General features: G+C 71.3%; 211 protein-coding genes, 1 tRNA gene, 1 pseudogene and 1 riboswitch (2 of these 214 running past the window's edge). Of the genes and pseudogenes, 89 read left to right on the top strand and 124 right to left on the bottom strand.

Annotated elements, in window-relative coordinates; genetic code table 11:
* Positions 1-184 carry the 5' portion of an SdiA-regulated/phytase-like domain-containing protein gene (locus BLU27_RS01545; RefSeq protein ID WP_092649865.1) on the bottom strand. The gene continues 1502 nt to the left of window position 1, outside the view, so 184 of the gene's 1686 nt are visible here — the first part of the coding sequence; it begins with the start codon at positions 182-184; its stop codon lies beyond the left edge, outside the window.
* Between the two features lie 325 nt (positions 185-509).
* Between BLU27_RS01545 and BLU27_RS01550 the strand changes: the two genes are divergently transcribed.
* Complete coding sequence (locus BLU27_RS01550; RefSeq protein WP_157728145.1) at positions 510-1148, top strand: YesL family protein; 639 nt, start codon at positions 510-512, stop codon at positions 1146-1148.
* Here BLU27_RS01550 and BLU27_RS01555 read toward each other — a convergent pair.
* Entirely contained in the window at positions 1145-2038 is an 894-nt protein-coding gene (locus tag BLU27_RS01555; protein ID WP_197681631.1) for a helix-turn-helix transcriptional regulator, read from the bottom strand. The two genes, BLU27_RS01550 and BLU27_RS01555, sit on opposite strands and share 4 nt — an antisense overlap.
* Before the next feature lie 101 nt (positions 2039-2139).
* Here BLU27_RS01555 and BLU27_RS01560 point away from each other — a divergent pair, with 101 nt between their 5' ends.
* Entirely contained in the window at positions 2140-3594 is a 1455-nt protein-coding gene (locus BLU27_RS01560) for an MFS transporter (RefSeq protein ID WP_157728146.1), read from the top strand.
* Positions 3595-3696: 102 nt separating this feature from the next.
* A complete protein-coding gene (locus BLU27_RS01565; RefSeq protein ID WP_241827723.1) occupies positions 3697-4854 on the top strand; it encodes a DMT family transporter in 1158 nt (385 codons plus the stop codon).
* A gap of 9 nt (positions 4855-4863) precedes the next feature.
* On the opposite strand, the gene BLU27_RS01570 is transcribed toward BLU27_RS01565, so the two are convergent.
* Positions 4864-5457 carry a TIGR03086 family metal-binding protein gene (locus BLU27_RS01570; protein ID WP_197681632.1) on the bottom strand — a complete coding sequence of 198 codons (594 nt, stop codon included), beginning with the start codon at positions 5455-5457 and terminating at the stop codon, positions 4864-4866.
* Between the two features lie 165 nt (positions 5458-5622).
* On the opposite strand from BLU27_RS01570, the gene BLU27_RS01575 reads away from it, so the two are divergent.
* Together BLU27_RS01575 and map are read left to right on the top strand one after the other, a co-directional pair.
* On the top strand, positions 5623-6468 hold the full coding sequence (locus tag BLU27_RS01575; RefSeq protein WP_197681633.1) for a helix-turn-helix domain-containing protein: 846 nt from the start codon (positions 5623-5625) through the stop codon (positions 6466-6468).
* A gap of 43 nt (positions 6469-6511) precedes the next feature.
* The gene (map, locus tag BLU27_RS01580) at positions 6512-7282 is read left to right on the top strand and encodes a type I methionyl aminopeptidase (protein ID WP_092649873.1); all 771 of its coding nucleotides are present in this window, start codon (positions 6512-6514) and stop codon (positions 7280-7282) included.
* Between the two features lie 41 nt (positions 7283-7323).
* On the opposite strand, the gene BLU27_RS01585 is transcribed toward map, so the two are convergent.
* The 6 genes from BLU27_RS01585 to BLU27_RS01610 form a co-directional block, all read right to left on the bottom strand.
* Positions 7324-8946, bottom strand: a complete 1623-nt coding sequence (locus BLU27_RS01585; protein ID WP_241827724.1) for a molybdopterin-dependent oxidoreductase — start codon at positions 8944-8946, stop codon at positions 7324-7326.
* Between the two features lie 230 nt (positions 8947-9176).
* A complete protein-coding gene (gene thpR, locus BLU27_RS01590; protein WP_092649877.1) occupies positions 9177-9782 on the bottom strand; it encodes an RNA 2',3'-cyclic phosphodiesterase in 606 nt (201 codons plus the stop codon).
* A 16-nt stretch (positions 9783-9798) separates the two neighbouring features.
* Positions 9799-11517 carry an MFS transporter gene (locus BLU27_RS01595; RefSeq protein ID WP_092649879.1) on the bottom strand — a complete coding sequence of 573 codons (1719 nt, stop codon included), beginning with the start codon at positions 11515-11517 and terminating at the stop codon, positions 9799-9801.
* On the bottom strand, positions 11514-11960 hold the full coding sequence (locus tag BLU27_RS01600; RefSeq protein WP_241827725.1) for a MarR family winged helix-turn-helix transcriptional regulator: 447 nt from the start codon (positions 11958-11960) through the stop codon (positions 11514-11516). Before BLU27_RS01600 ends, BLU27_RS01595 begins: the two co-directional genes overlap by 4 nt.
* 256 nt (positions 11961-12216) lie before the next feature.
* Positions 12217-12990, bottom strand: a complete 774-nt coding sequence (locus BLU27_RS01605; protein ID WP_092649883.1) for an SDR family NAD(P)-dependent oxidoreductase — start codon at positions 12988-12990, stop codon at positions 12217-12219.
* Between the two features lie 67 nt (positions 12991-13057).
* On the bottom strand, positions 13058-14554 hold the full coding sequence (locus BLU27_RS01610; protein ID WP_092649885.1) for an NCS2 family permease: 1497 nt from the start codon (positions 14552-14554) through the stop codon (positions 13058-13060).
* Between the two features lie 163 nt (positions 14555-14717).
* Between BLU27_RS01610 and BLU27_RS01615 the strand changes: the two genes are divergently transcribed.
* The gene (locus BLU27_RS01615) at positions 14718-15065 is read left to right on the top strand and encodes a DUF2530 domain-containing protein (RefSeq protein WP_241827726.1); all 348 of its coding nucleotides are present in this window, start codon (positions 14718-14720) and stop codon (positions 15063-15065) included.
* Here BLU27_RS01615 and BLU27_RS01620 read toward each other — a convergent pair.
* Positions 15041-15856: a DUF3027 domain-containing protein gene (locus BLU27_RS01620; protein WP_172805060.1), complete on the bottom strand. Its 816-nt coding sequence runs from the start codon at positions 15854-15856 to the stop codon at positions 15041-15043. The two genes, BLU27_RS01615 and BLU27_RS01620, sit on opposite strands and share 25 nt — an antisense overlap.
* Positions 15857-16353: 497 nt before the next feature.
* Between BLU27_RS01620 and BLU27_RS01625 the strand changes: the two genes are divergently transcribed.
* Entirely contained in the window at positions 16354-17631 is a 1278-nt protein-coding gene (locus BLU27_RS01625; RefSeq protein ID WP_241827727.1) for an MFS transporter, read from the top strand.
* Positions 17632-17651: 20 nt separating this feature from the next.
* On the opposite strand, the gene BLU27_RS01630 is transcribed toward BLU27_RS01625, so the two are convergent.
* The 5 genes from BLU27_RS01630 to BLU27_RS01650 all read right to left on the bottom strand — a co-directional run bounded on the left by BLU27_RS01630 (position 17652) and on the right by BLU27_RS01650 (position 22518).
* The gene (locus BLU27_RS01630) at positions 17652-18035 is read right to left on the bottom strand and encodes a cold-shock protein (RefSeq protein WP_092649889.1); all 384 of its coding nucleotides are present in this window, start codon (positions 18033-18035) and stop codon (positions 17652-17654) included.
* A 152-nt stretch (positions 18036-18187) separates the two neighbouring features.
* A complete protein-coding gene (gene larE / locus BLU27_RS01635; RefSeq protein WP_241827728.1) occupies positions 18188-19630 on the bottom strand; it encodes an ATP-dependent sacrificial sulfur transferase LarE in 1443 nt (480 codons plus the stop codon).
* A gap of 122 nt (positions 19631-19752) precedes the next feature.
* Positions 19753-20634 carry an META domain-containing protein gene (locus BLU27_RS01640; RefSeq protein WP_092649891.1) on the bottom strand — a complete coding sequence of 294 codons (882 nt, stop codon included), beginning with the start codon at positions 20632-20634 and terminating at the stop codon, positions 19753-19755.
* A gap of 123 nt (positions 20635-20757) precedes the next feature.
* Positions 20758-21264: a type 1 glutamine amidotransferase domain-containing protein gene (locus BLU27_RS01645; RefSeq protein WP_092649893.1), complete on the bottom strand. Its 507-nt coding sequence runs from the start codon at positions 21262-21264 to the stop codon at positions 20758-20760.
* 99 nt (positions 21265-21363) lie between these two features.
* Positions 21364-22518, bottom strand: a complete 1155-nt coding sequence (locus tag BLU27_RS01650; protein ID WP_092649895.1) for a lysylphosphatidylglycerol synthase transmembrane domain-containing protein — start codon at positions 22516-22518, stop codon at positions 21364-21366.
* Between the two features lie 363 nt (positions 22519-22881).
* Here BLU27_RS01650 and BLU27_RS01655 point away from each other — a divergent pair, with 363 nt between their 5' ends.
* Positions 22882-25164, top strand: coding sequence for a helicase-associated domain-containing protein (locus BLU27_RS01655; protein WP_092649897.1), 2283 nt, complete (start codon positions 22882-22884; stop codon positions 25162-25164).
* Between the two features lie 66 nt (positions 25165-25230).
* Entirely contained in the window at positions 25231-26163 is a 933-nt protein-coding gene (locus BLU27_RS01660; RefSeq protein ID WP_092649899.1) for a DUF3152 domain-containing protein, read from the top strand.
* A gap of 29 nt (positions 26164-26192) precedes the next feature.
* On the opposite strand, the gene BLU27_RS01665 is transcribed toward BLU27_RS01660, so the two are convergent.
* The 4 genes from BLU27_RS01665 to BLU27_RS01680 form a co-directional block, all read right to left on the bottom strand.
* Positions 26193-27122: an HAD-IIA family hydrolase gene (locus tag BLU27_RS01665; RefSeq protein WP_092649901.1), complete on the bottom strand. Its 930-nt coding sequence runs from the start codon at positions 27120-27122 to the stop codon at positions 26193-26195.
* A gap of 80 nt (positions 27123-27202) precedes the next feature.
* Positions 27203-28486: an ArsB/NhaD family transporter gene (locus BLU27_RS01670; RefSeq protein WP_092649903.1), complete on the bottom strand. Its 1284-nt coding sequence runs from the start codon at positions 28484-28486 to the stop codon at positions 27203-27205.
* The gene (locus tag BLU27_RS01675; RefSeq protein WP_092649905.1) at positions 28483-28929 is read right to left on the bottom strand and encodes a CBS domain-containing protein; all 447 of its coding nucleotides are present in this window, start codon (positions 28927-28929) and stop codon (positions 28483-28485) included. The genes BLU27_RS01670 and BLU27_RS01675 overlap by 4 nt, the downstream gene beginning before the upstream one ends.
* Before the next feature lie 95 nt (positions 28930-29024).
* Positions 29025-29783: a class I SAM-dependent methyltransferase gene (locus BLU27_RS01680; protein ID WP_092649907.1), complete on the bottom strand. Its 759-nt coding sequence runs from the start codon at positions 29781-29783 to the stop codon at positions 29025-29027.
* A gap of 49 nt (positions 29784-29832) precedes the next feature.
* On the opposite strand from BLU27_RS01680, the gene BLU27_RS01685 reads away from it, so the two are divergent.
* Together BLU27_RS01685 and BLU27_RS01690 are read left to right on the top strand one after the other, a co-directional pair.
* On the top strand, positions 29833-30366 hold the full coding sequence (locus BLU27_RS01685) for a CGNR zinc finger domain-containing protein (RefSeq protein ID WP_197681634.1): 534 nt from the start codon (positions 29833-29835) through the stop codon (positions 30364-30366).
* Between the two features lie 76 nt (positions 30367-30442).
* Positions 30443-32098, top strand: coding sequence for a DNA repair helicase XPB (locus BLU27_RS01690; RefSeq protein ID WP_092649909.1), 1656 nt, complete (start codon positions 30443-30445; stop codon positions 32096-32098).
* A 72-nt stretch (positions 32099-32170) separates the two neighbouring features.
* Here the strand turns inward: BLU27_RS01690 and BLU27_RS01695 are convergent, their stop codons facing one another.
* On the bottom strand, positions 32171-34114 hold the full coding sequence (locus tag BLU27_RS01695) for a glycoside hydrolase domain-containing protein (RefSeq protein WP_157728147.1): 1944 nt from the start codon (positions 34112-34114) through the stop codon (positions 32171-32173).
* A 298-nt stretch (positions 34115-34412) separates the two neighbouring features.
* Here BLU27_RS01695 and BLU27_RS01700 point away from each other — a divergent pair, with 298 nt between their 5' ends.
* The 4 genes from BLU27_RS01700 (at position 34413) to BLU27_RS01715 (ending at position 40409) form a co-directional block, all read left to right on the top strand.
* Positions 34413-36629, top strand: coding sequence for a HelD family protein (locus BLU27_RS01700; RefSeq protein WP_157728148.1), 2217 nt, complete (start codon positions 34413-34415; stop codon positions 36627-36629).
* Between the two features lie 105 nt (positions 36630-36734).
* Positions 36735-37427, top strand: coding sequence for an HD domain-containing protein (locus BLU27_RS01705; RefSeq protein ID WP_092649913.1), 693 nt, complete (start codon positions 36735-36737; stop codon positions 37425-37427).
* Positions 37428-37482: 55 nt separating this feature from the next.
* Entirely contained in the window at positions 37483-38793 is a 1311-nt protein-coding gene (locus BLU27_RS01710; protein WP_092649915.1) for a hypothetical protein, read from the top strand.
* Positions 38794-38858: 65 nt separating this feature from the next.
* Positions 38859-40409, top strand: coding sequence for a beta-N-acetylhexosaminidase (locus BLU27_RS01715; protein ID WP_092649917.1), 1551 nt, complete (start codon positions 38859-38861; stop codon positions 40407-40409).
* A 30-nt stretch (positions 40410-40439) separates the two neighbouring features.
* Here BLU27_RS01715 and BLU27_RS01720 read toward each other — a convergent pair whose 3' ends face one another.
* The gene (locus tag BLU27_RS01720; protein WP_092649919.1) at positions 40440-40703 is read right to left on the bottom strand and encodes a DUF4031 domain-containing protein; all 264 of its coding nucleotides are present in this window, start codon (positions 40701-40703) and stop codon (positions 40440-40442) included.
* Positions 40700-41452 (bottom strand): copper homeostasis protein CutC, encoded by a 753-nt coding sequence (locus tag BLU27_RS01725; protein ID WP_092649921.1) that lies wholly within the window; start codon positions 41450-41452, stop codon positions 40700-40702. The genes BLU27_RS01720 and BLU27_RS01725 overlap by 4 nt, the downstream gene beginning before the upstream one ends.
* A gap of 27 nt (positions 41453-41479) precedes the next feature.
* Here BLU27_RS01725 and BLU27_RS01730 point away from each other — a divergent pair, with 27 nt between their 5' ends.
* Positions 41480-41821 carry a hypothetical protein gene (locus tag BLU27_RS01730; protein ID WP_092657020.1) on the top strand — a complete coding sequence of 114 codons (342 nt, stop codon included), beginning with the start codon at positions 41480-41482 and terminating at the stop codon, positions 41819-41821.
* Positions 41822-42016: 195 nt separating this feature from the next.
* Positions 42017-42775, top strand: coding sequence for an RraA family protein (locus tag BLU27_RS01735; protein ID WP_092649923.1), 759 nt, complete (start codon positions 42017-42019; stop codon positions 42773-42775).
* 84 nt (positions 42776-42859) lie between these two features.
* On the opposite strand, the gene BLU27_RS01740 is transcribed toward BLU27_RS01735, so the two are convergent.
* Positions 42860-43789 carry a helix-turn-helix domain-containing protein gene (locus BLU27_RS01740; protein WP_157728149.1) on the bottom strand — a complete coding sequence of 310 codons (930 nt, stop codon included), beginning with the start codon at positions 43787-43789 and terminating at the stop codon, positions 42860-42862.
* Between the two features lie 302 nt (positions 43790-44091).
* On the opposite strand from BLU27_RS01740, the gene BLU27_RS01745 reads away from it, so the two are divergent.
* The 4 genes from BLU27_RS01745 to BLU27_RS01755 all read left to right on the top strand — a co-directional run bounded on the left by BLU27_RS01745 (position 44092) and on the right by BLU27_RS01755 (position 46561).
* The gene (locus BLU27_RS01745; protein ID WP_092649927.1) at positions 44092-44364 is read left to right on the top strand and encodes a hypothetical protein; all 273 of its coding nucleotides are present in this window, start codon (positions 44092-44094) and stop codon (positions 44362-44364) included.
* Positions 44365-44542: 178 nt separating this feature from the next.
* Positions 44543-44665: a hypothetical protein gene (locus BLU27_RS30760; RefSeq protein ID WP_277869271.1), complete on the top strand. Its 123-nt coding sequence runs from the start codon at positions 44543-44545 to the stop codon at positions 44663-44665.
* Positions 44666-44864: 199 nt separating this feature from the next.
* Positions 44865-45266: a hypothetical protein gene (locus BLU27_RS01750; protein WP_092649929.1), complete on the top strand. Its 402-nt coding sequence runs from the start codon at positions 44865-44867 to the stop codon at positions 45264-45266.
* Positions 45267-45979: 713 nt separating this feature from the next.
* Positions 45980-46561 carry a hypothetical protein gene (locus BLU27_RS01755; protein WP_092649931.1) on the top strand — a complete coding sequence of 194 codons (582 nt, stop codon included), beginning with the start codon at positions 45980-45982 and terminating at the stop codon, positions 46559-46561.
* On the opposite strand, the gene BLU27_RS01760 is transcribed toward BLU27_RS01755, so the two are convergent.
* The 7 genes from BLU27_RS01760 to BLU27_RS01790 all read right to left on the bottom strand — a co-directional run bounded on the left by BLU27_RS01760 (position 46558) and on the right by BLU27_RS01790 (position 55116).
* Positions 46558-47787, bottom strand: a complete 1230-nt coding sequence (locus tag BLU27_RS01760; protein ID WP_092649933.1) for a dipeptidase — start codon at positions 47785-47787, stop codon at positions 46558-46560. The genes BLU27_RS01755 and BLU27_RS01760 overlap by 4 nt on opposite strands.
* A 281-nt stretch (positions 47788-48068) precedes the next feature.
* Positions 48069-49700, bottom strand: a complete 1632-nt coding sequence (gene groL / locus BLU27_RS01765; RefSeq protein ID WP_092649935.1) for a chaperonin GroEL — start codon at positions 49698-49700, stop codon at positions 48069-48071.
* A gap of 367 nt (positions 49701-50067) precedes the next feature.
* On the bottom strand, positions 50068-50268 hold the full coding sequence (locus tag BLU27_RS01770) for a cold-shock protein (protein WP_092649937.1): 201 nt from the start codon (positions 50266-50268) through the stop codon (positions 50068-50070).
* 313 nt (positions 50269-50581) lie between these two features.
* Positions 50582-52180 (bottom strand): alpha-amylase family protein, encoded by a 1599-nt coding sequence (locus BLU27_RS01775; RefSeq protein ID WP_241827729.1) that lies wholly within the window; start codon positions 52178-52180, stop codon positions 50582-50584.
* 62 nt (positions 52181-52242) lie between these two features.
* Complete coding sequence (locus tag BLU27_RS01780; protein WP_092649939.1) at positions 52243-52524, bottom strand: MoaD/ThiS family protein; 282 nt, start codon at positions 52522-52524, stop codon at positions 52243-52245.
* Positions 52521-53801, bottom strand: a complete 1281-nt coding sequence (gene thrC, locus BLU27_RS01785; RefSeq protein ID WP_092649941.1) for a threonine synthase — start codon at positions 53799-53801, stop codon at positions 52521-52523. The genes BLU27_RS01780 and thrC overlap by 4 nt, the downstream gene beginning before the upstream one ends.
* 13 nt (positions 53802-53814) lie before the next feature.
* A riboswitch (SAM riboswitch) is annotated at positions 53815-53988 on the bottom strand.
* 546 nt (positions 53989-54534) lie between these two features.
* Positions 54535-55116 carry a hypothetical protein gene (locus BLU27_RS01790; protein ID WP_092649943.1) on the bottom strand — a complete coding sequence of 194 codons (582 nt, stop codon included), beginning with the start codon at positions 55114-55116 and terminating at the stop codon, positions 54535-54537.
* Between the two features lie 227 nt (positions 55117-55343).
* Between BLU27_RS01790 and BLU27_RS01795 the strand changes: the two genes are divergently transcribed.
* Both BLU27_RS01795 and BLU27_RS01800 read left to right on the top strand, forming a co-directional pair.
* On the top strand, positions 55344-56804 hold the full coding sequence (locus BLU27_RS01795; protein WP_092649945.1) for an alpha,alpha-trehalose-phosphate synthase (UDP-forming): 1461 nt from the start codon (positions 55344-55346) through the stop codon (positions 56802-56804).
* Between the two features lie 233 nt (positions 56805-57037).
* On the top strand, positions 57038-58549 hold the full coding sequence (locus BLU27_RS01800; RefSeq protein ID WP_157728150.1) for a P-loop NTPase: 1512 nt from the start codon (positions 57038-57040) through the stop codon (positions 58547-58549).
* 23 nt (positions 58550-58572) lie between these two features.
* On the opposite strand, the gene otsB is transcribed toward BLU27_RS01800, so the two are convergent.
* Positions 58573-59418, bottom strand: coding sequence for a trehalose-phosphatase (gene otsB / locus BLU27_RS01805; RefSeq protein WP_241827730.1), 846 nt, complete (start codon positions 59416-59418; stop codon positions 58573-58575).
* Positions 59415-59774 (bottom strand): DUF3263 domain-containing protein, encoded by a 360-nt coding sequence (locus tag BLU27_RS01810; RefSeq protein WP_338417589.1) that lies wholly within the window; start codon positions 59772-59774, stop codon positions 59415-59417. The genes otsB and BLU27_RS01810 overlap by 4 nt, the downstream gene beginning before the upstream one ends.
* 234 nt (positions 59775-60008) lie before the next feature.
* Here BLU27_RS01810 and BLU27_RS01815 point away from each other — a divergent pair, with 234 nt between their 5' ends.
* Positions 60009-61679, top strand: a complete 1671-nt coding sequence (locus BLU27_RS01815) for an amidase (protein WP_241827731.1) — start codon at positions 60009-60011, stop codon at positions 61677-61679.
* Between the two features lie 25 nt (positions 61680-61704).
* Here the strand turns inward: BLU27_RS01815 and BLU27_RS01820 are convergent, their stop codons facing one another.
* A complete protein-coding gene (locus BLU27_RS01820) occupies positions 61705-62091 on the bottom strand; it encodes a VOC family protein (protein ID WP_092649951.1) in 387 nt (128 codons plus the stop codon).
* 327 nt (positions 62092-62418) lie between these two features.
* Between BLU27_RS01820 and BLU27_RS01825 the strand changes: the two genes are divergently transcribed.
* The 4 genes from BLU27_RS01825 (at position 62419) to BLU27_RS01840 (ending at position 68619) form a co-directional block, all read left to right on the top strand.
* Positions 62419-63468, top strand: a complete 1050-nt coding sequence (locus BLU27_RS01825; RefSeq protein WP_092649953.1) for a Gfo/Idh/MocA family protein — start codon at positions 62419-62421, stop codon at positions 63466-63468.
* 370 nt (positions 63469-63838) lie between these two features.
* On the top strand, positions 63839-65215 hold the full coding sequence (locus BLU27_RS01830) for an alpha,alpha-trehalose-phosphate synthase (UDP-forming) (RefSeq protein ID WP_241827976.1): 1377 nt from the start codon (positions 63839-63841) through the stop codon (positions 65213-65215).
* Positions 65212-66654, top strand: a complete 1443-nt coding sequence (locus BLU27_RS01835; protein WP_092649957.1) for an FGGY family carbohydrate kinase — start codon at positions 65212-65214, stop codon at positions 66652-66654. The genes BLU27_RS01830 and BLU27_RS01835 overlap by 4 nt, the downstream gene beginning before the upstream one ends.
* Positions 66655-66792: 138 nt before the next feature.
* Positions 66793-68619 (top strand): SpoIIE family protein phosphatase, encoded by a 1827-nt coding sequence (locus tag BLU27_RS01840; RefSeq protein WP_092649959.1) that lies wholly within the window; start codon positions 66793-66795, stop codon positions 68617-68619.
* A gap of 64 nt (positions 68620-68683) precedes the next feature.
* Here BLU27_RS01840 and BLU27_RS01845 read toward each other — a convergent pair whose 3' ends face one another.
* Both BLU27_RS01845 and BLU27_RS01850 read right to left on the bottom strand, forming a co-directional pair.
* Complete coding sequence (locus BLU27_RS01845; RefSeq protein ID WP_092649961.1) at positions 68684-69640, bottom strand: sugar kinase; 957 nt, start codon at positions 69638-69640, stop codon at positions 68684-68686.
* Entirely contained in the window at positions 69637-70296 is a 660-nt protein-coding gene (locus tag BLU27_RS01850) for a bifunctional 4-hydroxy-2-oxoglutarate aldolase/2-dehydro-3-deoxy-phosphogluconate aldolase (protein ID WP_092649963.1), read from the bottom strand. The genes BLU27_RS01845 and BLU27_RS01850 overlap by 4 nt, the downstream gene beginning before the upstream one ends.
* 470 nt (positions 70297-70766) lie before the next feature.
* On the opposite strand from BLU27_RS01850, the gene BLU27_RS01855 reads away from it, so the two are divergent.
* Both BLU27_RS01855 and BLU27_RS01860 read left to right on the top strand, forming a co-directional pair.
* Positions 70767-72206, top strand: coding sequence for an Nramp family divalent metal transporter (locus BLU27_RS01855; RefSeq protein WP_092649965.1), 1440 nt, complete (start codon positions 70767-70769; stop codon positions 72204-72206).
* Positions 72207-72317: 111 nt separating this feature from the next.
* A complete protein-coding gene (locus BLU27_RS01860) occupies positions 72318-73124 on the top strand; it encodes a FadR/GntR family transcriptional regulator (protein WP_092649967.1) in 807 nt (268 codons plus the stop codon).
* Positions 73125-73208: 84 nt separating this feature from the next.
* Here BLU27_RS01860 and BLU27_RS01865 read toward each other — a convergent pair whose 3' ends face one another.
* The 6 genes from BLU27_RS01865 to BLU27_RS01890 form a co-directional block, all read right to left on the bottom strand.
* A complete protein-coding gene (locus tag BLU27_RS01865; protein WP_092649969.1) occupies positions 73209-73964 on the bottom strand; it encodes an SDR family NAD(P)-dependent oxidoreductase in 756 nt (251 codons plus the stop codon).
* A 46-nt stretch (positions 73965-74010) separates the two neighbouring features.
* Positions 74011-75021: a hydroxyacid dehydrogenase gene (locus tag BLU27_RS01870; RefSeq protein WP_092649971.1), complete on the bottom strand. Its 1011-nt coding sequence runs from the start codon at positions 75019-75021 to the stop codon at positions 74011-74013.
* 39 nt (positions 75022-75060) lie between these two features.
* Positions 75061-75807, bottom strand: coding sequence for an SDR family oxidoreductase (locus BLU27_RS01875; RefSeq protein WP_241827732.1), 747 nt, complete (start codon positions 75805-75807; stop codon positions 75061-75063).
* Entirely contained in the window at positions 75804-77297 is a 1494-nt protein-coding gene (locus tag BLU27_RS01880) for an aldehyde dehydrogenase (NADP(+)) (protein ID WP_092649973.1), read from the bottom strand. Before BLU27_RS01880 ends, BLU27_RS01875 begins: the two co-directional genes overlap by 4 nt.
* A complete protein-coding gene (locus tag BLU27_RS01885; protein WP_092649975.1) occupies positions 77294-78256 on the bottom strand; it encodes a fumarylacetoacetate hydrolase family protein in 963 nt (320 codons plus the stop codon). The genes BLU27_RS01880 and BLU27_RS01885 overlap by 4 nt, the downstream gene beginning before the upstream one ends.
* A 68-nt stretch (positions 78257-78324) precedes the next feature.
* Complete coding sequence (locus tag BLU27_RS01890; RefSeq protein ID WP_092649977.1) at positions 78325-79134, bottom strand: IclR family transcriptional regulator; 810 nt, start codon at positions 79132-79134, stop codon at positions 78325-78327.
* A 151-nt stretch (positions 79135-79285) separates the two neighbouring features.
* Between BLU27_RS01890 and BLU27_RS01895 the strand changes: the two genes are divergently transcribed.
* Positions 79286-80233: a U32 family peptidase gene (locus BLU27_RS01895; protein ID WP_241827733.1), complete on the top strand. Its 948-nt coding sequence runs from the start codon at positions 79286-79288 to the stop codon at positions 80231-80233.
* A 114-nt stretch (positions 80234-80347) separates the two neighbouring features.
* Here BLU27_RS01895 and BLU27_RS01900 read toward each other — a convergent pair whose 3' ends face one another.
* The 4 genes from BLU27_RS01900 to BLU27_RS01915 are packed head-to-tail and all read right to left on the bottom strand — an operon-like array spanning position 80348 to position 85581.
* On the bottom strand, positions 80348-81229 hold the full coding sequence (locus BLU27_RS01900; protein ID WP_092649979.1) for a carbohydrate ABC transporter permease: 882 nt from the start codon (positions 81227-81229) through the stop codon (positions 80348-80350).
* Positions 81226-82182: a carbohydrate ABC transporter permease gene (locus BLU27_RS01905; RefSeq protein ID WP_092649980.1), complete on the bottom strand. Its 957-nt coding sequence runs from the start codon at positions 82180-82182 to the stop codon at positions 81226-81228. The genes BLU27_RS01900 and BLU27_RS01905 overlap by 4 nt, the downstream gene beginning before the upstream one ends.
* Before the next feature lie 22 nt (positions 82183-82204).
* Positions 82205-83605: an ABC transporter substrate-binding protein gene (locus BLU27_RS01910; protein ID WP_092649982.1), complete on the bottom strand. Its 1401-nt coding sequence runs from the start codon at positions 83603-83605 to the stop codon at positions 82205-82207.
* Positions 83602-85581 (bottom strand): glycoside hydrolase family 127 protein, encoded by a 1980-nt coding sequence (locus BLU27_RS01915; protein WP_092649984.1) that lies wholly within the window; start codon positions 85579-85581, stop codon positions 83602-83604. Before BLU27_RS01915 ends, BLU27_RS01910 begins: the two co-directional genes overlap by 4 nt.
* 279 nt (positions 85582-85860) lie before the next feature.
* Here BLU27_RS01915 and BLU27_RS01920 point away from each other — a divergent pair, with 279 nt between their 5' ends.
* Positions 85861-86898 carry a LacI family DNA-binding transcriptional regulator gene (locus BLU27_RS01920; protein WP_092649986.1) on the top strand — a complete coding sequence of 346 codons (1038 nt, stop codon included), beginning with the start codon at positions 85861-85863 and terminating at the stop codon, positions 86896-86898.
* Here BLU27_RS01920 and BLU27_RS01925 read toward each other — a convergent pair.
* From BLU27_RS01925 to arfA, 3 genes are read right to left on the bottom strand one after another with little or no spacing between them, the layout of a single operon-like run.
* Positions 86895-87434, bottom strand: coding sequence for an orotate phosphoribosyltransferase (locus BLU27_RS01925; protein ID WP_338417590.1), 540 nt, complete (start codon positions 87432-87434; stop codon positions 86895-86897). The two genes, BLU27_RS01920 and BLU27_RS01925, sit on opposite strands and share 4 nt — an antisense overlap.
* 58 nt (positions 87435-87492) lie before the next feature.
* Positions 87493-88542, bottom strand: a complete 1050-nt coding sequence (locus tag BLU27_RS01930; protein ID WP_092649990.1) for a zinc-dependent alcohol dehydrogenase — start codon at positions 88540-88542, stop codon at positions 87493-87495.
* Between the two features lie 5 nt (positions 88543-88547).
* Positions 88548-90047 (bottom strand): arabinosylfuranosidase ArfA, encoded by a 1500-nt coding sequence (gene arfA, locus BLU27_RS01935; RefSeq protein ID WP_092649992.1) that lies wholly within the window; start codon positions 90045-90047, stop codon positions 88548-88550.
* A 241-nt stretch (positions 90048-90288) separates the two neighbouring features.
* Here arfA and BLU27_RS01940 point away from each other — a divergent pair, with 241 nt between their 5' ends.
* The 3 genes from BLU27_RS01940 to BLU27_RS01950 all read left to right on the top strand — a co-directional run bounded on the left by BLU27_RS01940 (position 90289) and on the right by BLU27_RS01950 (position 93563).
* Positions 90289-91629, top strand: coding sequence for an extracellular solute-binding protein (locus tag BLU27_RS01940; protein WP_092649994.1), 1341 nt, complete (start codon positions 90289-90291; stop codon positions 91627-91629).
* A 103-nt stretch (positions 91630-91732) separates the two neighbouring features.
* Complete coding sequence (locus BLU27_RS01945; protein ID WP_157728151.1) at positions 91733-92668, top strand: carbohydrate ABC transporter permease; 936 nt, start codon at positions 91733-91735, stop codon at positions 92666-92668.
* 1 nt (position 92669) lies between these two features.
* A complete protein-coding gene (locus BLU27_RS01950) occupies positions 92670-93563 on the top strand; it encodes a carbohydrate ABC transporter permease (RefSeq protein ID WP_092649996.1) in 894 nt (297 codons plus the stop codon).
* A gap of 17 nt (positions 93564-93580) precedes the next feature.
* On the opposite strand, the gene BLU27_RS01955 is transcribed toward BLU27_RS01950, so the two are convergent.
* Entirely contained in the window at positions 93581-94849 is a 1269-nt protein-coding gene (locus BLU27_RS01955; RefSeq protein WP_157728152.1) for an MFS transporter, read from the bottom strand.
* Between the two features lie 328 nt (positions 94850-95177).
* Between BLU27_RS01955 and BLU27_RS01960 the strand changes: the two genes are divergently transcribed.
* Positions 95178-96911, top strand: coding sequence for an IlvD/Edd family dehydratase (locus BLU27_RS01960; protein WP_092650000.1), 1734 nt, complete (start codon positions 95178-95180; stop codon positions 96909-96911).
* A 75-nt stretch (positions 96912-96986) separates the two neighbouring features.
* On the opposite strand, the gene BLU27_RS01965 is transcribed toward BLU27_RS01960, so the two are convergent.
* The 3 genes from BLU27_RS01965 to BLU27_RS01975 form a co-directional block, all read right to left on the bottom strand.
* Positions 96987-97604, bottom strand: a complete 618-nt coding sequence (locus BLU27_RS01965; protein ID WP_157728153.1) for a hypothetical protein — start codon at positions 97602-97604, stop codon at positions 96987-96989.
* A 141-nt stretch (positions 97605-97745) separates the two neighbouring features.
* On the bottom strand, positions 97746-99167 hold the full coding sequence (locus tag BLU27_RS01970) for an MFS transporter (protein ID WP_241827734.1): 1422 nt from the start codon (positions 99165-99167) through the stop codon (positions 97746-97748).
* 116 nt (positions 99168-99283) lie between these two features.
* On the bottom strand, positions 99284-100189 hold the full coding sequence (locus BLU27_RS01975) for a phytanoyl-CoA dioxygenase family protein (RefSeq protein WP_092657036.1): 906 nt from the start codon (positions 100187-100189) through the stop codon (positions 99284-99286).
* A 212-nt stretch (positions 100190-100401) separates the two neighbouring features.
* Here BLU27_RS01975 and BLU27_RS01980 point away from each other — a divergent pair, with 212 nt between their 5' ends.
* From BLU27_RS01980 to BLU27_RS01995, 4 genes are all read left to right on the top strand, one after another.
* Complete coding sequence (locus BLU27_RS01980) at positions 100402-101262, top strand: SMP-30/gluconolactonase/LRE family protein (protein WP_092650004.1); 861 nt, start codon at positions 100402-100404, stop codon at positions 101260-101262.
* Between the two features lie 105 nt (positions 101263-101367).
* Positions 101368-102327, top strand: a complete 960-nt coding sequence (locus tag BLU27_RS01985; RefSeq protein ID WP_092650006.1) for a D-2-hydroxyacid dehydrogenase family protein — start codon at positions 101368-101370, stop codon at positions 102325-102327.
* A gap of 139 nt (positions 102328-102466) precedes the next feature.
* Positions 102467-106024 carry a phosphodiester glycosidase family protein gene (locus tag BLU27_RS01990; protein ID WP_241827735.1) on the top strand — a complete coding sequence of 1186 codons (3558 nt, stop codon included), beginning with the start codon at positions 102467-102469 and terminating at the stop codon, positions 106022-106024.
* A 156-nt stretch (positions 106025-106180) separates the two neighbouring features.
* Positions 106181-108481, top strand: a complete 2301-nt coding sequence (locus BLU27_RS01995) for a discoidin domain-containing protein (RefSeq protein WP_092650010.1) — start codon at positions 106181-106183, stop codon at positions 108479-108481.
* Between the two features lie 101 nt (positions 108482-108582).
* Here BLU27_RS01995 and BLU27_RS02000 read toward each other — a convergent pair whose 3' ends face one another.
* The 4 genes from BLU27_RS02000 to BLU27_RS02015 form a co-directional block, all read right to left on the bottom strand.
* Positions 108583-109482, bottom strand: a complete 900-nt coding sequence (locus BLU27_RS02000) for a nucleoside hydrolase (RefSeq protein WP_157728154.1) — start codon at positions 109480-109482, stop codon at positions 108583-108585.
* Positions 109483-109591: 109 nt separating this feature from the next.
* A complete protein-coding gene (locus tag BLU27_RS02005; RefSeq protein ID WP_157728155.1) occupies positions 109592-110392 on the bottom strand; it encodes an NAD-dependent epimerase/dehydratase family protein in 801 nt (266 codons plus the stop codon).
* Positions 110393-110441: 49 nt separating this feature from the next.
* A complete protein-coding gene (locus tag BLU27_RS02010; protein ID WP_197681635.1) occupies positions 110442-111908 on the bottom strand; it encodes an MFS transporter in 1467 nt (488 codons plus the stop codon).
* Positions 111909-112062: 154 nt separating this feature from the next.
* Complete coding sequence (locus tag BLU27_RS02015; protein ID WP_092650016.1) at positions 112063-112566, bottom strand: nucleoside/nucleotide kinase family protein; 504 nt, start codon at positions 112564-112566, stop codon at positions 112063-112065.
* A gap of 162 nt (positions 112567-112728) precedes the next feature.
* Between BLU27_RS02015 and BLU27_RS02020 the strand changes: the two genes are divergently transcribed.
* Both BLU27_RS02020 and BLU27_RS02025 read left to right on the top strand, forming a co-directional pair.
* Entirely contained in the window at positions 112729-114798 is a 2070-nt protein-coding gene (locus tag BLU27_RS02020; protein ID WP_092650018.1) for a glycoside hydrolase family 2 protein, read from the top strand.
* Between the two features lie 21 nt (positions 114799-114819).
* A complete protein-coding gene (locus BLU27_RS02025; protein ID WP_092650020.1) occupies positions 114820-115128 on the top strand; it encodes a putative quinol monooxygenase in 309 nt (102 codons plus the stop codon).
* Here BLU27_RS02025 and BLU27_RS02030 read toward each other — a convergent pair.
* The 4 genes from BLU27_RS02030 to BLU27_RS02045 all read right to left on the bottom strand — a co-directional run bounded on the left by BLU27_RS02030 (position 115115) and on the right by BLU27_RS02045 (position 120807).
* Positions 115115-117991, bottom strand: coding sequence for a patatin-like phospholipase domain-containing protein (locus BLU27_RS02030; protein ID WP_092650021.1), 2877 nt, complete (start codon positions 117989-117991; stop codon positions 115115-115117). The two genes, BLU27_RS02025 and BLU27_RS02030, sit on opposite strands and share 14 nt — an antisense overlap.
* A 130-nt stretch (positions 117992-118121) precedes the next feature.
* Positions 118122-118877 carry an FAD:protein FMN transferase gene (locus BLU27_RS02035; protein WP_197681636.1) on the bottom strand — a complete coding sequence of 252 codons (756 nt, stop codon included), beginning with the start codon at positions 118875-118877 and terminating at the stop codon, positions 118122-118124.
* The gene (locus BLU27_RS30165; protein WP_092650025.1) at positions 118874-119479 is read right to left on the bottom strand and encodes an FMN-binding protein; all 606 of its coding nucleotides are present in this window, start codon (positions 119477-119479) and stop codon (positions 118874-118876) included. The genes BLU27_RS02035 and BLU27_RS30165 overlap by 4 nt, the downstream gene beginning before the upstream one ends.
* Complete coding sequence (locus BLU27_RS02045; RefSeq protein ID WP_092650027.1) at positions 119479-120807, bottom strand: ferredoxin reductase family protein; 1329 nt, start codon at positions 120805-120807, stop codon at positions 119479-119481. The genes BLU27_RS30165 and BLU27_RS02045 overlap by 1 nt, the downstream gene beginning before the upstream one ends.
* 295 nt (positions 120808-121102) lie before the next feature.
* Between BLU27_RS02045 and BLU27_RS02050 the strand changes: the two genes are divergently transcribed.
* The 4 genes from BLU27_RS02050 to BLU27_RS02065 all read left to right on the top strand — a co-directional run bounded on the left by BLU27_RS02050 (position 121103) and on the right by BLU27_RS02065 (position 124884).
* Positions 121103-121798: a response regulator transcription factor gene (locus tag BLU27_RS02050; RefSeq protein WP_241827977.1), complete on the top strand. Its 696-nt coding sequence runs from the start codon at positions 121103-121105 to the stop codon at positions 121796-121798.
* Positions 121799-122094: 296 nt separating this feature from the next.
* Entirely contained in the window at positions 122095-123285 is a 1191-nt protein-coding gene (locus BLU27_RS02055) for a sensor histidine kinase (protein ID WP_449709256.1), read from the top strand.
* A gap of 55 nt (positions 123286-123340) precedes the next feature.
* Positions 123341-124033, top strand: coding sequence for a cyclodeaminase/cyclohydrolase family protein (locus tag BLU27_RS02060; protein ID WP_241827736.1), 693 nt, complete (start codon positions 123341-123343; stop codon positions 124031-124033).
* A complete protein-coding gene (locus BLU27_RS02065) occupies positions 124030-124884 on the top strand; it encodes a bifunctional 5,10-methylenetetrahydrofolate dehydrogenase/5,10-methenyltetrahydrofolate cyclohydrolase (protein WP_092650033.1) in 855 nt (284 codons plus the stop codon). Before BLU27_RS02060 ends, BLU27_RS02065 begins: the two co-directional genes overlap by 4 nt.
* Here BLU27_RS02065 and BLU27_RS02070 read toward each other — a convergent pair.
* Positions 124873-125583, bottom strand: a complete 711-nt coding sequence (locus BLU27_RS02070; RefSeq protein WP_092650035.1) for a response regulator — start codon at positions 125581-125583, stop codon at positions 124873-124875. The genes BLU27_RS02065 and BLU27_RS02070 overlap by 12 nt on opposite strands.
* The gene (locus tag BLU27_RS02075; RefSeq protein WP_157728156.1) at positions 125580-126848 is read right to left on the bottom strand and encodes a sensor histidine kinase; all 1269 of its coding nucleotides are present in this window, start codon (positions 126846-126848) and stop codon (positions 125580-125582) included. Before BLU27_RS02075 ends, BLU27_RS02070 begins: the two co-directional genes overlap by 4 nt.
* Before the next feature lie 195 nt (positions 126849-127043).
* On the opposite strand from BLU27_RS02075, the gene BLU27_RS02080 reads away from it, so the two are divergent.
* The 3 genes from BLU27_RS02080 to BLU27_RS02090 all read left to right on the top strand — a co-directional run bounded on the left by BLU27_RS02080 (position 127044) and on the right by BLU27_RS02090 (position 128627).
* Positions 127044-127226 carry a hypothetical protein gene (locus BLU27_RS02080; protein WP_092650039.1) on the top strand — a complete coding sequence of 61 codons (183 nt, stop codon included), beginning with the start codon at positions 127044-127046 and terminating at the stop codon, positions 127224-127226.
* On the top strand, positions 127223-127903 hold the full coding sequence (locus tag BLU27_RS02085) for a VC0807 family protein (RefSeq protein ID WP_092650041.1): 681 nt from the start codon (positions 127223-127225) through the stop codon (positions 127901-127903). The genes BLU27_RS02080 and BLU27_RS02085 overlap by 4 nt, the downstream gene beginning before the upstream one ends.
* A gap of 226 nt (positions 127904-128129) precedes the next feature.
* Entirely contained in the window at positions 128130-128627 is a 498-nt protein-coding gene (locus tag BLU27_RS02090) for a beta-class carbonic anhydrase (protein ID WP_092650043.1), read from the top strand.
* Between the two features lie 8 nt (positions 128628-128635).
* Here the strand turns inward: BLU27_RS02090 and BLU27_RS29715 are convergent, their stop codons facing one another.
* Together BLU27_RS29715 and BLU27_RS31060 are read right to left on the bottom strand one after the other, a co-directional pair.
* Positions 128636-128818, bottom strand: a complete 183-nt coding sequence (locus tag BLU27_RS29715; protein WP_197682014.1) for a hypothetical protein — start codon at positions 128816-128818, stop codon at positions 128636-128638.
* Positions 128802-129122: pseudogene (locus BLU27_RS31060) on the bottom strand (TSUP family transporter); the annotation flags it as partial. The pseudogene BLU27_RS31060 and the gene BLU27_RS29715, both read right to left, overlap by 17 nt.
* 182 nt (positions 129123-129304) lie before the next feature.
* Here BLU27_RS31060 and BLU27_RS28705 point away from each other — a divergent pair.
* Together BLU27_RS28705 and BLU27_RS28710 are read left to right on the top strand one after the other, a co-directional pair.
* The gene (locus BLU27_RS28705; protein WP_157728157.1) at positions 129305-130105 is read left to right on the top strand and encodes a DUF222 domain-containing protein; all 801 of its coding nucleotides are present in this window, start codon (positions 129305-129307) and stop codon (positions 130103-130105) included.
* Between the two features lie 450 nt (positions 130106-130555).
* Complete coding sequence (locus BLU27_RS28710) at positions 130556-131104, top strand: HNH endonuclease (protein WP_241827737.1); 549 nt, start codon at positions 130556-130558, stop codon at positions 131102-131104.
* 4 nt (positions 131105-131108) lie between these two features.
* On the opposite strand, the gene BLU27_RS02105 is transcribed toward BLU27_RS28710, so the two are convergent.
* From BLU27_RS02105 to BLU27_RS02115, 3 genes are all read right to left on the bottom strand, one after another.
* Positions 131109-131687, bottom strand: coding sequence for an OsmC family protein (locus tag BLU27_RS02105; protein ID WP_092650045.1), 579 nt, complete (start codon positions 131685-131687; stop codon positions 131109-131111).
* Between the two features lie 40 nt (positions 131688-131727).
* Entirely contained in the window at positions 131728-132807 is a 1080-nt protein-coding gene (locus BLU27_RS02110; RefSeq protein WP_197681637.1) for an MASE1 domain-containing protein, read from the bottom strand.
* Positions 132808-132884: 77 nt separating this feature from the next.
* A complete protein-coding gene (locus tag BLU27_RS02115; RefSeq protein ID WP_241827738.1) occupies positions 132885-133682 on the bottom strand; it encodes a methyltransferase domain-containing protein in 798 nt (265 codons plus the stop codon).
* A 477-nt stretch (positions 133683-134159) separates the two neighbouring features.
* Here BLU27_RS02115 and BLU27_RS02125 point away from each other — a divergent pair, with 477 nt between their 5' ends.
* Genes BLU27_RS02125 through BLU27_RS02140 form a run of 4 tightly spaced genes read left to right on the top strand, consistent with a single transcriptional unit; the run spans position 134160 to position 138544 of the window.
* Complete coding sequence (locus BLU27_RS02125) at positions 134160-134993, top strand: GNAT family N-acetyltransferase (RefSeq protein WP_092650049.1); 834 nt, start codon at positions 134160-134162, stop codon at positions 134991-134993.
* Entirely contained in the window at positions 134990-136108 is a 1119-nt protein-coding gene (locus BLU27_RS02130; protein WP_092650051.1) for a DNA glycosylase AlkZ-like family protein, read from the top strand. Before BLU27_RS02125 ends, BLU27_RS02130 begins: the two co-directional genes overlap by 4 nt.
* Before the next feature lie 30 nt (positions 136109-136138).
* Positions 136139-137503, top strand: coding sequence for a cytochrome ubiquinol oxidase subunit I (locus tag BLU27_RS02135; RefSeq protein ID WP_092650053.1), 1365 nt, complete (start codon positions 136139-136141; stop codon positions 137501-137503).
* A 9-nt stretch (positions 137504-137512) separates the two neighbouring features.
* Positions 137513-138544 (top strand): cytochrome d ubiquinol oxidase subunit II, encoded by a 1032-nt coding sequence (locus BLU27_RS02140; RefSeq protein ID WP_092650055.1) that lies wholly within the window; start codon positions 137513-137515, stop codon positions 138542-138544.
* Here the strand turns inward: BLU27_RS02140 and BLU27_RS28715 are convergent.
* The gene (locus tag BLU27_RS28715) at positions 138529-138666 is read right to left on the bottom strand and encodes a hypothetical protein (protein WP_157728159.1); all 138 of its coding nucleotides are present in this window, start codon (positions 138664-138666) and stop codon (positions 138529-138531) included. The genes BLU27_RS02140 and BLU27_RS28715 overlap by 16 nt on opposite strands.
* A 318-nt stretch (positions 138667-138984) precedes the next feature.
* The gene (locus tag BLU27_RS02145; RefSeq protein ID WP_092650057.1) at positions 138985-139590 is read right to left on the bottom strand and encodes an ArsR/SmtB family transcription factor; all 606 of its coding nucleotides are present in this window, start codon (positions 139588-139590) and stop codon (positions 138985-138987) included.
* Positions 139591-139733: 143 nt separating this feature from the next.
* On the opposite strand from BLU27_RS02145, the gene BLU27_RS02150 reads away from it, so the two are divergent.
* From BLU27_RS02150 to BLU27_RS31065, 7 genes are all read left to right on the top strand, one after another.
* Positions 139734-140456 (top strand): class I SAM-dependent methyltransferase, encoded by a 723-nt coding sequence (locus BLU27_RS02150; protein ID WP_092650059.1) that lies wholly within the window; start codon positions 139734-139736, stop codon positions 140454-140456.
* 104 nt (positions 140457-140560) lie between these two features.
* Complete coding sequence (locus BLU27_RS02155; RefSeq protein ID WP_092650061.1) at positions 140561-141700, top strand: glycosyl hydrolase family 28-related protein; 1140 nt, start codon at positions 140561-140563, stop codon at positions 141698-141700.
* A 124-nt stretch (positions 141701-141824) separates the two neighbouring features.
* Positions 141825-142523, top strand: coding sequence for a class I SAM-dependent methyltransferase (locus tag BLU27_RS02160; protein WP_092650063.1), 699 nt, complete (start codon positions 141825-141827; stop codon positions 142521-142523).
* On the top strand, positions 142520-143425 hold the full coding sequence (locus BLU27_RS02165) for a hypothetical protein (RefSeq protein ID WP_241827739.1): 906 nt from the start codon (positions 142520-142522) through the stop codon (positions 143423-143425). Before BLU27_RS02160 ends, BLU27_RS02165 begins: the two co-directional genes overlap by 4 nt.
* 390 nt (positions 143426-143815) lie before the next feature.
* A complete protein-coding gene (locus BLU27_RS02170; protein ID WP_092650065.1) occupies positions 143816-144856 on the top strand; it encodes a zinc-dependent alcohol dehydrogenase family protein in 1041 nt (346 codons plus the stop codon).
* A 167-nt stretch (positions 144857-145023) separates the two neighbouring features.
* A complete protein-coding gene (locus BLU27_RS02175) occupies positions 145024-145851 on the top strand; it encodes a serine hydrolase domain-containing protein (RefSeq protein WP_092650067.1) in 828 nt (275 codons plus the stop codon).
* A 369-nt stretch (positions 145852-146220) separates the two neighbouring features.
* On the top strand, positions 146221-146973 hold the full coding sequence (locus BLU27_RS31065; RefSeq protein WP_422386095.1) for a DUF6082 family protein: 753 nt from the start codon (positions 146221-146223) through the stop codon (positions 146971-146973).
* A 236-nt stretch (positions 146974-147209) separates the two neighbouring features.
* Here the strand turns inward: BLU27_RS31065 and BLU27_RS02180 are convergent, their stop codons facing one another.
* The gene (locus tag BLU27_RS02180; RefSeq protein ID WP_241827740.1) at positions 147210-147695 is read right to left on the bottom strand and encodes a GNAT family N-acetyltransferase; all 486 of its coding nucleotides are present in this window, start codon (positions 147693-147695) and stop codon (positions 147210-147212) included.
* Between BLU27_RS02180 and BLU27_RS02185 the strand changes: the two genes are divergently transcribed.
* The 4 genes from BLU27_RS02185 to BLU27_RS02200 all read left to right on the top strand — a co-directional run bounded on the left by BLU27_RS02185 (position 147684) and on the right by BLU27_RS02200 (position 150169).
* A complete protein-coding gene (locus tag BLU27_RS02185) occupies positions 147684-148526 on the top strand; it encodes a PIG-L deacetylase family protein (RefSeq protein WP_241827741.1) in 843 nt (280 codons plus the stop codon). The genes BLU27_RS02180 and BLU27_RS02185 overlap by 12 nt on opposite strands.
* 240 nt (positions 148527-148766) lie before the next feature.
* Positions 148767-149126, top strand: coding sequence for a hypothetical protein (locus BLU27_RS02190; protein ID WP_241827742.1), 360 nt, complete (start codon positions 148767-148769; stop codon positions 149124-149126).
* A gap of 168 nt (positions 149127-149294) precedes the next feature.
* Complete coding sequence (locus BLU27_RS02195; protein ID WP_092650073.1) at positions 149295-149693, top strand: hypothetical protein; 399 nt, start codon at positions 149295-149297, stop codon at positions 149691-149693.
* A gap of 146 nt (positions 149694-149839) precedes the next feature.
* Positions 149840-150169, top strand: coding sequence for a WapI family immunity protein (locus BLU27_RS02200; protein ID WP_092650075.1), 330 nt, complete (start codon positions 149840-149842; stop codon positions 150167-150169).
* A gap of 485 nt (positions 150170-150654) precedes the next feature.
* Here BLU27_RS02200 and BLU27_RS28720 read toward each other — a convergent pair whose 3' ends face one another.
* Complete coding sequence (locus BLU27_RS28720; RefSeq protein WP_157728160.1) at positions 150655-151263, bottom strand: hypothetical protein; 609 nt, start codon at positions 151261-151263, stop codon at positions 150655-150657.
* Positions 151264-151307: 44 nt separating this feature from the next.
* Here BLU27_RS28720 and BLU27_RS02210 point away from each other — a divergent pair, with 44 nt between their 5' ends.
* Positions 151308-151616: a hypothetical protein gene (locus BLU27_RS02210; RefSeq protein WP_157728161.1), complete on the top strand. Its 309-nt coding sequence runs from the start codon at positions 151308-151310 to the stop codon at positions 151614-151616.
* Between the two features lie 169 nt (positions 151617-151785).
* On the opposite strand, the gene BLU27_RS02215 is transcribed toward BLU27_RS02210, so the two are convergent.
* From BLU27_RS02215 to BLU27_RS30170, 4 genes are all read right to left on the bottom strand, one after another.
* Positions 151786-152115, bottom strand: coding sequence for a hypothetical protein (locus BLU27_RS02215; RefSeq protein WP_092650081.1), 330 nt, complete (start codon positions 152113-152115; stop codon positions 151786-151788).
* A gap of 78 nt (positions 152116-152193) precedes the next feature.
* The gene (locus BLU27_RS02220; protein ID WP_157728162.1) at positions 152194-153252 is read right to left on the bottom strand and encodes a zinc-binding dehydrogenase; all 1059 of its coding nucleotides are present in this window, start codon (positions 153250-153252) and stop codon (positions 152194-152196) included.
* Between the two features lie 825 nt (positions 153253-154077).
* Positions 154078-154533, bottom strand: a complete 456-nt coding sequence (locus BLU27_RS28725) for a hypothetical protein (RefSeq protein ID WP_157728163.1) — start codon at positions 154531-154533, stop codon at positions 154078-154080.
* Between the two features lie 377 nt (positions 154534-154910).
* Positions 154911-155402 (bottom strand): DUF5994 family protein, encoded by a 492-nt coding sequence (locus BLU27_RS30170; RefSeq protein ID WP_092650085.1) that lies wholly within the window; start codon positions 155400-155402, stop codon positions 154911-154913.
* A 328-nt stretch (positions 155403-155730) separates the two neighbouring features.
* On the opposite strand from BLU27_RS30170, the gene BLU27_RS02230 reads away from it, so the two are divergent.
* Complete coding sequence (locus BLU27_RS02230) at positions 155731-156165, top strand: hypothetical protein (protein WP_092650087.1); 435 nt, start codon at positions 155731-155733, stop codon at positions 156163-156165.
* Between the two features lie 167 nt (positions 156166-156332).
* On the opposite strand, the gene BLU27_RS02235 is transcribed toward BLU27_RS02230, so the two are convergent.
* A complete protein-coding gene (locus BLU27_RS02235; RefSeq protein ID WP_092650089.1) occupies positions 156333-157217 on the bottom strand; it encodes an ANTAR domain-containing protein in 885 nt (294 codons plus the stop codon).
* Between the two features lie 201 nt (positions 157218-157418).
* Between BLU27_RS02235 and BLU27_RS02240 the strand changes: the two genes are divergently transcribed.
* Positions 157419-157907 carry a hypothetical protein gene (locus BLU27_RS02240; protein WP_092650091.1) on the top strand — a complete coding sequence of 163 codons (489 nt, stop codon included), beginning with the start codon at positions 157419-157421 and terminating at the stop codon, positions 157905-157907.
* Here the strand turns inward: BLU27_RS02240 and BLU27_RS02245 are convergent.
* A complete protein-coding gene (locus BLU27_RS02245; protein ID WP_092650093.1) occupies positions 157904-158422 on the bottom strand; it encodes a hypothetical protein in 519 nt (172 codons plus the stop codon). The genes BLU27_RS02240 and BLU27_RS02245 overlap by 4 nt on opposite strands.
* A gap of 1127 nt (positions 158423-159549) precedes the next feature.
* On the opposite strand from BLU27_RS02245, the gene BLU27_RS02250 reads away from it, so the two are divergent.
* Complete coding sequence (locus BLU27_RS02250) at positions 159550-160023, top strand: group II truncated hemoglobin (protein WP_092650095.1); 474 nt, start codon at positions 159550-159552, stop codon at positions 160021-160023.
* 5 nt (positions 160024-160028) lie between these two features.
* Here BLU27_RS02250 and BLU27_RS02255 read toward each other — a convergent pair whose 3' ends face one another.
* From BLU27_RS02255 to BLU27_RS02265, 3 genes are all read right to left on the bottom strand, one after another.
* The gene (locus BLU27_RS02255; protein WP_157728165.1) at positions 160029-160301 is read right to left on the bottom strand and encodes a hypothetical protein; all 273 of its coding nucleotides are present in this window, start codon (positions 160299-160301) and stop codon (positions 160029-160031) included.
* 1186 nt (positions 160302-161487) lie between these two features.
* Positions 161488-161560: transfer RNA gene (locus BLU27_RS02260), tRNA-Thr, on the bottom strand.
* Positions 161561-161642: 82 nt separating this feature from the next.
* Positions 161643-162677, bottom strand: a complete 1035-nt coding sequence (locus tag BLU27_RS02265; protein ID WP_092650099.1) for a LacI family DNA-binding transcriptional regulator — start codon at positions 162675-162677, stop codon at positions 161643-161645.
* A 426-nt stretch (positions 162678-163103) separates the two neighbouring features.
* On the opposite strand from BLU27_RS02265, the gene BLU27_RS02270 reads away from it, so the two are divergent.
* Positions 163104-164192 carry an ABC transporter ATP-binding protein gene (locus BLU27_RS02270; protein WP_092657050.1) on the top strand — a complete coding sequence of 363 codons (1089 nt, stop codon included), beginning with the start codon at positions 163104-163106 and terminating at the stop codon, positions 164190-164192.
* Between the two features lie 142 nt (positions 164193-164334).
* The gene (locus BLU27_RS02275; RefSeq protein ID WP_092650101.1) at positions 164335-165624 is read left to right on the top strand and encodes a DUF4032 domain-containing protein; all 1290 of its coding nucleotides are present in this window, start codon (positions 164335-164337) and stop codon (positions 165622-165624) included.
* 386 nt (positions 165625-166010) lie between these two features.
* On the opposite strand, the gene BLU27_RS02280 is transcribed toward BLU27_RS02275, so the two are convergent.
* From BLU27_RS02280 to BLU27_RS02315, 8 genes are all read right to left on the bottom strand, one after another.
* Positions 166011-167177 (bottom strand): acyl-CoA dehydrogenase family protein, encoded by a 1167-nt coding sequence (locus tag BLU27_RS02280; RefSeq protein WP_092650103.1) that lies wholly within the window; start codon positions 167175-167177, stop codon positions 166011-166013.
* 74 nt (positions 167178-167251) lie between these two features.
* Positions 167252-168313 (bottom strand): sialidase family protein, encoded by a 1062-nt coding sequence (locus BLU27_RS02285; RefSeq protein ID WP_197681639.1) that lies wholly within the window; start codon positions 168311-168313, stop codon positions 167252-167254.
* Positions 168310-169305 carry a 23S rRNA (guanosine(2251)-2'-O)-methyltransferase RlmB gene (gene rlmB / locus BLU27_RS02290; RefSeq protein WP_092650105.1) on the bottom strand — a complete coding sequence of 332 codons (996 nt, stop codon included), beginning with the start codon at positions 169303-169305 and terminating at the stop codon, positions 168310-168312. Before rlmB ends, BLU27_RS02285 begins: the two co-directional genes overlap by 4 nt.
* A gap of 64 nt (positions 169306-169369) precedes the next feature.
* Positions 169370-170794 carry a cysteine--tRNA ligase gene (gene cysS, locus BLU27_RS02295; protein WP_092650107.1) on the bottom strand — a complete coding sequence of 475 codons (1425 nt, stop codon included), beginning with the start codon at positions 170792-170794 and terminating at the stop codon, positions 169370-169372.
* 82 nt (positions 170795-170876) lie between these two features.
* Complete coding sequence (gene ispF, locus BLU27_RS02300; protein ID WP_092650109.1) at positions 170877-171374, bottom strand: 2-C-methyl-D-erythritol 2,4-cyclodiphosphate synthase; 498 nt, start codon at positions 171372-171374, stop codon at positions 170877-170879.
* Complete coding sequence (ispD, locus tag BLU27_RS02305; RefSeq protein ID WP_092650111.1) at positions 171364-172089, bottom strand: 2-C-methyl-D-erythritol 4-phosphate cytidylyltransferase; 726 nt, start codon at positions 172087-172089, stop codon at positions 171364-171366. The genes ispF and ispD overlap by 11 nt, the downstream gene beginning before the upstream one ends.
* 96 nt (positions 172090-172185) lie before the next feature.
* Complete coding sequence (locus BLU27_RS02310; RefSeq protein ID WP_092650113.1) at positions 172186-172671, bottom strand: CarD family transcriptional regulator; 486 nt, start codon at positions 172669-172671, stop codon at positions 172186-172188.
* Between the two features lie 145 nt (positions 172672-172816).
* A complete protein-coding gene (locus BLU27_RS02315; protein ID WP_092650115.1) occupies positions 172817-173602 on the bottom strand; it encodes a phytanoyl-CoA dioxygenase family protein in 786 nt (261 codons plus the stop codon).
* A 134-nt stretch (positions 173603-173736) separates the two neighbouring features.
* Between BLU27_RS02315 and BLU27_RS02320 the strand changes: the two genes are divergently transcribed.
* Together BLU27_RS02320 and BLU27_RS02325 are read left to right on the top strand one after the other, a co-directional pair.
* Positions 173737-174612, top strand: a complete 876-nt coding sequence (locus BLU27_RS02320) for an AraC family transcriptional regulator (protein ID WP_092650117.1) — start codon at positions 173737-173739, stop codon at positions 174610-174612.
* An 89-nt stretch (positions 174613-174701) separates the two neighbouring features.
* Entirely contained in the window at positions 174702-175232 is a 531-nt protein-coding gene (locus BLU27_RS02325) for a copper chaperone PCu(A)C domain-containing protein (protein ID WP_092650119.1), read from the top strand.
* 18 nt (positions 175233-175250) lie between these two features.
* Here the strand turns inward: BLU27_RS02325 and BLU27_RS02330 are convergent, their stop codons facing one another.
* Both BLU27_RS02330 and BLU27_RS02335 read right to left on the bottom strand, forming a co-directional pair.
* Complete coding sequence (locus tag BLU27_RS02330) at positions 175251-175934, bottom strand: response regulator transcription factor (protein ID WP_092650121.1); 684 nt, start codon at positions 175932-175934, stop codon at positions 175251-175253.
* Positions 175931-177268: a sensor histidine kinase gene (locus BLU27_RS02335; RefSeq protein WP_092650122.1), complete on the bottom strand. Its 1338-nt coding sequence runs from the start codon at positions 177266-177268 to the stop codon at positions 175931-175933. The genes BLU27_RS02330 and BLU27_RS02335 overlap by 4 nt, the downstream gene beginning before the upstream one ends.
* Positions 177269-177402: 134 nt before the next feature.
* Here BLU27_RS02335 and phoU point away from each other — a divergent pair, with 134 nt between their 5' ends.
* A complete protein-coding gene (gene phoU, locus BLU27_RS02340; RefSeq protein ID WP_092650124.1) occupies positions 177403-178056 on the top strand; it encodes a phosphate signaling complex protein PhoU in 654 nt (217 codons plus the stop codon).
* Between the two features lie 89 nt (positions 178057-178145).
* Here phoU and BLU27_RS02345 read toward each other — a convergent pair whose 3' ends face one another.
* Entirely contained in the window at positions 178146-181820 is a 3675-nt protein-coding gene (locus BLU27_RS02345; protein WP_172804847.1) for an ABC transporter ATP-binding protein, read from the bottom strand.
* 1036 nt (positions 181821-182856) lie between these two features.
* Positions 182857-183612 (bottom strand): phosphoglyceromutase, encoded by a 756-nt coding sequence (locus BLU27_RS02350; protein WP_092650128.1) that lies wholly within the window; start codon positions 183610-183612, stop codon positions 182857-182859.
* Positions 183613-183673: 61 nt separating this feature from the next.
* On the opposite strand from BLU27_RS02350, the gene BLU27_RS02355 reads away from it, so the two are divergent.
* Positions 183674-184123: a PaaI family thioesterase gene (locus BLU27_RS02355; RefSeq protein WP_092650130.1), complete on the top strand. Its 450-nt coding sequence runs from the start codon at positions 183674-183676 to the stop codon at positions 184121-184123.
* 17 nt (positions 184124-184140) lie between these two features.
* Here the strand turns inward: BLU27_RS02355 and BLU27_RS02360 are convergent, their stop codons facing one another.
* From BLU27_RS02360 to BLU27_RS02410, 11 genes are all read right to left on the bottom strand, one after another.
* Entirely contained in the window at positions 184141-184632 is a 492-nt protein-coding gene (locus BLU27_RS02360) for a type III secretion system chaperone family protein (RefSeq protein ID WP_092650132.1), read from the bottom strand.
* A gap of 62 nt (positions 184633-184694) precedes the next feature.
* The gene (mshA, locus tag BLU27_RS02365) at positions 184695-185972 is read right to left on the bottom strand and encodes a D-inositol-3-phosphate glycosyltransferase (RefSeq protein ID WP_479683691.1); all 1278 of its coding nucleotides are present in this window, start codon (positions 185970-185972) and stop codon (positions 184695-184697) included.
* A gap of 92 nt (positions 185973-186064) precedes the next feature.
* A complete protein-coding gene (locus tag BLU27_RS02370; RefSeq protein WP_092650136.1) occupies positions 186065-186610 on the bottom strand; it encodes an O-acetyl-ADP-ribose deacetylase in 546 nt (181 codons plus the stop codon).
* Positions 186607-187071 carry a DUF6069 family protein gene (locus tag BLU27_RS02375; protein ID WP_092650138.1) on the bottom strand — a complete coding sequence of 155 codons (465 nt, stop codon included), beginning with the start codon at positions 187069-187071 and terminating at the stop codon, positions 186607-186609. Before BLU27_RS02375 ends, BLU27_RS02370 begins: the two co-directional genes overlap by 4 nt.
* Positions 187072-187141: 70 nt before the next feature.
* Positions 187142-187900, bottom strand: a complete 759-nt coding sequence (locus tag BLU27_RS02380; protein ID WP_092650140.1) for an alanyl-tRNA editing protein — start codon at positions 187898-187900, stop codon at positions 187142-187144.
* Between the two features lie 9 nt (positions 187901-187909).
* Positions 187910-188734 (bottom strand): alpha/beta fold hydrolase, encoded by an 825-nt coding sequence (locus tag BLU27_RS02385; RefSeq protein ID WP_197681640.1) that lies wholly within the window; start codon positions 188732-188734, stop codon positions 187910-187912.
* Positions 188731-189069 (bottom strand): DUF2516 family protein, encoded by a 339-nt coding sequence (locus BLU27_RS02390; RefSeq protein WP_197681641.1) that lies wholly within the window; start codon positions 189067-189069, stop codon positions 188731-188733. The genes BLU27_RS02385 and BLU27_RS02390 overlap by 4 nt, the downstream gene beginning before the upstream one ends.
* A gap of 247 nt (positions 189070-189316) precedes the next feature.
* Positions 189317-190069, bottom strand: coding sequence for a hypothetical protein (locus tag BLU27_RS02395; RefSeq protein ID WP_092650142.1), 753 nt, complete (start codon positions 190067-190069; stop codon positions 189317-189319).
* 1 nt (position 190070) lies between these two features.
* On the bottom strand, positions 190071-190499 hold the full coding sequence (locus BLU27_RS02400) for a helix-turn-helix domain-containing protein (protein WP_092650144.1): 429 nt from the start codon (positions 190497-190499) through the stop codon (positions 190071-190073).
* Between the two features lie 109 nt (positions 190500-190608).
* Complete coding sequence (locus BLU27_RS02405) at positions 190609-191577, bottom strand: asparaginase (protein ID WP_092657056.1); 969 nt, start codon at positions 191575-191577, stop codon at positions 190609-190611.
* 76 nt (positions 191578-191653) lie between these two features.
* The gene (locus BLU27_RS02410; RefSeq protein WP_092650146.1) at positions 191654-192478 is read right to left on the bottom strand and encodes a beta-keto acid cleavage family enzyme; all 825 of its coding nucleotides are present in this window, start codon (positions 192476-192478) and stop codon (positions 191654-191656) included.
* Between the two features lie 36 nt (positions 192479-192514).
* On the opposite strand from BLU27_RS02410, the gene dtd reads away from it, so the two are divergent.
* A complete protein-coding gene (gene dtd / locus BLU27_RS02415) occupies positions 192515-192940 on the top strand; it encodes a D-aminoacyl-tRNA deacylase (RefSeq protein WP_092650148.1) in 426 nt (141 codons plus the stop codon).
* 7 nt (positions 192941-192947) lie between these two features.
* Positions 192948-194240 carry an adenylyl-sulfate kinase gene (cysC, locus tag BLU27_RS02420; RefSeq protein WP_092650150.1) on the top strand — a complete coding sequence of 431 codons (1293 nt, stop codon included), beginning with the start codon at positions 192948-192950 and terminating at the stop codon, positions 194238-194240.
* On the opposite strand, the gene BLU27_RS02425 is transcribed toward cysC, so the two are convergent.
* Positions 194215-195579 carry a Bcr/CflA family multidrug efflux MFS transporter gene (locus BLU27_RS02425; RefSeq protein ID WP_092650152.1) on the bottom strand — a complete coding sequence of 455 codons (1365 nt, stop codon included), beginning with the start codon at positions 195577-195579 and terminating at the stop codon, positions 194215-194217. The genes cysC and BLU27_RS02425 overlap by 26 nt on opposite strands.
* A gap of 79 nt (positions 195580-195658) precedes the next feature.
* The gene (locus BLU27_RS02430; RefSeq protein WP_241827744.1) at positions 195659-196999 is read right to left on the bottom strand and encodes a dipeptidase; all 1341 of its coding nucleotides are present in this window, start codon (positions 196997-196999) and stop codon (positions 195659-195661) included.
* A 133-nt stretch (positions 197000-197132) separates the two neighbouring features.
* Here BLU27_RS02430 and BLU27_RS02435 point away from each other — a divergent pair, with 133 nt between their 5' ends.
* Positions 197133-198044 (top strand): sulfite exporter TauE/SafE family protein, encoded by a 912-nt coding sequence (locus BLU27_RS02435; RefSeq protein WP_092650154.1) that lies wholly within the window; start codon positions 197133-197135, stop codon positions 198042-198044.
* A gap of 15 nt (positions 198045-198059) precedes the next feature.
* Here BLU27_RS02435 and BLU27_RS02440 read toward each other — a convergent pair whose 3' ends face one another.
* The 6 genes from BLU27_RS02440 to lon form a co-directional block, all read right to left on the bottom strand.
* Positions 198060-200171, bottom strand: coding sequence for a RecQ family ATP-dependent DNA helicase (locus BLU27_RS02440; RefSeq protein WP_197681861.1), 2112 nt, complete (start codon positions 200169-200171; stop codon positions 198060-198062).
* A gap of 521 nt (positions 200172-200692) precedes the next feature.
* Positions 200693-201106 (bottom strand): sterol carrier family protein, encoded by a 414-nt coding sequence (locus BLU27_RS02445; protein ID WP_092650156.1) that lies wholly within the window; start codon positions 201104-201106, stop codon positions 200693-200695.
* 54 nt (positions 201107-201160) lie between these two features.
* Complete coding sequence (locus tag BLU27_RS02450) at positions 201161-201943, bottom strand: phosphatase PAP2 family protein (protein WP_197681642.1); 783 nt, start codon at positions 201941-201943, stop codon at positions 201161-201163.
* Positions 201944-202079: 136 nt separating this feature from the next.
* Positions 202080-202268, bottom strand: coding sequence for a hypothetical protein (locus BLU27_RS02455; RefSeq protein WP_092650158.1), 189 nt, complete (start codon positions 202266-202268; stop codon positions 202080-202082).
* A gap of 303 nt (positions 202269-202571) precedes the next feature.
* Positions 202572-203237, bottom strand: coding sequence for an HAD family hydrolase (locus BLU27_RS02460; protein ID WP_092650160.1), 666 nt, complete (start codon positions 203235-203237; stop codon positions 202572-202574).
* A 333-nt stretch (positions 203238-203570) separates the two neighbouring features.
* Positions 203571-205967: an endopeptidase La gene (gene lon, locus BLU27_RS02465; protein ID WP_092650161.1), complete on the bottom strand. Its 2397-nt coding sequence runs from the start codon at positions 205965-205967 to the stop codon at positions 203571-203573.
* A gap of 536 nt (positions 205968-206503) precedes the next feature.
* On the opposite strand from lon, the gene BLU27_RS02470 reads away from it, so the two are divergent.
* Positions 206504-206923, top strand: a complete 420-nt coding sequence (locus BLU27_RS02470) for a hypothetical protein (RefSeq protein ID WP_092650163.1) — start codon at positions 206504-206506, stop codon at positions 206921-206923.
* A 31-nt stretch (positions 206924-206954) separates the two neighbouring features.
* On the opposite strand, the gene BLU27_RS02475 is transcribed toward BLU27_RS02470, so the two are convergent.
* A complete protein-coding gene (locus BLU27_RS02475; RefSeq protein ID WP_092657064.1) occupies positions 206955-208124 on the bottom strand; it encodes a glycoside hydrolase family 27 protein in 1170 nt (389 codons plus the stop codon).
* Between the two features lie 249 nt (positions 208125-208373).
* Between BLU27_RS02475 and BLU27_RS02480 the strand changes: the two genes are divergently transcribed.
* Positions 208374-208763 carry a hypothetical protein gene (locus BLU27_RS02480; protein WP_092650165.1) on the top strand — a complete coding sequence of 130 codons (390 nt, stop codon included), beginning with the start codon at positions 208374-208376 and terminating at the stop codon, positions 208761-208763.
* A 34-nt stretch (positions 208764-208797) separates the two neighbouring features.
* Here BLU27_RS02480 and purL read toward each other — a convergent pair whose 3' ends face one another.
* Positions 208798-211089, bottom strand: a complete 2292-nt coding sequence (purL, locus tag BLU27_RS02485; protein ID WP_092650167.1) for a phosphoribosylformylglycinamidine synthase subunit PurL — start codon at positions 211087-211089, stop codon at positions 208798-208800.
* Positions 211090-211355: 266 nt separating this feature from the next.
* Between purL and BLU27_RS02490 the strand changes: the two genes are divergently transcribed.
* Genes BLU27_RS02490 through BLU27_RS02500 form a run of 3 tightly spaced genes read left to right on the top strand, consistent with a single transcriptional unit; the run spans position 211356 to position 214563 of the window.
* Positions 211356-212228: a carbohydrate ABC transporter permease gene (locus BLU27_RS02490; RefSeq protein ID WP_197681643.1), complete on the top strand. Its 873-nt coding sequence runs from the start codon at positions 211356-211358 to the stop codon at positions 212226-212228.
* Positions 212215-213165 carry a carbohydrate ABC transporter permease gene (locus BLU27_RS02495; protein WP_197681644.1) on the top strand — a complete coding sequence of 317 codons (951 nt, stop codon included), beginning with the start codon at positions 212215-212217 and terminating at the stop codon, positions 213163-213165. Before BLU27_RS02490 ends, BLU27_RS02495 begins: the two co-directional genes overlap by 14 nt.
* 51 nt (positions 213166-213216) lie before the next feature.
* On the top strand, positions 213217-214563 hold the full coding sequence (locus tag BLU27_RS02500) for an ABC transporter substrate-binding protein (protein ID WP_092650169.1): 1347 nt from the start codon (positions 213217-213219) through the stop codon (positions 214561-214563).
* A 109-nt stretch (positions 214564-214672) separates the two neighbouring features.
* Here BLU27_RS02500 and purQ read toward each other — a convergent pair whose 3' ends face one another.
* Together purQ and purS are read right to left on the bottom strand one after the other, a co-directional pair.
* Positions 214673-215347, bottom strand: a complete 675-nt coding sequence (purQ, locus tag BLU27_RS02505; RefSeq protein WP_092650171.1) for a phosphoribosylformylglycinamidine synthase subunit PurQ — start codon at positions 215345-215347, stop codon at positions 214673-214675.
* Between the two features lies 1 nt (position 215348).
* Entirely contained in the window at positions 215349-215609 is a 261-nt protein-coding gene (gene purS / locus BLU27_RS02510) for a phosphoribosylformylglycinamidine synthase subunit PurS (protein ID WP_092650173.1), read from the bottom strand.
* Between the two features lie 236 nt (positions 215610-215845).
* On the opposite strand from purS, the gene BLU27_RS02515 reads away from it, so the two are divergent.
* A complete protein-coding gene (locus BLU27_RS02515) occupies positions 215846-217483 on the top strand; it encodes a hypothetical protein (RefSeq protein WP_092650175.1) in 1638 nt (545 codons plus the stop codon).
* A 27-nt stretch (positions 217484-217510) separates the two neighbouring features.
* Here BLU27_RS02515 and BLU27_RS02520 read toward each other — a convergent pair whose 3' ends face one another.
* The 3 genes from BLU27_RS02520 to BLU27_RS02530 form a co-directional block, all read right to left on the bottom strand.
* A complete protein-coding gene (locus tag BLU27_RS02520; RefSeq protein WP_092650177.1) occupies positions 217511-218371 on the bottom strand; it encodes a phosphoribosylaminoimidazolesuccinocarboxamide synthase in 861 nt (286 codons plus the stop codon).
* Positions 218372-218418: 47 nt separating this feature from the next.
* Positions 218419-219177, bottom strand: coding sequence for a metallophosphoesterase family protein (locus BLU27_RS02525; protein ID WP_092650179.1), 759 nt, complete (start codon positions 219175-219177; stop codon positions 218419-218421).
* 68 nt (positions 219178-219245) lie between these two features.
* Positions 219246-220691 carry a sulfatase family protein gene (locus BLU27_RS02530; RefSeq protein WP_092650181.1) on the bottom strand — a complete coding sequence of 482 codons (1446 nt, stop codon included), beginning with the start codon at positions 220689-220691 and terminating at the stop codon, positions 219246-219248.
* Positions 220692-220754: 63 nt separating this feature from the next.
* On the opposite strand from BLU27_RS02530, the gene BLU27_RS02535 reads away from it, so the two are divergent.
* Positions 220755-221195, top strand: coding sequence for a VOC family protein (locus BLU27_RS02535; protein ID WP_092657070.1), 441 nt, complete (start codon positions 220755-220757; stop codon positions 221193-221195).
* On the opposite strand, the gene BLU27_RS02540 is transcribed toward BLU27_RS02535, so the two are convergent.
* The 3 genes from BLU27_RS02540 to purB are packed head-to-tail and all read right to left on the bottom strand — an operon-like array spanning position 221192 to position 224270.
* On the bottom strand, positions 221192-222073 hold the full coding sequence (locus BLU27_RS02540; protein ID WP_092650183.1) for an NAD(P)-dependent oxidoreductase: 882 nt from the start codon (positions 222071-222073) through the stop codon (positions 221192-221194). The two genes, BLU27_RS02535 and BLU27_RS02540, sit on opposite strands and share 4 nt — an antisense overlap.
* 45 nt (positions 222074-222118) lie before the next feature.
* Complete coding sequence (locus BLU27_RS02545) at positions 222119-222796, bottom strand: hypothetical protein (RefSeq protein WP_092650185.1); 678 nt, start codon at positions 222794-222796, stop codon at positions 222119-222121.
* Positions 222797-222830: 34 nt separating this feature from the next.
* Entirely contained in the window at positions 222831-224270 is a 1440-nt protein-coding gene (purB, locus tag BLU27_RS02550) for an adenylosuccinate lyase (RefSeq protein ID WP_092650187.1), read from the bottom strand.
* 150 nt (positions 224271-224420) lie between these two features.
* Between purB and BLU27_RS02555 the strand changes: the two genes are divergently transcribed.
* On the top strand, positions 224421-225212 hold the full coding sequence (locus BLU27_RS02555) for an LLM class F420-dependent oxidoreductase (protein WP_092650189.1): 792 nt from the start codon (positions 224421-224423) through the stop codon (positions 225210-225212).
* 222 nt (positions 225213-225434) lie between these two features.
* On the top strand, positions 225435-225713 hold the full coding sequence (locus tag BLU27_RS02560; protein ID WP_241827745.1) for a DUF1540 domain-containing protein: 279 nt from the start codon (positions 225435-225437) through the stop codon (positions 225711-225713).
* Between the two features lie 34 nt (positions 225714-225747).
* Here the strand turns inward: BLU27_RS02560 and purD are convergent, their stop codons facing one another.
* From purD to BLU27_RS02575, 3 genes are read right to left on the bottom strand one after another with little or no spacing between them, the layout of a single operon-like run.
* Entirely contained in the window at positions 225748-227016 is a 1269-nt protein-coding gene (gene purD, locus BLU27_RS02565; RefSeq protein ID WP_092650193.1) for a phosphoribosylamine--glycine ligase, read from the bottom strand.
* Between the two features lie 16 nt (positions 227017-227032).
* Positions 227033-227443: a PIN domain-containing protein gene (locus BLU27_RS02570; protein ID WP_092650195.1), complete on the bottom strand. Its 411-nt coding sequence runs from the start codon at positions 227441-227443 to the stop codon at positions 227033-227035.
* Positions 227444-227452: 9 nt separating this feature from the next.
* Complete coding sequence (locus tag BLU27_RS02575) at positions 227453-228736, bottom strand: adenylosuccinate synthase (RefSeq protein WP_092650197.1); 1284 nt, start codon at positions 228734-228736, stop codon at positions 227453-227455.
* A gap of 240 nt (positions 228737-228976) precedes the next feature.
* Between BLU27_RS02575 and BLU27_RS02580 the strand changes: the two genes are divergently transcribed.
* Positions 228977-229427, top strand: the start of a protein-coding gene (locus tag BLU27_RS02580; RefSeq protein WP_157728167.1) for a diacylglycerol/lipid kinase family protein. 572 nt of this gene lie beyond the right edge of the window; 451 of the gene's 1023 nt are visible here — the first part of the coding sequence; its start codon is at positions 228977-228979; its stop codon lies off the right edge, out of view.

Here is a 229427-nt window from a genome sequence, read left to right on the forward strand (position 1 = left end):
ACACCTTGCGTTCCTTGGCCGGATCCGCGGGAGCGGCGTACGACGAAGTGGCGTACGACGCAACCACCACCGCGCCGAGCACCAGTGCGGCGACCGCCGCGGCCAGGCGCCGATGCGTCGGTCGCGGGGCCGCCCGGCGGAGTCGGCCTGACCGGTGACCGTCGAGTGCGGGATGCGCCCTCACGTCCGTCGTACCTCCAGCAGGTCGTGCTCGGAAGCGACGAACTCCATCACATCAACCTGGTGGCCCACAAGTCTTCGGAACGCAGCGGTCAGACCGTCGGTGCGCACAGCCGTCAGCCTTTCACGAAGGGTTCGGTGGCGGGCCCTGCGTGCGTGCACGCCCGGCCCGGCATCGCGCCATTGTCGACCATCTCGCCCCGGCGATGATCCGGACCCAGGGCAAAGCCCGAAGGCCGCGTCCGGTATTCACCGCCCGCCGACCTGTCCGTGGCCGGGGACCGGGCCTTAGGGTTGGTGATCGCTCATCAAAGCCGGGAGACGTTCGGATGCAGATCCTCACCAGACCCCTCGAGGCCCTGTTCACCATGGTGGTCGCGGGGTTGCTGTGGGTGCTCACCGCCGTTCCGCTGGTGACCCTCGGTCCGGGCACGGCCGGTCTCGCCGCAGTGATGATGGAATGGGGCGAGGACGGGCCCCCGTCGGTCTGGTCGACGTTCTGGGGCGGTTTCCGGAGCCACCTGCGGCAGAGCCTGGGCCTGGGGTTCGGCGCCGCCGTCGCCGGAGCGTTGCTGACGATCGATCTGCTGTACGGCCTGCGGGCCACCGACGCACCACTGCGGGCCGTGGTCATGGTCGCCGCGATCATCGGGATCCTCGCCGTCGGCGGGACCCTGGTCTTCCTGTTCCCGGTGATGGTCACCTACCCAGCGCCGTGGCGCCGGGTGCTGCGCAACAGCGCGCTGTTCGCGGCGGCACACCCGTTGACGACCTTGCTCAGCCTGTTCCTGTTGCTGCTCGCGGCGTTGCTGGTGATCACCGTGCCCGCGGCGGTACCGGCGATCGCCGGGTTCGTCACCTGGGTGATCAGCCGGCTGGTCCGCCGGGTGTTCCGCCGCTTCGCGGCTCGTCAGGAGGCGGTCGCCCGCAAGTCCGAACGCACCGGGCCGCCAGTGGCGGCGGGCTAGTCACGGCGGGCCGCCCCCGACCACTCGGTGGACGCCGGCAGCTCCCGCATCCGCCGCAGGGCCTCCTCGGCATCGGCGTCGGCCGCGGTGTAGACGACCATCCGCGCGTCGGGGCGTTCGCGCAGCCACAGGCTGGTGGTCTCCAGGCGGAGCAGACCGACCCCGGGATGCCGGAACAGCTTGACGCGGCTGCCCGGGCTGGCCACGGCGTGGTCGCTCCACATCGCCGCGAAGTCCGGTGAGACCTCGGTGAGCTCGTGTACGAGGCCGGTCCACGCCGGCTCGCCCACGTGGTCCGCGCTCGCACCGCGGAACAACGCCAGCGAGTGCGCGGCCTCCGACTCCCAGTCGACCATCATCGTCCGCCACGCCGGCTCGGTGAACAGCAACCACAAGACGTTGCGGCGGTGGCCGGGCAGGACGCGCCAGTCGCCCATCAGCGCCCGCGCGGACCGGTTGGCGGCCACCAGGTCATAGCGCGGCGTCACGACGTTGGCCGGGTAGGGCTCGAGGGCGTCGAGGACTCGCTGGATCACCGGGTCGACCGGAGTGGGCGGGATCGGCCGCTCGGGCGGTGTGGCGCCGGACAACGCGAACAGGTGCCGGGTCTCGTCGGGATGGAGGCGCAGGCTGCGCGCGATCGCGTCGAGGACGGACGGCGAGGCGTTGATCCGGCGGCCCTGCTCCAGCCAGGTGTACCAGGTAACTCCGACCCCGGCGAGCTGGGCGACCTCCTCCCGGCGCAGGCCGGGGGTGCGGCGGCGGCCGCCTGGCGGCAGGCCGACGTCCTCCGGCCGCAGCCGATCCCGGCGCGAGCGCAGAAACGCCGCGAGCTCGGCACGCCGGGGTTCGGCGCTTCGGGGTTCGGCGCTTCGGGGCTCGGCAGTCACGGACACCATGATGCTCCGGCCGGAGAACCGGTGCCAGGTGGTGGCGATACCAGGATGAGGACGCTCTGGTACCAGGCTGGCGGGCGCAGAACGCTGCCTTCGTGACTACCACCACCTTCCCCTCTCCGGCGGGTCGGGCTGCCCGGGTGGCCGACCGGTTCGCGCTGCCGGTCCTCCTGCTCGGTTCGTTCCTCGCCACCGCCAACTTCTTCGTCGTCAACGTCGCCTTGCCCACGATCGGCAGGTCCCTGCACGCCAACGCCGCCGCGCTGCAGCTGGTCGTCGCGGCGTACTCGGTGTCGTACGCGGCTGCGCTGGTCGCCGGCGGCCGGCTCGGTGACCGCTTCGGCCGGCGGCGGATGTTCGTCACCGGGCTGGTCGGGTTCGCCGCCGCCGGTCTCGCCTGCGGCCTGGCCGGCAACGCCTGGACCCTCACCGCCGCCCGGCTGGTCCAGGGGGCGGCGGCGGGGATCTTCGTACCGCAGGTGCTCAGCACGATCCAGGCCGGTTACGCCGGAGCGGCGCGTCAACGGGCGCTTGCGGGGTTCGGCGCCACGCTCGGAATCGCCTGTGTGATGGGGCAGTTGTACGGCGGCGCGGCGGTCACCCTCGACGTCGCGCACCTGACGTGGCGACTGGTCTTCCTGCCGTTCGCGCCGGTCGCGTTGCTGGTCGCCGTGCTGGCGGTCCGCCTCGTTCCCGACACCAGCGGCCGGCCGCTCCCCCTGGACCTGCGCGGCGCGGCACTCCTTACGATCACCCTCGTTCTTCTGCTCGTGCCGCTGAGCGTCGGCGCGGGCGCGGGCCGGCCCACGTGGGCGTGGGTGGCCCTGGCCGCCGCACCGGTCGCGGCGTACGGGTTCTGGCGCGACCAGCTGAGCCGCGAACGCGCGGGCGGTGCGCCGCTGCTTCCGCCGTCGCTGGTCCGGCTGGCGGCGTTCCGGCGCGGGCTGGCCGTCGTCGCGGTGTTCTTCGTCGGCCTGGGCGGGTTCCTGCTGACGACCGGCATCTCGTTGCAGGAAGGACTGGGCATGAGCCCGCTGGGTGCCGGGTTCGCGCTCGCGCCGTACGCGCTCGGCTTCCTCGTCGCCTCGCTGACCGTGCCGCGGCTGGTCGGCCGGTACGCCGGCCGAGTGATCGTCGCCGGCGCGGTCGTCCTCGCGGTGGGCCTGGCCGCCGCTGCCGTCCAGGCGAGTGTGGGCTACGACGGGCTGACGGCCGGTGCCCTGCTCCCGGCGTTCACGGTGATCGGTTTCGGTCAGGGGCTGGTGATGATGCCGGTGTTCGGCGTGGTGCTGGCCAGGGTCCCCACCGACCGGGCGGGCGTCGCGAGCGGCGTGCTGACCACCACTCAGCAGGCGACGATCGCGATCGGCGTCGCCGCGCTCGGAACGGTGTTCTTCCGGGTCGCGTCGACCGGCTCGGCCAGCGGAGCCGCGACCGGAGCCACCGGCGCCGACTGGCGGGCCGCCACCGTCGCGGTGCTCGCCGCCGAGGCCGCCCTGGCCCTGCTGACCGGAATGATCGCCACCCGCCTCCTCCGCTCCGGCGACTGATCTCCTCCTGCGAGTGACCCGGCCGGCGGGTTCGGCGCGAGCCGAGCGGCCGCCGACCGGGGGTGGCGTCCCCGGTCGAGGCCGGTCGGCAGAGGATGGGGTGTGACCCAGACGCGCAACTCGCCCACCGGAACCGACCAGCACGCCCCGCCCGCCCAGCTCGCCGTGGGCATCGCGATCACGTTCGTGATCGGTGTGCTGCTCGCCTGCCAGTCGCGGGTGAACGGCCAGCTCGGCTCCGAACTCCACGACGGGATCGTGGCCGCCACCTGGTCGTTCGGCTCCGGACTCGCCGTCCTGGTGATCGTCGCCGCACTGGTCCCCGGCATGCGGTCCGGGCTGCGTTCGGTGGTGGCCGCCCTGCGCGCCGGGCGGGCCCGGAGTGGGGAGCGGGACGGGCGGGGCGCCGCGACCGCGTCGCCGTGGGCACTGCGGCCCTGGCAGGTGCTCGGCGGCGTCTGCGGCGCGTACCTCGTGGTCACCCAGTCCGCGACCGTCGGCCTGGTCGGCGTGGCCGTCTTCACCGTGGCGGTGGTCGCCGGGCAGGCCGGCAGCAGCCTGGTCGTCGACCGGCTCGGGCTGGGCCCGGGCGGTCGCCAGCCGGTGACGACCCGGCGGATGGTCGGCGCCGTCCTGGCGCTCGGCGCGGTCGTCCTCACCGTCTCCCACCAGTTGGGTACGCCGTCGACCGCGGCACTGGCGATCCTGCCCGCGCTGGCCGGGGTGGGCACCGCGTGGCAGCAGGCGGTGAACGGCCGGGTGGCGCGGGCCGCCGCCGGACCGCCGTCCGACGCGGGAGTCCCGGACGGCGCCGGGATCCCGGGCGACCGGAACGCGAGCCCCCGATCCGGCTCCAAGCCCACGGGCACCAACGGCAACGGCCTTCTCGCCGCGCTGGTGGCCGCGCTGACCAACTTCGGTGTCGGTACGGCCGCGCTCCTGGTCGCCGCCGCGGTCGACGTCGGGCTGCGCGGGATGCCGGCCGCCTGGCCCTCCAACCCGCTGCTGTACATCGGCGGGTTGTTCGGGATCGCGTTCATCAGCCTGGCGGCGTACGTCGTGAAGATCACCGGCGTACTCCTGCTCGGCCTGACCTCGGTGGCAGGGCAGCTCGTCGGCGCGCTGGTCCTGGACGCGGCGCTGCCCACGAGCTCGGCGCACCTGACCGTCACCACGGTCATCGGGACGCTGCTCACCCTGGTGGCGGTGGGCATCGCCGCCGTGCCGGCCCGGCGGCGACCTACCGCCACCTCCGGCTGACGAGCGCGGTCACGGCGTCCAGCGGGGATCACGGCCGCTGAGCGCCAGCACCTTGTCCAGTTCGCTCGCGGTGTCCGGCACCTCCACGGCCGCGCCGAACAGGCCCATCTCGCGCGCCTGGTCCGCCGACCGGGCCGTCGCGTCGTACGCGGCCCGCGCCACGTCGTCCGGGCAGTCCAGGCGCTGTCCGGTCGCCCTGGCCAGGTCCCAGCCGTGCAGGACGAGTTCGCCGAACAGCATCTGCGCCACGAAGTCGGCCGGGAGCTCGGTGTCGCCGCCCATCCGTGTGGTCCCGCCCTCCGCGCCCGGTTCACCCCAGGCGGCGACCGCCCGATCCAGCTGGGCGTCGTAGGCCTTCGCCCAGTCGCCGTGCAGGAAGTCGTGGTCCGGCGCCATGATCGCCGGGTCGGGCAGATCGGCGACGGTTCGCTTGCGGGCGCTGAGTTCACTGACGTGGCCGGTCCACAGGATCAGGTGGTTGAGCAGTGCCCGTACGTCGTACTCCGTGCACGGTGTCGGCGACCCGAGCTGTCCGGGTCGTACGCCGCGGACGACGGTGATCGCGGACCGGGCGGCCCGAGCCATCAGCGGCTGGATCCTCATCGCTGTCCCTTCACTCGTTCGCCGATGCCGGATCGGCGGTTGCCAGTCGACGCGGGTCAGTCAACCCGGGCCGGTCGGTGCCGGTCTTGAAGAAACGCGACCGTCGTGGAGCAGGTGCCGGACGGGGGTCACGTGCGGTGCCGGCCCCCGTTCTAGGCTCGCGGCGTGAAGGGATCCGCACCGGTGCAGGGGTTGCACAGCACGCGCGGGATCCTGCACGCCCGGGAGGGTCTGCGGCGGTTCGAGCTGCGCCGGCGGCTGCCCTCACCCGCGGTGGCCGGGCTGGTGTCGCACTACTGGATCGTGTGCTGGGACCTGCGCGGGCAGCCGCCGCACACCCAGCGCGTCCTCTCGTACCCCTGTGTCAACCTCGTCTTCCAGGCCGACCGCAGCCGGGTCGCCGGGGTGCTGCGCACCCCTCATCCGCAGCGGCTCGCCGGTGCCGGTCGGGTGCTCGGCGTGATGTTCCGGCCGGGTGGGTTCCGGCCGCTGCTGGGCCGTTCGGTGGCGACGATCACCGACCGGTTCCTGCCGCTCGCCGAGGTCTTCGGCGTCGAGGGAGACGAGGCGGCCGCCGCTGTGGCGGCCGCACCGGACGACGACGGCATGGTCGCGGCGGCGGAGGAGTTCCTCGCCCGGCATGTCGCCCGCATCCGCGAGGGGGACGCCTCGACGCTGCCGGTCGCCGAGCGGGTGGCCGAGCTGGTCGACGTGGTGGCCGCCGATCCGTCGATCCTGCGGGTCGACCAGCTCGCCACCCGGGTCGGGCTCGGCATCCGGGCGCTGCAGCGCCTGTGTGCGGAGTACGCCGGAGTGGGACCGAAGTGGGTCATTCGGCGCTACCGTCTGCACGAGGCCGTCCAGCGCGCGGCCGAGGACCACGACCCGGACTGGGTACGCCTCGCCGCCGACCTCGGCTACAGCGACCAGGCGCACCTGGTCCGCGACTTCACCGCGGCCACCGGGCAGTCGCCGACGCGTTACGCCCGTGCGACCCGGCTCGGGAGCTGACCAGGGCCGGCACCCACCAGGACCAACGGATGGACGGAAGAGCATGGTCGAACTCAAGACCGCGAACGAGATCGCCGCGATGCGGGCAGCCGGCCGGGTCGTCGCGCAGGCGCTGGCCGCCTGCGCGGAGGCCGCCGCACCCGGCGTTCCTCTCCGCGACCTCGACGAGGTGGCCCGAGGCGTGCTCGCGGCCGCCGGCGCGCGGTCGTCGTTCCTCGACTACCACCCGCACTTCGCGCCCACGCCCTTCCCCGCCGTCCTGATCACGTCGGTGAACGACGTGATCGTGCACGGGATCCCGGACGACTACCGCCTCGTGGACGGCGACCTGCTGAGCATCGACTTCGGCGCCGAGCTCGACGGCTTCCACGGTGACGCGGCCACCAGCCTGGTGGTGGGGACGGCGGCCGATCCCGCGGACGAGAAGCTGATCGCGACCACCCGGGCCGCCCTGGACGCCGGCATCGCCGCCGCGACGGCGGGCAACCGGATCGGCGACATCTCCCACGCCATCGGGCGGATCGGCCGGGACGCCGGGTACGGCATTCCCGCCGACTTCGGCGGGCACGGAATCGGCCGGCAGATGCACGAGCCGCCGTCGGTGCCCAACGAGGGCCGGCCCGGACGCGGCTTCCCGCTGCGGCCGGGACTGGTGATCGCGATCGAGCCGATGTTCATCTCCGGTGGCCACGACGGCTACCACGCCGCGCGGGACGGCTGGGCGCTGTGCACCGACGACCGCAGCCGGGCCGCGCACGTGGAGCACAGCGTGGCGATCACCGAGGACGGCCCGGTGGTGCTCACCCTTCCCTGACCGCCGGGGCGACCGGGGACACTCGGCTCACTCGGCCGCGCTCAGCCCACCGTGACCTCGATCGTGTGGTAGCCGGAGGCGCCGTTCGGCGCGGGCGGGGCGACCGCCGCGGCCTGCACCTGCCCGGTGCCGTCGAACGCCCGCACCTGCACCCGGTGCGTACCCGTCGGCGCCTGCCAGGTCCAGGTCCACTGCCGCCAGGAGTCCCTGGTCGGCTGCCCGGCCAGCCGCGCGACCTGCCAGGGGCCGCCGCCTGCGCGGACCTCGACCCGGGAGATGCCGCGGTGCTGGGCCCAGGCCACCCCGGCGACGGTGACCGCGCCCGCCGGCACGTTCGCACCGCTCGCCGGTACGTCGATCCGGGAGGCGGTCTTGATCGGCCCCCGCTCCGACCAGCCGCGGGTCGTCCAGTACGCCTGGAACCGGTCGAACCTCGTCACCTCGATGTCGACCACCCACTTGGTGGCCGAGACGTAGCCGTACAGGCCCGGCACCACCATCCGCACCGGGAAACCGTGCTCCAGCGGCAGCGGCGCGCCGTTCATCCCGAACGCCAGCATCGCCGGCCTGCCGTCGGTGAGCGCCGACAACGGCGTGCCGCACGTCCAGCCGTCCGCCGACGTCGACTTCACCGCGTCCGCGCCGGGCCGGACGCGGGCCTCCCTCAGCAGGTCGGACAGGAGTACGCCGGTCCACAGCGCATTGCCGGCAAGATCCCCGCCGACCTCGTTGCTCACGCAGGTCAGCGTCACCCAACGGTGCACGATCCGCCGGCTGCGCAGGTCGGCGACGGTGAGGTCGAGCGGGTGGTCGACCAGGCCGTGGATGCGCAACCGCCAGGTCGCCGGGTCGACCACGGGCACCGACAGCGCGGTGTCGATGCGGTAGAAGACGTCGTTCGGAGTACGCCACGGGGTCAGGTCGCGGATGTGCAGATCGGCACCGGGTGGTACGGCCGTGGTGGGCGGACGCGGCACCGGGAACGACGCCCGCGCGTCGGCCACCGCCCCTCGCCGGCGCAGCAGCAAGGAGCCCGCACCGGCGGCGGCCAGCGAGGCGGCGACGACCAGCCCGCCCCGCAGCAACAGGTCCCGCCGCCCCTGCGCCGCTGCCGTCTGCGCCGTTGTCCCCCCTGTGGTCTGCCCTGCCGGCTGCGGCCGTTCGACGGCACGCAACGCCCAGGCGAGGACGCCGCCGGCCGTGAGTGCGGCGAGCACCGACGGAACGACCGCGGCCGCTCCCGCGTCCGGGCGGCTGGCCGCGGCCAGCGCCCCGACCAGGCCGAGCACGCCGAAGACCACCCAGCCGAGCGGGCGTCGCCAACCGCCGGCCAGGCCGGCGAGCGCGCCGAGCGCCACGACGAGCACCACGATGCCGGTGACCAGCACGGGCTTGTCGGCGGTGCCGAGAGTCCGGATGCCGAACTCACGTACGGACGCCGGGATGACGTCGATGAACCCCGCACCGACCGCCACGACCGGCGCGGACCGGGGCTCGGCGATCAGCCCGGCAGCGAGTTGGGCGATGGCCAGCCCCGCGCCGGCCGCGACGACACCGGCACCCGCCGCCCACGCACGAAAACCCGGTCGCGGCTCCGAACCGATTCCCGAACCGTTTCCCGAACCGGGACCAGGACCGCCAGGCCCGGAGTCCGTCATCCCCATCCTGGAATCTTCGCCCCGCCCACTCCGTCTGGCCAGCACAGGGGGCGCACGGGGTGGAAGAGTTCGGAATCCGTGACCACCCGGAGCAGCTGGGTCTTGGCCTGCGGACAGCCCCTGTGCACGGCGGCGCTCAGCCCCGGCTGACCGCCGCCACGACGACGATCGCCACCAGGAGCAGGAGCACGCCGGGGATCACCAACCGCCGGTACCGAGGATGCACGTCTGGGAGGCTACCCCTCCGCGGTCCTGGGGTCGGACGGGCCGGTGAGCGGCCAGTCGGCGACCGTCTCGTACCGCGAGTGCCGGCCCTCGCCCTGACCGAGGTGGGAGGCCACGAGTTCGAGCCGGTCGGCGACCCACTCCGGTCCGGCGTAGCCGGCGAGCGTGGCCGTCACCTGCCGTACGTCGGCTGGTTCGCGCAGCCGGGCGAGAGTCAGGTGGGGCCTGAACCGCCCTTCGCGTACGTCCAGACCGCAGCGGCGGGCAGCGGCCGACACCGAACCCGCCAGCGCCCGCAACGGGCGCAGGTCACCGTCGATCCCGGCCCACAGAACCCTCGCCCGGCGGGCCGAGCCGAAGCCCCCGCCACCGGCGACTCGAAGCCGGAGCGGCGGGCACCGTCCGGCGGCCCGCCCAAGACGACGGTGGAGGTCGCCGCGGGCGGAGTCCGGCACCCCACCCAGGAAGGCCAGGGTGAGGTGCCACTGCTCCCGCAGCGACCAGCGAAAGTTGTCGTCCGGCCCGTCCGACGTCAACCGCTCGCGGACCCGGGCGACCTCGCCGGCCAGGTCGTCGAGCACCGCGGGCGGCGGGACCACCGCGACGAACAACCTCATCAGCTCACCGCGCCGACTACAGCGCCGAGGACCGTCCGGGCTCGCCGTGCAGGGGACGGCGCGCCGAGACCCTGGGCCGCCCCGGCCGCACGGCCTGCGGTGTCGGGGCCGAGCAGCGAGTGGTGGCGACCGAACTCCATGCCGGCACTCTCTCACCGGCCGGCACCGATGTGTGGCGCACCGCCGGTTGGGCCGGCACGACCGAGGTACGCCGGTACTCGTCGGCGGGTCCGGACCGGCGTACGCCGTCGTGGTGTGCGTTCGGCCCGACGTCCGGCGTGCTGCCGTCGCCGCGCAGGTCGTCCGGACCGGCCGGCCCGCCGGCCCCGGCGCGTACTCCTACCGGTTCGGCCCTCCCGGGCTCGGTCTCCACCGGCTCGGCTTCGATCGGGCGTTCCCGGGTGACCACCTCGCCCTCGGCGCCACCTTCCGGTGCGGCGGCGTCGGCCGGCAGTCCCCCACCGGCCGCCTCCGGCCGGGCCTGGGTCCACCAGATGTGCAGGTGCGGCCGCGGACGCAGGTGCGCCCGCATCACCAGCCCCTGCCGGCGGGTCAGGATCAGCGCGGCGCCGAGCGTGCCGAGCAGGCTGATCAGTCCACCGCCGATGAGGGTCCACCGGGCGCCGAAGGTCTGGCCGACCCAGCCCACGATCGGCGCACCGAACGGGGTGCTGCCGATGAACACCATGCTGTAGAGCGAGATCACCCGCCCACGCATCTCCGGGCTGACCGACAACTGCATCATCGCGTTCGCAGCGGTGATCATGGTCAGCTGCGCGAACCCGAGGAACGGCAGCATGAGGGCGAAGGTGAGATAGGTCGGTGCCAGGCCGTTCAGCGCCTCCAGGATCCCGAAGATCACCGCGGCGACGAGAACGATCCGCAGCCGCGGCCGTCCGGTGCGGGCGGCGCGCAGGGCGCCGATCACGGCACCGACCGCGACGATCGAGCCCAGAACGCCGTACTCACCAGCGCCCTTGCCGAACACCTCGGTGGCCATCAGGGCACTGGTCATCTGGAAGTTCAGGCCGAAGCAGCCGACGAAGAAGACGACCCACAGCACGAGCATCAGGTCCGGCCGGCCGCGCACGTAACGGACCCCATCGCGCAGCATGCCGGGCTTGCGCGGGACAGCTGGGGCCGAGTGGAGTTCGGAGGAACGCATCCGGGACAGGGCGAGGATGGTCGCGCTGTAGGTGATCGCGTTGATCAGGATCACCCAGCCGGTGCCGACCAGGACGATCAGGAAACCGGCCACCGCGGGCCCGATGACCCGGGCGCCGTTGAACGACGCGGAGTTCAGGCCGACGGCGTTGGGCAGGTCCTCCCTGCCCACCATCTCCACCACGAACGACTGCCGCGCGGGGTTGTCGACCGCACTGGCGACGCCGAACAGGAACGCGATGAGGTAGACGTGCCACACGGTGACCACACCGGTGAGGTCGAGCAGGGCAAGCGCGGCGGCGGTGACGCCCATCGCGACCTGGGTGCACTGCAGCACCTTGCGCTTGGAGAAGCGGTCGGCGATCAGCCCACCGAACGGTGCGACCAGCAAGAACGGAAGGAACTGCAGGCCGGTGGTGATGCCGAGGGCGGTGCCGCTGTTGTGGGTGAGCTCGAGGACGAGCCAGTCCTGGGCGACTCGCTGCAGCCAGGTGCCGATGTTGGAGACTGCCGAGCCGGCTGCGTAGAGACGGTAGTTGCGATTCCGGAGGGATCGGAACGTCTCGATCACGCTGCGGCCAGCCTTTCCAGGATCGGCGCCGCCTGGCGCAGGATCTCTTTCTCGTCGGGGGACAGTTCGCGCAGACGCTGGGCCAGCCACGCGTCGCGTCGCTTGCGGTCTTCGGCGAGGATGCGTCGTCCTTCGTCGGCCAGCCGGACCACCACCTGGCGCCCGTCGGTGGGGTGCGCCTCACGCACCGCGAGACCGAGGGCTTCCAGCGAGCTCACCGTGCGGGTGGTCGACGGGGGCCGCACCTTTTCCAGGGCGGCGATCTCACCGATCGTCAACGCACCGTGACGGTTGACGGTGGACATCACACCGAGCTGGTTCGCCGTGAGCTGGTGGTCGGCGGCGCGCTGGTTTCGCAGCCGACGGGACAACCGCATCACCGAAATCCGCAACACACTTGCGAGGCCCGCGTCAGACTTCACGGGCAAGGTTGATGACGGCATGAAAGTTAGCGTACCTCATTACCCTTGCTAACGACCACCCGGCCGCGAGCATTCCCGTATGCAGGTAAGCGATCCTGCCCGGGCAAGCGCTATCCGACCGTGGATATGGTTACGTTCCCACATCGTGGACGGGCACCACAGCCATACGGGGTGGCAGGCTTCGCGAACGCCGCCGAACGCCGCATCCCGCGCGTTTGCGGACAAGCGGCCAGGCGAGCGGAGGGGCGAGCGGAGGGGCGAGCGGGCCACGGGCGGGTCAGGTGACGGAGAAGCCGCCGTCGACGAAGATCGCCTGCCCCGTCACGTAGTCCGCGGCGTCGCTGGCGAGGAACACCGAGACTCCCGCGAAGTCGGCGGGTTCGCCGTTGCGGCCGACCATCGTCCGGGCGGCCAGCGCCTGCTCGCGCTCGGGATCGTTCATCACCGCCTCGGTGAGCGGCGTGCGGACGAAGCCCGGGACGATCGCGTTGCACCGCACACCCTGCGCCGACCAGGCCTCTGCCTGGGACCGGGTGAGGGCGAGCACCCCGGCCTTTGACACGCCGTACCCGCCGCTGTTGCCGAACGCCCGGATCGACTGCTGCGAACCGACGTTGATGATCCGTCCCCACCCGCGGGCGGCCATCGCCGGGCCGAACCGCTGGCCGAGCAGGAACGCGGCGTCGAGGTTGACCGCCAGCGTGCGGTCCCAGTCGGCGGGAGTGAGCTCGGCCAGCGGCGGGCGGAGGTTGACCCCGGCCGCGTGCACCACGATGTCGGGCTCCCCGAACACCGCGACCGCCTCGTCGGCGGCCCGGAACACCTCGGCACGGACCCCGAGGTCGGCCTGCACGTGCGCGGCCTGGCAGCCGGCCCGGCGCAGAGCCGCCACCGTCTCCAGCAGCGGGGGCTCCCGCCGGGCGACCACCACCACGTCGGCACCGGCCCGGGCCAGTGCCCCGGCGATCGCGCCCCCGATCCCCGAGCTTCCACCGGTGATCAGGGCCACCCGGCCGTGCAGCGAGAACAGACCTTCCACGTAACCCGGCATGGGCACAGTGTCCCGTAACCTCCCTGCTCGCGCAGGACCGGACTGTCCGGATCCGGCGGCGCGGCCCTCAGGAGACGCCGAGCACCTGCTTGATCGGGTCGATCGCGAAGTAGACGACGAACAGCAGCGCGACCACCCACAGCAGCGGGTGGATCTCCCGCGCCTTGCCGCGGGCCGTGCGCAGCACGACGTACGACACGAAGCCCGCACCGATGCCGACGCTGATGGAGTACGTGAACGGCATCAGCACGATGGTGAGGAACGCCGGGATCGCGATGTCGTACCGGTCCCAGGAGATCTCGGTGACCTGGGTCATCATCAAGAAGCCGACGACGACCAGGGCCGGCGTGGCCGCCTCGTAGGGAATGATCTCCACGATCGGCGCGAAGGCCGTGGTGAGCAGGAAGCACACGCCGGTGACGACGCTGGCCAGCCCGGTGCGCGCGCCCTCACCGACACCGGCCGCGGACTCGATGTAGGACGTGGCCGACGACACCGACGCCGCACCACCGGCCGCCGCGGCCACCGAGTCGACCACCAGGATCCGCTGGGAGTTCGGGGGTACGCCGTCCTTGTCGAGCAGCCCGGCCTCGGAGCCGATCGCGGTCATCGTGCCCATCGTGTCGAAGAAGTCGGCGACCATCAGGGTGAAGATGAGCAGCACCGCGGCCACGATGCCGATGCGCTGGAACGACCCGAGCAGGCTGAAGTGGCCGAGCAGGCCGAAGTCGGGCACCTGGATCCAGTGGTCGGGCAGCCGCGGAACGTTCAGGCCCCAGCCCCTGGGGTTGGTCGCGTAACCGGGCCCGGCGGCACCGACCTTCGCGATCGCCTCGATCACGATCGCCAGCACCGTGGCGCCGAGGATGCCGTACAGGATCGCGCCGCGCACCTTGCGGACCACCATGACCGTGATCGCCAGCAGGCCCACCACGAACACCAGCACCGGCCAGCCGCCGAGGGACCCGTCGATGCCGAACTGCACCGGCACCGGCGGCGCGGCGGTACGCCGGACCAGACCCGCGTCGACGAAGCCGATCAGCGCGATGAACAGTCCGATACCGACGCTGATCGCCGTCTTGAGCTCCCGGGGCACGGCGTGGAACACCGCCCGGCGGAAACCGGTGAGCACCAGCACCAGGATGACCAGGCCCTCGAGCACGATGAGGCCCATCGCGTCCGCCCAGGTCATCGAGGACGCGACGCCGAACGCGAGGAAGGCGTTCAGGCCGAGGCCGGTCGCCAGCGCCAGCGGGTAGTTGGCGACGAGGCCCATCAGGATCGTGACCACGCCCGCGACCAGCGCGGTCGCCGCCGCGACCATCGCGATGTTCGGCGAGGTGCCGCCGCCGAGGAACTGGCCGCTCGCGTCCTTGACGGTGCCGATGATCAGCGGGTTCAGCGCGACGATGTACGCCATCGCGAAGAACGTCACCAACCCGCCGCGGATCTCCCGGCCGACCGTCGACCCGCGCTCGCTGATCCGGAAGAAACGGTCGATCCCGCCGTTGGGATCTCTGTCGCGCTTGTCGGTGGATACCGTGTCGGTTGCCGCACCGGCCATCGAAGGCACCTTTCTTGGATGAGGGCGGCCTGCGCACGGGCAGGGCGCGCGCCCCTGGGGATCCGGCGGCAGCATGCCAGACGCCGACCACTCGCCCGACGCGCAGGTACCACCAACCACGGATGATGTCCTACGCATGCAACACCCGGGTTACGCTCGGCGTGTGAACCCGGACGAACCAACCCCGGACGAGGCAGCCACGGACGAGTCCGGTCGGTCGGCCCGCGGGCACCTGCTCGCCAGCGAGGTGCACCCGCTCGACGTGGACGGCGTGCGCACGGTCTCCGTCGGCATCCTCGTCTGGACGGTCGCGCTGCTCGGCCTGCTGCCGTTCGCGTCCCGGCTGCGCGCCGCGGCCATGGACTGGTGGCTGTGGACGTGCGTGACCGGGATCGCGTTGGGACTGGTCGGACTGGCGTACTGCCGGAATCGCCGCGATCGGATGGCGCAGGATCCGCAGGGGCAGGATCGTCCGGCCCGGCCGGCTCAGCGGCCGGAGCGGCGGGGCTGAAACTCCAGGTCGTCGTAGCCCAGGGTGTCGAGCACGTGCGACGCCATCCCGGCCGGCTCGGACGCCGCGGGGGTGGGTGCCTGGACCTCCGAATGCGCACCGCAGCCGTGGTCGAACGCCACCACCTGGCCGTCGCTGGGCGAGAACTCGTTGGTGCACACCCCGAACACCGTGCCCAGCGGCCCGGACAGCGGGACCAGGAACGCGCAGGTGGAACACGCAGCCGGGGCCGCCTGCGCGATCGGGTCATCCGGGCCGTGTGGTCCGGCGTACCAGCGTTCGGCGGCGTCGTCGCGCCCCTCCACCGACAGCACCCGGACCCGGCCGAGCCCGACTTCCTGGTTGAGGACACGGAGCGAGTCGGCGGCCTCGGTGTCGTCCGGGCCGAGGTAGCCGGGCACCAGGCGGAAGTCGTCCGGGGTCGTCGGCAGGAGATCGCCCGGGCCCAGGTCGCCCGCACGCACCCGCTGCGACCACGGCACCCACGCGGGCGCGGTGATCGCTTCCGGCCCGGGGATGAGTACGACCTCGTCGACGGTCGCGACCTTGGCCCGGGCGGCCCGGGCCACGCTGACCGCCCAGCGCCAGCCGACGTAACCGCGGTGGTCGGCGCCGAAGTAGTGGGTGACGACCCGCTCGCCCTCGGCCTCGCAGCCGAGGTAGGAGCCGACCTCGCCGTCGCCGGCGACCTCGCAGGCAGCGGCGCGCGCCAGCTCCACGGCCCCCGCGCACACGGCGTCGATCCGTGCGGTCCGGGAAAGTCGCCGCGTGGTGGTACTCACGACAGCGATTCTTGCACGCGTCCCCTTGGTCCTCGCCGGGTGCCGCGTCCCCGCCAGGAACGGCCCTTCCGGGTCCGGCTCCGGTCCGCTCGTAGCAAGGGGAGGACGAGACGCCGGCGCGACGGCCGGGGGAGGATGTGACGGTGGAACCACGTGATCGCCCGCCGGGCCGGCCGCTTGGACCGCCCGGTCGCCGCGCGGGGCAGCGGGCGACCCCGAGCTCCCCCGGAACCGGCAACGGCCGCGCCGGCCAGGCCGCCGAGGACGGTTCCGACCCTTCGCCTCGCACCCGCCCCCTCGACGAGCGGCCGACGGCCGAGAACGGTTCCACGCGGCCGCGGACGGGCCCGGACACACCGCCGCGGACCGGCCCGGATGCCTCGCCCCGGACCGGCCCGGATGCCTCGCCCCGGAGGTCACGGGTTCGCGCCGCCCGGGACGGGGTCACCCGCACCGCCGGCGCCGTCGGCGCGGCCGGCGCCCGCGCCGGCCGGGGAGCGCGACGGGTGGGCGGGGCAGGCGTCCGCCGGATACGCCGGGTGACCCACGCCCAGGGCATGGGCGAGTCCGGGCTGGCCAAGCTCATCGAGCTGAACGCGTTCCACGCCGGCGGCGACGCGGCGATGGCCATCGGCCTGGCCGGAACGCTCTTCTTCGCCGTACCGTCGGGCGAGGCCCGTGGCCGGGTGGCGCTCTACCTGCTCATCACGATGGCGCCGTTCGCCGTCGTCGCACCGCTCATCGGGCCGTTCCTGGACCGCTTCCGCCGCGGCCGCCGATGGGCGATCGGGTCGACGATGGCGGTCCGCGCGTTCTTCTGCTGGGTGATGGCCGGCGGCGTCGCCACCGGCGCGCTGTGGTTGTACCCACTGGTGTTCGGCTGCCTGATCGCGTCCAAGGCACACAACGTGACCCGGGCCGCGGCCGTGCCGCGGCTGCTGCCGGACGGCGTCGCGCTGGTCACCGCCAACTCGCGGATCTCCCTCGCCGGCAGTATCGGCGCGGGAGTCGTCGGCGCGGCCGCGGGCGGGCTGGCGTACTTCGGCCCGCAGTGGCCGCTGCGGTTCGCGTTCGTGGTCTTCGCCGCGGGCACCGTCGCGGCGATCCTGCTGCCTGCCCGGGTGGATTCCGCCGAGGGTGAGGAGGACGTCCGGATCGCCGACATCGGCCGCCGGCTGCGCGGCATCTCCCCCAGCATCGGACTCGCCCTGCGGGCGAACGTCGCGTTCCGGGTGCTGTCGGGGTTTCTGCTGATGTTCATGGCGTTCCTGCTGCGGGAGGTACCGCTGCCCGGCTGGTCGGCGACGGTGCAGGTGGGCGCGGTGGTCGGCGCGGCCGGTGCCGGGAACCTCGTGGGTACGGCACTGGGCGCGCTGGCCCGAGCCCGCCGGCCCGAGCTCGTGGTGTCGGTGCTGCTCGGCGTCACTGCCGTCGTGGCCGCCCTGGCCGCGACCTTCTACGGACTGGTGACCGTCGCGGTGCTGGCGTTCGCGGCGGGTTTCGCGCAGCAGGCGGGCAAGCTGTCACTGGACGCACTCATCCAGCACGAGGTGCCCGAGAGTGTCCGGACCAGCGTCTTCGCGCGCTCGGAGACGCTGATCCAGCTGGCCTGGGTGGTCGGCGGCGGCATCGGGATCGTGCTACCGCTGATTCCCCAGCTCGGGCTGGGCCTGTGCGCCGCCGGGCTGGCGGCCGGGCTGGTGGTCGTACTCCGAGCCCCACGCGGGTCGGCGTCCACGCCGGCGGAGGCGTTGCGGACGCCGACCGGCGCGGCCGACCGCTGAGACCGCGAGGGCGGGGAGGCTCAGAGCTCCAGCTCGTCGGCCAGCGCCCGCAGCACCGTGGACACCTTCTTGGACGTACGCGGGTCCGGGTGACGGTCGCGGCGGTAGGTGGTCTCCAGGCCGTCGAGCAGCCGGATCAGGTCCTCCACGATCAGCACCATCTGGTCCGGCGACTTCCGCATCGCCTTGGAGACGCTCGGCGGGGACTCCAGCAACCGCACCGACAGGGCCTGGTCGCCCTTACGGCCCTCGACGATGCCGAACTCCACCCGCTGACCGGCCTTGAGCGCGGTGACCCCCGCGGGCAGGGCGCTCGCCCGGACGTAGACGTCGCCGCCACCGTCCTTGGTGAGGAAGCCGAAGCCCTTGTCCGCGTCGTACCACTTCACCTTGCCAGCCGGCACATCGACCTCACTCGTGCTGAACCCGAAGGTTGCGTAGAACGCGGACCATGCCCGCGCCCGTCCATGACAGTGGCCCCCGTCACACGGAGGCCAGTCCCAGCCTAGACGCCGCGGCGCCCCCGCTCCACTACTTAGATCAGCTTCGCGCGTACTCAGCGGTAACGCGCGGGGTCGGGCAGCAGCTCGTTCATCGCGCCGGAACGGAAGCCCTTCGGGTCGACCTCGGCCGCGTCGAAGCCGGCCGCGAGCACGGCCTCGACCACCTCCTCCATCCCGGCCACCTGGTCGACGACGTCGGGATCCACCTCGATCCGGGCGGTGTCGCCGACGTCGCGGACCCGCAGGTTGCGGAACGGCGTACCGGCGTCGGTCAGAACCGCGCGCAGCGCGACCTCGGCCTGCTCGACCCGCGCCAGCCGGGCCGGGGTGATCGAGAGCCCGTACGCGATCCGGCTGGACAGGCAGGCCGCGGCCGGCTTGTCCCAGGTGGGCAGCCCCCACCGCCGGGAGGCCTCGCGTACCTGCTCCTTGGTGAAGCCGGCGTCGCGCAGCGGCGTGACCGCGCCCCGCTCGGCGGCCGCCCGGATGCCCGGACGGAAGCCCGCCAGCGCGTCGTCGGCGTTGGTGCCGGTGGCGATGTGGGTGAGCCCGAATCGCTCGGCCAGCGGGCCGAGCACCTCCACCAGCTCCGCCTTGCAGAAGTAGCAGCGATCCCCGGCGTTGGCGCGGTAGCCGTCGCGGGCCATCTCGTCGGTGTGCGGCGTGTGGTGCTCGACACCGAGCGACCGGGCGAACTCCCGCGCCGGGTCGAGCTCGGCGTCCGGTAGGGACGGCGACACCGCGGTCGCGGCGGCGACCTTCTCCGGTCCGAGCGCGCGCACCGCGGCGGCCAGCAGGAACGCCGAGTCCGCACCGCCGGAGAACGCCACCAGCACCGAGCCCAGGCCCGCCAGCTGGGCGTCGAGGTCGCTCAGCCGCTGCTCGAGCAGGTGGTCCTCCAGCCAGTACGGGAAGTCGGCCAGGTCGGCGAGCACAACGTCGGCACCGGCCGCGCGCAGCTCCTCCGCGGGGACCGGGCCGGTGGCGACACCGAGCGCGAGGGCTCCCGCGGTGCGGGCACCCCGGACGTCACCGAGGTGGTCGCCCGCGTAGATGGCCGCGCCGTGTTGGCGCAGCACCTCGCCCTTCTGCTCCGCCCACACGTCACCGATCACCTCGTCCACCTCGAGCCCTGCGTGCTCGACGTGCAGCTTCGCGTGGTCGGTGTTCTTCGCGGTGACGACCAGCACCCGGCCGCCGTGCCGGCGTACGGCGGCGATCGCCTCGGTCGCACCCGGCATCAGGGAGGCGGCGCCGACCGCGATCTCGGGGTAGAGGTTGCGGTAGAGCGCGACGACGTCGGGCACCTGCTCTGGCGGGAACCACAGTCCCGCTTCGTACTCCAGCGGCGGGCCGAGCCGGCTCACCGCGAGCGCGCTGTCGACGACGACACCCGTCCGGGCGGACACCGCGTCCCACACCGCGGCGATCCCAGGGCGGGAGTCGATCAGGGTCATGTCCAGGTCGAAACCGACGACGAACGTATCCGGGGCCACCCCTTGACCCTACGGGCTTTCGGACGGTAGCCGACCTTCCACCCGTTGTGCGACCACAACCGGACCTTTGGCGTGCATGTCACGGACCGCCAACGGACCTGGCAGCTCCACGACGACGGTGGTCAGCGGCCGGGGCGGTCTGCGGTGAGCACCAGCCCCCTGCCGTCGGGTCCGTCGATGGTGAGCCGGTCACCGTCGACGTGGTAGGTCACCTCGCCGTCGAGCACGCCGAGGATGTGCCGCTCGACGCGGGCCGGTTCACCGCGGCAACGCCTGAGCTCGGAGATGACCTGACCGAACGACAGCCGCGTACCGGTGTGGGTCACCTGCCCGCCCATGCCGTTGCATCCGGTCCACCCGACCACCTCGTCCTCGGAGAAGACGAGGTGGGCGCTGGTCGGCCCGGCACTCGCTGACGCGGTGTCGGACGCGGTGTCGCCGTCGACCAGCGTCGTCACGTCCCAGCGGGTGCCGAGCAGCGGGCGGTCGGGGTCGGCGGCCTCGCGGTCGAGCAACACGATCCGCGTGCGTGGGTGCGGCCGGTCGGCGGTCAGGACGAGCCGGTGCCCGCTGACCCGCCAGGACGGCTCGGCACTCAGGAAGGCGGTCAGCCAGTCGTCCTGTGCGTAGCGGGGCTGGTCGCACCCGATGTCGGTGCGGGACAGCCCACCGACGACGCGGACCCGCCCGTCCCCCAGCGAGGCCTCACCTCCCATGGAGGAGCAGCCGGCGTCGGCGAGGATCCGGCCGTCGCCGGTGAACTCCAGCCGGACGCGGGTGCCGGCCGCCAGCGGCCGCGGTCTGCCCGCCTCGGTCACGCCGGTGGAGAGGTACGTGTGGCCGGTCGGCTCGTCCGCCGTCGTGGTCGCGCTGGTGGGGCCGGCACAACTAGCCAGGGAGAGCAGGGAGAGCAGGGCGAGCAGGGCCGGCACCGCGGCGACGGACCCGAGCAGACTGCCGGCGCGGGCGACGCCACGGCGGGCGGCGGAGCGCGCGGGGTTCATGTCGTACGGACGACGAAGCCCCGCCCCGGGTTGCCCGGGACGGGGCGTTCGACGTGCTCGTGCCCGTCAGAACAGCGGGTGTCGGGCCCACTGTGTCAGGGCAGCGACCTCAGGCCAGCGACCTCAGGGCAGCTGCTTCAGCAGCGCCGCGCAGAACGCCGGCAGGTCGTCCGGCGTACGGGAGGTGATGAGGTTGCCGTCCTCGACGACTTCCTGGTCCACCCAGTTCGCGCCCGCGTTCTTCAGATCGGTGCGGATGGAGGCGACCGACGTCACCGTGCGCCCGCGCACGATGTCGGCCTCGGCCAGCACCCAGCCCGCGTGGCAGATCGCCGCCACCGGCTTGCCGGCCTCGTGCACGCCGCGGGCGATGGCGACCGACGCCTCGTCGGTGCGCACCTTGTCCGGCGAGTAGCCGCCGGGTACGACGACCGCGTCGAACTCCTCGGCACGCACCTCGCCCGAGCTCTTGTCGACGGTGACCTTGGAGCCTTTCTTGCCGGTGACCTGCTTACCGGACTCCTTGCCCACCACGACCGCCTCGTGCCCGGCGTCGCGGACCGCGTCGTAGGGCTGCTGGAACTCCGAGTCCTCGAAGACGTCGGCGAGGAGGAATGCGACCTTCGCCATGCTGGCTCCTTCCGTGCTCGGAACTGGTCGATACCTGTCCTTCCTACCCGACGGGTACGCCCGTACGCACATCCGTTCGAGGGACCCCGGTGATGTCGTTCACAACAGCCCGCGGCGGCGCATCACGCCGACGCTCACCGCGCCCGCCGGCAGCAGCAGCCACAGCGTGACCAGGCGGAACAACGCGACCGCGGGCAGCGCCACCGCAAGCCCCACGCCGGTCGCGGCGAGGGCGGCGGCCAGCGCGGCGTCGACGGTGCCGAGGCCGCCCGGCACCGGGACGGCGTTGCCGGCGCTGGTGCCGAGGAGGAGGACGGCGGCGACGGTGAGGATCCCGAGGTGACCGCCGAAGGAGTGCACCGACGCCCACAGCGCGGTGATCAGGCCGGCGGAGATGAGGACGGCACCGGTCAGGCTGACCAGCGCCCGCACCGGGTGCGCGGCCATCGTGCGCAGCGACCTGGTGAGCTCCTTCACCAGCCCGCGCGCCCGGCGGGTGAGCCGGGCCGACCGGCGCAGGAGGACGACGCCGACCGCCACGAGGACGGCCAGGCCGCCGGCGACGTACGGAGCAAACCGCTCCACGTCCCCGCGCAGGAGATCGACGTCGGTGTTGGCGGCGTACGCCACCGGTGGGAGCAGGAACAGCGCCAGGAGCACCTGCACGCTCTGGGCCACCGAGACGGTGCCGACCGAGGCGGAGGTGCCGACGCCGGCGCGGCGGAGGTACTGCACGTTGACCGCGGCCGAGCCGACCGCCGCCGGTGACACGATCCGGACCAGCGAGCCGGCCAGTTGTGCACCGAACGTCGCACCGAAGCGCAACCGCACCGGGCTCGCACCCATGAGGTTCCACGCGTTGCCGGCGAGGGTGACCACCACGCCGAACACCGCGAGGCCCGCCCACCAGAGGTTCAGCTGCGAACGCCACAGCCCGAGGTCGATCGCGTGCCGGTTGTCGTAGGCGAGCCAGCCGACCAGCGCCGCGACCGCAGCCAGCAGCAGGACCTGGCGCGGCTGCCAGGAGAACCGGAGCCCGGCCCGGCGCTCCGGCGCGACGGTCGCGGGAGCAGCGGACGAGGCGGGGACGGGAGCAGAAGGAACGGGATCGAGGCTGGACGGGCGGACCGGCGTCGGCGTCCGGTCCGCCACCGCGACCCGGCCCGCGGGCAGGTCACGGCGCGGCCGCGCGTCCGTGCCCGGGGCACGTGGGGTCGCACGGGCCGGGACGGGCACCGGGGCGAGAGTGGTCACCGGTCGTCTCCTACCTGAACGGGACGGATGTCAATCATCGGCACGGGCCGCACGGACCGGGTGATTCGTGCGGGCGGGACGGACGTCGAGCAGGTTCCAGGCTGCCGCCTGGGACGGTCGGCCCACATCAGGGAACGACCGCGCGGGACCCTGGCGGGGTGCTCAGGGTGGCCCAGGGTCCGTGCGCGAGGTGCCGATCATCCACGGCTTCGATCCTGCCGGTCCGAACCCGCCCGGGGCGTCGCCCGATGGTCGGGACCCTGCTACGACCTGAGTAGGGCTCGCCGGGCCGGACGAGCGGCCGAAGGTGCCGTACGCCACGCCGAACGCGCCTCGCTTGCGCCGCGCTCTACGGTTGAGGTGATGCCCAGATCCACCTCGCGCCCCGCGACGCTGCCCGAGACGCTGCGCGGGTTCGACGACGACGCGCTCGCGGAACTGTTCCGCAACCGCCCCGACCTGATGACGCCGCTGCCGTCCGACCTCGCGCAGCTTGCGACGCGTTCCACCACCCGCAGCTCGCTGGCCCGCACACTCGACCAGCTCGACCGGCGGGCACTCGCGGTGCTCGAGGCGTTCGTCGTACTCCCCCGGCCGGCCTCCGAGGCCGAGGTCCGCGCGCTGGCCGGCCTTCCGGACCCTCGTGTCAAGGCGACCTTGGCGCAGCTGCGCGGGCTCGCTCTGGTGTGGGGTCCCAGGGACGCCCTGGAGGTACCCGTCGCCCTCGCGGACCTGCTCGGCCCCTACCCCGCGGGTCTCGGCCCACCCGCCGAGCACGACGACCTCGCCGACGGCGAACGGATCGCCGCGTTGCTGGCCGAGGCGGGACCGGAGGCCCGGGCGGTGGCCGAACGACTCGCCGCCGGGCCACCCGTAGGGATCGTGACCGCCGCCGACCGGCCCGTCACGGTGGAGACCGCTCGTACTCCCGTCGAGCGGTTGCGGGCCCGCGGCCTGCTCAACGCGGCGGACGCGCGGTCGGTGGTGCTGCCGCGCGAGGTCGGCCTGCACCTGCGCGGAGGGCGGCTCTACCCGGCCGAGCAACTGGCGCCGCCCACCTTGGACGGCCCGAGTCGCGACCCCGCGCTGGTCGACCGCACCGCGGCCGGCACCACGCTGGAGGTCGTACGGCAGGTCGAGCAGCTGCTGGACGCCTGGGGCGCGGACCCGCCGCCGGTGCTGCGCGCGGGTGGCCTCGGCGTGCGCGACCTGCGGCGCACCGCCGGCGTCCTCGGCGTGTCCGAGCCGAGCGCGGCGCTGTTGCTGGAGACGGCGTTCGCGGCCGGCCTGGTGGCCGTCGGCGAGGACGACTCCTGGCTGCCGACACCGGCGTACGACACCTGGCTCGCCCTGGACACCGAGCACCGCTGGGCCCGCCTGGCCACGGCCTGGCTGGACTCTCCGCGCGTACCCGCCCTGGTCGGCACCCGGGACGAACGCGACCGCCCGCGGCAGGCGCTGTCGGCCGAGCTGGAACGCTCCGTCGCCCCCGGCATCCGCCGGCTGGTGCTCGCCGCGCTGGCCGATCCCGCCGCGGGTACGGCGCCGAGCACCGAGGCCGTCACCGCGTGGGTGCGCTGGCGGCGTCCCCGGCGGATGACGGCGTTCGTGGAACAGCTCGTCGCCTGGACCCTGGAGGAGGCGTCGGCGTGGGGCGTCACCGGACTCGGCGCGCTGGCCGGGCACGGGCGGGCGCTGGTGTCGGGTGCCGCGTCCAGTGCCGCGTCCGCCGAGGAGGCGGCGGCCGCCGAACTCGGCCCACACCTTCCCGCACCCGTCGACCACGTACTCCTGCAGGCCGACCTCACCGCCGTCGCGCCCGGGCCGCTGCGGCCGGACCTCGCCCGGTCGCTGGCCGCGATGGCGGACGCGGAGTCGCACGGCGGCGCCACCGTCTACCGCTTCACCGAGACCTCCGTACGCCGTGCCCTGGACGCCGGGAGGACCGCCGCCGAGCTCCACGAGCTCCTCGTCCACCATTCCGCGACTCCGGTGCCCCAGCCGCTGTCCTACCTCGTTGACGACGTCGCCCGCCGGCACGGTCACCTGCGGGCCGGGTCCGCGACGGCCTACCTGCGCTGCGACGACCCGGCGCTGCTGGACGCCGTACTCGCCGACCGCCGTACGGCCGCCCTCGGGTTGCGCCGGATCGCGCCGACCGTCGTGGTCGCCCGGCAACCCGTGCGCGCCCTGGTCGACGAGCTCCGCTCGCTCGGCTTCTCGCCGGTCCCCGAGACCGCCGACGGTGCGCTGATGCTCAGCGAGACCAGAGTCGGGCGTACGGCAGAAACGCCGCAGCGCGCGCCGGTCACGGCGGGTTCCCGTACGCCCGAACCCGAGGTGCTGGCCGCAGCGGTCCGCGCGGTCCGGGCCGGTGACCGTGCACGCGCTTCGCGGCCGGCGGGTGCGACTGTCGGACAGCTTCGTCGGACACCATCGGGTGAGGCCGTCGACGTCCTGCGAGCCGCGCTGGCAGGTGGCTGGTCGGTGTGGATGGGGTATGTCGACCAGCAGGGGGGTGCCCTGGACCGCATCGTCGATCCGGTACGCATCGACGGTGGCTGGCTCACGGCGTACGACCATGCTGCCGGTGAGGCGCGCACTTTCGCGTTGCACCGCATCACCGGCGCGGCACCGGTCGACTAGTCGGCCTGCGCCGAGCAGAGGTCCACTAGGGTTCCCCTGGTTCGAACGAAGGGGAGCCGGACGTAGATGGTCAGTCGTAAGGAGTGGCGGCTCCAGCGACGCCGACGCCTACGGCGATCACTCACCGTGCTCGCGTCGGCCTCGGTGGTCGCGGTCGCCCTGATCGCCGGCTGGAGCGGCCTGGCGCCGACGAATCCGTTCGACCGGAACGCAGCCGCGCGGATGCTCGACGCGGCGGACAGGACCAGCGGTGAGCGCGCCGGAACCGGCGACCCGAACAGCTCCGGCGGCTCCCGTTCCGATGATTCCGATGATTCCGGTGATTCCGACGGCAACGTCGCGTCGGAGGGAGTCCGGTCGGCCCTGCGCGGCGCGCCGGACCGCATCTCCCGCAGCGACGGTCGTACCTCACCGTCGCCGGGGACCGCGCGGCCGGCGCCCGAGGACACTCCGAACCCGGTGGCTGTCGCACAGCACGGGTCGGGTGTGCTGGTGGCGGCGCCGGGACACACCGGGCCGTTCGGGTCCGGCCGGGTCGTGCGCTACCGGGTCGAGGTGGAGGACTCCCTGCCCTGGCGCCCGGCCGACGTCGCCCGCGTCGTCGACGCGACGCTCGCCGACCCGCGCAGCTGGGCCGCCGCGGGCCGGGCCAGGTTCGAACGCGTCTCCGGTAAGGAGTACGACCTGCGCATCGTCGTCGCGTCACCCGACACCACCGACGGGCTCTGCGCGCCGCTGGGCACCGGCGGAGAACTCTCCTGCCGGATGGGCGACCACGTGGCCATCAACGCCCGCCGGTGGGCGGGCGGCGTCCCGGCCTTCCACGGTGACGTCCTGAAGTACCGCCGGTACGTCCTCAACCACGAGGTCGGGCACGCACTCGGCGAGAGCCACGCCACCTGCCCGGGTCCGGGCAGGCCGGCTCCGGTGATGATGCAGCAGACCAAGAGTGTCGGCTCCTGCGTGGCCAACGCCTGGCCGCTGCGCTCGGAGTTGTGAGCCCCGCGGTCAGGGTCCCTCCCGGGACCCTACGCGCCCTTGCCCTGGCCGAGCAGCGCGTCCGGAAGCGCGGCGATGCTGTCCAGCACGAACGTCGGCGCCGGCCGCAGTGCCGCGGCGGCAGCATGGTCGGTGATGCCGGTGAGCACCAGTGCCGTCGCCACGCCGCCGCGGCGGCCGAGTTCGATGTCGGTGCCCGGCCGGTCGCCGACCACGACGACCTCCGCGGGGGAACAGCCGAGGCGGTCGAGCGCCGCGGCCAGCATGAGCGGTGACGGCTTGCCGGCCACCGCCTCCACCCGGCGCCCGGTGGTCGCCTCCAGGGCCGCGATGATGCCACCGCAGTCGGGCACCTCGCCGCCCTCGACCGGGCAGGTCGGGTCGGGGTTGGTGGCCACGAACCGCGCTCCGGCCCGCAGCGCGCGAAACGCCTCCAGCCACGTCTCGTACCGGAACGTCCGGTCGAACGACGCCACCACCACCTCGGCCTGGTCGCCGGAGTCCACCAGCACCGCACCCGCGGCGGTGAGCTCGCGGCGCAGGCTCTCCTCACCGAGCAGGTAGACCTTCGCGCCGGGAGTTTCCTCGGCGAGCCAGCGCCCCATCACCACACCGGAGGTGAGGACGTCGTCGGTGGTGGCCGGGATGCCGAGCCCGGTCAGGCGTTCGGCGTACGACATGGGGTCGCGCAGCGGGTTGTTTGAGACGAACAGCACCCGTACGCCGCCGTCGCGCAGGCGGGCCAGGGCCTCCACCGCGCCCGGCACCGGCCGGCCGGACAGGTAGACGGTGCCGTCCAGGTCGCAGATCACCGCTCGGCACCGCTCGGGTGCGGCGGCGGACTCGGGGCCGCCCGCCGGATCGGGCACGGCCGCGGACTGCTGCGTCGCCGGCTGGGACGACGGCACGGTCGACGGTTGGGGCGACGGCGGGGAGTCGGAGGTCGGGGTCGCGTTCATCACGGTCAAGCCTGGCACGTGCACCTCACCCGCCCGTACGACGGCCGGTCCGCCGGCGCCCCCAGCGTCCCCGGCGCCGCTCAGGTGTAGCGGAGCAGGAGGTACGGCAGTGCCAGCACCACCGAGATCGCGGCGACCAGCGCTCCGTACTTCGTGAACTCCCAGAAGCTGATCGGGAAGCCGTTGCGTTTGGCGATGCCGAGGGCGACGACGTTCGCGCTCGCGCCGACGGCGGTGGCGTTGCCGCCGAGGTCCGCACCCAGCGCGAGCGCCCACCACAGGCCGGTATGCCCGGCGAGCGGACCGTGCGGCCCGGTGAGCTCGGCGACCACCGGCGCCATGGTCGCCACGAACGGGATGTTGTCGACGATCGCCGACAGCAGTGCCGACCCGACCAGGAGTACGCCGATCGCCAACGCGGGCTTCCCCCCGGTGGCCTCCGCCATCCAGGTCGCGATGGTGTCGATCACGCCGACCTTCACCAGGGCGCCGACCATGACGAACAGGCCCATGAAGAAGACCAGCGTCTCCCACTCGACCTCCTCCAGGTAGGCGCCGGACGACAGTCCGCTGACCAGTACCAGCACCCCGGCACCGAGCAGCGCGACGATCGAGGGTTCGACGTGCAGGACGGGGTGGAGCACGAAGCCGAGGAGGACGCCCGCGAGCACAACGAGCGAGCGGCGCAGCAGGGGGACGTCGTTGATCGCCTCGCGTTCGGACAGCGACATCACCTCGGCCACGCGTTCGGGGTCGGCCTCGAAGGCGTGCCGGAACAGCCACCTGCACAAGCCGAGGAACACCACCAGCAGCACCACGATGAACGGCGCCAGGTTGGTGAGGAAGTCGTTGAACGTGAGGCCCGCGCGGCTGGCGATGATGATGTTCGGCGGGTCACCGACCAGCGTCGCCGTGCCGCCGATGTTGGCGGCGAGCACCTCGGCGACGAGGAAGGGTTCGGGACGAACGCCGATCCGCTGGCACACCAGAATGGTGACCGGCGCGATCAGCAGGACGGTCGTCACGTTGTCCAGCAGCGCCGAGGCCACCGCGGTCAGCAGGCACAGCAGCACCAGGACGCGGTAGGGCCGCCCCCGCGCGCGTTTGGCCGCCCAGATGGCGAGGAACTCGAAGACGCCGGTCTGGCGGAGCACCCCGACGATGATCATCATGCCGAGGAGCAGGAACACGACGTTCCAGTCGATGCCGCTCTCCGGCGAGTAGAAGACGTCGTGCGCGCCCACGATCCCGAGGGCGAGTACGACACCCGCCCCGCCGAGCGCGGCGGCCAGCCGGGGAACTCGTTCGGTGGCGATCAGGGTGTAGGCGACGACGAACGCAGCGACCGCGATCCACACGCTCATGTGGCGTGCAGGCAGAGCGACAGCAGCCTGGACGCGGTGACCACGCCCAGCACCCGGTCGTCGTCGACGATGGCGACCAGCGGGCAACGTAGCCGGGCCATCACCGCCGCGAGTTCCAGCACCGTGTCGTCTCCGTGAAGGACCGGGAGATCCTTCGTCCGCGGCGGCAGCAAATCTCCGACCCGGCGGCCGGCGAGCTCGTTGACGATCCGGTCGGCCGCCCGCTCGTCCAGGACGCGCGCCAGCGAGGGGTCTTCCTGGATGTACCCCGGAATGACGAACCGCACCACCTGCGAGGCGGGCAGTACCGCGATCGGGCGGCCGCCCTCGCCGGTCACCACCAGCCCGGGCAGCCGGTGCTCGCCCATCAGCCGGGCGGCCTCCACGGCGTCGGCGCCGACGTCGACCGACGGATAGTCCTCGACCAGATCACGGGCCAGCATGCCCCGCACGCTATCCGGTCCGCGGCACCCTGGTCACCGGCGTCGCTCGTACGGCCGGTCGGTGCTCCCGGCAGCGGTCGCGCCGACGGTCCCGTTCAGCGGACGGCGGCGAAGGCCGCGTCGGTCAGCCCGCGCCAGACCAGCCCGACCTCGGCGAACCCCGCGGCACGCAGGTAGTCCAGATGGGTGGTGTACGGCGGCGAGGACTCCGCGCTGCCGTGCGAGCCGGCGAAGATCGTGTCGCGTTCGGCCACCGCGTCGGCGAGTTCGGGAGCCGACCGCGCGGCGTCCCACCACTCCGACCACGACGGCGCGGACTTCTCGGCATACAGGCTCGCCCGGCGGGCGTCCCGCCATCGGCCCAGCCGGCCGGTCAGCTCCGGCAGGCCCGGGTCGGGCATGTGGTCGGCGTTGCAGAACACCCCGCCCGGCACGAGTAGTCCGGCCACCTCGGCGTACAGCGCGCGCTGGCGTTCGGGGGTCAGCCAGTGCAGCGCGGTGGCGGTGAGCACCGCGTCGAAGCCGCCACCTTCGGCGCCGGGGGCGGTGGCAGGCACCGCGTCGGTGACAGCGTTGGTGACCGCCCGCACCCAGTCCGGCGTGCCGAGGTCGGCGCGCACGATCCGCACCCGCTGGTCTCCGGCGTGGGTGCCCGCGGCGATCCGGAGCAGCGCGGGGTCGAGGTCGACCGCGACGCTGGTGGCGCCGGGCAGCCGGGCCAGCAGCCGGCCGGTGATCGAGGCGGTGCCGCAGGCCAGGTCGAGTACCCGCGGCTTCTGGCCGCGAGCCGCCTCCACGACGTCGAGCAGCGCCGTGAACCGTTCCTCGCATTTCAGGACTGGAGTAATAGTCATCCATGGCTGATGTCGGTTACACCCTAGAGGTGGGGAGTAAGGTGCACAAGTGGACTTTCTCCGTTACGCCGAGCGGGCGGCGACCATGGTCAACGCACCGCTGGAGGACGAGGACGACCTGCGGGCCCTGCTCGCCGACCGGCCCTGGCTGGCCGAACGCGTCAGCGCCGCCGACGTCCGCACGCTGCGCCGGCTGCGTCGCGACCTCCGGCCGGTGTTCGCCGAGGACCCGGAGGCCGGTGACGGCGCGGACCGGGTGGTCGAGCGGCTGAACGACCTCCTCGCCCGCCACCCGGTGTCGCCGTTCATCTCCGGTCACGGCGGACAGGGCCTGCACCTGCACGTCGCCGAACGCCGGTCCTCGGTCGCCGAAACCCTCGCAGCGGAAGGGCTGATGGGGCTGGCGATCGTGGTCTGCGACCTGGGCCCGGACCGGCTGGGCGAGTGCCAGGCGGACCGGTGCGGCCAGGTGTTTGTCGACACCTCGCCCAACCGTTCCCGCCGCTACTGCTCCGACCGGTGCTCCTCGCGGGCCAACGTCGCGGCGTTCCGGGCCCGCCGCCGGGCGGCGACTGCTCCATGATCCCCGGCGGAACACCGCGGACTTGCCCACGGTTGGACACTGGAGTGAAACCCCCGACGCCCCACCCGGAGACCTCGTGAACGACGGACCGTTGATCGTCCAGTCCGACAAGACCCTGCTGCTGGAGGTGGGGCATCCCGCGGCGGACGAGGCGCGCAAGGCGATCGCACCGTTCGCCGAGCTCGAACGCGCTCCCGAGCACGTCCACACCTACCGCCTCACCCCGCTCGGCCTGTGGAACGCCCGCGCCGCCGGGCACGACGCCGAGCAGGTCGTCGACACGCTGCTACGGTTCAGCCGGTACGCCGTACCCCACGCACTCCTGGTGGACATCGCCGACACCATGGCCCGCTACGGCCGGCTGCGGCTGGACAACCACCCCTCGCACGGCCTGGTCCTGGTCACCACCGACCGCCCGGTGCTGGAGGAGGTGCTGCGCAGCGCGAAGCTGAAGCCGATGCTCGGTGCGCGCATCGACCCCGACACGGTGGCAGTGCACCCCTCCGAACGCGGCCACGTCAAGCAGGCCTTGCTCAAGCTCGGCTGGCCGGCCGAGGACACCGCGGGCTACGTGGACGGCGAGGCACACCAGATCGACCTGGTCGAGGACGGCTGGTCGCTGCGGCCCTACCAACAGCAGGCCGCGGACGCCTTCTGGCACGGGGGTTCCGGCGTCGTCGTACTCCCCTGTGGCGCCGGCAAGACGCTGGTCGGCGCGGCCGCGATGGCGCACGCGAAGGCGACCACGCTGATCCTGGTCACCAACACCGTGTCCGCACGGCAGTGGAAGGACGAGCTGATCCGCCGCACGTCCCTGACCGAGGACGAGATCGGTGAGTACTCCGGTGCCCGCAAGGAGATCCGGCCGGTCACCATTGCCACGTACCAGGTGATGACGTCGCGGCGTAAGGGCGCCTACACCCACCTGGAGCTGTTCGGCGCGCGCGACTGGGGCCTGGTGCTCTACGACGAGGTGCACCTGCTGCCGGCGCCGATCTTCCGGATGACCGCCGACCTGCAGGCCCGGCGCAGGCTGGGGTTGACAGCGACGCTCGTACGCGAGGACGGCCGGGAGGGCGACGTGTTCTCCCTGATCGGGCCGAAGCGCTACGACGCGCCCTGGAAGGACATCGAGTCCCAGGGCTGGATCGCGCCGGCCGACTGTGTGGAGGTCCGGGTCACCCTCACCGACAGCGAGCGCATCACCTACGCCACTGCCGACGTCGACGAGCGCTACCGCCTCGCGTGCACGACCGACACCAAGGCCCGGGTGGTCTGCAGGCTGGCCGAGCAGCATCGCGGCGAACCCACGCTGGTGATCGGACAGTACATCGACCAGCTCGACGAGCTCGCCGCCCGCCTGGACGCACCGATCATCAAGGGTGAGACGACCGTCCGCGAACGCCAGCGGCTGTTCGAGGCTTTCCGCAGTGGGGAGATCGACCTGTTGGTGGTGTCCAAGGTCGCGAACTTCTCCATCGACCTGCCCGAGGCGGCCGTGGCCATCCAGGTCTCGGGCACCTTCGGGTCCCGGCAGGAGGAGGCACAGCGGCTCGGCCGGCTGCTGCGACCCAAGCACGACGGGCGGGCCGCGCGCTTCTACGCCGTGGTGTCCAGGGACACCGTCGACCAGGACTTCGCCGCGCACCGTCAACGCTTCCTTGCCGAGCAGGGGTACGCCTACCGCATTGTCGACGCCGACGACGTGCTCTCCGGCGAGATGCCTGGCTGACCCGAACCGAACAGGGGCCGCCCGGCACGTTCGCCGGGCGGCCCCTGTCAGTCCTCGGGCTCGGATCAGCCCTCAGCTGCAACGCGGAATCGTGGCGGTGTACCCGGGCCGGCCGGTCGCGGTGGTGTACCAGTCGGAGATCCAGCCGCCGTTGTCCAGCTTGTCCCACACCCCGCTCCTGCCGACCTTCGTTCCCGAGGTCTGGCACAGGACGTGCGCCATCCCGCCGTAGAGGATCTGGCCGGTCCGGGGGTGGTTCGTCCCGGGGCCGGACCGCACCCGCAGCGCGTCGGTCCACACCATGTACGAGTACCGGCACTTCGGGATGGGGCTGGAGTAGCCGCGGTTGTTCGGCGTACTCACGTACAGGTCGCTGACGTAGGTGCCGTCGGCGAGGCGGTCCCACACGTTGGTCGCGCCGACCTGGCTTCCCGCGGTCTGGCAGATCACGCCGACGTTCGTACCCGACCGGCGGCTGCCGACGGCGGGATAGGCCGCACCGGGTCCCTTGCGCGTCACCAGGTCGCCGCTGGAGATCACCTCGTGCACGAACTTCGCCGACCCCTGCAACGAGTCGACCCGGTCGCTGTCGATCTCGATCCGCCGGCCGCCCCAGCTCTCGGTGTGCGGGCCGCGATACTGCTTGATCCGCTGGTGCATCGACCACTTCGAGTCGGCGACGTACGGCTCACCCCACACGCTGGCCCTGCCGTCCCAGCGCGCGGTCCAGATGACGTCCGGCCGGGCGAAGGTGTTGGAGACGTAGGCGTTGGACAGGTCACGGATCCCCGACGAGGCGCTGGAGTAGACGCCGGACAGGAACCCGCTGTCGTGCAGCCGCTTGGTCCAGCCGTTGAGGAACGCGAGGACGATCCGGCGGCAGGCGGCGTCGCGGGTGTCGTACCCCTCCATGTCGTTGTAGATCGTGCTGCCCGGGAAGAGCCCGAACCGCTTCGCGTCCCCGATCGCGTCCTCCGCCGCGTCCACACCCTGCTGACCGGGGTTGGTGGACCTGATCGGGCCGAGGTCACCCTGCCGCGCGCACGGCGCCTGCCGGCCGACGTAGATCGGGGTGAGATGCCAGCCCATCCCGGCGACCGTGCGTACCCAGCCGGCGCTCAGGTTGCCGTCCGGGCAGGCCCGATTGACGCCGCCGATGTAGATGCCGACGCTGCGGTACGACGAGGCCAGCCACGCCCGCATGGTCGTCGCGGATGGAGCGGCGCAGGTGTCGAACCCCAGACCCCGGAAGCGTGTCGCGGTCGAGCCGGCCGGCATCGAGGGCGGGTCGCTCAGGCCGGCCTTCGCGCCGGAACGTACCGACAGCCTCGAACCGCCCGAGCGCTTCGGACCGTCGTAGCGCGCGTCGGCGAGGATCGCCTCGACCAGCGCCGGCCGGTCGGCGTACGCCGCGGTGGCGACCAGCCCGGTGCCGGTCAGGTCGAAGTGCGCCTCCTGGTCCGCGCTGCTGCCGGCGGCGACCTGCGCCGCCGCGCCGGGAACGAGCCTGCGAACCGCGGCGCCGCCACCCAGCCGGGCCGGGGCCTTCGCCGACGCGGCCGGCCGGACCGGTTGGATCGGCTGGATCAGCATCGCCTCGGTGCGGCCCACCGCACGGGCGGGGCAGCGCTGGTCTGCACCGGGCGTACCCAGGTAGAGCGCGGCCCGGTCGAAGCGCACGCAGGTACGCGGGTCGCGGTCGAGGTCGTGGACGGCCCAGCCGGCGGGCACCGTGAGCCTGAGCCCGCGGTACTCGACGGTCCGGGTCGCGCCGTTCGTCAGTGCTGCGACCCGGGCGGCGCTGGCACGGGCGGGCTGGACACCTTCGGACGCGGGGGTGGTCGCGCCGACCGCGGCGTTCGCCACGGTGGCGGACGTGGTCACGGCACTCGTCCCCGCGACCATCCCGGCGAGGGCGAGAGCGAGAACGATCCGGCTGCGGGCGGCCCTCCGACCGCCGGTCGCCGGGAGGAAACGCCGCACACCGGACAGGTATGGGTGGTCAGGTCTGATCACGATCCGCCTTCCCGTAGGAGTCCCCCCGGCGAAAACAGCTGACTGTGACACGTGGTGCAGGACCTACACCGGACACTGAGAGCACCCGGAACCGCACTCACCGCGCACAGCTTCACATTCGACAAGACGGCCACAGCCCGCATGTACGAACCACACGCGTGTAGTTCCAGGTTCGTCCGAGGTCGGCCAGGCGCCCCGTGCACGGCGTCACCAACCGGCCGACCGGCGTCCACAAACCGGTCGATCCGGCGGCGTCCGCGTGTTAACGTGCCTGGCCGTTTTCACGGGAGGACGCCCCATGCCCACGCACGAAACCCTCGGGCCGCCCGATACCAGCCGCGCGGATCCCCTCGACTTCACCGATCACGCCGGCTCCACCGATCCCGCCGCGACCACCGATCCGCTCACTGCCGAACAGGCCCACCTCGCCGCGTCCCGGGACGCCCTGCGCCGCATGCGGGAACGCACCGAGTCGCTGGAGGCCGAGGGCGGCAACGCCGTGTCCACCGAGTACCTCAAGGCCACGCTCTACCGCCGGGCCCGCTCCCTCGCCGACGACCCGAGCACGCCGTTGTTCTTCGGCCGGCTCGACTACGCACCCGGCGCCGGCCCCACCGAGGACCTCCCCGGCGCCCGCGGCCGCACCCATTCCGCACACCGCGGCGAGCGCTTCTACATCGGGCGCCGGCACGTCACCGACGCCGAGGGCGACCCGATGGTGGTCGACTGGCGCGCCGGAGTGTCCCGCCCCTTCTACCGCGCCACCAGGTCCGCGCCGATGGGCGTACAGCTGCGGCGGCGGTTCGGCTTCCACCACGCCGACCTGACGGCGTACGAGGACGAACACCTCACCGACCGGTCGGAGACCGACGCCGCCAGCTCGATCCTGGAGACCGAGATCGAGCGGCCCCGCGTGGGGCCGATGCGCGACATCGTGGCCACCATCCAGCCCGAGCAGGACGACATCGTCCGCGCCGACCTGGCCGGCACGGTGTGCGTCCAGGGCGCACCTGGTACGGGCAAGACCGCCGTCGGTCTGCACCGCGCGGCGTTCCTGCTCTACGCCCACCGCGACCAGCTCCGCCGCCAGGGGGTCCTCGTCGTCGGGCCGAACGACTCCTTCCTCCGCTACATCGGGGACGTGCTGCCCGCCCTCGGCGAGATCGAGGCCCGGCAGAGCACACTGCCCGAACTCGTCGGCCGGGTGCGGATCCGGGCGGAGGACCCCGCCGACGTCGCCACGCTCAAGGGCGACGCCCGGCTGGCGGAGGTGCTGCGCCGCGCCGTCTGGAGCCATCTGCGCGCCCCCGCCGAGGGCCTGGTGGTGCCGAGGGGTGCCCGACGGTTCCGCGTTCCGGCGTACGAGGTCAGCGAGATCCTCGGAGGTATCCGTGACCGCGGCGTCCGCTACGGCGCCGGGGGGACGATCCTGCCGCAGCGCCTCGCGCATGCCGTCCTGCTGCGGATGGAGGCCGACGGCGACTCACCCGACGACCGCGTACAGAACTCCGTCGCCCGCAGCCGGCCGGTCCGGGCGTACGCCGACCAGGTGTGGCCGGCGATCGACCCGGTGCGGCTGGTCTTCCGGCTGCTGTCCGAACCCGCGTTCCTCGCCGAGCACGCCGACGGGCTGCTGGACGAGGACGAGCAGGCGCTGCTGGCCTGGGCCAGGCCGCCGCGTTCGGCCGGGTCGGCCCGCTGGTCGCTGGCCGACGCGGTGCTGATCGACGAGGTGGCCGACCTGCTCGAACGCACGCCGAGCCTGGGACACGTCGTCCTGGACGAGGCGCAGGATCTGTCGCCGATGCAGTTGCGGGCCGTGGGCCGGCGCTGCTCGACGGGTTCGGCCACCGTGCTGGGCGACCTGGCCCAGGCGACCACGCCGTGGGCGACCCGGGCCTGGGACGAGGCGCTCGCGCACCTCGGCAAGCCGGACGGCCACGTCGAGGAACTGACGAAGGGCTTCCGCGTACCCGCCGACGTGATCGCCTTCGCCGCCAGGCTGCTGCCCCACATCGCGCCGACGCTCACTCCCCCCTCGTCGGTCCGCCGGTCCCGGGGCGACCTGGAAGTTGTCGCCGCCGCCGATCCGGCCGCCGCGCTCGCGGCCACCGTGGACGGCGTTCGCGCCGCCCTCGACCGGCCGGGATCGGTGGGGCTGATCGTGGCCGACGCCCAGGTGGGCGCGCTGAGGGCCGCGCTGGACCGGGCCGGCGTGCCGTACGCCCAGCTGGGTGAGGAAGGCGACGTCGACGCCCGGTTGGACGTCGTACCCGCGTCCCTGGCGAAGGGCCTGGAGTTCGACCACGTGGTCCTCGCCGAACCGGCCCGGATCGTCGCCGGGGAACACGACGAGGTTACCGGTCTGCGCCGGCTGTACGTCTGCCTGACCCGCGCTGTGACCTCCCTGCGGGTCGTACACGCCGAACCCCTCCCCCGCCAGCTCACCCCGCTGGGGGAGGTACCCGCCGACGTGATCGGCGCGGCGGCGGACCGGAACCCGTTGATCGACTGATGATGAGAGCGTGTGGGCGGACCGGCTGTGGCGGGACGGGCTCGGCCGGGTGAGGATGGCGGCATGAGGACGGCGGAATGAGGACGGCGGCATGAGGACGGCCGGATGAGCCCCACCGTGGCCGACGAGGCGGACCTGCTGTGGCGCTGGACGGAGACGGTGACCCGCGCCGCCGGCGGTTCCCCCGCGGCGGACGAGGTGGTGGTGGCGGTGGGCCGGGATCTGCTCGCGCGGTACGCCGAGCCCACCCGCCGCTACCACGACCTGCGGCACCTGACGGAGGTACTGGACCGGATCGATCACCTGGCCGAGTTCGCCCGCCAGGCCGACGCGGTCCGGCTCGCCGGGTGGTTCCACGACGCGATCTACGACCCGCACCGCAGCGACAACGAGGAGGCGTCCGCGCAACTGGCGACGCGCGCGCTGGCCCGGTGCGGCGTGGACGGCGCGACCTCGGCGGAGGTGTCCCGGCTGGTCCTGCTCACCGCTGGCCACGCCCCGGCCGCCGACGACCCGAACGGCGCTGTGCTCTGCGACGCCGACCTGGCAGTCCTGTCCACCGCGCCGGAGCGTTACGCGGTGTACGTCTCCGACGTCCGCGCGGAGTACGCCCACGTGCCCGACGAGGCGTTCCGCGAGGGGCGGGCGGCGATCCTGTCCGACCTGGCCGCCCGCGACCGCCTATTCGGCACCGAGTACGGCCGGGCCTACTGGGAGAAGCGCGCCCGCCACAACCTCGCGGCCGAGCTCATCCTGCTGACCAGGCCGCAAGATCTGGCAGACCTGCCCGACGAGTGAGCCGTCGCCGCGCTCGACGGCATCGCCCGGCGACCCCGCGGGTAGGGGTGAGGCCATGTCCGCCCGCGCGCGCCGGCGACGCCTGACCAGCACCTTCACCACCGACACCCTCACCACCCTGGCCCTGCTGGCCGGCCTGCTCACCGCGTTCGTCGTCCTCGCCCGGATCGGGCTGGCCGACATCCCGGGTGCGCTGACCTTCGTGGGCCGGCTGACCGGCGGGCTGGCGGTGCTCGCCGCCGTCCTGGTCGGCGTGGCCACGCTCGCGGTGACCGACTACCGGGGCCGCAGACGGGTCGCCAACTCCGGCGCGGCGATGCTGGTCGGCGTCCTCACCGTGGCCCTGTCCGCGGTCATGCTGATCGCCGTCGGCGTGTCCAGCGGGGACTACGAACCCATGCCCGGCCGGTGGTTACTCGCCACCAACTTCTGGCTGTGGCTGGCGCTGCTGGCCTGGTCGGCGTGGGCGCTCGGCCTCCTGCACCGCGAGCACATCTGGGGCCAGATCCCCTATCCGCGCAGGTTCGCGCTGGGCGTGGCGCTGACCGCCGGGATCGCGGTCGTCAACTTCGCGTACTCCCAGATCTACCAGCCGTTCGCGCTGCCGGTCAGCGTGTCGGCCAGCGCGGAGTTCGGGGCGCCGCGGCTCGCCCCGGACCGCCGGACGGTCTTCGTCCCGCTCTCGGTCACGGTGCGGAACCGCGGGTCGGTCCCGGTGCACGTGCTCGGGACGGTGTACCAGGTCAGCGGCCGACTGGGCAGCTACACACCGGACGCCGGACGGCCCGACAGGCTGACCGAACTGCTCACCGGGCGATCCCAGCTGCTCCGGGACACGACGGTTCGCGGGTACGAACTGGTCGGCGCCGGCCAGCTCGACTCCCTTCGCCCGGGCGACCGGCTGGAGGCGGGCGCGGAGACGACGGAGGTGCGGCTGGTCCAGGTGCCGGTGCGCGCGGCGTACGACGCGCTGGTCGCCTCCAGCCAGGTCACCGTGCTGCGCGGGGACCGCGCCACGATCTACGGCAGCTATCCGGTGCGGCCCAGCGTACGGTCGACCGGCGCGCCCGCGTGGGTGGCCGAGCCGGGGGTGGCGTACCTGAAGTACCACGCCGCGATCAGCCAGGCCAGCCACCTGCTCGGGGTCACCCGAGAGCAGAAGTACGTCACGCTGTGGTGGGTGCTGGGCTCACCGCGTGGCCGCTCGCCGTGGCCATACCTCGCCGCCACCGTCGCCTCCGCGCACGAGGAGGACCTGGGCGGGATTCCGGCGTACGAGCAGAAGGTTTCCAGCAGCTACGGCCTGACCACGGCGACCAGCGGCACCGTCGAGGCGTCCCGGGCCGCGCTCACTCCCGCACCCTGACCGGCTGCTCGGAAGTGAGCTGAGCTGACTGTTCACAGTCAGGTTCGGGCATTAGGCTCCGAATCGTGATCCTTCCGAAGCCGCAGCAGTTCGAGCGCCTCGACGGCGCGTTCCATCTGACCAGCTCGGCCACGGTCCGCGCCGACGAAGCCTCCGCGCAGGCCGCGCGCGCCCTGCGCCGCGCACTGGCTCCCGCGACCGGGTTCGCGCTCGACGACGCGTCGGCGGACGCACCCGCCGCGGTCACCCTGCGCGTCGACGACAGCCTGGTCGGGCCGGAGGCCTACCGCCTCACGGTGACAACCGAGGGCGTGGAGATCGCGGGCAGCGATCCGTCCGGCGTCTTCTACGGCGTCCAGTCGCTGCGGCAGCTGCTGCCCGCGGAGATCTTCTCCGCCACCAAGGTGGAGCGGCAGTGGGAGATCCCGGCAGTCGCGGTCGTCGACCGGCCGCGGTTCGGCTGGCGCGGGACGATGCTCGACGTGGCCCGGCACTTCATGCCGAAGGAGTTCGTCCTCAAGCTGATCGACCTGCTCGCACTGCACAAGCTGAACGTCTTCCACTTCCACCTCACCGAGGACCAGGGCTGGCGCCTCGCGAGCGAGAAGTACCCACGCCTCACCGAGGTCGGTGCGTACCGTCCGGAGACCCTCGTCGGGCACGCCCACCGCCCGGAGAGCGAGTTCACCTTCGACGGCAAGCCGCACGGCGGCTACTACACCCAGGACGACATCCGGGAGATCGTGGCGTACGCGCAGGAGCGGTTCGTCACCGTCGTACCCGAGATCGACATGCCGGGGCACATGCTGGCCGCCATCGCCGCCTACCCCGAACTCGGCAACGGCCTGAAGCCGGCGAAGGTCTGGACCCGATGGGGCATCAGCGAGCAGGTGCTCAACGTCGAGGACTCCACCCTCGACTTCTGCCGCGACATCCTGGACGAGGTGATGAGCCTCTTCCCGAGTCCGCTCATCCACTGCGGTGGTGACGAGTGTCCGAAGGCCGAGTGGAAGGTCAGCCCGGCCGCGCAGGAACGCATGAGGTCGCTCGGCCTGGCCGACGAGAACGCCCTGCAGGCGTGGTTCACGGCGCAGATGGCGGCCCACCTCGCCGACAGGGGCCGGCGGTTCGTCGGCTGGGACGAGGTGCTCGAAGGTGGCGGCCCGGCCAACCTGCCCGAGGACGTCGTGGTCATGTCGTGGCGCAGCGAGGAGGGCGGCATCGAGGCGGCTCGCGGCGGGCTGGACGTGGTGATGGCGCCCTGCCAGACGGTCTACTTCGACTACTACCAGAGCGAGGACAAGGACGCCGAGCCGCTGGCCATCGGCGGCTTCGTCCCGCTGGAGAAGGTCTACGACTACCGGCCGATCCCCGGCGAACTGGACGCCGAGGCGTCCCGGCACGTGCTGGGCGCGCAGTGCCAGCTGTGGACGGAGTACGTCCCGACGCCCGAGCACGCGGAGTACATGCTGTTCCCGCGGGTGTGCGCGTTCGCCGAGGCGGTGTGGCGGGACGAGACCGGCGGCGTGGAGGAGTACACCACGTTCCTGGATCGGCTGCGCCCGCACCTCGCGCGGCTGGACACGCTCGGTGTCAACTACCGCAGGCTGGACTGAGTACGGCGGGGCGCCCGCGCGAGGCGGGCGCTACGTCCGGGGCTTGCGGCGGCGCAGGCCGGCGGCGGTGATCCGGGCCACGAGTTCCCGGCTCGTCACCGGCTCCGCGCCGGCCGCGAGCACCTCGGCGTACCTCGCCTCCGGTACGTCGTAGTGGTCGCGGTGGAAGCCGCTCTCGGGCAGTCCGCAGCGGCGGGCGAAGTCGTGCAGCTCCTCGAAGGACAGGTCGCTCACCAGATGCGACCAGACGGTGCCGCGCGCGGGCCAGGTCGGCGGGTCGAGGAGCAGCGTCACAGCTCCGGCACGCTCCCGCTCCCACTTCCGCTGGAGAGCATGTCCAGTGCGCGGGCCACCTCGTCGTCGACCAGGCTGCGCCAGACGCGGACGTACGACGCGTCGACGTACGCCTTCCAGGAACGGTCAGGCCGGACCGCCGTACCGACGTGGAACGCCCGGATCCCGGCCTGCGCCAGCCACGGCACGTGCTCGGCCCGCAGACCCCCACCGGCCATGATCCGGTCGGTGGCGAACGGGTCGGTCCTCGCCCGCCGGGTCAGATCGTCGAGGCCGGCCTCCACACCGCGCGGCGAACCCGCGGTGAGGACGTGGGTGAGCCCCGGCAGCCGGCGAAGGTCGCTCCAGGCCCGGTCGGGTTCGAGCGCGTGGTCGACCGCGCGGTGGAACGTCCATGGCCGGTCGGGGAACTCCTCGACCAGCGCACAGGTGGTCCCGTGGTCGATCTCCAGCGTGCCGGTGAGGAAGCCGAGGACGAAGCCGTCCGCGCCGGCCGAGAGGTACGACGAGGCCAGCCCGCGCAGCCGGGCCACCTCGGCACCGGTGGCGCCGAAGGTGTCGGACAGGCGGAGCATCACCCGGAGCGGGATGTTCGTACGGCGCCGGATCTCCTCCACCACCGACGGCTCCGGCGACAGGCCGTCGGCATCCATGTCGGTCACCAGCTCCACCCGGTCCGCGCCGCCGTCCTCCGCGGCCACGGCGTCGGCGACTCCGAGGGCGATGACCTCGAGCAAGGGACGCGTCATGGGACGAAGCCTGCCAGGATCGTGTCCGTGACGGACGACGACCCGCTCATCAACGCCCGGGCCCTGGTTTTCCACGACCTGCAGGCCTCCGGTCACGCCGACCCGCGAGGCGTGTCGATCCTGGAGGACGCGGTGGCCCAACGCCGGTGGTGGGTCGCGCAGTGGCCCGAGGGTGCGGAGTACGTCGCCGGCCAGGTCGCCCAGGACGTCCAGGACGCGCTGATGGACTCGGTGGGCCGCTGGCCCCGGTGCAAGGCCTGTGACGACGTGGAGCCGCACGAGCTGCGGATCGAACCCGAACTCGGACCCGACCCGCACTGGGTCTGCGACCGCGGCGGCATCGACGTCGCCCCGCTCGGGGAGCTCTGACCGAGCCAACCATCCCGAGCCCGCCGGCCGAGCCCGCGAACGGAACGCAGCGACCCGCTCACCCGGCTGACCCATCCCGGACGTACGCCTTGGCTACAGACGGTTGTAGACAATAATCGGACCGAGTCGAGGGCCCATCGGCGATCTCCGTCCCCACGTGTGAGCTTCCGCGTCCACGTACCGGAAAGGAACGCCATGACCACGGGCAAGACCGCCGCGTCCGCGGCGACCAGCCCCTCCGAAGTCGCCAGCCTCTACAAGTACCTCCGGGTCACCGACGTCGCCGACGCCATGGACGGCATCGGCTACTTCGACATCGGCCTGGTTTCTCGCGACGTGCGCCCGCTGTGGCGCGGGATGAAGTTCTGGGGCGAGGCGGCGACGCTGCGCTGCGTACCCGCCAACCGTCCGATGTGGAAGCTCGACTCCACCGAGGACATCGTGGCCGCGCACGGCATCTGGTTCGAGGAGGTCGGCCGTCCCGCCGGTCTCGGCGACCTCCCGCCGGGCCACGTGATCGTCACCGACGGCGGCGGCGCACGGGAGGTGGGCTTCTGGGGTTCGATGAACGCCATGGCCGCCCACGCCAACGGCGCCGTCGGCATCGTCACCGACGGGTACTGCCGGGACACCGCCGAGATCGAACTGCAGCGGACGCCGGTGTGCGCCGCGGCCCGCGGCCGGACGATCATCCCGGGCCGGATCGAGGCCATCGAGGCCCAGGTCACCATCGGCTGCGGCGGGGTGCAGGTGCGTCCCGGCGACATCGTGGGCACCGACGACGACGGCGTGATCGTCGTACCCGCCGAGATCGCGGGCGAGGTGGCGGTGCACGCCCGCGCGGTCCTGATCGCCGACATGCACGCGCGCCGGCGAGTGTACGAGAAGCTCGGCCGCAAGCCGGACGAGACGGTGGACATCGAGGCGGTCGAGGCGTACTACGCCGGGAAGTAACGGCGCCTGACCTTCCCCGAGCTCCGATCAGCACGCCGGGAGCCCTCCACGTCGAGCACGGAGGGCTTCCGGCGTTCGTAGGTACTAGTGGGCGGAGGGCACCGATTCCGCCGGCGCGGCGGCCCGAGCGACGTCCGGAGAGGCCTTGCGAGGTTGGCGCGGGGTCAGCTCGTCGGCGGCCTTCCTGAGCAGTGCCACGCTGTCCGCCGCGGGGAGCGACGCCTCCAGAAGCCGTTCCCACAGCGCCGTGTGAAGGCGTACCTCGTCCTCACCGGTGAGCACGGTGTCGAACGCGAGGTTGTCGACGGTCGCCAGAGTCCTGGAGAACGGTTCGGGGTACGTGTAGAGCCCGAACGCGCTCTTCGGTACGGCAGGGCCCTTGATCTGCGCGTCCACGGGGAGCACCCGGATGTCGGCATGCATGGGCTGCTCGGCAAGGTGGCGGAACTGTTCGGCGAGCACGTCCCGCGGGACCGCCGGCCGGCGGATGACGAGCTCGTCGAGGATCACCTGGTAGGCCGGCCGACGGCGCCGCAGCATCCGCTGCCGGTCCGCGCGGCCGCGTACGACTCCCTGTTTGGTGATGGTCGGCTCGACGAACGTCAGGTCGTCGAGTTCGGCGATGCTGCGGGCGTACGCCTCGGTCTGGAGCAGACCGGGGACCAGCGCCATGGCGTAGTCGCGGATCTGCGACGCACCCTGTTCGAGGTCGGCGTAGCGCGCCTGCCGGTGGCCCATCCGGCTGGTGTGCGCCTCCCACCAGCCGCGCTCGGCGGCGCCGCGCGCGGTGTCCACGAACAGTGTCCAGGCGTCCCCCTGGATGTTCAGGGCTTCGGCGATGTCGAGAATCTCGTCGATCTGCGGGCGCAGGTGGCCGTTCTCCAGCTTGGACAACTTCGCCTGGGACAGCCCGGTCGCCTTCGCGAGTTGCGCGTGGGTCATCTTCGCCCGTTGCCGATGAGCGATCAGCTCCTCGGAAAGACGCAGCCGACAGACGTACGGACTGCTGATCACTGGCACCCCTTGCACCCGAATGATTCGCCCCTGGGGCATGACCCTAGCTCCTGTCAGGCGTGACGGACAGTGCCGAACGACGTGCGAAGCGTACTTGCAGACCTGGCCGAAGCCTGCCAAGGTGTGCATCATTCGGCAAATCGTCATCATGACGCCGAGATGTACCCGCCGGTCCGTGTTTCGTACGACGGCCGCGGGCGACGGGCAGGCGCCATGGTGCGAGCGCAGACACGGGGAGTCGCCGCATGTTCGAAACGCGGAACGGACGAAGCGAAACGCTCGTCGCCGGGAAGGCATGGCCCGTGGCCATCACAGCAAGGGAGCGGGCGCGCGAACTCGCTGACCTGTTCGCCCGCAGCGGCATCGACGCGGACGTCGTCTGGGACGACGGCCGGTCCTGTTGGGGCGTACGCGTGATCGAGCCCGCCGACGAGCGGCTGCACATGTGCCTGTGGCTCCGCAACGGCCGGTGGACGTGGGTTCCCGGCTGCGCCTGGGATGCAGACGCCGGTGACTACCCCGCCGTCGTGCGGTTCGCGACCGCGTGGGTCACCGAGCATCGCATCGCCCTCTGACCCCCCGATTCCCGCGCGCCGGTCGGGCATTCGCTCGGCCGACGCCCGGGTTACAGGCCCCGCGTCCATCCGGGGCGGGGCCGACGAAGCGGTCGCCGTGGAGGCGCCGCACCTCTCAACGAGGTGCGTCGGCGGCGACCAGTTGATGAGAAACCACACCTGAGAGAGAGGAAGCGCCATGCAGGCGAACACCAACCCTGGCAACGGATCGAGCAGCGTCGACGAATCGCTGTTCGGCTCGACCGGCATCAAGCGTGACCAGGTGACCGGACAGCTGTCCGGCATCGGGCACGACGCCTGACTCCAGGCCAGGCGAGCCGATGAGCGGAGGGGCCCCCGGATGCCGCCGGGGACCCCTCCTGACCACCACTCACACCCGTATCCAGCAAGGGGAAACCAGCATGAGGAGATGGCTACCAGCCACCCTAGCGATCACCTTCGCGGCGCTCGGTCTTTCCGTCCCAGCCGCCACGGCCAGCCAACCGAAGCACCAACTCGTCATGTCCGACACCGTGGCGCAGAAGCCGACGGCCGACGCCTCGATGCCGGCCGTCGCGCCGCAGCACATCGTCACCTGCTACGTCGACGCCCACCCGCCCCGGTTCGGCCGGGATGGCAAGCTCTACGGCTGGGGCGACTTCTACTGCAGCGCGCAGCCGGACCAGGTCTATCGGTACGTCCGGTTGGAGTACTACAACCCGCGCACCGGCCAGTGGTACCCAGTGGCGCAGAACTCCAGCACGGTGCCTTTCGCCGGTGAGTCGCCGATGGCGTCGATCAAGGCATGCGCACAGAATTCCCCGTCGACTCTGTGGCGCACACGCGTCTACCAGCGCGGCTTCCACGGGACCTGGGACGAGGACAAGAAGGTCAGCTCCACCTTTAGGGGCTACTGCATGTAAGCAGGGCGCCGCTTCAGGTCTGCCTCCTCACCGGTCCGGTGAGGAGGCAGACTCGGCCCATGTGCGAGCTTCGATCGGGCGGCGTTGTCCGGGTCTATCCGATCTCCACCAACCACCGAGACGAACCGAGGCCGGGTTGGTGGGAGGCACGGTACGACGACCCCGAGGGCAACGGCGGAATCACCCAGAACGCGGAGAAGGATCACGTACTCCGATGGGCGGCGGAGCGGGGTGCTCGCACGTGTCTGGTTCAAGACCCGGATACGGGCGAGTGGTCACAGTGGCCCCAGCCCGGGACCTGAACGGCCGAGATGAATACCTCCCGGCGGCGTCTGCCCACGGGTGAATGTCAGGAGAGCCATGAGCGAGAGGCAAGTCGGCGGAGTCGTTCGGATCCGCCTGGTCGACACCAACCCTCGAGGAGAACCGCGCCCGCGGTGGTGGGAAGCCAGGTACGAGGACCGCGACGGCAACGGTGGCCATACACAGGGTCCAGAGAAGTCAAGCGTGCTCCGTTGGGCCGCGCAGCAACCGGCCCTCGAGTGGCTGATGCAGGACCCGGCGACGGGCGAGTGGTCGCCTTGGGAGCCGGTGACGGCTGACACGTGCGAGATAAAGGTTCTCCGCATCCCTCCTCTCCCCTGTCCCCGGACACCGTTGACGACGGCCATCACAGCAGCGAGCGGTGGGCCGCCTGGTGGGTGTGCGGGGAGATGAGCGGCATCGTGGAGTCCCATGACAAGGAGTACGTCCTGGCCTGGGTGCGGGCTCGAATGGCGCCGGCGACCGTGGACGGCCTGAGCGAAGCACAGGACTCGGAGGACTCGTCGGCGGCCGCCGATCCCGCATCAGAGCCCTCGGGCAACGGCTGCGATCACCACGGGGAGAACGCGATGGACGACGACGAAGGCAAGGCCCGTGAGGCACTCGCGGCCGGGCGCACGGACGAGGCGATTGCCCACACGCTGCTGGACATGCGGGACACGCTGCACCACATGTGGTGGAGCACGGCGCAGCTCAACCACAGCTTCAACACCTGGATGCGCGCGCTCGCGGACCGGGAGGGACGCGCGGTGACCCTCATCCACCGCGACAGCGCCGACCCAAGGACATGGCACGCCCAGTGGAACGCGGGCACCAGCGGCGGCTCGAAGAGTTGGATGGGCGAGGGCAAGGAGGACGCGATGAGGTGGGCGGCGGAGCTTCCGGCCGGCGTACGGCTGATCCTCGATCCGGACACGAACAAGTGGATGCCGTGGGAGGACGCGGACAGGTACGTCGAGCGTCCCTTCTAGACGACGCGAAGAGAGCCTTCGCGGTCAGCGGGGGCGTCGAGGGACTCTATGGTCGCGATGGACGGGCCGCGGCGCGTACGCAGGTCACGGGAGACCGCCTCGGCGTCCCGGAGCGCGCGGATCGCGTTGGCGCCGGCCAGCTTGACGAGGTCCTGTTCGGACCAGCCACGTTCCAGCAATGCCGCGAACAGCCGCGGGTACCCCGACACGTCGCCGAGCCCGACAGGGAACGTGTCGGTGCCGTCGTAGTCCCCGCCGAGCCCGATGTGGTCGATGCCGGCCACCTCGCGTACGTGCTCCACATGCGCCACCACGTCGGAGAGAGCGGCGTCCGGCTTGGGGTGCTCCTTGCGCCACTCCCGGGTGAACTCGAAGAACGCGCTGAGGTCGGTCGGGTTGATGCCCTGAGCCCGCGCCGCCTCCGATGCCTCCACCCGCCACTGCGCACACACCGGGGAGACGAACTCCGGAACGAACGTCACCATGCACACGCCACCGTTGGCCGGAAGCGTGGCGAGCACGTCGTCGGGTACGTTCCGCGCCACGTCGCACACTGCCCGGGCCGAGGAGTGGGAGAAGATCACCGGCGCCTCGCTGGCCGCCAGTGCGGCACGCATCGTGTCGGCGGAGACGTGGGAGAGGTCGACGAGCATGCCCAGCCGGTTCATCTCCGCGACGACCTCGACCCCGAACCGCGACAGTCCGCCGACAGCCGGCTCGTCGGTCGCTGCATCGGCCCATGGCACGTTGTCGTTGTGGGTGAGCGTCATGTACCGCACGCCGAGCGCGTGCATCGCGCGGAGCGTCGCCAGCGAGCAGTCGATGGAGTGACCGCCCTCCATGCCCATCAGGGACGCGATCCGGCCGGACGCGAAGACCTGTTCCACCTCGTCGGCAGTGGTCGCGAGCCCGAACGTGTCGGCGTACCTGGCGACCATCGCGTGCACGGCGTCGATCTGCTCCAGCGTCGCCGAAACTGCGTGGTCGCCCTGCAGCCGGCTCGGCACGTAGACCGACCAGAACTGCGCGCCGACATGTCCCCGCCGCAGCCGCGGAATGTCGGTCTGCAGGCGAGGCTGGTCGAGGGCGATGTCCACCTTGTCGAAGTCGTAGGCACTGGCATGCCGCATCGCGATCGGCAGGTCGTTGTGCCCGTCGACCAGCGGATTGGCCGCGAGCAGAGCACGCGCTCGATCAAGGTGGTCGGTGGGAGTCGTGGTGGCCATGCCCCGATCTTGCCGTGGCGGTGGTGCGGACACGCAGAAGGGGCGGCCACCGAGGATTCCGTGACCGCCCCTGCGCCGACTGCGGGCGGCCACCGAGGATTCCGTGACCGCCCCTGCGCCGACTGCGCGCGGCCACCGAGGATTCCGTGACCGCCCCTGCGCCGACTGCGCGCGGCCACCGAGGATTCCGTGACCGCCCCTGCGCCGACTGCGGGCGGCCACCGAGGATTCCGTGACCGCCCGCGCCGCGTGATGCGGGAGCTAGCTGACTTCGAGCGAACTCAGAAGTCCATGCCGCCGCCGTCGGGCATACCGCCGCCCGCCGGGGCCTTCTCCTTCTCCGGCTTGTCCGCGACGACCGCCTCGGTGGTGAGGAACAGGCCGGCGATGGACGAGGCGTTCTGCAGTGCCGAACGCACGACCTTGGCCGGGTCGGGAACGCCGGCCGCGAGCAGGTCGACGTACTCGCCGGTCGCGGCGTTGAGGCCGTGGCCGTCGGGAAGCCCGCGGACCTTCTCAGCGACGACGCCGCCCTCGAGACCGGCGTTGACCGCGATCTGCTTCAGCGGAGCCTCGAGCGCCACCTTGACGATGTTGGCGCCGGTGGCCTCGTCACCCTCGAGGTCGAGCTTGTCGAAGGCCTTCTTGCCGGCCTGGACGAGCGCCACGCCGCCACCGGCGACGATGCCCTCCTCGACCGAGGCCTTCGCCGCGCGAACGGCGTCCTCGATGCGGTGCTTGCGCTCCTTCAGCTCCACCTCGGTGGCGGCGCCGACCTTGATCACCGCGACGCCGCCGGCCAGCTTGGCCAGCCGCTCCTGCAGCTTCTCGCGGTCGTAGTCGGAGTCGCTGCGCTCGATCTCGGCGCGGATCTGGTTGACCCGGCCGGAGATCTGCTCGGGGTCACCGGCACCCTCGACGATCGTCGTCTCGTCCTTGGTGACGACGACCTTGCGGGCGCGGCCGAGCAGGTCGAGACCGGCGTTCTCCAGCTTCAGGCCGACCTCCTCGGAGATGACCTGGCCACCGGTGAGGATGGCGATGTCGCCGAGCATGGCCTTGCGGCGGTCACCGAAGCCGGGGGCCTTCACGGCGACCGACTTGAAGGTGCCGCGGACCTTGTTGACGACGAGCGTGGCCAGGGCCTCGCCCTCGACGTCCTCGGCGATGATCGCCAGCGGCTTGCCGGACTGCATGACCTTCTCCAGCAGCGGGAGCATGTCCTTCACCGCGGAGATCTTGCCGTTGTAGACGAGAACGTAGGGGTCGTCGAGGACGGCCTCCATGCGCTCGGCGTCGGTCCAGAAGTACGGCGAGATGTAGCCCTTGTCGAAGCGCATACCCTCGGTGAGCTCGAGCTCGAGCCCGAAGGTGTTGCTCTCCTCGACGGTGATGACGCCTTCCTTGCCGACCTTGTCCATCGCCTCGGCGATGATCTCGCCGACGCTCGCGTCGCCACCGGCGGAGACGGCCGCCACAGAGGCGATCTGCTCCTTGGTCTCGACGTCCTTGGCCGCCTGGGCGAGCTGCTCGGTCACCCGGTCGACAGCGGCCTCGATGCCACGCTTGAGGCCCATCGGGTTGGCCCCGGCGGCGACGTTGCGCAGACCCTCGCGGACCAGCGCCTGTGCGAGCACGGTCGCGGTCGTGGTGCCGTCACCGGCCACGTCATCGGTCTTCTTGGCTACTTCCTTGACGAGCTCGGCCCCGATCTTCTCCCACGGGTCCTCGAGCTCGATCTCCTTCGCGATGGAGACGCCGTCGTTGGTGATCGTCGGCGCGCCCCACTTCTTCTCCAGGACGACGTTGCGGCCCTTCGGGCCGAGAGTCACCTTGACGGCGTCGGCGAGGGTGTTCATACCCCGCTCGAGACCGCGGCGCGCGTCCTCGTTGAACGAGATGATCTTGGGCATCTAGCTGGATCCTCCCCCAGGTGGGTGGATGGTCGTGGGTTCGGGTCGACGCCCGCGACGGACGCTTCCCGGCCAGGCCGGGAACCTCGTCGAACCAAACCAAGATGGATTGTCACTCGCGACCTTCGAGTGCTAACACGTGTTTAGCACTCGACCTGGGAGAGTGCAAGCCGAGGGCCGGGGAGGACGGACAAGCCGCCGCCCGGTCGGCACGGACGCGCCGGCCCACTGTCGCGGGGCACACCCCGGGCCTGACGCGGAGGCGCCGAGGGCTTGACGTGGAACTGCCGAGGGTCCGACGTGGACATGCCGGGGGCCCGGACGGATCATCCGCCCGGGCCCCCGGCGTCGCCTTCCGTGGCCTGGCTCAGACCGGGCGCACCTCGTGCGCTTCAAGCCCCTTCGGGCCACGGACGACCTCGAACTCGACGGCCTGCCCGTCGGCGAGGGACTTGTATCCGTCCATCTGGATCTTCGACCAGTGGACGAAGACGTCGTTACCGTCGTCCACCGCGATGAAGCCGTAGCCCTTTTCCGAGTTGAACCACTTCACGGTTCCCTGCGTCATGCCCTCTCCTCAGACCCGTTCGGGTGTCAGACCCGCCCGGCGCGGGCCCGGGTCGTACTCACCGCACCCGTCCCGCGAGGGGAGGTGTTGCGATAGATCCGCGCGCATTCCCACCGTTGGCGGTCGAGCCGTTACGCACGATCATGGCGACCACGGCCGACCATAGCCAAAAACATCACCGGTGTGGAGATGTCTGAACGATCTCCTTTGGGCCAGGTTCGGCCCCCTTGACCAGGCCTCGGAAGCGGAGAGTGAAGGGGCCACCACGGCTACCACCCTGAGTAACAGGCGTCCCGGTATGCGGGACAAAACCTCAGCTGGCCAGCGGAGACGCCCCGAAGGATTCGCCCCAGGCGTAGCCGAGTTCCTCGCCCCCGGAGCGCCACCGTCGCGGCGCCGTCGTCCAGAGCCAGTCCAGCGGCTCGACTCCGCCGGGCTCCCCGCCGTCCAGCGCGAGCCGGACGGCGGCGCGCAGGTCGGCGTCCACCTTCGGCGTGCGGGCAGCCGGGTCCACCGAGACGAACAACGCCGTCCCGGACCGGGCCACCAGGTCGAGGAACTGACGGTTCCTCTCCCAGGGAGTCACCGGCGTGCACGGTACGCAGTCGGCGTCGGCGGCGAAGAAGGAGCCGTGCTGGGCGAGCCGGTACGCGAGCGCGTTGACCCCCATCCGGCGGGTCCGCTCCCAGTCCCGGCCGGAGGTGTCGTCGCCGATGCGCTGCACCTCCACCAGCCCGGCGGCCAGGTGCCCGACGGTGTTGCAGCCGATCACCACCGCGTCACCGGCACCCTCGCGGATCGTCTCGTACAGCCGGAGGAGGATCTCGGCGTTCGTGCGTCCGCGGTCGGCGAAGTGCCACCCGGAGTCGGTCAGCTCCGAACCCATCGCCGGGCCGAAGCGGCCGAATGCGTCGAACGTCGAGAAGTCGTGCTTGACCAGCTCGAAGCCCCAGCCCACCAGCCGGGCGACATCGTCCCGGATGGTCTGCAGGTTGTCGGGCAGGGTGAGGTCGAGCGGCTGCTCCCGCGCCGGGCGCGGGCCGGGCCGAAGTCGCGCCGGGTCGGTCACCGTGGACAGCGCTGCCGGGCGCATCCAGATCCCCGGCCGGGCACCGCGCGCCGCGATGTCCGTGGCGAAGCCCGGCATGTCGTCGAACAGACCGGCGACACCCGCCGTCCACGGGCCTCCCGGGCAGACCCCGCCCGGGCTCCATCCGGCGTCCACGACGCAGAACGGCCGCACCGGATGTCCGTCGGCGTACGACACGATCGTCTCGGCGTCGCGCAGGATCTGCGCCGGGCCGAAGTCGCGGCCGTAGGCGTAGTACCAGTTGTTGGCACCGACCACGGGCTTCACCGGCGGCAACGGGTCGGTGCACATCGCCGCTGTCAACCCGCGCTGGACGGCGTACGGCGAGGCGTTCGCGTCACCGGCCACCTCGACCACCGTGGCCGCGGACAGTACCCGCTTCCCCAGCGACACCGGCCCGCCGCCGTTGCGGACGTCGAGCCACAGGGAGCAGCCGTCCTCGTCGACAGTCCAGGCGCAGAAGGCGTTCGGGCGTACGCGAACGCCCATTCCCGTGGTCGTCGCGGACACCGGGTCGTGCGCGAGCCACGACCACGGCAGCAGCCGCTCGGGCTGGTGGTGACGCCAGGACAGGTCGCCGTAGGAACGTTCCCAGGCGTCGCCGAGGATCAGCGCCGAGGTGGGTACGCGGCGACGCCAGCGGAGCACCACCCAGGACAGGCCGGCGCCCGGGCAGGCCACCGTGACGTCGAGGCCGTACGGCCCCGGCGCCAGCCCGACCTCCACCTCGGCGGTGGTGAACCTGGTGGCACCAGTGGCCCCGGTGGCCCGGCCCGCGTCAAGGCGCGCCTGACGCGGGCCGTCCATGCGTTCGTGCAGCACGAACACCGCGTCCGGAGCCGCGGGTACCGCGGCGGTGACGCCCTCCGTTGCCGGCGGAGAAGTCAGCGGGCACCGCCGGCGACCGCGGGAATCACCGAGACCTGCGTACCCTCCGGGGTCGGCGTGTCCAGGCCGCCGGCGAACCGCACGTCCTCCTCGCCGACGTAGACGTTGACGAACCTGCGGAGCTTGCCCGCGTCGTCGAGCACGCGCGCCCGGATGCCGGGGTAGTTCGCGTCCAGCGACTCCAGCACCTCGGCCAGCGTCTCGCCGTCGGCCTTCACCTCCGACGAGCCGCCGGTGTAGGTACGCAGGATGGTGGGGATCCGAACCTTGACGCTCATGCGAGCCCAGCCTCCGTGAATGCTTCGTACGTCGGGCGGATGGTGGCCTTCGGGCCTACCTTGCCGGCGATGGCGTCCAGGGTCTTCAGCCCGTCGCCGGAGTTGATGATGACGGTCTCGGCGGCCGGGTCGAGGTTGCCGGTACGCACCAGCTTCGCCAGCGTGGCCACGGTCACCCCGCCTGCGGTCTCGCCGAAGATGCCCTCGGTGCGGGCCAGCCGGGCGATGCCGTCCACCACCTCGTCGTCGGAGACGTCCTCGACCGTTCCGCCGGTACGCCGCACGACGTCCAGCACGTAGGGCCCGTCCGCGGGGTTGCCGATCGCCAGCGACTTCGCCAGCGTCTGCGGCTTCACCGGCGCGACCACGTCGTGGCCCGCACGGAACGCCGCCGACACCGGGGAGCAGCCGGTGGCCTGGGCGCCGAAGATGCGGTACGGGGTGTCCTCCACCAGGCCCAGCTCGACCAGCTCGCGGATACCCTTGTCGATCTTCACCAGCTGGGCACCGGAGGCGATCGGGACGACGATCTGTTCGGGCAGCCGCCAGCCGAGCTGTTCGGCGATCTCGTACCCCAGCGTCTTGGAACCCTCGGCGTAGTAGGGCCGGACGTTGACGTTGACGAACGCCCAGGTCTCCTCCTCGCCGGCGATCTCGCTGGCCAGGCGGTTGACGTCGTCGTAGGTGCCCTCGACGGCGACGAGCGTTCCGCCGTACACGGCGGTGGTGAGGATCTTCTGCTGCTCGAGGTTGTGCGGAACCATCACCACGCTGCGGATGCCCGCCCGGGCGGCGGCCGCGGCCACGGCGTTGGCGAGGTTGCCGGTCGACGGGCAGGCCAGCACCTGGAAGCCGAGCTCACGGGCCGCGGTCAGCGCGACGGCGACCACGCGGTCCTTGAAGGAGTGCGTCGGGTTGCCGGAGTCGTCCTTCACCCACAGCCGGGCCAGGCCGAGGTCGGCGGCCAGCCGGTCGGCACGGACCAGCCGGGTGAGCCCGGGCTCGGTGTTGGGAAACGACGCGACGTCTGCCGGCACCGGCAGGAGCTCGCGATAGCGCCAGATGTTGTGCGGGCCTGCGGCGATCTGCTCGCGGGTGACCCGGGGGAAGTCGTAGCCGACCTCGAGCGGCCCGAAGCACTCCGAGCACGCGTAGTGGGCGCCGAGCGGGCTGCTGGCACCGCACTCCCGACATCGCAGTTCGGTGGCGTTCCCGAAGGCGCCGGGGCGGATCGTGTGGGTGCCGGGCGTGGTGCTGTCGGCGTAGGTCGTCGTCATGCGAGGCCTCTCCTCCTCATCTTTCCCGCGTACGCCAGGTCGGGAGGTCTTCCCGGACGTGGAGTCGTGGGCCGGAGTTGGCACCGTGGCCGCCGCGGGGCCTGCATGAACGCGAGACACACTCGTCGGCGGTCGGCCGGTTGCCGGGGCTTCGTCGGGCCGGTCCCTCTGCCCCTCTGGATGAGTTCCTTGTTCAGTTGTGGTGGTGCGGTCGTGCGGCCCCAGCCGGGGCAGGCAGCGACGTCGGTCGCGCCCCCGCCTGCGGGCGAGCCTAACGGGTAGGTCCGGGCGAACGTCGGCAGCGTTCAGAATGCGAGACGAGCCGTCCGAATGGAGGACAACCCGGACTCATCGGGCCGGCGTGACCCCTGCCGTGACCCCTGCCGTGACCCCTGCCGTGACCCCTGCCGCGACCCGCCGGGGCGGTGCCACCTCGGCCGGGTTCGGCGAACCGTCGCTCAGCGCGGCGGCGGCCGCCTGGGCGGGCGGCGGGTCGAGTTCGCCTTCCTCGGTGAACAGCCAGGTGTTGGCACCCAGAGCGGCCTGCCGGGATCCGTCCGGCGTACTGAAGACTCCGCTCTGGTATCCGAAGACCGCATCGTCGTGCCCCCAGACGACCCACCGGGCACGCAGGCCAGCCGTACCGGGAACAACCCCAGGCCGTAGCCGAACTCCCCGGTGTCAGTCATCTGTGCGAGCTGCGCCTTGGGGTGCTTTACATCGCCAGGTGGTGTCAAGCGCGCTTTACATCCGTACCGGGCAGGAGCCGCAGGTAGGCCGGCGCGGCGTCGGGCACCAGCACCCGGAGAGCCAGTTCGCGCACCGCGGCCTTCGGTACGAGGAACGCGGTCACGACGTTCTGCGTCTCCCGGGCGGGAACCGGGCGCCGCAGGAACCGCCCGGTGTGCCGGAAGCAGCCGATCGCCGAGTACTCGACCTGCCGGCGGATGTCGCTGACGAGTACGCCTGCGGGGTGCCAGGTGTTGCCTCGTCCGTCGGCGGCGGAGAATTCGCACATCTGGATCCGGCGGCCGGCGGCGGCGTCTCGTGGAGTGACCGTCAGGGCGACGTACACGGCCGTCCAACCGGTCGGTATCCGGAGCGGGTGCCGCGGCGCGCTCGGGGCGAACGTCGTCAACCGCCACACGGCACCCGCGTACTCAGCCGGCCGGCCGAAGGCGACCGTCCGCGCCTGCCGCATCACCGGCTCGCCCGGGTGGCCGGCCGCCACGACGTCCGTCACCGCCGCGAGCGGGAGCAGCAGGGCGAACGCCAGCAGATACCGCGCGTGGACGGCGTACCGCCCGGATACCACCGGCGGTTGGCGTACGACAGAAAGCCCACGGCTCAACACATTTCGCGCTGCCACACTGCAGATGTGCCCGGTCGTCGCACCGCCGACCCGCCCGCGCAGGGCTTTGTAACCCAGCGCCGGGACGATCCGGGCGCAACTCCCCCTCCCAGAACGCGACCAACCGTCCCACACTCCCGACTGGCCTGAACGACGGATCGACCACGGCACAGGGCCTAGGCTCTGTCGCCATGGCGAGCGAACCGAGCAAGAGCGTCCTGCTCGCCTCCAACCGGGGCCCGGTCTCGTTCCGGCAGGACGACGCCGGCAGGCTCCACTGCGTCGGAGGCTCCGGCGGACTGTCGTCGGCACTCGCGGCGATCCCCCCGCAGGAGGACGCACTGTGGGTCGCGGCCGCACTGTCCGACGCGGACCGGCTCGCGGCCAGGTCGGCACCGTCCGGCAGGTTGGACGCCGCGGGCTATGACACCGGGACGATTCCGGTCCGGTTGCTCGACATCGAGCCGCTCACCTTCGCCCGCGCGTACAACGGCATCGCCAACTCCACGTTGTGGTTTCTGCACCACCTGCTGTTCGACACCGCGAACGCGCCCCTCTTCGACCGGAGGTTCCGCCGGGAGTGGGCGTCCTACGTTGACTACAACACCGCGTTCGCGCAGGCGCTCGCCGAGGAGGCCGCGCCGGGCGGGCGGGTACTCATCCAGGACTACCACCTCACCGTGGCGCCGCGACTCCTGCGCACCCGCCGGCCTGACCTCGCCATCGGCCACTTCTCCCACACCCCTTGGGCGCCGCCGGACTACTACCGGCTGTTGCCCGACGACGTGGCTGTCTCTCTCCTCGAGGGGCTGCTGGCCGCTGACCACGCAGGGTTCCTCACCGAGCGGTGGGCGCGGGCGTTCCTGGCGTGCTGTGAGTCCGTACTCGACGCGCGGGTCGACTGGGCTCACAACACCGTGGAGTACGCCGGCCGGCGCACCGTCGTGGGAGTGCATCCGCTCGGCGTGGACGCCGGCGCCATGCAGGCCCGGGCCAACGCACCCGACGTGTGGGCCCGGATGGCGGGGCTGCGCGCCCAGGTCGGTGACCGCCTCCTGTTGGTTCGGGTCGACCGGGCCGAGCTGAGCAAGAACATCGTGCGAGGGTTGCTGGCGTACCGCGAACTGCTGCGCCGCCGTCCGGAATGGCAGGGGCGGGTCGTCCACGCGGCGCTGGCCTATCCGAGCCGGCACGACATTCCGGAGTACCGCGAGTACTCCGCCTCGGTGCAGCGGGTCGCCAAGGAGATCGTGGACGAGTTCGGCAGCGCGGACTGGGACCCGCTCGTGCTGGCCGTCGACGACGACTATCCGCGCTCGCTCGCGGCGTACCGCATGGCCCACGTCGCGGTCGTGAACCCGATCCGGGACGGCATGAACCTCGTCGCCAAGGAGATCCCGATCGTCTCCGACAACGGCTGTGCACTGGTGCTGTCGCGGGAAGCCGGCGCCGCGGTCGAACTCGGCGACGCGGCGTTCCTGATCAATCCGTTCGACATCGAGGAGACCGCCGAGGCGATGCACGCCGCACTGTCGCTGAGTGGTGCGGAACGCCGCACGCGGTCGGCGCTGCTGGCGGAGTCGGCGGGCAGCCACCCACCGCGCAGTTGGCTGGCCGAGCAACTCGACGCCCTGGGGTCCCACGCAGGCTGAGCGGCCGTGGGTGCCGGCGGAGAGCAGCCGCGCGACCGGCAGTGCGTGGAGGCCGTCCGCCGAAACGTCACCCGAAATCGCCTGGTTCGGAATCCGGCGATTGTCCGCTCTGCCCGCTGGAGAGCATTCCCTACCGAATGCGCGATATCCGAGACCCGCTGAGCAAGCCGGGGTTGACGGGCGGTTCCTGACGCCCGGATACCGGCCGCCGCAAACCTGGAAAGGCGACCGACGTGAGCAGCTCTATCAACCGGCGCGGCGCGGTGCGTGCCGCCGGGCGGCCGGCAGGCATGGTCGTCTTAGCCGCCGGCGTCGGCCTGGCCGCCGCGTTCGCCCTCACCACCTGGGTGACGCCGACGTTCGAGGCCCGGTCGTCGATGACGGTGGCGGCGTACTCGTCGGCGAACGCCGGCCGGCCCGCACCTGCCGAAGGCACTCCGGAAGCCGGCGTGTACGACCCCATCCTGTCCCAGGGCGCGGTGGCCACGGTCGCCCGGCTTGCCGAGTCGGAAAGGGTCGCTCACCTCACCGCCGCCCAGGCCGGTGTCCCCGTCGGCGCGGTGACGGGTCACCTGCACGCTAGCTACCAGCCGGGCGTCCAGGTCGTCACCCTGACCTCCGACGCGAAGACCTCCCGGCGGGCCGTCGCCATCGTCAACACGGCGGCGACCGTCCTCCGCGGTCAGGTCGGGGCCGCCCGGCCGTTCGGTAGCAACGCGGCCTTGACAGTGAGCCCCTGGGACCGCGCGGCGACGTCCACCACCGCAGTGCCCAGCAACCTGCCCCGGAACCTCTTGCTGGGCGGGCTCGCCGGACTCCTCGCCGGCCTGGTGATCGTTGTCGTACGCCGCCGCACCGACAGCACGCTGCGGTCCACCGACCAGATCGAGCGTGAACTCCAGGTCGGCATCCTCGGCACCCTTCCACGTGTGCCCGGCCGGCAACGGCGCAAGGGAGCACTCGGCGCCTGGCGTCGCGGGCGGGTTGCCCGGCCGGTGCGGTCAGCGGTCGCCGCCCTGGCTCCGCTCACCGACATACCGGATCGGCGGCTGCTGGTCACCAGCGCCTACCAGGACGACGGCAAGGCGTTCGTCAGCGCCCTGATCTCGCTCGCACTCGCCGAGCAGTACTACCGCGTGACGTTGGTCGAGGCCGACCTGCAATGTCCCGTCGTGGGCGCACACTTCCCGGGCGGCGGCGAGTTCACCGTCCAGCAGCTCATGTCGAAGCCGGAGAAGCTGTTGTCCGCCCAGGGGCCGCTGCGGGTCGTGTCGGCCGACGAGTGCGACCCCGAGCTCAGCCGCGCGCAGCTGCGCAGTGTCGCCTTCCGGGACTTCCTGACCTCTACTCGCGAGCACAGCGACGTGCTCGTCCTCGACGGTCCGCCGGTCCTCGTCGGCGCGGGACTGTCCGCCCTGGCCGCGGAGTGCGACGCCGCGGTGGTCGTCGTACGCGCAGGTTCCACCGGCGTCGCCGAGGCCCGCCGGGCGATTCAGGTCCTCGACCGGCTGCAGCTGCCGATCGCCGGCATCGTCGTCGTCGACGCCCGGGACGAGGGTGGCCGGACGGGGTACCGCTCGGGGACCGCACCGACCTACGCGCCGGCGCCTGCTCCCCTCCCGGAGGCATCGCCCATGATGCCCTCACCCGCTACGAGCGACGCCGACTCCGACTCCGACGGCGAGCGGTACGCCAGTGCAGACGACGAGGCCGACAGGCGAGCCCGAAGCGCCCGGTACTCCTGACCAACCGGCCGTTGAGTGGGCCGTCAGGCGCCCAGCGTGTCCGCGAGCGTGTCCAGGAAGGCCGCCACCGCCGGCGGGCCGTCGAGCACCAGGTCGGCCCGGTCGGCGAGCGCGGTCACCTCCGTCGACCCCGAGCACACCTTCAGCCCGGCGACGCCGCGTGAACGCAGCTCCTCGACCGTGTCATAGGCCGGCAGGTCGCCGAGGTCGTCGCCGGTGTAGGCGACGGCGCGGGGACCCACCTCCTCGGCCAGCTTGCGGAGCGCGGCTCCCTTGTCCATGCCGCCGGGCTTCAGCTCGAGCACCATCCGGCCGGGCTGGGCTTCCAGGTCGTGGGCGCGGGCAAGCTCGGTGAGCCGGTCGGTGAGGAGTTCGGTCGCGGCGGCCGGGTCGGCGGTCTGGCGTACGTGGACCGCGACGGCCCGGCCCTTGTCCTCCACGCGGGTGCCGTCGGGCGCACCCCACTGGCGCAGCAGGTCCGGCAGCGCGCGGCGGACCTCCTCGACACCGGGAGCCGGCGGGGGTGCGGTGATCTCACCGGTGCGGGCGTCCCAGCGTTCCTCACCGTAGTGGCCGACGACGAGCAGGCCGGCGAGCTCGGGGACGTCTGCGAACCCACCCAGCCGGACGACGACCTCGGCAGGCCGCCCGGTGACGATCGCGAGCGCCCGAAGATGCGGGGCGAGGCGGCGCAGCGCGGGGAGCACCGCGGGGTGGGCGAAGGCGCGTTCGGGGTCGTCGACGATCGGCGACAGCACGCCGTCGAAGTCGAAGGCGAGCATCGACCGCTCGGGATGCTCGACGATCGCGCGTAGGGCGGCCTCGCCCTCGGGCGTGGCGGGCGTCGGCAGGGTGTCCGGGGAGGTCACCCGTCGACGCCGAGACGCCGTGCGGCGCGGGCCCGCTGACGACTGGAACGCAGCCGGCGGAGGCGCTTGACGAGCAACGGGTCGAACGCGAGAGCCTCGGGACGGTCGATCAGGGCGTTGAGCACCTGGTAATAGCGGGTGGCGGACATCCCGAACTGGTCGCGGATGGCCTGCTCCTTGGCACCGGCGTACTTCCACCACTGGCGCTCGAAGGAGATGATCTGCTGGTCGCGCTCGCACAACCCGGAGGCGGTGCGGGAGTCGACGTCGGTGGTCGACTCAGCGGGCGATCCGGTCGACGACTCGTCGGAAACGCCGGCAGCGATCTTCGGGGCCGGCTCCATCGCAGCGTCCATACCCAGGCATCCCTCCTCGGCGATCAGCGACGACTGACATCGTACGACCGAAGCACATCGATGTCATTCAGCGCCACCGCGCGATCATGGCGTGTTCTTCGTGGGTTCTGTCGTACCGCACAGCACCGACAAGTCGGCCCGAACAGTTACCAACCCGGCCATCGGGCCGTCCCCGGAGCGCCTTGTCCATCTCGTCGGCCAGCGAGATCGCGCCGGGCACGGCACCATTGCCGGGTGTCCGCCGCCGCTCCGTCACCCGGCTCCGCCGCTCCGTCACCCGGCTCCGCCGCTCCGTCACCCGACCCCGCCGTCCGGCCGCTCGATCCGTCGCCGTCGACGGCCGAGGCCGCCGCGCTGAACGCCGCCGAGTTGCGCGACCGGTACGCCACCGGCGCGACCTCCGCGGCCGAGCACGTCGCCACGCTGGTGCGCCGGATCGAGGAGATCGACCGGTCCGGTCCCACCCTGCGGTCGGTGCTCGCCGTCGACCCACACGCCGTCGACCGTGCGGCCGAACGCGACGCCGAGCGTGCTCGCGGCCGGGTCCGGGGTCCGCTGCACGGCGTCCCGGTGCTGGTCAAGGACAACATCGACACCGCAGACACCGCAGACACCGCGGAGACCACGGACGCCACAGGTTCAGGCGACGGGCGAACCCCCGGTGCGCTGCCGACCACCGCCGGGTCGCTGGCACTCGCGGGCGTCCCGACCCCTGCCGACGCTCCCCTGGTCGCCGCCCTGCGCGCGGCCGGAGCGGTCGTCGTCGGCAAGGCCAACCTGTCGGAGTGGGCCAACTTCCGTTCCGGCTCCTCGACGTCGGGCTGGAGCGCCGTCGGCGGGCTCTGCGTCAACCCGCACGCCCTCGACCGTTCGGCCGGTGGGTCGTCGTCGGGTTCGGCTGCGGCGGTCGCGGCCGGGCTCGCACCGCTCGCGGTCGGCACCGAGACCGATGGTTCCATCGTGTGCCCGGCGGCCCTGTGCGGTGTCGTGGGCATCAAGCCCACCGTCGGGCTGGTTTCCAGGACGGGCGTCGTCCCGATCTCCCACAGCCAGGACACCCCCGGGCCGATTGCCACCACGGTCGCCGACGCCGCGCTGCTGCTCGGGGTGCTGGCGGGCAGCGATCCCGACGACGCTGCCACCATGCGGTCAGGACGCGTGGCGTACTCCGACTACACGAGGTTCTGCCGGCCCGACGGGCTGACCGGCGCCCGGATCGGCGTCCCGCGCGCGGGCCTGTGGGGTTACAGCGCGGCTGCGGACGCGCTCGCCGAGGAGGCCGTGCGACTGCTGGCCGCCCGGGGCGCCACGATCGTCGACCCCGCCGACCTGCCCAGCGTCGACGAGATCCGCGAGAGCGACGCGGAGCTCACGGTGTTGAGTACGGAGTTCAGGGCCGACCTGGAGAGCTACCTCACCACCCGCCGGCCGGGAGGGCCGCGCACGCTGGCCGAACTCGTCGCGTTCAACACCGACCACGCCGACCGCGAGCTGACGTACTTCGGCCAGGACCGCTTCGAGCGCGCCCTGGCCACCCGTGGCCTGTGCGACCCGGTTTACGTCGACGCGCTGCGCACCTGCCGCCGGCTCGGCCGTACGCACGGCATCGACGCCGCACTCGGCGCCGGCCGGCTGGACGCGCTGGTGACGCCGGCCTATCCCCCGGCCTGGAAGATCGACCTGGTCAACGGCGACCAGCTTTCCGGTGCCTGCACGACCCCGGCGGCGATCGCCGGATACCCCATGGTCACGGTGCCGTGCGGCGCGGCGGACGGCCTGCCGGTCGGGCTGGCGTTCGTGGGTACGGCGTGGAGCGAGCCGACGTTGATCAGGCTGGCGTACGGGTTCGAGCAGGCACTGAGGTGGCGGGCGCGGCCGGCGTACCGGCCGGCCCGGATCGGCTGACCGCGCCCCCAGCCGACGCCCGACCTCAGCAGGCGCACAGGCAGAAGGGGTGCCCCACCGGGTCCAGGAACACCCTGAACGTCGTGCCCGGCTGGTGCTCGGCCTTGCGCGCTCCCAGGGCGAGCACCCGTTCCTCGGCCGCGTCCAGGTCGGTGACCTCGACGTCGATGTGGGCCTGCTGCGGACGCTCTCCGCCGGGCCAGGTCGGCGGCGCCCAGTCCTCGGCCTGCTGGAAGCTCAGGTGGTTGCCGCCCTCGAAGTGCAGCTCCACCCAGTCGTCCTCGCTGGTGTCGAGCTTCCCGCCGAGCACCTGGGCGTAGAACTCGCCGAGCGCCCTGGGGTCCGGGCAGTCGAACGCGACCGTGCCGAGCGTGCCGACGGGGCCGGAGTCGGGGTTGGTGGTTCCGGTCATGAGATCTCCTGAGGACGTAGGTACGTGACTCGGGCGATGGCGTACGCCTGGAATCGGGGTCGTACGCGTCACCTGCATTCGGATTATGGTGGTCACGCACGTCGACGCGCAACCGGTATAGCTGTTTTGCCGGTGTCGTAGTCCCCACGCCGTCGTCAGGGGTCGCCTGCCCGTCAGGCCGTTACCGGACGGCCGCCGCTACCGGCGCCAACCGTCGGCACCTACCTCCCACGCCCGACCAGTAGCGTCGGAGTCCAGCCGCGCCTCGACCCCGCCGGCCGAAGACCGGCCGGGACGACCGGGAGGCAGCCGAGAGGAAAGGGAGCCATGCAACCCCGACTTCGCTGGGGCATCGTCGCCACCGGGAACATCGCCGGCGTCTTCGCCCGCGAGCTCGCCCTGTTGCCCGACCACGAGGTGGTGGCGGTCGGTTCCCGCAACCTCGACCGTGCCAAGGCGTTCGCGCAGGAGTGGGACATCCGCCGGGCGTACGGCTCCTACACCGAGGTGGCCGAGGACCCGGAGGTGGACGTCGTCTACGTCGCCACCCCGCACTCGGACCACCTGGCCACCACCCGGCACGCGCTGGAGAGCGGCAAGGCCGTGCTGTGCGAGAAGGCCCTGACCGTCAACGCGGCCGAGGCCCGCCAGTTGGTCGACCTGGCCCGCAAGCACGGGCAGTTCCTGATGGAGGCCATGTGGATGCGGTGCAACCCGCTCCACCTGCGCCTTCGCGAACTCCTCGACGCCGGCACGCTGGGCGAGCCGCGGTCGGTGCACGCCACCCTCGGCTTCCTCGCCGACTACGACCCGGACGACCGGCTGTTCGCGCCCCACCTTGCCGGTGGCTCGCTGCTGGACGTCGGCATCTATCCGGTCAGCCTCGCCCACCACCTGCTCGGCGCGCCCGACACGGTGCGAGCCACCGGAACGCTCGCCCCCACCGGCGTCGACGCGACCGCCGGACTCCTCCTCGGGTACGCCGGAGGCGCGGTGGCCACGCTGACCGGCTCGCTGGCCGGGCCGCTCCCGAACACCGCGTACGTCAGCGGTACGGAGGGCTGGGTGGAGATCCCGGCCGACTTCCAGGCCGCCGACCGGCTGGTCGTCCACCACCCGGACAAGGAGCCCGAGGAGGTCACGGTCGACCTGCTCGGCGTCGGCTACACCTACGAGGCCGAGGAGGTGGCCCGGTGCCTGCGCGCCGGGCTGCTGGAGAGTCCGCTGGTGCCCTGGGCGGACAGCATCGCGGTGATGGAGGTGCTCGACGCCGCCCGCGCGCAGGTCGGCGTTCGGTATCCGAACGACGAGCCGATCGCCGGGCAGGGCGGCGAACCGGACCGCCGGAACACCACCGGCAACGGCGACTCCGCGTAGCTCGCTGCTTCCGGAAGGTCGGGAACAGGCGGGTCGTCACCGACGGCTCGGCCACCCGCCGTCGCGCCCGTAGGGTCGAAGAGAGAAGTTCGCACCGCCGATCGAGGGAGTTGTCCCCGTGCCCACTGAGTCACCCGCCGAGTCGTCCACGTCCGAGTCCCCCGCATCCGGGTCGTCCGTAACCGGAGGCAGCGGTGCCGAGGCGGCCGTTGCCTCCGAGTCGGCGGCAGACGCCGCGAGCGAGGCGGCGACGGACGCCGCTGCCCGTGCCGCGAAGTCGGCCCCGGCGCCGAAGGGCCGCTCCCGCACCTCCACCAGGGCGGCGGGCTCGAAGGGCGGTTCCGGCAGGTCGGCCCGGTCGGCGTTCGTTGTGGTCGCCAACCGGCTGCCCGTGGACCGCGTGGACACCCCCGACGGCAGTACGCAGTGGCGGCGCAGCCCCGGCGGGCTCGTCACCGCGCTCGACCCGGTGATGAAGGCGAACAAGGGCGCCTGGATCGGCTGGGCCGGGTCCACCGAGGAGGCACCCGAGCCGTTCGACGAGGCCGGCATGCACCTCGTGCCCGTCCCGCTGTCGGCCAAGGAGGTCGAGGAGTACTACGAGGGCTTCTCCAACGCCACCCTGTGGCCGCTCTACCACGACGTGATCGCACCGCCGGTCTACCGCCGCGAGTGGTGGGAGGCGTACGTCAAGGTCAACCGGAGGTTCGCCGAGGCGGCGGCCGAAACGGCCGACGACGGCGCGCTGGTGTGGGTGCACGACTACCAGCTCCAGCTCGTACCGGAGATGCTCCGCGCCCTGCGCCCGGACCTGCGGATCGGCTTCTTCCTGCACATCCCGCTGCCCCCGGTGGAGTTGTTCGCCCGGCTGCCGTGGCGCCAGCAGATCCTGCGCGGCCTGCTCGGCGCGGACCTGGTCGGCTTCCAGCGTCCCGGCGCCGCGTCCAACTTCCTGCGCCTCACCCGGCGGCTGCTCGGCTACCAGACCCAGCGCGACCAGACCTTCCTGCCCGACGGCCGGGTGGTGCGGGCACGGTCGTTCCCGATCTCCATCGACGTGGCCCAGCTGGAGGAGATCGCCCGGCGCCCGGAGACCCAGCGGCGCGCGGAGGAGATCCGGGAGGAGATCGGCTCTCCGGCGAAGGTCCTCCTCGGCATCGACCGGCTCGACTACACGAAGGGCATCGGTGAGCGCATCCACGCGTTCGCCGAGCTCCTGACCGAAGGGGTGGTGACGCCCGACGAGGCGACGTTCATCCAGGTCGCGACGCCGAGCCGGGAACGCGTCGAGCAGTACAAACTGCTGCGCGACGAGGTCGAACTGGCCGTCGGCCGGGTCAACGGCACGCACGGGCGGATCGGCCGGCCGGCGGTGACCTACCTGCACTCCTCGCACGATCGGGAGGAGCTGGCCGCGCTGTACCGCGCCGCCGACGTGATGGTGGTGACGCCGCTGCGCGACGGTATGAACCTCGTGGCGAAGGAGTACATCGCCTGCCGGTACGACAACACCGGCGCCCTTCTGTTGAGCGAATTCGCCGGCGCGGCCGACGAGTTCCGGCAAGCTTTCCTTGTCAACCCCTACGACGTGGACGGGCTGAAGGCCACCCTGGTCGACGCGCTCCGCCTGGACCCGCGCAACGCCACCCGCCGCATGCGCTCGATGCGCCGGCACCTGGTGGAGCACGACGTGGACCGGTGGGCCAGTTCGTTCCTGAGCGCGCTGACGGGAGAGCTCCGGACATGACCGCGCGGCGGCTTCTCGCGCTCGACCTGGGGTCGTCGTCGGTACGGGCCGTCGTGTGCGACGAACGCGCCGAGCCGGTGCCCGGCCTGCTGGCCCGCCGTTCGGTCGCCGCGCGCCAGGACGAGGACGGACGCGGCGAGCTGGACCCGGACGGCTACCTCGCCGACCTGGTGAGCTGCCTGGACGAGCTGCACGCAGCCGGTGCGCTGGAGGGTGTCGAGGTGGTGGCCACCTCCTCGCAGTGGCACTCGGTGCTCGCGGTGGGGCCGGACGGCACGCCCGTGTCGGCCGTGCTCAGCTGGCTCGACACCCGCGCGCGGCCGCGGCCGGACCGGCTGCCCGCCGACCCCCAGGGGTTCCACGCACGCACCGGTGCCTGGGTGCATCCGCTCTACTGGACCACGAAGGTGCCCTGGCTCCGTGACCAGCTTCGTGACCAGCTTCGTGACCAGCTGGGGGGCCGGTCGTTGCGCTTCCTCGGCCTGCCCGACTACCTGCGCGGCGAACTCCTCGGCACCGACGCGACCTCGGTGTCGATGGCCTCCGGCACCGGCCTGCTGGACGTTTCGGCGATGACGTGGGATCCCGAGGCACTGGCCCTGGCGGAGGTGACTCCGGCGGAGTTGCCCGCCGTCGACGACACGCCCGCCCGGCTGGCGCCCCGCTGGCGGGACCGCTGGCCGGCCCTCGCCGCCGCGAGTTGGGCACCGGCGCTCGGCGACGGCGCCGCATCCAACCTGGGCACCGGATGCACCGATGCCGGCACGGTCGGCGTCACCGTCGGCACCTCGGCCGCGCTGCGCGTGGTCCACGGGCCCGACGTCCCGCCGCCGCCGGCCACCGTGTGGCGCTACCGCGTGGACGCGGAGCGGCTGGTGAGCGGGATCGCGTTCTCCGGCGGCGGGGTGCTGCGCGCCTGGGCGGTCCGGCTGCTGCGTCTCGGCGCGGACGCCGAGCCCACGCTCGCGCCCGGCGCCGGCGGCCTGGTCTGCCTGCCGATGCACGCGGGCAGCCGGCCACCCGGAACGATCCCGCCGGGATCCGGCGTGGTCGCCGGGCTGTCCCTGGAGACCTCACCGGAGGAGCTGCTCGCAGGGACGCTGGAGGGCGTCGCACTGGAGGCGGCACGTGCCCTGGACATCCTGGAGGGGTCGTTCGGCACCGAGCTCGACGTCGTACTCGGTGGCGGTGCGGTGCACGCCTCGCCGTGGTGGTGCCGGGTGTTCGCGGCCACCTTCGACCGGTCCCTGCGGCTCGCCGAGGACCCCGAGGTCGGCGCCCGGGGCGCGGCGGCACTGGCGCTGGGGATCGACCTCGCGCCGCCGAAGGAACAGCTCCTGCCCGATCCGGACGACGTCGTACGGATGACCGCCGCTCGGGCGCGTTACGACCGCCTGCGGAACGCGCTGGCCGGCGAACTCGGCCGGCACCGCGACTGACGAGCACCGCAGAACCCCCACCGACCCGCCGTACCCGGCCGGGCCAAGCCCGTAGTCCCGGCTACCCCGCCAGACTGACCTTGCGTGATTCGGCATGAACACTACGCACAGGGCCGCGAACCGGCATGATGCTCCGCAATGGAAGAGGCACCTGGCGTGACCAGTCCGCTCGAACGGGAGCTGATCGACGCCGTCCTGGAGCTCAGCGCCAACGCGATCGTGCTGGTCGACGAGCGCGGCCGGATCGCGCTCTGGAACGCCGCCGCCGAGTCAGTCCTCGGCTGGCCGGCGGAGGAGGCGCTTGGCCAGGAAGTGCTGACCGCGATGGTCGCGCCGAACTCCCACGCCACCGCCCGGGACCTGCTGGGCAAGCTCGCGGCGAACGGCACCTGGGAGGGAGCCGTCCCGCTGCGGCATCGGGACGGGCACGCGGTGGTGTGCGCGGTCCGGGCGCGCGCTCTGACCGGCTACGGCGACGGCGGCGGTGTCGGGGAGGTGCTCGCGGTCTTCGCCGAACTCGGCCGGTCCGGCGCCGAAGGCACGAACGGCCCGCCCGGTACGGACGCCGGCGACGACCGGGCCGCGCTGCTGCGCGCCGAACGAGCCGCGCTGCTCCGCGCCGAGCGGACCGCGCGCGCCGAGCTCGAACACGTCCGCGACCGGCTCGCCTACGTCGTCCACGCCAGCAGCCGGCTCGCCTCCTCCCTGGACGTGGGGATGACGATGGAGGCGGTCGGCGACCTGGTGGTCCCGCGCTTCGGGACCCTGTGCATCATCGACCTGTGGGACGGCCGCCGGCTGGACCGCGTCTACGTCCGCGAGGCCGACCCCGCCCGCCAGTCGCTGGTGGAGCAGATCCGCCGCCTCGGCGGAACCCAGCGCGACGGCCACCCGGCGCTGCGCGCGGTGTTCACCGGCCGCCCGGCCGTTCTCACCGCCACCGACCCGGACACCCTCGGCCAGATGTACGCCGAGCCGCAGGCGCACGCGGTGCTACGCGAGGCGACCCGGGGTTCCGGCCTGATCGCCATGCCACTGGTCACGCGCGGCCGGGTGATCGGCGTCCTCACCCTGCTCGGGCCCGGTCACGCGTACGGTCGCGATCTCGCACCCGGTGAGGACCTCGCCGTCCTCGAGCAGGTCGCCACCCGGGCGGCGCAGAGCATCGAGAACGCCCGGCTGTTCGACGCCGAGCGCCGGTTGGCCCGCAACCTCGCCGACAGCGAACGCCGGCAGCGGCGTACCGCCCTCACCCTTCAACGCAGCCTGCTGCCCACGTGGACCCACCCGCCCGGTGAACTCGAGGTGGCCACCCGTTACTTCCCGGGAGCGGAGGAGGCCGAGGTCGGCGGCGACTGGTACGACGTGATCCCGGTCGGCCCCGGCCGGACCGCGCTGGTCATCGGCGACGTGATGGGACGCGGACTGCGGGCGGCGACGTTCATGGGGCAGGTACGCACGGCGGTGCGCGCCTACGCCCGGCAGGACCTGCGTCCCAAGGAGATCCTCGGCCTGCTCGACGGCGTGGTCGCCGATCTGGGCGACACCGAGATCGTCACCTGCGCGTACGCCGTGTTCGACGCCGCGCGCGGGACGCTGACGTACGCCTCGGCCGGGCATCTCCCCCTGCTCACCGTCGACGGGAACGGCAAGGCGCGGCGGCTGGACCACGAGGCCGGGCTGCCCCTGGGTGTGGGTGCCTCGTCGGCGGCACCGATGCGGACCGCGCCCGAGCACGTCGTCGCCCTGCCGGAGGAGACGACGGTCGCGTTCTACACCGACGGGCTGGTCGAGAACCGCCGGCGCGACGTCGACGCCGGCATCGACGCGCTGGTGGACGCGCTGGCCAGGGCGTCGGGCAGCCTGGAAGGGCTGTGCGACCAGGTGATCGACGCGTTGCGGCCGCCGGGCGGGTACGACGACGACGTGGCGTTGTTGCTGGCCCGCTCGCTGCCGCGGACCTGAGGAAACGAGCCGGCGGGGCCCTTCAGCGCAAGACGGTCAGCGCGGCGCGGTCAGCGCGGCGCGGTCAGCGGGCGACGTTCTCGGTGGCGTCCATGGTGGCGAGTTCGGACCGGCGCGGCAGGCCCTCCCAGTCACCGGCGACCGACACCGCGAACGCCCCGCACACGTTGCCCCGGCGCAGCCGCTGCGCGGGGTCGAGCCCGTCCAGCGTCGCGGAAAGGTAGCCCGCGACGAACGCGTCGCCGGCACCGACCGGGTCGATCAGGCTGACCGCGAGCGCGGGCTCGGTGAAGCTCTCTCCGTCGACGACGGCGTACGCACCGGCCGCACCGCGCTTGAGCACCACCTGCGCCGGCCCGAGCGCGGCCAGTTCCTTGGCCACCTCCTCGACCGAGCCGGCCGGCACCACCATGGCCGCCTCCTCGTCACCGGCGAAGACGATGTCGGCTGCGGCCACGAGATCGCGGAACGCCGCACCCGCCTCGGTCACAGACCACAGCGCGGCGCGGTAGTTGAAGTCGAACGACACGGGTACGCCCGCCGCCCGGGCCGCGTCGACCGCGGTGTGCACGGCCGCACGGGCGGACTCCGACAGCGCCGGGGTGATGCCGGAGACGTGCAGCGTGCGGGCCGCGGCCACCAGGTCGGTGTCGACGTCGTCCGGGGTCAGCCGGGAACCCGCCAGCCCGCGCCGGTAGTAGCTCACGCGTACCCGGTCGGCGGTGCGGTGCTCGCGCAGCATCAGCCCGGTGGGCACCTCGGAGTCGGTCCGGACGTGCGAGACGTCGACGCCCTCGCCGCGCAAGGCGTCCTTGACGAGGTGGCCGAGCGGGTCGGCGCCCAGCCGGCCGATCCAGGTCGCACTGTGCCCCAGCCGGCTCAGCCCGATGGCGACGTTGGTCTCCGCGCCGCCGAAGGAGATCCGGGCCGGTGCGCCGACCGCGAACGAACCGGTGGTGGTGGCCGCGACCAGGGCCATCGTCTCGCCGAGGGTCACCACGTCGACCCGGCTGCTCGTCATGCGCGACCCGCCGGGCTCGCCTTGCGGGTGCCGCCCACGCCGGCCACCAGCGTGCGGGCCCGCTGAGCCAGGGCATCGAGGTCTCCGCCGGGTTCGCAGGCGTCGGCCACCAGCGGACTGCCCACACCCACCGCGACCGCACCGGCGCGCAGGTAGGCGCCCGCGTTGTCGACGTCCACGCCACCGGTGGGCACCAGCGGGATGTCGGGCAAGGGGCCGCGGATCGCCTTGAGGTAGGCCGGTCCGCCCAGCGCCGACGCCGGGAACACCTTCACCATCGCAGCACCCGCCCGCCACGCGGTGAGGATCTCGGTCGGGGTGGCCGCGCCGGGCAGGACGGGTACGCCGAGGCGGTTTGCCTCCTCGATGACGTCGAGGCAGACCGCCGGCGAGATGAGGTACGTGGCGCCCGCGTCGACCGCCTCGCGGGCCTGCTCCGGGGTGAGGACCGTGCCGGCGCCGAGTGCGACTTCGGTGGGCTTCCGGGCGGCATAGGAGCGGATGGCATCCGCGACGTCAGGTGCGGTGAACGTGAACTCCACCGCCCGGATACCCGCGTCCACCAGGACGTCGGTGACGTCGGTGTAGCGCGCGGCCGACGCCGACCGAAGGATCGCCACCGCCGGGCAGATCTCCATCGCCTGCTGCAAGCTCACGCGGGTGCCTCCTCGTGGGATGGTCGGACGCTCGTCCACGGCCCTCGCAGTTTAGGGCGTGCCCTGAGGGGCGGTCACCGGGCAGTGGGGCGGACGGCCGATCCTGCCCGGGTCCGGCCGCGCTCTCACCGCACCCTTCCCAGCCCACGACGGTCACCCCGGACCAGGCCCTGGGCCGTTGACCGACGCAGACCGTGCACTCGCCCGCAGGCAACCACGCCTTGCTGTCAACGGCGCCTTGACAGCACGGGACGGCGTGCGGAGCCGGGACCGGTCATGTCCCCCGCCGGCGCACCGGCGGCCGAATTCGGCCACCGCCCGGCTCCCGAGAGGCGAAGCACCGTTGGCATCCGACCGGAAGTCACCGAGCCGACCGGCTTGACCACGCGGCGTGCCGGGGGTTCACTGATCCAGCAGCGTTTCGTCCAGATCTCGTACAGATCTCACACATTTGTCGGAAAGGACGGCGCATGACCGTGGAACGTTCGACCGGTGGTGAGCCCGACCCCGCGTCCGCGCTGTCCACCAAGCACCTTCCCGGCGCACAGGTGCGCGACCTCCCCGCACCGCCCACCCAGACCTGGCGCATCATCGGCCCTGGGCTCGTCGGTGCCGGGGTGGGCCTGGCCTCCGGCGAGTTCATCCTGTGGCCCTACATCTCCTCCCAGGTCGGGCTGGTCTTCCTGTGGGGAGCCGTGCTCGGTGTCATCACCCAGTGGTTCCTCAACATGGAGATCGAGCGCTACACCCTGGCCACCGGGGAGACAGCGCTGACCGGCTTCAGCCGGATGTGGAAACACTGGGGCCTGGTCTTCGCGGTGATGACCTACTTCGCCAACCTCTGGCCGGGCTGGGCGACGAGTTCGGCCACCATGGTGACTTACATCGTGGGTGGCAACGTCACCGCGATCGCGATCGGCATCCTGGTCGTGTGCGGCGCCGTGCTCACGCTCGCCCCGGTGGTCTACACCGCGCTCGAACGCGTCATCCTGGTGAAGCTGGCGGCGATCACCGTCCTGATCGTCGGCGCCATCATCTTCGCGTTCACCGCGGACACCTGGCGCGGACTCGGCTCGGCGGTGACCCACCTCGGGCGGTTCCCCGATCTCGACTTCGCGCTGATGCTCGGTGCGATCGCCTACGCCGGCGCCGGCGGCGGCCAGAACCTCTGCCAGAGCAACTGGATCCGGGACAAGCGGTTCGGGATGGGCGCCTACGTTCCCCAGCTGGTGAGTACGGTCACCGGCAAGGACACCGGTGCACCGTCGGCGTTCACGTTCGAGCCGAACGAGTCCAACCTCATCCGCTGGCGGGGATGGTGGCGGTTCGCCAACATCGAGCAGGCGGCGACGTTCGTCCTCATCACCTGCTTCACCATCGGCTTCATGTCGATGCTGGCGTTCTCGACGGTGTTCGGCCGGTCGGGACTCAGCCAGGACATCGGTTTCCTGCAGGTCGAGGGCGCCGCACTGCAGGACCGGATCGGCCCGTGGTTCGGCTACTTCTTCTGGGTCATCGGCGCCTACTCGTTGTTCGCGGCGGCGATGGGCATCATCGACTACACCAGCCGGCTGGCCGCGGACCTGCTGGCGACGGTCTACCTCCGCCGTCGCGGCGTCTCCGAGAGCCGCGTCTACTTCTGGCTGGTGTGGGGGCTGGTCGCGTTCGGCTGCGTGGTTCTGCTGGCGGGCCTGAACCAACCCCTTGTCCTGCTGGTCATCTCCTCCTGTGTGAGCGGGGTGATGATGGCCGTCTACGGCGTGCTGCTCATCGTGATGAACAAAAGATCGCTACCGGTTTCCATCTCGATCCGAAGGTTTCGTACGATCATCATTGCTCTGGCTGTCGCGTTCTACGGCACGCTCGGCCTGATCACGATCGTCCAGCAGGCACAGAAGCTGTTCGACTGACGCACTGTTCGGCTGACGCACTGACGCAACCACTGCTGCACAGCCACGCGACAACTGAAGGAACGACAGACCCCGTCAGACGGTCCGGCTCGTTGGTCAAAGGGGGACCCGGTGAGCCCGCATACTCGTGACAGCCTGTCCGCACATCTGCTCGACGAGATTCTCGCCGGGCGGATCGCATCCGGCACCAAGTTGCCACCCGAACGCGAACTCGCCCGAAGGTTCGGCCTGTCCCGGCCGATCGTGCGGGAGGTGCTGCGCGGGCTCGCCGAACGCGGGTTCGTGGAGATCCTGCCGTCGCGGGGCACCTACGTCCGTGAGGCGCAGGCCAGCGACGGCGCACGCTCGCTGGACACGTCGTACCGCCGGCGCAACACCACCGTGCGCGAACTCACCGAGGCCCGCTCGATGCTGGAGACCCGTGCCGCCGCGCTGGCCGCCACCGACGCGACCGAGGCCGAGGTGGCGGCGATGCGCCGGTGCCTGGACGACCTCAAGATCACGACGTACGTCCTCGAACAGGCCCGGCTCGACCTGGCCTTCCATGCGCTGGTCGTGCACGCGAGTCACAACACCGTGCTGGAGTCGATGTACGCGTCGATCACCACGCTGACCTTCGAACTGATGCTGCGCAGCCTGTCCGACCGGCAGGTGCGCCAGGCCGGGACGCCACAGCACGAGCCGATCTGGGAGGCGATCCGCGACCACGACGCGGCTGCGGCCGCCGAGGCGATGCGGGTGCACCTGGAGGCGGCGAAGGATCTGTACGGCCCCGACCTCGACCGCGGTGTCGACCAGGTGGCCCAGCGGGAGCTGCAGCGGATGCTCGGCCCGGCCGCCTCGCTGGAGGGTCTGCTGGAGGAGGTCTCGAGGCGGCAGGCGGCGTTCATCCGGGCGCCGTCGGCGCGTGCGCAATGACATCGACTCGTGCGCAGCGACGCCGGCCCGTCCCGCGGTTTACCCCGGGACGAGCCGGCGTCTCTTCTGCAACGTCGTACTGCCTCAGCTGAAGTACGTTCCGCCGTTGAGGTCGATGACCGACCCGGTGCAGAACGCGCCGAGGTCGGAGACGAGGTAGAGCACCGCGCCGGCCACGTCGTCGGGGAAGCCCGCACGGCGTAGCGGGGTGGCGTCGATCGTCGCCTGCTGCTGGTCCGGTGGGGTGAACGCCTCGTGGAACGGCGTGTCCAGGATCAGGCCCGGTGCCACCGCGTTGACGGTGATGCCCCGCGGCCCGACCTCCTTGGCCAGCCCGCGGGTGAGGCCGTGCATGCCTGCCTTGGCGGCACCGTAGGCGGCCGCGCCCGGACCGCCGCCGTTACGCCCGGCCAGGGAGGAGATGTTGACGATCCGGCCACCGTCGGGCAGGTGCCGCAACGCCGCCCGGCTGCAGGCGAACGCGCTGAACAGGTTGACGTCGATCACCGTGTGCCAGTGCTCGTCGGACATGTCCGCGACCGGCTGCCGGCCGATCATCCCGCCGGCGTTGTTGACCAGGATGTCCAGCTTCCCGCCGAACTCACCGGCCGTGGCGTCCACCACCGCGTCCACCTGTCCGCTGTCGGACGCGTCGAGTTCGTACGCCGCGGACCGGCGGCCCAGCGCGGCGATCTCCTTCGCCACGGCCGCGCCGTCGTGGCTGCGGTAGGTCACCGCGACGTCGGCGCCGGCCTCCGCCAGGGCGAGCGCGACACCGCGCCCGATGCCGGTGGCGCCACCGGTGACGAGTGCCGATCGGCCGGACAGGTCGAGCTTCATCTGAGGTCTCCTCTTCGGGGGTTCGGCAAGGACGAGTACCGGGTGGTCAGGCGAGCACGCCCACCGAGTCGGCCGCGACGGCGTACCGCAGGGGTTCGTCGCGCAGGAACCGAACGACGTCCTCCACCATCGCCTGCCCCTGCCGGGCGTGGGAGTCGACGGTGTGGCCGGCGGTGTGCGGGGACAGGATCGCGTTCGGCAGCTGCCGCCACGGGCTGTCCGGTGCCAGCGGCTCCGTCGGGAACACGTCCAGCGCGGCCCGGATCCGGCCCGATCGAAGCTCCGCGACCAGGGCGTCCCCGTCGACCAGGCCGCCCCGCGCAGCGTTGACGAGCAGCGCCCCGTCGGCCAGCAGCGAGAGCTCCCGGGCGCCGAGCAGCCCCTGGGTCTGCGGCAGCAGCGGCGCGTGCAACGTCACCACGTCGCTGCCGCGCAACAGGTCGTCCAGCTCCACCGGTGTCACTCCAAGTTCGTCCGCCTCCGCCGCGGTGAGCAACGGGTCGGCGACGAGCACCCGCGCACGGAACGCCCGCAGCAGGCCGATCACCGCCCGGCCGGTCCGGCTGGCGCCCACCACACCGACGGTCCGCGCACCGAGCAACCGGCCGGGGTACCGCTCCCGCAGCGCACTCCACTCCTGCCCGGCCCGCAGGCCGGCGTCGAGGGCCGGCAGGTCCCGCAACGCCGACAGGATCTGCGAGATCACGAGTTCGGCCACCGAGTCGGCGATCAGCCCGGCCGACTGGCACACGGTCAACCTCGCGCCGACCGCGTCCTGCGGGACCAGTGCCCGGATGCTGCCCGCGGTGTGCGCGACCAGCCGCAGGTCCGGGGAGTTCGCCAGCACCTGTTCGGTGATCGGTGGCGTACCCCATCCGGTCAGGCAGGCGACCGCGCCGTCCAGCAGCCCGGGCAGGTCCCAGTCACCGGGCGGCCCTTCGGCCCATCGCACCCGCGCCGCACCGGCGAGCAGGCGTTCTGCCGCGGGGGTCAGCACCGTCGCGCGGGTCTGCTCGGTCAGCAGGACCGCCACCACCGCATGTGCGTCGGTCGACATTCGCACTACCTCCCTCACCTCGTGCCTCCCGGGCACTCCTCAGGGCTGGCTGGGGTAGAGCAACAACTCCGGTACGTAAGCCCTGCTCGGCAACGCCATCACCGCGAGACACATGCGGGCGACGTCGTTCGGGCGCAGCGCGGCGGCCAGCTGTTCCGGAGTAGGCGCCACCGGCCGGCGTTCGACCAACGGGGTGTCGGTGAACCCCGGGAACAGCACGCTGACCCGAATGCCGTTCGCCCGCTCCTCCTCCATCGTGGCGTGCGCGAGTGCGGCGACACCGGCCTTGCTCGCCTGGTATCCGACACCGGACGCGTCCGGGCGCTTCGCCGCCGAGGAGGAGATGTGCACGAGCAGGCCGTCGCCCTGTGCGCGGAAGGTCGGCAGCACCGCCTGGGTGAGGACGTACGCCGCGTCCAGGTTGGTCGCCAGCAGCTCCCGCCACCCGGCCGGGCTCAGTTCGGTCAGGGACCGTTCGCGCACGTTGGTCCCGACGCTGTTGACGAGTACGTCGAGGCCGCCGTACTCGCGCACCGCCACGTCGACGGCGCGGCTCACCGCGTCGGCGTCGGTGGCGTCACCGGCCACGACCAGCGCCTCTCCCCCGGCCGCGCCGATTTCCTCTGCCAGCTTGGTGAGCACGTCGGCCCGCCGGGCGAACAACACCAGGCGAGCACCCGCCCGGGCGGCAGCGAGTGCGGTGGCGCGGCCCATCCCACTGCTGGCGCCCGCCACCAGCACCCGCCTGCCGGACAGGCCTTCGCCGGTCAACCCGTCGCCGGTCACGCCGGCACGTCGTCCTTCGTCAAGGCGCCGTTGACACGGCGCGGAATGCCCAGCACGTTGCGGTCGCGCAGCGCCTCGGGCAGGAGTTCCTCCGGCATCGTCTGGTAACTCACCGGCCGCAGGAACCTGCGGATCGCGGTGGTGCCCACCGACGTGTGCAGGGACGCCGTGGTGGCGGGCCAGGGTCCGCCGTGCTGCATGGCGTACGTCACCGAGACACCGGTCGGCCAGCCGCCCCACAGGATCCGGCCGGCCCGGTCGCGCAGCAGGTCCATCAGCCAGCCGAGCTCACCGGTGTCGGACTCCTCGCCGTGGATGGTCGCGGTGAGGTTGCCGCCGAAGGCCTCCGCGGCCCGGCGCAGCTCGTCCTCGCCGTCGTACTCCACCACCAGCGAGAAGGGCCCGAAGCACTCCTCCAGCAGCGTGTCGGCATTGTCCAGCAGCACCGGAACGGTGGTCTTGACCAGCGTCGGCCCGGCCACCAGGCCGTCCATTCCGGACGCCTCGACGAGCGAGGTCACGCCGGCTGTGCCGACCAGCTTCGAAAGGCCCTCGGCGTAGCCCTCGGCGATGCGCTTGTTGAGCAGCGAGGCCGGGGCCACGTCACCGGCCGCCGCGACGATCGCCTGGTCCAGTCCGTGCCCGGCGGGGACGAACAGCAGGCCCGGCTTGGTGCAGAACTGACCGGCCCCGAGCGTCGCCGAGCCGACGAAGCCGGAGGCGATCTCGTCCCCTCGCGCCTTGACCGCGCCGGGGGTGACGAAGACCGGGTTGAGGCTGCCCAGCTCGCCGTAGAACGGGATCGGGTCCGGACGCTGGGAGGCGATGTCGAACAACGCCCGACCGCCGGGGATCGAGCCGGTGAACGAGCCCGCCTTGATCCGCGGGTCCTTCAGCGCCTCGACGCCGCGTTCGAAACTGAAGATCACGTCGAACGTGCCGTCCGGCGCACCCGCCTCGGCCAGCGCGCCGCGGACGATCTCGCCGGTCCGCTGGGACAGCCGCGGGTGACCGGAGTGGGCCTTGACGATGATCGGGTTACCGGCCGCGAGCCCGGAGGCCGTGTCGCCGCCGGCCACGCTGAACGCGAACGGGAAGTTGCTGGCGGCGTACACCAGAACCGGCCCGAGCGGAACCAGCATCCGGCGCAGGTCCGGACGCGGCCCCATGCCCCAGTCGGGGTCGGTCCGGTCGATGGTCGCCTCGAGGTAGGAGCCTTCCTCCAGCACCTCGCCGAACAGCCGCAACTGGAACGTCGTCCGGGTCAGCTCGCCCTTCAGACGGGCCTCGGCCAGGTGCGACTCCTCCATCGCCAAAGGCACGAGCTCGTCCGCGGCGGCGTCGAGCGCGTCGGCCACGGCCCGCAGCAGCCGGGCGCGTTCGGCCGGGCGCAGCGCACCGAGTGGACCCGCGGCGGCGGTGGCGGCCGCGAGGATCGACTCCAGTTCCGCAGATGTCGTGGGGCTCGGAGCGGTCGTGGGTGCGGTCATCGGGCTACCTCCCGGGCGAACGGATCGGACAGGGCGTCGACGAGCCACGCCAGCGGCTCCTTGCCGACCACCACCGGATTGGACAGTACGCCGACCTCGGCGACCTCGATCTCCACGCGGTCGCCGGCGGCGAGGGTGAACGACATCTCGGGGATGATCCCGGTGCCGGTGGCGAGGAACGCGCCGGCCGGGTGGGCGTCACCGCGGAACAGGTAGTCGACCAGCGTCGGCAGGTCGCGGTGCATCCGCGCCGTCGACGTCTCGCCCTTCCAGGCGGTCTGGCCGTCCCGGACCACGGCGAGGCTGATGTCGAGTGAGGTGGCGTCGGAGATCTCCCAGGCCGGGCGGATGCCGGTCGAGATCGCGCAACTGCCGGCGTAGACCTTGGCCTGCGGCAGATAGAGCGGGTTCTCGCCCTCGATGGCCCGCGAACTCATGTCGTTGCAGGCGACGTACCCGACGATCTCGCCGTAGGCATTCGCGACGACACCGAGCTCGGGCTCGGGCACGTCCAGCCCGGAGTCGATGCGGATCGCGACCGGCTCGCCGTCGGTGACGACCCGCCAGGCCGGCGCCTTGAAGAAGAGCTCGGGCCGCTCCGCCTCGTACACCTTCTGGTAGGCGTCCTTCTGGCTGCTCTCCTCGACCCGGGCGGCCATCGAGCGTTCGTACGTCACGCCGGAGGCCCACACCTCGGTCAGCCCGTCGACCGGCGGGAGCAGCAGCACCTGGGACTCGTCCAGGCCGTCCGAGCCGCTCCTGCCGTCCGTGCCGACGCTGCCGTCGCTGCCGACCGCACCGGCTCCGGCGCCTTCCAGCAGGCCGCGCAGCTCCGCGAGGGGCAGCCGGAGCAGCTCGCTGACGCTGCCCACTCCGGCCAGCGGACTCACCCGGCCGGCACGTCGGACTCCTACCCGGACCGCACGGTCGCTGCGATCGGCGTATCGGACGATCTCCACGGGACCTCCTCAGCCAGTCAACTGACAGTCATCTGATGTGTGGCAGCCTGCGCCAGTCTTGCAAAGAATCACCGGAACGTCTCACCCCGGTCCGCCACCGTGACGAGGTGTGCGTCGGGGACGTGCCCCAGCCGGACGGACAACGCGCTCGCCCCCTCCCGGACCAGACCTGCCAACTCGGCGGCGCGTTCGGGTGACCAGCGGACGGTCGGGACGGAGATGCTCATCGCCGCGACGGTGGCTCCGGTGTGGTCGGAGACCGGGGCGGCCACGCAGGCGACCGCCTCGTTCGACTCGCAGTACTCCTGTGCCAGGCCGTCGGTGCGTACCGCGCCGAGGCGGTCGCGCAACTGCCGCGAGGTGGTGAGACTCCGGCTGGTCAGCCCGGGCAGGCGCCGCCCGGGCGGGAACAGCGTGTCCAGGCTGCGCTGCTCCAGCCGAGCCAGCAGCATCAGCCCGACCGCCGTGCAGTGCGCGGGCAGCCGGCGGCCGACCGCGGACACCATCCGGACCGGGTGCGTGCTGTCCACCTTCGCGACGTAGACGACGTCCCGGCCCTCCAGCACCGCCACGTGCACGGTCTCGTCGCAGGCGGCCGCGACCTCCTCCGCGGCGGCCTGGCCCTCCCTTGCAAGATCGAGGCGTTCGGCGTAGGCGGAACCGAGGTGGAACACTCCCACCCCGAGCCGGAAGCGGTGTGGCTGGCCGGGCACCGGGGCGAGGTAGGAACGCTCGACCAGAGTGCCGACGAGCTCGTGCACGGTCGTACGAGGAAGACCGAGCCGGCTGTGGATCTCCGGGATCGAAAGCTCCTCGGTCGTCCCGAACAACTCGAGGATGTCCAGCGCGCGGAGAACCGCGGGCACTGCTCGGCCCATGCCTTCCGCACCTCCACAAGCGGGTTCGGCCATCGCGCGCCGGTGTTCGTCCATCCGAACGCAACTTGACGGCACCGTGACCAGATCGCAACGATGTCCGAGTATACGGATGTCGTTCGAGATACCGGACAACTTTCTCTAGGGGGACCTCGTGGCCGGGACACCAGCGTCGCACCTGTTGGACATCCTCGACCTCCCCCGGGGCGACCTCAACGACCTGCCCGCTTCGGCCAAGCGGTTCCCCGACGGCGTCCGCTACCGGGTGGAGATCCCGAGCACCGAGGGCCCGCGCTGCCTGGCGGCGGCACTGGAGGAGGCCGAACGCCTGGAGGTGCCGGTACGCCGGATCTCCCAGGGCAGCGGGGTGTTCCTGCTCACCGACGCCGAACTGGACGAGATGGCCGAGCAGGCCCGTACGGCCGGCGTGGAGGTGAGCCTGTTCGCCCGCCCGTGCGCCGGCTGGGGCACCTCGGCCACCGCGCGTGCGCAGGCCGGTGGCGGGTTCGCGGCCACCGCGCACGGACAGGACCAGGTGTCGGCGGTGCTGGAGGACGTCCTCCGGGCGGCCGACCACGGCATCCGCAGCGTGCTGATCTCCGACCTCGGCGTCCTGGCGGCGTTCGGGAAGCTGCGAGCGGCCGGTCACCTGCCCGCAGACATGCAGGCCAAGGTGTCGGTGATGCTGCCGGTCACCAACGCCGCCACCGCGCGCGTCCTCGAGGATCTCGGCGCGGACACGCTCAACCTGGCAACGGACCTGAGCCTGGCGCAGATCGCCGCGATCCGTGCCGTGGTGGACGTGCCGCTGGACGTGTACGTCGAGGCACCGGACAACCTCGGCGGCTACGTCCGGCACCACGAACTCCCTCGCCTGATCGAGGTGGCCGCACCGGTGTATGTCAAGTTCGGCTTGCGCAACGCCCCGGACGTCTACCCCGCCGGCACCCACCTCGAGGCCACCACGGTCGCGCTGACCCGTGAACGCGTGCGGCGTGCCCGGCTCGGGATGGACCTCCTGGCCCGCCACGGCGCGGCGGAGGCCACCTCGGAGCGCAACGCCGCGGGCCTCGCGGTCCCGGTCAAGTCCACGACCGCCTGATCGGAGCTTGCCGGCCCGGGTCCGGCCGCAGCCGACGCGGCGCCAGGCCGGGTCACCGTGGCGGTGCTCGCCGAGGACGTGCGAGCCGGCCGACAGCGAGGACGGACCGGCCGGTCAGCTCTTGATGCCCGTCAGCGTGACACCCTCGATGAAGTAGCGCTGGAGTACGAAGAACAACGCGATGATCGGCGCGATCACCGCCGCCGAGGCGGCCATGAGGTAGCCCCACTGCGCGGTGTAGACGCTCTGGAACGACGCAAGTCCCAGTGCCAGGGTGTACTTGCTCTCGTCGCTGAGATAGAGCAACGGCCCCAGGAAGTCGTTCCAGACACCGATGAAGGTGAAGATCGTCACCACCACCAGCGCCGGCTTGGACAGCGGCATGATGATCATCGCGAACACCTTCCACGGTGACGCGCCGTCGATGTAGGCCGCCTCGTCGAGTTCGAACGGGATGGTCAGGAAGAACTGCCGCAGCAGGAAGACGTTGAACACCCCGCCCCCGGCACCGGCGAACCACGCGGGCACCGTCAGCGGCAGGAAGGTGTCCAGTGCACCCAGCGAGCGCCACATCACGAACGTCGGGATGAGCGTCACCGCGTACGGCAGCATCACACTGCTGAGCAGCAGGGCGAACACCACGTTGCGCCCCCGCCAGCGCAGCCGGGCGAAGCTGAACGCCGCGACGGAGCACGTGAGCACCGTTCCCGTGACGGCGAACAACTCGATCAGCATCGTGTTGAGGAAGTACCTCAGGAACGGCTGCGCGGTCAGGGCTCCGCTGAAGTTGGCCCACTCGAACGGCCTCGGGATCCACTCCGGCGGCGCGATGAAGATCTGGTCGTCCCCCATCAACGCGCTGCGGACCAGCCACACGAACGGCAGCATCGTCGGTACCGCACCGAGCACCAGGACGACGTAGAGCACCAGCCGACCGGGCCGCAACCGCCTCGCACGCGCGCCGCTCACTCCGGCCGTCCCGGCCAACCCGCTCATCGCGCACCTGCCATCTCGTAGTAGACCCACCGGCGGGCGTTCCGGAACAGGAAGAACGTGATCACCATGATCACCATGAAGAGCACCCAGGCGAGTGCGCTCGCGTACCCCATCTGGCTCTCGGTGAAGGCGGTCCGCCACAGGTAGTAGATGTAGAACAGCGTCGCGTTGTTCGGCCCGCCCTGCGTCATGACGTATGCCTGGTTGAACACCTGGAAGGTGCCGATCACACCGGTGACCAGGTTGTAGAAGATGGTCGGCGTCATCATCGGCAGTGTCACGTGCCGGAACCGCTGCCACACCCCGCCCCCGTCGATGGACACCGCCTCGTACAGATGCCGCGGCACCCCCTGCAGCCCGGCGAGGAAGATCACCATCGCGTTGCCGAATCCCCAGGTGCTCATGATGACCAGCGACGGCACAGCGGCGCGCTCGCTGTAGATCCACTGTGACGTGGGCAGCCCGCCCTCGCGCAGCAGGGAGTTGAGCAGCCCGAAGTCGGGGTTGAAGATCCAGATCCACAACACCGCGCTGGCCACGGCAGGAACCAGGGTGGGCAGGTAGTAGATCGTGCGCCACAGGGCGAGCCCGCGCACCTTCTGGTTGAGCAGCAGCGCGACCACGAACCCGATCACCAGCGCGAGTGGTACCGCTCCCAGGGTGTAGTACGTGGTGACGCTCAGGGACTTCCAGAACAGCTCGTCGCCACCGAGCGTGCGGTAGTTGTCCAGCCCGACGAACGACGGACTGCCACCGATCGTCCAGTCGGTCAGGCTGAAGAAGAACGACGCGATCATCGGCCCGATGGTGAAGATCGCGAAGCCGAGAATCGCCGGCAGCGCCATCAGGACACCCCAGCGACGCTCCAGCCGGCCCTGCCCCGAAAGGCGGGCCGGCCCACGTGAGCGCACCTGACCGGGCCGGGACGCCGGTACGGTGGGAGCTACGGTCATGCGAACGCCTTTCTGCCGCCGGTCACGGCGTCTGGCTCGGGTACCAGCCCTGCAACAACCTGTCGATCTTGGGAACGAGCGCCGTCAACACTTCCTTGGCAGGCTGCTTCCCGGTCTCGATCCGCTGCAACGCCGGTGTCAGCACCTCGCTGATGTTGTCCATGTTCTTCAGCCGCTGGCCGAACGCCGTCTGCGCGTGGTTCAGCGTGTAGTCGACGACCGCGGTGCGGTACTCCGGTGGGTGCGAGTCGTTCTTGATCCAGGAGTCGATCGCCCGCGGGTCGGTGTAGTACTTCTTCTCCAACGGCATCCACAGGCCGTTCTTGAACAGGTCGACGTACCTCGGGTCGTTGTGGAACATGAACAGCTCCACGGCCTCCTCGGGGTACTTCGAGCCGGAGAACACCACCGACGCGCCACCGAGCTGGGTGGTGGCCGGCTCGCCGTACCTCGGCAGCACCCCGATGCCGAAGTCGACCTTGCTCTGGGCCATGTCCAGCAGCACCCACTGGCCGTCCACCGCCATCGCGATCCGCTTGGTCTGCAACTGCACGTTGGTGGCCGGCGCGTTGTTGCCGAGCTGCACGGGAGTGGGCGCGACGTGGTGTTTGTACATCAGGTCCTGGAGGTTCTGGAACACCTCCACCGCCTTCGGCTGGTCCAGCAGGCACTTGCGGCCGGACTCGTCCACGAACGCCGCGCCGTTGCTGCGGAGGAAGGACTCCCATGTGGTGCTGGACTGCACGCTCACCGAGGCGCCGAACTGCCGGATCCGCTTGGGGTCGAAGCCGGACTCGTCGGGGCGCTTGCCGTTCTGGTCGCGGGTGAGCTTGTAGGCGGCCTGGACGAACTCGTCCCACGACCAGGCCTTGCCGGCCTCGGCGGGCGGCGGCTCGACCCCCGCGTCCTTCATGACCGCCCGGTTGTACCAGAGCAGCATGACCTCGTTGGCAGTCTGGGTGCCGAACGTCTTGTCCTTGCCGTACCAGAAGTAGGTGCCGGGCAGCCGGTCCGCGAGCGCGGGGTACTTCTTGAAGTACTTCGCGAGGTTGACCAGCTTGCCCTGCTCGGCCAGGCGGTAGCCCATCGAGCCGCCCATGTACGCCACGTCGGGAGCGCGCTTGCTGGCCACCAGCGTGTTGACCTTGGTGTCGTACTCGTTCGGGGTGTAGACGGGCTTGACCGACACCCCGTCGTACTTGTCCTCGAACTGCTTGAGCATGGCGTTGATCGCCTTCTGCTCGAACGACGAACCCCAGTACATGAACTGCAGTTGCGCCTTGTCGCCGCCGCCTCCGCCGCTGTCGCCTCCGCAGCCGGCCAGCGCCGGGAGCGCCGCGGCACCGGCCGCCAGGCCGCCCGCGCGCAGCAGGTCCCGCCGGCTCCAGCGCGGGCGTCCGGGCACGATGGGTCGGGTGTTCATGATGCTTCTCCTGAGGTGACGTGCTGGGTGGCGGGCTGGGTGACCGGCAGCCAGACCCGCATCGCGCCGCCGTCGCGGTTGTCCCACTGGAAGTAGGGCACCGCGGTCGCGGTCACCGCGCGGCTGGTCACCGCCTCGGCAGTCGGCTGTGACGAGTACGGAAAGCCGTTCCTGGGCTGGGACTGCGCGGTCGCGTCCATGGCGAGGAGGACCGTGCGGCCGATGCCGGCAAGGTCGGCCTGCGGTACGACCCGGATGCCCGCGTCGGATGCGAGCGTGAGGTCCTCCACGTCGACGCCCCCGGACTGGTCGGCCTGTTCGAAGCAGTAGACGAGCGGGCCGCGCTCGACCGCGACGCACCCGCGTACCGCGTCGATCCGCTGGTGCGGAAAGACCAGGCGGGGCGTGAGGTCCAGCGTGATCGTCACCGTGTCACCCGGCGTCCAGGCCCGGCGTACGACGACGTAGCCGCGCTCGTCCGGGGTCGCGTCGGCAGGCTCGCAGTTCACACTGATCCCCACGGACGGGCTCCACGCCGGCACCCGCAGCGCGAGCGACCACTCACCCTCGGGCGCGGCGTCGACGGTGAACGCGACCTCTCCCTCCCAGGGGTACTCGGTCCGCACCGACAGAGCCACCTCGCCCACGGGCAGGTCCGCCCGGATCGTGCCCGGGACGTACTGGTGGACGCTCAGCCCGTCGTCGTTCGTCGTGGCGACGTAGTGGCTGAGCGAGGACACCAGCCGCATGATGTTCGGCGGGCAGCAGGCACAGCTGAACCACTCGTGCCGGCGCCCCGGGTCGTCGCCCTCGGTGTGGTCGTACCTGCGCTGCAGGGGGTTCACGTAGAAGAATCTCGTGCCGTCCGTCGACGTCGACGCCGCGAACGCGTTGTACAGCGTGCGTTCGAGGAGGTCGGCGTACCGGCCCTCCCCCGTCGCCAGCAGCAGCCGCCAGTTCCAGTGCACGCTCGCGATCGCGGCACAGGTCTCGTTGTACGACCGGTCCGGTGGCAACTCGTAGCGGTCCCCGAACGCCTCGTGGGAGTGCCGCGAGCCGACCCCGCCGGTGAGCTGGGTCTTGGTCGCCACCATGTCCTCCCACCGGCGTACGGAGGAGGCGAGCAGCGACTCGTCGCCGGTCTCGAGGTACAGATCCACGATGCCGGCTTCGAGGTAGAGCGCGCGGACGGCGTGGCCCACCTCGGTGTCGGCCTCGCGGACCGGAAGGTGGTCCTGGAAGTAGCGCTGGCCCATGCCGCTGCCGGCGATGTGGCCCTTGCCGCGCTCGTCCACGAGGTGCAGCGAGAGGTCCAGATAGGACTGCTCGCCGGTGAGGCGGTACAGCTCCACCAGCGCTGTCTCGATCTCCGGGTGGCCGTCGATGCCGGGGTTGCCGCCGTGCAGGAACACCTCGACGAGATGGTCGGCGAAGCGACGTGCCACCGCGAGAAGCTCGGGCTCGCCACCCACCCGGGCAGCGGCCACCGCGGCCTGGACGAGGTGGCCCGCGCAGTACATCTCGTGACTGTGCTCGAGTTCGGCGTACTGACGCTCGGGCTTGACCACCTGGTAGTAGGAGTTGAGGTAACCGTCCTCGCGCTGGGCCCTGGTGAGCAGTTCCGCGGCCCGGCGGAGGAAGTCGTGCAGCTCGCCGGCGTCCTCCCGGCCGGCCTCCCAGGCGACCGCCTCCAGCTGCTTGTAGAGGTCGGAGTCCATGAACCTCGGGCCGCGGAACTCTCCGGACACCTCACCGGCGGCCAGCCGGAGGTTGTGCAGGTTGCCGGCCTCCTCCAGCTGCTTGATGCCCAGCGGAATGCTGACCGCGCGGTTGGTCTCCTGCCACCGGCCGAGCGGGCCGCCGTCGATGCGGACGTCACGCAGCCGCAGCGGGCGGTGCACTGCCCGGCCGTTCGGCGTCGGCTCGACCGGGCCGCCCGCCGCTGCGTCGACTGGTCGGTTCGCCGTGGTGCTCATGGGCCTCCTTCGTGGGTACGCCCGGCCGGCGCCGCGGCGCGGGCCGGAGCGCGGGCGGAACGAGGTGATGCGGAGCGAGGTGATGCGGAGTGAGGTCGCTTCGAAGCGGAGCGGAGAACCGTAAGGAATAGGTTTTCCTTATGGCGCCACAAGGTAGGACTGATCATCGAGCAGGGTCAAGACCCGTTGCCGGGTTCAGTCTTGTTTCCCACGTAATCTTTCCCGGGCAGCCCGTACACTGCGCACGTCCCGACGCCGGCCGGACCGGAGGAAACCACGTTGCCGCACCCGTCCTCCCCGGAGGTCCGTGCCGTCACCATCCGCGACGTGGCGAGCCTGGCCGGCGTCTCGGTCGGCACCGCGTCAAAGGCACTGAACGGCCGCGGGAAGCTGCGGCAGGAGACCCGGGACCGCGTGGTCGAGGCGGCCAGGCAGCTGGGGTTCCGGCCCAACGCCCTGGCCCGCGGGCTGCTCAGCGGACGCACGTTCACCGTGGGCCTGGTCACCTCCGACAGCTTCGGCAGGTTCAGCATCCCGGTGATGCTCGGCGCGGAGGACGCGCTCGGCGCGGGTCAGATCTCGGTGTTCATGTGCGACACCCGTGACGACCCGATCCGCGAACGCCACCATGTCCAGACGCTGCTCGCCCGGCGGGTGGACGGGCTCCTGGTCACCGGGCGGCGCACCGAGCCGCGGCCGTCCATCGGCGCCGACCTGCCGGTGCCCGTGGTGTACGCGATGACCCAGTCCACCGACCCGGGCGACCTGTCGGTGATCCCGGACGACGAGGGCGGCGGCGCACTGGCCGTCGGCCACCTGCTCGCCACCGGCCGGAGCCGGATCGCGCACATCGCCGGGCCGAGCCGGTTTCTCGCCGCCCGCCAGCGGGCCGCCGGTGTGCACCGCGCGCTCGCCGACGCGGGTCTGCCGCTCGTCGGAGGCGAACCGCTGTACGGCGAGTGGACCGAGGAGTGGGGACGCCAGGGCGCCGACATCCTGCTGCGGGTAGAACCCGACGTGGACGCGATCTTCTGCGGCAACGACCAGATCGCCCGGGGCGTGGCCGAGACGCTGCGCGAGCGGGGCAGGCGGGTCCCGGACGACATCGCGCTGATCGGGTTCGACAACTGGGAGGCGATGGCCCTGGGATCCAGGCCGCCGCTGACGACGGTGGACATGAGCCTCGGCGAGGTCGGCCGGATCGCCGCCGAACACCTGCTCGCCGCGATCGGCGGCAGGCCGGTGACCGGCGGGGTGCAGACCATTCCCTGCCGGCTCGTCGTCCGGGAGTCGACCGGTCCTCGCCGCGACGCCTAGGTCAGCTCCTGACCCGGCCGGGCCTCGAGATCCCGGCGGCGGAACAACGCGTGCAAGGCGAGGTCGACGTCGGCAAGCGCCTCCTCGCCGCCCTCCTCCCGGTCGATCACGCACAGGGCGTGCTCGACGTTCGCGCCGAGCGCCCGGAGGTCGCGCGTGGACAGCACGACCTGCCCGCCGCTGGTCACCACGTCCTCGACGACGAGCACCCTGCGCCCCTCGACGTCCGCGCCCTCGGCCAGCCGGGCCGTGCCGTACTCCTTGGCCTTCTTACGAACGAACGCGCACGGAAGCCCGGTGTGCCGGCCGAGCGCGGCGACGACGGCGATGCCGCCCATCTCCAGCCCCGCGAGGACCTCGGTGCCCGCGGGTACGAGGGGCGCCAGCGCGGCACCCACCTGGTCCAGCAGGGCCGGGTCGGCCTCGAACTGGTACTTGTCGAAGTACTCCGTGGTCTCCCGGCCGGAGCGCAGGACGAACCGTCCCGTCAACCGGCACCTGTCAGCGATCCGGTGGGCAAGCTGCGCGGTGGTCACGGTCCCAAGCATGACAGTTGTTCATGGGCGGTCGGCGCCCCGCGGCCACCCGCTGCGATCAGGGCCGCAACAGCACCTTGCGCAGGTCGGCGGGGCGCTCCCGCAGGGTCGACAGCGCCGAGCCCACGTCGGCCACTGCGTACCGGTGGCTGATCAGCGGACGCAGGTCGAGCAACCCGGCGTTGAACATCCCGACCACGTGCCCCCACGCTGACGCGGAGGCACCGAAGACGCCCTGCACCCGCAGGTGTTTGAGCACGATGTCGGTCAGGTCGCCGTCGGCCGGACCACCCGGAATCCCTTCCAGGACGACGGTCGCGCCCCGGCGGGCGGCGTTCAGGGCGGCCTTGGCCGACGTCTGCCGGCTGCCCGCCTCGATCACCACGTCGGCGTCACAGGTCCAGCCGGGCTCGACCGCCTCGGCGTTGCTGACGCACTGGGTGGCGCCCCAGGCGGTGCCGAGCTCGCGGCCGCTCGGGCTGTCGCCGATCAGCACCAGCTCGCTCGGGCTGTACGCCCTGAGCACCTGGCAGGCGACCAGGCTGAGCGTTCCGGTGCCGACGACCGCGACGCGTGCCCCGACGGCGGGCGCCGCCGCGAGCACCCCCTCGAGAACGCACGCGGACGGCTCCAGCAGCGCCGCGGCCTCCAGGTCGGCGCCGGCGTTCAGCCGGTGCACAAGCCGGGCCGGTACGGCGACATAGGAACTGAACGCGCCCGGGTGGGTGAAGCCGGTCTCGGCGTACCCCGCCTCGCACAGGTTGGTGGCACCCTCCCGGCAGCGCGGGCAGCGCCCGCAGTTGCGGAAGCCCTGCGCCACCACCGGGTCGTCGACGTCCAGCCAGTCCACGCCCTCGCCCAGGGCGGCGACGGTGCCGGCCCACTCGTGCCCGGGCACCACGGGATAGCTGACGTACGCCGCCGGTCGCGTGCCGGCGAACAGCTCGACGTCGCTGCCACAGATGCCGGCCGCGCCGACCCGGACGAGGACCTCGCCCGGGCCGGGCGGCGCCAGCGGCCGCTCCTCGACACCGAAGTCGTCCGGCCCGCGCACGACCACCGACGGGTTGGTCTCCGGAGACGTTCCCTTGACTGTCGTGGAGTTCATGGGTGTCAACGCGCGGTTGCCAGGCGGACGACGTTGTACGACATCGGCGCCAGCTCGAAGCGCAGCGTCCCGTCCTCGACCACCGGGGCGTCCTGGACCTTCGGCGCGACCCGGTCGGGCTGCTCGGCGGTGTTGGCCGCGTCCCGGTCCTCACCGGACAGGGCCACGTGCTCGACGGCACGAGCGCCCCTGAGTGCGCGGACGTCGACCTCGACCAGCAACGGCTCCGTCAGGGACCGGTTGACGGCGAACACCGCGGCGGCGCCGTTCTCCTCGTCCAGGGTGGCGGTGCAGTCCAGCTGGGCCACCGGGCCGAAGTCCGGTGTGTCCACCAAGGGTCCGGTCGGCTCCACCCGCAGCGTCGATCCGGTGCCGTACTGGAAGGCGAGCCGCATCGGGTGGAACGTCGACTGGCGGTACGCCGGGCCGCCCGGCACCGTCGTCATCGGCGCGATCACGTTGACCAGCTGGGCGAAACAGGCCATTGTCACCCGGTCCGCACGCCGCAGCAGGCTGTTGAGCAGCGAGCCCACCACGACCGCGTCGGCCAGGGAGTACTGGTCCTCGAACAGCGCCGGGCCGGTCACCCACTCCCGCTCGTCGCCGGGCACGTGGTACCACACGTTCCACTCGTCGTAGGAGAGGTTGATCGACTTCTTGCTGCGGGTCTTCGCCTTCACGTAGTCACACGTGGCGATCACCGACTCGATCATCGCGTCCATGTCGACGCCGGAGGCCAGGAAGCTGGCGAAGTCACCGTTGTTCGGACGGTAGTAGGAGTGCAGCGACACGTAGTCCACGACGTCGTAGGTGTGCTCGAGGACCTCGGCCTCCCACGAGCCGAAGGTCGGCATCCTGCGGCTGGAACTGCCGCAGGCGACGAGCTCGAGGCCGGGGTCGACCAGCCGCATCGCCTTCGCGGTCTGGTTGGCGAGGATGCCGTAGTCGCGGGCGGTCTTGTGGGCGATCTGCCACGGGCCGTCCATCTCGTTGCCGAGGCACCAGATCTTGATGTCGTGCGGGTCCTTCGCGCCGTACTTCACCCGCAGGTCCGACCAGTAGGTGCCGGCGGGGTGGTTGCAGTACTCCACCAGCGCCGCCGCCTCCTGCACCCCGCGCGTGCCGAGGTTGACCGCCATCATCGGCTCGACGCCGGCCTTGCGGCACCAGGCGGCGAACTCGTCGACGCCGACCTCGTTGGTCTCCAGCGTCTTCCAGGCCAGGTCCAGCCGGCGCGGGCGCTCGGCGCGCGGGCCGATGGCGTCCTCCCACTGGTAGCCGGAGACGAAGTTGCCGCCGGGGTAGCGGACGGTGGTGACACCGAGCTCGCGGGTCAGGTCGAGCACGTCGGTGCGGAAACCGTCCTCGTCGGCGCCGGGGTGGTCCGGCTCGTAGATGCCGCCGTAGACGCATCGGCCCAGATGCTCGACGAACGAGCCACGCACACGTGGGTCGACGGCTCCGATCCGGAACGCGGGGTCAAGAGTGAGGCTGGCCTTCTTCACGGGCGTCGGCTTCCTTCCGCTGAGGTCCCGAGGGCTACCTGGCTCACGACGGACGGGTTCGGCGGCGAGCAGCGAAACTCCCGGGAAACCGGACAGACCGATCCGTTGACGTCGTCGAAGCGTGATCGTAGCCTTTGCTTCGATATCGCGCACATTGTTCGATATTTCGAACGCCAACCACGCTTGCACGACGCATCGCACACCGAGACCGCATCGACCATCCGGACGGAGGTGCCCGGGCATGGCGCCACTACCGAGCCGACGGGACGTCCTGCGAGCCACCGGCCTGCTGGCCGCGGCGGGCGCCGTGGGCGGCAGCCTGTCCGGCTGCGCCGAGCAACTGCAGTCAGGCTTCACCGGGACGGCGCCGAGCGCCGACGTACTGACGTACTGGAACCTCCTCGGCGGCGGCGACGGCGTCCGCATGCAGGAGATGGAAGACGTTTACCGCAAGCAGCGGCCCGACGTCGACCTGCGCGCGGTGACGCTCACCTGGGGCAACCCGTACTACACGAAGCTCTCCCTGGCCACCCTCGGCGCCCAGCCGCCGGATGTGGCCATCTCGCACCTGACCCGGGTGCCGACCCTGGTCGCCGCGGGGCTGCTCCAGCCGTTCGAGCCCGAGGACATCGCCCGGCACGGCATGTCGAAGGACAAGTTCGTCCAGCGGGCCATCGACCGGGCCACCATCGACGGCAAGATCTACGCCATCCCGCTCGACACCCACCCGTTCGTGATGTTCTACAACACCAAGGTCTGCGAGAAGGCGGGCCTGCTCGCAGACGACGGGTCGCTGAAGCCGATCGACAGCGAGGACGCGCTGGTCGAGGCGATGCACAAGGCGAAGGAAGTCACCAAGGGCTGGGGCGGCGCGCTGGCGTCGGTGGCCGACGTGGCCACCCCGTGGCGGTTCTTCTTCAGCGTGTACGGACAGCTCGGCGGCAAACTGCTGATGGGCACCTCGCCGGACGAGATTCTCGAACCCGACAAGGCGATTCGCGCCGCCAAGCTGATGCGCCGGCTCACCGTCGAGGAGAAGGTGATGCCCACCGACATCGACTACGGCGGCGCGGTGGCGCTGTTCGCCAACGGCCGGTCGGGGTTCTTCTTCCAGGGCGAGTGGGAGGTCTCCACCTTCAAGGACGCGAAGATGGCCTTCAGCATGACGAAGTTCCCCAACCTGATGGGCGGGAAGTACGCCGTGCAGGCCGACTCGCACACGTTCGTCCTGCCGGGGCAGGAGCCGTACGAGCGACGACGGCTGGACCTCGTGCTCGACTTCATCCGGTCGATGCTGGACCAGAGCATCACCTGGGCCGAGGGTGGGCACGTTCCCACCTGGCTTCCGGTTCAGGACAGTGCGAAGTACCGCAAGATCAAGCCGCAGTCGAACTACGCGTCGGCGGCCGAGAGCGCGGTCTACGACCCCGCGGCGTGGTATTCCGGCTCCGGCTCGAACTTCGAGATGGTCGCCGGCTCCGCGCTCGGCGGGGTGCTGAGCGGCCGCACCCAACCAGAGGCCGCGATCCACCAGATCCAGGTGGGCATCTCCAAGATGGCCCGCACGCCGGCCCCCGTGTAGCAGTTCCGACCCAGACCCAGACCCAGACAGACCAGAGCCAGACCCAGCGGCCGGCCACCCGGTCGTAGGCACGCCAGTTCCTTCGAGCATCTCGGGAGGTCTTGTGGGCACCTCGACAGTCGCGCCCGAGACCAGAGCGGCAAACTCCGGTGCCGGCCAACGGCGCCGGGGGCGCCCGGTCCTTGCCGGGCTGGCGTTCCTCGCGCCGTTCCTCGTCGTCTACGCACTCTTCCTGGTCGGGCCGAGCGCCTACGGCCTGGTGATGAGCTTCTTCAACACCAGCCTGGTGAAGGGAGGGCTGGGCAGCTTCGCCGGGCTGTCCAACTACTCCGCGGCCTTCGGCGACCCGCAGTTCTGGTCGTCGCTGTGGCACACGGTGTGGTTCACCATCCTCACCACACCGCCGCTGGTGGCCCTGGCCCTGGTGTTCGCGTTGCTGGCCGACCGGGCAGCGAAGGGTCGCTGGTTCTTCCGGCTGGCGTTCTTCGCGCCGTACGTCCTGCCGTCGGCGGTCGTGGCGCTGATCTGGAACTGGGTCTACACCCCTGACCTCGGCCTGCTCGCCGACCTGGTGACGCGGTTGGGCTTCAAGTCCCCCGTCTGGCTGGGCGATCCGAACTGGGCGATGCTCTCGGTGGCCATCACCACGGTGTGGTGGACGCTCGGCTTCAACTTCGTTCTCTACCTCGCCGGGCTGCAGGACATCCCGCGGGACCTGTACGAAGCGGCCTCCATCGACGGCGCGACGCCGTGGCAGCAGATCACCCGGATCACCGTTCCGCTGCTCGGCCGCACCACCACGCTGGTCGCGGTGCTGCAGGTGATCGCCTCGCTGAAGATCTTCGACCAGATCTATCTGATGACCAGCGGTGGACCGGACTTCGCGACCCGGCCCACCATCCAGTACATCTACGACGTCGGCTTCACCGACTACCGGGTGGGCTACGGATCGGCGGTCTCCATGCTGCTGTTCGCGTTGATCCTGGTGGTTTCGCTGGTGTGGTTCGCGCTCGTACGCCGGCAGGAGAGGGACGCCTGAGATGACCACCACCCTCGCCGAACGAAACCAGCACCGCGGCGCCCGGCCGGGTGACGAGCTACGCACCGGCAGCGGCCGGGTGCGCCTCTTCAACCGGGTCTGCGCCGGCGTCCTGATCGCCTTCTCGCTGCTGTGGCTGGTGCCGCTGCTGTGGGCGCTGGACACCTCGCTGAAGCCGGAGGGTGAGACCACCAAGGTCCCGGTCACCTGGCTGATCGACAACCCCACACTCGCGGCCTACAGCAAGGTGCTCAAGGCCGGGAACATCCTGCAGTGGTACGCCAACAGCTTCATCATCTCGATCCTGGTCGCCGCCCTGTCGGTGCTGACCGCGAGCATGGCGGCGTTCGCGCTGTCCCGGATCCGCTTCCGCGGCAGCAACGCGGTGTTCTGGATCATCCTGGCCGGCATCATGATTCCCGGGCAGGCACTGATCGTGCCGCTGTTCCGGGAGTTCGCCGCGGTGGGCATGATCGACACCTACTGGGCGGTGATCCTTCCGCAGATCGCCGCACCGGTCGCCGTCTTCGTGTTCAAGCAGTTCTTCGACGGCATCCCCCGCGAGCTCGAGGAGGCCGCGCTGGTCGACGGTGCGAGCAGGTTCCACATCTTCTCGCGGATCTTCCTGCCGCTGTCCCGGCCGGCGATCTCGGCGGTGTCGATCTTCACGTTCGTGTGGTCCTGGAACAACTTCCTGTGGCCGCTGCTGGTGCTGACCAGCACGCCGCTGATGACCCTGCCGGTCGGGCTGGCGACGGTCTCCAGCGCGTACGGCATCCAGTACGCCTCGATCATGGCCTCGGCCATCCTGGGCGCACTTCCGTTGCTGGTGGTCTTCCTGCTCTTCCAGCGCCGGATCGTCGAGGGCATCGCCGGCACCGGCCTGAAGGGCTGACGGCTTCCGGGTGAACGTCAGGGCGACAAGGCGGGGTTGCCCTCGGCCGGGGCCGGCCCACGGTCACGGGCCGGAAGGAGCTCGGCCTGGCTGATCGCCGGAGTGAGCAGCATCCACGCGGCGGTCACCACCAGGCACACCAGGCAGCCGGCGCCGACCGCGGTGAGGTTGGTGAACCCGACCAGCAGTCCGAAGGTGGCCGTCCCCAGCGGCGTCATCGCACTGGACAGCACGGTCACCACGCTCTGGACCCGGCCGAGAACGTCCGGCCGGGTGGCGGTGAGCAGCAGCCCGCTGAGGATGGCGTTGGAAGGGCCGAGGCACAGCGACCACCACGCCACCGACGCGCAGACCAGCCACAGGTCGGTGGCGAACACCAGCCCTGCGAACCCGGGCAGCGCCGCGACCAGCCACAGCGCCAGCGCGAGGCCCGACCGGGACGGCGGCCGCAGCAGCGTACCCATCAGGCCACCGGCGATCAGGCCGCCGCCGAGGAAACCGGCCGCCAGGCCGTATCCCGCGGCGCCCCACTGGAGGTTCTCCGCCTTCAGCGCCAGGCCGACCGTCTCCATCGGCACCGAGACGGCGTTGAGGACCAGGGTCACCACGGCCAGCCCGCGCAGCAGCGGATGACCTGCGACGTAGCGCAGTCCGTCACCGAGTGCCCGGCGCATCCGCGGCCGCTCGGCTGTCCGCTGGATGGGGTACTTCGGGCGAACCAGCACCAGGATCGCGAAGCAGAGCAGGAACGTGGCGGCGTTGACGTACGCCGCGAGGGCGAACCCGCCGAGTGCGACGAGTACGCCGCCGAGCCCCCGGCCACCGGCCTCGGCGACACTGCGCACGAGCTGGCGGATCGCCGCGCCCCTGGGGAGCTGGTGATGCGGCAGCAGGACCGCGAGGTAGCTGTTGGCGGCGGGCAGGTAGAACGCGTCGATGGTGCCGAACACCACGCCGAGCGCGATCAGCAGCGCGGCCGTCGGCCGGGCGTCGCCGGTGGTGAGGAACGCGCCGGCCAGGGCCACTCCCCCGGCGGCGAGGTCGGCGGCGAGCATGATGCGGCGGGCGCCGCGCAGGTCGGCCAGCACCCCGCCGAGCAGCATGAGCAGCAGCCGGGGAACCCCGGCAGCGGCCAGGACGATGCCGGTGAGGCGCGGGTCGCCGAGCTGGGCAGCCGACCAGCCGACGGCGATCCACCAGACGTTGTCGCCTACGAAGCTGAGGCCGCGGGCGAGGAGGTAGCCGAGGAAGCGCGGCTGGCCGACCGGAGCCCGCGGCGTTCGCACCGTCTCTCCCTCGTCCTCTCGTCCCGACCCGGCAACCTGGCGTTCGTGTGCGTACCAGTTTCGCGTGCGTGCCAATGTTGCATGCCCGTGGCCCGGGCGCGACGTGTTCGCGCCGACGACCGGCCGCCCGACCGGCATCCGAGACGAAGTGCCACGCTCCGCATTGCCGTCGGCACCTACCGCCCATGCTGGGTGCCGGGCCGGCGACCGTCAGCGGCAAAGGAGAGACCGGGATACGTCTGATGTCTAGGCTTTGTGCGCGGGACGGATCTCTAGACTGTCGCCGGCGTTGTCGTACGCGCGGTGAACCGACCGAAGGAGCAATGTGATGACAGGGGAGACGAACGGCCTACGCAGCCGGGCCTGGTTCGGCGCGACCGGCCGCACGGGCATGGCCCACCGGTCCTGGATGCGCAACCAGGGCTTCGGCCAGGAGGTCTTCGACGGGCGACCGGTCATCGGCATCGCCACCACCTGGTCCGAGCTCGCTCCCTGCAACGCCCACCTGCACCGGGTGGCCGAGGCGGTCAAGCGGGGCGTGTGGCAGGCAGGTGGGTTCCCGCTGGAGTTCCCGGCGCTCGCCCTCGGTGAGTCGCTGCTGCGGCCGACGGCGATGTTCTACCGCAACCTCCTCGCCATGGAGGCCGAGGAGATGATGCGGGCCAACCCGCTCGACGGCACCGTCCTGCTGTCCGGCTGCGACAAGACCACGCCCGGCCTGCTGATGGCCTCCGCCTCGGTCGACCTGCCCTCGATCATGGTCACCGGCGGCCCGATGCTGAACGGCAAGTACCGCGGCCAGGACGTCGGATCCGGCACCCACGTGTGGAAGTTCGAGGAAGACCTCAAGACCGGCAAGATGACCCAGGAGGAGTGCTACTTCGCCGAGGGTTGCATGGCCCGCTCCAACGGGCACTGCATGACGATGGGCACCGCGTCAACCATGGCTTGCGTCGCCGAGGCGCTCGGCATGCAGCTGCCCGGGTCGGCCACCTGGCCGGCCGTGGACGCGCGGCGCTACGAGGTCGCCCAGGAGGCCGGTCGCCGGATCGTGGGCATGGTCGAGGAGGACCTGCGTCCCAGCAGGATCCTCACCCGCGAGGCGTTCGAGAACGCCATCCGCGCCAACGCCGCGATCGGCGGCTCGACCAACGCGATCGTGCACCTGCTCGCCCTGGCCCGCAGGCTCGGCGTCCAGCTCGACCTGGCCGACTTCGACGGGCTCGCCCGGCCGGTGCCGACGCTGGTCAACCTCATGCCCTCTGGGAAGTACCTCATGGAGGACTTCTGCTACGCCGGCGGGCTGCCGGTGGTGCTGCGCCAGCTGGCCGAAGCCGGACTCCTGCACTCCGAGCAGATCACCGTCACCGGCAAGGGCATCGCGGACAACAACGCCCAGGCCGAGTGCTTCAACCGCGAGGTCATCACCACCATCGAGGAGCCGTTCCAGGCCGCCGGCACCGGCACGGCCGTCCTGTCGGGCAACCTCGCCCCCAACGGCGCGGTGATCAAGCAGTCAGCGGTGTCGCCGCACCTGCTCAAGCACGAGGGACGCGCGCTGGTCTTCGACTCCCCCGAGGACTACCACGCCGTGTCGGAGGACCCCGACATGGACGTGACCGAGAGCGACGTACTGGTGATCCGGTACGCCGGGCCGAAGGGCTACCCCGGCATGCCCGAGGTGTCCAACGTGCCGCTGCCCACCAAGCTGCTCAAGGCCGGCGTCACCGACATGGTGCGGGTCTGCGACGGCCGGATGAGTGGTACGGCGTACGGCACGGTCGTCCTGCACGTCTCGCCGGAGGCCGCGGTCGGCGGGCCGCTCGCCCTCGTACAGACCGGTGACCGGATCATCCTGGACGTGCCCGCGCGCAGCATCACCCTCGACGTCTCCGACGAGGAACTCGAACGCCGCCGGGCCGCGTGGCGGGCGCCGGAGCAGAAGTACAAGAGCGGGTACGCCTGGCTCTACACGACCCACGTCACCCAGGCGCACGAGGGCGTGGACTTCGACTTCCTGGCCGGCTCCCGCGGCCATGAGGTCCCGCGCGAGTCCCACTGAGGTTTCGCCGGCCGCACGGCACGACGAGCGCCTGACGAGGGGCGGGTCCCGAGTGGATCCGCCCCTCGCCTCGGCTCACCGATCGGCGTCTTCGGGCCGTCGTGGCTCCCTGACGCAGGCTTTGACGTCCGCTACCACCAAGTACGTCCATGCCGCCGCCGCGAGCATCGCGGAGAGGGCCGCCCCGATGATCAGGAGCATGTCGAGCCCACCGTGCTGGACGGCGGAGACGGCAAGGATGGCGGACGCGGCGAAACCGCACATCCCGACCAGCCGGAGAGCCAGGTTTCGCTGGGCGTACGGGTGGGTGCCTCTCCGTGCCTCCACTCCTGTGGGCCTGGCTCGCGACGCTTCCTGGTCGGCCCGGGTTCTGCACTTGTCCGTGGTCCTGCGGCACCACAACTCCGAGTGCAGTTCCTCGAGAGCGGCCGGGGAGTCCCTCGTCACCGCCGTGACGGCTTGATCAAGCCGTCGAGCTGCCCGGTCGGCGGCCGCGTCGTAGGTGTCACCTTCTGCTTGGACGACCACCTCCAGGCTGCCGGACTGCAGGTCGGGGTGGACGGTGGCGTGACCCACGGACGGATCCCTGGTCTCCGACGCCCGCAGTTCCTGCAGCATCTCCTCACAGCACACCACGAGCTGGCGCCGACTGTAGCCGGGAGCTCTGTAGACAGCGATCATGTTGAGCTTCACGGCCCTCTCCTCCATGAGGAGGTGGACAGGTCTATCGCCATGCTATGACCGGCTGGAAGCGTTCACGCCGCCGAGCAACGCTAGCTTGACATCAAGGACGCAACCGGTACAGGCAACGCGAAAGCCACCTCGCCGTCAGGCTCAGCGGTCGGCCTGCGCCTGTGCCACGAGTTCCCGCGCCTCTTCCTCGGTGGACACCGCGGGGTTGGAGCCGGCCAGCGGACGGCGCGCGGACTCCCGTACGAAGTACACACAGACGGCACCAATGACGCCCGCGCCGATCAGGTAGTAGCCGGGCCACAGGAGGTTGCCGGTGGCCAGGATCAGCGCACCCATCACCGCCGCGGTGGTGCCGCCGAACGCGGACACGAAGATGTTGAACGCGATGGACAGCCCGCCGTACCGGATCTCGGTCGGGAACATCGCCGGCAGCGTCGAGGGCGCGGTCGAGGAGAAGCACACCAGCGACAGCCCCATCACCATCAGCCCGAGGAACGTCGGGCCGATCCCGCCGACCTGGAGCAGCAGCACCATGGGCAGGCCGAGCACGACGAGGGCGAGGGATCCGGTCATCAGGATCGGGCGCCGCCCCACCCGGTCACTCAGCCGGCCGAGGAAGGTCACAACGACCATGAGGAGAACCAGCACGACGATCTGCAGCACGTTCGACGCGCCGGTGGTGGTCCCGTGCTTGCCGTGCCTGGGCAACGTGGTGGTGAGGTAGGTCGGCATGTAGCTGGTCAGCATGTAGTTGGTGACGTTCCACGCGATCACCAGGCCGCCCACCAGCAGGAGTGCCCGCCAGTGCCGGGTGAAGATCAGCCGGAACTCGTCCCTGGTGGAGGTTCCCTCGTGGTGCTCGGACTTCTCCACCAGCTGCTCGAACGCCGGCGTCTCCTCCAGCCGCATGCGCAGATACAGCCCGACCAGCCCGATCGGCAGCGCGAGCAGGAAGGGGATCCGCCAGCCCCACGACTGCATCGACGAGTCACCCAGGACGGTGGTGAGCAGCGTGACCAGCAGCGCGCCGAAGGTGTAGCCGGTCAGCGTGCCGAACTCCAGCCAGCTGCCGAGGAATCCGCGCCGCCTGTCGGGGGCGTACTCGGCGATGAACGTCATCGCGCCGGCATACTCGCCACCGGTGGAGAACCCCTGCACCAGCCGGGCGAACAGCACGAGCAGCGGAGCAGCCACGCCGATCGCGGCGTAGCTCGGCACCAGGCCGAGCAGAGTGGTGCCGCACGCCATCAGGATGACGGTGGTGGCCAGCACCTTCGTCCGGCCGATCCGGTCGCCCAGCGGACCGAAGACCAGGCCTCCGAAGGGACGGACGAGGAACGACACCGCGAACGTACCCAGGGTGGCGACCGTGGCCAGGCCGGGAGACAGGTCGGCGAAGAAGACCTTCGAAATTATCGCGGTGAGGTACGAATAGACGCCGAAGTCGTACCACTCCGTGAAATTGCCGATCGAGGCCGCCGTCACCGCCCGCCTGACGACGCTCTCGTCGGTGACGGTCACGTCGTCCAGCGTGATGTCCCGACCATTCTCGGCAGTCGCCACCTGAGGTCACCTCCTGGTCGGCGCGGGCCGGGTCCGGGGTGCGCTGTCGCCCATACTTCACCCTCGGGGCCGGGCTGGCGAACGCCCCCGTGACCTGGGCCGGGACTCTCAGGTGGTCAGCGGCCGCAGCCGCCCTCCTTGTCCGGGCGTACGCTCGGCCGGGCGATGTCGACGGTTCCCTTGTAGGCGTAGGGATCCTCGCCGGCGACGAGTTCGACGTCGCGGTAGTCGTACTTCGCCACGTGGGTGTTGTCGGGCACGCGACCCCACGGGAGCAGGGACTCCGCGCTCATGAAGTGGTTGGTCAGCGCCCGGCGGAAGCCGTGCCTGCCGGTGTTCGGCAGCGACCGGTGCAGCAGGTAGCCGTTGAAGATGATGGCCGCGCCCGCCGGAATCTCCACCGGCACCGCGTCCTCGTCCTTGTACGGGAAGTCGTACAGCTCGACCGTGCAGTCGAAGCGCTCGTCGTCCTGTTCGCGGTCGGGGTAGATGACCCCGCGCCTGTGCGAACCGGGCAGCACCCACAGGCAGCCGTTCTCGATGGTGGCGTCGTCGAGCGCGATCCAGGCCGCGGTGAGGGAGCGGTCGCGCGTGGGGATGAAGAACTCGTCCTGGTGCCAGGCCTGACCCGGCTTGCCCTCCGCCTTCATGAACAGCATCGACTGCATGGCCTTGACGTTCGGGCCGATGACCCGGGTGAGGACGTCCACGATCTTCGGGTGGTGGTAGGTGCGGGCGATCACCTCCGACAGCTTGTTCGGGAAGTGGATGCACAGGTAGCGCCGCATCACCTCCTCGTCGGACTCCTCGGCGGTGGCCCGGGTGACCCGCTCGATCTCACCGAGCTCACCGCGGCACAACCGGGCCGCCTCGGCGTTGATCTCGGCGACCTCCGCGGGCGACAGGGCGTTCTTCAGCACCCCGAACCCGTCCTCGCGGATCTGCGTGATCAGCGCGTCCGAGACCGACTCGTGCAGCACCGGACCGGGCCGTGCCGGCACCTGCTCAGTGACCGTGGTCATGGTGTTTCCCTTCGCCGCGAAAGGCTTCTTCGACACCTGGATCCACACCAGGCCATCCCAAGCATCGCCTCGCCGGCCACCGGGAGGCCATGCCCGGGACGCGCGTTCACCTGTCTGTTCCTGACATGCCCTCCCGCGCCGACTAGTGTCGGTGCGAACGTTGCTCGCAGTCGTTCCCACGTCGTCGCGGCGCAGACCCCCACGGAGGACCCATGAGAGCCGAGCAGGTCACCGGGCCACACGCCTACCACGGAGAGGGACCGGTATGGGACGCCGGTTGGGGCGGGCTGCGGTTCGTGGACATGCTCGCCGGCGACATCCTCACCGCCGACCTGGCCAGTGGCGATGTCGAGCGGCTGCACGTGGGCGAGGTGGCGGCGGCGTTCCGGCCGCGTACGTCCGGCGGGATGGTGGTGGCGATCGAACGCGGCTTCGCGCTGGTGGACGCCGAAGGTTCGGTCGAACGGCTCCCGGAGCTGTGGGACGACCCGGGCGTACGCATGAACGAGGGCGGCTGTGACCCGCAGGGGCGGTTCTACTGCGGGTCGATGGCGTACGCCTCCACCAAGGGCGCGGGCACGGTCTACCGGCTCGACCCCGACGGGACTGCCTCCGTCGTACTCCCGGACGTGACCATCTCCAACGGCCTGGCCTGGTCTCCGGACCACCGGGTGGCCTACTACATCGACACCCCGACCGGGCGGGTCGACGCGTTCGATTACGACCCGGAGTCCGGTCTGGTGGTGGAAAGCCGCCGCCCCGTGGTGGAGGTCCCCGGCGACTGGGGTGGACCGGACGGGATGACGGTGGACGCGGAAGGCTACCTGTGGGTGGCGATGTACGGCGGCTCGGCGGTACGCCGGTTCGCTCCGGACGGGACGCTCGACGGCGTGGTCGAGATCCCCGCTGTCAAGCAGGTCACCGCGTGCACGTTCGGCGGGGCGGACCTCGACGAACTGTTCGTCACCACCTCCCGGGAGGGGCTGTCCGACGACGAGCAGCCGACCGCCGGCGCGGTGTTCTCCGTACGCCCCGGGGTGCGCGGACTGCCCGTGCTCCCCTACGCCGGTTAGGAGCGCGCGGGTTCGCCCGTCTAGGGTACGTACGCCCAGCGACGTGGTGGTCACCAGGCCCTGCCGGGGCGGGCGCTGGCCACGCGGAGGAAGGAGCGTACGCCGATGACACTGGTGGCGGTTCTGGACGACTACCAGGCGGTCGCGGAGCGGATGGCGGACTGGCGAAGCCTGCCCGACCGCACCAGCGTGGCGTTCTTCCACGACCGCCTGCCCGACGAGGACACCATCGTCGAACGCCTGGCCCACTACGAGGTCATCGTGGCCATGCGCGAGCGCACGGCGTTCCCGCGTTCGGTGCTGGAACGCCTGCCCCGCCTGCGTCTTCTGGTCACCACCGGCATGCGCAACGCCGCCATCGACCTCGAGGCGGCGTACGAGAACGGCGTCGTGGTGAGCGGCACACCGGGCAGCGGCGGCGCCACCACCGAGCTCGCCTGGGCACTGATCCTCGGGCTGGTACGCCACGTACCCGAGGAGGACGCAGCCGTGCGCGCCGGTGGCTGGCAGCGGACGGTCGGCACCGACCTGGCGGGTTCGACGCTCGGGCTGCTCGGCCTCGGCCGGCTGGGCAGGGCGATGGTGCCGGTGGCGCAGGCGTTCGGCATGCGGGTGCTCGCGTGGAGTGCCAACCTCACCTCCGAGACGGCGACCGCGGCGGGTGCCGAACGCGTGGCCAAGGACGAGTTGTTCGCCCGGTCCGACGTGCTCAGCGTGCACCTGAAGCTCAGCGACCGCACCCACGGTCTGGTCGGTGCCGACGAGCTCGCGCTGATGCGGCCGACCGCCTACCTGGTCAACACCTCCCGCGGTCCCATCGTCGACGAGAAGGCGCTGGTCGGGGCGCTGGAGGAGGGCCGGCTTGCCGGCGCCGGCCTCGACGTCTACGACCAGGAGCCGCTTCCGGCCGACCACCCGCTGCTGCAGGCGCCGCGCACGATCCTGACGCCGCACATCGGGTTCGTGACCCGGCGGACGTACGAGGAGTGGTACACCGCGGCGGTCGACGCGATCGCGGCGTACCTCAACGGCCGTCCCGTTCAGGTTCTGACGCCGACGCGCTAGACGTCCGGCGCCTGTTCCTCCGGTCGCCTCTCCTACTCGACGGCCGGAGTTTTCTTCCGCTTCAGGTCGAGGTCTGGAAACTCGTCTCCCGGTCGAGTTCACTGCGAGGTGCCGTCCGGCATCCCTGGGGAGGAACCTCGTGGCTTCTGTGGCTTCGCCAAAGACCCGCGCGCGCCTACGTACGTTCGCCTCGCTCCTGGCCGGCTGCACGGTCCTGGTCGGGCTGGCGGCCGGAGGCACCGCCACCGGATCGCCGCCGAACGCCTCGGCACAAGGTACGCGGCCGGACCCGCGGTACGACCTGCACTCGGCCACCTCCGACAGCGCCGACCATCCGGGCAGCAGCGTCGACCGGCGTGCCGCCCAGGCACCACGGGCGGCAGACGTCGCTCCCCGGCTGGAGACGGCCACCGCCTCCCGGCCGGTCGCGCCCGGGGTGACGCTGCGGTCGTTCGACCGGTACGGACCGGACGCCTACACAGGCACGCCGAACTGGCTGCAGTCGGACTCGCTCACCGTCGACCTCACCAAGGGAACCTCGGTCGGCTACCTCTTCCCGGGCCGGGTCGCCTCGGGCGCGCCGATCTCCGAGCAGGCCCGGCAGGCCGGCGCGGTCGCCGCGGTCAACGGCGACTTCTTCGACATCAACAACTCCAACGCGCCGCTGGGGGTCGGCATCAAGGACGGCACCCTGCTGCAGTCGCCGGACACCAGCCCCACGTGGCAGAAGTCCGCGGCCATCATCACTCCGGACGGGCTGGGCAGCATCGGATCGGTGTTCTTCACGGGCACCATCGCACTGCCGGGCGAGAAGACGGCTTCCCTGGCAGGGGTGAACAAGCCGACCCTGCCCACCGACGGCATCGAGGCGTTCACCCCGCTGTGGGGCAGCTACTGCCGCTGCCGGGCCACCACCGGCGCGGCGAAGGTGGCCGAGGTGGAAGTGGTGGGCGGCAGGGTCACCGCAGTCCGCGACAGCGCGGGCTCCGGAGAGGTTCCCTCCGACGGGTTCGTGCTGGTGGGCCGCGACGCGGGGGCGGACACGCTGGCCGCGCTCACCGTCGGGGATCCGGTGAGCATCGACTACCGCGCCAGAACCGCCGACGACAAGGAGATCCGGACCGCCCTGAACGGCCGTCAACTGCTGGTTGTCAACGGCGTCGCGCAGAAGGCCAGTGCGGGCAACAACGTTCCTCCCGCGCCGCGGACCGCGGTCGGCTTCTCCCGCGACGGCACGAAGATGTTCCTGCTCGCCGCGGACGGCCGCCAGCCGGCATTCTCCGACGGGCTCGGCCTGGACGAACTCGCCGACATGATGGTCGAACTCGGCGCCTGGAACGCGGTCAACCTCGACGGCGGTGGATCGACCACGATGGTCGCCCGCAAGCCCGGAGAGCAGACTGTGCGGGTGGAGAACCACCCCTCCGACGGCAGCGAACGCCACGACCCCAACGGCCTCGGCCTGTTCGCGCCCGAGGGTTCGGGTCGTCTGCGTGGGCTGTGGGTCGAGCCCACACTGGATCCGGAGCGGGCGGCCGGCTCGTCCGCGGTCGCACCCGCCCGCCCCGACCGGGTGTTTCCCGGGCTGACCCGCCGGCTGACCGCCACCGGGTACGACGAGACGTACGGCCCGGCGGCGAGCACCCCGCGCTGGCGTACCAGCGGCGGTTCCGACGCCGGCACCGTCGACCGGGAAGGCGTCTTCCACGCCCGCACCACCGGCGCCGCCACGGTCACCGCGTACGACCGGGACGTCACCGGATCCACCGCCCTGCAGGTGCTCAGGCCGCTCACCCGGCTCGGCCCGACCGTCGACCAGGTGGCTTTGCCCGGCGAGGGTGACCACACGAAGCTCGGCGTCCTCGGCTACGACCGGGAGGGCTACGCGGCACCGATCGAACCCGCCGACCTCACCCTCGACTACGACCACGACCTGCTCGACATCAGTACCGACGACGCCGGCCAGTACGTCGTGACCGCGAGGCAGGCAAGCGGTTCGGTACTGGTCACGGCCACGGTGAACGTCACCGGCCGGCAGATCAGCACGGTCTTCCCGGTCACGGTGGGCCTGGAGGAGAAGGTCGTAGCCGACTTCGAGGACTCCTCGGCCTGGAACTTCTTCGGCGAACGCGCCACCGGCTCGGTCGGCTCCGCCGAGGGCAAGGTGGGCAGGGGACTTCGGCTGGACTACGACTTCACCGCCTCGACCGCGACCCGCACCGGCGGTGCCGTACCCACCGGCACGGTGGAGATCCCCGGCCGGCCGCGAGCCCTGCGGCTGTGGGTCGACTCCAGCGGCAAGGGCGAGTGGGCGAGCCTGCAGGTGTACGACGGCGCCGGGCAACTGCTGCCCGCGATGCGCGCCGGCTACCTCACCAAGCCCGGCTGGCAGCAGCTGGAGTTTCCAGTGCCCGCGGGGACGCAGTATCCGCTGCGGCTTCGGCGGTACTACTCCGCCGAGACCCGGCCGGACGCGCAGTACCAGGGCAGCATCGTGATCGACCAGCTCACCGCACTGGTGCCGCCGTCGGTGGACGTACCCGCACAGCCGATCCGCAAGGACCCGTTGATCGCCGCGAACACCGACGTCGGCGGGCAGCCGTGGCGGTTCGCGGTGATGTCGGACGCCCAGTTCGTCGCTCGCGATCCCGACAGCGACCTGGTGAGGTCCGCCCGGCGCACGCTGCGGGAGATCCGGGCCGCCTGCCCGGACTTCCTGGTCATCGACGGCGACCTGGTGGACGAGGGATCGCCCGCGGACCTGGCGTTCGCCAAACAGGTACTGGACGAGGAACTCGGCGGTACGGTGCCGTACTACTACGTGCCCGGCAACCACGAGGTGATGGGCGGCGACATCGCCAACTTCCAGGCGGAGTTCGGCGCCACCAGCCGGGTCTTCGACCACGAGGGCACACGGTTCCTCACCTTCGACACCTCGCGGCTGTCGATCCGCGGCAGCGACTGGACGCAGCTGCGCACACTGCGCAGCCGGCTCGACGCGGCCGCCGCCGACCCGGACGTCGGCTCGGTGGTTCTGGTGCAGCACGTCCCGCCGCGCGACCCGACGCCGAGCCGGGCCAGCGAGCTCGGCGACCGCAAGGAGGCCGCCACCATCGAGCGGTGGCTGTCGGACTTCCAGCGCACGACAGGCAAGGGAGCGGTATTCGTCGGCGGGCACGTGGGCACCTTCCACGCCGACCGGGTGGACGGTGTGCCGTACTTCGTCAACGGCAACTCCGCCAAGACCCCCTCCACCCGGCCCGAGGACGGCGGCTTCACCGGCTGGTCGTTGTGGGGCGTGGACCCGGTGACGCCGGACGCGGCCGCGGCCGCCCGCCGCGACCCGGTCCACGATGCTCCGGACTGGGTACGCACGCAGGTGCGCCCGCACGTCGACACGCTCACCGTGACCGCGCCGGAAAGCCTGACCGTGGGTCAGTCGACTGCCGTCAAGACGACCTTGACACAACACGGCAGGACGATGCCGGTGGCGTACCCGATGAGTGCGCGCTGGAGCGGCTCGGCCAACGTCTGGATCGGTGACCCCGCCGACCGGCGGCCCGGCCACATCGCGGTACTCGACCCGCGGACGGGCACGCTCACCGCGTACCGGCCGGGGAGGATCACCCTTCGCCTCACCGTGAACGACACCACCGCGGAGGCGACCGTCACCGTCGAACCTCGTCCCGGCGGCTGAGCCGAGGTGCGAAACCACCGTGAAACGGTCCTGAACGTTCACCGCGGTCGCTCACGGACTGTCGACCAGGCCTGACCGATCTGGACGTGCCGTACGACGGGCATTGACCGCACACGCGACGACCGCCTAGCTTCCGCCGGAAAGGAAGGTGGGCCGATGTCTGCAGGACCTGCGCGACGACTGGGCGCCGTCGTCCTCGGTGCGTTGCTGCTGGCCGCCTCGCTGAGCCCGGCAGACGCCGCGGTGCGAACCGGTGCCGGCAACGGCAATGGCACCGGCACCGGCACCGGCATCACGGTGGGCAACTGGCTCACCGACCCGGCGCGCAAGGTGTACTTGACACGGCAACCGGACCTGAACTGGAAGCGCGGAACTCCTCCCACGGGCACCACCATCACCGTGGACGAGACGCGGAAGTACCAGTCGATGGAGGGCTTCGGTGCTTCGTTCACCGACTCCTCCGCCTGGCTGGTGGGCACCAGGCTGGACCGCGGCCGCCGGGAGACGGCGATGCGGGCGCTGTTCGGTCAGCGTGACGGCATCGGGCTGAGCTTCGTCCGCCAGCCGATGGGCGCCAGCGACTTCGCGGTGAACGGCAACTACTCCTACGACGACATGCCCGCCGGGCAGACCGATCCGACGCTCGCGCACTTCTCCGTCGACCACGACCGGGCGTATGTCATCCCGGTTCTGCGGGACGCGCTGCGAATCAACCCGAGGCTCACGCTGATGGCCTCGCCGTGGAGCCCGCCCGGCTGGATGAAGACCAGCGACTCGATGGTCGGTGGCACGCTGAAGCCGGAGGCGTACCAGCCGTTCGCCGACTACTTCGCGAAGTTCGTCAGGGCGTACGCGGACGCGGGTGTGCCGATCTCCTACGTCACCCCGAACAACGAGCCGCTCTACGTACCCGCGGGCTATCCCGGTCTCGATCTCGGCCCGGACAAGGAGGCCACGTTCATCCGAGATCACCTCGGCCCCACCCTGCGCAAGGCCGGCCTGCCGACGAGGATTCTCGGCTACGACCACAACTGGGACGTGGTGAGCTACCCCGAGAGCCTGTACGCCGACCCGGCCACCTCCCGCTACGTCGCCGGGACGGCCTGGCACTGCTACGCCGGGGACGTGCGCGCGCAGTCCCTGTCCCACAACAACTTTCCGGGCAAGCCGGCCTTCCACACCGAGTGCTCCGGGGGAACGTGGGAGGGCGACGACGCCGCGGGCTTCGCCGGCGCGATGTCGCTGGTGGTCGGTGCTCCTCGCGAGTGGGCGAAGTCCGTCGTGCGATGGAACATGGCGCTGGACGGCGACAACGGCCCGACCAACGGCGGCTGCCTCACCTGCCGCGGTGTTCTGAAGGTCACCAAGGACGCGGACGGACGCTGGAACTGGTCGAGGACGGTCGACTACTACGCACTCGGGCACGCCAGCAAGTTCGTCCGGCCCGGCGCGCGTCGAATCGCGTCCAGCGCGCCGGCCGCGGGGACCGACGGCGCGGTGCAGAACGTCGCGTTCGTCAACCCGGACGGCTCCAAGGCGCTGATCGCGTTCAACCCGGGCAGGTCCGCCGCGACGTTCCACGTGCGCTGGGGACACCTCTGGTTCGACGCCACGTTGCCCGCGGGTTCTGCGGCCACCTACACCTGGCGCGGAACCCAGGACGCCACCGCCAGCGACGGCGCGCTGGGCACCACCGACGTGCACTTCGAGCGGCCGGGCAAGGCTGCGTTGACAGTCTCCTGGGACGCCGACCTGCTGAGCCGGCTCAACCAGGTCAGGGTGAACGGCTCCTGGCTCGGATACTCCCTGCCCACCGGCGCGTCGTTGCAGGCCCCGGTCGCGTCCGCTCCCCTGCCGCGTACGAACTGGACGGCGACCGCGAGCGCGAGCAGTCCGGACGACCCGCCGCGACAGGCGATCGACGGCGACCCGGCCACCAGGTGGAGCACGGGGCACGGGATGACGCCGGGCGACTGGTTCCAGGTCGATCTCGGCGCGTCCACGACGTTCGACGAACTCCACCTGGACACCTCCGCCAGCCCCGGCGACTTCGCCCGCGGCTACGAGGTCTACGTGTCCGAGGACGGGAAGTCCTGGGGCGAGCCGGTGGCGCGCGGCGGCGGTGCCACCCAACTGCGGGTGCTGTTCCCGCCGGTGACCGGGAGGTACGTCCGCATCGTCAACACCGGAAGCTCCGGCAGCTGGTGGTCGATCCACGAGGCGGACGTGCTTGCCGCAACCGGCTCCGGATCGGGGCCGGGATCAGGCGGCGAGCAGCCACCGGCGGCGAACGCGGACCTGCTGCGGCGTACGGCGACCACACCCGACGGCACCGCGCTCGAGGTCTACTACAACGCCGGCGACCAGGCGGCGACGTTCGACGTCACCTGGGCGGACACGACCTACCGCTACAGCCTGCCGGCCGGCGCGTCCGCGACCTTCACCCGCGCGGACTGAGCTCGAGCGGGGCTCTGTACTCCCGTACCTGGCCACGACCGGACTGGCGGCGCGGGGTGCAGGCGGGACGGGGCGTCCGTCCGGCCTGCCCCACGACCTGGTCAGGACGGGCCGCAGTGCCCGGCCGTGGCGATCAGCTTGACCAGGTGGTCGACGGCGTCGGGGAGTACGACCGAGGTGACCACGCGGGTGCGGCTCTGCGGGTCGTCGGTCGCGGTGCTCGCTCCGGCCCGCTCGCCCTCGGGCTCCACCGAGATCGTGACCGGGCGGGAGCCGAGCAGGTCGGTCCGCAGCATCGCCAGCACGGCAAGCGGGTCGTGCGGGACGTTGGACTCCTCGCCGGTGAAGTTCCACCACTGCCGGACCTCCGCCTCCAACTGGCGGCCGAGCGCGCCGGCGGCGGCGATCTCGCCGAGGTGGTCCGGGCCGATCCGGGCCTGGGTGGTGATCTCCAGCCCGACCACGGTGACCGGGATGCCGGAGGCGAACACCTCGGCGGCGGCCACGGCGTCGCTGCGGAAGTTGTGTTCGGGCTCGGGCCGGTCGAACCTCCCGCCCATCACGTGGAGCCGGCGTACGTTGCGGGCGAAGCTCTCGTCCGCCCTGATCGCCTCGGCGATGTTGGTCAGCGGGCCGATCGCCACCACGTCGATCTCGCCGGGCCGTTCGGCCACGGTCCGGGTCAGGAACTCCACCGCGCTGACGTCCTCGAGGTAGGCCTCCGCGCCGAGGTCGTGGTAGAGCCGACCCTCGAAACCCGCCCACCAGGCGTCGGCGCCGGTGAGCGGACGCTCGGCGCCGGCGACCACGGCCAGACCGTCGTGGCCGGCGAGGCGGGCCAGCCGCCGGGTGACCAGTGCGCGAAGCCGGACGTCGCCGTAGACCGTGGTGACGCCGAGCAGCTCGATCTCGGGCGCACCGAAGATCATCGCCAGGGCGAGCGCGTCGTCGACGTCGGAGCCGATGTCGGTGTCGAGGATCACCTGGTGGGTGGCGGCCACGACGGTCTCCGTTCTCGGGGAATCCCGGGGAAGTTGCCCGGCCGGACGCCGATACAGGGCGCTGACCAGGGGTTCTGTCGGTTCGCAGGGACGAATCAGGGGATGAAGACTATCCCCTGCCGGTCGCCAGGGCACCGGGCAGAGTCGTGTCGTCCGGGCCGTACCTCCCCGCGCACAGGCCCCAGCTGTCGTCGGCGGGCACCTCCCCGGCGTAGGTCTCGGAGTCCTGCTCCGGGTGATAGCCGATCGCGTTGTGGGTGAGCCAGCGGCTCCGGGTGTTGGCCGAGATGCCGGGACAGACGGCGTACGACACGTCCGCCGCCAGCGCGCGGGCCACGAGTTGGCGCAGGTCGTCCGGGCCCAGCCAGCCGTCCAGGGCACTGGAGGCGAGCGGGCGCTCGGTGGTCGCCCCGAGCCGCAGCGCGACGACGGACGCACCGGTGCGGTAGGCGTGTGCACGGCCCAGCGCCTCGCCGAACGCCTTCGTCGCGCCGTACGCGCAGCAGGGCGCGGCCGGCCAGGACGGGTCGATCAGCGGGGCGCCCGGCCGGGCGTACTGCCCCATCGCGTGGGCCGAGCTCGCAAGCACGATCCGGGGTACGCCGGTGGCGAGGAGTGCCGCCACCACGTCCACGTTGGGGACCCGCAGGTCGTCCCAGGACGCGGTGGGGTCGGCGTTCGCGGCCAGGTGGACCACCGCGTCCACGCCGCCGGTCACCCGGGCGAGGAACGCCGGGTCGGCCAGGTCGCCGACGACGTCCACGGCGTCCACCGGATCGGTCCCTCGGCCCTCCACCCGGTCGGTACGCACCAGATCCCAGCCGTCGAGGTCGGGGTGGGTGCCGAACCCGGGTGCCAGCATCGCGGCCACGCCGCCCGCCGCGCCGGTGAGCAGCAAGCGCCTGGTCATCGGAGCTCCATTCGCTCGCGGGTCCCTTCGTTCCGGGTTCATTCGGGGTTCAGCTGTCCTGGGCGCGGTAGCGCCAGAAGATCGGGAACGCCACCACCGCGGCGAGCATCGCGACCACCACCAGGACGCCGCCGCCGCTCACCGCCACGGTGGTGCCGACCGCCGCGCCGGCCGTGCCGTGCAGCAGGTCGGCCAGCCGCGGCCCACCTGCGACCACGACGGTGAAGACGCCCTGCATCCGTCCGCGCATCTCGTCGCTGGCCGCCGACTGCATGATCGTTCCCCGGAACACCATGCTCACCAGGTCGGCCATGCCGGCCACGGCGAGGAAGAACGCCGCCAGCCACAGCCACGGCGACAGGCCGAAGCCGACGATCGCCAGCCCCCACGCGCACACCGCCCCGATCACCGCGACGCCGTGCCGGCGGACCCGGGAGAACGCGCCGGAGAACAGGCCGCCGAGCACCGCACCGAGGGGGATCGCGGCGAACAGGATGCCGAGGGCGAAGCCGCCGCCGGGCGGGTCTCCGAACGTCTGCTGGGCCATCTGAGGGAACAGCGCCCGGGGCATGCCGAACACCATCGCGATCACGTCGGCCAGGAAGGAGACCAGCAGCACCTTGCGGGTGGCGAGGTAGCCGAACCCCTCGATCACGTGCCGCAGCCCGGCCCGCCGCGGAGCACCGGCCAGCGGCGGCAGCGCCGGCAGCCGCCACACCGCCCAGATCGTCACCGTGAGCGCGACCGAGTCGATGAGGTACAGCGTGGACAGGCCGAGGACCGGGATCAGTACGCCCGCCAGCAGCGGCCCGATGATCGAGCCGATCTGGAAGACGGTGGAGCCGAGCGCGTTCGCCGCGGGCAGCAGGTGGGCGGGGACCAGGCGTGGGATGGAGGCGCTGCGGGCCGGCTGGTTGACTCCGGCACACGCCTGCTGCAGGCCGAGTAGCCCGAACAGCACCCACACCGAGTGCGCACCCGCGAACGCCTGCGCCCAGAACAGCAGCGAGGTGACGGCGATGCCGGTGTTGGTGACCAGCAGCAGCTTGCGCCGGTCCACGGCGTCCGCGATCGCGCCGCCCCACAGGGCGAACACGACCAGCGGGACCAGCGCCACCAGACCGGCCAGCCCGACGTAGGCCGAGGAGCCGGTGATGTCGTAGATCTGCTTGGGCACCGCGACCGCCGTGAGCTGACTGCCGACCGAGGTGACAGCGGTCGACGTCCACAGCCTGCGGTACGCCGGGATGGACAGCGGCCGGGTGTCCACGACGATCCGCCGAAGGTCCCACCGGGAACGGCGCCGGCCCGGGCCGGTGGCCCGGCCGTCGTGGGTGGCGCTGTCGTCTCGGAGGTCCTCGGCCCCGAGTGTCTCCTGGGCAGGCGGTGACGGCTGCCGGAAGTCGAGCGGTTCGTCGGAGGAGTCCGCTGAGTCTGCTGCGTCGGGGTGGAGGTTGCTGCCGGAACTGCCGGTGCTGCTGGTGCCGGGCTCGCCTCGGCCGGCGGGATGTGACACCTGCGATTCCTCTCGATGTCAAGACTTTAGCCGCAGACACCTTAGCTCAGGGAGATCGGCGAACGAGCCGCGTTCTCGGCGTACGGCATCCCGGGCCGACTCCGGCCGCACACGCGGGAGGACGTCGACCTGGCCACCGACCGCACCGGAGCGCTTACGCCGCGGCCCACCGTCGGGACAGCTCGGCCACCAGGTCGTCCAGGGACAGGCCGGTCACGTCCAGCTCCGCGTCCACGGCCGGCTCGGCCGCGGCGTCCTCGGCGTGCAGCGCGGCGAACTCCTGCGCGGTGAGATGCACCGGCCGGGTCGCGGCCCGCCGCCGCGCCTCCGCGACGTCCACCCGCAGCCGGACCACCAGGCAGCGGGGAAGCTCGGCCCGGTAGATCGTGAGCGTGCGTGGCGTCACCACGTCCGTCAGCACGGTGGCGAACCCCTCGGCGGTGAACCGCCGGGCCAGCTGACAGGCGTTGCGTACGCCGAGCTCCTGCTGGCGGACCCCCTCGTCGCCGTCCCACGGAGCGGCGCCGCCGGCCACGACAAGCTGGCGTACGTCGTCCACGTCGACGTACGCACCTCGCGGCCGCGACTCCGCGAGCCGCCGCCCGGCACTCGTCTTGCCCACGGCCGGCGGACCGGTGAGCACCAGCGGAGCGCGCATGCGACCAGACCCTAGGCCAGCCGATCGCCCTGCGCGGCCTCGGCTGGTCGGCCGGGTCCGGCCGGATGCTGGACCAGCGACCGGACCCGCACCTAGCGTGACCGCGATCAACCAAGATCATCCGCGCGGTGCACCCGCGGGTCCCACGAAAGGGGACGGCCGATGCGAGGTCCGGAGGTCGGTCGAAGGACACGGCTCACCGCGGTCGCCGCCGGGTTCGCGCTGGCGGTGGCGGCGTTCGCGGGCTCGGCGTTCGGCGGTTCGGCACTGGCCGCACCGAGCGGCACCACCACCACGACCACCGGCGCCGCGCCGGCGAGCGTGGTCCGCGACCCGCACGGCTCCCGGGAGCCCTCGGGCACCGAGGTCCGTGCGGTCGACGGCACCAACGTGGTCTTCTCCTACGGCGAGGTGATGCCGTCCTTCGACGGTTACGCCCGCCACGAACCCACCCGGCGCTACCTCTCCCTGGACCGGACCTGGCGGTTCCGCTACGACCCCGGCAACCAGGGCCTGACGGCCGGCTGGCAACAGCCGGGTGCCGACGACTCGACGTGGGACTCGATCGCGGTGCCGTCCTCGTGGGATCTCAAGGACAACGACGGGTGGGCCGGTTACGACGGCGCCGACTTCGGCAAGGGCGGAGCACTCGAGGACGGGTACGCGTGGTACCGCACCAAGGTCGCGGTGCCCGCGTCGTGGCGCGGTACGCACGTCCGGCTGGCGTTCCTCGCCGCCTCCTACAGCGCGGACGTCTGGGTGAACGGCACGTTCGTCGGCAAGCACGAGGGCGGCCACACCGCGTTCGCCCTGCCGGTCGGCGACGCACTGCGGCCCGGACAGCCGGCCACCATCGCCGTCCGCGTCTACCGCCGCGCGAGCTACACCGCCTACGACGGGACCGGTGAGAAGGTCAGCGACGACCACGCGCTTCCGCCCGGCGTCGTCGACTACTGGCCCTACGCAGGGCTCACGCGTTCGCTGTGGCTGGAGTCGGTGCCCGAGGTCAACCTGGCCAAGGTGCTGCTGGACGCGAAGGCGGACACCCTCGACGCGCGGGTGGTGGTGCAGAACAACGGCGACACCGACTTCCACGGGTACGTACGCCTCGATCCCGGGCGCGGCTCGACCGGACGGCCCGTCCAGGTGCCCGTCGACGTGCCGGCGGGCGGGGTGGCGGTGCCGTCGGCGCGAATCGACGTGCCGGGTGCGCCGCACTGGAGCGTCGAGGACCCGCGGGTTCTCACCGCGCGGGCGTCCCTCACCGCCACCGAGGACGGCCGGCCGGTGGACACCCTGGCCGCCACCTACGGCGTACGCGAGATCGAGGTGGACGGTACGCACCTCCAGCTTGACGGCCGGCCGCTGTTCCTCAAGGGAACCAACTGGCACGAGGAGACCGACCGGTCCGGCCGGTCGATGACCTACACCGAGTACGACCACGAACTCGGCCAGGTCAAGGCGGCCGGCGCCAACTTCCTGCGCAACTGCGTCTACAACCGCCACCCGTACGTCTACGACTGGGCCGACCGCAACGGCCTGCTGCTGATGGACGAGTGGGACACCATGTGGGTGAACACCGACCAGCAGAAGCTGCAGACCGAGAGCTACGGCCTGTCCCGCGCGCTCGCCCTGGCCACCGCGTGGAACAACCACAACCATCCCTCGGTGATCCTGTGGGGTCTGCAGAACGAGTCGACGATCGACGGGAACGGCGCGCCGGTCTACCGCGCCTGGCTGGCCGACATGAAGGCGGCGGTGAAGGCCGTCGACCTGTCCGACCGGCCGGTCACCTGGGCGTCGTACTCCTCCTGGGACCCGGCGTTCGACCTCGCCGACGTGGTGGGTTTCAACGAGTACTTCGGTTACTTCTACGGCAAGAACGAGGACCTCGGGACCACGCTGGACGCCGTGCACCGCAACCATCCGGACAAGCCGATCCTGATCACCGAGAACGGCACCTGGTCCTATCTCGGCAAGCACGGCTCGCCGGCCGAGGCAGGCACCGAGGAGTGGCAGGCCGCCAACTTCGTCTCCCACTGGGACCAGGTGACCGCGCCCAGCCGGCCGTGGATGGCCGGCTACACGTTCTGGGTGCTGAAGGACTACAAGGAGCGCGCCGGCTACAACCAGAACTACAACGGCCTGTCCACGATGGGCATGCTCGGCTGGGACGGGACGACTCGCAGGCTGGTCTTCGACGCGTTCGCCGAAGCCCGGTCCCCGCGCTGAGCGGACCCGTAGGGTTGGCCCATGATCGTGGTACACGCGGTACTCCGCTCCCGACCCGAACGCCGCATGGAGACCGTGGCCGCGCTGATCGCCATGCAGCACGCGGTCCGCACCAACGACGACGGCTGCCTGCACTACGCCTTCGTCGCCGACCTCGAGGACGACTGCCTGTTCACCTGCGTGGAGGAGTGGACCGACCTGGACGCTCTGCGCGAGCACCTGGCCAGTCCGCACATGGCGGCCCTCGACGCGGTGCTCGCGGACACCGCCGAGGGGCCGGCCGACATCCGGGTGTTCGAGGCGGTGCCGACCGAGATCACCCCGGTCTGACGGCCGGCACGTCGTCGGTGGGCCAGTTCGAGTTGGGAACGCCCGCCGCCGGGACGTCGCCGGCCGGTACGCCGTGAGCGCGTTCCCGCTCGACCTGGTGCAGCAGGTCGCGGGTCAACGTCTCGCCGAGCGCGCGGTAGGCCTCGAAGTCGAACTCGCCGTACAACTGGTCCCCGGTGGTGTGCCGCGGGAAGTCGGGGTGTTCGAGGGCGTAGGTCTCCAGGTCCCAGCACAGGTCGCCTGCCAACACGGCCTTGACGAGCAGGATGTCGGCCGTGCCGCCCTCGGGATAGGTCGCCCGGCCGCGTGCCCAGCCGCGGCCGATCCGCTCCCCGCCGTGGCGCTGCAGGGTGCGCAGGTCGAGGTTGACGTCGACGCCGAGATCCATCCGGGCGGACGCGATCGCCGAGCCCACCGCCGCGAAGGAGTCCTCCACGTCGTTCGACGCGTCGATCACCACGACCCGGGCGGGGCGGCGGCGCAGTGCCTCCACCAGGCCGAGGTTGTCGTAGTGGCCGCCGTCGGTGACGTACAGCCTGCGGTCGTACATCGACGCCCGGCCGAACGCCTCCCGGAACAACTGGTGGGCGCCCGGCTTGTCCGCGATCGACGCGGCGTACGCGGTGGCCGAGGCCAGCCGGGTGAGCATCCCGGTTCGGCTCTCGCCTCGCCGGCGTTCGGCCAGGTCGCCGCAGCGGCGGGCGAGCGCGGCCGCCGGTGACGTCGTACCCCAGTACGGGTTGGGCAGCCACACGCCGAGCCGGGCGTTGACCACCGCGAACAGCAACCGCATCGGGCGGGTACTGGCGTTGTTGCGCCCGGTCAGCGGCGCGAACGCGGCTCCGCTGATCGCCACCGCACCGGGCAGGGTCACGTCGCGATGGTGGTAGTCCGCGCGGACCTCGTACTCCGCGGTGGGTTCCAGCCCCTCCGCGGGGAGGGTGACGTCGCCGGCGATGCCGGTCAGCTCCGGGTCGAAGACGAACGGCACACAGCCCCGGTCCGGCGGGATGAAGTCCGCGTCGGCGGCGTTGGCGGAGCCGACGATCACGAGTTGCGGACCGCCGTCCGGCGACACGGCGTACCGCGAGTACGGCAGCGGTGTCGGGTAGGCGCGTTCGGCCTCCCGCTCGGAGTGTCCCCGGCCGACCAGGTACGCCACCGACAACCGCTCGCGGTAGTACGGATGCAGGGACGTGCGGGTGGCGTCGGTGAAGATCCGCGTCGCGACCAGCATCGCCGCGCACAGACCGGCCACCCACCAGCGCGAGCGCCACTCCTCACTGGCGGCGTACCCCGCGGTCCAGCGCAGCAGCACCACGAGCACGCCCACGACCAGCAGCGCCGAGCCGAGCCAGGGCACCAGGTGGGTACGAAGCCAGGTGAGGATCCGCCTGCGCAGGCTGGGACCGACCCCCGCGGAGATGGTCTGGATCCCTTTCCAGGCCGACCGGGCCAGCGCGATGAACGCCGCGCCGAGAGCGGCCAGGGTGACGAAGCCGAACTGCGAGTCGACCGCGGCGTTCGCGTTCGTGGCCTGCGGTCCGGCGACGCCGCTCGCGGTGCCGACCACTCCGTCGGTCAGCCCGCCGAGAAGGCCGGAGTGACCGCCGGCCGGACCAGGGCCGAGGTTGTTCGCCCACACCAGGACCAGCGGAACGCCCAACAGCAGCAGGGGGCTGACGATCCCCGGCAGCAGGAGCAGCCGGGCCAGTGCCCGGCCCTCCCTGCGCAGCCAGGTCGGCGGGACGCGGAACCGGTCGACCAGCACCTCCGCCAGGAACAGCACCACCACGATCGCCAGCGGACCGGCGGCGCCCAGCCAGTACCACGTCGGCAGGCTGCCGAAGTCCGTGGACGCGTCGGCGCCACCGAGGCCGCGTACGACGGAGGTTTCCGCGATCGCCCAGCCGAGCACCCAGGCCACTGCCCGGATCAGGATCCCAATCAACACCAGGTTGACAACGGCGCCGTACAGCAGGGACATGATGGCGCGGGCGCCGACCGCCAGCGAGGGCATCAGGTAGTGGGTGTGCCGGCGCAGCCGGGCGAGCTCGGGACTGCCCATGGAGTATGGCGGGCTCTCGCCCGGCGACGTGCGTCCCTCGTCGACCAGGGAGCGCCGCAGGAAGTGGAACGCCGCTGCGATGTAGCCGCCGCCACTGACGCCGATCACCGTCGAGGAACGTTGGTACTCACCCGCGTCGGTCAGCGCCTGCAGGGCTCCCAGTGAGAACGCCGCCGACCGGATGCCGCCGCCGGAGCAGCAGATGATCTGCCGGCCGCGGTCGTGCCTGGTGAGGTCCGCGGCGACCTTCCCGTCGGGTGTCTGCCCGCCGGCCGCCTGCCCGTTGGATGCCTGCCCACCAATCGGCGGCGTTCGGCTCAGCGAGCCGTACCGGGTGGTCACCAACGCCGTCCCGGCCAGCAACAACCCACCGATCCACAGCACCCACAACGCCCCGGTCAGCCAGCCGACCGACAGCGAGGGACACGTGCCGGTCGCGGATCGGTCGCCGAACCGCTGCCACAACACGACGTTCTCCACCCCGTCCAGGAAGGCGGCCGCGCTCACCAGCACCGCACCCGCGAACGCGCGCCGGCGAACCATGTCCCCCGCCGGCCGCACCAGCGCCACGAAGCCGTGCGCACGCCACGCGGCGAGGAGGTAGGCGCAGATCAGTCCGGTGTCGACCAGCAGCGACAACCGCGCGGGTGTGGCGCACGGTTGCTCACCGGCCTGCACCGCATGCCGCATCGGCCACTGCACCAGCAACAGCAAGGCGGTGAGCAGCATCGCCGCCCGCACCTGCCGCCAGTGCCCACCCAGCCGAACCTCTGCCCGCGTGCGTTCGTCCGACACGAGCGTCCCCCTTCGCGCGGTCGGGCTGCACCCCCGGCGGGCTCGCCATGCCGTGCTCGACGTCGTACGAAGAAGGTAGTCCCGCCGCTGTCCGGCGGCTACCGGACTCGACTCATCGGGGAGCTCGAACTCATCGGGGAAAGCCGGGCGTGGCCCAGGTGGTGCCGTCGGGTGCGATCGCGTACGCCTCGAAACCCGTCCGCCCGGCGAGCCACTCACGCGCCTGTTCGCCCATCGCCAGTGCGGCGGTGGCGTAGGCGTCGGCGGTGGGCAGGTCCGGGCCGACGACGGTGACGCTCGCCCACCCGGTGGCGGGTTCACCGGTGCGCGGATCGACGACGTGGGCGCCGCGTTCGGCCGTGCCCGACGTGGCGACCGCGATGTCCGCGCCCTCGACGACCGTCGCCAGCCGGCTGCGGTCGTGCGGGTCGGCGATGCCGACGCGCCACCACCGGCCGGGCGCGGGCCGGCCACGGGCGAGGACGTCGCCGCCGGCGTTCAGGCAGTGAGCCTGCGAGCCGGCCGCCCGCAGGATGTGGTCGGCCTGCTCGATCGACCATCCCTTCACCAGTCCGGACGGGTCGAGCCGCCCGGCGTACCTCGGGTCGAAGTAGCCGACCGTCTCCACTCTCAGTTCCTCGCACCGCGCCAGCACCGACCGGACCGTGTCCGGGCAGTCGGCCAGTCCGACCTCGCCGCGGTCGAGCCGGCTGATCGCGCTGTCGGGACGGTAGGTGCTGAACGTCGCGTCGACGGTGTGCAGCCAGCTGACGACCGCATCCACCGCGCCGGCGCCCACCCGCGTGTCACGGACGTCGATGGTCACCGCCGTACCCATCACGTACTCCACATGACGGACCGGGCCCGGAGCCGTCGCCGCGCTCACGCGCCGGCCTTGTCGAGCGCGGACTGCAGCGAGGTTCTGTAGCCCTCGCTGGTGTACGTCGCGCCGGACACGCTGTCGATGTGTGCGCTCTGGGCGGACAGGGCCTCCTTACGCAGTTCGGGTGCCGAGAAGCCGGCGATCTCGGAGCTTCGCTGGTTGCCGCCCGGCAGTTGCAGCGCGGTGACGTCGGTGATCCGGTGCCCGACCAGGGTGACCTGCACCTGCACAGGGCCGTACGGCGTGTCCGCGGTCTCCCCCGCCACCTTCACCTTCGTCACGGGCTTGGGCTTCGGGACGACCTTCTTCGGCGCGGCCTGCACCTTCGGGGCAGCCTTCGCCCTGGGTGTCGCCCTCGTCTTCGTCCCGGTGGACGGCTTCTTCGTCGCCGTCAACTTCTTCTTGCGCGGGGTCGGGTCAGCCGTGGGAGTCGGCGTCACCTTGGGTGTGGGCGTGCGCTTGGTGGCCGTCGACCCGGATCCGGTCGCGCCGGCGCCCGGCGCCGCCGCGGTGGCCAGGCCCGGCGCACCGGTCTGTGACTTCACCCCCAGCAGCAGCACGATTCCGGTGATGGTGGTCAGCGCGGTGAGCACGATGCGTTTCATCAGAAGTTGAAGTCCTCGTGGTGGATTCGGCGCGCGGGAACCCCGCACTCCCGCAGCGACTCCATCGCGGTGGTCATCATCCCGCCGGGTCCGCACAGGTAGGCGTCGCGCTCGGCGACGTCGGGCACCAGGCGGCGCAGCCAGTTCGGATGCAGCGCCGGTTCCTGACCGGGACCCGGAGGGCCGACCAGATAGTGCACGACGGCCCGGCGGTCGGCGGCGATCTCGTCCAGTTCGTGACGGAACACGACGTCCTCGTGCCTGCTGGCGCGGTAGATCAGGGTGAGCCTGCCCTCCTCCGCCGGTAGCGATTCGAACAGCGCACGCAGCGGGGTCACCCCGACCCCGCCGGCGATCAGCACCACGCCGTGCCGGCTGCGCCGCCGAGCGGTGAGCGCGCCGTACGGGCCCTCGGCGAGCACCCTGGTGCCCACCCGGATCCGCTGCAGTTGCTCGGTGTGGTCACCGAGTGCCTTGATGGTGACCCGCAGCCAGCTGGGGTTCGGCGCGGCGGACAGCGAGTACGGATGCGACTGCCACCACGCGTTCCGGGTGAGGAAGCGTAGCCGCAGGAACTGCCCCGCCTCCGCGCCGAGCTCGTCCAGGCGGGCCCCGGTGAGGTAGACCGACACCACGCCGGGCGCCTCGGTACGGACGGCGGCCACCTCCAGCCGGTGCCGCCAGAGGTTGCGGATCGGGACGAGGAGGCGGTACCAGACGAGCAACGCCGTCGCGGCGGCGTACGCACCGATCCACCCCCACCGCGCCACGGCGTTCGGCACGAACTGCGCACCGGTGAGGATCTGGTGCCAGAACGCGAGCGCTATGCCGGCGTAGGTCAGCAGGTGCAGGAGATACCACGTCTCGTACCTCACCCGGCTGCGGATCGCGGTGGCCGAGACCGTCCCCACGAGCACGAAGAGTCCCGCGCCGATCACCGCCCACAGGACGTACGGGTAGCCGGTCAGCAGGTCGGTCACCTCAGCGCCGAGAGACGCATGCGCGGTCAGCGCGTACCCGAGCCAGATCAGCACCATGTGTGCGACCGTCACGCACACGACGTAACGTCCGACCATGCTGTGGATCCGGGCCAGCCGGTCCGTGCCGACCTGGCGTTCCAGCAGCGGGAGGCGGGCCATCAGCACCAGCAGGATCACCACCAGGTAGCCGGCGAACAGCCCGGTCAGCCGACCAGCCTCGGTCAGCTGCGCGCCGAAGGAGGTCGGCGGAAGGGTGCTGGTCCACCACAGCAGGGTCAGGCCCCCGGCGCCGACGGCGACCCCGGCCCACACCAGCCACGGCGAGTGCCGCACGATCAGAGCACGCATGGACACCACCGTGGCCGACCGACCTGTGGGAACCCGGTGACAATACTGTCCGCGCCCTGTGAACCGAGCCGGCGGCTTCCGCGTTCACAGCGAACGCACAGGAAACCCACACCCAACTCCCAGCCCCGACGGCGAAGGTGTGTAGTAGAGAACCGCGGGGGACTCGCACCGGCGCCTGCCGGTGGCGGCAGCCCGACGAGGAGACCCTGTGCCTGGTACGGAAGGTACGGCACCAATCGAACAATCCGAACGTACGGCACGAACCGAGGCCACCCAGCACACCGGGCGGGCCACCGTGGCCGACCCGCCGGTGCGGGTGCTGGTCATCGACGACGAGCGCTACCTCGCCGAGATGATCGCCTCCGCGCTGCGGTACGAGGGCTGGAAGACCATGGTCGCCGGGACCGCCGACCAGGCGCTGACCCAGGCCCGCGACTTCGGGCCGTCCGCGATCGTGCTGGACGTGATGCTGCCCGACACCGACGGGTTCGCGTTGTTCGCGGCACTTCGCGCCAAAGGGGTGGACGCGCCGGTCATCTTTCTCACCGCCCGCGACGGTACCGAGGACCGCGTACGGGGGCTCACCATCGGTGGCGACGACTACGTCACCAAGCCGTTCAGCCTGGAGGAACTGATCGCCCGGCTGCGCACGGTCATGCGCCGCGCGGCCGCCGCGGTCCCCCGCGGCACCGGGCTGCGGGTCGCCGACCTGATGCTCGACGAGGACTCTCGCGAAGTACGCCGCGGTGACCGGTTGGTCGAGCTGACCCCGACGGAGTTCGAGCTGCTGCGCTTCCTGATGCGCAACGCCCGCACGGTGTTGTCGAAGGCGCAGATCCTGGACCGGGTGTGGAACTACGACTTCGGCGGCAACGCCAACGTGGTCGAGCTCTACATCTCCTACCTCCGCCGCAAGATCGACGTCGACGCCGAGCCCCTGATCCACACGGTTCGCGGGGTCGGCTACGTCCTCCGCCCGCCGCTTTCGTGAGCCGCCGGCGTTCGGTCTACACGGCGGCGCGAGGGTTCCTCGCCCGTCAGCCGTTGCGGCGCCGTGTCCTAACCCTGGTGCTGCTGCTCACCGCCGGAGTGCTGGCGGCCGGCGGGGTCGCGACGACGCACGCGCTGCAGACGTACCTGCTCAATCGCACCGACGGTCAGCTGCGCCAGGTCGCCGCACAGACGAGGGACGCTCTCCTGCACGGGGACGACGACGCCGACCGGGGGCAGATCCCGCCCGAGGACGCGGTCCGGTTCGTGGTGAGCGCCGACGGCAGCCGATCGGCGATGCTGCCCGCGACCCGCGGCGCGACCGAGCACGTGCGGGACCTGTCGCATGCCGAGCAGGCCAGGCTTGCCAGGGAGGTGCCCGTCGAGTCCCCGCGTACGTTCGAGGACCGCGCGCTGCCCGGCCCGTACCGTCTGGTGGCCACGGAGTTCAAGAACGGCGCCCGGCTGGTGGTCGGCCTGCCGTTGCGGTGGCTGAACGACACCGTGCGCCGGCTGGTGCTCATCGAGTTCGCGGTCGGCCTGGCCGGACTGGCTGTCACCGCGGTCCTCGGCTCGATCCTGATCCGGGTCGGGCTGGCTCCGCTGGGCCGGATGACCACCACCACCCGGCGGATCGCCGAGACCGACCTCACCGGCCCGGAAGCCGCGGTGCGGCTGCGGGCGCCGGTGCTGCCGCCGCAGACGGAGGTGGGTCAGCTCGGCTCGGGGCTGAACCACATGCTGGAGGCGATCGACGCGTCCTTCCAGGCACGTAACGAGGCCGAGCGCCAACTGCGGCAGTTCATCGCCGACGCCTCCCACGAGCTGCGGACACCGCTGTCGACCGTACGTGGATACGCCGAGCTCTTCGACCGTTCGACGAGGGACGGCGACGGGACCCTCGCACTCGACCAGGACCTCGACCTCGCCGAACTCGGCACGGCGATGCGCCGGATCGCCGCGGAGTCGAACCGGATGAGCCTGCTGGTCGACGACCTGCTGCTGCTCGCCCGTCTGGACCAGGGCCGCCCGCTCGACCGCCGCCCGGTCGACCTGTGCCGGCTGGCGGTGGACGCCGCGAGCGACTTCCGGGTCCGCGGCCAGGACCGCCCGATCAGGCTGGACCTGCCCGCCGACCCGCTCGTGGTGAACGGGGACGAGGGCCGGCTCCGCCAGGTGCTGGCCAACCTGCTCGCGAACGTCCACGCCCACACCCCGACCGGCACCGTCGTCGACCTGCGGGTCCGCGACGAGGACGGTGACGCCCTGGTGGAAGTCCACGACGACGGGCCCGGCGTACCCCCGGCCGCGGTCGCCCACGTCTTCGACCGCTTCTACCGTGCCGACACCTCGCGCACCCGCGCCAGCGGAGGCACCGGGCTCGGCCTGGCCATCGTGCAAGCCGTGGTTGACGCCCATCGCGGGACCGTACGGGTGAGCAGCCGGCCCGGCGACACGACGTTCCGCGTCCGGCTTCCGGCGGCCTGACTCGCGGGCACTATCCTGCTCGCGCGCGGGCCCCGCGCCGGGACGGGAGGACGTCATGGACGACGCGAACGGCATGGACGACATGGGCGGCACGAACGGTCCGAACGCCGGCGCGATCGCCGACACCAACGCCGACACGATCGCCGGGTGGCTGGAACGCCTGGCATCCGCCGACCCGGCCCCCGGTGGCGGTGCGGCCGCGGCGATGCAGGTCGCGATCGGCGCGGCGCTGGTGTCGATGGTGACCAACCTGACGATCGGCAAGCCGGTCCACGCCGCGCACGAGGAGAACGCGACCCAGGTCCGGGAGCGGGCCGACGCTCTGCGCGCGGAGGCGCTGCGGCTGGGCAGGGAGGACGAGGCCGCGTTCACCGCACTGATGACGGCCTACCGCCTTCCCCGTACGACCGAGGAGGAACGCACCGCCCGCCGCGACGCGGTGCGGTCCGCGACCCATGCGGCCGCCCTGCCGCCGCTGGCGATCGCCGCTGCCGCGGCCGACGTGGTCGCGCTGGCCGAGTCGCTGCGGGGAAGGTCCAACCCGCACGTGGTCTCCGACCTCGCGGTCGCCGCCGCGGCGGCCGCCGGTGCCGCGGAGTCCGCCGCGGTCAACGTCGAGGTCAACCTGTCCTCGTTGCCCGACGGCGACGTCAAGGCTGAGTTGACAGCCGATCTGGAGGAGCACCTCGCTGTGGCCGAGCGGGGTCGCGCCCTGGTCGCCGACATCCGCCGGGAGCTCACCCGATGACCGCGGCCCACCGGATCGACGGGCGCGTGGTCGCGGCGGAGATCGACGCGCGAACCACCGACGACATGGCCCGGCTGACCGCTGCTGGGATCGTTCCCACCCTGGCCGTGGTGGTGCCGACCCACGACGAGGGAACGGCGTGGTACGTCCGTTCGATCGCCCGGGCGGGCAAGCGGCTCGGCATCACCTGCCTGGTCGACACCCTGCACGGCGCCGACGCGGCGACCCTCGCCGGCCACCTGAAGGCAAGGTCCGCGGACCCCGCGGTGCACGGGGTGATCTGCCAGACCCCGCTGCCGGCCGGGGTCACCCTGGCCGACCTGGGCACGGCGATCGCCCCGGTCAAGGACGTCGACGGCGCCAATCCCACATCGCTGGGGCTGCTCGCGACCGGCTCGGCGGAGGCGTTCGCGCCCGCGACCGCGCAGGCGGTGCTGGAGATCCTGCGCCACGAGCAGGTGCCACTCGCGGGCCGGCGCGTCGTCGTGGTCGGTCGTTCGACGGTGGTGGGCAAACCCGCGGCGCTCCTGCTGCTCGCCGAGCACGCCACCGTGACGGTCTGCCACTCCCGGTCGACTGACCTGCCCGCGCTGTGCCGGGAGGCGGACGTGCTGGTGGCGGCCGTCGGGCGTCCGGGGCTGATCGGCGTGGACCACGTACGCCCCGGTGCGGTCGTCGTGGACGTCGGCACCAACCCGACGCCGGACGGCGGGCTGGCCGGTGACGTCGACCCGGCCGTCGCGGCGGTGGCGGGAGCTCTGACGCCCGTGCCCGGAGGGGTCGGGCCGGTGACCACCGCGCTGCTGCACCGCCACACCGCCCTCGCCGCGGCCCGCGCTTCAGGTCGCTGACGTTCCGGGCGGTACGACACCGCGCCGATAGGCATATGCCACGGCCTGGGCCCGATCGCGTACCCCGAGCTTGGCGAACAGACGGTTGACGTGGCTCTTCACGGTTGCCTCGCCCACCACCAGCCGACCGGCGATCTCGGCGTTCGACAGCCCCTCGGCCATCAGGGCCAGGACCTCGGCCTCGCGCGGTGTCAACCCGTCCGGGCGGGCACGAGCCGGGCCGGGCTCGCCGGCGGGTTCAGCTTCCGCCGCTCCGCCGAGCGCGTCCACGAGATGGTGGTGGACGGCCCGGTCGATCACCGCGTGGCCGTCGGCGACCTGAACCAGCGCGGCCCGGATCTCCTCCGCACCGGCGTCCTTGGTGAGGTAGCCGCGTGCCCCGGCGCGGAGGGCGTCGAGGACGGACCGGTCGTCGGCGTACGTCGTGAGTGCGATCACCTGGCTCGCCCCGGGTTCCGCACGCAGCCGCCGGGTGGCCTCGATGCCGTCGCAGCGGGGCATCCGCAGGTCCATCAGGACCACGTCGGGGCGCAACTGCCCGGCCAGTTCGACCGCCTGCTCGCCGTCCGCGGCGGTGCCGACCACCTCCACATCAGGCAGCAGGCCGAGGAGCATGGCCAGCCCCTCGCGTACGACACGCTGGTCGTCGGCGAGCAGCACGCGGATCGGCTCGCTCCTGCCGCGCGCTTCGCCTGTCACGCCGGCACCTCGCCGTCGCGCATCGGGATCTCGGCGTCGCCGCCCGCGGGCATCTCGGCGTCGCGCACGGGCAGCCAGAGGGTGACGCGGAAGCCGGTCGCGGTCGGCTCGGCGGTCAGCTCGCCGCCGAGCAGTTCGGCGCGTTCGCGCATGCCGCTCACGCCGTAGCCGGGTGCTCTACCGCTTTCGGCGGCGAGCTCCGACGCGGCGGAGGCGGCCACGTCCTCGACGGTCAGCCGGGTGCCGCCGGGCTGGTAGCTCAGGCATACGTCGATCCGGTCGGGGTGGGCGTGCCGACGTACGTTCGTCAACGCCTCCTGCGCCACGCGGTACAACGTCAGCCGGGCCTGCGGACCCAGGTCGTACGGCGTGCCGCGCACCTCGACCCGGCAGGCGATCCCCAGATCGCGCTCGAGCTCCCCGGCCAGCGCGGGTAGCCGGTCCGGCCCGGGAAGGTCCTCGTCGCGGAGTACGCCGATGGCCTGCCGCGCCTCGCCGAGCCCGGCCTGGGCCAGGCCCCGCGCCCGGTCGAGGGAGTTGATCAGCCCCGGGCCGGCCCCCTCCTGAACGGCCAGCAACCGGGCACCTTCCAGGTGCACCAGTAGTCCGGACAGCGAGTGGGCCAGCACGTCGTGCATCTCCCGGGCGAGTCGCTGGCGTTCGGCAAGGGTGGCCGCGCGTACGTAGGCGGACCTGGTGCGCTGGACCTCGGCCAGCAGGCGTTCGGCCTGCTCGGTCCGCGCGCGCAGCTGCCGGGCGTACTGCCCGAGGCGGAAGAACGCCAGCGCGCCGGCCTCGGCGATCAGGATCGTCGTCCACGACCGGTGCCCGCCGAAGTGCCCCGCCACGGCGATACCGACCAGCGTGAACGCCACGACCGCCTGACCGGGCCTCCGGGGCAGGCTCGAGGCCGCCACGCTGGTGGTGACGAACCCGCCGACGAATCCCGGCCCGTCCGGCTCGATCGCCACGACCACCACCGAGCCGGCGATCAGCAGGGCGAAGAGGGCGGCGGTCAGCCAGGTGGGCCGCCCACGGGGCAGCTCGACGAGCAGGCCCGCGCCGCCGACGGCGACGGCAGCCGTCGCGGCCAGGGCAAGGACGTCCAGGCCGTGGGCGTACTCGTCCGGCCGGTCGCGCAGGGTCAGACCCATCACGACGACGAGCAGCGCGAGCCCAGCCGGCCGCAGCCACCACGGAGCGATGCGCCGGTCCGCGTGGCCCCCGTCCGGCAAGGCGGTGGCCGAGATCGGGTCAGCGGGCACGGCGACCACGGTAGTACGCCGTTCGCGGGCGGTCCTCCACCCACGGGTGGAGCCCGCCGGTGCCCAGCGTGGTGGTTCCACCCGTACTTCCACCCGTACGCCGACGCCCGGGAGGGTGCCCGCGCCCCACTCTGGCCTTGCCCAAGCCAGCCACGCGGCGCCCCAGTCAAGGTGTTCACAGAACGGAGAAACGCGATGATCGCACGGCTCGTCGTCATCGGCGCGGCCCTGCTCGTCACCGGGCTCACCCACTTCTTCGGCAGAACCACCTGGACCGCGGTCCTCGGCGGTGCTCTGCTCGTCGTCGCCGGCGGCCTCGGGGTCGTCCGGTACCGGCGGGGGCTTCCCCTCACCCGGTTGGGCGGTGGCCGCCGATGAACACCTCCTCCACGCCGCCGCGGACCGCCTCTGCCCGAGCGACCGCCTCCAACCGACCGGACCAGCCGACACTTTCCCGCCCGTCCCTGCGCCGCCTGCTGCCACGGGTCGCCGTCAACGCCGGCTTGCCCCTGGTGGTCTTCGCGATGGTCCGGCCCCACGTCGGCAGCGACGTGCTCGCGCTCGCCGTCGCCGGCGGCGTTCCGCTCCTCGGAACCCTCGCCACGGTCGTACTGCGACGACGCCTCGACATGGTCGGCGCGGCCGCGCTGGTGGGTTTCGGTCTTGCTCTGGTGATCTCCGCCCTGTCCGGCGGGAACCGGATCGTGCTCGAACTCCAGGACTCCCTGGTGACCGGGCCGCTCGGGCTACTGCTGCTCGGCTCTGCTGCCGTGGGCAGGCCGCTCCACCTCGTACTCGTGCGGATCCTCGCCGCCCGCGACCCGCGGATGCGCTGGGATCTGTCGGACCCGGGCCGGCGTCGTACGTCGACGATCTTCACCGTTCTGCTCGGATCGACGCTCGCGGTTCACGCCGGTGTGCTGGTGGTCCTCGCCCTCACAGTGCCGACTGGGACGTACCTCGCGTTGTCGCGGCCGATCGGGCTGGCCGTGCTCGCGGTGGGTGTGGGTGCGATGTGGTGGTACCGCACGCGGCTGCGGAACCGATCCTCCTGAGCTGCGGATCCGCGCGGCCGCCCGATCTGTCGGTGGCCGGTCGTAGCGTCTTCATCCCGAACTCGTCACATCGTTGGCGGAGGCCGGAGCCACGTGGTGGCACGAGTACGTCCCGCCCCGGCTGTCCCGGGAGGAGGCACGGTCGATCATCGAGCGCGGCCCGATCCGCGCGCGCTGAGCGGACCTGCCTGCCCGGGCACGTGGGGCACGGCCTACCGTCGAAGGCATGACCGGTGCTTTCGATGATCTGCTCGCCGCGAACGAGCGTTATGCAGCCGACTTCCAGCTCGCGGGATTCGACGGGTTCGCCCACGCGGGCGTCGGCCTCGTCACCTGCATGGACTCCCGCATCGACCCCCTCGGCCTGCTGGGACTGCGGCCCGGCGACGCCAAGATGGTGCGCAACCCCGGCGGGCGAGTCACCCACCAGGCGCTGCTGGCACTCATCCTGGGGGTCAACCTGCTGAAGGTCGAGCGGATCCTCGTGATACCGCACACCCGCTGCGCGATGGCCTCGGCCACCGAGGCCGAGTTGCGCGCCCGGGTCGGCGAGGCGAGCGGGCAGGACGCTTCATGGGAAACCTTCGGCGCGATCGCCGACCAGGAGAGCCAGCTGCGGGACGACGTGACGCGCGTACGCACGCACCCGCTGATTCCGGACTCGGTCGCCGTCGGCGGTTTCCTGTACGACGTCGACACCGGGCGGCTCCGCCAGATCGTGTGACGCGCGGTTCAACCTCCGGTCACGAGCAGCAGCGCACCTGACACGACGAGGCCCACTTCGATGACCACGACGAAGGTCGAGGCGGGGAGGCGGTCGACGATCTTCTTGCCTGCCCACGCGCCGGCCGTCGCCGCGGTGCACAGCCGCGGGCCGCAGTCGCCTCCACACCACCATGAGCAGCACGAAGACACCGATGATCCTCGTCAGCGACGGCAACGGCGCCTTCGCGAACAGGAGCGCCCCGGCCACAGCCGCCGGCACCGCCCCGCAGGCGAACACCGTGACCAGGCGCCGGTCGACCTCGTGTCGGTTGAACCAGACCCGGTTTGCGTTGCTCGCCAGCTGAACGACGGTCAGGATCGCCACCGCTTCCCGCGCTCCGAACACCGCGACGAACACCGGCAACAACAACACCCCGCCACCGAACCCGGCTATGGCGGACAGCAGCGCGGTGGCGAACGTCGCAGCGATCACCAGGAGAGCAGTCAGCACCATGGCATCCTCTCCCGCACGGGGCGGACGTCGTCGGCCAGCGCAGGGGACGACCCTGTTCCTGCCACCACAAGTCGTTCACCGAGCTCTCCCGTCAGCGTTTCAAGCAAGCTGAAGTTGACGTGGATTCCTCTTGTGGGTAAGGGGTTTCCGGCGGTCGGGTGCTGCCCGCAGGGCTGGCGGAGATGTCGGCTGGTCCGCGGTTGGCAGTGCTGGTCGCCTCGGTGGACCGAAGCATGTGTAACGGGTTCGAGTTGGAGGAGCTGATCAAGGCACGGCGGCGGCTGATCTGCTGGCTGGAGGCTGAGTGCCTGTCCGATGTGAACGAGCTGGCCTACGCCGAGCCCGGCAGGGTTGACGGCCCGGCCGGACGCAGTGTCACCCCGGATCCGATGACACCTGAGATCCTGGAGCCGTTGCTGGGGTGGACCGGCTACCGCGCCCACCAGTACGTGGCCCTGGCCACCACACTGCCCCGGCTGCCGCGGGTACGTGCGGCCCTCGCGTCCGGTGGGCTGGAGCTCAACGATGTGCGGGTGATCGTGGACCGGATCACCGACGCCGAACCCGACCTGTGGGCAGCCATCGAGGACGCGATCTTCCCCAAAGTGCTCGAACTGCGGGGCGGGTTGTTGCGGGCCAAGGTCGAAGCCGAGGTCGTCACAGCAGACCCCGACGCCGCCGCCAAACGTCACCGCGCCGCCAGGTCCGGGCGCAACGTCGCGATCTGGCCCGCCGTCGACGGCGTCGCCGACCTCGCCATCCGCGGCCTTTCCGCAGACCAGGCCGCCGAAGCCTACGGCCACATCGACGCCATCGCCCGCGCAGTCAAAGCAACCGGCGACACCCGCACCCTCAGCCAACTCCGCGCCGACGTCGCCGCCGCCCTACTCACCGGCACCGCCGACATCAAAGACTGCTCCACCCCACCGCTCGCTGAACAAACGCACGGCGACACCGCTCAAGGCCGCGCCGAGCAGGACTAGGCCGAACGAACCGAAGGTGAATCCGAGCAGACGCCAGACGAACAGGGGCACTGTCCCATTCACCGCTACCCCGACCACGACCTGCACAGCGCCGGCTGTGACTGCGGCGACTGCGCTCCCGCCGGAACCGCAAACACCACCGCCCACTACACCCCCTGCCACTGCGCCACCACGCACGACACTGAAGCCCACGACGCCGCCGCGCGCGCCACGGCCGCAGAGAATGCAACCGCTCGCACCATGGGGTCCAACACCTCCGGTCCCAACTCCGTTCTCCCCACCGCGGGTCAGATTCCGCGGCAGAACCGCAGACCCGACGAAACGGCCGACCCGCCGGGTCTGCCTGATCCACCTGATCCACCTGATCCACTGAAAGGTAACCCGACATCACCAACACCACCCTGGTGCTCCTCACAACCGAGCTGGGGGCCCATACGAACGCGCGCCAAAGTGCAGCTGAACATCCCGCTCACCACCCTGATGGGGCTGTGCGCCCAGCCGGGTGAGCTCGGCGGGTTCGGACCCGTCATCACCGAGGTGGCCGCCAGGATCGTCGCAAACCACCTCGACAACCCCGAAGCCAGATTCTCCGTGGGGGTCACCCACCCGGTCACCGGACGCCTACTGCACCTGCACCCCATACCGGCAAGATTCCTCCGCGGACTACAGGCAGAACTCGTCCACGCCCGCGACCAACGCTGCGCATGGACCACCTGCAGGAGACCCGCCGCCACCTGCCACCTCGACCACAACACCGAACACCACCACGGCGGATCGACGTCCGTAGAGAACATCGCACCCCTGTGCCCACGCCACCACAAAGCCAAAACCGACCGCAACTGGAAACTCCACCAGACCGGCCCCGGCGAACACACCCTCACCGACCCCCACGGCCGGCACTACCACAGCCGAACACCATCCCTCACCGACCCGGCCGTCGACGAACCAGTAGTCACCGCGAGCACCAGGACGGTCGACGATGACCTACCGCCGTTCTGAGGAGTTACGTCCCCTCGTCGGCGAGAGCGAGGCGCAGCGGCGTGCCGTGCATCACGACGTCGGCCACCGGCGAGCGGCGTTCGGCGAGACCTACCAGATCGGCGAGTTCCTCCCTGCTGGCGTCCCCCTCGACGTGCATCGTCATCCGGATGCTCTGGTAGCCGGGGCGAACGTCCTCGGCCATGCCGAGCAGTCCCCGCAGGTCGATGTCGCCGTCGAGCTCGGCGTCCACCCGAGTGAGAGTGATCCCCCGGGCCGCCGCGTGGTAGACGAGCGTGGTGGTGACACATCCTGCGAGTCCGGCGAGGAGGTACTCCACCGGGTTGGCGCCCCGGTCCTCACCCAGCAGTGCCGGGTGTTCGTCCTTGTCGTAGACGAAGTACGTCTTGTCCCGGCGGTGTGACGTACGAGCGCCGTCGAAGTCGGCGACGACCGCCCTGTTGTGTGCACCGCGGACCCAGAAGTTGATGAGCCGGAAGTTGAACTTCGCGAGCGCCGGATCCTGTTCGATCGCGGTGATGGTCTGGAACAACCTGCCCGCGTCCACCCCGTTGACGACCTTCTCGGCGGTCGTTGTCGTCATCGAGTCCAGCTCCCTTCGAGCGTGGTGGTTGGCTGTCCTCTCAGCGCAACCGACCGTTGACAGGCGGGGAAGTGCCGGGCGGGCCGCTGTACGGAGGACCTTCGACTCTGTTCGGCCGATGCGACTCCCGACGCACCGTTCGCTCCTCGGAAGGAGCTTGCGGAGGCACAACCCGCAACGCGCCGGCGCTGCGGTCGAAGTGATCGAGCACTTCGTCCAGCCGCTCACAGGTGCGTTCGATCTCCCTTCTCGCCCGGTCGCGTTCGATGATCGCGACGGACAGCAGCAGTCCGGTCAGAGCGACTGCCCCGTCGAACATCTGCAGGATCACCATCGTGTCGAACAGCCCGCGTCCGGTGAACGGCCCGATCGAGTGCACCGCCGCGTAGATCGCGTCCGCCGAGGCGAGCAACGCAACCGGTGCGGCACCTGGCAGCTGGTACCTCCAGGCGGCCCATACCAGCAGCGGAAAGGCGAGGAAGAGGACGCCGAACATGCGGGCACCGGCCAGCACCACCCCGAACGCGGCGGCGAACAGCGCGATGAGCTCCAGCAGCGTCGCTGTTGGGATGGCGTGCCGCCACGGGATTCTGACGACGGTCAGCAGCAGAGGCGCGACGAACAGGACGCCCATCGCGTCACCGGTCCACCAGGTCAGCCAGGTCGGCAGGAAGAAGCTCGGATCGGTCGCGCCGACGGCCACCCGGATCGCGGTTCCGATGGTCGAGCTGATCAACATGCTGCCGAACGCGGCAAAGAACACCAGCGCGAGCGCGTCGCGCAGCCGGTCGAGTTCGGTCCGGAAACCGAACCTACGTAGTGCGTAGTACGCACACACGCATGCGAGCGTCGTTCCCGCAGCCGTGGGCAGAACGGCGACCGGCGGGCTCTGGCTCAACTCGACCAGGAGGGCACCGAGCAGAATCGCCGGCCAGATCCGCGGGCCGAGCAGCAGCAGGGCTACCAGTGCGATCCCGGTCGGCGGCCAGAATGGGCTGATCTGTCCGTCGACCAGACCGACCAGGAGCCCCAGTTGCGCCGATCCGTAGAAGGCGGCCGCAACAGCGATGATCTGCAGCCCAACGATTCCGATCCGTCGGAGCCCGGAGATGCGCTCCACAGCAAGCCACCCTACGCGCGCGCAATGGACGAAAGATAGGGCGTCCGCCGGCCGGACGTCCTACCTGCTGCCGACCGTCAGTCCCCTGTGCGTACGCCCCGGACCGAGAACATCGCGGGCAGTTCGTCGCGCAGACCGTCCCGGTCGAGGTTGGGGAACGGCATGTCACCCGCCCTGGCCGGGAACTCGTGCAGGAACTCGATCGCGATCCCCGCGCGGACGAGCGCGGTCACCACCTCGCCCAGGGTGTGGGTCCACTCCCGCGACTCCTGGTGTGCCAGGCCGGCGTCGGCCACTGCGTACGAGCCGTCCTTGACCACCACGGTCGGCACCGGGCGGCCGAAGTAGGAGCCGTGCAGCGCCAGGCCGCCCTCTGCGCTGCCGGGGTCCGACAGCGCGAGCGCCAGCGGGTGGTGGTCGAGCACGTAGAGCACGCCGCCCGGGCGAAGGAGTCGCGCACACGTCCCCGCCCAGGCGTCCAGGTCGCCGATCCACATCACCACACCCTTGGACAAGAAGACCACGTCGTAGGTGTCGTTCAGGTGCTCGGCCGCGGCGAGCACGTCGCAGACCACGAACTCCGCCTCGGTGTTCGTACGGTCGGCGAGGTCCCGGGCTATGCCGATCGCCTGCTCGGAAAAGTCGACGCCGGTGACCCTGGCCCCCTCGCGCACCCATGACAGCGTGTCCAGACCGAAGTGACACATCAGGTGCAGCAGGCTCTTGCCGGTGACATCACCGACCTCGGCGAGTTCGAGTTCGCCGAGTGTGCCGGTCCCGCGCAGGAACGACTGCACGTCGTAGAAGTCCGACGCGGCATGCAGCGGGGCGAGCTCGTTCCACAGGGCCTGGTTGACGGTCGTGTGCTGGTCCACGTCGCCGACCTTCCCACACACGTGACAGGCGAGGCGACCGGATTCGCCGCCGCATGACCTCCCGGCCGAACTCGGCGAGCTCGGCATCGGTGACCCGCAGCCATCCCTCGGTCGAGAAGGGACCCAGCGGCCAGCGTTCCTGCTCCGGCTGCGGCTGGTCGGCCCAACGACGGACGTGACCGGCCTGGCGTTCGAGGTTGAGCGACTCGACGGCACGGGCGACCGCGTCCCCGGCCGCGTCCTCGGCGAAGTCGGCCGAGGACCAGCACAGCGACGGTGTGGCGCGGCGCCACCACCGCTCCCTCCGGTCCTTCGCCAGCTCCGGCGCCTGCTCGATCAGCCCGGCCGCGGCCAGGGCTCGAATGTGGTGGCTGACGCTGCCGACGGCCTCACCGGCCTTCTGGGCGAGGGGCGGGGCATGCGCGGACCGACAGACGGACCCGCCGGTCACCAGCAGGTCCTGCCATAATCCCGCCGGTGACCTCCACCGCGAACCGATCCGCGACTTCCGGTGCGCAGACCTCTGTCGCCGCCGAACTCCTCGCCGCCCACGACGCCCAGGTCCGGGCCACCGTGGCCGCCCGCATGCCGCTCACGTGGACCTCACACCCGGACGGCCGGGTACTGCGGGTGACCACGACCCACCGGGCGTTCGTGTTCTCCGACGGACTCGCCGGCGCATCGGATGAGGAGGTGGAGGGCTACGTCCGGCGGGCGCGGGACTTCTTCGCCGAGCGGAACGAAGCGGTGGAGTGGAAGTACTACAGCAACGACCATCCGCGGCTGCGGGGCCTCCTGGAAGAGGCCGGCTTCGCGCCCGAGGACGAGGAGTCGGTGGTCGTCGGCCGGGTGCGCGACGTCCTCGACGCCGGGCGGGTGCCGGAGGGCATCACGATCCGCCCCGTCAGCGACCGGCCTGACCTGGACCGGATCGCGGCGATGGAGTCGGAGGTGTGGTCCCAGGACTGGTCCTGGCTGGCCGACGACCTGGCCGACCGGGTGGCCGGCAGCCCCGACGACATCGCCGTCCTGGTCGCCGAGGCCGATGGAGCCGTGGTGGCGGCGGCCTGGCTGGTGGTGATGCCGGGCACCAGGTTCGGCGGCCTGTGGGGCGGTTCGACGCTGGCGAGGTGGCGGGGACGCGGCATCTACCGGGCGCTGATCGCCGAGCGCGCGCGAATCGCGCAGGCCAAGGGACTGGAGTTCCTTCAGGTGGACGCCTCCGAGGACAGCCGGCCGATCCTCGAACGCCTGGGCATGTTCAAGGTCGCCACCACCACGCCGTACGTCTGGACTCCGCAGGCGTCATGACCGTGCACCGGCTGTCCCGCACGGAGGCTCGCCGCGTCGCCGTACGCGCGCAACTCCTGCAGAAGGAACGGCCGACGGATCTGCTCGACCTGGTGCGTCACCTCACCATGCTCCAGCTCGACCCGACGGCGGCGATCGCGCCGAACGCCGACCTGGTGGCGTGGAGCCGCCTCGGTTCGTCGTACGCACCGGCCGAGCTGACCGCCGCCCTGGAGAAACGCCGGCTGATCGAGCTGGCGGCGATGCTCCGGCCGGCCGAGGACCTGGCGCTCTACCGCGCCCAGATGGCGGCGTGGCCGGGTACCGGGAAGCTTCGCGACTGGCAGGTGTCGCTGCGGGAGTGGGTGCGGGCCAACGACGCCTGCCGACGCGACATCCTGGACCGGCTCGGCTCCTCCGGGCCGCTGACGTCGCGGGAGCTTCCGGACACCTGCGCCGTGCCGTGGAGTTCTACCGGGTGGACCAACAACAAGAACGTGATCAAGCTGCTCGACATCATGGTGGCGCGGGGCGAAGTCGCCATCGCCGGGCGCAGGGGCCGCGAGCGGCTGTGGGACCTCGCGTCACGGGTCTATCCCGACGACCCGGTGGTCCCGGCGGACGAGGCGGCGCGTGTCCGCGACGAACGCCGGTTGCGTTCCCTGGGCATTGCTCGAGCCAGGGCGGCGGAGAGCCCGACCGAGGCATGGGATGTCGGTGAGGCCGGCGAACCCGCCGTGGTCGAGGGTGTCAAGGGCACCTGGCGGGTGGACCCGGTCTACCTCGACCAGCCCTTTTCCGGCCGGGCCGTCCCGGGCCGGGCGGCGTTGCTGTCGCCGTTCGACCGTTTGGTCCACGACCGAAGGCGCACGCTCGAGCTCTGCGACTTCGACTACCAGCTGGAGATGTACAAGCCGGCCGCCAAGCGGCGCTGGGGCTACTTCGCGCTCCCGATCCTGTACGGCGACTGCCTCGTGGGAAAACTCGACGCCACCGCCGACCGCAAGGCCGGCTTGCTCCGGGTGCACGCCATCCACCAGGACGTACCGTTCACGAAGGCGATCAGCGCCGCCGTACACCGTGAGATCAACGATCTCGCGCGCTGGCTGAAGGTGGATCCCTCCCTGCCGGGTTGAGTGGGCCGCATCCCGCCTGGGTAAACGGCGATGGTGGTGTTGCTGACCGCGCCCGCGACCTACGCCGACCTCGTGGCGGCCCGGACCCAGATGGCTCTGTCCCTGGGCTGGCACATCATCCTGGCCTGCCTGGGCGTCGGCATGCCGGCGATCACGTTGATCGCGGAGTGGCGCGGACATCGCACCGGGGACCCGGCCTACCGGATGCTCGCGCGGCGCTGGGCGCGGGCCATGGGCGTGCTCTTCGCGGTCGGCGCGGTGTCCGGCACCATTCTGTCGTTCGAGATGGGTCTGTTGTGGCCGGGCCTGATGGGCGTCTATGGGCAGGTCATCGGCCTGCCGTTCGCCATGGAGGGCGTGGCGTTCTTCATCGAGGCGATCTTCCTGGGCATCTATCTGTACGCCTGGGATCGGCTGAGTCCGGTCAAGCATCTGTTGACAGGGATACCGATCATGGTCGCCGGGGTCGCCAGTGCGTTCTTCGTGGTGTCGGCCAACGCTTGGATGCAGCAGCCCACCGGGTTCGACGTCGCGCACGGGAGGATCGTCGCGGTCGACCCGTGGGCGGCGATGTTCAACCCGTCGACCCCTCCGCAGACGACGCACATGATCCTGGCGGCGTTCATGGTCGCCGGGTTCGGCATCGCCGGTGTCTACGCGGTCGGGACGTTGCGTGGTCGACGCGACCGGTACCACCGGCTGGGTTTCCTGCTGCCGTTCACGGTGGCGGCCGTGGTCACGCCTGCACAACTCGTCGTCGGCGACTGGGCCGCCCGCTTCGTCGCCGACAACCAGCCGATCAAGCTCGCCGCGATGGAAGGGCTGTTCCACACCGGACGCGGCGTACCCCTGAGCGTCGGCGGCTTCGCCGTCGACGGCGAGCTGCGGGGCGCCCTCGAGATTCCGTACGGGCTCTCCCTCCTCGCGCACGGCAAGCCGAACGCCGAGGTCGTCGGCCTCGACAAGGTTCCACCGAGCGACTGGCCGCCGGTCAACGTCGTGCACCCCGCCTTCGACCTGATGGTCGGAATGGGACTGGCGCTGCTGTTGCTGTCGGCATGGCTCGCGTGGACGTGGTGGCGACGGCGGGAGCTGCCGCGCTCAGCGTGGTTCCTGCGGGCGGCGTCGCTCGGCGGCGTCGCCGCCGTGGTGGCGCTCGAGGCCGGCTGGACGGTCACCGAGGTCGGCCGGCAACCGTGGACGGTCTACGGCGTGCTGCGTACGGCCGATGCGGTCAACCCCGCACCCGGACTGGTGTGGGGATTCGTCCTGGTCTTCGCGGTCTACGTGGTGCTCACCGTGGCGACGGTGTACGTTCTGCGCCGGCTGTCCCGGGACTCCCCAGCGCCGGCCGCGCCGCAGGAACACGACGTCGCCGGGTACCCGGTCGCCTGAGGCCTGCCGATGCCACTCGTCGACGTCATCCTCGCGCTGGTGTGGATCGGCCTCACGGCGTACGTGTTGTTCGCCGGAGCGGACTTCGGTGCCGGCGGCTGGGATCTGCTCGCCGGCAGCGCCGAACGCGGCCGGGCGCAACGCGGGCTGATCGAGCACTCCATCGGACCGGTGTGGGAAGCCAACCACGTATGGCTGATCTTCGTCATCGTGTTGCTGTGGACGGGCATTCCGCCGGTGTTCGCCGCGGTGTTCTCCACCCTGTACATCCCGCTCACGCTTGCCGCGCTGGGGATCATCGCCCGCGGGTCCGCGTTCGCGTTCCGCAAGGTGAGCACCAAACTGTGGCAGCGGCGGCTGTTCGGCGCGACGTTCGCGTTCTCGTCGGTGGTGACGCCGTTCTTCCTCGGCACCGTCGCGGGGGCGATCGCGTCCGGCAGGGTGCCACCCGGCATCGCGCGCGGCAATCTGGTCACCAGTTGGCTCAACCCCACGTCGATCGTGACCGGGGCACTCGCCGTGGGCACCGGTGCCTATCTCGCGGCGGTCTACCTCACGCGGGACGCGGAGCGCGCCGATCTCGCCGCACTGGCAGAAGTTTTCCGCCGGCGCGGGCTGGTCACGGGAGTCGTCGTCGGAGTGGTCGCGGCGGTGGGGCTGGTCGTCTTGCATGCGGACGCGCCGGGCCTGTTCACCGAGCTCACCTCCGGCCGGGCGCTCCCTCTGCTCGTCCTCTCGCTCGCCGCGGGGTTGGCCTCGCTCGTACTCCTCTGGCTGCGGGTGTTCGTGGCCGTACGGATCACCGCGGCGGCCGCGGTCGTGGGCCTGTTGTGGGGGTGGGGTGTCGGACAGTTTCCGCGGCTGCTGCCGGGGGTGACGGCTCGTCAGGCCGCGGCGACCGATGCCGTACTCGCCGCCACGATCGGCGCGGTCGCCGTCGGCGCACTCCTGCTCGTTCCGTCGCTGTGGTGGCTGTACGCCACCTTCCAGCGCGGCTCGCACCAGGAGACGGCCCCTGCGTCGGGTCAGGAGCCGACGTAGGCGCTGGACTGCAGTTGGTACATCCGGCGGTAGCGACCTTCCAGTGCGATCAGTTCCTCGTGACTGCCGTTCTCCACCAGCCTGCCGTCGTGCAGAACCAGAATCCGGTCGGCCGAACGCACCGTCGAGAAGCGGTGCGAGATGAGGACGACGGTACGCCCGGCACGCAGGCTCTCGATCGTCTCGAACAGCGCCGCTTCGGCCTCGGCGTCGAGCCACCTGGACCGGGACGCGATCGAGGACAGCGCCGCGCAGGCGGGTGCCGATGACTTTCTGCGGCGGCTTCCGGACGGGTTCGGCCACGCCCAGGCCCGAGACCGCGAACAGGCACACGACCGCGGCGAACGCGCCCCGGTCGGCTGCCGACACGATCGAGACCGCTCGTACGAGGGCGATACCGCGTGCTCCGCCTTCGGTGTCCGGCTCCGCGCTCGGCGCCCTCACCGGGCGTCCCGGTGCTGGGACCTGCCACTCGGCGGTTCCGTCGGAAAGCCCCACGCCGCGACCGTCACGGCCCTCGCGCCCTTGGGGAGCTCACTCGCGGGACGCTTGTACGGCTCGAGCACGTCCTGGATCTGCCGGCTGACCTTCTTCAGTTCCTCCGCCGTCATCCGGGTCCGGAACTCCATCTCGAAGCCGACCCCCTGCCACTTCTTCGGGTAGGCGGAGCGCTCGGCGACCCAGCGTTCGATCTGGCGGATCAACAGCGTTCGCAGACCGTTGACCATCGCCACCGCCGCACGCCGCGCCTCCCCTTCCAGCTCGGCGTCGGGAATCACCAACACCCCGCTCGCGTCGCGCCAGGGACGGCTGCGGCCCCTACCTCCTTCGGCCTCCGCGACGAAGCCGTACTTCGCCAACGTACGAAGGTGGAACGAGGTGTTCGCGGGACTCTCGCCGATCCGCTCGCCGAGCTCGGTGGCGGTCAGCGGCCCCTCCTCACGGAGGATCTCCAGCACCCTCAGCCGAACCGGATGGGCCATCGCCCGCATCGCCTTCGGGTCGCGGAGTACGCGAGCCTCCGGAGACCGGTCCTCGAAAGACATGTTTCGAAACTAGTCTTTAGATAATTCGGGCGTCAAGTGCCAGGCTTCGTCTCGCCCACTGCACTCCGAGAGGTGTCGGCCGCCCGGCTACCCTCGCCGGAGCAACGTCGGATGAAGCAGGAACGGAACGGAGGCACCCGCCGGTGGAGCGCAACGTGGCGAGCGAGGAGGACGTGTTCGCCCTGATGGACGCCCTGTTCGAGGCGGACGCGGACCGGTGGACCGCACGCGGCGCCGGTTGGTGGGACGGCTTCTACGGCGACCGGGAGCGCGGTGTTCCGTTCTTCCGCGACGCGCCGGACGAGTCGCTGGTCGCCTGGCACTCGGCCGGTCTCGTACCCCGCGCGGGTCGTGCCCTCGACCTCGGCTGCGGACCCGGCCGCAACGCCGTCTGGCTCGCCCGCCAGGGGTTCGACGTCGACGCCGTCGACCTCTCGCCGGCCGCGCTCGAGTGGGGCCGGGAGCGGGCAGCGGCAGCGGACGTGGACGTCAACTTCGTCCAGGCCAGCATCTTCGAACTCGACGACGCGTTCGCCGCGTACGACCTGGTGTACGACTCGGGCTGCTTCCATCACCTGCCGCCGCACCGCCGGATCAGCTACCGCCGGCTGCTCGAACGCGCGCTCGCTCCAGTCTCCGCGTTCGGGTTGGTGAGCTTCGCCTGGGGCGCGATGGGATCGGAGGAGCCGGACGCGAACTTCTACCGCGAGGGCCGCCTCGCCGGAGGTCTTGCGTACCGCGAGGAGGATCTTCGCCGGATCTTCGGCTGGCTACGGCCGGTCGAGGTACGCCGGATGCGGCCGCAGGACGCCGGCTCGCCGACGTTCGGCGAGAGCTTCCTGTGGGCGGGCCTGTTCGTGCGGTGATGGTTGCGGTCCAGGTTTCCCGAGCGCCGTGGCGGAGGCACAATTGAGGCGCGGCATCCCACCCCTGACGGTCGGACGAGTACGAGAACGGCGGTTGACTGCGGATGAACGACGACCTGGTCGACCGACTCCTCGACTGGGGGCGCATGGCGCTGTCCCGGCGAGGGTTCATCGGCCTGGGCGCCGGAGCGACCGCTGCGTTGCTCGACTCCCGCGAGTTCGGCTCCGTCGGCGACGGGAGCAAGGACGAGCACAAGGCCCTGCAGACCGCGCTGGACCGCGCCGTCGCCGGCCCGCGGCCGCGTCCACTCCTCATCCCGGCGGGCACGTACCAGCTCAGCAAGTCACTGCAGGCGACCGGCCCGCTGGAGATCCGCGGCGACGGACCGGAACGCACCGTGCTCCTCGCCCCACCCCACTCGCCCGCCATCTCGGTCGGCACGCTGTCCAACGGCCAGCCGAACGGCCTGGTCCTGCGCGACTTCACCATCCGCTCCTCGTCGACCACCCGCGAACCCATGCTGGACATCCGCCAGTACGGCCGGAAGTGGATCGTCGACCGGGTGAACTTCGACGCCGCGTTCGGTGACCGCACGGGCGTCCGGGTCTGGTCGAGTTGGGTGGGCTCGATCCGTGACTGCAGCTTCTACCGGTTCGGCGTCGAGGGCGTCCGGGCCGAGCGCGCTGCCATCGTCGTCAAGCCGCAGTCGCTTCCGACCGGAAACGGCCCGATCAACAACGTCGCCATCGCCGACTGCGCCTTCGAGCGCGTGCAGGCAGGCATCGACCTGCACGACCCCGAGGAGACCGGCAAGAGCACGGTCATCCACGCAGTCGAGATCCGTAATCCACGCTTCAAGAACTCCAGCGTCAAGGGGCCGGTGGCCAACTCCATCGGCATCCGCGCGAACTCCACGTCCACCTTCAACGTCGTGGTCACCGCGCCGTTCTTCGAGGACTTCGCCGTCGGCGTCTCCGTTCGCGGGTGGGGCTGGGCGATCACCTCGCCGTTCGCGCAGTCCGCCGACACCGTGGTCGACCTGGTGACCGGTGGCGGCCACAGCATCACCGGTTTGATCCTCGACGGCGCCGCGTCCAACGCCATCGGGACCGGGGTCCGCTGCCGCTCCGGCGTCAGCGGGCGGTGCGAGCTGCGCCTGTGGAAGAGCGTGCACGGCCGGAAGTACCTCACGCACCCGTGGGTCGACGACACGAAGGGCAAGCTCGTCGTCATCCCGGCCTGAGCTGGTCGGGCCTGCGCCGGTCGGGTCCCCGCCGGTCGGGGCCCCGCCGGTCGGGTCCCCGCCGGTCGGGTCCCCGCCGGCAAATTGGATTGCGGCCTGCCGAGGTTCGGCCGACCATCGTCCGGTGAGCACCCATTGGTTCGTCGACGAACTCGCCCACGCCGGGCCCGAACACCTCGACCCCGGCTTCGTCGCCGGCTTCGACCGCAAGCAGGGCCGCCCCGACCCCTCGGACGACCTGGCCGCGCTGGCGGCCCACGGCGTCGGCGAGGGCGCGACCGTGGTGGATCTCGGCGCCGGCACCGGCCAGTTCGCGCTGGCCGCTGCCGAGCGGTTCGCCCGCGTCGTCGCCGTGGACATCTCGCCGGCGATGGTGGCCAGCATGCGCGAACGCGCCGAGTGTCGAGGCCTGGCGACCCTGGAGTGCGTGCGGGCGGGGTTCCTGTCGTACGACCACACCGGCGAACCCGCCGACGCCGTATACACCCGGCACGCGCTGCACCAGCTGCCGGACTTCTGGAAGACGCAGGCGCTGGTACGGATCGCGAACATGCTGCGCCCGGGCGGGGTGCTGCGGGTCCGTGACCTGATCTACGACTTCCGCCCCGACCAGGCGGGCGAGTTCTTCGACAAGTGGCTGGCCGGCGCTGTGGACGACCCCGCGGCCGGCTACACGCGCGAGGACTACATCGAGCACATCCAGACCGAGCACAGCACCTACCGCTGGCTGTTCGAGCCGATGCTGGAAGCCTGCGGCTTCGAGATCGTCGACGTCGGGTTCCATGGCTCGATCTACGGCGCCTACACCTGTGTCAAGCGGTGACTGACACCGAGTCCGGCGAGGCGCCTGCGCCGCACAGGACGGTGCAGGTGCTGGGGATCGATGTCAACCGCACCTTGCTTCGGCGCTGGGCAGGTTGGCTGGCGCCGGCCTGTCAGCCGTTCTTCCTGACCGCGGCCGAGGCGGCCGAGCTCGGCCTCACTCCCGACTCCGCACGCGAACTGTCGACGGAACTCCGCGACACCTACGAGCTCTGGAATCTCGACGCAGGGCTGGACAGAGTCTGGCTCGACGAGGAAGCGTTCCACGCCCTCCCACGCCCCGTGCGTGCGGAGCTCGTCCGAGCACAGGTGAGGCACGGGCGAGGTGGCGTGGCCACCGTCGGCGAGTGGGCGAACCTGCTCGACGCACGGGCGCTGCGCGAGCAGGCCGACGGGCAGCACTTCGTCTGGTGGCCGACCCTGGTGGAGCCGCACGTCGACGCCGTACTCCCGCGCTTCGTCGGCAAGGACCAACTGCCGTGCAAGCGCCGTTCGGTGCCGGAGGAGATCTGGCGCACCGCCGCTGCCGTACTCCCCGACGCCCGCGCACTCAGCGGGACCTTCGCCGGCGGGAGCAGGGGAAGCGCACTGGACACCGGCGCGACCAACTGCTTCGCCACCGTCATAGCCGCGACAGGCGTCCGGAACGCCGCCGAAGAGCCTTTCGAAGCGTGGCTGGCAGCCCGCTGCACGGCGGGAGGAAGCGACGACCTGCCGGGCACGGTGCTGGTCTGGCGCAACGCCGGTGGGACCTCAACCCACGCGGCCGTCACCCTCGGCGGTGGCTGGGCGCTGCACAAGCCGGGGCAGGAATGGCACAGCCCTCGCCAGGTGCTCACGGTCGCCGACATCGTCCGCCTCGCTCCCCCGGGTCTCACCCTTCACCGGCACTCCCTGCGGTAGTCCCCAGCGCCCGTTCGAACGTGCAGGCCGGTGGTCGGAGCGCGTGGGCGTTCCGGCCACCCGTCCGTAGGTGAGCCACAGCGGCCCGATCTCGTAGCCCAGCTTGAGGTTTGCCCTCAGTGAGGCCTCGTCCACCGCAGCCTCCGGCCACGCTCGGCCCGGTCGGTGACCGTGAACTCCGTACCCGCCCTGGACGGCAACTCCGTTCTCTGTGCCAGGAGCGCGGGAACACGGCACCCGGCAAGAGCAACCTGCACGTCTCGCCTGTCTATTTCGGGCAGAGCGTCGAGGTCTGCGAAGAAGGAAAGGGACTTGAGACTCTGCCCCGTTCGGACTGGCGGCTGGCATGGTGGGCGAGACCAGCGGTGACACCGACGCGAGGGGCCGACGATGAAGGCACTTGTGTACGACGGGCCCGGCCGGCGCGCGTGGCGCGACGTGCCGGAGCCCACGCTGGAGCAGGACAGCGACGCGATCGTGCGAGTGGACACGGTCACCATCTGCGGCACGGACCTGCACATCCTGGGCGGGGACGTGCCCGAGATCGAACCCGGTCGCGTACTCGGGCACGAAGCGGTCGGGACGGTCGAGCAGGTCGGCCCCGCGGTGAGAACGCTCCAGCCGGGCGACCGGGTACTCGTGTCCTGCATCACCGCGTGCGGCCGCTGCCGCTTCTGCCGTACCGGCGCGTTCGGTCAGTGTCTCGGGGGTGGCGGCTGGATTCTCGGACACCTGGTCGACGGCACGCAGGCGGAGTACGTGCGGGTGCCGTTCGCCGACACCTCCACCTATCCGGTCCCGAACGGTGCCGCTGACGAGGCCGTACTCATGCTCGCCGACATCCTGCCCACCTCCTACGAGGTCGGCGTACGCAACGGCCGGGTCTCCCCCGGTGACGTCGTGGTCGTGGTGGGCGCGGGGCCGATCGGGCTGGCCGCACTCACCACCGCCGCCCTCTTCAGCCCGAGCCACCTCGTCGCCGTCGACCTGGCGCCGACGCGACTGGACGCGGCCAAACGGCTCGGTGCCGACGTCTTGGTCGGGCCGGGCGAGGACGCGGAGACGATGGTGGCCGAACTCACCGACGGCCTCGGCGCGGACGTCGCGATCGAGGCGGTGGGCGTACCGGCGACGTTCGAGTTGTGCACCCGCCTGGTCCGTCCCGGAGGGCACGTGGCGAACGTCGGTGTGCACGGCAAGCCGGCCACCCTGCACCTGGAAAGCCTGTGGAGCCGCAACGTCACCATCACTACGGGTCTGGTGGACACGTACTCCACGCCCACGCTGCTCCGGATGCTGGCCGCGGGCCGGCTCGAGGTCGACCGGTTCGTCACCCACCGCTTCGGCCTGGACGAGATGGAGCAGGCGTACGACGTGTTCTCGCATCCGCAGGAGACCGGCGCACTGAAGGTCGCCCTCCACCGAACCTGACGTGACGGTACGCCGCAGCCGCCGAGATTTTCTTTGCGGGCACGACGGCACGTGCGCATAATGCGGAGCGCCGCTGTCGTTCACGCTGAGGAGGCTCGTTGGCGCGCCGTTCGCCCTGGACTCGGTGGAGTCGCGCTGTCGAGGCGGCGATCCGCGCCGATCCCCGGATGGCCCAGACGGCCGACCTCGTGGTGCGGCAGGGTGGCCAGTTGGTCCACCGCGTCTCGTTCGCTCCGGGAAGACCGCGGGACTGTTTCTCGATGACCAAATCCGTCCTGGCGATGCTGGTGGGCCTCGCGGTCGACAGCGGCGTCGTCACCCTGGACGATCGCGTCGAGGACGACGCGACGGTCCGGGACTTCCTGACCATGACGCGAGGTGTCGCGAGCGAGCTCGAAGACGTCGACCGGCTGATGGAGCTCCCCTCCGGGTGGGAGCAGGCGATCCGTGGCCGGGCGCACTGTTGGGCGCCGGGCACGCGGTTCTGTTACGACAACGAAGCCGCACACCTGTTGGCGATCTGGTTGAGCAGGCGAGTCGGAGACCTCGAGGAGTACGCCGCCGAACGTCTCTTCGGCCCCCTGGGTATCGACGAGGCGGAGTGGCTGCGCGACCCCGAGGGCCACTGCTTCGGTGCCGCACACCTGCGGCTGTCCGCCGACTCCCTTGCCGCGCTGGGGCAACTTCTCCTTGACGGCGGTACGACGAGCACGCAGAGGCTTCTCGATCCCGCCTGGGTACGGGCGATGACGACGGCCTGGACGCCGGGCGGGCCACCGGAGAACACGGGGTACGGCTACCTGACCTGGGTAGACGATGACGGCTTCTTCTTCGGCGGCTGGGCCGGCCAGCACACCAGCGTCTTCCCGGCGTACGACCTCGTGGTCGTCACCACGGGTCTGCCGAGCCTCCTGCCCGCTGACTGGACGCCGGCCCGCGCTGCCGTACTCGCCCACCTTCGTACCGTGCCGCCCGTCCAACGGTGGCAGCCCTGATATGCGGGGACCTCGATAGGAGACATCCAAGGGTACGCAGAACCGTTCCCTGACAGGGCGGCTACCCAGGCTCCACCTCCGCCCCGATCCAGCGACGGCTGGACCTCTGAGGCAGACCACCTCCACAGTCGCCAGCGCCCAGGAGGTGACACTGCGTAAGTAATTTTGCACGTTGCGTTGCAAACTGCGTGTCCCATGGGTATATTCACCGTGCTTGGTGGGACGGGGGCAGTTCCAAGTACACCAGAGGAGGAATCTGTGCCTGGTTTACGAGGCACGTTTGCGCGAATCTGCGCGTGGTCGAAGTGGGCAAGCCAAAGGGATGCCGTCTCGAATTTCGGCTTCGCCTTGACATTGTTGACCGCACTGATGTTCCTGACAGCGGCGCCGTCGACCCTTGGATTGTTGTCGAGCCATCGACAAGATTGGGAGAGACTTAGCTGGATCGCGAGCGTATTCGGTGGTCCCTCCGCAGTTCTATCCGCAATCACAGGTGTCGCGGTAGCCCTGTTCCTGCAACGACCCCAGAACCGCCTTGAGAAGCTCCACTCCTTCAGGCAGATTCACATGCAACTCATGGGATTCGCGATGGCCGACCCTCGATACGCCGCATGCTGGGGCCCCTCTACAGTCGAACCCGGGCAGGACTGGGACGTCCATGCGTACATGAATCTGATCGTCCAGCATCTGCGAACAGCTTGGGCCGGTAGGCAACTACCGAAGGACGAGTTGCGTTTCATAGCCGGCGGTATCTTCAGAGGTGAGCCGGGGCGGAACTACTGGAGATGGCGCCGTATGACCCGTCCCGGCGACGGCTTTGGTACCCACCGGGATTCGCGTTTCATGAGAATCCTTGACAAGGAGTACCGAGAAGCCGCGAAGGCGGGCCCACCAATTGCATACGGTCCTCCTTCCCGACCACGATCCGAGTCTCCCAGCCAAGGGAGTTCGTCAACCATCTTCGTACGACCTCAACCGCCGTCCGATTATCGGCCGCCGGGTCGAAGAACAACGAAACCGGCGCGCACCCTGAAACCACGGCGCCAAACACCGCCGGCCAGGTGGATCTCGCAACTTCGACGTGCTCTGCGGACCAAAAGGCAGTCGCACTCGAAGCGATAGACGCGAGGATTGACAACGATCGGCTGCCGGAAACGCACTGGTCCCAAAAGGCGCGCTGCCTTGTATGTATAGATCGTGAGCGGACGGCCGCGCGTGCAGCTCGCAGCACTTCGCCGTTGCCCCGGCCCCCGCATGAACCGGCGGTCTGACATGCGTGAGCGGATGGGGGGACGACGGCGTATCGCCCCCCATCCGCCACGCTCACCGCCGAATGGGCCGCTGGCGTCGGCATCCGGCTACGGTAGCGAGCGCGTCAGCCAAATGTGCTCGCCGCGCTCGTCGGTCGAGACGTGGCTGCGCTCGAAGCCCAGTTTCTCGAGGACACGCAGGGACGGCGCGTTCCAGGGACCTACGGTCGACCAGAGCCGAGTGCGTCCAGTCGAGATCGCGGCGTCGAGGACAGCCCTGGCCGCTTCGGTCGCGTAGCCGTTTCCGTGTACGCGCTTGTACAACTCGTACGCGATCTCGGGCTCGTCGACGGTCGAGCGGCCGACGATGAGTCCGCAGTACCCAATGAAGTCGCCGACGTCGCGCCGGCGAATGGGCAGCAGAGCAAGCCCGGTCTGCTCCGTTGTCGCGAGCTGTCTCGTGATGATCTGGCGGACGTCCTCGATCGTCGGCGTCCCGCCACCTCGTTCGGCGTGGAGCGCTCGGAGCTCGGCGGCATCAGCGAGAGTCCATGGCCCCATGGTCAGCCGCTCGGTCTCCAGGTGGAGCGACATCGGTTGGTAGTCGGGCATAGCGGCGAGCATAACGTCGGCCCTGTAACGCCGACCCGGCCGAACCTGACCGTCGACAGCGGACGATCAGGATGCCAGGGTGGGCGAGTGGACAACCGCACCCACGTACGCGAGGTATCCCGCGTGCTGGCCGTCGCCGCGCATCCGGACGATCTGGACTTCCTCGCGGGTGGAACCATCGCTGGCTGGACACGCGCCGGACTCGACGTTGCCATCTGCATCGTGACCAACGGGGACGCCGGCCAGCTGGGTCAGACTCCCCGAAACCAGGTGGCCGCCCTCCGGCAGGCAGAAGCCCGCGCGGCCGCGCGCGAGCTAGGGGTCGGCGACGTCACGTTCCTCGGCTACTCCGACAGCCGAGTGGAGGTCACACTCGCGCTTCGCCGTGACATCGCGCGCCAGATCAGGCGGGTCCGGCCCGACCTCGTCCTCACCTGGGCACCGGAACGGACCCGGGACTTCATCCGCAGCAACCACCCGGACCACCGCGCGGTCGGTGAAGCCACGCTGTGCGCGATCTATCCCGATGCCGCCAACCGCTACATCCACCCCGAGCTTCACGACGACGAGGGATGGCACGCGTGGCGTGCCTCTCAGGCATGGCTGATGGGTGCCGCCGAACCGACCGCGTACGTCGACATCACCGACACCGTCGACGTCAAAGTGGCGGCACTTCGCGCACACCGCAGCCAGACGGGCCATCTCGACGACCTCGCCGAGCGAATCCGCGAGACGGCCGCCAAGGCTGCACTCGGCGCCGGGCTTCCGGCAGGCCGTCTGGCGGAGGTCTTCCAGATCACCCCAACCGCCTGACGAACCAAACCCAGGCCATTGTGCTTCGACCTCGGCTTTCGTGTCTGAGCCAGCGAGGCGAGCAATCGGTCCGACGTTTCGGACACAGCACGGGTAGGGAGACGGGCGCGCCTTGGGCGCCCGGTCGGCCGTCGCGGCTGGGCGCGACAAGATGGCCGCCAGCAAGACTGGCGACCCTCATCAGCTCCCCTCAGCCCCTCATGCTGCCAACCATGTCCGCGGTGACTCCCGGTCCTGCCTGTGACGCTCCCGCGCGGGTACGACTTCGCTCGCTGGTACGAGCACGAGGTCAGCAGCGATGATGACGGCTCGGAGTCGCTGGACGAGGCGACCGCCGCGCCGGCCGCCTCCTGGTCTGTCTACTTCTTCCCCACGGATGGACCTCGCGAGGACGGGCTTCCTGTCGTCATCGTCTGCGTGCAGAGGCCCGGCATCAAGGACGTGCTCTGCCCCGAGCAGAACGACGCGACGCACCTGCACCGGCAGGTTGGGCAGAACCACGTCGCCATCTCCCGAGTGAGCCCAGGCCGTCAAGACATGACGGCCTGGCACGACCTTGAACTCACCACCGACCTCAACAAGGTGACCTGGCTGCGCTAGTCGGTGCCCCGGAGGCACCCACGAACAGCACGGAAGTACCACGCCGCTCGCGGCCTGCCCAGACGAAAGGAACCGGCTCGGGTCTGGTTCCATCTGCCCGCGCGCCCCCCGCTGGCCTGTCATGCTCTCGCCGCGACCACGAACCAGGATTTGGGGTTCGACTCTCGCGTGCGGACCATCACCGCAGGCGCCCTGCTGCTCGCGCTGGCTGTCGCGATGGGAGCCGTGTTCATGGAGCAAGCGAACAGGTACGTCATGCTCGGCGGCAATCAAGGCTGCCCGCGCACCGTCCTGGAGGAGATGTTCAACCTCAAGGAAGGCCTCTACCACCAGGGCGAGCCACGTTCGGACGCACAGGTTACGGCTGACAAGAAGACCTGCCTGCGAGCAGCCCTCCCGTCGATGACCGTCGCCACCACATCCATGACCGGCGCTGTCCTGCTCCTCGCGGCCGGAGTCACCTTCCTTACGCGAGCGAAACCATGGCCCCGATTGCTCCTTCTCTCCGCTACGGGCGTCGGCGTCGCGGTCGTGATCATCGTCGTGATGGCCACGCAGCCAGGGTGACGGCCGCCCCGGCGAGAAGAACCAGCTTGGAAGATCAGCGCTCACGGGCACCGAGGCTCAGGCGTAGCGACGGGAACCTCGAACTGACCGCTGTCGACCGGTGATCAGCGAGGCGTGGCAGGTCCGTCCGCGAAAGGTTGCCGCGAGTGGCCTGGATCGCGGGCCGTGTTTCGCTCCGGACCGAGGAGCGGTGGGAGTTCCGCGACCCGTGTCTGACCATGACAGAGGCGCGGGACCTGGCGACCTGGCTCGCAGAGGCGGCCGCCGGAACCGTCGAGGTGGTCCAGAACCCAAGCGAGGAACGCATACTCGCGTTCACAGAACCGGTCTTGGCGTTCTCCGTCGCCGGACGTGACGACTGCGAGGTCGTCGTCCGGGTGCACCTCTCACTGGAAGCACTGCCTGGACTGGATACACCATCCGAAGCAGTGGTCGCTCTTCCAATACGCGGTCTTGTTGCGCTTGAACGCCGCTGACTTGCGAGCCGCTGCGAAGTCGTGGACAGAGGAACTTCAGGCATACCCGGTCCGCTAGATCTGGCCAGGGAGTGGCAGGCGGCTCCACCGTGGGTTACCGCTACAGGCCAAGTCCGCGTCTCGGCGGGTCCTCCCGCCATCCCTCCAGAAAGCCTCGCGCTGTCCTCGCGGCTAGCCGCCATGAGATGAGCGTGATCGCGAGTAACGCGATTGGCACGGCGACGTATGCCGGCGGTCGCGACGGGACGAGGAAACCGGCCATGATGGCCACCGCGGCACCGAGCAACCGGCCGTGGTGTTCAAGCCAGGTCGATACAGACCCTGCCACGCGACCCGCGCTCGTCATGCCGTGAGTGTGGCACTCGCAGGGTTCGATTGTCAGCAGCATCGCGGTCGTCTACGAACGCTGTTGAACCCGCTTCCAAGGCCGCCCAGTGAACCGGCTGAGGCCCTCCCGGTAGGGCGCCCAGCGCGATGGCGACAGGTCACCAGCTAGCCGTGAACGTGTACCAGGGCCCGCCGAGGTGTCTGAAGGTCGGTGATTCGAAGCTTCCGTTCTCCAGTCGGGGTGTCGGGCCGTCAGGTAGGTAAGCAAATCCGGCATGGTCGAACAGCGAACCATTGGCCTCGTAGAACACGAACCCGCCGGGAACCCTGGTCACCCTGGAGATGTGGTAGAGACCGATCCAGGACGCCTTGCGAATGTCTACCTGTTCCGACGTGGCCAGGGCGGCGTCCTCAACAACCGCGTCGAAGGCTGGCTTGCTCAACCCCCACCGCATCTGCAGTGGCACAGTCATCACTACCAAGACCAGAACGATCAGCGCTCCGATCGGCGCGACCGCGAACGACCATGACGGTGTTCGGTTTCGTAGCGCGATCACCAATCGGGCTGCCCAGATGACTGCTGCGGCGCAGAGACCAAGCAAGACGAAGTAGCCAGCCGGAAGCACCGCGCCGGGAACGCTCACAGCCCACAGCAGACAACCGGTGAGTAGTGTCACGACCAGATGGAAGCGCCATCGCGGAACGGTGGATGCGTCGGCAGTGGGCGTGGGTTGGGGAGGCTCTGGTGAGGGCGGATCGGCAGCCACGTGGTCATTCTGCAGGATTGCTCCGACGGCAGCACAATGACTGCGTGGAGCGATGGCTGGCCAGTGTCGGTGCCGCCGTTCTAGCGGCCTCGCTTCTCGGTGCCTGTACTAAGTCGACCTACGACGTGGACGTCGAGCTGTGGCACTGCGGAGTCTCACCGTTGAAGGTCGATGGCCACACCTGGGAAGTCCGCCGTCCAGCACCGTTCGATGGCACGAACGCTCCACCAAGCTTCACCGGCCACGGGACGGCCACCGTCAACGACGACAAGCTGGTCTACGTCGATGACGGCGGCGCCCGGATCGTCTTCCGACCGGGCGAAGACGTGCCGCCCCCACCACCGTGCGGCTAGCTTCGTTTGAGAACGACGACGGGTGCCGCGAGCACGACCTAGACGGCCACCACCGTAGGAGCGTCACGTCGCGCCACCGGCACCGTCCCTGGCGGCCTGGGCGTGATCGACCTTGTGTCACACGTTCGATCCATCAACTGACGAGCTGCTGGCTCGGGCTGCAGCGGATTTAATAGCGCCGGTCAAGCACATCGGCCTGCTCCGCTGTGCGCGGTGTGCAATCCGACCTGTCAGGCGGCACGTACAGCTTCTTCAGCTCTTGCCTTGTGCCAGGCGATTCGCGACGAATTTGCGCGACCTGCGGTGCGACAGTCGGGACGGGTCGAGTGGCTGCGGTGATCTTTGCTTTCACCGTGACTGTCGACCATTTGTCGGACCCCAGCCCGGTGCCGTGTCGAGCCTCGAACCACGCGACGTAGGGGACCGCGATGTCATAGTCCTCCGGCCACGGCGTCACACCCCGCCAGGTCCCGGTGAACGACGCCTGGGCCATGATCATCGCGGGTAGCGCATCTCCTCGGCGTGGCTTCGGACGTCCGCTGGCGTTGGTCGGCCCTGGAAGGTACTGCGAGTCTGTTCAGGGGATGAGCACGACTTTTCTCCCGCCGGTCCGTCCGGCGGCTACGCGGGCGAAAGCGATCGGCCCCTCGCGCAGTGGGAGAGGTTCTGGCGTCAGCTGCAATGTCCCTTCGCTGAGCCGCTTTGCCAGCCCGGCAAGCTGCGTGGCATCGGGTTGGACGGTCAGGTCCGTGGTGGTGATGGCGCGTTCAGGTGCAGGTGCGTCGAAGGTCAGAGAGCACAGCCGCCCACCGTCGCGCACCAGGGGCATGGCGGCCGCCGCTGTGCCGCTTGCGGCGGTCAGCGCACCGTCGAACTGTCCGCGTACCTGGTCCGGCCAGTCTTGGTCGTGGTAGTCCACGACCTGTGCGGCTCCGAGGCCGCGCAGCCGGCCGGTGGCAGAAGCGGATGCGGTCGCGGTCACCTCGACGCCCATGGCTGCGGCGAGTTGAATGGCCAGCGAGCCGGTGTTGCCGCCCCCGTTGGTGATCAGGAGTCGCTGACCTCGCCCGAGCGCCAGCGTTGCCAGTGCCTGCCAGGCGGTGAGGCCGTTGACCGGCAGTGCTGCCGCTTCCGAAGGCGACAGCCCAGACGGGCACGGCGCCGCATCAGCCGCAGTGAGCAGGACACGTTCGGCCCAGAAGCCGCTTCCCCCGGGCAGCGGGGCCTCATGCGCGAGCACCTGGTCGCCGACGGCGAACTCATCAACGTCGGCGCCGACTGCCAGCACTCGCCCCGCACCTTCTACCCCCAGTGCCGCCGGCGGGCGCAATCCCACGTCCCAGCCGTCGCCGCTGAGCAGACCATCCCATGGTCCGACTCCGGCTGCCTCGACCGCCACCAGGACCTGACCGGGACCGGGAGACGGAGGATCGGGCAAGTCCAGCAGGATGACATCCCCGCCCGGCCCGGACACTCCGCACGCTCTCATCGGTATCCCTTTCGCCCAGTTCCACCGAGCGGAAGATGCGGGCCGCAATCCTTGGCGTCTGAAGCGGCGCCACCAAGATGTCGAGCGAGACGCCCCGCATCTCCCCTCCACGCTATGACCCGCATTCCCGATCGCACGACATTCCATGTCAGGCGGTTCCGAGGCGCTACCGCCGACCGTGGTCCCCGCCTTCGGGTCCCGGACCAAGCGAGGTGGCCAAACCTCCGGCCCGGCACCAGCCACACAGCACTCCTGGTCCCGTGGAGCGGGGCACGTGATGAGGGTCGCCAGTGCTCAGGCGGCCCTCTTGTCGCGCCCATCTGCGCCGCCCGACCGGGCGCCCAACGCGCGGAATGGGTCGTGGGCTGGTGCGAACGGGCGCCAAGGACGTGCTCGAACGGCTCGTCGACGACGAGCGGTCAAGCTGAATTGTGGGGGTAAAGTGGGAGCGCGATGAGGGGCGCCGACGCTGCACCCGTTCTGACCTGCGATTTTGAGCCAGCGAGGGGACTTGAACCCCTAACCGCCCGATTACAAGAGCGCCGCCAAGCCGATCATGATCATTTTCATGCGGCCTGACCTGCACGCTTGCTTGCCTAGGCTGCTATGTTCGGCCCGCTACGGCTCCATTTCATTGACAGAACCATTGACAGAGCGAGGTACCCCGGCCGCGTATACCGTCGTCAAGCCGGCCGATGACCGAGCCTGGACCACGCTGGCGTTGCTGCACGGATCCTCGGTGCGCCGGGCGTCAACCTCGCGTTCCCCGAAACCGGGCCTTGATCGGCACTGACCCACAACGGTGGGTCATTGCCCACGGATCATGGAGTGCATCACCGACTCATCGCTCTCGCCGAAGGACTCGACGATCTGGGCGCTGATCGCCTGGAGCATGCTGTTCTACTTGCTGTTCGGTTACTTCTCGGCAGGTCATGGGGGCGTCCGGGCAACCGCAAGGCTCAGCGGAGGGGGTCAGTCGGCGTCTTGGCCACGCAAGTGGGAGACCCCTTCGCGTTCGTCGGCCACCCGGTCGCGTTCGTCGGCCACCCGCTCGCGTTCGTCGGCCACCCGCTCGCGTTCGTCGGCCACCCGCTCGCGTTCGTCGGCCACCCGCTCGCGTTCGTCGGCTCGGTCGGCTCGTTGGTCGGCGGCGCGTTCTCGTTGCTCGATGAGCCGTTCACGCTTATCTGGGCCCAGCCGCCATTGATACGACGCATCGTCGCGAATCCTTGCACTCTTCGCGCGAATTTCTGCCTCGGCCAGCCGGATTTCTTTGGCATCGCGCCGCGCCTCGGCGGCCCGCTCCCGCTGAGTGGCGGCAAGTCCGCGCAGATCTTGAGCCTCTCCACGCAGTCGAGCCAAGTCCCCGCGTGTTGGCTCATTGACGGGTGCGTCGTCCAAGCCCATATCGTCCATGGTACGCATCATGCCGCCTACCATGCGGAACGGTTGGCCAACCGCCCCTTTGACTCTGTTTCGTGCACCTGTCTTTACACTTGGGCCGATCGTCTGCTCTGTCATTATCGGCTTCGTTCTGGCGGGGGTCGGCGAGCAGGCTTGCCCGTCTTGCTCGCAACCAGCCGGATCAAGGGCACATTTGTGGCGGGTCAACAAGACGGCGTAGTCAGACCGTAGTGGTGGCCGGGAGCGCATGCGATTAGCTGGACCTCACAGCGTCGAGCGTGGGTGTTCGTCCCATTTCAGGGGCCAATCGGAGAGCCGGGTGATCGCCCGGCCAGAATGCCGAAGTCGCGGAAAACGGGCCAGTTCCTATACGCGTTCACGCCTCGGCCGGACCGCATTGGTCAGGACTCCGGCCCCGGAGGATCAACGCCCGGCGGAAACGCTGCCGGTTCATGGGCAACCGTGGCGAGGATCTCCTGAGCCGGCACGGCGCAAGCCGGGCTCGCTGCCATGACCATCGCGGCCTCGGCCCGCACGGGATCGGTGTCAAAGGGGATGATCAGCAGATGCACGTTGGGAAGCTCAGGGAAGGTCACCGTGACCAGGGCGCACGGCTGAGTCGTGTACCAGCCGACCCTGACCACCCGGCCGCTCACCCGGATGCGCACTAACCGGTCCTCCCAGCCGTGAGGGGCGAGCATAAGGCATTCGGAGGATCCGCTGCACCACTCGTCGACGCCGACGATCAGTCCCGGGAGTTCGAGGAGAGGGTCGTTCGACTGCGGCCACCAAGCGCCATGAACCAGGGCGCAGCGCGAGAGCGACGGCCCCCACCTCAAACGTGCGCTGATGATCGACGGCTCCGCGTCCCAGGGGCGGGAGCTACTGGCCATCCAAGCCACAGGGGCTCCTTTCGCTGCCGACGAGTGACATCACCACCAGGTCATGCCACCTCCGGCAGCGACGAGACCCGGAGCATCCAGCGATCGCTGGTCAACGCCGAGATCCGACGTCTGCGTCGATGAGCATCAGGCAGGGGCGGCAGACATGTACGACTCTGAGTCGACTGTCGCCGCTCGGAATACCAACGACCCTACGCGGAATCGCTCCCGAATAGCCAGGCTTGCCTGGTTGGATCTCGGCAAGGTTAGGCCGAAGAATGGGGCGGGTCGGCTGATTTCAAAGCGGCCCTGCACTGTACCGCGCGCCTACACTCAAGCCATGGGCACAGGCCAGGACGGCGACACTTTCATCGACATGGCCCTCCGCAGGAGACGGCGGGACGCCGAACGGCGTCGTCAGGCCACGGCGGAGCGGGGGAGCGCGGCACAGGAGCGCGTCGACTCCGAACAGACCCGTAAGCTCGCGGCGATGGTACGAAGGCACTCGGCCGATCGACGTCTCCGCCTCGCCAACCCGCAGGGCTCCGGGCTCGGTGGTCAAGTTCACGCCGTGAGCTGTCCGACCCCGGACGCAGACCGCGACGCCCACGAGCGGCGGCAGATGGCCGATGCCCGCGACGCGGCTACCGACGAACGAGAACGTCGCGCAGACAAACGTGACGCAGTCGCAGACGAGCGGGATCACCTCGCGGACCTTCAAGAGGCCCAGCTGGATGAGCGTGAACGCGGCCTGGACACGACGGCCGGGGCGTAGCCCAGGGCATTACGAGTGCGCTCGGGGTGCGCCAGGTCGTTTGGATCGTGCTGGGTTAGTGCGGACTCCCCGTTGATTGGGGATCTGCCTTGGTTGGGCTGAGGGGTCCGAGGCTTCGGGGCTCCAGTGGACTGGCTGCATGTTCGCGGTGAGCAGGCCGGGGGATTTCAAGGCTTCTGGTCTGGGGCCGGTTGATGGTTGTCCTCATCGATCCGGTCGTGGGGTGTCGGGTTGGGTGTTTGGTTCGGTGGGGGGCCGGAGCGGGCGCGTCCACCGCTTCGTCGGGTGTGGCGTGGCTTGGTTCGGGGTTCTGTCGGCGTGGCCAGGATCGGCTTGGTGTCGCGCTCGCCGGCGGCGATCTGGCGGGCGACCTCGGTGAGCATGAGTCGGTTGCTTCGAACGTATGCACGCAGCATGTGAAAGGCTTGGTCGACCCGGATGCCGCCGAGTGCGGCGAGGATTCCCTTGGCTTGTTCGATAGGGACGCGGCTGTCGAGAGCGGTTTGGAGCTGTCCGGCGCGGACGTGCGCGTCCTCCGCGGCGCGTTGGCCAACGACGGCGATGGCGGTTACCTCGGCGAGAGCATGGATGAGCCTCTCCTGGTCAGCCGTGACCGCGGTGGTGTGGGTGGCGAACAGCCCCAGGGCGCCGATCGTCTGGCCAGCTGTTTGCAGGGGCATCACGTGGACGGCAAGAATGCCGGCCTGATCGGCGAGTTGGGCGAATGCCGGCCACCGGCTGGGATCTGTCACCAGATCGGTTTCGCTGACTTGCTGCTCCAAGGTGTACCCATCTACACACGGTCCCTCGACATGGTCCTCGTCCGCGGACGGGAACAAGACCCGCAGCAGGGCCGACTCACCAGACGAGGCCGCGAGCCGCAGTCCTGCGATGGGACTGGGCAGCATGACACAGCTCGCGGCGAGGTGGAACAGACTCGTGCAGTTGCTGGCGAGCAAGCGCAGTAGGTGGGCCTCTGCCTCCGCCGGAATCGGTTCGGCGGCGACGCCGACACGTACGGTCGGGTCAGGTGAGGATTGATGTCGCGTCATGGCGATCCCTCGCACGTAGCCGGGAAGGTGCCGTATCTGCGTCAGAGTCTCGGCGGCGCGAGTTCTCCCCTAGAACTCCGCACGCACCCGACATCTCGTACTTTGCGGTCTACGCCTGGATGACGACATTGCGTACTTCCGTAAAGGAAGTTACCACCCTCGCGGTCCGCAACGAGCGATGTCAAGGAGCACACTGGAAGTGTGTCCGGGCAGGACTGGCATCGGGTTGTTCGCCGCGAGGGGCCGCCGGAGGAACACCGGCCGCTCCCCGCAGGCGGACGACGATACGAAGGTATCGGAATCGAACTCGCGCCGGCACCAGCCGACAGCGCCCCGCGCATCTCCTCGGCTGAGGCGATCCGAACGTTCGAGGCCACTTGGGGGCTGCGCTGGCACAGCCACGTACCTCCCGACGCCGACCTGATGACCGCCACGAACGGTGTGTTCCATTTCGACCCCGGCCCCGGCCTCGCCTTCGCCACCACCTTCACCAACCGGCTGGTCTGGGTACTGACATGGCGAGGCGTCCACCCCCTCCTACGCAAGGCGTCCAGCCGCACCCCATACGGTCAGGATTACGGCGAAGCCGGACTCGTTGACGGGACAGCCATCTTCGACGCCCAGACGGCCGAACTCCTCGCCGTCCTCGAAAACGGCTCCGAACTCCCCCCGTCCGCCGCCCAGGCCTAGTCGGGCTTCTGCTCGTGTTGGGGCAGCCGTTGTTCGCACTGGTCCAGCAGGCTTTCGCGTTGGTCGAGAAGGCGTTCGCGGTCGTCGAAGAGGCGCTGGCGGTCTTGGGCCTGGTCCTCGCGTTCGCCGGCGATCCGGTCACGTTCGTCGGCTACCTGGTCGCGTCGGTCGCCGTCGGCTTCGCGTTGGTCGGAGATCCAGTCTCGGTAGTCGGCGGCCAGGTCTCGTTCCGCAGCGGCCCGTTCATGCTCGTCCGGGCCGAGGGTGCCTGGCTGGTCGATGAGTCCTCGGCGGGTGTCGGCGGCCAGCTGGCGGAGGAGGGCCGCAAAGGTTCGATTGGCCACTGCACGGAAGCGTTCGGCCGCGGCGAGTTGGCGGCAGCGGTACGCCTCGTCGGCTTCGCCGGCTTGCTCGGCGCCGTCATGAGCCGCGCGGTGGCGCAGCTGCGCGGCGAAGCTCCGCTTGTTCGCGGCCTGCTCGTGCAGCTTCTCGGTGGAGTACAGCCTTGGGTCCACTTCGGGGCATCTGTCGCTTTGCTGTGCGCTGGGCTAGCGCCAAGGGTACGTCTGTGCAGGTCAGGGCGTCGAGACTGTAGGAGTGTCGACCCGACCACCGACGGTGGCAGGAGCTGGCCGGGGTGTCGGCTTCTTCCCGCAGACTTCTGCTGTTCGAGAGCGCGGGTAGCCGCGGGGTATGGCCATATTCGCGAGTCGGCCCGGATGCCCCTACGGTCGGTGCATCCGGTTCGCCGGCCCTCGCAGACAGGTTTGGTCGACCTGCTGCGGGGAATGAGTTGGACTTCGCCGCGGTGGCTTTCGCCCAGTGCTACAGACCAGTGGCCTCTCCTATCCGGAGGCCACTGTGGCGGACCTCTCGAATTGCCATGTTCAGTTCTGAGCAGCGCCTGGCGCTGCCGCCGTGCCGATCAGTAACGGGGCTCGACCTCCTGTAGCCTCCCGGGACGATCGCCCCGGCGGCTCTTGCTGAGACTTCGGTCGCGGAGCGCGCACCTTGTCCGGAGTCAGTGCAGGCGGCCGGGGCGATCACCGCGCCGGGTAGCGGTGGCAGGTGGCCGGGGCGATCGCCGCGCCGGGTAGCGGTGGCAGCAAGTTTGGCCGATGCCCTGGTTTGGTCCGGGAGAGTGGCGGCCCGTAGCCTTGCCCGGCGCAGGTGGGCAGCTTGGCTGGCCGCCCCTAACCGCCAACCGAGGGCCGCCGCTCTTCGGGTCCTGGACCAAGCGAGGTGGCCAAAAGCCTCCGGCCCGGCACCATGATGAGGATCGCTAGTGCTCTGGCGGCCCACGGTGGTTGGACGCGTAGGACTCGACATCCGTTACTCCGCGCGTTCAACGAGCTGTCCAAGTAGTTGATGGCCTTTCGCCGTTCTCCTCAGGTTCGTCGGTATCGGCTTGTCGGTGGGCATCGGCCGGCCAGCGGTGAACGCTGGGGGCCGGTCGTGGTGATCTGGGTCGAGGTACGCCAGGTCCTCGAGCTGGCGGTGCACCTCTGACAGGAGGGAGGAGCTTGCGCATTGACGGCCCGGTCGACCTCGGACAGGCAAGGCCTGGTCCGCCAGCGCATTAGCCGTGCCGGGCCGCAAAGCTCGACCGTGGCTCCGTCCGTCGGCCTGCCATAGTTTGGCCATGCAGACGGTGTACGAGGCTGCAGGTGGTGGCGACGGTCTGCTCCGCCTGGCCGGCGCCTGGCATGCCAGGGTGATGGCAGACGAGGTGGTCAGCCACGCGTTCAGCCACGGCGTCCATCCAGACCACAGCCAAAGACTCGCCGCCTACTGGGCAGAAGCGCTCGGCGGCCCGACGACCTACACCGACCACTATGGCGACGAGACCTCCGTGGTACGCATACACAGCGGAAACGGCGCCCACGAGGAGATGGACCGTCGAGCGATCGTCTGCTTCGACCAGGCACTCGCCGACATAGGTCGCGCCACTGACAACCACCTCCGGCAAAGGCTGCACGACTACTTCGCGTGGGCAACCACCACCGCGATGGCCCGCTACCACCACTCCGCCGATGATGTCCCGGACGGTCTGAGCATCCCACGCTGGTCATGGAACGGACTCGTCGTCTCGACCGACTCTGATGACGTCGCTTGAGCGGGTCACACGACTACCAGCAGGCGCCATCGCCATGCCGGCTCACCGCACGCCTCGGACTGCGTCGTGCTGCGCACCGAGTGGCAGTCCACGCGACACGTCTCGGCGTGCTGGAGACGCTGGTCGATCTGCTTGTAGGCGCTGATCCGGAACGGAGCCTTCTCGTACGCCGACATCCAACGGAGCATCGCCGCGTGGGGATCGAGTCGCCCGGCCCGCCGGTCGGCCATCGCCTTGAGGTGAGCCTTCCACTCGGCCACGGTTTGGGAGAAAGTCATCCGGCCAAGCCGGTTTAGCCGTATGGTGGCTCCCTCTGGCACCCCGATTGGCGGGGATGCACCCGAAGCGGAGTCCCAACCCCCATCTCGGGCTCTGGACCTCTACCCGCCATGGACGTCTGATGTCCGTCCACATCACCTCCCCCCGCGATCACCTTCTGACTCCAGGTGACTACCTCATCAAGTACACCGAGGACCAGGAGTGGGTCTGTGCCCCCGTCCGCCATGGTGCTGCGGACCTCTTGCTTGGCTCGCGAACGGCATCGCAGTCTGCGCGGTGTGTGATGCCCGGCATCTGGATCCAGCCCTTGTCCGGCGTCGCGATATCGCCCGTGCAGGCTTCGAAGGCCCGCCGAAGACCACCCTCCCCTGCAAGGGCGAACCTGGCGGCCCGGCCGCCGCGGGGCCAAGCCAGGCGAGCCCTGAAGCCGACGTCGATCCGATCACACTCGGGCGGAGGCAGACCGTTGACCGCGCTCACGTGCTTCCGGTGCGGTAGTACCCGCGAGCTCGACGACGTGCTTTGTGAGGATGGCTCGACGCTGACCGTCAGGGAGTACCTCGCTCTGGTCGAGGAGGCCGGGCTCGTACCGCTCTGTGCACGGTGCGCGGAGCAGATATCGCGGTAGGACCCCGCCCCGGGCCGGTGCGGCTGGGCTCACTCCCCCAGCCACCGGGACACCTGCCCGGGGCGGCCAACGTCTCTCCGGCACGCCGCACCACCACCAAGCCCGTCAATACGAGCAAAGTCCAGGCCGCTACGCACGGCAACCTCAATCATCCAGCCACCTGTCAACCATCAGCCGAGACAGAGCCTCAAGGAACACCTGAGACACGGCACCGTGTCCTCGGCTTCAGCTCACCAGTAGTGCTCACTGCCCTGGCGGGTGCGATCGCCAGACTCGCCGGTTTCCACGGATCGGGGCACGCGCCCGCCATCCGATGATTCCGCTGAAGCTGTTCCGGCTATGTGGAATGCGAGACACCTCGGCGGCCGGATTCAGTTTCGTGGCCAGCTGGTTCGGCACGGTCTTCTACGTGAGCCTCTACCTGCAGCAACATCTTGCCTTCCTGCCCTCCTCAACTGGAGACGACTGGAAGCCGGCTAACGAAACCATTGACAGATTCCGTCGACCGGAACGACGAAACCCAGGCCGAAACCGCTCTGATCTGGGCTTTTACTAAGAGCCAGCGAGGGGACTTGAACCCCTAACCGCCCGATTACAAGTCGGGTGCGCTACCAGTTGCGCCACGCTGGCCAGGCCCGCCAAGCCTAGCCGCGCGGGGCATCCGCCCTACCCGCGGCCCGGCCGACTCTGAACAGGGAGCCAACACGAGACCTCAGCGAGGCCGCGCCGCCCCGGTCGACCCGCGCACCACGAGTTCGGGCCGGAAGAGGTACTCCGAGTGCGGCGCGCCATGCCCGTGGATCTCGTCGATCAACGCGCGCACCGCCGCCAGCCCCATCGCGTGGACCGGCTGGCGCACGGTGGTCAGCGGCGGGTCGGTGAACGCGATCAGCGGGGAGTCGTCGTACCCGACCACGGAGACGTCGCGGGGCACCTCCAGCCCGCGCTGGCGGACCGCCCGGATCGCGCCGAGCGCCATCAGGTCCGAGCCACACACGATCCCGGTGACGCCCTCCGCCAGCAGCCGGGTGGCTGCGGCATGCCCGCCCTCGACGGAGAACAGCGACTGCTCCACGATCCCGACCACCCCGGACGCCTTCAGAGCAGGAGACCCGACCGAAGCGCTGAACGCCACCAGCTTCCGCTGCACGGGCACGTACCGGTCCGGCCCGCACGCGAACCCGATCCGCCGGTGCCCGAGGCTCGCGAGATGCTGTACGGCGAGGTCGGTCGCCACCGCGTCGTCGGTGGACACGAACGGCGCGTCGACCTGTTCGACGTACCCGTTGACGAACACGACGGGCAGCCCGCGCCCGGTCAGCTTCTGGTAGCGCCCGGGGTCGCTGGACAGGTCGGAGTGCAGGCCGGAGACGAAGATGATCCCGGACACGCCCCGGTCGAGCAGCATCTCGACGTACTCGTCCTCGCCGACGCCGCCGGGAGTCTGGGTGCACAGCACCGGGGTGTAGCCGTGGTGGCCGCAGGTCGTCTCGATCACCTGGGCGAACGCCGGAAAGATCGGATTGTCCAGCTCTGGTACGACAAGGCCGATGAGGCCCGCGCTGCGCTGCCGCAGCCTGGCAGGCCGCTCGTACCCCAGCACGTCCAGCGCGGTGAGCACGGCCCGCGTGGTCTCCGGGCTCACCCCGGGACGGCCGTTCAGGACCCTCGACACGGTCGCCTCGCTCACCCCCGCCTGGGCGGCAAGATCGACCAGGCGCGCCCGCTTCCCGGGCCCTCCGTGCATGCGTCCCTCCGTCTGTCAGTGCGGCGAGGATCACCCGCCGCCAACTCCTGGCCGGGGCGGGGATCGCCCGCCGAGCAGCACTCCGGGCAGCGTCCAACCAGCCGTCCGGCCAGCATCAGCATGCACGGATCGGACCGTTCTTGCAGAAAAGCCGTGGAAGAAGGCAGCAGTCGGTACGTGAAACCCCGCGAGGGAGACCTCCCCGCCGCGCCCCGCACTCGCGCCGTCACCGAACGTACCAACGAGAACGCTCCGAGAGCCCACACCGAGCGGCCGGATCCGGGCTGACCGCCCGCCACCTGGTGACATTCACATGAGCGCCATGTCACCATGACCCTGCCCGTGGCGTCCTGCGAAAGGCACGCCAGCAACCCTTTGCTCGGATCGTCCGGCACGTTCCTGCCGGTGAAGGGATGGAGCTTCTTCATGGCTACCGTCACGTACGACAGCGCATCCAGGATCTACCCCGGCTCTGACAAGCCTGCGGTGGACAAGCTCGACCTCGACATCGCCGACGGCGAGTTCATGGTCCTCGTCGGCCCCTCCGGATGCGGTAAGTCCACCTCCCTGCGCATGCTCGCCGGGCTGGAGGAGATCAACGACGGCGCGGTCCGCATCGGCGACCGGGACGTCACGCACCTCCCGCCGAAGGACCGCGACATCGCGATGGTGTTCCAGAACTACGCGCTCTACCCGCACATGTCGGTCGCGGAGAACATGGGCTTCGCGCTGAAGATGCAGGGCGTGTCCAAGGAGCAGCGCCTGCAGAAGGTCCGCGAGGCCGCGCAACTGCTGGGCCTGGAGGAGTTCCTCGACCGCAAGCCGAAGGCGCTGTCCGGTGGTCAGCGCCAGCGCGTCGCGATGGGCCGCGCGATCGTCCGGGAGCCGAAGGTCTTCCTCATGGACGAGCCGCTGTCCAACCTGGACGCCAAGCTGCGGGTTTCGACCCGTACGCAGATCGCCGCTCTGCAGCGCCGGCTCGGCATCACCACGGTCTACGTCACCCACGACCAGACCGAGGCGATGACGATGGGCGACCGGGTGGCGGTCCTCAAGGACGGCCTCCTGCAGCAGAACGACACTCCGCTGAACCTCTACGACAAGCCGAACAACGTCTTCGTGGCCGGCTTCATCGGCTCCCCGGCGATGAACCTGCTCGACGGCAAGGTCACCGAGTCCGGCGTCGACGTCGGCGGCTACGTCGTACCGCTCCAGCCGGCCGTGCGCAGCAGGCTCGGCCAGGACGCCGCGGCGACCGTCGGCATCCGCCCGGAGGCCTTCCGCATCGTCTCCAACGAGGAGAACGGCCTGCCGGTCGAGGTGGCCGTGGTCGAGGAGCTCGGCGCGGACGCCTACCTCTACGGCCTGGTCGGCAACGGTGACGAGCAGAAGGAGATCATCGCCCGCATCGACGCCCGCCGCCCGCCGGAGAAGGGCGCCAAGGTGAAGCTCGCGGCCGACACCGAGCGGATCCACGTCTTCTCCGCATCCACCGGCGACCGCCTCACCGACTGACGCGACGCCACCCGGGCGGGCCACCGCCCGTACCGACAACGACACAGGCCGACCACGGTCGGCCACGGGGGTCCGCCGGTCTCGTCCGGCGGGCCCCCGGTCGTTTTGTCTCCCGGGCGGCCTTACGGATTAACTGGTCCCCATGCCTCGGTTCGTCTCCATGGCCGCAGACCCCGGCCTGCTCGCCCTGCCGTGGAACACCCCGCTCGCGGAGTGGCCGCAGCACCACCTCGTCGCCCTCCCCCGCGGCATCTCCCGCCACGTCGTGCGGTTCGTCCGCAACCGCGGTCAGGTGTACGCGCTGAAGGAGGCCGCCGAGCGGTTCGTCGTACGGGAGAACCGCCTGCTCCGCGACCTCGAACGCCTCGACGTCCCCTCCGTGGACTCCGTCGGCATCGTCCTGGACCGGGTCGACGCCGCGGGCGAGCCGATCGACCCGATCCTGATCACCCGGCACCTGTCGTTCTCCCTGCCCTACCGCGCGGTCTTCTCCCGTACGCTCCGCCCGGAAACCGTCGTACGCCTCGTCGACGCGCTCGCCGCCCTGCTCGTGCGGCTCCACCTGGCCGGCTTCTTCTGGGGCGACTGTTCGCTGTCCAACACGTTGTTCCGGCGGGACGCCGGCGCGTTCGCCGCGTACCTCGTCGACGCCGAGACCGGCGACCTGCACGACGAGCTCTCCCCCGGCCAGCGCGCCTACGACCTGGACCTCGCGCACACCAACATCTTCGGCGAGCTGATGGACCTGCAGGCCGGCGGCTACCTGTCGGAGGACCTCGAACTCCTCGAGCTCGCCGACACCGTGGTCGACCGCTACCAGCGGCTGTGGGCGGAGCTGACCGAGCCGGAGGAGTTCGACACCGGCGAGATGTACCGCCTGGAGCAACGCATCAAGCGCCTGAACGACCTCGGTTTCGACGTCGCCGAACTCGACATCCACACCGACTTCGACGGACGGCACATCCGCATCCAGCCGAAGGTCGTCGACGCCGGGCACCACTCCCGAAGGCTGCTCCGGCTCACCGGCCTGGACGTGGAGGAGAACCAGGCGCGCCGGCTGCTGAACGACCTCGACGCGTTCCGGGCCGCCACCGAGCAGCAGTACGAGGACGAGGAGATCGTCGCCCACCAGTGGCTCACCGAGGTGTTCGAACCGGTCCTGCACGAGGTCCCGGCCGAACTGCGCGGCAAGCTCGAACCCGCCGAGGTGTTCCACGAGGTCCTCGAACACCGGTGGTACCGCTCCGAGAACGCCCACCGGGAGCTGCCGCTGGTGGAGGCCGCCCGCTCCTACGTCGACACCGTCCTGCGGTCCCGCCCGGACGAACGCGAGGCGCTCCCGCGCGGCGACGACACGCTCTCCGACCTGGAGCCGGTGCGCGACGACGACACCCTCACCGACCTGAAACCCTTACGGGACGGCGATTCCTGACAGCTGTTGTCAACTGAGTCTTGACAAGGCAGGCCGCTAGCGACTGCTGTCGCTCGCGATCCGTCCGCCCGTCGGGGGAAGCTGCGTCCCCGCCCCACCGGGCGCCACCGGCCCACCCTGCCGCCACCAGCTGGTCTGCCGCGGCGCACCCTGCCAGCCCCGGACGACCCCTAAGCCCCGGCGGCCTACCTCGCCGGCACCGGGGGAGGTCCCGCACCGGACCTGTCCGGTAGGACGGAAACAACGCCGGATCGGCGCGGCCTACCGAAGCCGGCAACTGACGGGGCGGACAGCGGTGCCGATGGTTACCCACCGCCGACGGTTGCCGGCAGGTCCTCACCGGCCGGTGGTTGCCGACACCCTGAAATCCCAACCAGGATTTGGGCTTACGCCGACAATGCCCGGCCGATGACGAGCCGCTGGATCTGGTTGGTGCCCTCGAAGATCTGCAGCACCTTCGCCTCCCGCATGTAGCGCTCCACCGGGAAGTCCCGGGTGTAGCCGTAACCCCCGAGCACCTGCACCGCGTCCGTCGTCACCTTCATCGCCGTGTCGGTGGCGGTGAGCTTGGCAACGGCCGCCTCGGTGGAGTACGCCATGCCGCGGTCGCGCCGTCTCGCCGCGTCCAGGTAGGTCGCACGGGCGCTCTGCACGCCGGCGGCCATGTCGGCGAGCAGGAACGACAGCCCCTGGAAACCGATGACCGGCTGACCGAACTGCGAGCGTTCCTTGGCGTACGCGACGGCGGTGTCAAGCGCTGCTTGCGCGAGCCCGACCGCGCACGCCGCGATGCCGAGGCGACCGGAATCCAAAGCGGACAAGGCGATTCGCAGGCCCTCACCCTCCGCGCCGATCAACCGGTCGGCGTCGACACGTACGTCGTCCCAGTGCACCTGGCAGGTCGTGGACGCCGTCATGCCCATCTTGTGCTCGGGCGCGGCGTACGAAAGTCCGGGCGTGGACGCGTCCACCAGGAAGCAACTGATCCCCCGGGTGCGGTCGGGGGAAGTACGGGCGAACAACGTGTAGAAGTCGGCCTCGCCGCCGTGGGTGATCCAGGCCTTCGTGCCGTTCACGACGTACGGGCCGGCGGGGTCCGCGTCGGCGCCCTCCCCGTCGCGCACCGCCCGCGTGGTCATCCCGGCCACGTCCGAACCCGCCTGCGGTTCCGACAGGCAGTACGCACCCAGCAGGTCACCGGACAGCAGTGTCCCCAGCCAGCGTTCACGCTGTGCGTCGGTGCCGAAGGCCGCCAGCGGATGGCAGGTCAGCGACTGCACGGAGGCGCCGACGCCGACGCTCAGCCAGGCGTACGCCAGCTCCTCCAGCACCTGCAGGTAGACCTCGAACGGCTGGCCGCCCCCGCCGTACTCCTCCGGGTAGGGCAGCGACAGCAGGCCGGCCCGGCCGAGCAGCCGGAACGTCTCCCGCGGGAAGGTGCTCGTCTCCTCCGCCTCGGCCGCCCGGGGCGCGAGCTGCTCCGCGGCGATCTCCCGGGTCAGGTCGAGGAGGTCGTGCGCCTCTGGCGTGGGAAGCAGGCGTTCGACCGGCATGGCGGGTCCTCCTCGACGTTGGGAAGGCGTCCGTACGGCCGGACTCTTACCGACGCGGCCTCACGCGTACTCTGTCACGCGTCTTGCGGAGTGAGACGGGCGGACCTGATCCCGCGGCGCCGCCACGTGTAGGTCACGGTGACTCCCTCACCGTCGGTCACCGCGGCCGGGTAGGAGAACTCCCGGTCCTCGACGTTGCGGTCCGCATCCCCGTCTCGGGCCGGCTCGTCGTCCAGCGTCGCCCAGTGCCGCCAGCTGTGGCCGTTGTCGGCGGAGATCGCCGCGGTGAGCGGCGTCCGCACGCCCCACGACCTGCCGACCGGGTTGTGGACGCAGACCAGCCGGCCGTCGGGGAGCGGGGCGAGGTCGATCCCGCTGTTGTTGTTCGGCAGGGACGTCGGCACCGCCGTGCTCCAGGTCCGGCCGCCGTCGGCGGAGTCGCTGCGGCACACCCACCCGCAGCTGCTGCGCACCAGCATGTGCACCTGGCCGGGCGCGGACTCCCAGACTGTGGGCTGGATGATCCCCTTGCCGGGGAACGTCGCGTGGTCCACCGGTACGAAGTCGCTGCGCTGCCAGGTACGCCCCCGGTCGTACGACAGGTCGGCGAACGCGTCCCAGGTGTCCGGGCGTTCGACGGACGCCGGCGCGAGCCAGCCTCCGTCGGCGAGCACGATCGGTTTGTTCTTCACCGGGCCGCGCCCGCCCTCGTCGCCGGGCACGAGCTCGCGGGGCGCCGACCAGGTGCGGCCGCCGTCACCGGACACGATCACCCGGGTGCGCCACGAGGGAATCTGCCGGCCCACCTTGTAGAACAGCCAGACCTCACCGGCCGCGTCACTGCCGGGAGGCACGAACAGCACGGGGTTCCAGTGCGGCAGGCCGTCCTCGTCGGCCACCCGCGCCGGGCGGGACCAGCCGTCGGGCGTACGCCGGGACAGCCAGATCGCCACGTCGCCGGCACCCTCGCGGCTCCCGCCGAACCACGCCGCCAGCGGTCCGCCCGGGAGGGGCAGCACCGTCGACGCATGACAGGCCGCGAACCGCGGGTCGTCGCGGACCACGAACTCCAGCTCCACCCGCGCCGGGGACGCGGGGGACCCGGACTCCGCCGGGGACGCGGACGCCGCGCTCACTCGGCAGCCGCGGACCTGGCTCGCTGCTGGGCCACCTCGTACAACGCGATGCCGGCGGCGACCCCGGCGTTCAGCGACTCCGTACCCGAGTGCATCGGGATCCGCGCCAGGTCGTCGGCGGTCTCGCGGACCAGCCGGGACAGCCCCTTGCCCTCCGAGCCCGCGACCAGCACCACCGGGCCGTCGAGGTCGGCCACCTCGGCGAGGTCGCCCTCGCCCTCCGCGGCCAGCCCCACGATGCGCAGCCCGGCCTTCTGGTACGCCTTCAGCGTGCGGTTGAGGTTGACCGCCCGGGCCACCGGCACCCGCACCGCCGCTCCGGCCGAGGTCTTCCACGCGGCCGCGGTCATCGCGGCGGACCGGCGCTCGGGGACCACCACTCCGTGCGCGCCGAACGCCGCCGCCGAGCGGACCACCGCGCCCAGGTTGCGCGGGTCGGTGACGCCGTCGAGCGCCACGAGCAGCGGCGGCTCACCGCTGTCGATGGCGTCCTGGAGCAGCTGGTCGGGGTCGGCGTACTCGTAGGGCGGCACCTGCACCGCCACGCCCTGGTGGACGGCCCCACTGGTGAGCCGGTCCAGCTCCAGCCGGGTGACCTCCAGCAGCGGGACGCCGTTCTCGGCGGCCAGCCGAAGGATCTCGCGTACCCGGTCGTCGCGGTCGATCCGCTCCGCCATCTGGACCGTCTTCACCGGTACGCCGGATCGCAGGGTCTCCACGACGGGGTTGCGGCCGACGATCCACTCCGGCCGGTCACCGGCGCGGCCGCCCGCGCCTGCCCGGCCGGACCCGCCGCGCCGGGCATCCGCCGAGGCGGCCGCCCGCTTCTGGGCCTGCACCCGCCTGTGAGCCTTGTGGTAGGGCCGGTCCTCCGCCCGTGGCGTCGGCCCCTTGCCCTCCAGGCCGCGGCGGACCCGCCCGCCCGAGCCCGCCGTCGGGTTGCCCGAGGACCGCTGCCGGATCGCACCCCGACGCTTGCTGTTGCCGGCCACGCCAGCCTCCACCCACTCGATGTCGTACGTCGATCAGCCGGGTCGCGCCCTCGGCCGGCCTCGGTCAGCTCCGGCCGGCGACGTCCCACCGGGCACCGTGCGGAGTGTCGGTGACCTCCACGCCGGCGTCCCTGAGTTGGTCCCGCACCGCGTCGGCCGCCGCCCAGTCCCGCCGGGCCCGCGCTTCCTCGCGCTGGACCAGCAATGCTCGCACCAGCGTGTCTGCCACCGCGCGGAGGGCGTCGTCCTGTCCGGCCGTACGCCGCCAGCGCGGGTCCATCGGATCCAGGCCGAGCACCGAAAGCATCGACCTCACCTCGAGCAGTCGCGCCCGGACGGTCGCCTTGTCGTCGGCGGCCAGGGCGGTGTTGCCGTCCCTGACGGCCGCGTGCACCACCGCGAGCGCCTGGGGGACGCCCAGGTCGTCGTCCATCGCCTGGACGAACGCCTCCGGCAGGGTCGACGTCCAGCCTTCCCCGTCGGCGTCCCCGCCCTCCCCGACGAACTCCACCGCTCGCTCGACGAAGCCCTCCAGTCGTTGGTACGCCGCGGCCGCCTCGTGCAGCGCCTCCTCGGAGTACTCGATCATCGAGCGGTAGTGCGGCGAGGCGAGGTAGTAACGCAGCTCGACCGGGCGGACGTCGCGGCGGACGACCTCCTGAACCAGCAGGGAGTTGCCGAGCGACTTGCTCATCTTCTCCCCGGACATCGTGACCCAGGCGTTGTGCAGCCAGTAGCGCGCGAACGGGTCGCCGGCCGCCAGCGACTGGGCGCGTTCGTTCTCGTGGTGCGGGAACACCAGGTCGATACCGCCGCCGTGGACGTCGAACTCCCGGCCGAGATACTTCGTCGACATCGCGGAGCACTCGATGTGCCAGCCCGGCCGGCCCGGACCCCACGGCGTGTCCCAGCTCGGCTCACCTGGCTTGGCCCGCTTCCACAACGCGAAGTCGCGCGGGTCGCGCTTGGCCTCGGCGTTCTCGGTGTCGCCGGCCGACTGGACCTCATCGACCCGCTGACCGGACAGGGCGCCGTAGTCGGCGAACGACCGTACGTCGAACAGCACGTCGCCGCCGCTGGCGTAGGCGTGGCCGGCCTCGATCAGCCGGCCGATCAGCGCGACGATCTCGGGGATGTGCCCGGTCGCGCGCGGCTCGAGCGTCGCCGGGAGGCAGCCGAGCAGGTCGTACGCCGCGGAGAACGCCCGCTCGTTGCGGTAGGCCAGCTCCCACCAGGGCACCTGTTCCGCCTGGGACTTCGCGATCACCTTGTCCTCGACGTCGGTGACGTTGCGGACGTAGACGACCTCGTTGCCCTGGCGCAGCAGCCAGCGGCGGAGCAGGTCGAAGTTGACGGCGAACCGCACGTGTCCGATGTGCGGGGGGCTCTGCACGGTGGCGCCACAGACGTACATCGTGACCTTGCCGGGCTGGAGCGGCTCGAAGTCACGGATCGCACGCGCGCGCGTGTCGTACAGGCGCAAGTTCATTGACTCAGCGTACCGAGGACCCGACAGCGGCCGGCCTCCCGGCGATCCTGGCCACCGATTCGGCGATTCGCCCGAAATTCCCTCAGGCGGGTACGACCAGAGCGGTGGCGAACGCCGCCAGCCCCTCGCCGCGGCCGGTGAACCCGAGCCCGTCGGTCGTCTTCGCGGCCACGCTCACCGGCGCGCCACACGCCTCGCTCAGCACGCCCTCGGCCTCGGCGCGGCGCGCGGCCATCCGGGGCCGGACACCGACCACCTGCACCGAGACGTTCCCGATCCGCCACCCCGCCGATCGGACCCGACCGGCCATCTCGGTCAGCAGCGCGACGCCGGAGGCGCCGGCCCACACCGGGTCCGAGGTGCCGATCTGGGCACCGAGGTCGCCCAGCCCCGCGGCGGTCAGGATCGCGTCGCAGCAGGCGTGCGCGGCCACGTCCCCGTCGGAGTGACCGGACAGCCCGACGCTCTCCTGCGGCCAGTGCAGGCCGGCGACCCACATCGGCCGACCGGGCGCGAACGGGTGGACGTCGACCCCGACGCCCACGCGGGGAAGCCCGTCAGCAGGAGAGTCAGCGGGCACCGGCTGCCCTCCGCCGCGTCAGCAGTGCCTCCGCGGTCAGCAGGTCCAGCGGCCTGGTCACCTTGAACGCCTCCTCCGAACCGGGAACGGCCACCACCGGGACGCCCTGGCGTTCGACCATGCCGGCGTCGTCGGTGACCGGCGGCACCTCCGGAAGTCCGCCGGCGGCCAGGGCCTGCTGGAACGCCGCGTGCGCGGCCGCCAGTACGCCCCGCCGGAACCCCTGCGGAGTCTGCACCGCACGCAGCGAGGACCGGTCCAGGGTGCGGACCACCTGGTCGTCGGCGACCACCTTCACGGTGTCCGCGAGTGGGACGACCGGCACGCAGGCGGCGGCACCGCGGCGGATCGTCGCGGCCACCGCGTCGACGAGTTCCGGCGGCGCCAGTGGCCGGGCCGCGTCGTGGACCAGCACGACGTCGACGTCCTCGGGCAGGCTGACCAGCGCGCGGGCCACGGACTGCTGCCGGTCGAGGCCACCGGCGACGACGAGGACCTCACCGATCCACTCGTAGTCGGCCAGCAGGCGTTCGACGGCGGCGGGGTCGTCGGGTGGTGCGGCCACCACCACGAGGTCGACCGAACGGGCGCGGTCCACCGCCCTGACCGCGTGCACGAGCAGCGGCGCACCGCCCAGCTCGCGGAGCGCCTTCGGCACGCCCGGGCCCAGGCGTTCGCCGCGGCCGGCGGCCGGAATGATCGCTGCGGTTCTCATCACTTCTGTGAGGTCGTACAGGTCGTACGGAAGGAGTGCGGGCGCAGGAGAAGCCTCGACCCCGGCGTCAGCCGGGGTCGAGGCTCGCGCACGTCGTCAGGAAGCGAGCACCTCGTCGAGGAGGGCTTCGGCCTTGTCCTCGTTGGTGTTCTCCGCCAGCGCCAACTCGGAGACGAGTATCTGCCGAGCCTTCGCCAGCATCCGCTTCTCACCTGCGGAAAGCCCGCGGTCCCGCTCACGGCGCCACAGGTCGCGAACGACCTCCGCCACCTTGATCACGTCACCGGAGGCGAGCTTCTCGAGGTTGGCCTTGTAGCGCCGCGACCAGTTGGTCGGCTCCTCCGTGTGTGGAGCACGGAGAACCTCGAAGACCTTCTCCAGACCTTCCTGACCCACTACGTCGCGGACGCCGACCAGGTCGACGTTGTCCGCCGGGACCCGGACAACGAGATCGCTTTGTGCCACGATCCGCAGGACGAGGTAGGTCTTGTCCACGCCCTTGATCTTGCGTGTCTCGATGTCATCGATGACGGCAGCCCCATGATGGGGGTACACCACTGTCTCGCCGACCTTGAAAGTCATATGTCAGGTACCCCTTCCTCGGTGACAAGGGTAACACGGGGCGATCCTGACACCCTCGACGTTTCCGCAGGTCAGCGCGGGGATGGGGGGTTGACAAGCGGCGTTGCGGCATGCTCGGGCAGGTGAAAGGGCCTGCAAGGAGCGGCTACGACCAGGCTTCACAGCCCCGGAACGGCAGGTGTTCTCCCTCGACGTACACGGGCTTCGGCTGGTACGGATTGACGCCCGGAGCACCGCGCAGATGGAACGCGCTCGGCCACGGCAGCTCGTCGGAGACGATGCGAGTCGTTGTCGGAATGTAGCGGATCGTGAGACCGCATCTGCGTTGTGGCGAGGTGTTCGCGTTGCTCCCGTGCACGATGTGCGGGTGGTGGACCTCCACGTCGCCGGGCCGCAGCACCATGTCGACCGCCTGGTTCTCGTCCACGTCGACCGCGATCTCCTTGCCGAGAACGCTTTCCACGTCGGTGTTGTCGCGCATCCCCGCGACGTCCCACTTGTGCGAACCCGGTACCAGCCGTACGCATCCGTTCTCCGGGGTGGACGGGTCGACCGCCAGCCACAGGGTGACCACCTTCATCGGCTCCAGCGGCCAGAACGCGCCGTCCTGGTGCCACAGCACGGGCTGGCCGGAGAAGGGCGGCTTGCAGATGTAGTGGGACGCGAACAACGCGACGTCCGGTCCGACGAACATCTGGGCGATGTCGACCAACCGGTCGTCGCTGATCAGCCGGACCCAGAACGGGTCGTCGCGCATCAGAACGTGCCCCAACTGCTCGGGCCGCAGCTCCGGGTGCCGGGCCTGCAGCCACTCGACGTGGGCGTTCACTTCCTTGATCAGGTCGGCGTCGATGACGTCACGGAAGATCACGTAGCCGTCGGTGTCGTAGCGTTCGCGTGCGTCGCGTTCGTCCAGTACTTCTGCGGTCATCGGGCTCGTCCCCTTCGTCGGCGATTCCTGCTCGGGCGTCCTGCTCGTGGCCTGCTCCTTGCCTGCTCCCATGGTCGGAGCCGGTGCCGGTCGCGCGATAGCACTGCCGATGCGGGAATGTGTACTTTTCTGACATGCCGTCCCGGCAGCCGCTGCGATTCGAGTCCCACGCCCTCGGGCGGGCCTACCACGCCGCCCAGGTCCGGCTCGGGCCCCGATCGGGGGGGTCAGACCGGCACGGCCACGCGGACTTCTACGAGCTGATGGGCGTCGTCGACGGGTACGCCGACCACCACGTCGGCACCGGCGTCCAGGCCCTGGGGCCGGGCGACGTGGTCCTCGTCCGGCCACGCGACCAGCACGCGATCTCCGGGCGGTCACCGGCCGGGGTGACGTTCGTCAACGTCGCCTTTCCGGCGCCGGCCTGGCAGGCGTTCGTCGACCTCGCCGGCGCCGATCCGGACGGGGCGCTGGAGCAGCGTCCCGACCCTCCGCTGCTGAAGCTGCGGGACGAGCGGGGCGAGGCCGGGCGGGCGGCGTTCGACCGGGCACTGGCGGCGTTCCACCGCACGCCGACGATGCTGGACCTGGTCCGGTTCTGGTCGGAGATCCTCGCCCTCGGCACGTTCGACGCGCACACGACAGCCGACCGGGTCGGCCCGGAGGGCGAGCTGCGTCCGGCATGGCTCGTACGCGCCTGCGCCGACATGCGCGCCGAGGACAATCTGCGGGCCGGCGTACCCCGCCTGCGCGAGCTCGCCGCCGTGAGCGGAGCCCATCTGGCCCGGTCCATGCGCACCCACTACGCGACCTCGCCGACGCGTTTCGTCACCGAGTTGCGGCTCGAACGTGCCCGGGTCCTGCTGACCACCACCGACCTCACCGTCACGGCGATCGCCCACCGCACCGGCTTCGCCAGCCAGTCGTACTTCACCCGTTGCTTCCACCGGGCGCACGGACTCTCCCCGCGCGCGTACCGGCGGCGTGCCCGGCGCGCGTTCGTCCCGTAGGGCGCCCCGAACACGTCCTAACATCGGCGAGTGGTGGCGGGCCCGCTACGCTGTGCGAGCGCCGCGTGTTACACCGAGGAAGGAACGCCGTGCTGTCATCGAGGATCGGCCGCGGCCTGGCCGCCGGCCTGGTCGCCGTCACCCTGCCCGTTCTCGCAGGCTGTAGCTCCTCCGGTACGCAGGTCGCCTACACCCCGAGCGACGGCGTGTGGACCAACCACGGCAACCTGCGGCTTCGCAACGTCGTCGCGGTCGCTCCGCGCGAGGGCGAGGCCACGCTGGTCGGCACGATCTTCAACAACGGCTCCGGCGCCGACGCCCTGACGGGTGTGCGGGTGCCCGGTGGCCAGGCCAAGGTGGGCTCGGGCACGGTGCCGCTGCCGGCCCGTGGCGTGGCGGTGCTCGGCGACACCACCAGCCTGGGCACCGCGGTGCCCACGACCCTGACCGGTGCCGGCCTCAAGCCCGGACTCGCGGTCCCGGTGACGTTCCGGTTCCAGCGTGCCGGAACCGTGCGCCTCGACATTCTGGTCGTCCCGCGCAGGGGCATCTGGGCCACCGTGCCGCCGCCCGGTGGTGGCCCGAAGCCGAGGCTCCCGTCGAAGCCGCTCCCCGGCTGAGCGCCCGGGGCCTTCGGTCTAGCCCTCGAACTTGTAGCCCAGCCCGCGCACCGTCACCAGGTGACGCGGATTGGACGGGTCCGGCTCGATCTTCGCCCGCAGCCGCTTGACGTGCACGTCCAGCGTCTTGGTGTCACCCACGTAGTCAGCGCCCCACACCCGGTCGATCAGCTGACCGCGGGTCAGCACCCGGCCGGTGTTACGCAGGAACATCTCCAGCAGCTCGAACTCCTTGAGCGGAAGGCGTACGTCGTCTCCGCTCACCGACACCACGTGGCGTTCGACGTCCATCCGGACCGGACCGCCCTCCAGCGTCGCCTGGACCACCTCGCCGGTCGGCTCGGTGCCACGGCGCAGGACCGCGCGGATCCGGGCGACGAGCTCGCGCGGACTGTAGGGCTTGGTGACGTAGTCGTCGGCGCCGAGCTCCAGCCCCACCACCTTGTCGATCTCGGTGTCCTTCGCGGTCACCATGATCACCGGGACGTTGGAAGTACGACGGAGCTCGCGGCAGACCTCGGTGCCGGACAGCCCGGGCAGCATCAGGTCGAGCAACACGATGTCGGCGCCGCCGCGTTCGAACTCCTCCAGCGCGACGGTTCCGGTGGCCGCCAGCGCGACCTCGAACCCCTCCTTGCGAAGGACGTACGACAGTGCGTCGCTGTAGCTCTCCTCGTCCTCCACGACGAGCACTCGAGTCACCGGGTTGCCTCCTTCGGGCGGCGTACGGCACTCGCGTCCGCCGGCGTTGCGGGTCTGGTTGGGGGATCGTTTCGCTCGCCCCGGTCGGCGGCGCCTGCCGGGAGCCGCACAGGGCGGGGAAGCGCGGCCGGGTCGGGCAGGCGGACCGAACCGATCTCGCGGATGGGCGCGGACGACTCCGACGCGGGATCGGGACGCAGCGGCAGCAGGAGGGTGAAGGTCGACCCCTCGCCCTCCACGCTCCACACGTCGACCGCCCCGCCGTGGCTGGCCGCCACGTGCTTGACGATCGACAGGCCGAGGCCGGTACCGCCGGTCTCCCGGCTGCGGGCCCGGTCCACCCGGTAGAAGCGTTCGAAGACCCGCTCCAGCTCCTTCTCCGGGATGCCGACGCCCTGGTCGGACACCGCGATCTCCACCATCGGGCCGAACCCGTCGAAGGTGGCCGCCGGCCGCCGGCGTACGTCGACCACCACGCGGGTGTACTCGGGGCTGTAGGTCACGGCGTTCTCGACCAGGTTGCCGAGCGCGATGATCAACTGCTGGGCGCTTCCGGTCACCGCGAGGCCGGTGTCCCCGGCACGGACCAGCGTGACCTGCTTGGTCTGCGCGTCCACCCGGGACCGGTCCAGCGCGCCGTCGACCACGTGGTCCAGCTCGACCGGCGCCGCCTCCTCCACCGGGTCGTCGGCCTGAACGCGGGAAAGCTCGATGATCTGCTGCACCAGCCGGGTCAGCCGGTCGCTCTCGACCTGCATCCGGCCGGCGAACCGCTGGACGGCCTCGGGGTCGTCCGCAGCGTGCTGGACCGCCTCCGCCAGCAGGACGAGAGCCCCGATCGGGGTCTTCAGCTCGTGGCTGACGTTGGCGACGAAATCACGCCGAATGGTGTCGATCCGGCGTTCCTTGGTGCGGTCCTCGACCAGCACCAGGATCAGCTCGCTGCCGAGCGGGGCGACCCGGGCGGAAACGGACAGGACGTCCTGGCCGAAGCGGCCGCGGAGAAGCTCCAGGTCGCACTGCCGGATCTCGCCGTCCCGGCGCACCTGGCGTACGAGTTCGAGGAGGTCCTCGACCACGATCCGGCTGCCGCGGACCAGCCCGAACGACCGTGCCGGGGCGCTTGCCTGGCGTACCTCGTCATGGGGACCGACCACCACCGCGGCCGAGCGCAGCACGGCGAGGACCTTCGCCACGTCGGGCGGCACGGCCGGCTCCGGCTCCTGCGGGGCCCTGGTCTGGGCGCCTTCGCTCAGCCGGAAGGCGAGGACCGCGACCGCGCCGATGGCGAGGCCGACCAGGCCGCTGAGGGTCGCGGCGAGCGTCGCTTCCACGCCCCGATGGTAAGCCGAGCTTCCCAGCGAAAGCCCTCGTCGGGGGCGGTGATCCGCACAGCCGACGGCCAGAGTTCACCAGTTGTTTGGCCGCGTACTCCGCCCGGTCACCTGAATCACCTACGGTGTTCGCTATGCGAGACGCGTTTCACGAGCAGCTTCAGCATCTGACCGACCGTATGGTCGAAATGGCCAACCTGGTGGAGGTGGCCGTCCGGGAAGGGACCGGCGCCCTGCTGGAGGCCGACGCCCGGCGGGCGGAGCGGGTGATCGCCGCCGACGCCCAGATCGACCGGTTGCAGTCGCTGGTCGAGGAACGCACGTTCGAGCAGCTTGCCCTGCAACAGCCGGTTGCGAGCGACCTGCGTGCTCTGGTGGCCGCACTGCGGATGGTGGCCGACCTGGAACGCATGGGCGACCTCGCCGAGCACGTCGCCAAGATCGCCCGGATGCGCTACCCCGAGTGCGCGATCCCGGCCGAACTCCACGACACGATCGCCGAGATGGGCTCGGTGGCGGAGCGGATGGTGCACAAGGTCGCGCAGACCGTGGCTGCCTCCGACGTCACCCAGGCGGTCGACCTGGTGGCCGAGGACGACCAGATGGACCGGCTGCGGCGGTCGCTGTTCCACATCGTGCTGGACAAGGACTGGTCGCACGGCGTCGAGGCCGCGATCGACATCGCGCTGCTCGGCCGCTACTACGAACGCATCGCCGACCACGCGGTCTCCATGGCCCGCCGGGTGATCTACCTCGTGACCGGCGACGTGCCGGTCCGTTCGTCCTGACGGTTCCGTCCAGCCCCTGGAACGTGACCGGGGCCGGCGTCGATCCCGACACCGGCCCCGGTTTCTTCGTTGCTTCCCTTTACTGGGCCCTACTGGGCGGCGGAGACCCGGGCCGCCTGGAACTGCTCGGCGGTCTGGTCGGCGACCACCTGCCCGTCGTGCACGGTGACGATCCGGTCAACCCACCGCAACGTCTGCGGCCGGTGGGCGATCACGATGGTCGTCCGCCCGGCGGCGACCCTCGCCATCGCCTGCTCGACGCGGCGCTCACTCTGCAGGTCCAGATGTGAGGTTGCCTCGTCGAGCACGAGGATCCGCGGGTCCATGACCAGCGCCCTGGCCAGGCACAGCAGTTGGCGCTGTCCCGCAGACAGCGACCGGCCGCGTTCCTGCACCTCGTGCAGGTAGCCGCCGTCCAGCCCGGCGATGAACTCGTGCGCCCCCACCGCGCGGGCGGCCTGCTCCACCATCTCGTCGGTGACGTCCGGAAGGCCGTACGCGATGTTGTCCCGGATGGTGCGCGAGAACAGGAACGGCTCCTGTGGGACGTAACCGATCGACTGGCGGAACTTCTCCGGGTCCAGACCGGTGACCGGCGCACCGTCAACCTCGACCTGCCCATCGGTGGCGTCGTAGAACCTCGTTATCACCTTGGCGATCGTGGACTTTCCGGCCCCGGTCTGCCCGACGAACGCCACCCGCTCACCGGCGGCGATGCGCAGGTTGGCCCCGCGCAAGGCGGGCTTGCGGGTGCCGTTGTACTGCAGCGTGACCTCGCGGAGCTCGATGTCGCCGCGCAGCTTGCCGATCTCCGTGGGCTCGGCCGGCGTGGGAACGCTGACCTCCTCCGCCAGCAGGGCCGCGATCCTGGTGATGCCGGTGCGGGCCCGCTGGTAGATGTCGAACACCGTCGCCATCTGCTGGATCGGTGCGAACGCCAGCGCGAGGTAGAGCAGGAACGGCACGAGTTCGGCCACCCGCAACTGTCCCGACTCGACCAGATGCCAGCCGACCAGCAAGGTGGTGGCCACGGTGAGGCCGGCCAGCAGTTCGATGAACGCGACGTACATCGCGGTGGCCCGGTTGCTCGTCCGCCTCGCGACGAACTGCCGCTCGGCCAGGCCCCGGAAGTGCGCCTGGTTGGCCTGCTCGCGCTGGAACGCCTGGGTGACCGGCAGCACCGCGAGGGTCTCGTGCAGGTAGGTGTTCAGCGCGGAGTTGAGCTCGCGTGCCTCCTCGTACGCGGGACCGACCACGCGGCGGTACCAGATCGTGGCCACCGTCGCCGGCGGGACGACCGCCAGCACCACCAGCGCGAGTGTCGGGTTGAGCACCAACAGCACCGCCGTCATGCCGGTGAACGTGACGATCGCGACCAGCGCGTTGGTGAGCCCGGCCTGGATGAGTTCGGCCACCGCGTTGACGTCGGAGGTGAGCCGGGTCATGATCCGCCCCGCGTGGGTGCGGTCGTAGTAGTCCATGCCGAGGCGCTGCAGATGGGCGAACAGCCTTATCCGCAAGGCGTACAGGATGCGCTCGGTGGTGCGGGCGGTGACGAACGTGGTGGCCCAGACGTCACTCCAGTCGATCAGCGCCACCAGGCCGAACACCGCACACGTGACCAGCAGCATGCCCAGCGACCTGGCGCCCAGGGCCTGATCCAGGCCGTTCTGCACCAGCAGCGGACCCGCCAGCACCGCCAGCGCGTCCACCAGCAGCAACGCCAGGCCGAGCAGGATCCCCCAGCGCTGCGGCCGCAGCATCCGGGTGAGCTTGAACCGCTCGTGCCGGTTCGACTCCCGCTCGACGTCGACGCCGGTCTCATCGGTGGCCGGGCGCAGCGCGGCCAGCGCGGACAGGAGTTCCGGCGACACCGGGTCGCCTACCCTTGCCCGCAACGGGTTCATCGCCGTCTGCGAGGGCTGCCACGCCTCCGGCGTCACCTCGGCGGCCTCCGGTGAGCCGTCGCGGGCGCTCTTCCCTTCGGCGTCGGCGCTCCTACCGGCCTCGGTGTCGGCCAGCTCCGACATCAGTGCCTGGTACAGCTCCGACCGGGCCAGCAACTCCTGGTGGGTGCCCTGGTCGACCACGCGCCCGCCGTCCACGAGCACCACCCGGTCGGCCAGCGCGACAGTGGACTCGCGGTAGGCGACCACGATCACGGTACGGCCGTCGACCACCTCGCGCATCGCGTCCAGGATGCGCCGCTCGACGTGCACGTCCACCGCCGACGTCGCGTCGTCCAGGACCAGGACGTCCGCGTCGGCCACCAGAGCCCGGGCGAGCGCGATCCGCTGCCGCTGCCCGCCGGACAGGCCGAGGCCCTCCTGCCCGACCTCGGTGTCGTACCCCTCGGGGAGGTTGGTCACGAAGTCGTGGATGGCGGCGATCTTCGCCATCGCGACGACCTCCTCGTCGGTGGCGTCCGCGCGGCCGTAGGCGATGTTGTCCCGGATCGAACCCGACAGCAGCATCGCCTCGTCGAACACCACGCTCACCCGCCGGCGCAGGTCCGGCAGCGGAAGTTCCCGAACGTCCACGCCGTCCAGCAGCACCCGGCCCGCACTCACGTCACGCAGCCGGGACACCAGTTGCAGTGCCGAGGACTTGCCGGACCCGGTCGGCCCGACGATCGCCACGGTCTCACCGGGCAGGACGTCCAGGCTGAACCCGTCCAGCGCCTGAGGCCCGTCGGGGTAGGAGAACGACACGTCGTCGAACGTCACGAACGCACCGCGCTCGGTGCCCTCGGACATGCTGTCGGTTCGGCGTACGTCGGCGATCGGGGTCGCGTCGGCCACGGGCCGGGCCGCCTCGTCGCGCACCTCGGGCTGCACGGCGAACACCTCGGCGATCCGCTCGGTGCCCGACCGCGCCCGCGGCAGCAGCGTGAGCACCGTCGCCAGCAGCCGCGCCGAACCGTTCAGGTCGGCCAGGTAGGCCAGGAACGCGAAGAACGTACCGACGGTCAGGTGACCGTTCAGGGCGAGCCAGCCGCCGAACAGCAACACCAGCACCTGGCCGGCCAGCGGCGAGGCCTGCAGCGTGGCCAGCAGCGGCGAGCGTTCGCGCACCGCGCGCACTCGGGAACGGAACAGGACCGTCAGCGACTCCACGAACCGGCCGAGCTCCGCCCGCTCCTGGCCGAACCCCTTCACCACCCGCACGCCGGTGATCGCCTCCTCGGCGACCGTGGTCATGTCCGCCTCACGCTGCTGTGCGTCCCAGGACGCGGCGTACACGCGCATGTGCAGCCGGCGGGTGACGGTCACCAGCACGACGAGGACGCCACACAACACCAGCGCCAGCAGAGGTGACAACGTGGCCATGATGCACAGGGCCAACGTCACCTGCAGGACAGTGCCGAGCACCGGCGGGAGCAGACCGACGGCCTGTTGGATCAGCACCAGGTCGGAGTTGACCCGGGCGACCAGCTGCCCGCTCTGCATCCGTTCGTGCGCCGCGGCGTCCAGGTGCTGCAGGTGTGCGTAGAGGTCGTCGCGGATGTCGTTCTGTACGTGGATGCTCAGCCGTCCACCGGTTTCGCGCCACAGGCCGCTGGCGCAGGCCCGGAGCGCGACGACGCCCACCAGGGCGAGCACCCAGGGCAGCACCGGCTTGGTCCGCGCCACGATCGCGTCGTCGACCACGACCTTCTGCAGCAGCGGGGCGCTGACCAGCGCGGCGGTCCACGCCGTCGCGGCGACCAGGGCGCCCACCAGGGCGCCGCGATGGCGGCCGAGGTAGGGAGCCAGCCACCGCAACCAGCCCTTGACAGGGGACGGCTCTGGCGTAATCCCCTTTCCAGAAAGGGATTTCGGCACCTTCACCGGCCGACGGGCTACCGACACCGACGAGGTCGTGGTCGGTGCGGACATCGGCGTGGAACGGCTCGAACGTGGCGTGGGCAGGACAGGTCTGGTCCGGGCCCCGGCCCGGGACCCAAGAGAGAACACGATTGGTCTTTCCCGCCGACGGCGGAACGTCGGTTGTCACATCATCAACAGGGCCGGCAGGGTCGGGCACCTCGTCCGCCGACGGCGAGGTGATCGCAAGCTCGAGCAACTGTGGGAGGAAGTCGCGGACTCCATGGCAGGCGACAGACCGCACGGGATCCTTCGGGCACATCCAGGACACGCCACGGCACACCAGACGGGTGCGCACGGCAGGGCCAGGCGCGACGATCAGCCACCAGCCGCAGCGCGGCAGGCGTCAGCTCGTCTCGCGGGTCCAGGTTGTGGAAACGATCCCACTCAGGTGGCTACAGCTCGCCACAGGGTCCGGCGTTCCCTCTCCACACGAGTGCTCTCAGGCGCCCGTGCCGAGGGTCCCTGTCACAAGAGAATGGACGGGAAGAAGTACGCGGGAACGTGCGGGTGATAGCGCCGCACTGTGGGTCGGTGGGGAAGGAACTTGCGAAGCGTCCGTTGTGACGCTGACATGGCGCGCACGCACCTCAACTGCTGCTGTGGGTTGGCCAGGAAGAGAAGGAAGCAGGCTTCGTCGTCTGCGAATGACAAAAGGCTAACGGGGGCGTGCGGAACTCGCGACCGCTTTCCACATCATGGACGCGAGGCGACCTCACCGCCCCCTGGGTCGCCCGGAACTGTCAACTCCCCAAGGCCGTTCGCGGTTACGCCGGCGCGGCAGCTTTGTCGCACCTTTTTCGCCGCGGGCCGCCGGACTGCGGCCCGCCAGGACTGCGGGCCGCCGCACCAGGCTGTGGGGCCGCCGGACCGGGCTGCGGCTCGTTGGGCCCGAGTGGTCGACCGACAGTCCGGCCCGGCGTCCGGGAAGTGATCAGCGGCCCTGGTTCTTGACCGCCTCGATCGCGGCGGCGGCCGCGGCCGGGTCGAGGTACTCCCCGCCCACCTTGGTCGGTCGCATCTGCTCGTCGAGTTCGTACAGCAACGGGACGCCGGTGGGGATGTTCAGCCCGACGACCGCCTCGTCGCTCATCCCGTCCAGGTGCTTGACCAGGGCCCGGATGGAGTTGCCGTGCGCGGCCACCAGGACCGTCGACCCGCGCCGCAGGTCGGGGATGATCGCGTCGTACCAGTACGGCAGCATCCGCTCGACCACGTCGGCCAGACATTCGGTGCGGGGCAGGAGCTCCGGCGGAAGGTCGGCATAGCGGGCATCGCCTGCCTGGGAGAACTCCGAGGCGTCCTCGATCGGCGGGGGCGGCGTGTTGTACGACCGCCGCCAGATCATGAACTGCTCCTCGCCGAACTGCTCCAGCGTCTGCTTCTTGTCCTTGCCCTGCAGCGCGCCGTAGTGGCGCTCGTTGAGCCGCCAGCTGCGGCGGACCGGCAGCCAGTGGCGGTCACAGGTGTCCAGCGCGATCTCGGCGGTGCGGATCGCCCGCCGCAGCACGGAGGTGTGCACGACGTCGGGCAGCAGGGCACGCTCGCGCAGCAGCTCACCGCCGCGGCGTGCCTCCGCCTCGCCGGTCGCGGACAGGTTGACGTCCACCCAGCCGGTGAAGAGGTTCTTGGCGTTCCACTCGCTCTCGCCGTGGCGGAGGAGGACAAGTCGGTACGGAGCTGCGCTCATGCGCCCGACTTTACCGACGCTTCCTCGGCGGCCCGCACCCCGGAACGGTTGACTGGCCGTCGTGACCGATCGCTCACTCCCCGAAGACCCTGAGGCGCTCCTCCGGCTCGGCCGCGAACTGCTCGCCGCCCAGCCCTTCAGCACGCTGCTGGAGGCCCGGCTGGACGGCTTCTGGCCAGGCCGGGCGGAGCTCTCCCTCCCGCTCGGCCCGAGCCTGCTGCAGCAGTACGGCCACGCCCACGGCGGCGTGATCGGCTATCTCGCCGACAACGCGATGACCTTCGCCGGTGGTTCGGTGCTCGGGCCGGCGGTGGCCACTGTCGGGTTCTCGATCAACTACCTCCGGCCGGCCCAGGGCGAGCGGCTGGTGGCCGAGGCAAGAGTGGTCAACGGCGGCCGGCGGCTCGCGGTGGTGCGCTGCGACGTGTCGGTCCGCGACCCCGCCGGTCCGCCGACACTGTGCGCGGTCGCCCAGGGGACGATTGCCACGGTCGACCGGCCCGGCTCCTGAGGCCGGCGTGGCCGGGCCTACTCCTCGCCGGGGAGCAGATGGCGGAACGCCGCCAGGTTGGCCGTCGACTCACCCCGCGACGTACGCCACTCCCACTCGCGGCGGATCGCGCCCGCGAAGCCGAGTTCGAGCAACTGGTTGAACGAGGAGTCGGCGGCGTCCAGCACCGTGCCGAGGATCCGGTCGATCTCCGCGGACGTGACCGCCGTCAACGCCACCTTGCCGGTGAGGTGGATGTCGCCCAGATGGTCCACCGCGAACGCCACGCCGTACAACCGCAGGTTGCGTTCGAGCAGGTAGCGGTAGACGCCCTCGTGGTTCTCGTCCGGCCGGCGGGCGACGAACGCGTGCACCGTCACCGCCTGCTCGCCCACGTCCAGCACGCACGTGGTGCGCAGCTTGCGTTCACCGGGCAGCTGCACCACGAACGAGCCGGGACGCGGCTCCTCGGCCTCGACGCCCAGGTCGGCGAGGGTGGCCCGGATCACGGCGGCGGCATCATCGCTCACTCGCCCACCGTAACCGTGCCGTGGTGGACTGGGGGGACCCGTTCGGCGTCGGGCCTGCCTGCTCAGCGGAGCATGGTGACCGAGCGTTCCGGCGGGGCGAGTGCCGCGGAGTAGACGTCCAGCATGCGCGCCGCCGTGACCGCCCAGCCGAACCCCTGCGCGTGGCGTAGGCCGCCCTCTCCCAGCCGGGCGAGCCGGTCGGAGGCGTCGAGCAGTTCGCCCAGCACCTTGGCCCACCTGCGCGGGTCGTGACCGTCGACCAGCACCCCGGAAACGTCGTCGGCCACCGCGGTCAGCAGGCCACCGGTGGCGGCCGCCACCACGGGCGTGCCGCAGGCCTGCGCCTCCAGGGCCACCAGCCCGAACGACTCGTTGTACGACGGAACGGCCACCAGGGTCGCCGCGCGGTACCACCGGGCCAGCTCCGCCTGCCGGACCGGAGGCACGAACCGCACCACGTCGCCCAGCCCCAGGTCGCGGGCCAGCCGGGCGAGCTTGCCCGGTGCGGCCGTGCCCGATCCGCTCGGACCGCCCACGATCGCGACCACGAGACGTCGCCGCAGGCCGGGCCGCACGCGCACCAGCTCGGCGGCCGCGCGTACCAGCACGTCCGGCGCCTTCAGCGGCTGGATCCGGCCCGCGAACATCAGCACCACGGCGTCGTCGGGCAGGCCGAGCTCACGCCGGGCGGACCGGGTGTCGCCGGGTGCGAAGACCTCCAGGTCGACGCCAGGGTTGACAGTGACCACGCCCGCCGGATCCGCGTCGTACAGCTCGACGAGCTGGCGGGCCTCCTCGTCGGTGTTGGCGACCAGCCAGTCCGCGGCCTCCACCACCTGCTCCTCGCCGATCACCCGGGCCCGCGGCTCGGGCCGGTCTCCCTTGGCGAGCTGGGCGTTCTTGACCTTCGCCATGGTGTGCATGGAGTGCACCAGCGGGACGCCCCAGCGTTCCTTCGCCAGGGCGCCGACCTGCCCGGACAGCCAGTAGTGGGAGTGGATCAGGTCGTACCACCCGACGTCGTGGGCCGCCTCCGCGCGCAGTACACCGCGGGCGAAGGCGCACAGCTGAGCCGGCAGCTCGTCCTTGGCCAGGCCGGCGAACGGACCGGCCACCACGTGCCGGACCCGGACACCGGGCTCGGCCTCGACGATCGGCGGCTGGTCGCTGCTGGTCGCCCGGGTGAAGATCTCCACCTCGATGCCCAGCGCCGCCATCCGGCGGGCGAGCTCGACGACGTAGACGTTCATGCCGCCGGCGTCACCGGTGCCCGGCTGGTCCAGCGGCGAGGTGTGCACGCTCAACATCGCCACCCGCCTGGGCACGATTCCGTGGCGCACCCCGACGCACCTCCTCCGCCGACGACCCGGCTCCCGATCACGGCCGACGGCAGGGCCGGCCTGATCCATTGCAACCTCCGGGCGTCGGTGGGTCATTCCCCGGTGTCCGAACCGGTCGCCTGCTCACTCCCCGAGGCGGCGCCCAGAGCCTGGGAGAACGCGCCGAACACCGCGGACGTGAACAGCACGAACCTTGCCTCGACCACCCGTGTGGGGGTGTCACGGACGGCCTGGAGCGCGGTCCGCGCCGCGTCCTCGAGCGGCCAGCCGAAGATACCCGCCGAGATCGCCGGAAACGCGATCGTCGCGGCGCCGAGATCGTCCCCCACGCCGAGCGCGTTGCGGTAGCAGGCCGCCAGCAGGCCGCGGTCGCGCTGGCCGGCGTTCCAGTTGGGGCCGACGACGTGCACCACCCAGCGAGCGGGCAGGTTGCCGGCCGACGTCGCACCCGCCGCGCCCACAGCGAGGCCGTCGGGGAACAGCCGCACACAGTCGGCCAGGATGGCCGGCCCGCCGGCCCGGTGGATCGCCCCGTCGACCCCGCCACCACCGCGCATGGCGGAGTTGGCGGCGTTGACCACCACATCGACCGGCTGGGTGGTGATGTCACCTTCGAGGAGTACGACACGGGGACTCACGGGCGCCTCACAGCACTCAGTCCGACGCCGTTCAGGAGCGACAGGATGGCGATGCCGACCACCAGGTTGATGGCGGCGGTGATCAGTTGGCTGTTGCGGCTCGCGGCCGCCAGGAACGGCGTGACCACCGCTACCACGGTGGTGAGGGCCACGATCCAGGAGAAGAACAGCAGCGGGCGTGGAGTGGCCACCAGGAGCACGTGCAGCAACCCGGTGGCGGCGATCGCGGCCAGGGCCGCCAGCAGGGCGTACGCGAGGGTCACCATGTCGCCCAGGTGCGTGGCTCCCAGGGGTGGTACGACCGGAATGGTGACGAACGCCTGGATCACGAAGGCGGCGACGATCACTATCAACGCCGCGACCAGCGCCGTGGCCAGGCCACCAGCCCACAGCCTCCCCGCGTCCACCTCCGGGAGGTGGCGCTCCTCCGTGGGCACCGGAGGCCTCGGATGCTCGGTCATGGCGTTCCCCCGTGGCCCATTATTGCCCGGCCGCGGGGGAGCGCATGGTTCGGTGATCACCACGGCTCGATCAGCCGGCCTGCTCGGGGCGCAGTCGCACCCGGACCCGGCGAAAGCCGCGGCCCTTGTTCTCCACCTTCGCGATCTCGATCTCGCCGATGCTCCGCGTCGACGCCACGTGGGTGCCGGCGTCGGCCTGGACGTCCAGCCCGGTGATGTCCACCAGCCGGACCACCTCCACGTCGGCAGGAACGAGGTTGGTGGCGGTGCGGATGATGTCGGGCAGTGCGAACGCCTCCGCCCGCGGCAGCACGCGTACCTCGATCGCCCGGTCGGCCGCGACCTCGGCGTTGGCCGCCTCGGTGATCCGGTCGCGGAACCCCTCGGGCAGGGTGTCGAGGTTGAAGTCCAGCCGACCCTCCAGTGGGTGCATGTTCGACCCGGTGATCAGGGCGCCGAAGTCGCGGAAGACCACGCCGCCGAGCAGGTGGAGAGCGGAGTGGGTGCGCATCAGCGCGGTGCGGCGTACGTCTTCCAGCGCACCGCGCACGGACGTGCCGACCGGCGGGATCGGGTCGTCCTCGTGTGGCAGCAGGGCGAGGTCGTCGCCCTTGCGTACGCCGACGATCCGGGTGCGCACGCCGCCCCACAACAGCACGCCCTCGTCGGGTGGCTGCCCGCCGCCACCGGGATAGAACGCCGACCGGTCGAGCACGATGCCGTCCTCGGCACTGGCATCGAGAACGGTGGCGTCCCACTCCCGGACACTCTGGTCGGTGAGCTCGAGCCGGTGTGTGCGCCCGTGGCGGTCGAAGTCGGCGGTGGCCATGGGCGCACGCTACGCGAGCCCACCGACAACGCCGACGCCGTCGCGGCCGCCGCGGCCGTCGGCACCGCCGGCGCCGTTGAGGAACGCGCTGATCCGCGCGCGGACAGCCGCCCGGTGCTCCCAGAGCAGCCCGCCGGGCGGGAACACCTCGAGTTCGGCGTTCGGTAGTGCCGCCGCCGTCTCCCGCGCGACGCCGGCGGGATGGGCGTCGTCGCCTTCCTGGCCGACCACGAGGACCGGAGCCGTGCACCGGGCGAGGACGCCGCGGTCGGCGACCGGCTGCTGGTCGGCGAACGCCCGGAGCACCCGCGCGAACGCCGGGCCCGCCAACGCCCGCGCGCGGTCCCTGGCCCACGTCACGACCTCCGGGCGGTCGCGGACCGACGCGGGCTGGAGATCCCGCAGGGCCGCGGCCACGGCGTCGACGTCGCCACGGTCGGCCCCATCGATCCTGTCTGCCGCGGCCCGCATCCGGGTGGCCACCCACGCGGGGCGAGGGTGGTCCAGGGCGGCCGGCAGCAGCAGGACGGCGCGTTCGAAACGGTCCGGCGTCGCGGCCAGCACGTGCAGGATCGCGCCCGCGCCGAGGGACACGCCGACCGCACGGGATGCCCCGGTGTCGTCGGCGATCCTGCGTAGACCGGCGGCCAGGTCGCCGTACGTGAGGCTCTGCGCGCAGTGGAACTCAAGGAACGCCCGGGTGCCCAGAACCCCGCTGCCGAACGGCCGCGTCTGCTCGACCGAACCGCCGAGCCCGGGCGCGAAGACGGTGGTGGGACGGCCGTTGCCGGTCAGGAAGTACCGGGGGCGAGGCTCGTCGTTCGAGGCGGTCACCAGCCGCCGGAGGGCCCGCCGCCCCGGCCACCCCTGCCGCCGCGGCTGCCGCCGACCTCGCGGACGGCCGGCCGGACGCCGACGAGGTAAACAGCGGCCGCGATCGTGCCGGCGATGTTCAGCAGGCTGATCGGCGACCCGAACTGCGGGATCAGGTGGATCAGCAGGGCGAGCCCGGTGAGGATCAGCCACAGCGGCTTGGTCTGCTTGTCGACGGCCGGGAACGCCTCCGCCGGCCGCATCACGGCGTCACCCAGGGCGAACGCCTTCATGACCAACAGGATGAGCCAGAGCGCGATCGTGAGGTAGTCGACGATCGTGATGGGTGAGAACACACCCCGAGGGTAGCTGCCGGACGCACCCGGTGGCGGCAGCCCGACCGGAGCGTCTCGGCCTGCCGAGCGCTACCGCACCGTGAAGCGGGGCCGTGAGCGGGACGAAAGACGTCGAACGCCCGAAGGCCGCGAAGTGGGGCACGACCACGCGAAGGTGGTGCGTGGGCACGCTGAGCACGTGGGTGGTGTCCGCCCCGAGACACCACCCACGCCCACCCGCCGGACGGGAGGCTCAGCCGTTACCGACTCAGCTGCTCGTGCTGCTGTTGGTCGTGGGGGTCGACGACGTGCTGGTGGTGGTCGTCCCCGCCGAGGTGTTGCTGTTCGCGGGCCGCGCCGCGCCGGCCGGCGCCGACTTCGACGCGCTGGCCGTGGACCTGCGGGTGTTGGCCGAGCTCGAGGAGTCGGCGCGGCCGCCCTTGCTCGCCGCCCGCTTCCGGGTCGTCGACTTGCTCGCCGAACGCGTCGACTTCGAAGCGGACTTGGTGGTCGAACGGCCCCCCGTCTTGCTCGCCGACTTCTTCGCCGTCGACTTGGTGCCGGTGGCCTTGCCGGCCGAGCGGCCGGCCTTCTTGGCGGCGGTGCTCCGGCCGCCACGCGCACCGGCGGCGGCGCGCTGGATCGTCCGGCCGTTCTGCCCGCGCAGATGGCTCATGACGCCCTCACCGCGTTCGATCAGGTCTTCGTAGGCGTCACCGGCCGACATCCACATGGCCTGCATGGCCGACTGCGCGCGGCCGGAGATTCCCTTGGCCTGCTCGCGGATGTCACTGGTGGCGCTGCGGATCACCACGCCGAGGGTGTCGGCGCCCTCTTCGAGCCGCACCTGCATGCGGTCGGACACCTCGGCCGGGTCGGTGGTCTCCAGGGAGGAGATCTTGCTGGAGGCCATCCTGGAGATCTCCCGGATCTTCTCCACCGCCAGGTCGCCGGCACCGGCCAGGACGTAGAGCGGGGTGATGGTCTCGCTGATGTTCTTGTTGCGAGTGGTGCGGGGCATGTCAGTCCTCCTGACGGGCGTGACGTACAGCCCGGTTCTGGGTCGTGCTCTCGCGTTCCGGCTCACTGGTCTCTTCCTCGTCGGCCTCGCGGCGAAACGACGAGTAGATGTCGAGCAGGACCCGCTTCTGGCGTACCGAGAGAATCGGGTCGGCGTGAATGGCCATCTCGACCGAAATGTCCTGCTCGCCGTCACCGTCGGTGGGGTCGAGCAGTCCGGCCCGGACGTAGAGAACCTCCGCGGAGACCCGCAGCGCCTTGGCCAGCTGCTGGAGCACCTCGGCGGAGGGTTTGCGCACGCCGCGCTCGATCTGGCTGAGGTAGGGGTTGGAGACCCCGGCGAGGTCGGCGAGCTGGCGCAGGGAGAGCTCGGCGTTGCGCCGCTGCTCCCGGAGGTAGTCACCGAGGGGACCGATGGACCGGACCTTCATGACTCCCAGTGTGCTTGCAAAAGCAAGCAAGCGCAAACTCGGAGCAAACAAGAGTCGCAGACTCCGCGATTCCCCGAACGGGTGCCACCCGCAGCGCGCCTCGGACGCCTCAGAAACCCACGGCGCGGACCTCACCCACCGGAACCCCGCCACCGGTCAGCACGGCGTACGCCTGGGCCTCCACGACCGGGTTGGTGACGCCCAACCGGCGCAGCGCCGCCGCCATCACCACCGGGCGCGCCCGCTGGCCGCCGTCCTCGATCTTCAGCGCGACCGTCCGCCCGTCAGGCAGCGCGGCCGCGTAACAGGCCTCGGCCCCACCCTTGGCGAACAGCCCCGGCGTCGCGCCGATCAGCGCCGCCTCGTCCCGGGTACTGCCGCTGGTGTACGCGGGGTGAGCACGGACCGCGGCCACGAGCCGGGCCTCGGGTGAGCCCTCCGGCGCCCGCACCATCGCCTGGAACGCGCGGGCCAGGCCGGTGAGGCTCAGCGCGAACAGCGGGGCGCCGCAGCCGTCCACGCCGGTGTGCGCGACCTTCTCCGCCGCCAGGCGTTCCACCGACTCCCGGATCGCCTTCTGCAGCGGATGGCCCGGATCGAGGTACGTCTGCGTCGGCCACCCAGCCGCGACGCAGGTGGCCAGCATGGCGGCGTGCTTGCCGGAGCAGTTCATGGTCACCCGGGCGGGTCCGCCGCCGGCCCGGACGAGCGCGTCCCGCGCGGCCTCGTCGGCCGGCCAGTCGGGCGGGCAGCGCAGGTCGTCCTCGGTGAGCCCGGCGGCGGTCAGGATCCGGCGTACGCCCGCGACGTGGAAATCCTCGCCGGAGTGGCTCGCGGTGGCCAGCGCCAGGAGTTCGCCCTGCAGATCCAGGCCGCTGTGCAGCATGCCGGCCGCCTGCATCGGCTTGTTGGCCGAGCGCGGATAGATCGGCGACTCCACGTCGCCGATCGCGAGCGCGGTCGAACCGTCCGCGTCCAGCACCACCACCGAGCCACGGTGGCGGCACTCCACGAAGCCGGAGCGGACGACCTCGGCGACGACCGGAAGGGGGGCGGGCCGCGGGGGCTGAGACGACATCAGGGACGACACGAGGCCGCACCCTACCCCCGGCCGGTGAGGGTTGGCCCTACCGCGGCTGCCGCGGCCGCCGCGGCTACTGCGGCTTGACGTTGAGCAGGTCGCGCGCCTCGCCCGGCGACATGGGCGGCCGCTGGGCGAGCTCGGCGAGCCGGGCTGCCCGGGCGACCAGCTCGTCGTTGTGGCGTACCGGCCGGCCCCGGGCGAAGTTCAGCGTGTCCTCCATGCCGACGCGCAGGTGGCCGCCGCAGCTGAGCGCCGCCAGCGCGACCGGGAGCGTCGTCCGGCCGATGCCCGTCGCCGACCACGACGTCACCGCCTCCGGCAGCGCCTGGACCGCCGCCACCAGGGTGGCCGCGTCGCCGGGCATCCCGCCGGGAACACCCATCACCAGGTCGCAGTGCACCCGGCCGCCGTACGGCAGGCCGTAGGTGTCCAGCAGCCGGTGCAGCGCCGCGACGTGCCCGAGGTCGAACAGCTCGAACTCCGGCACGACCTCCCGCTCCTGGGTGAGTTCGTACAGCCTGGTGACGAACGGCCACGGATTGGCGAACACGTCGTCACCGAAGTTGACCGTGCCCATCGTGAGCGAGCACGAGTCGGGTTCGGCATCCAGCACCCGCAGCCGGTCCTCGAACGGGTCGGTCACCGCGCCACCGGTGGACAGCTGGACCACCAGGTCCGTCTCCGCGCGTACGGCAGCCACCGCCGCCCGCAGCCGGCCGACGTCGAGCGTGGGCCGGTGCTCGGCGTCCCGGATGTGCAGGTGGATCATCGCCGCCCCGGCGTCCTGGCAGCGCCGGGCGGTCTCGACCAGCTCCGGCAGCGTGGTCGGCAGGGTCGGACACGCCTCCTTCGTGGTCTCCGCCCCGGTCGGGGCGACCGTGATGAGGGTCGGCATGCACCGCATCCTGGCAGAGCCGGAACAATGGGGGCCATGCGTGCGGTCGTCCAGCGTGTCAGCGAGGCCCGGGTGGCCGTCGACGGCGAGACCGTGGGCGCGATCGACAAGCCGGGACTGCTGGTCCTGCTCGGCGCGACCCACACCGACACCCCGGCGCTGGCGGAGAAGCTCGCCGGCAAGATCTGGGGGCTGCGGATCCTGCCCGAGGAGCGGTCCTGCTCCGAGATCGGTGCGCCGTTGCTGGTGGTCAGCCAGTTCACGCTGTACGCCGACACGCGCAAGGGCCGCCGGCCGTCGTGGTCGCAGGCCGCGCCCGGCGAGGTCGCCGAACCCCTGGTGGAGCACTTCTGCACGACGCTTCGCGGTCTGGGTGCGCACGTGGAGACCGGCCGGTTCGGCGCCCACATGGACGTCTCGCTGGTCAACGACGGGCCGGTCACGCTGGTCATGGAGGTGTGAGCAGTCGATGAGCGAACCTGATCGCGCCGGAGCCGGTGCCGACGTGCCGCGGTGGGCGCCGTCGCCGCGGGAGTACGACGACCTGGCGCTGGCCCTGGACGGCATCCTCGCCGAGGTCACCGTGGCCGTACCAGCGGACCTCGCCCCGGGCGGGGACGCCGGCGCCGCCGAGTTCACCACCGCCGAGCTCACCGACCTGGAAGGGACCCCGGTGGCCCGGCTGGACGTCTCGGCGGCGGCGGAGACCGCACCGGGCTCCTGGACGCTGACCGGGACCGTCACGCCGCTTCGCCCGCGCGAGGACGGCGTGTTCCGCCACCTGCACCGCACTCCGGCGCAGGTGCGTGACCTGCTCGGCCCGGACGGCAGGGTCGCTGCCGTCCTCCTCGACGCTCCGCTGGACCGGGCCGCGCTCGACCGGGTGGCCGACGCGGTCGCCGGGTACGACGCGACCGTGCTGCTTGCGCTGGTCGGCGCCGGCTCACCGCGCGGCGTCTCGGCGCACACGCTGGTCCGGGCCACCCTCGCCGCCGCCGAACTCCTGCCCGGGCAGCCGCTGGTGGTTCCCGTGCCGCTGGCGGCGCGCACCGACCCGGCGGCCGACCTCGCGCTCCGCGAGCTGGTGGCCAGGGCGTACGGCGATCCGGTCCGGCCGGCGGTCGATCCGGACAGGCGTGGCGACCGCGAGCGACACCCCGCGCCGATCGCCGCGGCTCTGGGGTCCGCATCCCGGTGCGCGCACCAGCGCGGACTGGTGGTGTTCTTCACCGGCCTGTCCGGCTCGGGCAAGTCGACGCTCGCCCGCCGCCTGCACGACCTGGTGCTGGAACGCGGCGACCGTACGGTCACCCAGCTCGACGGCGACGTCGTACGCCGGATGCTGTCCGCCGGGCTCGGGTTCTCCCGCGCGGACCGCGAGGCGAACATCGCCCGGATCGGGTTCGTGGCGGCCGAGGTGGCCCGGCACGGCGGGCTCGCCATCTGCGCACCGATCGCGCCGTACGCCGCGACCCGGGCGGAGGTACGCCGGATGGTGGAGGCCGCCGGTGGCACGTTCGTGCTGATCCACGTGGCGACCCCGCTGGCCGAGTGCGAACGCCGGGACCGCAAGGGTCTCTACGCCAGGGCCCGGGCCGGCCTCATCCCGGAGTTCACCGGTATCTCCGACCCGTACGAGCCGCCGGACGACGCCGACCTGGCGATCGACACCAGTGACGTGACGGTGGACGACGCCGCGGCGAAGGTGCTCGGCCTGCTCGACGAACGCGGCCTGCTCAGCCCTCCTCCGCCGACGCCGTAGCCGGGCGCGCCCGCCGCCCGGAGAGTTCCTCCGGCGACTCCGGCTCCGACGCCTCCTCGGACCGGTCCCTGGTGAGGACGACCCGGGCCAGGATCCCGAGCACCACGCACCCGGCGACGACCGTCGCCATCGGCAGGGCCGAGCGCACCTGGACCGCGGTGACCAGCGGTCCGGCCAGCGCGCCCACCACGAACTGCAGCGTGCCGATCAGCGCCGACGCCGTACCCGCCATCTCGGGGTGCTGGGCCAGGCCGAGCGCCATCGCGTTCGGGCCGACCATGCCGAGGCTCGCCACCGCCACGAACAGCGGCAGCAGAACGCCCACCACCCCGCCGACCGACGTCGCGGCGGCGAGGACGAGCAGAATCGCGCCGGCCAGCGACGTGAACTGGCCGATCGCCAGCAGCCGGCGCGGGTCCACCCGGCGTACCAGCCTGCCGTTGGTCTGGGAGAACGCCATCAGCCCGAGGCCGTTCAGGCCGAACAGCACGCCGTAGAACTGCGGGCTGATCCCGAACACCTCCTGGTAGACGAACGGCGAGCCGGAGATGTAGGCGAACATCCCCGCGAAACCGAACCCGCCGGCCAGGGCGTAGCCGAGGAAGGACCGGTCACGAACCAGGCGGAGGTAGCTGTGGGCCGCGTCCCGGGCCCCGCCGTGCCTTCGGCGCTCGACCGGCAGGGTCTCCCGCAGCCCGAACAGCACGCCGACGAACAGCACCACCCCGAACGCCGTCAGCACCCCGAACAGCATCCGCCACGAGCCCAGCCGCAGGAGCTGGCCACCCACGACCGGCGCGAGGATCGGGGCCAGGCCGGTGACCAGCAACAGCAGCGAGAACAGCCGGGCGATCTCTCGGCCGGACACGAGGTCACGCACGATCGCGCGGGCGATCACGATCCCCGCCGCGCCACCGAGCGCCTGCACCACCCGCCCGGCGACCAGCACCTCGACCGTCGGCGCGACGGCACACACCACCGAGGCGACGGCGTACGTGCCGAGGCCCACCAGCAGCGGGCGTCGCCGGCCCACCGCGTCGGAGAGCGGGCCGACCACGGCCTGACCGCTCGCGAGTCCCACCAGCGCGGCGGTCAGCGTGAGCTGGAGCAGCGTCTGGCTGCTGTGCAGCTCGCGCGTCATGTGCGGCAGCGCCGGGAGGTAGAGGTCGATGGTCATCGGCCCCAGGGCGGTGAGCCCGCCGAGCAGGACGATCAGCATCGGCGCGATCCGGCGCCGGGCCTGCCCCGGCGGCTGATCGGTCGGGTTCTCGACTGACTGCTCGGGCGGCTGGTCGGCCGGCTGGTCGGGTGGCTGGGTCGAGGACTGTGCAGAGGACATTGTCAGCGCAGCACCCGCGGCAACGTCGTTCTTCCGAGTTCCGTAGCAAAGCTCAGTATGCGGACAGCGACAGTGGTGTTCACGCCTGGGCGAGCTTCGTCAGCAGCAGCGCCTCGGCCGCGCAGGCCCGGGCGAAGTCACCGAGGTGCAGGCTCTCGTCCACCCCGTGCGCCCGGCAGTGCGGGTCGGCGACGCCGGTGACCAGGATGGCGGCGTCGGGGAAGGTCTCGGCGAACTCCGCCACGAACGGGATCGAGCCGCCGATGCCGATGTCCACCGGCTCGTGGTTCCACACCTGCGCGAACGCCGACCTGGCCGCGTCGTAGGCCGGGCCGGACGCCTGCGCGGCATAGGGCTGTCCCGCGTCGCCCGGCGTGACGTCGACCCGTACACCCCACGGCGCGTGCGTACGCAGATGCTCGGTCAGCGCCTTCATCGCCCGGGTCGCGTCGTCACCGGGCGCGAGCCGGACGCTCACCTTGGCCCGGGCGACCGGCACCAGGGTGTTGGACGCGTCGGCGACGCGGGGCGCGTCGATGGCCAGCACGGACGCCGTCGGCCGGGCCCAGATGCGTTCGGCGACGGTGCCCTCACCGAGCAGGCGTACGCCGGGAAGCATCGCCGCCTCTGCCCGGAACCTCTCCTCCGGGTAGTCCACGGCCGGCGCCGGTGCCGTGTCCAGGCCCTCGATGGCGACGTTCCCTTCCTCGTCGTGCAGGGTGGCCAGCAGCCGGCACAGGGCGGTGAGCGCGTCCGGTGCGGCACCGCCGTAGATGCCGGAGTGCACACCGTGGTCGAGGGCGCGCACCTCGACCACGCAGTCGGCGAGGCCGCGCAGGGTGGTGGTGAGCGCGGGAACACCGACGTCGAAGTTGGCCGAGTCGGCGAGCACGATGACGTCGGCAGCGAGCCGGTCGTGGTACTTCGCGAGGAACGCCCCGAGCGCCGGCGAACCGATCTCCTCCTCGCCCTCGACGAACACCGTCACCCCGACCGGCGGCCGGCCACCGAACGCCCGTACGGCGGCCAGGTGCAAGGCGATGCCGGCCTTGTCGTCGGCGGCGCCGCGCCCGTAGAGGCGGCCGTCGCGTTCGGTGGGCTCGAACGGCGGGCTGGTCCACTGCGCCACATCCCCGGTGGGCTGCACGTCGTGGTGGGCGTACAGCAGGACGGTCGGCCGGCCGGCGGGCGCCGGGAAGTGCGCCACCACCGCGGGCTGGCCGCCCTCGACCTCGAGAACCTCCACGGCCTGCGCGCCCTCGGCACGGAAGAGTTCGGCGGTGAGTTCGGCGGTGCGGCGTACGTCGGCTCGGGCGGACAGGTCGGCACTCACGGACGGGATCCGGATCAGCCGCTCCAGGTCGTCCCGGACTGCGGGGAGTATGGCTCGAACGGCCTCGAAAGGATCGATGTTGGTCACGGTGCGCCAGCGTACGCCGCCACACCGACGCCCGTCGTCTTCCCATGTGGACGAAAGGTGCACACGCTCGTGCCGGCTCCCCTACGGTTGCCCTACCGGGTAGATAGGGAATATGTGAAAGGTGGGCGGGCGAGTGCGCAAGCTCGTTCTTCTCGCGATCGTCGGGCTGGCGGCCCAGCTCGTCGACGGCAGCCTGGGCATGGCCTACGGCGTCACGTCGACAACGCTCCTGCTGGCCACCGGAGTGGCGCCGGCGGCGGCATCGGCGACCGTGCACCTCGCCGAGATCGGCACGACGCTCGCTTCGGGTGCCTCGCACTGGAGGTTCGGCAACGTCGACTGGAAGGTCGTCGGCCGGATCGCGATCCCGGGTGCGATCGGCTCCTTCGCCGGTGCGACCTTCCTCAGCTCGCTGTCCACCGACTCCGCCGCGCCGGTCATGTCCGGCATCCTGCTGGCGCTCGGCATCTACATCCTGATCCGGTTCACCGCCTGGGGCACTCCGCGCGGCCAGCTCGGCAAGCCGGTACGGGCGAGGTTCCTCGCCCCGCTCGGCATCTTCGCCGGCTTCGTCGACTCCACCGGTGGCGGCGGCTGGGGGCCGGTCGCCACTCCCGCCCTCCTCGCCAGCGGCCGGATGGAGCCACGCCGGGTGGTCGGCTCGGTCGACACCAGCGAGTTCGTGGTCTCCCTGGCCGCGAGTCTGGGCTTCCTCATCGCGCTCGGCAGCGCAGGCATTCCGTTCGGCGCGGTCGCCGCACTGTTGGTCGGCGGCCTGATCGCGGCGCCGATCGCAGCCTGGCTGGTGCGGCACCTGCCCGGCCGCATTCTCGGCTCGCTGGTCGGCGGCGTCATCGTGCTGACCAACGTCCGTACCATCCTGAAGTCGGACCTGGTGGACGCGGCCGCCGGTACGCGCACCGTGGCCTACCTGATCATCGCGGGGGTGTGGGCGGGTGCCGTGCTGTGGTCGCTTCGGGCGTACCGAGCCGAGCGGGCCGAGCTCGACGCGGAAGCCGAGGAGTCAGCGCCGGTCGCGGCCTGAGGCATCCGGCACGGGTCACCCGGCGACGGCGAGCGCGAACGGCAGCACCTCCCCCGCTCCGGCGTGCCGGAGCTCCCGGGCCGCCACCGTCATCGTCCACCGCGAGTCCACCAGGTCGTCCACGAGCAGCACCGGCGGCGGCTCGCCGAGGTCGCGGGCCAGCGCAGCCAGTCCGTCGCGTACCTCCGTGCCGGTGTCGAGGCGCTCCCACACCCCGGCCAGCCGGAACGCGCTGTTGCCGCCGGGTTCGCCGATCGGCCCGCCGTGGACCGGCTCCATCGCGCCCAGCAGCGGCAGCCGGCCGATCCGGGCGAGTCCCTCCGCGACCGAACCGACCAGGCGTGGCCGCCCACGCGAACTCATCGCCACCACCGCCGCCGGCCGCCGGTCCCAGGCCCAGGTGCGGAGTACGTCGACGCAGGCGCTCAGCACCGCCTCCGGTGCGGGTGCGTCCTCCGCGCCGGGTGCCAGCAGTGCCCGCAGCCGCTGCCCCCAGCCGAGGTCGGTGAGCCTCGCCACGGCGCGGCCGGTCTCCGCGCGCTCGGCCGCGGCGATCCGCCCGCGCACCGGGACGCCGAGCCGGTCCATCCCGCTCGGCCACATCGCTCGCGGCTCGATCGGAACGCCCACCTGGGCCAGCCGGCCCGCGGCCGCCTCCTGGGCGGGAGCGGGCACGTCCGTGGGATACCACTCCCCGGCGCACCGGTCGCAACGCCCGCAGTCGGCGGCACTGGGGTCGTCCAGCGCACGCTGCAGGTAGGCCATCCGGCAACCGTCGTGCTGCTCGAAGTCGAGCATCGCCCTGGCCTCGGCGTCCCGGACGCCGGCAACCCGGGAGTAACGCTCGGCGTCGTAGACCCACGGCCGGCCGGTCGCCTCCCACCCTCCGGACACCCGACGGACCGCACCCTCCACGTCGAGCACCTTCAACAGCAGCTCCAGCCGGGTGCGGCGGACGTCGACGACGACCTCCAGCGCGGCGGTGGACAGCGGTTTGCCGGCGTCGGCGAGTGCGGCGAGCACGGCGTCGGCCTGGTCCTGGCGCGGCATCGACGCGGTGGCGAAGTAACGCCAGATGTCGGTGTCCTCCACACCGGGGAGCAGCAGGACGTCGGCGCGCTCGGTGGCCCGCCCGGCCCGGCCGATCTGCTGGTAGTAGGCGATCGGCGACGACGGCGCGCCGACGTGCACGATGAAGCCGAGGTCGGGCTTGTCGAACCCCATGCCGAGCGCGGAGGTCGCGACCAGGGCCTTGACCTCGTTGCTGCGCAGGGCCTCCTCGGCCGACCGGCGTTCGGCGTCGTCGGTGCGCCCGGTGTAGGCGAGCACGGCGTGGCCCGCCTCCCGCAGCAGCGCGGCGATGTCGTCGGCCGCCGCGACGGTGAGGGTGTAGATGATCCCGCTACCCGGCAGCTCGTCGAGGTGGGCGAGCAACCAGGCGAGCCGCTGCTGTGCGGTGGGCAGGCGGAGTACGCCGAGCCGCAGGCTGTCCCGGGCCAGTGGGCCCCGCAGGGTGAGCACCTCGCCACCACCGAGTTGTTCGGCGACGTCGGCGACCACCCGGGCGTTGGCGGTCGCGGTGGTGCCGAGGACCGGGGTGTCGGCGGGCAGCCGGGCCAGCAGGTCACGGATGCGGCGGTAGTCGGGCCGGAAGTCGTGGCCCCAGTCGGAGACGCAGTGGGCCTCGTCGACGACCAGCAGACCCGTGCGCTCGGCGAGCTCCGGCAACTGCTCGGCCCGGAAGCGCGGGTTGTTGAGCCGCTCCGGGCTGACGAGCAGGACGTCGACCTCGTCCTCGCCCAGCGCCTTCACCACGTCGGCCCACTCGTCGGCGTTGGCGGAGTTGATCGTCACCGCGCGGATGCCTGCCCGCTCGGCCGCGGCCACCTGGTCGCGCATCAGCGCGAGCAGCGGCGACACGATGAGGGTGGGACCCGCGCCCTGGGCCCGCCGCAGCGCGGTGGCAACGAAATAGACGGCCGACTTCCCCCAGCCGGTCCGCTGGACGACGAGTGCCCGGCGGCGCCGAGCGACCAGCGCCTCGATCGCCTCCCACTGGCCCTCGCGGAACGCGGCGTCGTCCCGGCCGACCAGCCGCCGCAGGTGGGCGTCGGCCTCCGCGCGCAGCCTGGCCGGGTCGGGAGTCCCGGCCGGTGCGGTCGGGGTGGGTGGGACGGACGGACGGGCCTTCGACGGCCGGACCTCGGCCTGGTCCCAGTCGTCGGGCGGAGGCGGCTCGCCCGGGTCCCAGTCGTCGGGCGGGGGCTCGCGCAGTGCCCAGTCGGGCGGCGGGTCACCCGCGCTCCGCGCGGCCGGCGGGTCGTTGGGCTGGTGGGCTGTCACCTGGCCGACGCTAGTGGACCGCGCCGACAGCCGGTGTCGCGGCGACCGCGACGAAGCTCGGCCCCGAGTCCGGGACCCGAGTTCGGTCCTTGTCGGGTGCGTGTCCGGTCCTGAATCCGGGCATGAAGAAGCCCCCGCGTCGGGGGGTATCGCGAGGGCTTCTCCAGATGGCTTCGGACCACCGGATATCGGACGATGCGGCTCCCCGCTCGGTTCCATCAAGTCGCAAATTTCCACGACTTTTTCTCCCCAGCCGGCACGCACCGCATAACCCCAGGTCAGCGGGCTGAACGGCGGACCACTCGTCAGCTCGCTCCGCCGTCGGACCCCGCGGGATCACCCGCTGGGAGGAGCGGCAGGTAGGCGGACAGGTCGGTCCGCTCTCCGCTCGCGGCCAGCGTCCCCGACTCCCGTGCCGTCGCCCAGGTCGTCCGGCCGGCGGCGAGGAGCACCCAGGTCAGCGGGTCGGTCTCCACGACACCGGGCGGCGTGCCCCGGGTGTGCCGCGGGCCGGGGACACACTGGATCGCGGCGTACGGCGGGACGCGTACCTCCACCGAACGCCCCGGCGCCCGCGCCAGCAACAGCGCGAGGGAGTGGCGAACCAGCAGTCGCAGATCCTCCGCCGGGGGGCGTTCCTCCGCGTCGTGGGCTTGCAGGACGCGGGCGAGCGCGGCGGCCACGTCGGTCGGATCGGCGGGACGTAGTCGTGCGGGCACCGGGTGAGCTTAGGGCGTGGGGGGCGACCCCGCGAGGTCACCCGCACCACTGCGTCACCCGTCTGGGCTGCCTGTCCGCGAGCCGCCGTCCGTACGGTTGGACCGTACCGACGTCGTGGACACCGGCCGGGCCGGGCCGCGCATCACCTGGGCCCGTGGCCCGGCGAGTTCCGGCGTACGCCCGGCCGCCGCTCCGCCGGCGACCAGCAACACGCCGACCAGGGGAACCAGCCGCAGCCGGCGGACCACCGGCACCAGCGGGCCGGCGAGCACCAGGCCGACGAGCAGCGCGACGCCACCGCCGAGCAGCAGGCCGGCGGCCACGTCGTGCGGGTAGTGCATGCCGAGATAGACGCGGGTGGACCCGAGCAGGAGTGCGAGGGGTAGGACCAGCCACGCGAGCCGGCGCCAGGCGAGCAGGAGCGCGACGGCGGCCGCTCCCGCGATCGCGGCGTGGTTGCTCGGGAAGGACCAGTCGCCGGACGCCGGGCAGGGCATGAGGGTGACGACTCCGGCCACGGCGCGGCAGGGGCGTTCCTCGCGCAGGAAGGACTTGGCGACCTCGCTGACGAGGTAGGCGACGACGGCGGCCACCGGCGCCAGCACGGCGTAGGCGGCACCGCGAGCGTCGCCACGCCGGGACCGCCACCACGCGAACACGAACAACAGCGCGAACGCCGCCAGCCCGGCGTCCGTGGCGACCTCGGCCACGCCGGCCAGCCAGCGCGGCGCCGTCGCGGCGAACTCCGTCACCTCGCGGTACCACCCGGCGTCCGCTCCCGGCGTCATCACCGGGCGGTCCGCGACCACGACCGCCTGCGCAACCACGAGGCTCATGGGTTTCCACTCCTCCGCGTTCGAACGCCGACGATCCGGCCGGCACCTGTCACGTACCCGGCCCCACCGGCCGGGATCCGCCGGAAATAAGGGGCTGATCGGGACGGAACGGTGCGCAGGCAGGGCCTTCCGGCGGTCACCGCGGCACCTTGAACGAGATCTCCGGGTACGCCCGCGACGGCCCGGTCAGCAGGGGCGCCCGCTCGCCCCGCAGCTTCGCGTCGAAGAACGCCGCGACGTAGGCCCGGGTGATCCGTACACCACGGGCGGAGCCGATCGTGCCGTACTGCTGAGCAGCACCTTCGGGCGGAAGCTGACGGCGCACACCGAGACCCCTCGGCGAGCAGCCCCCAGTCGGTGAACGACAGGTGGCCCGGCCGCTCCGGATCAGTGCTCGGCGGTGCCCGGCTCTGGCCAGGTGTGATCTGGGTGATCGTCACCGACCGCGCCGGCCGGCCCTTCGACCGTAAGTCGCCGACACCGCCCCGGGCGTCGTCCGTGGGTCGTTCCCGACCCCTACCTTGCGGTGAGACGTCGCACCCGAATCCCCGTCAAGCGGACGACCCCGGCCGGGGTTCGCGGCCGATCCGACCGAGGGCGGGGTCCGTCCCTGCGCAGAGGCAGCACCTCAGGCGAGCGGGGTGTCGTCCAGAGCCTTCGCGACGTCGCCGGGGGTGTCGTAGATGGCGATGGCACCGGCCTTCCGGAGTTCGTCGGTCCCGAAGCCTCCTGAGCGGAGGGCGATCGCCGGCATCCCGGCCTTCTTGGCCGCCTCGATGTCCCACACCGAGTCGCCGACCATCACGCTCGCCGCGTCGGACGGGGCTCCCAGCTTCTTCAGCGCGACCTGCAGCAGGTCCGGCGCCGGCTTGGAGGCTTCGACGTCGTCGACGGTGGTCCAGGCGTCGGCGAGGCCGCGGGCATCGAGTTTGTCCAGGAAGACGTCCACGTGGCGCTTCTTCGCGGAGCTGGCCAGCACCAGCCGGTGACCGCGTTCCTTGATCGCCGTGAGCAGGTCGCGGGCGCCCGGCAACGGCGCCATCTCGTCGAGCAGCGCGTCGACCTCCTTGCCCTGCTGCTCCCGGGCCCGGTCGCCCACCCGGCATTCCAGGTCCTCCCCGCCCACCGCCGAGACCACCTGGTCCCCGCCCATGCCGATCAGCCGGTGCAGCCGCCACACCGGGCAGGTCTCGCCCACCGAACGGAGTGCGCGGTACCAGGCGAGCGCGTTCTGGTAGTTGGAGTCGATGAGCGTTCCGTCGATGTCGAGGACGGCGATGGTGGAGTCGGTCACTCCCGACGGCTACCCGCCCTCACCGTGCCCAACCTCGCGGTCTGAGCAACAGAGTGGCCGAGGCGGGTCAGCCGGGCTCAGGCGGGCACTGAGTGCCGGAGCGCCGAAGCTTGAGTACGCGAACTGATCCACTTCGCCCGGGCGGTCGAGCATTCTCGAACCAACGCCGCGAGCGCAGCAGACGCAGCAGCGGCATCCCCAGGACCGTCACGAACCGCCGGTCCCCGCAGACGCCGCTGCTGGTCGCCCCGCGGCGAGCGGGTCCACCGGTGGCCGGTCCGGGGCGGGCCTGATCTTCGACCACCTCGTGGCCCGCCCCGGACAACGGCTCTCTCAGGCTGCGCGGACGGCCGCCTCGTCGGCGTCCCGGCCTGCGGCGTCGCTGTCGGCGAGCGCCCACCGCACCACCTCGGACACGTCGTCGGCGAGCCGGACCCGCAGGTCCGCCAGCACCGCCTCGGGCACGTCGTCGAGGTCGGGTTCGTTGCGCCGCGGCAGGATCACCTCGGTGAGCCCGGCGCGGTGCGCGGCCAGCAGCTTCTGCTTGACCCCGCCGATCGGCAGCACCCGTCCGGTGAGGGAGACCTCGCCGGTCATCCCCACCTCCGGCCGGACCGGCCGCCCGGACAGCAGCGACGCCAGCGCGGTGGTCATGGTGACCCCGGCCGAGGGCCCGTCCTTGGGTACCGCGCCCGCCGGCACGTGCACGTGCACCCGGCCGCTGGTCAGCGCCTCGACAGGTACGCCGAGCTCGCCGCCGTGCGCCCGGAGGTACGACACCGCGATCTGCGCGGACTCCTTCATCACGTCGCCGAGTTGCCCGGTGAGGTTGAGCCCGGGCTCGCCGGCCATGGTCGCGGCCTCGACGTACAGCACGTCGCCGCCGGCGCCGGTGACCGCCAGGCCGGTCGCGACGCCCGGCGTCGAGCCGTCCCGCGCCGACTCCGGCTGGAACCTCGGCCGGCCGAGGTAGGTGCGCACGTCGGCGGCGCCGACCTCGACGGGCGCGGTGGCCTTGCCGGTGGCCAGTTGGGTGGCCACCTTGCGCAGCACCTTCGCCAGCGCGCGTTCGAGCGTACGGACACCGGCCTCGCGCGTGTAGTCGGCTGCGACCGTACGGATCGCGTCCTCGGCCACGCGCACGTCGTCTGCCGACAGCGCGGCCCGGTCGAGCGCCTGCGGCAGGAGGTGGTCGCGGGCGATGGCGACCTTCTCGTCCTCGGTGTACCCGTCGAGCGCCACCAGCTCCATCCGGTCCAGCAGCGCCGGGGGGATGGTGTCGGCGACGTTGGCCGTGGCCAGGAAGAGCACGTCGGACAGGTCGAGCTCCACCTCGAGGTAGTGGTCGCGGAACGTGTGGTTCTGCGCCGGGTCGAGCACCTCGAGCAGTGCCGCCGCCGGGTCGCCGCGGAAGTCCGACCCCACCTTGTCCACCTCGTCGAGGAGGACCACGGGGTTCATCGAGCCGGCTTCCTTGATGGCCCGGACGATCCGGCCCGCCATCGCACCGACGTACGTACGCCGGTGGCCGCGGATCTCGGCCTCGTCGCGGACACCGCCCAGCGCCACCCGGACGAACTTCCGGTCCAGCGCCCGGGCGACGGACTCACCCAGCGAGGTCTTGCCGACGCCGGGCGGCCCGACGAGCGCGAGCACCGCGCCCGAACCCCTCCCGCCGACGGCCTGCAGGCCCCGGCTGGCGCGCCGGCCGCGGACCGCGAGGTACTCCACGATCCGGTCCTTCACGTCGTCCAGGCCCGCGTGGTCGGCGTCGAGCACCGCCCGGGCGGCGGCGATGTCGGTGGCGTCGGTCGTCCGGACGTTCCACGGCAGGTCGAGGATGGTGTCGAGCCAGGTACGGATCCACCCGGTCTCCGGCGACTGGTCGGAGGTGCGTTCGAGCTTGTCGACCTCGCGCAGCGCGGCCTCGCGGACCTTCTCCGGCAGGTCGGCACGTTCCACCCGGGAACGGTAGTCGTCTGCTCCCTCGGGGTCGTCGCCCAGCTCCTTGCGGATCGCGGCCAGCTGCTGGCGCAGGAGGTACTCACGCTGGGTCTTGTCCATCGTGTCGCGGACGTCCTCGCGGATCTTCTCCGCGACCTCCAGCTCGGCCAGGTGAGCGCGGGCCCACTCCAGCAGCAGGGTCAGCCGCCGGGCGGTGTCCGCGGTCTCCAGCAGCGCGACCTTGCGATCGCCCTCCAGCCAGGACGCGTATCCGGCCGCGTCGGCCAGCTCGCTCGGGTCGTTCATCCGCTGCACGGTGTCGACGACCTGCCAGCTGCCGCGCTCGGTCAGGATCGAGACGAGGACGGACTTGTACTCCCGGGCCAGCTCGCGGGTGCGCTCGTCGGCCGGCGGCACGGTCATCGGCTCGGCCTCGACCCACAGGGCCGCGCCGGGGCCGTTGACGCCGACGCCTACCTGGGCGCGCGACACGGCACGGAGTACGACAGCCGGCTCACCGCTGGGGAGCCGGCCGATCTGGGCGATCTCGGCGACCGCACCGACAGCGCCGTACCTGCCTTCGAGGCGGGGTACGACGAGGAGCCGGGGAGCCGGGTCGCTTTGGATACCGGTGCCCTCTTGTGCACCGGCTGTGCCGTTCTGGGCGGCCAGGCGGGCCGCGTCGACGGCACTGCGGCGTTCACCGTCGAGCTCGACCGGCACGACCATGCCGGGCAGCAGGACCGTGTCGTCGAGGAACAGCAACGGAAGCGTGAGCGTGGTCATGCCCACTCAACTGATTACACGCTTACAGTCATTCCCGGTTGCGCAGGATTCTTTCGGGTGGAGTTCGCCCTCGCCGGCCGCAACGCCACCCGGCCGGCCCGGCATTCCGGGCCGGGCCGACGAGCAGTCAGGTCGGGGAATGCCGGACCGGGCGACCCAGACGGGCATTCCAGGTGGGCATTCCAGATCGGCATTCCGGGCGGGAATTCCGGATGTACGGGGAAAACTCGTCCACAGAGTTGGCCGGACCAGGTCCGGGAAGGCCGCCAAGCGACTAACGTCGTGCATATCGGTTACCGGGCGATACGCCTCGGTCACCGCAGCGCGGCGGCCGTATCCCTCCCGTCCCCCCTGACGGCCCGCGCTTACCCGCTGCGGCGGCCAGGGCCCCCCACCCGATCGGCCGCACAGCAACCCCCGCGGGAGGGGCCCCGTCCCGGCCCCTCCCGCCGCGGGGATCTCCCCCGCCTCCCCACGACCTCCAGCGCGGCCCAGGACGTTCCGGGTGCGCAGAAGACGCCGGATACTCATGGCGGATGAGTATCCGCGCGGATGCTCCGGACGCGATCGGCGCGGAAGCTGACCACGTGAAGACCGAACGCCGACCTGCCGCCAGCCGCGGCCTGCAGTGGTGCACGGCGTTCGTGCTCGGTCCCTACCTTGTGGCGATCCTGAGCCTGCTGGCCTGGAGCTGGCCGCACAACAGCCTGCCCGGACAGTGCGAGGGGATCGGGTTCGGCTGCACCCTCACCCGCCGGGAGGGTGCGGTCCTGCTCACCTTCATCTCGGCGCCGTTCGCCGCACTGGCCACCGGCGTCGCCTGGCTGGTGGTCCTGCTGCTGCGCCGGGGACCGGCCAGGAGCTGGTCCGGCTCAGCGCAGGGCGCACTGGCCGCCGCGCTGGTGTTGTTCGCGGTCGCCGCGGTCGCCCTCTTCCGCGCGTACCCCCTGATCTGACCCCGGCCGCCGGCACCACACGCCACGCGCTTCAGTCCGCGGCCGTGACCCGGTACACCGCGGTCCCGTGTGCGGGGACCTCCGCCTCGACAGTCCCGCCGCACTTCTGCGTCTCGTGCGCCCACAGGTCGCGCACCTGGTAACCGTCCGCGGCCGGCAGACCGACCTCCGCCGCGGTCGTGACGATCCTCGCGGCCTGATCGGTCTCGTTGAACAGCGCCACCCCGCGGCCGCCGTCGGCAAGCGGCTTGGCCAGCACGTGCAGCCCGCCCTCCGACCGCACCGGCGCGCCCTGGACCCCCAGCGGGTCCTGGTCGAGCGCGATCACCTCGGTGTTCAGCAGGATCTCCATCGTCTGCGGCGTCACCGTCCGCAGGTCCGAGCCGATCAGCAGCGGTGCCGCCATGACGGCCCACAGGCTGAAGTGGCTGCGGTACTCCACGTCGTTCATCCCGCCGTTGCCGACCTCGAGCATGTCCGGGTCGTTCCAGTGCCCGGGGCCGGCGTACTCCGCCAGCGCGAGGTTCTGCTTGGCGATCGCCAGCATGCTCGCCCAGGTGTCCTCGATGTCGCCGGTCGTACGCCACAGGTGGCCGACGCCCCGGGCCCAGGTCCACGGAGAGTTCTGGCCCCACTCGCAGATGCTGTAGACGATCGGGCGGCCGGTGGCGAGGAGGGCGTCCCGCATCCGGGTGTAGCGCTGCACCGCGTCGCGCCCTTCGTTGTGGCAGTTGTCGTACTTCAGGTAGTCGACGCCGTACGACGCGAACAACAGCGCGTCCTGTTCCTCGTGGTCGAGGGCGCCCGGGAACCCGACGGGGCTGCACGTGTGCGAACCCGCACTGGTGTAGATGCCGAACTTCAGCCCCTTGGAGTGCACGTAGTCGGCGACCGCGGCGATGCCGTGGGGGAAGCGCACCGGATCCGGCACCAGGTCGCCGTGCCGGTCGCGTTCGGGCAGCGCCCAGCAGTCGTCGAGGTTGATGTAGACGTAGCCCGCGTCGCGCAGCCCGGAGGAGACGAAGAAGTCGGCCGTGGCCAGCACCATCTCCTCGTTGAACTCCGGCCGGTCGTTGGTGGTGTTCCAGTTGTTCCAGCCCATCGGCGGGGTCGGTGCCAGCGACAGGTCCAGGCCGTGGTCGAGGCCGGACCCGGCCGCACGATCGGGGCCGAGGTCGGTGGCGGGCTGCTGGTCGGACATGGCGTCGGCTCCCGAGACGAGGACGTACGAGCCGGCGCACGGCGGGCGACCCGGCGGGCCGGACGGGCGTACCGGCCTCCGCATCGTCCGGGGTCCGGAGCGCGGGGGCCAGTCCGTCGGCCCGATCCGGCCACCGTCCCTTCGGGTTGCCGCTGCCGGGCCGCGGTCGCAGGCGGGGAGCCGCCAACGGGATGACAGGCCGGGGAGCGGCGCGGCTACCATCGACACAGACCTTGAGGGGGAGACCCGATGACGCAGGATTCCAGGCTGGGCAGCGGCCATTCGACGCTGCGCCCACTCGGCCCGCCGCCGCCGAAGAGCAAGAAGGGCTACCACTGGGCCGCGGCTCTGGTCGGCATCGTGCTGCTGGCCGCGCTGGGACTGGTCGCCTTCGGCTTCTTCTCCGTGCCGGGCGTCGACCCGTTGCGCGCGGGCGGGTGGACGTTCGCCATCTCGCTGCTGATCGTGATCCCGGCCGCCGTCGTCGTGCTCCTGCTCAGCTGGGCCGTGGTGTGGGTGATCCGGCGGCTGGGTGCGCGCAGGTGGCCCGGGCTGGTGCAGGCACTGCCCGCGGTGGTGCTGATCCTGTTGCTGCTCTACCTGCTGTCGAGCTGGCTGTTCGCGCCGCCGCCGGAGTGATCCCCGGCGGGCGGCGCCCCGCGGCCCGCCCGGCTCAGGACTCCTCGTACAGCCCCGGAAGAGTTACCGTCCAGGTGGCCCGCAGCTCCGCCAGCGGCACCTCGAACGCTCCCTCGACCACCAGCGCCGCGCCCTCGCCGTCGGTGCCCACCGTGCCGATCCGGGTGACAGGTACGCCGATCCGCTCGCACAGCCGCCCGAACTCCGCCTCGTCCTCCGCACCCACGCTCACCACGGCCCGCGCCCCGGACTCCGCGAACAACGCGACGAACGGGTCGACGTCGGCCGGCAGGCTCACCCGCGCACCGAAGCCGGCTCGCAGGCTGCCCTCGACCAGCGCCTGGGCGAGCCCGCCGTCGGACAGGTCGTGCGCGGCCAGCACCAGACCCGCGTCGCCTGCCTCGCCAAGCACCTGTGCCAGCCGGCGCTCGGCGGCCAGGTCGACCCGCGGCGGCAGCCCGCCCAGGTGCCCGTGCACCACGTGCGCCCATTCCGAGCCACCGAACTCCGCCGCGGTGGTGCCGAGGAGGTAGAGCGCCGCACCGGGGGTACGCCAGCCCTGCGGGATCGTGCGGGTCACGTCGTCGGTGACGCCGAGCACGCCGACCACCGGCGTGGGCAGGATCGGCTGCTCGCCGGTCTGGTTGTAGAAGCTCACGTTGCCGCCGGTCACCGGCAGGCCCAGCTCGCGGCAGGCGTCGGCCAGTCCCCGGGTCGCCTGCTCGAACTGCCACATCACCCCGGGGTCCTCCGGCGAGCCGAAGTTGAGGCAGTTGGTCACGGCGAGCGGCCGGGCACCGGAGACGGCGACGTTGCGGTAGGCCTCGGCCAGGGCGAGCTGGGTCCCGGCGTACGGGTCGAGCTGCACGAACCGTCCGTTGCAGTCGGTCGCGGCGGCCACGCCGAGGGTGGAGTCGTCGGCCACCCGGATCATGCCGGCGTCGTCGGGCTGGGCCGCGACAGTGTTGCCGAGGACGTAGCGGTCGTACTGGTCGGTGACCCAGGACCGGTCCGCGAGGTTGGCCGAGCCGACCAGGGCGAGCAGCGTCTGCCGCAGCTCCGCGCCGGACGAGGGTCGGGGCAGGTGGTCGGGGACGTCGGCCTGGAGTGCGTCCTGCCGGTCCGGCCGGGCGTACGGGCGCTGGTAGACCGGCCCCTCGTGGGCGACCGTGCGCGGCGGTACGTCGACCACCGTCTGGCCGTGCCACTCCACGGTGAGCCGGCTGGAGTCGTCGACCTCACCGACCACGGTCGCCGGGACGTCCCACTTCGCGCAGATCTCCAGGAAGCGCTCGACGTCGGCGGGCGCCACCACCGCCATCATGCGTTCCTGCGACTCGCTCATCAGAATCTCCTCCGGCGCCAGGGAGGAGTCGCGCAGCGGCACCCGGTCCAGCCAGACGTGCATGCCGCCCTCGCCGGCCGAGGCCAGCTCCGACGTCGCGCAGGAAAGGCCCGCTCCGCCGAGGTCCTGGATGCCGACCACGATGCCCGCCGCGAACAGCTCCAGCGTGCATTCGATCAGCAACTTCTCCATGAACGGGTCACCGACCTGGACCGCGGGCCGCTTCGCCGGTCCGCCGCCGCCCTCGCCGGTGGACGCGTCGAAGGTCTCGCTGGCCAGCACCGACACCCCGCCGATGCCGTCGCCGCCGGTCTTGGCGCCGTAGAGGATCACCTGGTTGCCGACACCGGCCGCCTTGGCCAGGTGCAGGTCCTCGTGCCGCAGCACGCCCACGCACAGCGCGTTGACCAGCGGGTTTCCGGCGTACGACGGGTCGAAGACGACCTCGCCACCGATGTTGGGCAGGCCCAGGCAGTTGCCGTAGCCACCGACGCCGGCCACCACGCCGGGCAGGACCCGGTGGGTGTCGGGCGCGTCAGCCGGGCCGAACCGCAGCGAGTCCATCACCGCGACCGGGCGGGCGCCCATCGCCAGGATGTCCCTGACGATCCCGCCGACGCCGGTCGCCGCACCCTGGTACGGCTCGACGTAGCTCGGGTGGTTGTGGGACTCGATCTTGAACGTGACGGCGTACCCCTCGCCGACGTCGACAACCCCGGCCTGCTCGCCGATGCCCGCGAGCAGTTTGCCCCGGTGTGTCTCCGCGGGCAGGTCGCCGAACTTGCGCAGGTGCACCTTGGAGGACTTGTAGGAGCAGTGCTCGCTCCACATCACGGAGTACATCGCCAGCTCGCAGCTGGTGGGCCGGCGGCCGAGGATGTCCCGGATCCGGGCGTACTCGTCGTCCTTCAGGCCGAGCTCGGCGTAGGGCTGGGGGGCGTCCGGGGTGTCCCCGGCCTGCTTCACGGTGTCGACGGTCACCGGGGCGCTCTCCTGTCCGCTTTCGTCCTCGTCCCGCGTCCTCGAAGGCGGCCGGCGGCTGGGCGTCGGGTCGAGGCGGGCACGACAGGCCCAACGGTACCGAGCGCGGCCACCGGGCCGGTCCGGCAGCCCCGGCGGGCCGGCCTCGCGCCGACCGGCGAGTGATGCCGGAGATCAGTAGGCTTTTCCGGTTGTCGCAGCACAGGCGGCACCAGACGGCGCCACCGCGACGGCGCACCGACGGGAAGTACGGGGGCTCGAGGCTCGTGAACACGCTGGCCCGACGGGAAGCCCGTACCGGTTGCCTGCTGCTCGCCCCCAGCCTGTTCGGTGTCGGCGTGTTCCTGATCCTGCCGGTGTTCGTCGTCCTCGCGCTCAGCCTTACGCAGTGGAACCTCATCAGCCCGGCGAGGTGGGTCGGCCTGGCGAACTTCCGCGACATCCTCACCGACCCGAAGGTCGGCAACTCCGTGCTGGTCACGGCGTTCTTCGTGCTCATCGTCATTCCGGTGCAGACGGTGCTCGGTCTGGTCGCCGCCCTGCTGCTCAACCGGCGGCTGCCCGGGTCGAGCGTCTTCCGGGTCGTCTACGTCATCCCGTGGATCTGCGCGCCGCTTGCTCTCGGCGTGGTGTGGCGGTGGATCTTCGACCCGTCCGACGGTGCCCTGAACGCGCTGACCGGCCAGCGGGTGGAATGGCTGTCCAGTCCCGTTCTGGCACTGCCCGCGGTGGCGTCGGTGACGGTGTGGTCGCAGGTCGGGTACGTCACGTTGTTCTTCCTGGCCGGGCTGAACGCCATCCCGGACCAGCTCTACGAGGCCGCCCGCATCGACGGCGCAGGGTCGCGGCAGGTGTTCTGGCGGATCACCCTTCCGCTGCTGCGGCCGACGACGTTCTTCGTCCTGGTCACCGGGGTGATCTCCAGCTTCCAGGTCTTCGACACGGTCTACGCGATGACGAAGGGCGGGCCGGCCGGGCACACCGACGTGATCGCGTCCCGCATCTACTACGAGGCGTTCGAGGCGTTCCGGCTGGGCCGCGCCGCCGCGCTCGCCGTGTTGCTGTTCGTTCTGCTGGTGGCGGTCACCGTCGGCCAGCAGCTCTACTTCCGCCGGCGGATCACCTATGACCTCTCCTGACCCCTCGACCGCCACCACCGCCACGCCGGGCACCGCGCGTCTATCCGGTCCGGTCGCGGCCGGTGACGCGACACGGACCGGTGGGGCGCCTCGGCCGCAGGTACGCGGAAGCGGACGCCGGCTGGTCGCGAACGCGATGACGTACGTCCTGCTGCTGTTGGGCGCCGTGGTGACGCTCGCGCCGTTCCTGCTGAGCGTGCTCACCTCGGTCCGGTCGGCCAAGCAGTTCGCCACCGGCGGGCCGCTCGCGCTGCCGAACCCGGTGACGTCCGCCAACTACGCCGAACTCTTCGGCGGGCGCTACGACTTCATCCCACCACTGGTGATCACCGTGCAGGTCGTGCTGGTGGTGCTGGTGGGGCAGCTGGTGTTCTCGGTGCTGGCGGCGTACGCGTTCGCGAGGGTGCGCTTTCCCGGCCGGGAAGGGTTGTTCTGGGTCTACCTGGCGACGTTGATGGTGCCGCAGGTGGTGACGCTGATCCCGCTCTACACGATGCTGTCAACCGCGGGTTTGCGGGACACGTTCTGGGGAATCGTGCTGCCGTTCGTGTTCGGTTCGCCGTACGCCATCTTCCTGCTCCGGGAGTACTTCCGCGGCATCCCGGAGGACGTCCTCAGCGCCGCGAAGCTCGACGGCGCGGGGACGCTGCGCACGATCTGGTATGTCGTCGTCCCGATGAGCCGCCCGATCCTCGCCACGCTGGCGATCATCACGGTGGTCTCCCACTGGAACAACTTCCTGTGGCCGCTGATCATCACCAGCAGCACCAAGTGGCAGGTGCTCACCGTGGCGACGGCCAACCTGCAAAGCCAGTACTCCGGAAACTGGACGCTGGTGACGGCCGCGACGACGGTGGCGATGGCGCCGCTGCTCGTGGTCTACCTCGTCTTCCAGCGCCACGTCGTCCGGTCGATCTCGCTCACCGGACTGCGGTAGTCCGAGACGCCGGTCGGCCGACCAGCAAGAAAGAACCCGAAAGGAAAGCCTGTGCGAAAGGCTCGACGGCTCCTCCTCGCCTCCGCCGCGGCGCTGGCCCTGGCGGCCAGTGGCTGCGCGGTCGGCGGCGGTGACACCTCCGGCTCCGGCGACAACGGTGCCGGCGGTGACAGCAAGTCCGGCAAGACGGTGGTCACCTTCCGCCTCTGGGACGACCAGGTGGCGAAGGCGTACGAGAAGTCCTTCCAGCAGTTCGAGAAGAAGAACACCGACATCGACGTCAAGGTCCAGTTGGTGCCGTGGAACGACTACTGGAACAAGCTCACCGCCGACGTCGCCGCCGGCAACGCCTCGGACATCTTCTGGACGAACACCTCCAACTTCGGGATCTACGCCGACAACGCCAACCTGCTCGACGTGGGTTCGGTACTCAAGGCGGAGAAGAAGAACTGGAAGCCCTCGGTCGTCGACCTCTACACCCGCGACGGGAAGCTGTGGGGCGTACCCCAACTGTGGGACTCGATCGGGCTGTACTACAACAAGAAGCTGCTCAAGCAGGCGAACGTCGACCCGGCGTCCCTGCGCTGGAGCCCGAACGGCAAGGGTGACACGTTCCTGCCCGCGGCGAGGAAGCTCACCCTAGACGCCGCCGGCAAGCACCCCGGCCAGCCGGGCTTCGACCCGGACAGGATCAAGCAGTACGGCTACAACGCCAGCCTGGACGCCCAGGGCGTCTACTGGAACTTCGTCGGCTCCAACGGGGCCGTGTGGCAGAAGGGCGACCGGTTCGCCACCGACAACCCGAAGACGAGGGCCTCGATCCAGTACGTCGTCGACCTGATCAACAAGTACCACGTCGCGCCGTCGGCGGCCGACACCAACGACAACGGCGACAAGACGCGGGACCTGTTCGTGCAGGGCAAGCTTGCGATGTTCGAGTCCGGCCCGTACAACCTGAAGACCATCGAGGAGAACGCCGACTTCGACTGGGGTGTCGCCCCGCTTCCGGAGGGGCCGGCCGGCCGGGTCGGCGTCGTCCACGGTGTCGCCGCGGTCGCCTCGGCAAGAACCAGGCACAAGGACGCGGCGACGAAGGTCCTGTCCTGGCTGGGTTCGGCGCAGGGCCAGCGGGCGATCGCCGCGGGCGGGTACGCCTTCCCGGGAGTCACCGCGGACGAGGGAGCGTTCGTCGACTACTGGAAGAAGCAGGGCGTGGACATCACGGCATTCCAGAAGGCGGCCTCGGGCAAGACCTTCCCCGCCCCGGTGGGCCCGCGGGTCAACGCGGGCGCCACCGCGATGGACCCGATCATGAAGGAGATCTTCCTCGGCCGTACGCCGGTCGGGAAGGGCCTGGCCGACGCGCAGCGCGCCGGCAACGAGGCCATCAAGGAGTAGGGCTGCGCTGACAAGCCAGCGTTGACATCAGGCGAACGCCCCACCGGCCGCAGGCCGGTGGGGCGTTCTTCGTACGTTGGCGTTTCGCGTGAGTTTCGCGGAAAGAGCGTCAGCGGGCGGCGGCCAATCGGTCCAGGACCGAGGCGAAGAAGCCGAGCCCGTCGCTGGTCGGCCCGCACAGGGTCTCCACCGCGTGCTCGGGGTGCGGCATCAGGCCGACGACGTTGCCGGCGGCGTTGGTGATGCCGGCGATCCCGCGGTAGGAGCCGTTCGGGTTGTCGCCGAGATAGCGGACGACCACCCGCCCCTCGCCCTCCAGCCGGTCGAGAGTGTCCTCGTCGGCGACGTACCCACCCTCGCCGTTCTTCAGCGGGACGACGATCTCCTGCCCGGCGGTGTAGGCCGAGGTCCACGCGGTCTCGGCGTTGTCCACGCGCAGCCGCTGGTCGCGGCAGACGAACTTGCGCCGGTCGTTGCGGACCAGCGCGCCCGGCAGCAGGTGCGACTCGCACAGGATCTGGAAGCCGTTGCAGATGCCGAGCACCGGCAGGCCCTTCCCGGCCGCCTCGATGACCGGTCCCATGATCGGCGCGAACCGCGCGATCGCTCCGCAGCGCAGGTAGTCGCCGTAGGAGAAACCGCCGGGCAGCACCACCGCGTCCACGCCGGCCAGGTCGGCGTCTCCGTGCCACAGCGCGACCGCCTCGCCGCCGGCGATGCGTACCGCGCGGGCCGCGTCCCGGTCGTCGAGGGAGCCGGGGAAGGTCACCACTCCGATGCGCATGTCAGGCCTGCGTGGTGACGTGCTCGACCCGGACGGTGAAGTCCTCGATCACGGTGTTGGCGAGCAGCGTCTCCGCGGCCCGGCGCAGCTCCGCGAGGCGCTCCTCGGTGAGTTCGCCGTCGACCTCGAGCTCGAACCGCTTGCCCTGGCGTACGTCCGAGATGCCGCCGAACCCGAGCCGCTCCAGCGCACCGGCGACCGCGCGGCCCTGCGGGTCCAGAATCGCCCGTTTCGGCATGACATCGACCACGACCCTGGCCACGGTGCCCCTCTCATGGACGCGAGAACTGCGGCCAAGCCTAGCGAGCGGCGCCACGCGGGCCGCTTCCGCCTCGTGGCGAGTACTCCCACGACGGCATAGAGTGCCCGCTCCGGCAGGTGAGTTGGTTACGAGGGGGCGCGTACATGTCGGCAGGAGCGCATGACCCGGCATCAGCCGAGCCGACGCCACAGCATCGCGTGAACACGGAGAGTCACCATTTGCTCCCTGGTCGTTGGGTGTCACAACCGCACCCGGGCGGCCGGCACGTCGGTCACGACCGCCTGCGCACGCTGCTGTCGCAACTGCCCTCGGAGCCTGCCCGGCCTCGCCCGGACGCCGTGCTGCTCGCCGACACCCGTTCCGGCGACGCCGACGCCTATGCCGAGCTCCTGCGGCGGCACGAACCCGCCGGCCGGCTCCTGCTCGCCTCACTGCCCGAGGACACCGCCGGCGACGCTGCGCCGTCGACAGCCGAGGACCGGCTGCGGGCGGCCGGCGACCAGGTGCTTGCCACCGTTCACGCCGGCACCGGGCCGCGGGCGGCGTTCCGGCCGTTCTTCCTGCGCGCGGTCCTGCGGGTCTCCACCGCCACGTCGCTGGAGGAGGGCAACGGCCTGCGCCGCTCCGACCCCGAACAGGACGCTGCCGACAAGGCCATCGCCCACCTGCCGGAGTCCGTACTCACCGCCCTGTGGCACAGCGCCGTCGAACACGACTCCCCCGAACGCCTCGCCGTCGTGCTGGGCACCGAAGCAGCAGACGCGGCCGTCGCGGGCTACCGCGCCGAGGCGGCGTTCCGCCGCGTCTACGTGCGCCACCTGCTCGACGAACGCGAGGACACCCCGGAGCAGTGCCGGGAGATCCTCGAGGTCCTGGGCCGGCACACCTTCGAGGGGCTGTACGACGAGGAGGCCCAGCACGTCACCGGCCACCTGGAAGTCTGTGCGAACTGCACCGAAATGCACCGGCGGCTGGTCGCGGCCGGCGCCGCCCTGCCGGAGCGGCTGGCAGGACTCGTCCTCGGACCACACGCATCCGGCTACCTCACCGCGCTGCGGCGAGAGGGAGCACCCGTGTTCGCGGTCGTCGACCCGGCCGCCCGCCCGCTGGGTCCGCGGCCGGCGACCGCCTCGTGGTCCGAACGCCTCTCCTCCTCGGGACGGCAGCTGTGGACCGGCTCCTGGACCGGCGCCTGGGCCGGCTCCTGGGCCGGCTCGAGCGTCCTCCGCGGCCGGACCGCCGGCGTCGCCGCCCTCGGCGTACTGGCCGCCGCCTCTGTGGCCACGCTGGCCTGGGGAACCGTGGCGATGATCGGCGGCAGCCCGCCCGTCACCGACGCCGAACACGCCCCGGTGCCCGGCAGCACTGCCGGGGACACCGCGGGCGACGGGCCGCCGGAGGACGACTGGATGGGCTTCGTGCAGGACTCACCGACCGCTCCGGCGGCGGGTGTCCTGGTTCCGACGCCGACCACGGACGCCGTGACACCCGAGGCAGTCGAAGCCGCCCGGCCGGCGGCACGGTCGAACGTCGTCGTCGATCGCCGGTCGGCGCCGCGAACGAAACCAACCGTGACGGACGGGCCACTGCCCACTGCGCCCGTTCCGACGCCGAGCCGAACGGCGACGTCGGCACCGGTTCCTCCGCCGGAACCGGCACCACAACCCACCCGCACCAGCACGCCGGCGCCGCCACCGCCCAGCCATTCGTCGCCGCCGACCTCCGAACCCTCGCCTCCGCCGACCAGCGAGCCGTCGCCTCCGCCGACAACCGAGCCGTCGCCACCGCCGACAACCGAGCCGTCGCCACCGCCGACCAGCGACCCGACACCGCCGCCGGCCGATCCGACACCGCCGCCGGACACGCCGGCCTGACTGGCGCCGAGTCAGGATCGCAGACGGTCAGGACCAGCGCTCGCCGGTGAGGCGTTCGTACGCCTCGACGTAGCGCTGCCGGGTCGCGGCCACCACGTCCGCGGGGACCTCGGGCGCGGGCGCCTGCTTGTTCCAGCCGGTGGAGGTCGCCCAGTCGCGCACGAACTGCTTGTCGTAGGCGAACTGCGTGCGGCCCGGCTCCCAGGAGTCGGCCGGCCAGAACCTCGACGAGTCCGGCGTCAGCAGCTCGTCCGCGATCGTCAGTGTGCCGTCCGGCGCGAAGCCGAACTCCACCTTCGTGTCGGCGATGACGATGCCCCGCTCGGCGGCGATCTCGGCACCCCGGCGGTAGATCGCCACGGTGAGGTCGCGCAGGTCGCTCGCGGTGTCCGCGCCGACCTTCCCGGCGACCTCGGCGTAGGTCATCGGCTGGTCGTGGGCGCCCACCGCCTCCTTGGTGGTGGGGGTGAAGATCGGCTCGGGCAGCCTGGAGCCGTCGACCAGCCCGGGCGGGAGTGGTACGCCGCAGACGGTGCCGCGGTCGGCGTACTCCACCAGGCCCGAGCCCGCGAGGTAGCCGCGTGCGATGCACTCCACCGGCACCATGGAAAGCCGCCGGCACCGGATCGCCCGGCCGCCGAACTCCGCCGGGACGTCGGTGCTGGACAGCACGTGGTTGGGGGCGAGGTCGGCCAGGCGTTCGAACCACCACAGCGACAGGGCGGTGAGGATCCGCCCCTTGTCCGGGATCGGAGTGGGGAGTACGACGTCGTAGACCGAGATCCGGTCCGAGGCGACCAGGATCAGGTCGTCGCCGTCGGTGTAGATGTCGCGGACCTTGCCGGAGTAGAGGTGGGTGAGGCCGGGCGGCGGTGCGGGCTCGCTCATGACCCGATCCTCCCAGAACGGGTCACGGCCGGGCGGCCGGGCTGCGGTCAGACTCGACGACCGTCTCGAGGGGCCATCAGCGCGAGCGCGTCCGCGTCGGAGGCCCGGGAACGCAGGTAGTAGTCGGCCCATTCGGCCGCTTCGGGGAACCCGGACTCCCGGCCAACGCGCACGCACGCGGCGTCCACGTCGAAGTCGGTCACGCGCAGGCTCACCCCCGGACCGAGCAGTGCCCAGTGCGCACCCGCCCCGCCGTAGGGCATGCCCACGCTGCCGGGGTTGACGACCAGCCGGCGGTGCGCGAGACGGGCGTACGGCATGTGGGTGTGCCCGCAGACGACCGTGCGTACGGCGTGGTCGAGGCCGGCCAGCACCTCGCTCCACCGGTCCAGCCGGGAGTCGACCACGACGACCTCCTCGTCGTCGCGTGGCGTCGCGTGGCAGAAAACGGTCGGCCCGAGCCCGGCGATGTCCAGCACCACCGACGTGGGCAGCTCCGCGAGCAGTGTCAATTGGTCCTTGCGCAGCTGCCCCGCCGCCCAGCGGGCCACCGGGTCGTCGGTGGCCATCGTCCCGGTGGCGGCGTACTCCACCAGCTCGCGGTCGGCGTTGCCGCGTACCCACACCGCGCGGTCGCCGAGTGCCGCCAGCGCGTCGAGTGTCTCCACCGGCTGCGGCCCGGCGGCGAGATCGCCGGTGAGCACGATCCGGTCGGCGGCGGCGACGTCCGGCTCGGCCAGGACCGCCTCGAGGGCGGGCAGCACACCGTGGATGTCGGACAGGACGGCGACGGTTCGCGACGGCATGCGCCGAAGTCTGGCCGGTACGCCGCGGGCCTGCCAGGACTCTTCGCTGTCGGCGGAACCAGGACGGGCTACCCGATGCCCACCTCCGCCTGCCAGGACCGGTGCCGTGCGGTGAGTTCGGCGACGAGTTCGGGATGCTCGGCGGCGAGGTCGCGTTCCTCGCCCACGTCCTCGCCCAGGTGGGTGAGCCGGTCGCCGACGCCGACCTCGGCGTGTTCGGTCCGCAGCAGCGCCTGCGCGTGGGGGCCGTCGTCGGCGTGCCGGAGCTTCCAGTCACCGAACCGCACCGCCCACTGGAAGCCGCAGTCCCAGTGCAGCGCGTCGTGCCCGGGCGCGTCCGGCTCACCCCGCAGCGCGGGCAGCTGGTCGACGCCGTCGCTGTGCTCCCACGCGGCCGGGTCGGCGCCCGCGGCGGACAGCAACGTGGGATACAGGTCCAGCGTGCTCACCAGCCGGTCGGTCGACCGCGCGTCCGGCGGGCCGCCAGGCGCCGCGCCCGAGGCCCCGCCGACGCCGCCGGCCGGCCAGCGGACCAGGAACGGCACCCGGATCCCGCCCTCCCACAGCGTGTACTTCGTCCCGCGCAAGGGCGTGTTGACACCGAAGTTGCAGGTGGAGCCGCCGTTGTCGGTGGTGTAGACGACGATCGTGTCGTCGGCCAAGCCGCGGCTTTCCAGTTCGTCCAGCAGCCGGCCGATCTGGGCGTCCATGAGTTCGAGCTGGGCGAGGTAGTACGCCCGCCCGTCGGGCAGGCCGGGCCAGATCGCGCCGTCGTACCAGTCGACGTACTCAGACACCGACGGGTCCCAGTCGTCGACCTTCGCCAACCCGCGCTTGACAAGCTCCTCCTCCGGCAGCTGGAAGCAGAAGTTGTGCACCGCGTTGAACGCCATCATCAAGAAGAAGGGCTCGTCCTCGTGCCGGGCAACGAAGTCGCGTGCCCGGGCGCCGATCTCGTCGGTCAGGAAGCCCTCGAGGTCGGACTCCTCGTCACCGTCGAGCATCGGCTGCACCGCCATCCGCCACGACGCCTCCGGCCCGTACCGCTCCACCGCCGCCTTGGAGTGGTGCAGGTAGTTGAGCCGGCCCATCTGCTGCCCGGCCAGGCCGTACCAGCTCTCGGCGAAGCCGTGGTGCGGCGGACAGGCTCGGTCACCGCGTCCCTCGCCGCCGTAGTGGACCTTGCCCAGGTAGCCGGTGGCGTAGCCGAGGTCGGTGAAGCGTTCGGCCAGCGAGGGCAGGTGGTCGGGGAACGCGCTGGTGTCGAACCACCGGGCGCCCCACCGCTGCTGGTACTGCCCGCCGATCAGGCCGGCGCGTGACGGGCTGCAGATCGGCGCGGTGACGTACGCCTGGGAGCAGGTGACGCCGGTGGCCGCCAGCCGGTCCAGTCCGGGAGTACGCACCTGGGGGTCGATGCCGAGGGCGCCGCGGTCGGCGTACCCGTGGTCGTCGGACACGATGAGGACGACGTTCGGACGCCGGGTGTTCGGAGGTGAGGAAGCTCGGGCCATGACCGAAATCCTCCCGCCGACGTGGGGCTGTCCCGCAACGGGTACGGCGATAACGTCGATCCGGTGACCACACCTGGACAGCCTGGACAGCCTGGACAGCCTGAGCGAACCAGCCGGCCCGGACAGCTCCACCACGTCGAACTCTGGGTCGCCGACCTGGCCGCCACCAGGCAGAGCCTGGGCTGGCTGCTGGGCGAGCTCGGCTGGACGGTCTTCCAGGACTGGCCGGCCGGGGTCAGCTGGCGGCTGGGGGCGACCTACCTCGTCGCCGAGCAGTCGCCCGCCCTGCGGCCCGGCCCGCACGACCGCTGCCGCCCGGGCCTGAACCACCTGGCGTTCCACGTAGCCGGCCGGGCCGAGGTCGACCGGTTGGTCGCCGCCGCACCCGGACACGGGTGGGACCTGATGTTCGCCGACCGGCACCCCCACGCGGGCGGCCCCGAGCACTACGCGGGCTACCTCGAGGACGGCCAGGGCTTCGAGGTGGAACTCGTCGCCGGCTAGAGCAGGCCGGCCATCAGCACCGCGAGGGCCCTGGCGTCGTCGGAGCCGTGCCCGGCGGCCATCGCCCGCTGGCAGGCCTCCCGGGCCGCAGCGGTCAGGGCGAGGTCGCCGGCCTCGGCGAGGCACAGGTCGAGGTCCTTGCGCAGCAGGCCGAGCTCGAAGTTCGCCGGTTGCGGTTTGCCACTGTCCATGATCGCCCGGATCGGCGGGAACGCCGCGCCGAGCGGGCTGGCCTCGATGAGGGAGTCGACCAGCGACTGCTCCAGGTCCAGCACGCGGCCCAGCCGCAGCGCCTCCCCGATGGCCGCGATCGAGGTGCCCAGGGTGAGGTTGACGACGAGCTTCGCGGCGCTGCCGGTGCCGACCGGGCCCACCAGGTCCACCTTGTCCGGGTCGCCCCACAGTCCCAGCAGCGGACGGGCGCGCTCGAAGTCGGCGGGATCACCGCCTGCGAACACCCGCAGCGTCCCCTCGGTGGCCGGGGCGACCGAGCCGTAGACCGGCGCGTCGACGTAGTGCAGGTCGTGCCCGCCCAGTTGGGCCGCGATCTCGCGGGAGGCGGTCGGCCCGATGGTGCTCGAGTCGATCACCAGCGTGCCGGGCTCGGCGGTGGCCACCACGCCGTGGTCGGGGTCGAACAGCACCTCGCCGACGGCGTCGGGCGTGGCCAGCATGAGGACGACGACCTGGCGGCCGGCCGCCGCCCGCGCCGGGGTGTCGGCGACCTGGGCGCCGTCCCGCCCGAGCGGCTCGGCCTTGTCGCGGGTGCGGTTCCACACCGCCAGGTCGTATCCGGCGGCCAGCACGTGGCGGGCCATCGGCGCACCCATCCGGCCAAGTCCTAGGAAGGCCACTCGCGGGAGGTTCGTGTCGGACATCGGTGCTCCAAGCTGTCGGGGACGCTGGTGTCAGGGCGTAAGGAGTCATCGCCTCGGCCCGTACGCCCGGTAGCACCATTCCTCGTTCCAGACGTGCGGATACACCCCGTGCTGGAAGTACGCCGCGACGGAGCGGATGGGGTACGCCGCGTGGTCGTGCCAGAACCACCAGAACGGCAGGACCGCCGCCAGCGCGTAGTTGACCAGCACCGACGGCACGTACGCGGGGCCGAGCAGCCGGGCCTGCAGGACGTGGCCGCGTTCGTGCGCGAGCAGCGCCCGGGCGGCCGTCGAGCAGGGGGAGTCGTCGGGGGCGCCGGGGATCCCGGCGACCACGGTGCCGACCGTGGTGACGTACCTGACGCCGCCCACCGCCGGCAGCGTCCCCCTGGCCAGGTGCACGGTGCCGCCGTACCGGCTCAGGTCGGCGACCACGCGGTTTCCGGCGAGCAGGTTGCCGGTGAGCAGGACCGCGCCCAGCCAGGTGTTCGGCAGGCTCCAGGTGAGGTCGGTGGCGTACCGCGCGAGCCCCCGGGCAGAGCTGAGGTCGTACGGCACGAACGCCGCGACCGCCCACCCGAAGACCGCGCCGGGTACGCCACCGGCCACCAGTCCGGCGACCAGCCCGGAGCTGCCGCCCGCCAGAGCGCCGAGCGCACTGCCGACGCCGGTCGGCACCGCGGCCGCGACGATGCCGGCGCAGATCTCGGTCCATCGCCTCATCGCCGGCGGCTCCTCCCCCGCGCAGGGTCCCGTCCTAGAGGATCGCCTCGGGGGTGTACGCCGCCGCCTCCGGATAGCGCTCGGCCACTTCCTGCGCGCGGCGTACGACCTCGGCCACCTGCGCCGACGCCGCGCCGGTGAACGTCAGCGGGTCGTCGACCAGAGCGTCCAGCTCGCCCCGGGACAGGCCGAGCCGGCCGTCGTCGGCGAGCCGGTCGAACAGGTCGTTGCGGTCGACGCCCTTCTCCCGCATCTCCAGCGCGACCCCGACCGCGTGCTCCTTGATCACCTCGTGCGCGGTCTCCCGGCCGACGCCGCGGCGCACCGCCGCCATCAGGATCTTGGTGGTGGCGAGGAACGGCAGGTAGCGGTCGAGCTCGCGCTGCACGACGGCGGGGAACGCGCCGAAGTCGGCGACCACGGTGAGGAACGTCTGGAACAACCCGTCAGCAGCGAAGAACGCGTCCGGCAGGGCGACCCGGCGGACCACCGAACAGGACACGTCGCCCTCGTTCCACTGGTCGCCGGCGAGTTCGCCGACCATCGACAGGTAGCCGCGCAGCACCACGGCCAGTCCGTTCACGCGTTCACACGAGCGGGTGTTCATCTTGTGCGGCATCGCCGACGAGCCGACCTGGCCGGGCTGGAAGCCCTCGGTGACCAGCTCGTTCCCGGCCATCAGCCGCACGGTGGTGGCGAAGCTGGACGGCGCGGCGGAGGCCTGGACCAGCGCGGAGAGTACGTCGAAGTCCAGCGACCTCGGATAGACCTGGCCCACGCTGGTGAGGACGCGTTCGAAGCCGAGGTGCTCGCTGACCCGGCGTTCGAGGGCGGCCAGCCGCTCCGCGTCCCCGTCGAGCAGGTCCAGCTGGTCCTGCGCGGTACCGACGGGTCCCTTGATCCCCCGCAGCGGGTAGCGGGCGAGCAGGTCCTCCAGGCGTTCCAGGGCGACCAGCAGCTCGTCGGCCGCGGAGGCGAACCGCTTGCCGAGCGTGGTCGCCTGCGCCGCGACGTTGTGGCTGCGCCCGGCCATCACCAGCGTGGAGTACTCGGCGGCCCGGTCGGCGAGGCGTACGACCGTGGCGACCACCCGGTCGCGGACCAGCTCCAGCGAGGCCCGCACCTGCAGCTGCTCGACGTTCTCGGTGAGGTCACGGCTGGTCATGCCCTTGTGGATGTGTTCGTGGCCGGCGAGCGCGCAGAACTCCTCGATCCGGGCCTTCACGTCGTGGCGGGTCACCTTCTCCCGCTCCCGGATGGAGTCGAGGTCCACCTGGTCGACGACGCGTTCGTACGCCTCGACGACTCCGTCGGGCACCTCGACGCCCAGCTCCTGCTGGGCCCGGAGCACGGCCAGCCACAGGCGGCGTTCGAGAACGATCTTGTGCGCGGGCGACCACAGGTGGGCCAGCGGGGCGGAGGCGTAGCGGGCGGCGAGGACGTCGGGGATCACAGGCTGCGGCACGCCACCCATTGTCTCCCGGCTCCGGGAGCGGTCGGCGTCCGGGCACCGGGCACGCTCGGCAGGCGCGAAACCGCCACGAACCAGGGCGAACAAGGGCGCCGGACGCACCTGGCGGACGCCGTCCGGTGAGCACCAGCCGGGCGGCATACGCTGGCAGCCATGACTACACCCGCACGTGTCGCCGTTCAGATCCAACCGCAGCACGCCGACTACGCCCAGATCCGGCGAGCGGTCGCGGCCGCCGAGGAGGCCGGGGTCGACGTCGTTTACAACTGGGACCACTTCTTCCCGCTGTCCGGTGAGCCGGACGGCAAGCACTTCGAGTGCTGGACCATGCTCGGCGCATGGGCCGAGGCGACCTCCCGGGTCGAGATCGGCGCACTCGTCACCTGCAACAGCTACCGCAACCCCGAGTTGCTCGCCGACATGGCCCGCACGGTGGACCACATCAGCGACGGCCGGCTCATCCTCGGCATCGGCGCCGGCTGGTTCGAGCGCGACTACAACGAGTACGGCTACGAGTTCGGCACCGCCGGCAGCCGGCTCAACGAACTGTCCGAGGCACTCCCCCGGATCACCTCGCGGTGGGAGAAGCTCAACCCCAAGCCGACCCGCGACATCCCGATCCTGATCGGTGGCGGCGGGGAGAAGAAGACCCTCCGCTACACCGCCGAGTACGCCTCGATCTGGCACGGCTTCGGCGACGCCGAGACGCTCGCGCACAAGCGGGACGTGCTGGACCGCTGGTGCGGTGAGATCGGCCGGGACCCGGCCGAGATCGAGCGCTCCGCCGGGGTCAGCGGCTCCCCCGACGAGGTGGCCGAGGGCATGGTGGCCGCGGGGATCACGCAGTTCACGGTCGGCGTGTCCGGCCCGGACTACGACCTCGCCGAGGTCCGCGACTGGATCGACTGGCGCGACGACCACAACAAGCAGCTCACCGCGAGCTGAGCACGGCACGTACCCGACAAGGCGGTCCCGGCGCCGGCCAGACGCCGGGACCGCCTCGTGTCCGGGGACCTGTGCGATGGGTAATTCCGCGAACACGTCAATCCCGGCTCCGGTGGGTGGTGCATCCGTAGCGTGGTGCGGGTACGCCGGAAGCAGACGGTGAACGACGCGGACCTACCGCGCCGACGGGAAAGACGACCGGAACCGGGGGCCACCATGGACATGCCCGTCGTGCAGAGCTGTGCGGCCGAATCCTGCGCCTACAACCGCGACCAGACCTGCCACGCGTGGGCCATCACCATCGGGGACGCGCAGATGGCCGCCTGCGACACCTTCTTCGGGATTCCCCGCAAGGGCGGAGCGCCGACGCCGGCCGGTCAGGTCGGCGCCTGCAAGATGGACGACTGCACCTACAACGTCGACCTGGAGTGCCAGGCGCCGGGCATCAGCGTCGGCCGCACGCGCGACTCCGCGGAGTGCATGACGTACCAGCGCTCCTGAGTCACGCGCTGGACGCCGCGCTCGGCGCCCGCCGTCACGACGTGGGGACGACGATCTCGCCCAGTGCGGCCCTGGCGGCGATGTCGCTGCGGTGGTGGGCGCCCTCGACGGAGATCCGGGCGACCGCGTCGTAGGCCCGGTCCCTTGCCAGCCGCAGGTCGGACCCGTACGCCGTCACCGCGAGCACCCGCCCGCCGGCGGTGACAAGCCGGCCGTCGGCGTCCCGCGCCGTCCCCGCGTGGATGACGTCGACACCCTCCAGGTGGTGGGCCTCCTCCGCCCCCTCGATCAGGTCGCCGTGCCGGGCGCTCTCGGGGTATCCGGCGGAGGAGACCACCACCGTGACCGCCGCTCCGTTCCGCCACCGCGGCGGCTCCGCGCCGGCGAGGCCGCCGGTCGCCGCGGCGTACAGCAGCCGACCGAGTGGCGACTCGAGCAGCGCCAGCACGACCTGGGTCTCCGGGTCGCCGAACCGGCAGTTGAACTCGATCACCCGGACGCCGCGCGCGGTGAGCGCGAGTCCGGCGTAGAGCACGCCGACGAACGGTGTGCCCCGGCGCCGCAACTCCTCGACCGTGGGTTGCAGCACGCGCGCCACCACGTCGTCGACGAACCCGGGCGGCGTCCAGTCCAGTGGTGCGTACGCGCCCATTCCGCCGGTGTTGGGTCCGGAGTCGCCCTCGCCGACCCGCTTGAAATCTTGCGCGGGCAGCAGGGGTACGACCGTGGTCCCGTCGCAGATGCCGAACAGCGACACCTCCGGGCCGGCGAGGAACTCCTCGACCACCACGCGTTCACACGCGGCCGCGTGCGCGAGCGCCGCGTCCCGGTCGTTGGTCACCACGACGCCCTTGCCGGCCGCGAGCCCGTCGTCCTTCACGACGTACGGCGGACCGAACGCGTCCAGCGCGGCGGCCACCTGCTCGGGCTTCTCGCACACGTGCGCCATCGCGGTGGGCACGCCGGCGGCCGCCATCACCTCCTTGGCGAACGCCTTCGACCCCTCGATCCGGGCGGCCGCGGCGAACGGCCCGAAGCAGGCGATCCCGCGTTCGCGTACCGCGTCGGCCGCACCGGCCACCAGCGGCGCCTCCGGCCCGATCACCACCAGGTCGACGCCCAGCCGCGCCGCGAGACCGGCGATCGCGGCGTTGTCGGCGAGGTCCAGCGGATGAGTTTCGGCGAGCGGCTCCATGCCGACGTTGCCGGGCGCCACGTGCAGGGCGGACACGTCCGGATCGCGCGACAGAGCGAGAGCGAGCGCGTGCTCACGGCCACCGGACCCGACGAGGAGTACGTCCATGGTCACGACCCTAGGGTCAGCCCGGGCCGGGCAGGTGAGGCGGGTAGACGGTACGCGGGCCGACCACCTCCGCGCCGAGGGCGCGGACGCGAGTACGCAGTCCCCGGTCGGCGGTCACGACGACGACTCGCCGCACGTCGGGCTCGGACGAACGCACCAGGTCCACGATCGCGTCGTCGCCGGAGCCGCGGGCCGGAACGACCCGAACAGTCGGCGTACCGGCAACGTCCCGCGCCGCCCCCTCGGTGACCAGGACGACCTCGACGGGAGGGTCGACCACACCGGGCAGCCCGGCCGCGGCGACATCACCCAGCGCGTCCCGGACCCGTCCGGCCGCACCGGAGCGATCCCGCCACCAGCCGTCCGGCACCGAACCCATCACGTTGGCAGCGTCCACCACCACCAGCGGGGGCAGGTCGCCGCTCATGGCCTTCGCTCAGACCAGCGGGCGGAGCGAGATGACCTCGTCCCGTCCCGGCCCGACGCCGACGCCGGCGACCGGGGCACCGATCAGCTCCTCCAGTCGGCGGACGTACGCCTGCGCCGCCTTCGGCAGGTCGTCGAAGCTCCGGCAGCCGGAGATGTCCTCCCACCAGCCGTCGAGGTACTCGAAGATCGGCCGGGCGTGGTGGAAGTCGGTCTGCGTCATCGGCATCTCGTCGTGTCGTACCCCGTCCACGTCGTACGACACACACACCGGCACCCGCTCGAAGCCGGACAGGACGTCCAGCTTGGTGATGAAGTAGTCGGTGAAGCCGTTGACCCGGGTGGAGTAGCGCGCGATCACCGCGTCGAACCACCCGCAGCGGCGGGGCCGGCCGGTGGTGACGCCGTACTCACCGCCCACCTTGCGCAGGTGCTCGCCGTCGGCGTCGTGCAGCTCGGTCGGGAACGGGCCCGCGCCGACCCGCGTCGTGTAGGCCTTGAGCACGCCGACCACCCGGTCGATCCGGGTCGGGCCGACACCGGCGCCGATGCACGCGCCGCCCGCCGTCGGGTTGGAGGACGTGACGAACGGATAGGTGCCGTGGTCGACGTCCAGCATCGTCGCCTGTGCGCCCTCCAGCAGCACGACCTTGCCCTCGTCGAGCGCCTTGTTGAGCACCGCCGAAGTGTCGGTCACCTTGGGCCGCAGCGCGTCGGCGTACCGCAGGAACCCGTCCACGATCTCGTCCACCGTGATGGCCCGGCGGTTGTAGACCTTCACCAGCAGGTGGTTCTTCTGCTCCAGCGCACCCTCCACCTTCTGGCGGAGGATGTTGGGGTCGAAGAGGTCCTGCACGCGGACACCGACCCGGTTGACCTTGTCGGCGTACGTCGGACCGATGCCGCGGCCGGTGGTGCCGATCTGGTTCTTGCCGAGGAAGCGTTCGGTCACCTTGTCGACCGTCGCGTGGTACGGCGCGATCAGGTGGGCATTGGCCGAGATCAGCAGCCGCTCGCAGCTCACGCCGCGCGACTCCAGCATGGCGATCTCGTCCAGCAGCACGGCCGGGTCGACGACGACGCCGTTGCCGATCATCGGCACGCAGTCGGGCGTGATCACGCCGGAGGGCAGCAGGTGGACGGCGTACGACTCGCCGTCGACGACCACGGTGTGGCCGGCGTTGTTGCCGCCCTGGTAGCGGACGCAGTAGTCGACCGAACCGCCGAGCAGGTCGGTGACCTTCCCCTTGCCCTCGTCACCCCACTGGGCGCCGACAAGCACGATCGCGGGCATCAGGTGGTCCTTCCGGTGGCGGTACTTGGGCTCTGCGGACGCTGCGGGTCTTGAACATCGCCGGGCGGGCACGCAGAATCGCAGATCACGGCCCTTGCGCGGGCAAGGGTAGTCGACGCTCGGAGCAGGCCCGGCCAGTAGGGCCGCCGGGCGACACCGGTGACCCGGCGACCGTCTCGTGGATCCGGGTCGTGATCCGCAGGACAGCCTCTCAGGGGCAGTAACGGTAGGGTGCCGGACGTGGAGTCCCTGCTCGTGGTGACCAACCCAGATGGAGACGGTTCGGGCGACCAGGGGATCCCGGACGCGATCAGCGAGGCCATCGACGTCCTGCGCAAGCAGGCAGACGTCCATGTGTGCAGGGTTTCCATGCCGGGGGATCTCGACGGCGCCCTGCACCGCCGCGGCGGCCGCAAGATCGTGGTGGCGGGCGGCGACAGCGACCTGCACACCGTGGTCGGCGCCCTGCACAAGCGCAACGAACTCGACGACGCGGTCCTCGCGATCCTCCCGGACGGTCCGGAATCGGACTTCGCGCGGTCGGCGGGCATTCCCGGCGACCCCGAACGAGCCGCCGAGGTCGTGCTCCACGGGGTGGAACGCCGCTTCGACCTGCTGGAGGACTGCCGCGGCGACATCGTGGTGAGCACCGTCCACCTCGGCGTCAGCGGGCGGTCGCACCGGCCGCGGA

This window comes from Actinopolymorpha singaporensis (assembly GCF_900104745.1).
Taxonomy (GTDB): domain Bacteria; phylum Actinomycetota; class Actinomycetes; order Propionibacteriales; family Actinopolymorphaceae; genus Actinopolymorpha; species Actinopolymorpha singaporensis.

Coding starts and splice junctions, on each gene's coding strand:
- BLU27_RS02255 (WP_157728165.1), bottom strand. CDS start 160,301: ATGACTTTCTCCCAAACCGTGGCCGAGTGGAAGGCTCACCTCAAGGCG.
- BLU27_RS01995 (WP_092650010.1), top strand. CDS start 106,181: ATGTCTGCAGGACCTGCGCGACGACTGGGCGCCGTCGTCCTCGGTGCG.
- BLU27_RS02405 (WP_092657056.1), bottom strand. CDS start 191,577: ATGTCGTCTCAGCCCCCGCGGCCCGCCCCCCTTCCGGTCGTCGCCGAG.
- BLU27_RS02570 (WP_092650195.1), bottom strand. CDS start 227,443: ATGAGCGGCGACCTGCCCCCGCTGGTGGTGGTGGACGCTGCCAACGTG.
- BLU27_RS01700 (WP_157728148.1), top strand. CDS start 34,413: ATGCCCACGCACGAAACCCTCGGGCCGCCCGATACCAGCCGCGCGGAT.
- BLU27_RS02425 (WP_092650152.1), bottom strand. CDS start 195,579: ATGTCCTCTGCACAGTCCTCGACCCAGCCACCCGACCAGCCGGCCGAC.
- BLU27_RS01915 (WP_092649984.1), bottom strand. CDS start 85,581: ATGAGCACCACGGCGAACCGACCAGTCGACGCAGCGGCGGGCGGCCCG.
- thpR (WP_092649877.1), bottom strand. CDS start 9,782: ATGAGGTTGTTCGTCGCGGTGGTCCCGCCGCCCGCGGTGCTCGACGAC.
- BLU27_RS01735 (WP_092649923.1), top strand. CDS start 42,017: ATGACCACGGGCAAGACCGCCGCGTCCGCGGCGACCAGCCCCTCCGAA.
- BLU27_RS31065 (WP_422386095.1), top strand. CDS start 146,221: ATGTTCCTGACAGCGGCGCCGTCGACCCTTGGATTGTTGTCGAGCCAT.
- BLU27_RS01835 (WP_092649957.1), top strand. CDS start 65,212: ATGACCGCGCGGCGGCTTCTCGCGCTCGACCTGGGGTCGTCGTCGGTA.
- BLU27_RS02315 (WP_092650115.1), bottom strand. CDS start 173,602: ATGACCGCAGAAGTACTGGACGAACGCGACGCACGCGAACGCTACGAC.
- BLU27_RS01665 (WP_092649901.1), bottom strand. CDS start 27,122: ATGAACGCGACCCCGACCTCCGACTCCCCGCCGTCGCCCCAACCGTCG.
- BLU27_RS01845 (WP_092649961.1), bottom strand. CDS start 69,640: ATGACGAGCAGCCGGGTCGACGTGGTGACCCTCGGCGAGACGATGGCC.
- BLU27_RS01660 (WP_092649899.1), top strand. CDS start 25,231: ATGGTCAGTCGTAAGGAGTGGCGGCTCCAGCGACGCCGACGCCTACGG.
- BLU27_RS02065 (WP_092650033.1), top strand. CDS start 124,030: ATGACCGCGGCCCACCGGATCGACGGGCGCGTGGTCGCGGCGGAGATC.
- BLU27_RS01975 (WP_092657036.1), bottom strand. CDS start 100,189: ATGACCACGGTCACTGAGCAGGTGCCGGCACGGCCCGGTCCGGTGCTG.
- BLU27_RS02015 (WP_092650016.1), bottom strand. CDS start 112,566: ATGCGCGCTCCGCTGGTGCTCACCGGTCCGCCGGCCGTGGGCAAGACG.
- BLU27_RS28705 (WP_157728157.1), top strand. CDS start 129,305: ATGTCGGCTGGTCCGCGGTTGGCAGTGCTGGTCGCCTCGGTGGACCGA.
- BLU27_RS02060 (WP_241827736.1), top strand. CDS start 123,341: ATGGACGACGCGAACGGCATGGACGACATGGGCGGCACGAACGGTCCG.
- BLU27_RS02265 (WP_092650099.1), bottom strand. CDS start 162,677: ATGCACGGAGGGCCCGGGAAGCGGGCGCGCCTGGTCGATCTTGCCGCC.
- BLU27_RS02180 (WP_241827740.1), bottom strand. CDS start 147,695: ATGTCGCTCCACCTGGAGACCGAGCGGCTGACCATGGGGCCATGGACT.
- BLU27_RS02410 (WP_092650146.1), bottom strand. CDS start 192,478: ATGCCGACCCTCATCACGGTCGCCCCGACCGGGGCGGAGACCACGAAG.
- BLU27_RS02235 (WP_092650089.1), bottom strand. CDS start 157,217: ATGACGCGACATCAATCCTCACCTGACCCGACCGTACGTGTCGGCGTC.
- BLU27_RS02215 (WP_092650081.1), bottom strand. CDS start 152,115: ATGATCATGGCCCAGGCGTCGTTCACCGGGACCTGGCGGGGTGTGACG.
- BLU27_RS01910 (WP_092649982.1), bottom strand. CDS start 83,605: ATGAACACCCGACCCATCGTGCCCGGACGCCCGCGCTGGAGCCGGCGG.
- BLU27_RS02380 (WP_092650140.1), bottom strand. CDS start 187,900: ATGGCCACCGCCGACTTCGACCGCCACGGGCGCACACACCGGCTCGAG.
- BLU27_RS01550 (WP_157728145.1), top strand. CDS start 510: ATGCAGATCCTCACCAGACCCCTCGAGGCCCTGTTCACCATGGTGGTC.
- BLU27_RS02480 (WP_092650165.1), top strand. CDS start 208,374: ATGACGCAGGATTCCAGGCTGGGCAGCGGCCATTCGACGCTGCGCCCA.
- cysC (WP_092650150.1), top strand. CDS start 192,948: ATGAGCGAACCTGATCGCGCCGGAGCCGGTGCCGACGTGCCGCGGTGG.
- BLU27_RS01810 (WP_338417589.1), bottom strand. CDS start 59,774: ATGGACGCTGCGATGGAGCCGGCCCCGAAGATCGCTGCCGGCGTTTCC.
- BLU27_RS02080 (WP_092650039.1), top strand. CDS start 127,044: ATGATCGCACGGCTCGTCGTCATCGGCGCGGCCCTGCTCGTCACCGGG.
- BLU27_RS01760 (WP_092649933.1), bottom strand. CDS start 47,787: ATGGCCACCACGACTCCCACCGACCACCTTGATCGAGCGCGTGCTCTG.
- BLU27_RS02085 (WP_092650041.1), top strand. CDS start 127,223: ATGAACACCTCCTCCACGCCGCCGCGGACCGCCTCTGCCCGAGCGACC.
- BLU27_RS02130 (WP_092650051.1), top strand. CDS start 134,990: ATGACCGTGCACCGGCTGTCCCGCACGGAGGCTCGCCGCGTCGCCGTA.
- dtd (WP_092650148.1), top strand. CDS start 192,515: ATGCGTGCGGTCGTCCAGCGTGTCAGCGAGGCCCGGGTGGCCGTCGAC.
- BLU27_RS01645 (WP_092649893.1), bottom strand. CDS start 21,264: ATGGCGAAGGTCGCATTCCTCCTCGCCGACGTCTTCGAGGACTCGGAG.
- BLU27_RS01585 (WP_241827724.1), bottom strand. CDS start 8,946: ATGGGGATGACGGACTCCGGGCCTGGCGGTCCTGGTCCCGGTTCGGGA.
- BLU27_RS02475 (WP_092657064.1), bottom strand. CDS start 208,124: ATGTCCGACCAGCAGCCCGCCACCGACCTCGGCCCCGATCGTGCGGCC.
- BLU27_RS01980 (WP_092650004.1), top strand. CDS start 100,402: ATGAGAGCCGAGCAGGTCACCGGGCCACACGCCTACCACGGAGAGGGA.
- cysS (WP_092650107.1), bottom strand. CDS start 170,794: ATGAACTTGCGCCTGTACGACACGCGCGCGCGTGCGATCCGTGACTTC.
- BLU27_RS02005 (WP_157728155.1), bottom strand. CDS start 110,392: ATGACCAGGCGCTTGCTGCTCACCGGCGCGGCGGGCGGCGTGGCCGCG.
- ispD (WP_092650111.1), bottom strand. CDS start 172,089: ATGAGAACCGCAGCGATCATTCCGGCCGCCGGCCGCGGCGAACGCCTG.
- BLU27_RS01960 (WP_092650000.1), top strand. CDS start 95,178: ATGACAGGGGAGACGAACGGCCTACGCAGCCGGGCCTGGTTCGGCGCG.
- BLU27_RS02555 (WP_092650189.1), top strand. CDS start 224,421: ATGACTACACCCGCACGTGTCGCCGTTCAGATCCAACCGCAGCACGCC.
- BLU27_RS01710 (WP_092649915.1), top strand. CDS start 37,483: ATGTCCGCCCGCGCGCGCCGGCGACGCCTGACCAGCACCTTCACCACC.
- BLU27_RS01655 (WP_092649897.1), top strand. CDS start 22,882: ATGCCCAGATCCACCTCGCGCCCCGCGACGCTGCCCGAGACGCTGCGC.
- lon (WP_092650161.1), bottom strand. CDS start 205,967: ATGACCACGCTCACGCTTCCGTTGCTGTTCCTCGACGACACGGTCCTG.
- BLU27_RS02350 (WP_092650128.1), bottom strand. CDS start 183,612: ATGAGCGCAGCTCCGTACCGACTTGTCCTCCTCCGCCACGGCGAGAGC.
- BLU27_RS01950 (WP_092649996.1), top strand. CDS start 92,670: ATGACCACCACCCTCGCCGAACGAAACCAGCACCGCGGCGCCCGGCCG.
- BLU27_RS01680 (WP_092649907.1), bottom strand. CDS start 29,783: ATGACTATTACTCCAGTCCTGAAATGCGAGGAACGGTTCACGGCGCTG.
- BLU27_RS02495 (WP_197681644.1), top strand. CDS start 212,215: ATGACCTCTCCTGACCCCTCGACCGCCACCACCGCCACGCCGGGCACC.
- BLU27_RS02395 (WP_092650142.1), bottom strand. CDS start 190,069: ATGCCCCGCACCACTCGCAACAAGAACATCAGCGAGACCATCACCCCG.
- BLU27_RS01780 (WP_092649939.1), bottom strand. CDS start 52,524: ATGAGCGTCAAGGTTCGGATCCCCACCATCCTGCGTACCTACACCGGC.
- BLU27_RS01750 (WP_092649929.1), top strand. CDS start 44,865: ATGTCCGACACCGTGGCGCAGAAGCCGACGGCCGACGCCTCGATGCCG.
- BLU27_RS02175 (WP_092650067.1), top strand. CDS start 145,024: ATGGCCCAGACGGCCGACCTCGTGGTGCGGCAGGGTGGCCAGTTGGTC.
- BLU27_RS01705 (WP_092649913.1), top strand. CDS start 36,735: ATGAGCCCCACCGTGGCCGACGAGGCGGACCTGCTGTGGCGCTGGACG.
- BLU27_RS02155 (WP_092650061.1), top strand. CDS start 140,561: ATGAACGACGACCTGGTCGACCGACTCCTCGACTGGGGGCGCATGGCG.
- BLU27_RS02170 (WP_092650065.1), top strand. CDS start 143,816: ATGAAGGCACTTGTGTACGACGGGCCCGGCCGGCGCGCGTGGCGCGAC.
- BLU27_RS02525 (WP_092650179.1), bottom strand. CDS start 219,177: ATGCCGTCGCGAACCGTCGCCGTCCTGTCCGACATCCACGGTGTGCTG.
- BLU27_RS02220 (WP_157728162.1), bottom strand. CDS start 153,252: ATGGAATGTCGTGCGATCGGGAATGCGGGTCATAGCGTGGAGGGGAGA.
- purB (WP_092650187.1), bottom strand. CDS start 224,270: ATGGGTGGCGTGCCGCAGCCTGTGATCCCCGACGTCCTCGCCGCCCGC.
- BLU27_RS28725 (WP_157728163.1), bottom strand. CDS start 154,533: ATGATGCGTACCATGGACGATATGGGCTTGGACGACGCACCCGTCAAT.
- BLU27_RS02270 (WP_092657050.1), top strand. CDS start 163,104: ATGGCTACCGTCACGTACGACAGCGCATCCAGGATCTACCCCGGCTCT.
- thrC (WP_092649941.1), bottom strand. CDS start 53,801: ATGACGACGACCTACGCCGACAGCACCACGCCCGGCACCCACACGATC.
- phoU (WP_092650124.1), top strand. CDS start 177,403: ATGCGAGACGCGTTTCACGAGCAGCTTCAGCATCTGACCGACCGTATG.
- BLU27_RS02020 (WP_092650018.1), top strand. CDS start 112,729: ATGCGAGGTCCGGAGGTCGGTCGAAGGACACGGCTCACCGCGGTCGCC.
- BLU27_RS02045 (WP_092650027.1), bottom strand. CDS start 120,807: ATGCGTGCTCTGATCGTGCGGCACTCGCCGTGGCTGGTGTGGGCCGGG.
- BLU27_RS01855 (WP_092649965.1), top strand. CDS start 70,767: ATGACCGTGGAACGTTCGACCGGTGGTGAGCCCGACCCCGCGTCCGCG.
- map (WP_092649873.1), top strand. CDS start 6,512: ATGGTCGAACTCAAGACCGCGAACGAGATCGCCGCGATGCGGGCAGCC.
- BLU27_RS30170 (WP_092650085.1), bottom strand. CDS start 155,402: ATGGCCAGTAGCTCCCGCCCCTGGGACGCGGAGCCGTCGATCATCAGC.
- BLU27_RS02140 (WP_092650055.1), top strand. CDS start 137,513: ATGCCACTCGTCGACGTCATCCTCGCGCTGGTGTGGATCGGCCTCACG.
- BLU27_RS02320 (WP_092650117.1), top strand. CDS start 173,737: ATGCCGTCCCGGCAGCCGCTGCGATTCGAGTCCCACGCCCTCGGGCGG.
- BLU27_RS01605 (WP_092649883.1), bottom strand. CDS start 12,990: ATGCCGGGTTACGTGGAAGGTCTGTTCTCGCTGCACGGCCGGGTGGCC.
- BLU27_RS02135 (WP_092650053.1), top strand. CDS start 136,139: ATGGTGGTGTTGCTGACCGCGCCCGCGACCTACGCCGACCTCGTGGCG.
- BLU27_RS02090 (WP_092650043.1), top strand. CDS start 128,130: ATGACCGGTGCTTTCGATGATCTGCTCGCCGCGAACGAGCGTTATGCA.
- BLU27_RS02105 (WP_092650045.1), bottom strand. CDS start 131,687: ATGACGACAACGACCGCCGAGAAGGTCGTCAACGGGGTGGACGCGGGC.
- BLU27_RS01930 (WP_092649990.1), bottom strand. CDS start 88,542: ATGAACTCCACGACAGTCAAGGGAACGTCTCCGGAGACCAACCCGTCG.
- BLU27_RS01640 (WP_092649891.1), bottom strand. CDS start 20,634: ATGAACCCCGCGCGCTCCGCCGCCCGCCGTGGCGTCGCCCGCGCCGGC.
- BLU27_RS01890 (WP_092649977.1), bottom strand. CDS start 79,134: ATGGGCCGAGCAGTGCCCGCGGTTCTCCGCGCGCTGGACATCCTCGAG.
- BLU27_RS02450 (WP_197681642.1), bottom strand. CDS start 201,943: ATGAGCCTCGTGGTTGCGCAGGCGGTCGTGGTCGCGGACCGCCCGGTG.
- BLU27_RS02470 (WP_092650163.1), top strand. CDS start 206,504: ATGAGTATCCGCGCGGATGCTCCGGACGCGATCGGCGCGGAAGCTGAC.
- BLU27_RS01900 (WP_092649979.1), bottom strand. CDS start 81,229: ATGAGCGGGTTGGCCGGGACGGCCGGAGTGAGCGGCGCGCGTGCGAGG.
- BLU27_RS02055 (WP_449709256.1), top strand. CDS start 122,095: ATGCTGCCCGCGACCCGCGGCGCGACCGAGCACGTGCGGGACCTGTCG.
- groL (WP_092649935.1), bottom strand. CDS start 49,700: ATGCCCAAGATCATCTCGTTCAACGAGGACGCGCGCCGCGGTCTCGAG.
- BLU27_RS01675 (WP_092649905.1), bottom strand. CDS start 28,929: ATGCTGGCCCGTGATCTGGTCGAGGACTATCCGTCGGTCGACGTCGGC.
- BLU27_RS01600 (WP_241827725.1), bottom strand. CDS start 11,960: ATGCCGTCATCAACCTTGCCCGTGAAGTCTGACGCGGGCCTCGCAAGT.
- purQ (WP_092650171.1), bottom strand. CDS start 215,347: ATGCGCATCGGAGTGGTGACCTTCCCCGGCTCCCTCGACGACCGGGAC.
- BLU27_RS02250 (WP_092650095.1), top strand. CDS start 159,550: ATGCAGACGGTGTACGAGGCTGCAGGTGGTGGCGACGGTCTGCTCCGC.
- BLU27_RS02530 (WP_092650181.1), bottom strand. CDS start 220,691: ATGGCCCGAGCTTCCTCACCTCCGAACACCCGGCGTCCGAACGTCGTC.
- BLU27_RS02520 (WP_092650177.1), bottom strand. CDS start 218,371: ATGAGCGAGCCCGCACCGCCGCCCGGCCTCACCCACCTCTACTCCGGC.
- purD (WP_092650193.1), bottom strand. CDS start 227,016: ATGGACGTACTCCTCGTCGGGTCCGGTGGCCGTGAGCACGCGCTCGCT.
- BLU27_RS02275 (WP_092650101.1), top strand. CDS start 164,335: ATGCCTCGGTTCGTCTCCATGGCCGCAGACCCCGGCCTGCTCGCCCTG.
- BLU27_RS01570 (WP_197681632.1), bottom strand. CDS start 5,457: ATGAGGATCCAGCCGCTGATGGCTCGGGCCGCCCGGTCCGCGATCACC.
- BLU27_RS02540 (WP_092650183.1), bottom strand. CDS start 222,073: ATGTCCGACACGAACCTCCCGCGAGTGGCCTTCCTAGGACTTGGCCGG.
- BLU27_RS01770 (WP_092649937.1), bottom strand. CDS start 50,268: ATGACGCAGGGAACCGTGAAGTGGTTCAACTCGGAAAAGGGCTACGGC.
- BLU27_RS01985 (WP_092650006.1), top strand. CDS start 101,368: ATGACACTGGTGGCGGTTCTGGACGACTACCAGGCGGTCGCGGAGCGG.
- BLU27_RS01940 (WP_092649994.1), top strand. CDS start 90,289: ATGGCGCCACTACCGAGCCGACGGGACGTCCTGCGAGCCACCGGCCTG.
- BLU27_RS30165 (WP_092650025.1), bottom strand. CDS start 119,479: ATGAAACGCATCGTGCTCACCGCGCTGACCACCATCACCGGAATCGTG.
- BLU27_RS01880 (WP_092649973.1), bottom strand. CDS start 77,297: ATGACCGCACCCACGACCGCTCCGAGCCCCACGACATCTGCGGAACTG.
- BLU27_RS01820 (WP_092649951.1), bottom strand. CDS start 62,091: ATGACCGGAACCACCAACCCCGACTCCGGCCCCGTCGGCACGCTCGGC.
- BLU27_RS01725 (WP_092649921.1), bottom strand. CDS start 41,452: ATGACGCGTCCCTTGCTCGAGGTCATCGCCCTCGGAGTCGCCGACGCC.
- BLU27_RS02145 (WP_092650057.1), bottom strand. CDS start 139,590: ATGTCTTTCGAGGACCGGTCTCCGGAGGCTCGCGTACTCCGCGACCCG.
- BLU27_RS02280 (WP_092650103.1), bottom strand. CDS start 167,177: ATGCCGGTCGAACGCCTGCTTCCCACGCCAGAGGCGCACGACCTCCTC.
- BLU27_RS02575 (WP_092650197.1), bottom strand. CDS start 228,736: ATGCCCGCGATCGTGCTTGTCGGCGCCCAGTGGGGTGACGAGGGCAAG.
- BLU27_RS02545 (WP_092650185.1), bottom strand. CDS start 222,796: ATGAGGCGATGGACCGAGATCTGCGCCGGCATCGTCGCGGCCGCGGTG.
- BLU27_RS02025 (WP_092650020.1), top strand. CDS start 114,820: ATGATCGTGGTACACGCGGTACTCCGCTCCCGACCCGAACGCCGCATG.
- BLU27_RS01905 (WP_092649980.1), bottom strand. CDS start 82,182: ATGACCGTAGCTCCCACCGTACCGGCGTCCCGGCCCGGTCAGGTGCGC.
- BLU27_RS01870 (WP_092649971.1), bottom strand. CDS start 75,021: ATGTCGACCGACGCACATGCGGTGGTGGCGGTCCTGCTGACCGAGCAG.
- BLU27_RS02230 (WP_092650087.1), top strand. CDS start 155,731: ATGGGCACAGGCCAGGACGGCGACACTTTCATCGACATGGCCCTCCGC.
- BLU27_RS01840 (WP_092649959.1), top strand. CDS start 66,793: ATGGAAGAGGCACCTGGCGTGACCAGTCCGCTCGAACGGGAGCTGATC.
- BLU27_RS01795 (WP_092649945.1), top strand. CDS start 55,344: ATGGCGAGCGAACCGAGCAAGAGCGTCCTGCTCGCCTCCAACCGGGGC.
- BLU27_RS01755 (WP_092649931.1), top strand. CDS start 45,980: ATGAGCGGCATCGTGGAGTCCCATGACAAGGAGTACGTCCTGGCCTGG.
- BLU27_RS02400 (WP_092650144.1), bottom strand. CDS start 190,499: ATGAAGGTCCGGTCCATCGGTCCCCTCGGTGACTACCTCCGGGAGCAG.
- BLU27_RS01865 (WP_092649969.1), bottom strand. CDS start 73,964: ATGAAGCTCGACCTGTCCGGCCGATCGGCACTCGTCACCGGTGGCGCC.
- BLU27_RS02375 (WP_092650138.1), bottom strand. CDS start 187,071: ATGACCGAGCATCCGAGGCCTCCGGTGCCCACGGAGGAGCGCCACCTC.
- BLU27_RS01610 (WP_092649885.1), bottom strand. CDS start 14,554: ATGGCCGGTGCGGCAACCGACACGGTATCCACCGACAAGCGCGACAGA.
- BLU27_RS30760 (WP_277869271.1), top strand. CDS start 44,543: ATGCAGGCGAACACCAACCCTGGCAACGGATCGAGCAGCGTCGACGAA.
- BLU27_RS01825 (WP_092649953.1), top strand. CDS start 62,419: ATGCAACCCCGACTTCGCTGGGGCATCGTCGCCACCGGGAACATCGCC.
- BLU27_RS01670 (WP_092649903.1), bottom strand. CDS start 28,486: ATGAGCGTGTGGATCGCGGTCGCTGCGTTCGTCGTCGCCTACACCCTG.
- BLU27_RS02310 (WP_092650113.1), bottom strand. CDS start 172,671: ATGACTTTCAAGGTCGGCGAGACAGTGGTGTACCCCCATCATGGGGCT.
- BLU27_RS02560 (WP_241827745.1), top strand. CDS start 225,435: ATGCCCGTCGTGCAGAGCTGTGCGGCCGAATCCTGCGCCTACAACCGC.